This is a genomic window from Thiobacillus denitrificans DSM 12475 (assembly GCF_000376425.1).
Classification (GTDB): domain Bacteria; phylum Pseudomonadota; class Gammaproteobacteria; order Burkholderiales; family Thiobacillaceae; genus Thiobacillus; species Thiobacillus denitrificans.
Genome location: NZ_AQWL01000003.1, coordinates 1 through 225,992, shown reverse-complemented (window position 1 = coordinate 225,992; position 225,992 = coordinate 1). Strand labels below are relative to the sequence as shown.

Below are 225,992 nucleotides of genomic sequence, written 5' to 3'. Positions count from 1 at the left end.
GGTGAGGCGCGCACGCACCGCGTCGGGCAGCGAAGGCGAGCGGGCGACGTCGAAACGCAGTTGCACGGCGCTCGACACTTTGTTGACGTTCTGCCCGCCAGGGCCCGAGGCGCGCACGAAATCCTCCTGGATTTCCCGCTCGTCGAGTTCGATCCGGGCGTTGATCCGAATCATGCGCAGGGCTTTGCGGCTACCACTTCACCACATGCACGTTGTTGAGCGTGCGCCCGAGGAAGCGCTCGCCGATGGTCTGGAACCTGAGCGGCACGTCAGTGACGTAGAAATCGTAGCGCGGCTGGACGGAACCGGGGTTGGCGAGGTGTTTTTCCGCCAGCATCGCGGCGACCTGCTCGGCCATGGCTTCGGCGGAATCGACCAGCGCGACCCCGTCGCCGACCACCTGGCGCAGCAGCGGTTTCAGCAGCGGATAATGGGTGCAGCCCAGCACCAGGGTGTCGATATGCTCGGTCAGCAGCGGCTTCATGTATTCCTGCGCGGTCAGCCGGGTGACTTCGTGATCGAGCCAGCCTTCTTCCACCAGCGGCACGAACAGCGCGCAGGCCTGCGAATGGATGCGCGAGTCGGGCGCATAGTCGTGGATGGCGCGCGCGTAGGCGTTGCTGTTGATGGTGGTGGGGGTGCCGATGACGCCGATTTTTTTGCCGCCGCGCGCCGACACCGCGCCGGCGTCGATGACGTCGAGCACCGGCACCGGCGACAGGTCCTTGACCACCTGCGCTGCCACCGCCGCCATGGTGTTGCAGGCGATGACCAGCAGCTTGACGTCCTTTTCCAGCAAAAACTGCGCGATCTGGGTAGTGAAGTGGGCGATGGTCTCGACCGACTTCACGCCGTAAGGCACGCGCGCGGTGTCGCCGAAATAGACGATGTTCTCGTAGGGCAGGCGCTCCATCAATGCGCGCACCACGGTCAGCCCGCCGATGCCGGAATCGAATACGCCAATGGGGGAGTGTGCATTCGTGGACATGAGTGGCAGTATGGCGCAATGACAAAGACGGCATTTTACCCGCAGGGCCGCGCGGCACTGCATTCTTCGGCGCGGCAGCCAGCATGAACGGCTGCGGCTGCGATTCGGCGTGCAACGCGGCGCCGCCCGATCCGCGCTACCGGCGCGCGTTGTGGATCGCGCTGACGCTGAACGCGCTGATGTTTGGCGTCGAGATCGTTGCCAGCTTTGCAGCGCAGTCGGTGTCGCTGCTGGCCGACGCGGTCGATTTTCTGGGCGACGCCGGCAACTACGGCGTCGCCCTGTTCGTGCTCGGATTGGCGCCGGTGTGGCGTTCGCGTACCGCGCTGTGGAAGGGCTGGCTGATGCTCGGCTACGGCGTGTTCGTGCTCGGCAAGTCGGCCTGGCAGTGGTCGGCCGGCGTGGTGCCGGAGCCGGTCATCATGGGCTGGGTGAGCCTGCTGGCATTGGCGGTGAACCTCGGCGTGGCGGCGTTGTTGTTTGCTCACCGTCAGGGCGACGCGCAGGCGCGCTCGGTGTGGCTGTGCTCGCGCAACGACGCGCTCGGCAACCTGGCAGTGATGGCGGCAGCGGCCGGGGTATGGGCGACTGCGCGCGGCTGGCCGGATATCGCGGTGGCGCTGGTGCTGGCAGGGCTGGCGCTGAGTTCGGGCGCGTCGGTGATCCGCCATGCGCGGGATGAACTGCGCGTGGACTCGTAGGGGCGACGCCTTGCTTATTGCCCGGCGTACTGGCGCTGCAACGCCCACGCCACGTGCTCGCGCACCAGTTCGGACGGGTGCTGCAGGCGTGCGCCAAGCGCTGCTTGTATTTCAGGCGAGGGTGGCGCGTTGCCCAGCGCGATCGCGATATTGCGCAGCCAGCGCACGTGGCCGATGCGGCGGATCGGCGAGCCGGCCAGGCGCTCGTTGAAATCCGTTTCGCTCCAGGCAAACAAGTCCACCAGTTGCGCACTGTCCAGCCCGTTCCGTACGCCAAAATCCGGCAGCGCGGCGGCCTGCGCAAAGCGGTTCCACGGGCACACCAGCTGGCAGTCGTCGCAGCCGTAGATGCGGTTGCCCAGGAGCGGGCGCAGTTCGGGCGGGATGCTGCCCTTCAACTCGATGGTGAGATAGGAAATGCAGCGTCGCGCGTCGAGCGTATAGGGGGCGACGATGGCCTGCGTCGGGCAGACGTCGAGGCAGGCCTGGCAGGACCCGCAATGAACGGTTTCGGGCGCGTCCACCGGCAGCGGCAGGTCGGTGTAGATTTCGCCGAGGAAGAACCACGAGCCGTGCCGCCGGTTCAGCAGCAGGGTGTGCTTGCCGCGCCAGCCGAGGCCGGCCTTGCTGGCGAGTTCCACTTCCAGCACCGGCGCGCTGTCGGTGAAGACGCGGAAACGGTGTTCGCCGATTTCCGCGCCGATTTTTTCCGCCAGGCTTTGCAGGCGGTTGCGCAGCACCTTGTGGTAATCGCGCCCGAGCGCGTAGCGGGACACGTAGGCCGCGCCGGCGTCGGCCAGTACTGCATGCGGGTCGGTCGCGGCAGGCGGAAAATAATCCAGCCGCGCGCTGATGATGCGGACGGTGCCGGGCACCAGTTCGGCCGGCCGGCTGCGCTTGACGCCGTGCGCCGCCATATAATCCATGTCGCCATGAAAACCCCGATCCAGCCACGCCTGCAAGCCCGCTTCGGCGCCACTCAGTTCGCCGTCGGCGATGCCCACGGCAGCAAAGCCGAGCTCGCGCCCCCAATGCTTGATTTGTTGCGCCAGTCGGCTTAAATCCGGTTCATGCATAAACACGATGATACCGTGCGATGCCGCTGCCATCTGGCCGACGAGGCTGCGACGCTGGCATTTGGCGCGCGACTGGCGCGTGAACTGACGCCCGGGCTGACGTTCTACCTCGAAGGCGATCTGGGCGCGGGGAAGACGACCCTGGTGCGCGGGCTGTTGCGGGCACTGGGCCACAGCGGGCGGGTGAAAAGCCCGACCTATACCCTGGCGGAAATCTATAGCCTGCCCGCATTTGAGCTGTATCATTTCGACCTGTATCGTTTGCACGATCCGCGCGAATGGCTGGACGCCGGGTTTCGCGATATCAGCGGCGGCCAGGCGGTAAGCCTGATCGAATGGCCGGAGAAGGCTGCCGGCTGGTTGCCGTCGCCGGATGTGGTGATCCGCCTGCGGATCGAGGACGACAGCCGTGATGCCGAATGCGAAGCCGCAAGCCCGCATGGCGCCCGTTACCTGGAGGCATGTTGCACGTCCTGCTGAAAATTTTCCTGTTGTGCGGTTTGCTGGCGTCGGGCTGGGTCCAGGCGCTGCAACTGTCAGCCACACGCCTGTGGCCGTCGCCCGATTACACGCGGATCACGCTGGAGGCGGCGCAGCCGGTCGCGCACAAATACTTCGCGCTGTCGAACCCCGAACGCCTGGTGATCGACCTCGATGGCATCGAGGCGGGCGCCGCGCTCGACGCGCTGGCGGGGCAACTGACCGCAGAGGATCCCTATATCGGCGCCATACGCGTGGGGATGAATCGTCCCGGGGTGATGCGCCTGGTGCTGGATCTGAAAACCGCCGTCAAACCCTCGGTGTTCCAGCTGCCACCGCTGGGGCAATACGGCCACCGGCTGGTGGTGGACCTGTATCCGGCTCAAGCCGGCCCGGCACAGACCGCCGATAGTGAGGCAAATCCAGCCGTGCCGCCGCAACCCGGCGCGGCCGGCCTCGCCAAGCCTACCACGCTGCAATATGCGCGGCTGATTACGGTGGCGATCGATGCCGGCCACGGCGGCGAAGACCCCGGCGCGCTCGGCGCCAGCGGCTCGCGCGAGAAGGACATCACGCTGGCGCTGGCAAAAAAACTCAAGCAGAAAATCGACGCGCAGGAAAACATGCGTGCCGTGCTGATCCGCGACGGCGACTACTTCGTGCCGCTGGCGCAGCGCGTCACCAAGGCGCGCGCGGTGAAGGCCGACCTGTTCATGTCGATCCACGCCGACGCCTTCATCAAGCCGCATGCGCGCGGCTCGTCGGTATTCGCGCTGTCGGAGAACGGAGCGACCTCGGTCGCGGCGCGCTGGCTGGCCAAGAAGGAAAACGAGGCGGATCTGGTGGGCGGCATCAATATCGACGTCAAGGATCCCTTTCTCAAGCGCACCCTGATCGACCTGTCGCAGACCGCGACCATCAACGACAGCCTGAAGCTGGGGCGCGCGGTGCTGAAGGAACTCGGCGGTGTCAACACGCTGCACAAGGCGCATGTCGAACAGGCGGGGTTTGCGGTACTGAAGGCGCCGGATATTCCGTCGATCCTGATCGAGACCGCGTTCATTTCCAACCCGGAAGAAGAGAAGCGCCTCAACGATCCCGCCTACCAGGATCGACTGATCGACGCCATTATCGTCGGCGTCAAGGATTACTTCGACAAACACCCGCTGACCGCGCCGTCGCGGCTGACCCGCAATCCATGACCAACAGCCTGCTGGGTGCGACGGCTCCGGGATTCGACCGGCCGCTGGATGTGCTTGAGGCCTGCCATGGCCGCATCGCCAGGCAGTGCGACACCCTAGAGAAAATGCTGGCGCATCTGCCGGCCCATGGCGCCGACGTGCAGGCGCAGCAGGCCGCGCGTGCGGTGCTGGCTTACTTCGACACTGCCGCGGTGCACCATCACGACGACGAGGAACGCAACCTGTTTCCGCTGCTGGAACAGACGGGCGCACCCGGCGCCTGCGATCTGGTCGAAACCCTGACGCTGGAACACGACGAGCTGGCCCTGCTGTGGCGGCGCCTGAATCCTGCCTTGCGGTCGATCGGAACGGGCGCGGCGAGCGCGCTGGACGAGACGCTGACGCGCCGCTTCATTGCCCTCAATCGCAGCCATCTCGAATTCGAGAACACCCATGTACTGCCACTGGCGCGGCAAGCGCTCGGCGCCGCCGATGTCGAACGGCTGGGCCGTGCCATGGCGGCGCGGCGCGGCGTGCCGTTTGCGGAGCGGCCATGAGCATCCGCATCCTGCCCGATGTGCTGATTTCGCAAATCGCCGCCGGCGAGGTGGTCGAACGCCCTGCAGCGGCGCTGAAGGAGATCCTGGAAAACAGCCTCGATGCCGGCGCCACCGAAATTCAGATCGAGCTGGAGCAGGGCGGCATCAAGCGCATTCGTGTCAGCGACAACGGCATGGGCATCATGCGCGACGAGCTGGCGCTTGCCATGACTCGCCATGCCACCAGCAAGATCGCCAGCCTGAGCGACCTCGAACGGGTGGCTAGCCTGGGATTTCGCGGCGAGGCGCTGGCGTCGATTGCCGCGATCGCGCGGGTGCAGCTGACCAGCCGCAGCGCCGATGCGGAGCACGCCTGGGCACTGCAGGCCGAAGGCGGACAGCTTGCCGTGCCCGTACCGGCGGCCCGTGCCGGCGGTACCACGATCGATATCCAGGATCTGTTTTTCAACACGCCGGCACGGCGCAAGTTTCTCAAAACCGACGCCACCGAATACGCCCATTGCGCCGAAACCGTGCGCCGCCTGGCGCTGGTGCAGCCACAGACGGGATTCACGCTGACGCACAATGGCCGTGTGCAGCTGCGCCTGAATGCCGAGCCGGCCGAAGCGCGGGTGCGTCATGTACTGGGCGAAGCCTTCGAGCAGAACGCCATTAGGGTCGAAGCGGCGGCAGGTGCTCTCCGGCTGAGCGGCTGGGTGATCCGTCCCGGCGCCGCCAGCTCCGGCCGCGACAGCCAGCACGTGTTCGTCAATGGCCGCTACGTGCGCGACAAGCTGATCGTTCATGCGCTGAAGGAAGCCTACCGCGACGTGCTGCATCATCAGTTGAACCCGGCGTATTGCCTGTTCATCGAACTGCCGCCGGAAACGGTGGACGTCAACGTGCATCCGGCCAAGACCGAAATCCGGTTCCGCGACAGCCGCGGCGTACACCAGTTCCTGTATCACGCGGTCGAGCGCCTGCTGGGGGCGCCGGTGGCGGCCGGCGACGCACCCGCCGCCATCGCTGCGCCCGCACCCCGGCCGTCAGCCGGTGGTGCGCCGCAGCAAGCGGTGATGCCGCTGCAGGTGGCCGAGGCGATGGCGTTCTACGCGTTGCTGGATCAGGGGCCGGAGAGCCTTGCCGCACCTGCGGCGGCGCCGCTTCCCGATGACGCCGATGCGCCGCCGCTCGGTTATGCGCTGGCGCAGTTGCAAGGCGTCTACGTGCTGGCGCAGAACGCGCAGGGGCTGGTGGTGGTCGACATGCACGCCGCGCACGAGCGGGTGGTATACGAAAAACTCAAGTCCGCGCTCGATGCCCGTGCGGTGCCGGCGCAGACGCTGCTGATTCCCGTGGCGCTGACGGTCGACGCGCGCGACGTGGCGGAGATCGGACCGCATCTGGCAGCGCTTGCCGGCATCGGCTTCGAACTGTCGGTCACCTCGCCGACCTCGGTGGCAGTGCGTTCGGTGCCGTGGCTGCTGAAGGACGCGGATCCCGTCGAACTGACCCGCGCGGTGCTGGCCGAGGTCGCCGAATTCGGTGTCGCGCGGCTGCTGGTCGAGCGCCGCAACGAACTGCTGGCGACGCTCGCCTGCCACAGCGCGGTGCGCGCCAACCGGCATCTGACACTGCCCGAAATGAATGCGCTGCTGCGCGAGATGGAGGCCACCGAGCGGGCCGGGCAGTGCAACCATGGCCGGCCGACCTGGTTTCAGCTCGGTCTCAAGGAACTGGATGCCATGTTCATGCGTGGCCGCTGATTTTGCGGACGGCGCTTTTGGCTATAATCTTGAGCTAATTAGTCAGGTATTAACGGGATTCCCATGAACGAACGCAAAACCATTCCCATCCAGGACATCAACGAAGCCAGCAACTGCTCCAGCGCCGAGCCCTATGCGCTGATGGTGTTGGGCGATTCCATGCTGCCGGAATTCGAGGAAGGCGAAATCATCGTCGTCGAGCCGTCCGGGCTGGTCAAGGACGGCTCCTACGTGGTGGCCTACGTGAACGACGAATACATCTTTCGCCAACTGGTGAAGTGCGACGACGGCTGGATGCTTAAACCGCTCAACCCGCTGTACGAGAACATCCCGGTGGCCGATGTCGACGTGGCCAAGGGGGTGGTCATCATGAAGAAGCGGCCGGGCAGGCGCAGCGAGCAGAAGCGTTACATCTGAAAAGTCCGCGATCGATACAGTTAATTGAAGGGGTCATTAAATATTCGAATAAAATTGTTGACTAATTTACTCGGGTATATAGACTGAAAGTGCAGTTCAAGTCCTGACCTTCATTAAAGGAGAAACTCATGAGTGGATTGATCGCTAATTTTCCGACCGACGGCATTGTGACAGTCAACCGCGTGGTTCTGAAGCCGGAATACACGGTGGATGACCTGCAGGAGCGCGTGGCGTTCCTGTGCGAAAACGTCAAAACCTATCATTCCGATACCGGCTTTGTGGGGGGCTTCGTGGCGCTGAACTCCGGTCGGGTGTCGAACGAAGGCTCGACCATCGGCCAGGCGGTCGAAAGCCCGATGAAGGGCAGGGAAGCGCTGATCGTGACCTTCTGGACGGATTTCGAGAGCCACGAAAAATCGCACCGCTCGGAAACCTTCCAGCCGTTGTTCCGAAAGGCGCTGGAACTGTGCGAGAACGGCAACGAGGAGATCGCCTACGAAATGCTGTGGTCCGGCAAGGCCTACGGCCCCGACGAGATCGCGGCAGCACGCCAGGCCAAGGCGCAGTATGCCGCCGCCTGATTGCTGCGGTTCCGATGGAAACGGCGGGATTCCCCGCCGTTTTTTATGGGCGCGCTGCAGCGATTCGAGTCCTTTGATATTGCTTGCCGCCAGCCCGACTGCGGCATAATCGACCGCCATGCCTGAGTATTTGCCGCCAGCCATTTTCCTGATGGGCCCGACCGCCTCGGGCAAGACCGCGCTTGCAGTCAACCTGCTCGAACGTTTTCCGCTCGAAATCATCAGCGTCGATTCGGCGCTGGTGTATCGCGGCATGGACATCGGCACGGCCAAACCCGATGCCGCCACCCTGGCGCGCGCACCGCATCATCTGCTGGACATTCGTGATCCCACCGAAGCCTATTCGGCGGCGGCGTTTTGCGATGATGCGCGGCGGCTGATGGCCGACATCGCCGCGCGCGGCATGGTGCCGCTGCTGGTCGGCGGCACCATGCTGTATTTCCGCGCGTTGCTGCACGGGCTGGACGATCTGCCACGCGCCGATGCCGCGCTGCGTAAAGAGCTGGAAAGTGAGGCCGCCGGGCGCGGCTGGCCCGCACTGCACGCCGAGCTGGCCGTGGTCGACCCGGTGACCGCCGCGCGGCTGGCACCGAACGATTCGCAGCGCATCGGCCGCGCGCTGGAGATTTTCCGGCTTGCCGGCACGCCCATGTCGGCGCTGCTCGACCGGGACCAATCCGAATTGCCCTACCGCGTGCTACAACTCGCCCTGATCCCGTCCGACCGTGCCGTGCTGCACCAGCGCATCGCCGCGCGCTTCGATGCCATGCTGACGGAGGGCCTGCTCGACGAAGTGGAAACCCTGCGCCGCAGCTATGCACTCACGCCCGACCTGCCCGCCATGCGCGCGGTCGGCTATCGCCAGGCGTGGGCTTATCTCGACGGGGACATTGATTCGGTGGCTTTGCGCGAGCAGGGCATCGCCGCCACCCGCCAGCTCGCCAAGCGCCAGCTCACCTGGCTGCGCTCGTGGCCCGATGCGGTGATGCTGGATAGTCTGGCGGCCGATCTGGAATCACAGGCGAAGGCCCTGTTGGAACGTCATTTAAGGCCGTAGCCGGCCTCAATCCTCGCGTGTCGACTCCACCCGCGCGCGGGCCCGTCCGCGCCGGAAACGGATGCCGACGGTGTCGCCCGCGCCAAGCGTCGCGGCATCCTGTACCACCGTGCTGTTTTCCAGTTGTACGATGCTGTAACCGCGCGCCAGCACGCTTTCCGGGTTGAGGTGGGAAAGGCTGCTGGCCAGCCGTGCCAGATCGAGTTGACGCCGGCCGTAGCTGCCCTCGACCGCGCGTCCGGCCCGCGCGCCTAGCGCGTCCAGCCGCTGCTGCTCGCGCCGGATGGCGTGAAGCGGCGTCACCAGCCGTTGGCTCAGCCGCGCGATGCGCAGTTGTTCGGTCGTCAGGCGCGTGGCGCTGGCGCGGCCGAGGCGCTGCGCCAACTGGTGAAGGTCGATGTGGCGGCGGCGCAGCTGCTCGGCCGGGTGGACCAGGCGACGTGCCAGGTAATCCAGCCGCTGCATCTCGGTCTGCTGCCGGCGGGCGAGGTGGCGCTGCAGCTGGCGAGCCAAGTGGCCCAGTTGCTGCAGCAGTTCAGCCCGCAGCGGGCTGGCGAGTTCCGCCGCCGCCGTCGGCGTCGGCGCGCGCAGGTCGGCGGCGAAGTCGGCCAGGGTGAAATCGGTCTCGTGGCCGACACCGCTCACCACCGGCATCGGGCTGGCGGCAATCGCACGCGCCACCGCTTCGTCGTTGAACGCCCACAAATCCTCCAGCGAGCCACCACCGCGGCATACCAGCAGCACGTCGCACTCGGCACGCGCGGCGGCGGTGCGGATGGCGGCGGCAATCTGCGCGCCGGCACCGGCGCCCTGTACCGGGGTGGGATAGAGGATCACCGGCAGGCCCGGCATGCGGCGCGCCAGTGCAGTCAGCACGTCGTGCAGTGCTGCCGCCTGTGGCGAAGTGACGATGCCGAGGCAGCGCGGAAAGCGGGGCAGGGCACGTTTCCTGAGCGGGTCGAACAGCCCTTCGACTTCCAGTTTGGCCTTCAGCTTGAGGAAGGCTTCATACAGTCGGCCAGCGCCCGCACGGCGGATCGACTCGGCGCCCAGCTGGAATTCGCCGCGCGCTTCATACAGTGAGGGCAGGGCGCGCAGCTCGATGTGGTCGCCGTTGGCAGGGGTGAAATCGGCAAACTGGTTGCGGCCGCGAAACATCACACAGCGTACCTGGGCATTCGCATCCTTGAGGGAAAAATACCAATGGCCCGACGCGGCGCGGGTGAAGTTGGATACTTCGCCTTCCACCCACAGCAGCGGCAATTGCGACTCCAGCGCACGGCGCGCCATGCGGTTGAGCTCGCTTACGGTGAGCACGGGCAATTCTGCGGCGCCCGGGAAGTCGTCGATCCAGTCCATGGCGCGCAGGATAGCGGGTTGATGCCCGGCACGGTTCATGCACAGCCGATAAATTTCTAACAAAAAATGTTTAAAACCCTATTGACGATAGTTGTGTTTTTGTAACTCATTGATATAAAAAAATAAAACGTATTGGTTACTTTTTGTGCCAAAACGCTTTTCCCTTTGTGGGCGGGTGTTTAGGGGAACTGGCAGGGAGTTTCTCACAGACTTATCCACATCAATTGTGGAGAACTCGGCCAACACGCCAAAAACGCCGCCCATGCAATTGGGGCTTGCCGAACCCGGCGCGCGGGCGCTACATTTCGCCTGTTGTTTTATTGGGAGTGGTATTCAGTGCTTGCCATCATCGAGGCGGCCGGTTGGCCGGTCTGGCCGTTGATTCTGGCGTCGGTCGTCGCCGTCGCCATCATTATCGAACGCGCCTACAGCTTGCGTACCCAGGAAGTAGCGCCCGCCAGTCTGCTGCTGGAAACGATCAAGGTCTATCAGGAACGCGGCGTGACGCAGGAGCTAGTCGCCCGGCTGGCCGACGGCTCCCCGCTGGGGCGGATATTCGCCACCGCGCTGAAGAACGCCCATAACTCGCGCGAAGTGATGAAGGAATCCATCGAGGAATCCGGACGTGCCGTCACCCACGAACTCGACCGCTTCCTGACCTCGCTCGGCACCATCGCCAGCATGGCGCCGCTGCTCGGCCTGTTCGGCACGGTCATCGGCATGATCGAAATCTTCGGCGCGCAAACGGCAACCGGCACCAATCCCGGCCAGCTGGCGCATGGCATTTCGATTGCGTTGTACAACACGGCATTCGGCCTGATCGTGGCGATTCCGGCGATGATTTTCTACCGCTACTTCCGCAGCAAGGTGGAATCGCTGGTGGTGGACATGGAACAGCAGGCGATCAAGCTGGTGGAAATCGTCCACGGCGAACGAAAGTAAGGCCGTCATGAATTTTCGCCGAGGCCGTCGTGAGGATTATCCGGAAATCAACCTGATTCCGTTCATCGACATCCTGCTCGTCATCGTGATTTTCCTGGCGGTGACCACCACCTACGCGCGCTTTGCCGAACTCAAGATCAATCTGCCCACCAGCAGCGCCGCGCAGACGCCCAACCCGCCCAAGCAGATCGAAGTGGCAGTGGCCGAAAACGGCCGCTACCAGATCGATGGCACCGCGTTCGGCGAGGCCTCGATCGACGAGCTGGCCGCTGCGCTGAAAAAAGCCGCCGCCAACCGGGACGATCCGGTAGTGGTGATCAACGCTGATGCGCGCGCCGCGCATCAGTCGGTGGTGAACGTGATGGAAGCGGCACGCCGGGTGGAGCTGACCCGCATCACCTTCGCCACCCAGACCGCCGCCCCTTAGGCGGTCGCATGCATGTTCCCTCCTGAGCATCTCTGGGCGCGCACCGGCGTGCTCACGGTGCTGCTCTCCCCCCTTGCCGCGCTGTTTGCCGTCGTCTCCGGCGCACGCAGGCTGGCGTATCGCCGTGGCTGGCTGACTCCGGTTGCGGTGGGGGTGCCGGTGCTCGTCGTCGGCAACATTACCGCCGGCGGCAGCGGAAAAACGCCGCTGACGATCTGGCTGGTGAGCTGGCTGCGTGCGCGGGGGTATCGCCCGGGCGTGGTCAGTCGTGGCTATGGCGGCGCGGCGCGCGGCTGTGTCGACGTGCAGGCCGACAGTCCGCCGGCGGAAGTCGGCGACGAGCCCTTGCTGATCCATCTCAAGACCGCGGCGCCGGTGGTCGTCGGGCGCGACCGGGTGGCAGCGGCGCGCACCTTGCTGGCGCACCATCCTGGGGTGGACGTGATCGTCGCCGACGATGGCCTGCAGCACTACCGCCTGCAGCGTGATATCGAACTGGCGGTGATCGATGCGGCGAGCGGGCTGGGCAACGGCTGGCTGCTGCCGGCGGGCCCCTTGCGCGAGCCGCGGAGCCGGCTGCGCAGCGTGGATGCCGTGGTCCAGGTGGTGCGCGGCGGCGCCGGACCGCAGGGATTCAGCGGGGCATGGCGCGCCGACTATAGCGCCGGTCAGGCCTATCGTCTGCGTGCGCCGCAGGAAAAAAGAGCGCTCAGCGAACTGCCAGCACACGACTGGCTCGCCGTGACCGGCATCGGCCGTCCACAGGGATTCTTTGCCATGCTCGAGGCGCATGGCATCCGTTTCAGCCCACGTGCCTTCGCCGATCATCACGCCTTTCAGCCGCAGGAGTTGCCTGCCGGCGCGGCCGTGCTGATGACGGAAAAAGACGCGGTAAAATGTCGCGCATTTGCTGGGGTAGACTGGTGGGCGGTGGAACTCGATGTCGCCCTGGAATCCGGATTCGTCGACTGGCTGGACGCACGCATCAAACAATAAAGATCCGGTGCGTGCGCATCAAGGGAGAAACGTATGAGGATGCAATCATCTGACTGGGGCGATCGCCGGCATCCCTGCCGCTGGATGGCCGAGACCGGAGAGGCCGGCTTCTGGGTGCCCGACCGGTCCGAAATCGTCACCCAGTTCTTCACCCGCTATCTGTTTTTTTCGCTCGCAGTCATCTATTTTTCCACGCTGGAAGGCGTCCCTCCGGTGCTGTTCAGCATCGAGCAGCTGCTGGTCGCACTCGGCGTTTATTTCTTCCTCAACAGCGGGTTCTTCCACCAGGCGCTGCGCGGTGTCACGCTGCTGAAAATCCGCAGCGCGATGAGTGCCGATCTGCTGATCGTCACCCTGTGCGTGATTCACGATCCCAACCCGATTCCGCCGTCCGCACTGGCATTTCTGATGGTGCTGCTGGGCAACGGCATGCGCTACGGCATGCGCCTGTTTACCGAGGTGTTGGGCGGCGTTTTTCTTGGCATGGCGATCTCCTTTGCTCTGCGCTATCGCCTGGGCGGGTTCGAGGTCAGCGCGGGCGATGTGTTCTTCGGCGTGTTCTGGGTCACCCTGGCCTTGTACGCCTACATCCTGATGGGGCGCATCGAGGGGCAGCGGCGCCAGCTCGATTACCGCAGCCGCTTCGATGCGCTGACCGGACTGCTCAACCGCCACGGCCTGCTTGCTGCGGCAGACAGCATCTTCGACAAGACGAATACGAGCATCCCGGCCACCGTTTTGTTTGCCGACCTGAACCAGTTCAAGGCGGTCAACGACCGCTATGGCCACGGCGCGGGCGATCGCGTGCTGGCCGAATTCGCGCAGATATTCAGCGAATCGGCCGATATGGGCGTGTGCGGACGCTGGGGCGGCGACGAATTTGTTGCTATCCTGCCGCTGCGCGAGGCCGCCGCCGTCCACCAGATTTTCGAGCGTATCGAAGTGCGTACCGCAGCCTGGAGCCACAGCAACGGCCTGCCGATGGCGGTAAGCCTGGGCGTCAGCCACGCCCCGCGCGACGGTCACGACCTGGTGACGCTGCTGTCGGTCGCCGATATCCATCTTTATCAAAGCAAGTCGCAACAGTCCGAAACGGCCGCTGCGCCTCCGAACTACAGGACTCTTATCGATGAACCCGAAGCTTCTTGAAATTCTTGTGTGCCCGGTCTGCAAAAGCCCGCTCGAATGGAAGAAATCCGCGCACGAACTGGTGTGCCGTGCATGCCGTCTCGCCTATCCCATCCGTGACGACATTCCGGTGATGCTGCCGGAAGAGGCGCGTCCGCTGGAACCCGACGAAATCCACGGCAAATAACGGCAAGCGTCTCATGCATTTCCGCGTCGTCATTCCTGCGCGTTATGCGTCCAGCCGTCTGCCGGGCAAGCCGCTGGCGGATATCAGCGGCCGCCCCATGGTGCTGCATGTGCTGGAGCGCGCCTTGCAGGCAGGTGCCGAATCGGTGGTGGTTGCCACCGACGACGCACGCGTGCAGCAAGCGGTCGAGGCCGCAGGTTACCCGGCCCTGATGACCTCGCCGGAGCACCGGTCGGGCACCGAACGCCTGGTCGAAGTCGCCGAAACCCTAGGCTGGCCCGACGATACCCTGGTGGTCAACGTGCAGGGCGACGAGCCGCTGATCGATCCGGCGCTGATCCGCGAAGTCGCGCGTCAGCTGGTCCTGCACGACGACGCGGTGATGGCGACGCTGGCGCATCCGATCCACGATCACGCCGACTTCGTCAATCCCAACGCCGTCAAGGTCGTCGCCGACGAAGCCGGCTATGCGCTGTATTTCAGTCGTGCGCCGATCCCCTGGCCACGCGATGCGTTCGCCGACAAGCAGCCCATGCCACATGAATACGGCGCGCTGCGCCACATCGGCCTGTATGCCTATCGTGCAGGTTTCCTGCGCACCTATGCCGGCCTTGCCAGTTCGCCGCTGGAGCGCTGCGAGATGCTCGAACAGCTGCGGGTGCTGTGGCACGGCTACCGCATCAGCCTCGGCATCACGCCCGTCGCGCCGGCTGCGGGGGTCGATACCCCGGAGGATCTGGCGCGGGTCCGCGCACTATTCAAGGCTGTCTAGCAGCCGCTTGAATCCACCAATAAAATTTTTTAAGTGTTGCTTGACCCGTGCTTGGCTTAGGCTATCGCGGTTTGGCACATTTCAGATATTCATATCAAAGGGAGATTAAGCAATGCGTTTGATTCTGTTGGGTGGCCCCGGCGCGGGCAAAGGCACGCAAGCCAATTACATCAAGGAAAAATACGGCATCCCGCAGATCTCCACTGGCGACATGCTGCGTGCGCAGATCAAGGCCGGCAGCGAGCTCGGTATGAAGGCCAAAGCCATCATGGATGCCGGCGGCCTGGTCTCCGACGACATCATCATCGACATGGTGAAAGCCCGCCTGACCGAAGCCGACTGCAAGAACGGCTATCTGTTCGACGGTTTTCCGCGCACCATTCCGCAGGCCGAGGCGATGAAGGCCGCCGGCGTGCCGATCGACTACGTGGTCGAGATCGACGTGGCGGACGAAGAGATCGTCAAGCGCATGTCGGGCCGCCGCGTCCACGTGGCGTCCGGCCGCACCTATCATGTCGTGTTCAATCCGCCCAAGACGGCCGGTAAGGACGACGTCACCGGCGAGGATCTGATCCAGCGCGACGACGACCAGGAAGAAACCGTGAAAAAGCGCCTCGACGTCTACCACGCGCAGACCGAGCCGCTGGTGAAGTACTACGGCGACTGGGCAGCGCGCGGCGAAGCCGGCGCACCCAAGTACGTGAAGATCGCCGGCGTCGGCAAGGTCGACGGCATCCGCGATGCCATCTTCGCTGCACTCGGTTAATTGATATCAGGCTGACCGCTCCGATGCCGCAGCAGATCCACCCGCTGACCGACACCGAACGCTGGATCGTCTCCAGCGCGGTGAAGGAGCGTTATGGTCGCGAGGTCGAGATCCAGGACGTCGAGACCGAAATCCGTCTGCACATCGACGACCGCGAACTGACGCTGTGTCCGGGCTTTTACTGGAACGAACGCGGCTGCCATTTCGTGCTGTCGAAAACCGGCGATTCGCGCTACCGCAGCATGTTCTTCTACCGCATCCGTGATCGCTTCAGCACCGGGCGCGAGGAATACGACGACATCGGCGACTGCGTCACCACGCTGCTGAAAATGCAGGCCGACGAAGAAGCCCGCCGTCTGGCCGAGGGCGAGACAGCCGGCAATAGTTGATTATTCAAGCCAGCCTGCGCGCTGGCTTTTTGTTATGCAAAACCTGTTTATTGCGTCGAATTGAAAGTCTAAGGAGACAACACTCATGGCGAAGAAAATGAACGCCTTTTACGCGCAGTCCGGCGGCGTCACCGCCGTCATCAACGCGTCGGCCTGCGGCGTGATCGAGACCGCGCGCAAGCACAAGGACAAGATCGGCAAAGTCTACGCTGGCCGCAACGGCATCATCGGCGCACTGACCGAAGACCTGATCGATACCACCAAGGAAAGTGCCACCGCCATCGCCGCGCTGCGGTCCACGCCGTCGGGCGCGTTCGGTTCCTGTCGTTTCAAGCTGAAGTCGCTGGAAGCCAACAAGCGCGAATATGCGCGCCTGATCGAGGTGTTCAAGGCGCACAACATCGGCTACTTCTTCTACAACGGCGGCGGCGACTCGGCCGATACCTGCTTCAAGGTGAGCCAGCTGTCGGAGCAGATGGGCTACCCGATCCAGGCGATTCACGTGCCGAAGACGGTCGACAACGACCTGCCGATCACCGACTGCTGCCCCGGTTTCGGCTCGGTCGCCAAATACATCGCGGTCTCGACACTGGAAGCCAGCTTCGACGTGCGCTCGATGGCCAAGACCTCGACCAAGGTATTCGTGCTCGAGGTGATGGGCCGCCACGCCGGCTGGATCGCCGCCGCCGGTGGTCTGGTCGAGGACCAGGGCATTCCGGTGGTGATCCTGTTCCCGGAAATCGAGTTCGACCAGAAGAAATTTCTCGCCCGCGTCGACAAGCTGGTGAAGGAACACGGTTACTGCACGGTCGTCGTCTCCGAAGGCTGTCACTATCCGGACGGCAAATTCCTCGCCGAGCAGGGCACCCGCGACGCCTTCGGCCACGCGCAGCTGGGCGGTGCCGCGCCGGTGGTCGCCAACATGATCAAGGACGCGCTCGGCCACAAGTTCCACTGGGCGGTCGCCGACTACCTGCAGCGCGCCGCACGCCACATCGCCTCGAAAACGGATGTGAAGCAGGCGTATGAGCTGGGCAAGAAAGCCGTCGAGCTGGCGATCAAGGGCCACAACTCGGTGATGCCGACGGTCGACCGCCTCTCCGACAGCCCTTACAAGTACAAGATCGGCATGGCTGACCTGAAGGATGTCGCCAACGTCGAGAAGTTCATGCCGCGTGACTTCATCACCAGGGACGGTTTCGGCATTACGGAGAAGTGCAAGCGCTATCTGACGCCGCTGATCCAGGGCGAGGACTATCCGAAGTACAAGGACGGCCTGCCGGTGTACGTGACGCTGAAGAACGTCGCGGTGGCGAAGAAGCTGGCGACGTTCAAGCTGTGATGAGCATGGGGCCAGGGGACGTGCGGCTGCGCCGCGCAATACATTCGGGCGCGGGCTTTGCCCGCACCACTCCTGGAACCTGGCGCCTGAATCCTATCCACTAAGGCAATGACACTCGACCGCGCTAAACAACTGCTGAAAGTCCAGGCCGATTTCGGCGGCTTCTACAACGGCAATTCAGCCAAGCTGATCTTGTCCGAAGTGCAGCGCGAGCATGGGCAGGCAGCGGTCGATCAATTGATCGTCGAGCTGCAGCTCGACCAGATATTCGGGTTTGAACCGGGCACGCGTTTCGAAGGCGGCCTGGCAATGGGTAAGTAGCGGTAAGGGGGAACGGCGGCGGGTGCTGCCGTTTTTTTTTAAAGTTTGGAGGAGATCAAAATCATGAATGAAGGTTTGCTGTTTGCCCTCGTGGCGGCGGTACTCGCACTGCTCTACGGGATCATATCCATCAAATGGATTCTGGGACTGCCAACCGGCAACGACCGAATGCGACAGATCGCGGCGGCCGTGCAGGAAGGGGCTTCCGCCTATCTGAACCGGCAATACACCACCATCGGCATTGTCGGCGTAATCCTGCTGATCGCGATTTTTGTCACCCTGGGCTGGCAAACCGCAGTCGGCTTTGCCCTTGGCGCCGTGCTCTCCGGCCTCACCGGCTACATCGGCATGAACGTCTCGGTGCGCGCCAACGTGCGCACCGCACAGGCCGCCTCTGAAGGCCTCAACGCCGCACTCAACGTCGCCTTCAAGGGCGGCGCCATCACCGGCATGCTGGTGGTGGGCCTGGGCCTGCTCGGCGTGGCCGGCTACTATGCCGTGCTCACCCTGGGGCTGGGCGAGACCACCGAGAAAGCCACCCACGCCCTGGTCGGCCTGGCCTTCGGCGGTTCGCTGATTTCCATTTTCGCGCGTCTCGGCGGCGGCATCTTCACCAAGGGCGCCGACGTTGGCGCCGACCTGGTGGGCAAAGTCGAAGCCGGCATTCCCGAAGACGACCCGCGCAACCCGGCCGTGATCGCCGACAACGTCGGTGACAACGTCGGCGACTGCGCCGGCATGGCGGCCGACCTGTTCGAGACCTACGCCGTGACCATCATCGCGACCATGCTGCTGGGTGGCCTGATGATCACCGGTTCCCCCGAAGCGGTGATCTATCCGCTGGTGCTGGGCGGCTTCTCGATCATTGCCTCCATCATCGGCACCTATTTCGTCAAGGCGCGCGAAGGCGGCAAGATCATGAACGCGCTGTATCGTGGCCTGATCGTGTCGGGCGTGCTCGCGGCCATCGCGTTCTACCCCATCACCACCTGGATGCTGGGCGAGGGCGTGATGATCGATGGCCAACTGGTTTCGTCGATGAACCTGTATCTCGCCAGCCTGATCGGTCTTGCATTGACCGCTGCCATGGTGTGGATCACCGAGTACTACACCGCGACCGAGTTCAACCCGGTGCGTCACATTGCGCAGGCCTCCACCACCGGCCACGGCACCAACGTGATCGCCGGCCTCGGCGTGTCGATGAAGTCCACCGCCGCTCCCGTGCTGGCCGTCTGTGCAGCCATCTGGGGCGCCTATGAACTGGGCGGCCTGTACGGCATCGCCATCGCCGCCACCTCCATGCTGTCGATGGCCGGCATCATCGTCGCGCTCGACGCCTACGGCCCGATCACCGACAACGCCGGCGGCATCGCCGAAATGGCCGGGTTGCCGGACGCCATCCGCAACATCACCGATCCGCTCGACGCCGTGGGCAACACCACCAAGGCCGTCACCAAGGGTTATGCCATCGGTTCTGCCGGTCTCGCCGCCCTGGTGCTGTTCGCCGACTACACTCACGCCCTGACCGCCGGCGGCCAGATTCTGACCTTCGACCTGTCCAACCACATGGTCATCATTGGTCTCTTCATCGGCGGCATGGTGCCTTACCTGTTCGGCGCCATGGGCATGGAGGCAGTCGGCCGGGCCGCAGGTTCGGTGGTGGTGGAAGTGCGCCGCCAGTTCAAGAGCATCCCCGGCATCATGGAAGGCACGGCCAAGCCGGAATATGGCACCTGCGTCGACATGCTGACCAAGGCCGCGATCAAGGAAATGATCATTCCGTCGCTGCTGCCGGTCGCCGTTCCCGTGATCGTCGGTCTGACGCTCGGCGCGCAGGCGCTCGGCGGCGTGCTGGTCGGCACCATCGTCACCGGCATTTTCGTCGCCATCTCGATGACCACCGGCGGTGGCGCGTGGGACAACGCCAAGAAGTACATTGAAGAAGGCAACTTCGGTGGCAAGGGCAGCGAGGCGCACAAGGCCGCCGTCACCGGCGATACCGTGGGCGATCCCTACAAGGACACCGCCGGCCCGGCCGTCAACCCGCTGATCAAGATCATCAACATCGTGGCGCTGCTGATCGTTCCGCTGATTGGCTGAACACCCGGGCTTCACCCCTGACCGCCCTGCACGATATAGTGCAGGGCGGTTTTGTTTTGGCGGGAACCTGCGGACGTTTCGACCGCCTGAAAGCAGTACCCCTTTGGAGAACCCGGCTTGAAACCATTGCGCTTGAAACAGTTGATTGCGGCCTGTGCCCTCGCGCTGCCCATGATGACTCACGCCGGCGGCGTCGAACGCCTGCAGGCCTTTATTGCCGGCGCCCGGACCGCCGAGGCCGACTTCAGCCAGACCGTCGCCGACAAGTCCGGCCGCGTCACCCAGCAGGCCAGCGGCAAGATGGCGTTCGCCCGTCCCGGCAAGTTCCGCTGGGACTACAGCACGCCGTACGAGCAGGTGATCGTCGGCGACGGCGTCAAGCTGTGGTTGTACGACGCCGATCTGGAACAGGTCACGGTCAAGTCGCTCGGCGACGTTATCGCCGGAACCCCCGCCGCGCTGCTGGCAGGCGACAACGCCATCGAAAAATACTTCGCCCTGAAGAACGCCGGCGTGGCCGACGGCCTGGAATGGCTGGAAGCCACGCCAAAAACCAGGGACACCAGCTTCGAACGCATCCGCATGGGCTTCAAGGGCGACGTGCTGGTGCAGATGGAGCTGTTCGACTTCTTCGGCCAGCGCACCACGCTCAAGCTGTCGCGCATGGTGCGCAACCCGTCCATTGCACCGTCGCGCTTCACGTTCACTCCGCCGAAGGGCGCCGACATCATTGGCGACTGACGACCTTTTCCCCGCTGCCGCGTCCGGGCCGGCGCGCGACGATCCGCGCGCGCCGCTGGCCGAGCGCCTGCGCCCGCACACGCTGGCCGATGTCGTCGGCCAGACCCATCTGCTCGGCCCCGGCAAGCCGCTCAGGCTCGCCTTCGATTCCGGCAAGCTGCATTCGATGATCCTGTGGGGGCCGCCGGGCGTCGGCAAGACGACGCTGGCGCGGCTCACAGCGCAGGCCTTCGGTGCCGACTTCATCGCTATTTCCGCCGTGCTCTCCGGCGTCAAGGACATCCGCGAAGCGGTCGAGCGCGCGCGCATGAACCAGAGCACCGGTCGCACCACCATCCTGTTCGTCGACGAAGTGCATCGCTTCAACAAGTCGCAACAGGACGCGTTTTTGCCGCACGTCGAATCCGGCCTCTTCACTTTCATCGGCGCCACCACCGAAAACCCTTCGTTCGAAGTCGTCGGCGCGCTGCTGTCGCGCGCCCAGGTCTACGTGCTGAAATCGCTCACGCCCGACGAACTCAGTCAGCTGATGCAGCGCGCCTTGAAAGAACTGCCGGGGCTGAAACTGGGCGAGGGCGTCGACAAGCTCCTGGCCGCCTACGCCGATGGCGACGCCCGCAAGCTGTTGAACCTGCTGGAACAGCTCGACACCGCCGCGCGCACTTCCGATGCCGGGGAAGTCGATGCCGCCTTCGTTGAAAATGCGCTGGCGCAGTCGCTGCGCCGCTTCGACAAGGGCGGCGAGGCCTTCTACGACCAGATTTCCGCGCTGCACAAGAGCGTGCGCGGCAGCGACCCGGATGCGGCGCTGTACTGGCTGGTGCGCATGTTCGACGGCGGCGCCGACCCGCGCTACCTCGGCCGGCGGCTGATCCGCATGGCTTCCGAGGATATCGGCCTGGCCGACCCGCGCGCGTTGAGATTGGCCCTGGACGCGGTCGAAACCTACGAAAGACTGGGCTCACCCGAAGGCGAGCTCGCGCTGGCCGAAGCCTGCCTCTACCTCGCCTGCGCGCCCAAGAGCAACGCCGCCTACGTCGCCTACAACGCCGCACGCGCCTTCGTGCAGTCCCACCCCTCCAACGACGTCCCCATCCACCTGCGCAATGCCCCCACCAAACTGATGAAGGAACTCGGCTACGGTCGCGCCTACCGCTACGCCCATGACGAGCCCGAGGCCTACGCCGCCGGCGAACGCTACTTCCCCGACGACTTGCAGGAGCAGCAGTTCTACGCGCCTACGCCGCGCGGACTCGAAGGCAAGATCGCCGAGAAACTGGCGCATCTGAAGAAGCTCGATGAGGAGACGGGGAAGTAGCGCGCAACGACGAGGGAGCGGAGCGCAGGGCTCGCCTTACGATGAAGTCACAATACCGATCCGATTCATCGCGACACCGTGCTTAAAAAGATTAAAGCCCGGGATCTTCTGCCAGGCATCATCCGCACCCGTCCTCGGCAAGCCGATACGCTTATCCGCCCCGACGTTGCAAAAAGTCCATAAATGGACTAAGTTAACGTCACGAGTTTGAAACGATACTTACGTGGAGGCGTGATGCGAAGCACAGCCAATGCCGCCAAGCTCCAGAGCAAACCGAGCAACCGTGAACTGTCCGCCGCCGGCCTGCGCGCGTTCTTCAACATCGCGCGCGACTGGGGCCTGAACGCCGATGCGCAAATGGTGCTGCTGGGCGCGCCCGGCCGTTCGACCTTCTTCAAATGGAAGTCCGCCCCCGAGTCCGCCGACCTCAAGCGCGACACGCTCGAGCGCCTGTCCTACATCCTGGGCATCTACAAGGCGCTGCAGATCCTGTTGCCAGCCACCGATGCCGCCGACGCCTGGGTGAAAAAGCCCAACAGCGCGCCGCTTTTCGGCGGCAAGAGCGCGCTCGAGCGCATGCTCGGCGGCAACGTCGCCGACCTGGTCGCGGTGCGCCAGTATCTCGACGCACGGCGGGGCGGCTGGGCTTGAATTATCCGACCGCGCGGCTGAACTGGAATCCCGCCTTTCGCGTCATTCCCAGCCGTTATCCTGCGGTCGGCCTGTTCGAGCGCGTCGCCCGTACCGAGGATTTCGATGCCCTCTATGCACTGGAGGCCATGACCAACGACCGCATCCGCGACGAAGTCGGCGAGATCAGCCTGGTCCCGCCCGGCGAAAGGCTGTTCGGCCCCGGCAGCACCTGCATCATGGCCGCCTTCACCCATCTCAACCCGCACGGCAGCCGCTTCAGCGACGGCCGTTACGGCGTCTTCTACTGCGCCCGCAAGCGCGACACCGCCATCGCCGAAACCCGCTACCACTCCACTTTGTTCATGCAGGCCACCGCCGAGCCGCCGATGCGCCTGTCAATGCGGCTCTACAGCGTGGAAGCGAAGGGCCAGGCAGCCGACCTGCGTGAGGCCAGCCAGCGCGACCCCCGCATCGTCGACCCCGACGACTACGCCTACGCCCAGGGCATCGGCCGCACCCTGCGGGCCGCAGGCGCGCTCGGCATCGTGTACCCCTCGGTGCGCCACCCCGGCGGCGAATGCCTCGCTGCCCTGCGCACCGGCATCGTGAAAAACTGCCTGCACGCCGCCTATCTGGAATATCACTGGAACGGGCAGGGCATCGATGTGGTGTTCGAGGTCAATCAGGTGCTGTGAGGGCAGGGCGGCTGAAATCGACGTACATCCCAACAATCCACCGAACCTGGCCAGCGTTCGGACTGGGCCCGTCGAAGCCCTGACAAGGGGACGTCCTGGTCCCGCGCTTTCCTGCCCCCATTGCTACACTGAATCAGCCCGTCAACGCACCCACGAGGAGTCCGCCATGAAAACCATCCTCAGCATCACCCAGGCCGACAGCGGTTCCAGCGCGCAGCGCATCCCGGGATGAACGAGTTCGCCGCGCACTACGCGCTGTTCCTGGCCGAGGTCGCCACCCTGGTGCTGGCCGCCATTGCGCTCGCTGCCGGGCTGGTCGCGCTGGCGCGCCGCAAGGGCAGGCACCTCGGCGAAATCCAGGTCACCGACATCAACCGCCAGCTCGAAGCCGCCGGCGACCGCATCGAGGCGGTGCGGCTGTCGAAGAAGGTTTTCAAAAACCTGGCGAAGCGGCGCAAGGCTGAGCGCAAGGCCCGGCAGCAGCAGGGGGAAGCCGGGCCGTGCAGCTATCTCATCGACTTCAAGGGCGACATCCGCGCCTCCGCCTTCGTCGCGCTGCGCGAGGAAATCACCGCCATCCTGCAGGTCGCCAAGCCGGGCGACGCCGTGCTGCTGCGACTGGAAAGCCCCGGCGGCATGGTCAACCGCTACGGCCTCGCCGCCGCCCAGCTGCTGCGGCTGCGCGACGCCAAACTGCCGCTCACCGTGATGGTCGACACCGTCGCCGCCAGCGGCGGCTACCTCATGGCCGTCGCCGCCGACAAGATCGTCGCCTCGCCGTTCGCGCTCGTCGGCTCCATCGGCGTCATCGCGCAGCTGCCCAACTTCCACCGCTGGCTGCAGGCGCGCGACATTGACTGGGAACAGTTCACCGCCGGCCAGTACAAGCGCACCGTCACCGTGTTCGGCGAGAACACCGAAGCCGGCCGCGCCAAGCTGCGCGAGGAACTGGAGGAAATCCACGCGCGCTTCCGCGCCTTCGTGCACGAGCGCCGCCAGCTCGACATGGACAAGGTCGCTACCGGCGAAGCCTGGCTCGGCAGCCAGGCGCTGGAGCTGGGGCTGGTCGACGAACTCGCGACCAGCGACGAGATCGTCCGCGCCGCGTGTAAGCGGGGGAGGGTGCTGCAGGTGAGCTATCAGAGGAAGCTGACGCTGCCCGAGCGGATGAGGATGTCGGCGCAGGCGGCGTGGGATGGGATCTGGCAGCCGCCTTCGCCGCTGGGGTGATCATGTCCAGTCGATAACCTGACGACCTATGCGAGAATCCCCCTGATAACAAAGACAGGGGGTCGCGGATTCGCCTCCAACAAAAACCTGAATCTTTGAATTCGGTGGGGGAGAGGCGTTGAGCCAGCTACTAATTAACAAATACCTCGGCGAACTTGCGACGCTCAGAAAAGTATCGGGCACGCATCGCGAGTCTGTACTACGTGAAGCGTTCAAGGATTTGCTCAAGGCCTGGGGCAGGTCGCTCGACCTCACCTTCATCCCCGAGTACGAGTTGGAAACCAAAACCAAGGAACGCCGCTATGTGGACGGCGCGCTGCTCCACACTCTGCGTGTTCCCTTCGGCTACTGGGAGGCCAAGGATGAGAAGGACGACCTCGACGCCGAGATCGCCCACAAATTCAAGCGTGGCTATCCCAAGACCAACATCATCTTCGATGACTCCACCCAGGTCGTGCTGATCCAGCACGGCGAGGAAGTCATGCGCTGCGGCGTCGAGGATGTGGCGCAACTGGAAAAGCTGCTCAAGCTGTTTTTTGGGTACGAACGGCCGGAGATCGAAGCCTTCCGCAAGGCCGTCGAGCAATTCAAGATCGACCTGCCCGCGGTGCTCGAATCGCTGCGCGCCATGATCGTGCAGGCACTTAAGGACGAAACCGCATTCCACAAGGCGGCAGGTGAGTTTCTCAAGCACGCGCAGGAAGCGATTAATCCCAGCCTCATCGAGGCGGATGTGCGCGAAATGCTGATCCAGCACATCCTTACCGGCGAAGTGTTCGCAGCCGTGTTCCCCGGCACCAACTATCACGAGGACAACAACATCGCGCGCGAGCTGCACAAGCTCGAATCCACCTTCTTCACCGGCAACACCAAGCATCAGACGCTCAAGGGGCTGGCGCTCTACTACACCGCCATCCGCAAGGCGGCAGCCGAGATCGCCACGCATCACGAAAAGCAGGCCTTCCTCAAATCCATCTACGAGAACTTCTACAAGGTCTACAACCCCAAGGCCGCCGACCGGCTGGGCGTGGTGTACACGCCCAATGAGATCGTTCGCTTCATGATCGAAAGCGCCGACTGGCTGTGCGAACACCACTTCAAGCGCAACCTTGTCGACAAGGACGTCCATATCCTCGACCCGGCCACCGGCACCGGCACCTTCGTCTGCGAGCTGATCGAGCACTTCCGCGGCCAGCCCGCCAAGCTCAGGCACAAGTACCGGCACGAGCTGCACGCCAACGAAGTCGCAATCCTGCCGTACTACGTCGCCAACCTGAACATCGAGGCGACCTATGCGCAGGCGATGGACAACTACGAGGAATTCCCCGGCCTGTGCTTCGTCGACACGCTCGACAACACCTACGCGCTGCGCAAGCACGCCGGCCACATGGACGACCTGTTCGGCTCGGTGTCCGACGACAACGTCAAGCGCATCCGCGTGCAGAACAGCCGCCGCATCAGCGTCATCATCGGCAACCCGCCCTACAACGCCAACCAGCTCAACGAGAACGAGAACAACAAGAACCGCGAATACCCCGAGATCGACAAGCGCATCAAGGAAACCTACATCGCCGCCAGCACCGCGCAGAAGACCAAGGTGTACGACATGTATTCGCGCTTCTTCCGCTGGGCGGCCGACCGGCTGGACGAAAACGGTGTGCTCGCCTTCATCACCAACCGCAGCTTCATCGACAGCCGCACCTTCGACGGCTTTCGCGCCATCGCGGAAAAGGAATTCAACGAAATCCGCATCGTCGACCTCGGCGGCGACGTGCGTGCGAATCCGAAGCTATCGGGCACGACCCACAACGTCTTCGGCATCCAGACCGGCGTCGCCATCAGCTTCATGGTCAAGCGCGCGAAGCAGAAGGGCTGCCGGATCTTCTACGCGCGGCGACCGGAGATGGAGACGGCGGTGGAGAAGCTGACCTTTCTGCACAACGCCCGGATCAGCGACATGGCGTTCGAGGAAGTGGTGCCGGACGCGAAGCACAACTGGATCAACCTCACCAGCAACGACTTCGAGTCACTGATTCCCTTGGCGAGCAAAGGGACTAAAGCGTCGAAGACAACAACGAAGGATAGAGCGATATTCAAGATGTTCTCGCTCGGGGTTGTCACCTCTCGCGACGAGTGGGTGTACGACGATTCTCGTGAAAGGTTACAAACTAAAATTCAATGGCTGATTAACTCATACAACGCAGACGTCCACCGCTTGAATGCCAACCATGACCGAGAAGGGCTTGCTGAGCATCTTAATGGTTCAATCAAATGGTCACGGGCCGTCAAGAATGACTTGAAGGCGGGGGTCAAATACGAGTTTGGCGAATCACGTTGCGTCTCAGCCCAATACAGGCCCTTTATCAAAAAGCACATGTACTTTGATACACGGCTCAACGAAATGCAGTACATGACCACACGGCTATTCGGTGCGGAAGGCTCTGCAGTGAACCCTTGTATCGCGTTCACTGACGCCGGCTCACAGAAGCCTTTTATGGTCCAGGCATTGGACAAGGTCTTCGACTATCACTTTGTTGGTGCCGCAGCGGCGGCAGTGGCATTACCCATTCAAAGGGTCGACGAAGCTGGAAGCCGAGTTGATAACATCACCGATTGGGCCTTGAAGCAGTTCACCGAGCACTACAAACCCGAAACCGGCACCGGCAAGACCGCCCGCAAGATCACCCGGGAAGCTATCTTCCACTACTGCTACGCGGTGCTGCACGATCCGGTCTACCGCGAGAAATACGCGCAGAACCTGAAGCGTGAATTTCCACGCATCCCGTTCTACGCCAACTTCTGGCAATGGGCCGAGTGGGGCAGGGCGTTGATGGACTGGCACATCGGCTACGAATCGGTCGAACCCTGCGCGCTGACGCGCACCGACATTCCCGACGAGAAAGCCCGCGCCGCTGGCCAGGCGCCCAAGGCGATGCTGAAGGCCGACAAGGACGCCGGCCGCATCGTGCTCGACAGCGAAACCACCCTGTCTGGCATTCCGCACGAGGCGTGGGATTACAAGCTCGGCAACCGCTCGGCGCTGGAATGGATACTCGACCAGTACAAGGAAAAGAAACCCAAGGACCCCACCATCCGCGAGAAATTCGACACTTACCGCTTCGCCGATTACAAGGACAAGGTGATCGACCTCATGATGCGGGTGGCGACGGTGAGCGTGAGGACCGTGGAGATCACGCGGCAGATACAGGAGGCCGCACGATGAGCGCCTGCCGGATTCGCCGTGTCGTGGTGCTGACCTACAAATTTACTCATCATCAGGAAACATCAATTGGCACGTCGCAAACAAAATCTCTTTGAAGTCTTGATCGAAACCACCAGCAAGCTGCCCTGGTGGGTGGGCGTGGCACTCGCGGCGGGCGCGTATGTATGGCTGCACGGCGTGGCGAACACGGAAGTGACGATCGTCTCCCAGCCCGGCCAGATGGGGAAGTCCGTCGTGAGCTCGGTTCTTCAGTCGCTCGCCGTGTTCGGCCAATATCTGCTGCCATTTACTTTCCTCGTCGGTGCGGCGATATCGGCCTATGGCAGGGCCAAACGCCGGGCCTTGCATGAGCAGGTGGCGACAAGCCCGGTTCGGAGCGTGCTCAACGACATGAGCTGGCAGCAGTTCGAGGCTTTGGTGGGCGAGGCCTTCCGGCGCAAGGGCTATTCTGTGAACGAGACCGGTGGCGGCGGGGCCGATGGCGGAATCGATCTGGTGCTGAAAAAGGGCGGCGAGACTTTGCTGGTGCAGTGCAAGCAGTGGAAGGCCTACAAGGTGGGTGTGACCACCGTGCGCGAACTCTACGGGGTGATGGCGGCAAAAGGCGCGACCGGCGGCTTTGTGGTGACGTCGGGAGTATTCACGAACGACGCACGCGCTTTTGCTGTGGGCCGCAACATCGAGCTGATGGATGGGGAGGCGCTGCATGCGCTGATTCGCGGGGTGAGCGCGCCAAGCAAGGTTGCCTCAGCCGCCCCGGCTGTCGAGCCTGAAGATGCACCGGCCTGCCCGGTCTGCCAAAGCCCGATGGTCAAGCGCATCGCCAAGCGTGGAGGGAATCAGGGCAATGCGTTCTGGGGGTGTTCTCAATATCCGGCTTGCAGGGGCACGCGCCCGGCCTGACAACAGGAAAGTCATCAAGGCCGTGCAAACCCCCATGTGGATCGAAGGCTGCAAACCTGCTGTATCCGTAAAGACGAAGGCGCAGGCAAAAGCGCTGATGGAACAGCAGCGTGGCCAAGTATCAGTTCCAGGAAAGTGACATCCAAACGATAAGATTCGACTACGCCCCCCAGGTGGATGCGCTGTACATTCGGCTCAACGAAGCGAAACCATTGAGTCAGAGGAAGCGCAGCTGGAATGATTCCGGACTTTGACGAGAACGGTAAAGTGCCCGGCGTTGAAGTGCTCGGCGCAAGCAAGCGGAATACGCTACCAGCGCCCTCAAAAAAGCAGCTTGACTGCTCTTTTTCAACGACAAGCCCGGCTAGATTCCGGGTTTGTCGTTTTTTCTGGGTGTGCTTGTCTCCTGATCCCGGGGGAGCTGTATTCTCCATTCGCGAATAGCGAAACTTCTGGAGTTTTCGGTTATTCCCAATTCTTGAAATGAGAATGCTGACGAACGACCACGACGAATTGAAACAATGAGCGCTTCGCCTGGCCCCTACGCCCGAATCTTCCTGCTGAGCCACATGCGCGCCTACACCAGTCTGGCGGGGCACATCCTCGGCTCGCACCCGCAGATCAACGGCTACTACGAAATGCACATGAGCTATGAGGATGTGTCCGCGCTGGACCGGCAGCGGGAGGCGTTGCAGCAGGATGGTGCGCTGAAGAAAAACAGCCGCTACCTGTTCGACAAGCTGCTGCACAACGATTACCGGCTGAAGCCCGGGCGGCTTGGCCCGGCCGACATCAAGATCCTCGTCGCCCTGGCTGAGCCGGAGCACACGATCAAGAGCATCGTGCATCTGTTCCGGCAAAAGCCCGACCCGGACCTGTACGCCTCGCCGGTCGAGGCGGCGAAGTACTACGTGGAACGGGTGCAGGCGCTCGTGGATTTCTGCCGTATGACCGATTGGCCTTACTTCTATTTCGATGCGGAACTGTGGCAGCACGCGCCGGAGCGGCTGCTGCCCGGGCTGGCGGCGTGGCTGCAGCTGGATTCGCCATTGAGCGAGCGCTATGAGGTATTCGGCCATACGGGGAAGGCGCGCAAGGGGGATGCGTCAGCGCGACTGCGCAGCGGGCGGATCGACCGGACCCGCAGCGATTACTCGGAAATGGCGATCCCGCAGGACGTGCTGGAAAGGGCGCGAAAGGTTTACCGGGAATGCCGGGCGCAGCTGATTGCGGGGGCGGCGGATTCCGTTTGCCTTTGATGGGTGGCTGTCAGAACAGGCGGTCCCAGGCATCGCGTTCGGCCCGGTAATTCATCAAGGCCTCGACGATCTGGCGGCGGCGTTCGGTGCGGTGCCCGGCGGACTGGATCTGGCGCCAGGCCTGCGCGTGCGCCCCAAAATTGCGGTCGATGTTGTCGATGAAGGCGCGCACCTGCCGCAGCGCATCGGTCAGCGCGGCAGCCCCCAGCCACCAATGCCCGGCGTTGAACACGAGTTCGTTCAGCTGCCGGTTCCTGCCGACGATGGCGTCGTGTTTTTGCTGGTACAACGCCAGCAGTTCGGCTTCTTTCCGATCGAGGATTTCTTCGATCAAGCCCTGGGCAAAGGGCTGGTTCACGTCCGCCCGCCTGACCAGTTCTTCGGTCGAAAACAGCATCAGGTCGCCAAAGAACTGGCGCTCGAATTCGCTGGATAAATCGATGGTCTGCTGCGCCAGTTCCACGCCGGGGCGGAAGTCGTCGTCCAATCCCGCCTCGGTGGTGCGCCGGTGCAGGTTGGGCATGTTGAACGAGGCGAAGCGTTCCCCGATCTCGGCGGCGATCAGCCGCCCGGCAGTGGGACCGGACATGCGCAGGCGCAGGTGGCCGAAGGGGATGATGTATTTGAGTCCGGCGTAGTTGACGATGGTGTTGCCGGGGTAGACCGTCCGCGCGGGGCTGAGCTGGCTGAAACCCTTGCCATAAGCAAACCAGGTCTTGCGTGTGAGGTGCTCGCCGAAGAAGAAGGCGTTGAGCCGCCGGGCCAAATCGGCAAGGCAGGCGGCGTGGTCGTGGTCGCCTTGCAGGCGGCATGGATAGGGATAGGTGGCAGGGGTATTTTCGAAACCGAACAGCCTGGCCATGTCGTGATAGGCGGCATCACCGGTTTTTTGCAGCGGCTGGCCGTGAAACTGGCAGGGCTCCCTGCCGCGCAGGCCGGCCAGGCGGGTGAAGAAGGCGCTCATGTCGTCGAGAAAATTCGCCGCCATCACCGAAGGCGACACCGGCGGGTCGCCGACCATCTTGCCGGTGAGCATCAGGGTGCCGGTGGTGCGGAAGATCCGGTCGATGGCGTGGAAATAATTCAGCGCGTAGACCGCCTCTTCGCCGGAGCCGGTCTGCCGGTTCACGCACAGGGACTGGTCGCTGTCCACCAGGTAATACAAGGTGTTGCGCCTGTTTTCGGTGAGCTGCAGAAATTTCAGATAGCTGAGGTTGCGGTTGGCGGCCTGGCCCTTGAGATAAAACCGGTCGCGCGGCTGGGTGGTGAGCAGGTGGCCGAGCCGTTCGCGCTGTTGCGGCGGCAGGGCGTGCAGCAGCGCGTATTGCTCGTCCAGCCCGAAATGAACGACCCGCAGGCCTTTCTGCCGGTATTCCTCTACCAGCGCCTGGTGGCGGCGGATGTTGGCTTCGTCGCGGCTGTCCTCGCTGACGATGACCTGGACCTTGTCCCACACGCCTGCCGTTTGGCCGCCGTAGTTGAACAGCGCGCAGACCTGGTGAATGCTTTCGAGGCAGGCCCGCAGGTGTGGCGGACGGTCCGCCACCGGGATGGCGATAATGAAGTGATGACGTTCATCGCTGGAATCAGCGTTGCGGGCACGCAGCTGGATCAGCGATTCCTGTTCGCGGAACAGGGCCTGGTAGCTCGCCAGCAGCGCATGAAAATCTCCATCGCCTGACCACATGGCCTGCTCCAGCAAGGGATAGCACTGCTCGTAGCGCTCGATGAGGGCGTCGAGCGTGGCCGCGTCGGGCGAGAGGGGGAGGTCCTGCGGCCTGCCCGGATCGGCCAGGCCGGCTTGATGGCGCGCGATGCAATCCAGCAGGCAGGGGGTGGCAGGGATCTTCAAGGGGAGGGGGGCCGGGGCGCGTCCGGCATCCGGGCTTTCCGGGAACGGGATGGGAATGTCATTGGCCAGCGGGTTCATCGGTACGGCTGCACGCAGCGTAGTTCGAAGCAAAGGGCTAATAGTACCGCCCATGAGCCCAACCCGGATGAGGCAGGGCCTGCCGCGCTGTCGTTTCGCGCGTGCCGGCGCGACCTACTCCCGCAGTCGTACCCGCTTCTCCACCGTCAGTACTTCACCAGCCGCATCCACCACCGCGTAAAGCCGGGGCTTGGGGCGGCCGGCCCAGGCCGGCCCGGGAGCAGGGCTGTCGAGGTACACCACCTGCGCGCCGTCGAACTGCTTTTCGACCTGGCCACGGGCGAGCAGGTCGTCGAGGGCGGCAATGGAAATCCCGCGCTGCTTCATGCGGCTGAAGGCGAGGGGGCTGATCTTTCCGAGTTTCATCACGAAGTTTCTCCTGCTGGCTGCGCGGAGGCGGGGCCATCGCGCAGTGGCGTTTAACGGGTCCGGCATTTATACTGTATACAAATACAACTGTAAATACATACAGTATTTGAGGGAAGCCCCATGCGAGACCTGACCCGTCGCCAGGAAGAAATTTTCAACCTCATCCGGGAGTGGATAGAGACCACCGGCCTGCCGCCGACGCGCGCCGAGATTGCACAGCACTTCGGCTTCAGTTCGCCGAACGCGGCCGAGGCGCATCTCAAGGTGCTGGCGAAAAAAGGCGTGCTGGAGTTGCTGCCGGGGGCGTCGCGCGGCATCCGGCTGCCGGGGGGCGGCGGTCTGCCGCTCGTCGGTCGGGTGGCGGCGGGCAGCCCGATCCTGGCGCAGGAGAACATCGAGCGGCACTACCAGCTCGACGCCGCCATGTTCTCGCCGCGCGCGGACTATCTGCTCAAGGTGAGCGGCATGAGCATGAAGGACGCCGGGATTCTCGACGGCGATCTGCTCGCGGTGCATCGCAACGCCGAGGCCAGGGCCGGGCAGGTGGTGGTGGCGCGGATCGGCGACGAGGTCACGGTGAAACGTTTCCACAAGCGCGGCCACATCGTGCAGCTGCTGCCGGAAAATCCCGATTTCGCGCCTATAGTGGTCGACCTCAAGCGCCAGGAACTGGCCATCGAAGGCGTCGCGGTCGGGGTGATCCGCAGCATGAAGGCCTTGTAAGCGCGACAGCCAGCCCGGACGAGGGCTTGCTCCGGCGGGCGGCGAGTCTAGATTGATAGGGTTCGTTCGTTCTTTGCAAGGGAGAAACCGGCATGGAATGGTGGCGCGTCGCGGGGGTATTGATGATGAGCATGACGGGAAGCGGAATGGCACAGGAAACCGGCACGACCAGGCTGCTGCCGCCCGAGACGGCAGGCGGCATGCCGTTGATGCAGGCATTGCAGGCGCGGCATTCGACGCGGGCGTTTGGCGGCCAGCCGCTGCCGCCGCAGCTGCTGTCGAACCTGCTGTGGGCGGCAAACGGGGTGAACCGGCCGGATTCGGGCCAGCGCACCGCGCCCTCCGCGCGCGACTGGCGCGAGATCGACGTGTATGTGACGACTGCAGACGGTGCGTATCGCTACGATCCGCCGGCGCACGCACTGATCAAAGTGGCGGCCGGCGACATCCGCCATCTGACCGGCGCACAGGATTTTGTGGTGACCGCGCCGGTGAACCTGGTGTACGTGGCGGACTTCGACCGGATGAGCGGGGCCGGCGTCGAGGACAAGATGTTCTACAGCGCGGCCGACGCCGGCTTCGTCGCCCAGAACGTGTATCTGTATTGCGCGTCGGCCGGCTTGGCGGTGGTGGTGCGCGGCCTGGTCGACCGCGAGGCACTGGGCGCCGCCCTGGGGCTGGGGCGCCATCAGCGCGTCGTCCTCGCGCAATCGGTGGGTTATCCAGTTGGCGCTGCCAAATAGCAAATGGCAATCGCCAGCCGAGCCGATGCCGAAATTCGCAAAGATCGTTTTCGCCTGCCTGATTTGCCTGGCGGTCGCCGGCGCGGTAGCGTGGCTGATCCAGCAGCTGTCGGCAGGAGTTCGCGGCCAGCCGGCGTGTCGCGCCCACGTCTACAAAAACAGGTGGCCGTTCCCCGCGCAGGTGTTTTAGTATGCCAAGTGCTGGCCCGGCTTCAAACGGGGCAGCCGCTGCGGCGGATAATCCACAGACCTTGTTGAGCGGAGAAAATATGCGAACACCCTTGCAAAGACAATTTGTCCTGGCCTTGTTGCTGACCGGAATCTTCGCTGCCAGCCCGGCTCTGGCCGAAAAGCCGGAATGGGCGGGCAATGGCAAACCGGACAAAAGCGCCCAGGGCTCACGCGGCGACGATCGGCAGGGCGACCGCCGCGGCGACTACAGGGATGATGACCGCCGGGGCGACTACAGGGATGGCCGCCGGGGCGATTACGGTGGCGACGTAAGGGTCAGCATCCATTTCAACGACCATCAGCGCACGGTGGTGCGTGATTATTACGAGGAAAGCTTCCGGCACGGCCGCTGCCCGCCGGGGCTGGCGAAAAAGCACAACGGCTGCATGCCGCCCGGCCAGGCCAAGAAATGGCAGCGGGGCCGGCCACTGCCGCGGGATGTGATCTACTACGATTTGCCGCCGCGCGTGGTGGTCAGCCTGGGGGTCCCGCCTTCCGGCCACAAGTACGTGCGGGTGGCCAGCGATATCCTGCTGATTGCGATCGGCACCGGCATGGTGGTGGATGCGATTCAGGACCTGGGGCGCATGTAAACAACGAGGGCACGGCCAGCGTCGTCCATTACGGGTGGCATGTCCGCAGCACCCGGTGGCGGGGGAACCCGGAGCATCGACTTGATGGCAGAAGCATGACGGCGGAAACCGTCCCGCCAGGACCAGCGCACGGACGTATTGATCCGGTGATGGCAGTGGTTGCCGGCCTCGGCGCCGGGGTGATTGCCACCGTGGCACAGATCGCCATGTGGTGGCTGGCTGGAATGCCGCTCCCCGAAACCCTTTTCCGGGATGCACGCCTGGCCGCCGCCCTGGTCATGGGTATTGAAGTCCTCCCTCCGCCCTCGACGCCGCAGTGGAATATCCTGCTTGTCGCCACGCTGATCCACTTTCTTCTGTCAGTTCTTTATGCCCTGATCGCGGCTCACTGGGTCAGTCGTCTGGGCAACGGCTCAGTTCCGTTTGCCGGTGCCCTATACGGTCTGACCCTATACGTAATCAATCTGTACGGATTCACGCTGCTGTTCCCCTGGTTCGAAGTAGCTCGCGACTGGGTGACCCTGTTGACCCATCTCGTATTCGGCGTTGTGCTGACGGCAGGGTACCGGCTGTTGGCTCGGGATCCGCATCGCCCGGAAAGGCCGGGTGTTTGACGATGCGCGCAAACACAGTCGGCGTCGCGCCCTCGGTCACGCCGAAGCGATCCGCGAAGGAAAAGCCGGAACTCGGGGGAAGTCCAGAGCCGCATCGATGGGCTCATGGCGGCATCGCTGACCTACGGGATTTACGCTAAAAAGTGCCGGAACGATACTGGAACAAGTGACGGTCGGCACAGTCAATTAATTGTACGGGGCAGCCTGGCTGGCGCCTCGTCAGAGTGTCATGCAATAAAAACTTACTTTATCTTCATAAAGAGGCCTAAAAATGCAGACCATCAAATTACCTGATCAAGATATCCCTATGAACTTTACGCAGGCGCGCCTGACGGCTGTGGGGAAAGCCGACGAGATACTGAAGACGCCCGTGATCGTCGCCTGGAAGGATGACAGGACTGGAAAGTTCGCTCCCGAAATTCCTGGAGGGACGGGGGACCGTTGGCATGTTTATGGAGAAAGCAACGAAGGAATGCTGGAACTGCAGGTCGCCGATGCGTTTCACTTCATCTTTACGGAAGCTGAGGGCTTCGACGAACCCGATACGAATCTCGCATCACTTGAAGACAAAGGAACAAAATTTCTGTGTCTGAATGACGCTTGTACTGAAGAAGATCGGCAGTCCTGGATACTTTCCGATGGCATGGGCGGGTAGTCACCCGGCGTTTTTCGTCCTTGGCATGGCCATATTCAATCGAACGTTGCCACGGCCCATACCGAAAATTGTGCGAACCGCTTTTGTCCGATACCTGTTGCACCTTTTTCCAGATACAAGGCCCAGGCCCAATCAGGCTCGAACAGGCTGGTGGTAGACGACCAGTAAATGTCCTGCACATCGGCGAAAGGATGCCTGGATGGCAAGGCCGGGCTGTGAACGGCACAGTCCACTAGCGATTCCAGTTCGTTGATCGTTGGCAGCCGCCAGGCAATGCCCTCGCTTTTCTGGTTAAGTTCGCCCACTGCGGCCAATGCCTCGCGCCAGACCACCGGTTGCGCCGTCAGGTTCGCGCTGCGGCGCCAGAGCAGTCGGGTGAGGCGATCCAGCACGCCGGCATGAAGGATTTCGAAGCGGGGCTCAGGCCATGCGGCGCCGACATGCCATTCACCGTCCTGGCCGGAACCAACGCATGAAATGACTTTGCCGGCGGCGTCGTAGCAGAGGCTTTGGCCCGTGCGCGGGACAACACCCAGACCTTCGCCGCGTACCGGCCAGAGCATGAAGGATTGATCCTTGCCGCCGTAAAACATGCGCGCGCCATCGAGCGCCACGTACCAGGCGTGCGCCGGGTTGATGGCCGCCGTGGTCGAAGTCCAGTACCAGCCGTTGAACACATCGATGAACGGGTGCTGCCCAGGCAAGGCCGGCAATCGGGTTTGCAGACTGAGCACGCTACGCAATTCGCGGCGATTGGGCATGCGCCAATCGCGCTGGCCGAAGCGTTGTTCGCGGTTCATGGCCGTGACGAAATCCAGTGCTTCCTGCCAGATGAGGGGGAATTCCGCGAGATTGGCATTGCGGCACCAGATCAGGCCGGTCAGGCTATCCGTGACCTCGTCGTCGCGCGCCTCGAAGCGCGGTTCCGGCCAGGGCGCGCCGACGGCAAACGAGGCGTCCTGGCCGGTGCCCTGGCACTGGATCTCGCTACCATCGTCGGCATGGCAAGTACGTTGGCCGGTATTCAGATAATGCTGAGAGATCAGGCGCTGGCTAATCATTGGAAAACTCCGGACTCAAGTCCGGACCCATCGATCGCGGCATGTTGATATGCAGTCATCAACGGCACAACGGAGGGTTGATCCGCGATCCTGGTTCAGATGCTGTCCCGAAATCTTCCAGAAATTTTCCGAGGCTGACGTGGGCGCCGCCGATCAGGGGGGCGCCGTGGGCGAACAGCAGATGGTCGAACTCGCGTTCACGCAGATGCTTGAGAAAGATTCTGCGCAGGCCATGCTTGACGCCTTGCGGGTCGTCTCCCATGTAGGCGTCCGGCACGAAGCCGAGCTTGCCCCGTTCGCGCACGATGGCGTCGCCGAGGCTCAGGATGCCGCCGTGCAGCGGCAGGTAGAGCGCGGTTTCCTCGGGGCACAGCGTGGCGACCTTGAGGGCCAGGATGCCGCCGGGCAGCGCTCTGCCGTGGCTGAATCCCGTGACCCTCTCGCCGTGGCTGAATTCGTGCAGGCCATCCTTGTGGCACCAGACCTGCGTGTCATAGCGGGCGGCAAAGCGGTCGCTGTGTCGGTAGTGGTGGCGGTTGGTGAGGTAGATATGCCGGGGCGCGCCGCGCGCCGCGAACCATTCGATTCCCTGCGCCGGAACCCGCGGGTCGATCAGCAGCGGCGGATCGGTGGCATTGCTGTAGTAGGAGTGGACGTAGGCCTGGATGCCTTGGTGGAAGGTCTTCCAGTGGAATACGCCGGGGAGAATCTCTTTCATGACGGCAGCCCTCGCATCCAGTAAAGGCCATTCTGCGGTCCAGGGGAAGCGGCATCCGTCTGCCCCGGGCGTGTCGCACGGTTCCTGTTTGCGCGCGGCCCGGGCGCGTCAGCGTGCTTCCTTGAGGTAATCCAGCAGCGCCTGCATGTCGCCATCCTCCAGGCTGAAGCGATGGGCACGCACCTTGCCCGACCGCAGCAGGGCAGGCACCTCGTCGGCCGGGGTTGCCAGGCCGCCCGGCGCGCTGCCGTGGCAGCTGGCGCAATTCCTGTCGTACACCGCGGCGCCCCGCCGGGCCTGGGGTTCGGCGCCGGCTGCGGCTGCCGCCGGTGCCGCAAGCGGGGCGTAGAAACTGCCGCGGTCCCAGAATCCCGGTTCGCTGCAGCCGAGGCAGGGGTGGCCGGATTCGACCGGGTTGCTCACCCCGTTCCAGCGCAGGGTGGAGCACGCATTGCGGGTCAGCGGCCCTTTGCAGCCGAGTTCCAGCAGGCACCAGCCGGCGCGTGCGCCAGCGTCGTCGAAGGTCTTGGCGAAGCGGCCGGCCTCGTAGTGGCCACGCCGGGAACAGCGGTCGTGCACGGTTTCGCCATAAAACGCCAGCGGGCGGCCCTGTGCGTCGAGTTCGGGGAACCGGCCGAAGGCCACGCGGTGGGCCAGCACGGCACTCATCGCCTCGGGAATGGGCGGGCAGCCGGGCAGGTTGACCAGCGGCCGGCGCGGCACCAGGCCCTGCGCCATCAGCTCGGCGATGCCCATCGCCGCGGTCGGATTGGGGGCGGCGGCGGGCAGCCCGCCGAAGGCGGCACAGGTGCCTACGGCAAGCACCGCCTCGGCGGCGTCCAGGCAGCGCGCGAGCAGGCTCAGGTTGTCCTCGCCGGCGATGGTGGAACAGGCCCCGCCGAGCGCGGTCGGCACGGAGCCGTCCACCACCAGCAGGAGCCGGCCGTGGTTTGCGGCCAGGCTTGCTTCCCGCGCCTGTTCCGCGGCCGTGCCGGCAGCGGCCTGGAGGAGGTGGCTGTAGTCCAGTGAAATCAGTTCGAACAGCATCCGCTCGATGGAGGGGGCGGACGAGCGGGTGAGCGATTCGGTGCAGCCGGTGCATTCCTGGAACGACAGCCATACCACCGGCAGGCGCCGTGCCCTGGCAAGCGAGTCGGCCAGGATGGCCGCCGCGCCCGGCGGCAGCGCGAGCAGCGAGGCGGCCAGGGTACAGAACTTGAGGAAGGCGCGCCGGCTGACGCCACGGTCCGATGCGATAAGCGGTGTACGGTTCATTCCGGGCCTCGCTGTCATGCAAACGATCGGTCCCGGCATGGCCAGCAGGGGATGCCGGATCGACTTCAACAATCCCCGCGCACTTTCATTCGGCCGCAGGGGTTTGGACGGGGAGGCGGCTAGCCGCCCCAGGTCCGCACGCGCCCCACGTCGAGGTGAACGAAGTTGGAACCCGGATAGTAGCCGACGCCGCCGCCTTTCAGCATGAGGCCGGCGCGGCGCAGGTCGGCCAGCTGCACGCCGGGGATGCGGATGTCGATGGCCTTGCCTTCCATGTGCAGGCTGCGCCTGGCGACGCCGGAAGAGTTCGAGGCCAGCAGGCTGTTGCTGGCCGGTGAACGGTAGCCGGAAATGACCTGGAACGGCTGCGTAGTGCCCAGCGCGGCCTTGATGCGGTCGAGCAGGTCCAGCAGTTGAATGTCGATGGCCGCAACCGCGCCGGTGCGGTGGTCGCGCAGCACGCGGTTGATTTCCGCGAGGGATTCCGGCACGTAGTCGCCTTCTATCCAGTAGGGCAGGTCGAGTTTTTCTCCGGTATGCAGATTGAGGAAGCCTAGCCGGCGCTCGGCTGTCTCCCGGCTGGCGAATGCCGGAAGCGGCAGCGCGGCGGCAAGCATGCCGAGTTTGAGAAATGAGCGGCGGCTGAAGTTGTGTTTCACAGTGTTCCTTTCAATCCATCGCGCTCCAGGCGGCCCACCTCGCGGGCGAGCCCTTCCTGTGCTGCGATCACGGCGTCCACCCGGGGCCAGTCCAGTGCCTGGCTGAGGCCGTTGGATTCGGCCATGTCGTGGACGGTCTGCTTCGGGTCGATGCCCTTATTGTAGATATCCCGATGGACTTCGAGCAGGATGCGGCCGTCTGCGGTCACCGCCAGCAGGACAGGCTGATAAGCAAGGAGGCCGGAGGTTCCGACTCCGACGTGCCCGAAAAGTTCGGTGATGTCGTCCGGATGAAGACGGATGCAGCCATGGCTGCGGAAATGGTACACGCTGGACGGGGCGATGGTGCCATGGATGCCGTAACCCGGCATGCTGAGACCGAGCCAGCGGGCACCCAGGGGGTTGTCGGGTCCGGGCGGGACTTCCGTCAGCACGGCCCGTCCCTCGCGCTGCATTTCTTCCTGGATCGACCTGGGCACGATCCAGGTCTTGTTGTGCACGCGGGTGACGACCTCGAACTCGCCTTGCGGCGTGGGCCAGGACGGCTTGCCGAGGCCAACCGGGTAGGCCGCGACCAGTTTGCCTGCGTCGAACTCGAACAGCATGCGCTGGGGAATGTTGATGACGATGCCGTCGTCGAGCAGCGGCGGGGCGATGTGCGGATTGTCGATGCGCAGGCGCTGGCCGGGGTGGATGGTCGCGTTGTAGGAGATCGCGTTCTGCCTGGCCAGCAACTCCGGCGGCACGCCGAAGCGCGCACCGATGGCGATCAGGAAATCCCCCGGACGAATGGTGTACTCGAACGTGCCGCCCGCAATCTGCCGGGAAAGCGGGGGCAGCCATTCGTCCGCCAGGGACGAGAGGCTGAAGCCTGCCAGCAGGCACGCCGAAACGAGGCGGCGCGCGCGGACGGTCATCGGGACATGTCCCTTGCAGGACGCGTGCTCACTGGACCGGCATCGGCTTGTTGTCGTTAAGATTGAGCCAGCCCTTGGCAATACGGTAGATGAACCAGATGCAGGCCACGCCCCACACGATCCAGCCGATCAGGATGACCCAGGTGATTGCGCCGACGACCAGCCACAGCAGGCCCCACCAGAAGGTGCCGATCTGCCAGCGGAAGTGGCTTTCCAGCCAGGTTCCCCGGGCGTCGTCGCGCTTGATGTAGTTCAGTACGATTGCCACGATGGCGGTGATGCCGATAAACAGCGAGACGGCATACAGCGCGTAGATGACCGTGGCCAGGGTTTTCAGGCTGGCGAGCTTTTCGTCGGTGGCGGGGAACGTGTCCATGTTCATCAACGTGCTTTCTCGTAGATGGGCATCATCTGTGGCACCAGCGCGTTCAGTGCCTGGATGCGGTTGTCGGGGGAGGGATGGGTGCTGAGGAATTGCGGCGGGCCGCCGTTGCCGGCGCTGCTCATTTTTCCCCACAGGCGCACTGCGGCGTGCGGATCGAATCCGGCACGGGCGGCGAGTTCGATACCGTAGCGGTCGGCCTCGCTTTCGCCTGAGCGGCTGTTGGGCAGGGTCAGCGCAATGTCGGCCACCGGCGACAGCACGCTGAGGTCGCGGCCGGCGACGATGGAACCGAGCGTCATGCCGCCCTGCATGGCCATGGCACGCGACATGCGCTCGCGGCCATGGCCGAGTATGGCGTGGGCGATCTCGTGGCCCATGATCTGGGCGATTTCGTCGTCGGAGAGTTTCAGCTTCTCGATGATGCCGGTGTAGATCGCCATCTTGCCGCCCGGCATGCACCAGGCATTGAGCGTCGGCTCGTCGATCACCGCGACCGACCATTTCCATTCGCGGCTGGGCGCATACATGTTGCCCGCCTGCACGATCAGGCGGTCGGTGATGCGCTTGACGCGGCTGTTCAGCGCCGCATCGGTGCTGAGCTTGCCCTTCTTCTGGGCTTCATTCAGCGTCTGTGCGTAGGCCTGCGCCGACGAAGACTGCGCCTGTTCCTCGGACACCAGTGCCAGCTGCCTGCGGCCGGATACCGGGTTCTCCTGGCACGCCGTCAGGCCGACGGCGAGTAATGCAATGACGACGAGGGTGCGTTGCATGGCGTCTCCTTTTCCCGAAACGATAAACCGGCACTACCCGGGCTGAGGCTCAGATTCCGCGCAGAAGTTCGTTGATGCCGACCTTGGACAGGGTCTTGGCGTCGACCTTCTTCACGATCACCGCGCAATACAGACTGTAGCTGCCATCCTTGGACGGCAGGTTGCCGGACACCACCACCGAGCCGGCGGGCACGCGGCCGAAGTGGACTTCGCCGGTTTCGCGATCGTAGATCTTGGTGCTCTGGCCGATGTAGACCCCCATCGAGATCACGCAGTTGTCCTCGACGATCACGCCCTCGACCACCTCGGAACGGGCGCCGACGAAGCAGTTGTCGCCGATGATGGTGGGATTGGCCTGTACCGGTTCGAGCACGCCGCCGATGCCGACGCCGCCCGAGAGGTGCACGTTCTTGCCGATCTGTGCACAGGAGCCGACGGTGGCCCAGGTGTCGACCATGGTGCCTTCGTCGACGTAGGCGCCGATATTGACGTAGCTCGGCATCAGCACCACGTTCTTGCCGATGAAGGCGCCGCGCCGCGCCGCCGCGGGCGGCACCACGCGGAAGCCGCCGTCGCGGAAGTCGCGGCTGTTGTAGTCGGCGAACTTGCTCGGCACCTTGTCGAAGTAATTGGTGAAGCCGCCCTTGATGAAGGCGTTGTCTTCCAGGCGGAACGACAGCAGCACCGCCTTCTTGAGCCACTGGTGGGTGATCCAGTTCTGGCCTTCGGCACGCTCGGCCACGCGCAGCTGGCCGCGGTCGAGCATCTCGATCACCGACATGACGGCATCCTTGACCTTGGCGTCGGCATTGCGCGGGGTGATGTCGGCGCGGCGCTCGAAGGCGTCTTCGATGATGTTCTGTAGCTCTTGCATGATGAAGTCCTGTGGTTGAAGGTTGAAATAAAGCGATGAAAATTGAATAGGCGGCTTATGCTGCCTCGCCGACGTAGCTGGCCATGCGTCGGGCGGCTTCGACACAGGCATCCAGGCCGTCGACCAGGGCGATGCGGACGAAACCCTTGCCCGGATTGACGTTGGCGGCGTCGCGCGCGAGGAAGCTGCCGGGCAGCACGGTGACGTGCTGCGTTTCATACAGGCCGCGGGCGAATGCGGCATCGTCGCCGCCTGGCACCCGCGCCCACAGATAGAAGGCGGCGTCGGGCGCATCGAAAGACAGCACGTCCTTCAAGAGCGGCATCACGGCGGCGAATTTCGCGGCGTACAGGCGGCGGTTCTCGGCCACGTGCGCTTCGTCGTTCCACGCCGCGATACTGGCGGCCTGCACCGCCGGGCTCATTGCGCTGCCATGATAGGTGCGATAGAGCAGGAATTTCCTGATCGCCCCGGCGTCGCCCGCCACCATGCCGGAACGCAGGCCGGGCACGTTGGAGCGCTTGGACAGCGAGTTGAACACGACGAGGTTCCTGGAGCCGCGCCCGAGTTGCTGCGCGGCGGTGAGCGCGCCGAGCGGCGGCTTGCCTTCCTCGAAGTAAATCTCCGAATAGCACTCGTCGGCCGCGATGACGAAGCCATGCCGGTCCGACAGCTCGAACAATACTTTCCAGTCGTCCAGCGACATCACCTTGCCGGTAGGGTTGCCGGGCGAACAGACATAGACCAGGCTGATGCTTTCCCACACGTCTTCCGGCACGCGCGACCAGTCCATCCTGAAGCCATTCTCCGGCAGCGTATTGAGGAAGAAGGGGCGGGCGCCGGCGAGCAGGGCTGCGCCTTCGTATATCTGGTAGAACGGGTTGGGCGAGACGACCGTGCGGCGGCCGTGGCGGGTAGAGTCGACCGCGGCCTGGGCGAACGCGAACAGCGCCTCGCGCGAGCCGTTGACCGGCAGCACCTCGGTTGCCGGATCGAGTGTCACGCCGTAGCGGCGCTGCGCCCATGCCGCGATGGCGCCGCGCAGCGCATCCGAGCCCTGAGTGATGGGATAATTCGCCAGCCCGTCCAGCCCGGCGACCAGCGCGTCCTTGATGAATTGCGGCGTCGGGTGCTTGGGCTCGCCGATCGACAGGTTGATCGGTGGAAGTGCGGGATTCGGCGTTACCCCGGCGAACAGTTCGCGCAGCTTTTGAAACGGATAGGGGTGGAGTTGTTCGAGACGCGGATTCATTGCAGTACGGATTTCATTCAAGTCTTTCATTATAAAGCCCTATGCCCATTCCCTTGCAGCGCACCCTCGCCATTGCCAGTCTCGTCTATGCCGCCACCCTGTGGGGGCTGGTGTGGTACCCCTATCGCCTGCTGGATCAGGCCGGGGTCGGCGGTATCGCGTCGGGGTTCTTCTCCTATGCGACGCCGCTACTGCTTCTGGGCTGGCTGCACGGCCGCGCGCTGCGCGCGGCACGCGGGCACTGGCTGTGGCTGACGGCGCTGGGGCTGGCGGCGGGCTGGACCAACCTGGCTTACGTGCTGGCGGTGCTCGAAGGCGAGGTGGTACGCGTGTTGCTGCTGTTCTATCTGTCGCCCCTGTGGACGGTGCTGTTCTCGCGCTTCCTGCTGCACGAAAAACTCAATCGTGCCGGCTGGGCGGTGATGACGCTGGCGGCGGGCGGCGCGCTGGTGATGCTGTGGCAGCCCGGCGAATGGCCGCTGCCGGGCCACCGGGCCGAATGGCTGGGGCTGTCGGCCGGGGTGATGTTCGCGGCGAGCAACGTCATCAGCCGGCATCTGGATGGGGTGACCGAAGGCGCCAAGGCCGTGTCGATATGGATGGGCGTGGTGGTGCTGGCGGTGATCGGCCTGGCGCTCAAGCCGGCCGAACTCGATTTCATGGCGGATGCCGGAATGCAGACCTGGCTGCTGCTGCTCGGCGTTGGCCTTGCCATCGGCAGCATGACCTATGCGGTGCAATACGGCCTGGCACGCGTGCCGGCCAACCAGGCCATCGTCATCTTCCTGTCCGAGCTGGTGGTGGCGGCGATCGCCGCCTATTTCCTGTCCGACGAGCGCATGGGTGTGCAGGAGTGGATCGGTGCGGTCATGATCATCACCGCCAGCCTGTTTTCGGGCCACATGGAGGACGATCAATTGAAGGGCAAACAACGTGTCTGACGTAACCGCCTTGCTGCATGCCGGCCTGCTGGTCGCCGACCTGGCGCGTGCCAGGGTTTTCTATGAATCGGTGCTGGGATTGACGCGCTATCCCGACCGTCCCGGACTGCCTTACCCCGGCGAGTGGTACGACCTCGGCGGCGGCCAGCAGCTGCACCTGATGCAGTTGCCCGATCCCTATGCCGGCTCGGACCGCCCCGGGCACGGTGGCCGCGACCGCCACATCGCGCTGGGGGTGAGCAACCTGGATGCGCTGAAAAGCCGTCTCGACGCGGCCGGGATTCCGTACACGGCAAGCAGGTCGGGTCGCGCGGCGCTGTTCTGCCGTGACCCGGACGCCAACACGCTGGAGTTCGTCCAGACTCCCTAGCGCCGCGGGAAGGCCGTGAACAGACCGGTCTGGGCGCGGTCCTGCTGCAACAGGTGCTCGAAGAAATCGGCCTCGAACGGCACCGGGTCGCCGAAGAAGCCGATGGTGACCTTCTTCGCGAGCACGGCCGTGTCGAGCGTCTCCTCGGTTTCCCCGGTTTCGGCGATCACCGTTGCCAGGACGCGGACGGGTTTGCGCGCGAAGGCGCTCGTTCGCACCTGAAACACGTTGGCCAGCGCCTGGACGAAATCCTCGCGCAGCGGGTTGAACATGTTGAAGATGCGGACTTCGCCGTCGACCGGGAATGCCTTGCGTACGTCGCTCAACTTCACCGCCATCGTCTCCACGTTGAACTCGGGAGCCGCGAGCAGCGCGACCGCTTCGGCCAGCGTGAGGTTTTGCAGGGGGCGTTCACCCGTGGGGTCGGGGCGGTCGCCGAGATCGCCCGCGGCCGTGAAGACGGTCTCCGAAAGAAGATCGAGGCTGACCGTGCTCTGGCAGATGGCGACGATGTTCAAGATTTTCACGCTGCCTGCGGGGACCAGCGAGAGCGATCTCAGCAGGGTGTCGAATCCGGTCGCGGGTACCTTGCGCTCGCCGAGCAGCAGCGTCTTCAGGTCTTCCGAGCGCGGAACGAAGTTGCCCTTGGCGATGATCTTCTTGATGTCGTCGAGCGTCGGAAAGTCCGGCTCCTCGGTCGGCGAGCGCGTGATCATGAATGACGTCGGTCCATTGACATCCCAGGTCTGCAGCGGGACGCCCTCGTCGGTGACTGCCGGGGTCGGCGCCGGCGAGTCGGCCGACAGGCCGACGAACGAGCGCAGTGTCTCGTCGTTGCCGATGATGCGGTCGAGGGCCGAATTTCCGGTCGAGCGGGGCGCCGCGGCCGGGACTCCACCGGTAACGCTCCCGCCCCCGCCCCCGGTTCCACTGCCTCCGCCGCTCGTAGCCCCGCCGGACGATCCTCCACCGCTTCCGCCGGGCGACCCGCCGGCGCCGGCGGCCTTCGCCTGCTCCTGCTGCTTCTTCTTGAGTTCCTCTTCCTTGTTGACGACGGCGCCGGCCTCGGTGATGTTCTTGTCCTGGATCGACTTGCCGAGCTTGGCCTTGGCCAGGTCGGTCGCCGCCTGCACCTTCGCTTTTTCAAGATCGGCCGCGATCTTGCGCCGCTCGGTATCGGCGCTGACCGCGGTCTTCATCGCTTCGCCGGCCTGCTGACCGACGGCGGTGGCCCCCGCCGCCGAGAGTTTCGCGGTTTCGGTGGCGAGTTTGATCGTGTCGGCAAGACCGCTCATGTCGCGGAACATATTGCCGTTCTGGATCGCCGCGAGCGCGCCGGCCATCCCGGTCGGGTCGGGCAGCGCGCCGAAAGGCGTGATGTTGACCAGCGGCGAGCTGAACTGCCCGGGGGTGAGGTTCTCCGCCTGCGCCCGGGTCCCGGTCTGGATTGCCGCGATGTCCGTCGGCTGGATCGGGATCGGCGAGTCCTGCCAGTTGAAGAAGCGCGAGAGGTCGAGCCGCTCGGCGCAGTTGAAGCGGCCCAGCACGGCTTCGGCAAAGATTCCGCCGCTCGACAGCGGAACGATGTCGACCTTGGCCTGGCCGATGGTCAGGCCGCGATCCGCCATGAACGTCCGCCATTCGGCGTCGTTAACCGGATCGGTGTTGATCTTGAACGCCAGCGCGTTGCCGACGATGCGCAGGGGGATCGGCTCGGCAACCTGCACCAGCGGGAACGGCTGGCCATTCATCGTGATGCTGAACGGTGAAAGCAGGCCGGCGATCATCGCCGAATCCAGATTGCGGAACACCGCCTGGCTGTAGTGAAGACGGTTGTCCGCCAGATGCTGGGTCAGGTTGACATCCGCGCCGGCCGCGCGGATGTCGATGAGCTTCGTTTCCGTGGCGCCCCTGGCCACGGTGACCGTCGGCAGTTCGAGCGGAAAGACGATGCCGTTGCGGGACAGGGCGAGCACGCCGGTCGCCGCGACGTCGGCGGCAGGAGCGCTGCCCGAAAGCGCGATGCGGTCCACCTCGCTCAGCGCGACGCTCGCCGAAAGATCGGTGATGCGGGTGCCGTCGCGCAGCACGAACACCATCCTGATCGTCCGCACGGTGCTCTGCACCGCGCCTTCCTCGACCCGCACATCGGATGGCACGAAAAGCGACTGGGAGTTGCGACGCACCGTGGATGTGCCGAAGAACGCCGAGAGTTTTGATGCGGCGTTTTCCCACAGGCTGTCGGCGATGTCGTCGGGCAGCGGCGTACGGGGCGGTCGCGGCGGGAGCGGATCTTCGTCGACGTCCGGCTCCGGCCCGGTTTCACCTTCCTCGCCCGGGGGCCGCCGCGCCAGTAGCACCCGGCGCGTGATCACCTGCGGGTTGGTCAGGATGTCCGCGATCGACCCGCCCAGGCCGGGGAACACGGCCCGCCGTTCGGGAACCAGTTCGAGGGTATCGAAGTTCAGCAGGGCGTCGCGCACCGCCGGGGTGAGCGCCGCGTCGACGAGCGCGCCGCGGAACCGCCGCAGCAGGACGACGTTGCTGAAATCGAGTAGTTTGAACGGGACGAACACCACCCGGTCGCAGCGGGTAAGCGAGGTTTCCGTGCGATAGATCTGCAGCACTTCGTAATACTGTACGGTCAGCGCGTGCATGTGGTTGTAGTTGGTGATGACGCGCGTGGACACGCTTTCGTGCTCGGTCTGGCTGACTTCGCGCACGACCGAAGCGCGGCGGGTGCGCGCCGCATGGGCGTGCTGGTGCGTGCGATCGCTGGCGTTCTGCAGCATGGATGCCCCGACTTCGCGGCTACCGGCACTGGTCGCGTAGCTGTCGGCGGAGGTCGATGTCTTGGAAATGCTCGCGCTGGCGCCGCCGCCGAACGGCCCGATCGAGATGCCGGCCGAGGCGCCCGCCTGCTTGGTGGTCGACGTGCTTTCGGTGTGCGAGAACCCGCTCTGGGCCTCGCGTGCGACCGCCTCGGTGACTTCGCTGATGCTGCGGTTTCTGGCGGTCTCCTGGCTCAGGTCTTCGGTCTCGCCGAGCACTTCGGTCTGCCCGGCGCTGGTCTTGCGGCTCCAGTCGATCACGGCGATGCGCGTGCTCTCGCCGGCGGCGAGCGCCATGCTGTGCAGCAGGTGGCCCAGGGTCACGCCCTGCATGAACCAGGACTGGTTCATGGTCAACAGCATCCCCAGGCCCAGGGTGCTGAAACCGAAATCGGCATCGGCGACCTGCGCTGCATCGATCGGCGCAAAGTCAGGGCCGGCCAGGTCGATCAGTGCGGGCGCGTTGTCCGGACGCAGGATCTGGTCGAGCACCAGCGAGGTGTATTGAACGCGCTCGGTGGGAAACTCCCCGGACTTGGGAATCAGGTCTGCCGGGCTCTCGGGATCGAAGGCTTCCAGCTGCTCCGGAAAGAACACCCGGTTGAGGATTTCACGGGCGGCGCGAAACGGCGGATAGACCGAGAGATCCCGTACCGTGATGACGCCCAGGGCAGCCTGGATTTCGGCGGCGTCGGCGACATCGGCAAGGATGTCGAGCGACGCGTTGCGCAGGTCGGGGATGGCGACGGTTCCCGCGATGCCGGGTTTGAGCAGGTCCGAAATCGGCCGGCCGAAGCGGTTCATCGCATTGGACGGGTTGTCGGCGGCATCCTCGATCTGCGCGGCGGCATTGAATACGCTCGACATCGCCAGGTCGAAGACGTTGCGCACGCCGAGCACCGACAGGGTCGCCAGCGCCTGCGGCGACACGCCGAGAAGCCGGTCCGGCGGCAGATTGAGAACCTCGGCCAGCGGCAGCAGCTGCGCTTCGGAAACAAGCAGATCGGATGGATCGGATATGGGCATTTCGCTCTCCTACAACGTGGTCTTCGGCAGACCGGTTTCAAGATTGGAAAAATTTTCGGTGCTTCTCACTCCGTCAAATCGCCGCGATACGTCCGCAGGAAGCGCTCGATTTCACTGTTGAGTTCGTTCGCAAACGGCCAGGCATCATCATTCTGCGGCGACAGCGTTTTCTGCTGGCGATACAGCCGCTGGTTGGCGCAGACGTACAGACGCATTTTCAATTCCGGCCAGTAGGCGCTTTCGACGGATGAAATACTGGTCGGCGATTCCACGCGCGCGGAAAGCAGTGCGAGCGGCGCCTGGGATCCGTCGCACAGTTCACGGCTGCGCGGGTGCTGTCCCGATTCGTTCCACCAGGCATTGAACTCCGTCTGCCCCAGCTCCAGTCCGCGGGCGTCCATGCGCAACACGTCACGTCCCGCCTGTTGCAGGGCGACGTTCACCCGCTGCGTGTAGCTGGCGCGCGTTTCGCCGGCCCAGAAACTACGATTGATCGGCAGGCCCAGTGCGGCGAAGGCGAGCAGCGGACGCTCCGGCCTGGCTGCCGCGGGTGGAGGGGCGGCAGCCTCCGGTCGAATGGTCGCCGTGGGCGCTGCAGCGGGGCGGGCGGTTGCGACCCTGGGGGCCGGAGTTTTGGTGGCCGTTTCAGGTGCGACAGCGCGTGGCTTCGCCGCAGGGGCGGGCTGGACGGGTGCGGAAGAAGGCGTCACGGCAGACCGGGCGGTTGCGCTCGCTGGGGGCACCGTCGCTGCCGGAATGCGTGGGCCGGGAATGGCAAGCGGGACGGCGGGCGCCGCCGCCGGAGGGGAGGCCGGCACGGACGGCGGCGGCTGAACGGGCACGGCCGTCGTCCCGGGGCTTGCGCCCATGGGAGGCGCTTCGGCAACAACGGCCGGCACCGGCTTGCCGTCCTCCTTGCCGGGCAGGCCCGGCAGCAGCCGCGGCGCCAGCATCAGGCCGACGCCGGCCAGCACCAGGATCAGCGAGGGATGGGTGACGTTGAGCTTGATGCCGAATGCCTCGACCGATGAGGCCTGCGTGCTGGTCTTGCTGTAGATGAACATCACCAGCCCGGTGGCCACCAGCACCAGGCCGGCCAGCACCAGAAGGGTATCGATCAGGGTGGAAAAGTCGGCTGGCATGATGATGGGCTCGCAAGCTGTGTTCAGTAATGCAGGTCGCGCGCGCTGAACAGCCGTTTCGGCACGCTGCCGAGGATGCGGACGAGCACCGAGTTCATGGTGGCGCGGTCGTTGTCGAAGCCACCGTGGCTGTGGCTGACGGCGGCCCCCTGCTTGATGGCCGCGATCTCCTGGGCGGGGTCGATCGGGATGCCCTCGGACACCACCAGCGCGGGGCGGCCGTCGACGTTTCCACTGAACAGACCGGCGAGCGCCGGATCGGCGTCGAGGCAGGCCTTCATTCCCAGTATGGGCACCCCGCGCGTGCCTTCGAAGGCGTTGGACACGAGATAGAGCAGCGACTTGGCATACGGGCCGACGCTGTCGTCGCGTTCCAGCTTGTCCGACAGGATATACAGGCTGGGCAGCGGCGTGAGGCCGGCTTCCAGGCTGGGCAGCAGCAGGTTCTTGAAGGTGTCGGTGCGGATGGCGGGGGCGAGGAACTGCACGCTCTTCAACGGGATGCCCAGGTTCGACAGCAGTGGCAGCGCGTGGGCGGCGAAGATGCTGCCCGCCGAATGGCCGACGATGTGCAGTTCCCAGCCGGTCTTATCGTGGCTGGCCAAATTTTTCTTGGCCAGTTCGACGTACTGCGCGACGAGTTGGATGGCGCCCTTGTTGTGGGGGTGGACGGAGGCGAGTTGCGCGTTTTCCTTCATTTCGCCCCACAGCCGAAACCCCGCGCGAGCGAGCGTGAGTTCCAGCACGCGGTCCTTGGCCTCGGTGAGATTTTCCAGGAAGCCGCCGCCGGCAAGCGTGTCGGCCTTGGTGAACAGGTCCTCGAACAGGCCGGCGACGCTGGAGAGGAAATCGCTCTCCCACATGATGTGCAGCGGATAGATCTCGTTTTCCAGCATGACGTCGCGCATGGCGACGATGCGCTTGGCGCATCCGGATTCGGAGTTGAGGCCGCCATGCAGATACAACAGGATGCGGCGTTTTTTCCAGCCGCGCGTTTTGACCGGAATGGTTTCCGTGAACAGGCGTTCGATGTCGGGCTCGGTGGTCCAGTACTCGCCGGAATCGGACAGCTCGCCGTTGTTGGTGACGTCGATGACGTAGGGCCGGATATCGGCCAGCGGGATGGTGCGGCTGGCGCGCTGGATGCCGGCGGTGTCGATGGTCTTATCGTCCGCCCAGAGGTCCATCGTCACCGGCACGCCGAGCTGTGTCACCCAGACATCGGTGGCATGCAGCAGGAAATCCTCATAGGGCAGCAGCGCAAAGCCGCCGGCGCCCCAGCCTGGCCCCCAGGAATTCTGGATGATGAAACCCTGCGGGGTGTAGCCGACGAGGGCGATGGCGTGGCCGCCGTCGGCACTGCCGCTGCGCTTGATTACCGGCAGCTTCAGCGTGAGCTTGCGGCCGCGGTGCACATGGCTGACCGGAACCGGCTTGTCGCCCTTGCCGCCACCCGGATTGGCCCAGCCCGAGTGCACCATCAGGGTGGCGTAGAGAATGCCGGTTTCATTGAGCGCGGTATGCATGTCGCGCACGTTGTAAGGGCGGATGCGGTAGTAGGCACCGCCCGGCGCCGCCATCGCCTGCCGGATGATGGCATCGCTCATGTGCGTGATGCCGTGCTGGTCGTCCTTCCACGACGAGCGCAGACACACGCCGTGCTTGGCCCAGGCCTTGATCGCGCCGCGCGCGGAAGAGCCCTCGTAGGCCTCGCCCGGCCATTCGTCGTAGCGCCGCGCCAGCTCGTACAGCATGCGCGGACTGACGATGGCGGTCCGCTTCTGCTTGGCACGCAGAAAGTTCACCACCGCCGCCAGCGCAAAGCCGGTGCAGGCGCCTTCGCGTCCCTGATCGAGGATCATCGCCGGCTTGATGAACGCGCAACTCACCAGCGAGTCGGGCAGCGAAATCAGCGCAGGCTGATAAAACCAGTCGCGCAGGTCGATGCGGTCGGGGAAGGCATCGAGCCGCTGGCCGGTGGCTTTTTCGGAACTGGCCTTGAGCGGCTGGTCGGCGGATTTTGCGGGTGCGGTTTTCGTGGTCATGCGGGTCTCCGGATACGGTTTGGTCTGAAAAATGGCCTGTGGATACGCCTTCGCGCTTCAGGAGTGGAGCTTCGGTGTGCGATGCCGGGTCTAGTCACTGCCCCTGCCCAGACGCCACCCGCCGCCGAAAAACAACTGTTTGCACCACGCGAGCACAGCGGCATCGAGCGCACCGATCAGGGTTGCGAGGATCGGGTTCTCTTTCAGCCAGGCGACAAGATCGAGGGTATGCACCGCGCCGTCCTTTCTCACCCAGGCCAAGCCGGAAGCCTGGACGCTTAACAGACCTGGCCGAAATCCGAGCGAGACGAGCCGCAGCATCCCTTCACCCCCAGCGCAGCGCCCATCGGCCAGCCGGCCGGGGTTGGCGAGGGGCAGGCGTGAGCCTGCGGCACAGGCGTAGTCGGTGAATTGACTTTCCCGGCCTGCACGCACGCCGATGCCGAAGGCGCTCAATGCCGCATCGCGCTGGTCGGTAGGCGCCAGCGCCAGGCGCGGAACATCCTCCCAGCCACGATCCGCGGGGGTGATGCGCAGGCGGATTTCACTGCCTGCCGCAGCCAGCATGGAGAGCGGGACGGCGCCGCTCAGCACGGGCAGCGGCCGTCCGCCCAGACGCAGTATCCGCTGTGGCGGCGGCGCGTCGGGCGACGGGTCACCCGCACTGAGGGCGCTCACCGCTAGGCGCGCCCCGTCGGCCCGCAGGATGAGGGCAAGGCCTGAATCGCCGGCCTCGCGGGGCGTCTTGAGGGTCACGCGCGAGGCCTGTCCCGGGATCGGCACCACCGAGATGCGGAGGAAGGTCTTCGCCTTCTCTGCCTGGCTGGTGAGGAGACTCACGGGATGGTCACCCGCGGGCAGGCTCACGCCAAGATGTTCGAGCAGGCGCGCCGTGCTCTCCTGAAGCCGGGCGCGGTCGAAGCGCAGGTCTACCGCGTCCCCGACTTCGCCCTCGAACACGAGAAGCAGGCTCGGCTGCGCGAGCGTCTGGTCAATGACGAATTCGGATGTGGAACCGGCCTCGAACTGTCCCGCGTTTTCCAGCATGACGGGTAGCGGCAGGCGGCTCAGCACGTAATGACCTGTGGCAAGCGCGACGAGCGCGGTGAGCGCGAGAACCTGTTGCCCCCCGCGTTGCAGGAGCCAGGCCAGGCTCACCACTTGACGTCCACCCAGTCTGGCGACCAGGACACCACCCAGTCACCTTCCTTGACCGAGCTGCGCCAGGCGCGAACGTTGAGTACGTGAAGGCCCTTGGAGACTTCGCCATCTTCGCCCTTGCCGTCCCAGATGCGCGGCTTGTCACGTCCGATCCAGGTGTCGCGCGTCAGTTCGCCGAGGTCATCCTTGTAGACGCGCTCGACCACCTGGATGATGCCGTCGCGGTTTTCCAGCCGGGCGAATTCGGCGACGACCTTGTTGAAATCCGAGCGCGAATGGAAGCTGTAGCGCGCTTTTCCGAAGCGCCCGATGCGCACTTCCGGCGGGCCGAAGCTGACCTGGTCGATGGCCACCGAGCCGACCGCCTTTTCGCCCATGCCCATTCCATTGATCCGCAGCGGAGCGGGCATTTCCGCACCCGGCTGGTCCTTCACCGAACGCACCGAAATCACCGCTGCCCTGGGCTCGGCGCCGAAGGACTCGGGCAAGCGGAAGATCTTCTGCGCCGGGCCGTTCGCCTTGAGGTTGTAGACGAAAGGATCAGATCCCTGCACCTTCATTTCGATCCTCAGCAGAGCCTGGCGGGCGTCGTAATCAATGACGAAGGGCGCGCCGCCCTTGACCAGCGCTTGCATGACGAGCCCGCTCATGGAGTACTTGTCGGGGATTTTCGGCCCCGACTTGGCTAACTGTGCGGCGTCGCCGGGCGTGGTCGAGGTCGTCTTGTCCTTGCCGCAGCCAGTGAAGAGACAGGTGAGGTCGATGCCAAAGGAAAATCCGCCGCCTCCCCCTCCCCCGGAGGGTTTGCTTTGTTCAGGCGCGGGTTTGGGTATCGATTCGGTCGGGCCGTCGTACGTGCCGCCCGCACTCGATCCCGCGAATCCGAGCAACCCGGCCGTGAGGACACGTGCGGCAACGCCGCGGAATCGTCGCAAGCGATAAACGAAGATCGTTTGACTGGTATGCATGTCTTCTCCTTCCAATTCCATCAGGAGGCCATGGCCGCTCGCGTGCGATCGGTCACTCTCGCGCCTACTGCGTCTTGAGATACTCGAGCAGTGCCGCCTTGTCCGACGCCGGCAGGCCGGTGCCGAAGTCGTGCCCCTGGCTGCTGTTGCCGCGCAGCCGCGTGTCGAATTTCGTGCCCGCGCGTTCGGCCGCCGGGCCCTGCACGACGAAGCCGACGCGCATCGGGTCGTACACGTCGTAGCCGCGCCAGAAGACCTGCGGGCGCTGCGCGGGCGGCGTCAGCAGGTCGGACAGGGTCGGCACCGAGCCGTTGTGCAGGTAGGGCGCGCGCAGCCAGATACCGTCGAGGAACTGCGCGACATACCCGGTCAGCGGCGCTTCGACCAGTCCTTTGCGCTGGATGCCCATATCACTGACCACCTTGTTCGCCTCGATCGCCGCCTGTTTTCCCCAGGTGTCGATGCGGCCACGGTCGGTGCCGATTTCTGAAAGCGGAACGATGGTGCCGGTGCGCGCACTGGCGTGGCAGGCGGCGCAGTGCGCGTCGAACACGGCCTTGCCCTGTGTCGCGCGCGTGGCGTCGATAGGGAAGGGATATTTCGGCGCTGGCTTGTTCTTCAGGTAGTCGACCAGCCAGTCGATGTGGCCAAGGAAGTCGGCCTTGTCCTTCGGCTCCGCACCCATCAGTCCCAGCGCCGAATCGATGATGACCGAATACGGATCGTGCGAGTCGCCGGCAAAGTTCATGCGGTGGCCTTGTTCCGGCTGGTATTTCTTCAGGTTCCACACCGAGGGCATGTCGGTCGGGCCGAAGCTGTCGTCCATCGGCCAGCGGATCATGAAGTACTTGGTCAGGTTCATCGCGTCGTCGCGTCCGCGTCCCCATTCGGGGAAGTCGTGGCGGTAGATCCACTGGAACTGGCTTTCGCGTTCGGTGAGGCGCTTTTTGGTGATCGGGATGATGAGATAGCGGTAGGCGAGATGGTCGATGAAGTCGAGGTCGGCGGCGAGATTGATCTCGGCCATCAGGGTGTCGGCGTTGAAACGCGGGTCCTTGGCGCAGTCGACTAAAAATCGGAAGAAGGCTTCGAGATCGAGCGTATGGTTGGGGCCCGTCACGACCAGGGTCGGCGTCTCCTCGGGCTGGCTGCGGTAGCTCGCCACATGGCAGGCGGCGCAGGTGTTGGCGACGCGGTCGAAGCCGATGCGGCGCTTGGAGAATCCCACCGGCAGTTCCTGGCCCTGTTCCCACACCACACCGAAGCTGGCGTAACCGATGCCGGGCTTGGGCAGCTTGTCGGGGAAGACGCGCGGCAGCACGTAGAAGATCCAGTAGGGAATGCCGGCGTCGTTCTCCGCGCCGATGGAACCGTATTTGAAACGCTCATCCGGGTTGTCGAACTGCGTCGCGCCGTGGTCGCGCAGGAAACGGTCCCAGCCGACATAGGCAAGCAGCGCGCCGAGGATCAGCACGAGGAAGGCGGTGATTTTCAGCCAGCGCGGACAACGGCAGAGCGTCTTCATGGCAGGCTCCTAAAATGTTTTCAGGTATTCCAGCAACGCCCACTTGTCGGCGTCGGACAGGGTGGTGCCATAGGCCACGCCTTCGTGTCCGGTGTTGCGGTTGCCGGGGATGCGGGTGTCGTAGGCAAACAGGGGGCGGCCCTGACTGGCCGGCTGGTTGGCGACGAAACCGAGGTGTTTCGGGTCGTACAGGTCGTTGCCGCGATAAAAGTCTTTCGGGCGCTGTGCCGCGGGTTGCAGCAGGTCCCACAGCGTCGGCACCGAGCCGTTGTGCAGATAGGGCGCACGGAGCCAGATGCCGTCGAGCGGCGCGTTGGCGTAGCCCCAGGTCTTGCGGAAGTGGCGGAAGCGGTACACGGGATCGGCCGAATACAGCATGCCCTGGTTCTGCGCGAGCTGCAGGGTGTAGGAATCGAGGCGGCCGCGGTCGGTGCCGATGGCATGGATCGGCGTGACCTTGCCGACATGCTCGCCGGCAAAGTCGCTGCCGCTCTGGCCGTGGCAGGCCGCGCAGGTTCTCTGGTAGAGCGCCTTGCCGCGCGCGGCAAGCGTACGGTCGACGGGATAGTGCTTTTCGAAGGCGGGCGGCACGGCGGTGGCGATCCAGGTCTCGATGCGGGCGATGGCGGCGTGGTCGACGAGTTTCGGCGTGGCGCCGGTGCCGAAGGCGGCCGACAGGTTGCGTTCCTCGACGCGGCTGTTGTTGCCGTCCCAGTGCAGCTGCATGCCCTGTTTCTTGCCTTGGTTCCAGATCGCGGGGAAATCCGCCACGCCGACGAGCTCGTCTGGCGGCAACCGTTCGAACGGCACGCCGAAAATCGCCTTTGCCGAATTGAACGTGTCGACCCGTCCCGGCCCCCAGTCGGGCTGCAGGTGAATGAAGTTCAGGCGCCCGAGCAGGCCGGCGACGCCGTCGCGCATCAGATGGATGCCGAGCGGGTAGATGATCCGCTCGTCGAGTATCCCGAGGCCACCGGATTTTTCGGCGATGCGCGGCACCACCTGCGCCGGGGTGAAGCGGCGGTCGTTGACGCAGGCCTGGACGAATTTCTGGAAGCCCATCAGGTCGAGCTGGTTGGCCGGCATGCCGGCGACCAGCATCGGTCTGGCGTCGGGCGATGTGCGCACGGTGGCGGTGTGGCACACCGCGCAGTTGAGGAACACCCGATCGATGCCCATGTGTCGACGCTGCGACATGCCAACCGGCAGATCGTGCCCCGGCTCGTAGATGAATCCGAGAGACGCATAGCCCTTGCCCGGCAGCAGATCGGGGCAGACTTCGGGAAGCACCTGGAACAGCCAGTAGGGGAAGCCCATGTTGCGTTCGCCGCCGGTGGAGCCGTATTTGAAATGCTCGACCGGGTCGTCGTAGGTGACGGGGCGATCGGGCAGGAAGCGGATCGCCGCGCCGAGTGCGCCGAGCGCGAGCAGGATCAGCACCGCCCACAGGAAGAAACGGCAGCCGGAGCAGCGGGCTTCGGGCGTACTCATGGCGACCGCTCCGCATACGAAGAGGGGGGCAGGCAGGGCCGTAATTGCGCGTAGGGCCGCCGCAGCAGGCTGGCCGGATCCTCGCCGCGCAGGCGGCTGGCGGCCAGGCGTTTCAGGACAGCGAGTTCGGGCGAGGCGGCCCAGTGCGCAGGATCGATGCCGCGGCTGGCGAGGGCAGCGGCCGGCGGCATTGGTGGCTTGCTGCGCGCGGCTTGCGGAATGCCTGCCATGCCCAGGCGCACGACGATGCGCTCGGCACAATGATCGAGCCGGGCTTCGACGTCTGCCGGGCTGCCGTGCAGGAAATTGGGCGGATGCGGCAGCGTGGTGTCGTGGCAGCTGGCGCAGTGGGTGCGGAACGGAGCGACGAGCGGGCTGGCGTTGCGGGCAACGGAAGCCGGTTCCATGCGTGCGGGCGGCAGACGGACAGGACGGACTCGGCGCGGTGTGCCGGATTCGGCCAGCAGGTCGTCGAGCAGCGTGTGACTGAACGGACGGGCGGAAAATGCGCCGCGCGCGCGCAGACGTTCGAGCGGCGCGGCGAGGTCGACCGCTTTCAGCCGCTGCGCAGCGCGGACGTCGAGCATGCCGGCCAGCCCGACGACGAAGGCGGTCTTGTCCGGCGACTGCCAGGTTTCGAGCGGCGGGCGCAGCAGCAGGGGATCGTTGTCCGGGCTCTGCAAGGCGGCGAGTGGATCGCGGTTGGGCAGGTCGGGATTGGGAATGGCGAGGCCATGCGGCCAGATGCTTGTCCAGGCGCGATCAAGTGCCGGCAGGATGCCGGGTGCAGGCAAGGAACCCCGGCGCGCGTAATCGAGCGCAGCGGAGAAGGCCTGCATGCGGCAACGCTCGCCCGCCTCGCCCGTGCCGCAGCCCTGCTGCCACAGCTTCTGCCAGACCGAAAACAGGTTGGCGCGGTCGGTGGAGGCGTCGATGAAGTAGGCGATATCGGTGCCGGTCAGCTTGACCCGGTAGAAATCGCGTCGCGCATCTTTCAGGCGGGCGGCGATCTCCGGGTTGGCCGGGGTTTCATCCCACAGCGGGCGGGCGAAGATCGGCGCGGCGTTCTGGTGGCAGGCGAGGCACAGGCCGCGCCGCGCGTAGAACACCTGCGGGGTTTTTCCTTTCCGGTAATCGCGCACGACCTGAAATTCGAAGCGGCCGGCGGCATCGTTGTAGCTGATGACTTCGATCACCATGCCCTTTTCGTGATAGCCGAGGAACAGCCGGTCCTTCAGCGGCAGGGTGCCCGGCTTGCCGGTGCCGTCGGCAGCGGCGACCACACGCGGATAGCGGAAAAAATCCGGCGCGCCGGCATCGCGCTGCAGCGAACGGCCAAGCGGGATCAGCGTGACTTTCAGGGGCGGCAGGCCACCGCTGTCGGTCTGCATCTGGCGGTTGATCGTGTCGACCAGCCGGGAAAACGGAAACGGCACCGGCTGGCTGCCGATCAGCTGGTCGAAGCGCGAGCGCCCGGCCGGCGGCAGGTCGCCCTGCGCAGAGACCGGATGCGGGAAGATCAGTGCGGCGGCGAACATGAGTGTGAGCCAACCCGGTCTCATGACGCTAGCGTGCTGCCAGCACCCGTTTCTGCGTGCCGGACCAGCAGTCGTCGCGTACCTGTCCGGTCTCGAATTCGGCGCGGCCGGCCCGGTCGAGATCCTTGTTGGCGAGCACGAAATTGAGGATGAAGACGTGGTCCATGTAGGCGCGGCCGAGATACAGGCCGGGCCGTACCATGCGGATTTCGTCGCGCACCCTGAGGCCGCGGCGACCGGCGAGAAAATCGGGCTTCTCGCGGTAGCCCCGGATTTCGTCGGTGAAGGCGTAGTCGATGATGATCGATTCGCGACGCGAGTCGATCAGGCTTTGCCCGCAATAGAGCTTGGCCGGAAACAGCAGCCAGGCATCGCGGCCGTCGACGTCGATCTTGGGAATGTCGCCCGGGCCGATCACCGGCCGCAGCGCGGTGAGGTCCTGGATGCGGTTGCGCAGCACTTTCTGGCCGCGGTAGAACACCTTGCCTTTCCACAGCGTCTCGCCTGCGGTTTCCAGCATCCTGCCCTTGAAGTTTACCCCCAGGCCCTTGAGTCCGCCGATGATTTCGGCGGCACGCATCTTGCCCGAACTGCCGCGCGGAAAGACGATCTCGCCGTCGAACGGCCCGTCGGGAATCGGCCCCGAGCTCAACCGGGCGTACAGCTGGTCGAGCTCTTCCTGATTCAGGCCGGCGAGATATTTGGGCGTGACCTTGGCGAGCTCGGCGAGCGGAATCGGGTGCGCGTATTCGACCTGCGCGAAGTCCGGCTTGCTGGCGTAATCGTCGCCGTAGGGGGCGAACGCGATGTCGGGCTTGTTGCCGAACCAGTCGTTGAGCTTGTCGCAGCCGGAAAGCATCAGGATCAGCGGCAGCAGAAGCAGTACAGCCATCACCAGACGCAGCACATCGTGGCTTCCCGTGCAACGCGGACTGAGCCCGCCGCAACAGCATCTCGGGTCGGGCGTGTGTTGATCTCGAACAGATGGAAACATGGCGGTCTCCTCAGAGCGTGGCCAGGAAGGCAATCAGCGCGTTCTTGTCGGCGTGGGACAGGTCCTCGCCGAAGCGGTGGCCGTCGTTCTCGATTTCCGCGCTGCACGACGAATAGACCTGCCATAGCGCAGGGGTGCGGGCGCGTGCCTCCTTCACCACCTCGACCAGGCGGTCGGGGTCGGAGACGATGGCTTTGCCGATGGCCTGCATTTCGTCCGCAAGCTTCCTGGCCTCGGCTGCGGGCAGCACGGTGGCGAGACGCGCTTCGAGCTCCCCGGGTTTGAGTTTGGCGCGCACCAGGTCGACGATGAAATTCTTGTGGAGGAAGTTGCCGACATTGCCCGCGGTGGCGCCTGCCGGCACCCGCACGGTGAAGCCGACGAGGCGTTTTTCCTCCTTGCCGTCGAAGATGCGCGGGCCGATATCGAGCACGATGTCCTGGTCGACCTTGGTCGCCTTGGGAATGCGTTTCGACGGATTGAGCAGGTCGTTCATCGACGCGACATAAAGCTTGAAGCGACCGTCGACCGAGGGATCGTAGGCCCAGCATGCCGGCTGCCTGTCCCGCGCCAGCGGCGGGTTGCCGGGCTGCCGGGTGTCAACGTAGCTGGAGCGGTACAGCTCACGGGGATTGGCCTTGTCGCCGCCCCAGCCGCACAGCTCGGGGCCGACCGAGTTGTTGTGCAGGAAGGGGGCGTGCGCCCACAGGTTCAGCAGCGAAATATTGCGGTAGTAGCCGCGCCCGCCGTCGTGCGGTTCGAGGATGCCGGACACGGTCTTGCGGGCGTGGTAGTCCTCGTTGGCGAACTGCTCCCAGACGTGGCCGCGCATATGGTTGGCGTGCAGCGAGCGGCAACGGTAGGTGCCGACTTCGGTGACCGGGGTCGGCACGTCGTTGCCCAGCCAGTCGGCGCGCAGGCCGGTCTTGCTGTCGATGGCGCGGAAATCGATGGCCTCGAACGGTGGTTTGCCGCTGGAATGGCAGCGCGCGCAGTTGGCGGCGAACACCTGCTGGCCGCGCGAGACTGCGTTCGGGCCGAAATCGCGTTCGAGGTCGCGCACCAGATCGGCCTGAACGTAGGTAGTGCCATGCTGGTTGGCGCGCGCATCGGCGAGGTCGCGCGCCTGGCCTTCGGGTGCAGTGAGGAAGAAGTCGAGGATGTTGTGCAGGCGGTCTTCCACCGCGCGGAAGTTGGGGCAGTCGCGCCGGCACTGGCCGATGTCGAATGGTGTCTGGCCGAAGTTGCGGGCCTGCGGGTCGAGCTGGCGCAGGTCGGTGAGGTGGTTGACCCAGCACTGCTCGGCGCACGAGCCGATGTTGAAGTAGACGCGCTGGATCGCGCCGAGTGCGCCGATCGAGTCGCCGCCGCCCTTGAGGATGTGATGGACGGTCTCGGTTTTCACACTCTTTTCCCAGCACTTGCCTGCCTTGCCGGGTTCGCACCAGCATGTCGCACCAGCCGATGGGTCCTGGCTCTTCGCGCCCGCCGGACACGCCGCGACCTTGCGCCAGCGGTTGACCTTCTCGCCCGCGAAGGTGGGACGCTGCGCAATGTTGATCAGCGCGTTGATGGTGCCGGCATTGTTGACCTGGTCGTTGGGGATCGCCGAGGTGTCGGAAGTGCCGGGGCGGGCGTGGGCGAAGACCTGCCACAGCAGGTCGTCGTGCGGCATGCCGGAGATGAGGATCTCGGAGACGCGGATGTACTGGTTGCCGACCAGGCCGGAGAGGTTTTCCCATTTCGGGTGTTCAGGGTCCGCCGGCGGCCTGGCCGGATTGAAGGCGACGTGGCAGGAGGCGCACGCGGTACCGATCAGGAAAGGCGGTTCGATCGAGGCATCGGCCAGTTTGCGTACCTTGAAATCGGAACGCGCGGGGTCGTTGGACAGTTTGCGGTTGTAGCCTTCCCAGCTGCCGAGGCGGCCGTTGACCTGCTTCCACGCCGCCGCATCGAAACGCGGGTTGGGAAACTTGCGGAAACCGAGCGCACCGGTGGAGGTGCCGAAAGCCAGGTTGCAGCTGTCCTCGCGGCCTTTTTGGTGGCCAGCGGGATCGCTGGCGGCGACGCTGGCGTCCTTGAAGTCGCAGGCAGGGTCGCGATAGCCCGGCTTGCCGACAAACTTCAGCAGGGTCTCGTCGCCGGGGCACCAGTCGAAGCCGTAGGTCTCTTCGGCGCTTTTGGCAGGACAGCCGGTGGAACCCGGCGTGCAGCAGCCGGGGTCGTTGATCAACCCCCAGGTCTTGAAGCGGGTGTCGCGTGCATCCCCACGCAGCACGCCGTACCAGTCGATCAGCGCGGTGATGCGTTGCTGGAAGGTGTAGGTATGGAAGCGCGCGTTACCGGCGGTGGCCTTGAACCAGATTTCGCGGCCGGCACGTGCCGAGGGAGACAAGCCGGCTTCGGCTTCGTGGAAGCCGGCGTCGGTGTAGGGAAAAGCGGAAGGCCCGGTCGTGGCGGGCGCGGCAAGTGCCGCTTCGGCTGCTGCCGGCAAAGTGGCGCGTGCGGTTTCGGGTTGGTGGGTGAGCCAGGCCAGTGCGGCGATGGCTGCGATACTGAGGGTGCCTAGCCAGAACGAAGTCTTCATCGTGCTCTCCTGTCGGCAGGATGGATTGCCCTGAACCTTAGTCAAGGATGAGGGGCTTTCAAGCGCTCTCATCGCGCCGCTCGCGCAGGATTTCGCACAGCCACGGCAGCACCGGTCCACTGTCGCCAGCCATCTCCTGGCGCTGGATGGTTTCGATCAGTGCCGCGTCGAATACCGCCTTGCCGATGTAGTGGCCGAGCTTGCGGTAGCTCTCGAACTGCGATTCGTCGAACCATTGATCCGCTGTCGATTCATGCGGAAATCCGGAGTGGGTGCACTTGTAGTTGAGCAGGTCGGCGGGCTCGGTGCCGGTGAGCCGCGGCTTGATGTAGATCAGATGGCCTTCCGCAGGCTGTTCCTGACTTCCTGCACGGGGCGGATAGCGTATGCGGCCGATGGCGGAATAGCCGCTTTCGAGGTCTTCGGCGTGAATGTCGATGACCACGCCGAAATCGGCATAACACTTGCGGATGGCGTTGCCGAGATCCTCGAAATGGCTGTCGCCGTCCTCACCGGCGTCGATGGCGACGATGCAGGTGCAGCGTCGTCGCACCAGTTCGTAGATCCCGAGATTCTCGAAATGGCCGCCGTCGGACAGATAAACGAACGGCGAACTGTACTGGGTTTGGCCGAACAGTTCGCTCAACAGGTAGATGCCGCCGAACGGCGGGTCGTGTTTGGTCCAGTGTTTTTCGCTGGCCGGATTGGGGCTCCAGTGGCCGAGCCGGACGTTGAACACGGTCATCAGGAAGGTCAGCGCGGGTGAGCTGTGGTAGCCCATGTTGGGGCAGGCGGCGGCGCCCGAGATCGCCATCACCGATCCCAACCACACGCCTTCCATATACTGCGCGGTGGGGCGGTAATGGCTGAGCAGCTGGCCCTTTTCATCAGGCAGGGTGAAGCTGTAGCCGCAGGCCATGGGAGTAAAGGCGAACGCGGCGGCACGCCGTTCCTGCCACGCGAGCTGCTTGCCGGCAACCAGGTTCATCGCGGTATTGTGGATGGGGTAGGGACGCTGGCATTGCGGCTGGCCCAGCGGCATGCTGCAGAGGTCGGCCAGCTTGAGGTCGTCGCGCGGGTCGAAACCGGTGAACGGGTGCGGTACGCGCAGCTTGCAGCGCGAGGCACCGAGATAGCTGCGCACCAGGCGCTGGCGGTAGAAGTGATAGATCGAGAACAGGTTGACGTCGATGCGCCATGCCAGCGCGGTGGCGGCCGCGAGGCTGCCGATGCACAGGATCGCCACCCACGCGATGGCGGGACGCTGGAAGTTGACCGCTTCCTGCCGCAGCACCTCCATGAACTGTGTGGAAGTGCGGACATGCTCCTCGCATCCGGCGCAGAACACCGGCAGCATCAACAGTTGATGCAGGCCGAACGACAGCAGTCCCAGCAGGCCGACGACGAAGACATAAGGCATCACCTGGGCGGCGCGATCACGCCAGGTTTTTCGGGTGTCGCCGGCGGTTTTCCCTGCGCGTCCCAGCAATACACCGCTGAGAGTCGACAGTACCCAGGCCAGGCCGCCCGCTGCGACGAAGGCCTCGGGCGCCCAGCGGAAGAAGGCCGGAGCGATGTAGACGATGCTGAACAGGGTGGCCCACACCAGCGCCGCCAGCAATATCCAGCCACCGAGACGGGACCACCATTCGCGCGAATCGTGCGAGAAATATCGCCCCATCAGGCCGATGTGGGCCACTACCGTGAGTGAATAGAATTTCAGCAGCAAAGCGGTGGCGAGTGCCGATGCGATCCACGAACCGCTGTAGCCGGTGCCTACCTGCCGGATCCATTCCGTCAGCTCGGCAAACGCGGCGAGCAGCAGGCCGCCGAGCGCCCCCGCCAGCAGTGCGTAGCCGCCCATGGCGACGATGCGCCCCAGGCTGAACCGCGGCTGATCGTCCGTGCGGTGGCCGAAAAACCGTCCCAGCGCCCAGCCTATCAGCCAGGGCGGAACATAGACCAGCATGCCCCACAGCACCCAACCGCCGAGCGAAATCCGGTCCAGCTTTGCCGCGCCGGCATAGAAGCCATAGGCAATCAGCCAGGCTGACAGCAGCACCGGCAGCACCACCAGCGCCAGCACGCCGGCCTGGCGGGTGTAGAACGGCCGGCTTTTGAATGCGCCGCGGCTGCCCAGGTTGAGGCCGATGACCAGCATGGCCATGACGATCAGCAGGATGCCGCCGCCGAACAGCGGCAGCAGACTGGCGTCGGTTGTGGCGTGAGCGCCTTCCCAACCGGTGAGCCAGCGGACGAACCACACCAGCAGGCGCGGCAGCAGAAGCAGCCCACCGAGCGTCAGCAACAGCAGGACGAGGTTGAGATAGAGGTTGCGCAGATAGGTGGCCACCGCGGTCAGCGTGTCGGCGGAAAAAAAGCTGGCCTTGGGGGTGAGGTAATTGCTGTAGCTTCGGAGGAAACGGATCGCGGGGTTTTCCAGGCCGCCGCTCTGCAGCTGCGGCTCGGCGTCCTCGACGCGGCCGTTGCACTTGAGATGGATGTAGGCCGACAGCCAGCCCCCGATGTAGCCGCCACCCGAGACGCACGACAGGTAATCGAACTGCCGCAGCAGCCGCAGTTCTGCCAGCGCCTGGGTGATGCCGAGATTGAAGGTGGCACTGCGGATGCCGCCGCCGGAGAAGGCCAGCCCGGTCAGCGGCCGGTCGGGTCCGTCGTGGCGGTTGTCGGGTTCGCGGATGGTCGCGCGTTCCTGTGCGTGGACGGTATCCCAGTCGAGCGAGGTCGGCGCATCAGACATCGATCGCTTTCAGATATTTGCTGTGGCACCAGCCGACGATATCCATTACGCCGTTGACCTCGCCGGCGACGTCGACTTCCCACCACAGGCCCCGTTTGGCCAGGACCTCGACCTCGGTGGCGGGGGGCAGGGGGGTGCCGGGCAGGGCGGCATGCTCGGGGCCGGGCCCGTTCCGCACATACAGCCGGGCGGTGGTGCGGTAGCGCTCGGGATGGTCGTTGCCGCGTCCCAGCAGACGTGCGCGTACCGATTCGAGTGGGAAATCCGGGCCCGGATCGCGCTTGCGTCCGGGCGCAATATCCTCGTGCCCCAGCACGTCGGCAAGACCGTATTGATCGATCAGCGCCATGCTGCATTCCAGCGTGGCTTCGATCTGTTCCGGCGTGTAGCTGTGCCAGCCACAGGGCGGAGTGCCGGGCGGGTCGTGGCGGTGGCAGGCGACGGTGACCTCGCTGTCGGGATAGCTGCGGCGGCTGAGCGGGGAGATCCATTTGCCGCCGCTACGGATCAGGCAGCCGGCATTGTCGAGTTCGATACCGATGCTGTAGCGGTTGAGTCCTGACAGGCTGCCCCAGCGCGACTGGCCGGCATGCCAGGCTTCGCGGTCGAACGGTACCAGTTGGGTCACCGAGCCGTCGCGTGCGATGACCAGGTGAGCGGAAACGCGGGAAGCCGGGTTGCGGAACCAGGCCACCGTGCCGGCCGCACTGCTGCCGGCGGTGTAATGAAGGATCAGAAAACGGGGTGAAATGGTTTTTCCAACGTGTGGGCTGGCGAGATAAGCCAGCGCAGATCCATCGTCCCGTGTCAGCCGATGATTGAGTATTTTCATTGTGCCGTCTCCCTGGTGGGCCACCGCAGCGAGCGGGGCCGGTACCCTGGGCGCTGCGGCAACTGCCCCCAGCATAGGACAGGCATCCGGCGATTGATATGCGACTGTGGTTGCAGGCGGGGTTTCAGCCGAGGGGGCAGGAATCGGTGCCGGGGCTGGGTGTGGTTACGAACCGCCCCGATCCGCCGGGCCCTGGCGAGTGGCACGGACTGGGCGACGGATAGCCGCTACCCTGGAGTTCGTCGAAATCCCCTGGCCGAGTCAGGCGCTGCGTTGCCCGGTGCTGGCCTGCCGGCCAATGCTGCGTCCGGGTTGACCCCCACGTTGCATGCCGCTTATCGCTCCTGCCTGTCGGATCCAAATGCGCGTATGCGGCGCAGCAGATCCAGGACGAATCCGGTAAATGCCGCCGTCCATGCGGCAAGCGCGATGTACAGAAAGACCGGCGGCAGGAAGCCGAGGAAGTCGAATCCCATCGCTTCGATCATCCGGTCGGTGCCGACCGCATACATGCCGAGCGGAAAAACCGCGCCCCAGTAAAGCGGGTCGTATTTTATCGGGAAGCGTTTGTACACATGACGCCACAGGGCGAGCACCAGCAGCATCGGTATCCACCAGCTGCCCGTTGCCCAGTAAAAGACCGTGAACCCCTTGATGAACGGCAGCAGCGAGGTGAGAAAGGGCGCACCAGACACGTTGATGATGAGCAACGAACCGGACAGGGTGGAAATCGCCATCGCGCCCATGTTGATCCAGTACGGCGGCGTCAGATCGCCGGGCGCAAGCTCGAAGAAGGTGTAGCGGTAGAAGATCAGCGACATCATCCAGATGTAGAGCATGCCGCCCCACAGCCACATCGAGAGCGCGAGGAAGTTCATCTCCAGCCTGCCCGGTTGACCGACGTGGGTGGCGAGCAGCGCGCCGAGCGCGGCGATCGACTGGGTTGCCACCACTGCGAGCAGCCAGGCGCCGTTGATCCCCTTGTCGAGGGTCGGTTTACGTTCCTTGACGGTGAAGCCGGTAAATATCGTGTAGGTCAGCGCGATCCAGAGCAGGATCGCCACCCCCCAGAGTACGGTGCCTGTGCCATAGCCCGCCGTGAGCACGACGAACTGGCTTCCGAGCACGCCGGTGGCGGCCACGGTGGTGAAAAACCCGGGGCCGCGCAGATGATCGAGCATGTCGCCGAAGAAGCGGCGAGTATGGAAAATCATGCGCAGCACGGTCAGCACGCACAGCGCGGCATAGACGACGATATTGAGCTGGAACAGTGCGTGCGCGACGCGCGGCATGGCGAGAAAGTGGGCGGCGAGCGAGACGATGCCCGTCGCCATGACCATGCCGAAATAGGCGGGCGACATGCCTGCCAGCTCCGCTAGCACGCGTGCACCCGGCGACTCGCGTCGAACGGGTGGGGCGCATTGATCGGGTCTTGGGCTCATGGTATGCGGATGGGCATCCGCGACGGGCGTACTCTCGCGTAGTCCGGCATCATAGCGCACCCGGTCGGACAGTGAGCCCATTCACGCGGCATGCGCATGGGCGGATGGATGCACGGTTGATGGGCAGATCGGGACAGATCCGGTTCGCGCCACTCAGGCCCTGCCGGGATGCGGGTTGAATGCACGCGCGCGCACCTCATAATACAGCGTACGTTTCCCCGAGGAGCAGACGATGAGTGAATGGGTACAGGCGACCGTAGTCGAACGCATACGCTGGAACGATGCACTGATTTCGCTGCGTTTTGAAGCCGAACTCGACCCTTTCAAGGCGGGCCAGTTCATTCGCGCGGGGATGGACGTCGATGGCGAACGCATCGGGCGCCCCTATTCCATGGTCAATGCGCCCGACGAGAGGCCGCATGAGATCTATTTCAACGTCGTCCGCGAAGGCCCGCTGTCGCCCCGCCTGGCGCAGCTTCAGCCCGGAGAACACTTCTGGGTCGTGCCCACGCCGAATGGATTCCTCACCCTGGATGAAATTCCCGAAGCCCGCCACCTCTGGCTCCTCGCCACGGGTACCGCGATCGGCCCTTTCCTTTCCATCCTGAAAACCGCTGCACCCTGGTCACGATTTGAAAAAGTCGTGCTGGGGTATTCGGTTCGCACACGGGGCGAACTGAGTTATCAGGGCACCATCCAGGAAATACGGCAGCGTCACCCCACGCAATTCCAGTTCGTTCCGTTCATCACCCGTGAGCCCTGCGACGACCTGCTATGTCAACGGATTCCCGCCTGCATCGAAAGCGGCGCATTGGAGCGAAAAACCGGCCTCGATCTGACACCGGAAACCGCGCACGTGATGCTGTGCGGAAATTCCAGCATGCTGCAGGATACCTTGGCCAGCCTGGAAAAACGCGGGATGAAGCGGCATCGCCGGCGCGAGCCTGGCCATGTCAGCATGGAAAAATATCACTGAGCGTGCCGACGCACTCGAAGCGCGCACCGTTTTGCGGATGGCGAGCGCCACGCGGCCTGGCGCAAACATCGCGACTGGTGCGAAATCATGCGCGCCTCAACAGAATCGTGACGAGAAGGGCGGCGTCCTCCAGTGCCCTGACTTCGTGCGGCTCTGCGTCGGCAAGGTAGACCAGATCCCCTGCCCGGAGGATTTGCGTTCGTCCGTGCGCGTCGAGCTCCACGGCACCTTCCAGGCATTGTATGGTGAGTGCACCCGCCGCCTTGTGATCCGGGGCTGTTTGTCCCGCGGCCAGCACGAACCGGAAGACTTCGAGGTGATCTGCCCTCACCAGCGTACGTGAATGCGTTTGGCGCAAGGCCGCGCCTAGTGGGCGGATATCGATCAGTTCGCCGGATGCTGCGTGGGTCATGGCCATGAAAGCTCCTTGCCGAAAGAATGGGGACGCCCGGATTCAGGCTTGATACGTCTTGAGTGTAGCCAATGGCGTCAGATCGCAAGGGAGACGAAGCATTGCGGGCCATCGCGCGCCAGCGGGGCCGCGCCGTAGGCGGCTTCGGTGTGCGCGGCGCGCGCGACCGGAATCCCCAGCAGGCGCTGGCGAATATGCGTCCAGACGGGGTTTTGTGCGCCGCCTCCGGTGGTGTCGACCCGGCGCACCGGCGTGGCGCCCAGCTCCCTGAGCAATCCATAGCCACGAACCTCGATGCGCGCCAGGCTCTCCAGCAGGCCATGCAGGAATTCGGCGTCGTCGGCCGGGCGCGGCGTCACCGCTCGCGCTCGCCCCGGCGGCGAGGAAGGCGGCGATGGAGTTTGCCATGAGCAACGTGATCAGCCGCCACCTCAGCGGCGTCGCCGAAGTCAGCAAGGCGGTGGCGATCTGAGTCGGCGCGACGATGCTGACCCTGACGGGCCTTGTCCTGCATCCGGCGGAACTCGACTTCGCGGCAGGGGCGGAAAGCCGCGTCTGGTTGCTGCTGCTCGGGGTCGGCGTCGTCATCGGCAGTATGACCTACGCAGTGCTGTACGGGCTTGCGCGCGTGCCCGCCAACCAGGCGATCGTGATCTTACCGTTCAAGCTCGTCGTCGCGGCGATCGCTGCCTATTTACTGTCGGACAAGCGCATGGACGTACAGGGGTGGATCGGCACCGCCATGAGCATCACCGCCAGCCTGTTTTTCGGCCACAAGGAAGACGCGTAGCGCGAGGAGAAGAGCGCCCATACCTGATTCATCCCCTTCAGGGCAGATCCACGGGCTGCTTCACGCCGGCCTGCTGGTCGAGGATCTCGATCGCGCCAGGACCTTATACGAATCAGTGCTCGGGCTCACGTCGCGTCCGTGTCCCGAACTGCCTTATCCAGGTGCGTGGTACGACCTCGGCGGCGGCCAGCGGCTGCACCTGATGTGTCTGTCCAATCCCGACACCGGCATCGTCCGCCCCGAGCATGGGGACGCGACCGGCACATCGCGATCGGGGTGACCCACATGGATGTGCTGAAAAGCCGGCTCGATGCGGCAGGGGTGAAATACACCGCGCGAGCAGATCGGGGCGTGCGGCGCTGTTCTGCCGGGATACGGATGCGAATACGCTGGAGTTCGTCGAGGCCAGCTGATCGGGGGGCTTCGGTCTCGGTCCGCTGGTCGACTGGAGTCTTGAACGCATCTGGCACAAACCATCCGAAAGGCTTGGCCCGGAAGAGGTAACGACAGCCCGCGCCTCAGCAGACGACAAGCTCGAGGCTGTGAATGCTCAGGGAATTGACAGCTGCACGACTGCGGGCGGAATGTCCACAAATGCCGCGAGCAGCGCATCGATAAAGACTCGGGTTTTCGCTGGCATGAGTTTGCGCCCCGGAAACACCGCAGATACGGCCTGGCTTGGAAAGCACCACTTCGGAAGCACACGCAGCAGCGTGCCCTGGCGAACGTCGGCCAGGGCAAACAGGTCGGGCGCAGGCGCGATGCCGGCGCCTGCTCGTGCCAGGCCGATCAGCAATTCCGGTGAATTGGCGGTCACCCGAACGGCTGCAGCCCCCTCCCAGCGGGCCTCGCGCTTGCTGAGGCGCCAGTTCACGGGCTTGCCATCCAGGTCGAGCAAGCCAACGCCGGTGTGGTGAACCAGATCCTCGGGGCTCGCCGGATGGCCGAACGCCGCCAGGTAGCGGGGCGAGGCGTAGAGACCCGTCGAGAGGTCGAACAAACGTCGCGCCGCGAGCAGGCTGTCATCCGGCAAATCACCGATCCGAATCGCCACATCGAAGCCTTCTGCCAGCAAATCGACGCGTCGTGGCGAGAGGTCGAGTTCCAGCGAAATGCGTGGATGCATGGCCGCAAACGTGGCAAGCGTGTCCACCAGTAACAAATTGGCAAAGTCGCTGGGCATGGACACCCGTAGCCGCCCACTTGGCGCCGACTGGCGATGTTCACTCAAGGCCGCCACCGCTTCCACTTCGGCCACCACCTGGCGGGCATGTTCCAGCAATTGCAGGCCGAATTCGGTCACCGTTTGGCGCCGGGTCGTGCGCAGCAACAGGCGCTCGCCCAGGCGCCGCTCCAGTGCGGCGAGGCGCCGCGAAACGGTGGATTTGGGCAAGCCCATTCTTTCAGCCGCCCGGCTGAAGCTGCCCAGCTCGGCGACATGGGCAAAGATGAGCAGATCGTTCGGGTCGATGCTGCTTGCGCTGGACTGTTCCATACAAGGAACAATCTTAGCCATTTTTCGATATTTCCAAAGAGATTGGTGATGCTTACAGTACAACCATCGCAAACAACCCATCCGAGGGACCGAAATAATGAACATTCTGCAGATCAACGCCAGCGCCCGCCGTGAAGGCGCCAACTCCACCCGCCTGGCCAACGCCATTGTCGGCCGCCTGAAGGCCGCCGATCCCCACGCCCGCCTGACCCTGCGCGATCTCGCCGCCACGCCGCACCCGATTCTGGACGAAGCGGCGCTGGGCGCGCTGTTCACGCCCGCCGACCAGCGCACGCCCGAGCAGGCGGAACGCGCCGCCCTGGACGACGCGCTGATCGCCGAGATCCAGGCGCACGACACCATCGTGGTGGGGGTGCCGATGTACAACTTCGGCATACCGGTGCAACTCAAGAGCTGGATCGACGCGATCGCCCGCGCCGGGGTGACGTTCCGCTACACCGAAGCCGGCCCCGAAGGCCTGCTCAAGGGCAAGAAGGTGTACCTCGCCCTGGCCCGCGGCGGCCTCTACCGCGACACCGACCAGGACGCGCAGGTGCCTTACCTGAAGAACGTGCTCGGCTTCCTGGGCCTGACCGACGTGAGCTTGATCTACGCCGAAGGCCTGGCCATGGGACCGGAAGCGGTCGAGAAGGGCTTTGCCCAGGCCGAGGCGGATCTCGAGGCAGCGTTCGGCTGAACGCCCCGCTTTGCCCACAGGGAAGACTACGCTTAAATAAGGAGACGGCCATGACGACACTCAGACCTTCGAACGCGCGCGGGCACGCCAACCATGGCTGGCTCGACAGCTACCACACGTTTTCCTTTGCTCGCTACTACGACCCGGCGCACATGGGGGTGTCCAACCTGCGCGTGATCAACGACGATACCGTGATGCCCGGCCAGGGGTTCGGCACCCATGGCCACCAGGACATGGAAATCGTCAGCTACGTGCTCGACGGTGCGCTGGAGCATCAGGACAGCATGGGCAACGGGTCGATCATTCGACCGGGTGACATCCAGCGCATGAGCGCCGGAACCGGCGTTCGGCACAGCGAGTACAACGCTTCCAAAACGGAGCCGGTGCATTTCCTGCAGATCTGGCTGGTGCCGAATCGCGAGCAAGTCGCGCCTGGCTACGACCAGAAGCATTTTCCGCTCGACGCGCGGCGCGGCCGGCTGGTACTCCTGGTTTCGCCAGACGGGCGCGACGGCTCCCTGAGTGCGCATCAGGACGGGCTGCTGTACGGCACCGTGCTCGAGGCCGGCGAGGCGGTCGAGCATCCGCTCGCCGCCGGCCGCCGCGCCTATGTGCACGTGGCGCGCGGACAGGTCGCCGTCAACGGCACGCCGCTCGGCAGCGGCGACGGCGCGACGCTGGATGACGTCGCCCACGTTCACCTGGAAGGCCTCGGCCACGCCGAAGTGCTCCTGTTCGACCTGCCCTGACAACGCCGCCCCAGCGACGAGGCGGCCCCATTTCATCGANAACCGAGAGGAAACGCGCCATGAGCGACCCCAGGCTTGAACTCCTGACCCCACAGAACTGCCAGTTCATCTTCATCGACCAGCAGCCGCAGATGGCCTTCGGCGTACAGTCCATCGACCGCCAGGCCCTGAAGAACAACACCGTCGGCCTGGCCAAGACCGCCAGGGTATTCGATGTTCCCGCCATCATCACCACGGTCGAGAGCCGGAGCTTTTCCGGCTTTACCTACCCCGAACTGCTCGCTGTCTTCCCCGAGGCGCCCATCCTGGAACGCACCTCGATGAACGCCTGGGACGACCAGAAAGTGCGCGATGCGCTGGCCAGGAACGGTCGCAAGAAGATCGTCGTCTCGGGACTGTGGACCGAGGTCTGCAACATGACGTTCGCGCTTTCGGCCATGCTGGAAGGCGGCTACGAAATCTACATGGTGGCGGACGCCTCGGGCGGCACTTCCATCGACGCCCACAAGTATGCGATGGACCGGATGGTCCAGGTCGGCGCCGTGCCCATGACCTGGCTGCAGGTCCTCCTCGAACTGCAGCGCGACTGGGCACGTCGTGACACCTACGACGCCGTCATCGATATCGTCAAGGAGCATTGCGGCGCCTACGGCATGGGCGTGGATTACGCCTATACCCTGGTGCATAACGCACCGGAACGGGTTGCCCACGGCCCGACCCTGGCACCGGAAGTGGCGAAGGCGAAGTAGTCCCCGATCTGCGCAATGGGACGCTCCGTCCCTTGCACGCTGCCATCCGATGGAGGAAACAGACCATGTCACAGGATCCGCCTGACGGCAGCCGCCGTCGCTTCGTCCAGGCCGCCATGCTGGCCACCGCAGGATTTTCCTCCACGACACGCGCTCTCGCGAAAGGCAGCCGCATGATGCAGACGACGACGCCGGACATGATCCTGCGCAACGGCAGGATCACCACGCTCGATCCGCGCAAGCCCGAGGTCAGCGCAATCGCCCTCACCGCGGGGCGGGTGCTGGCCACCGGCACGGACGACGACATCATGAAACTGGCGAAAGCGGATACCCAGGTCGTCGACCTGGGAAAACGCCGCGTCATCCCGGGGCTCAACGACAGCCACACCCACCTGATCCGCGGCGGCCTGAACTACAACATGGAATTGCGCTGGGAAGGCGTGCCCTCGCTTGCCACGGCCCTTTCCATGCTGCGCGAACAGGCCGCCCGCACGCCGGCCCCGCAATGGGTGCGGGTGGTCGGCGGGTGGTCGGAATTCCAGTTCGCCGAACGGCGCATGCCGACGCTCGCCGAGATCAACCAGGCCGCACCGGACACGCCGGTGTTCGTCCTGCATCTGTACGGGCGCGTACTGCTCAATCAGGCCGCGCTGCGCGTGCTGGGCATTGGCGCGGACACGCCCAACCCGCCCGGCGGCGTCATCGAGCGCGACAAGCGGGGGAACGCCACCGGCATGCTGCTGGCCAAGCCCAGCGCCCTGATCCTGTATTCCGCCCTGGCCCAGGGCCCGAAGCTGCCCTACGAGTACCAGCTCAATTCCACCCGCCACTACATGCGCGAAATGAACCGCCTGGGGATCACCTCGGTGATCGATGCCGGCGGTGGCGGACAGAACTACCCGGACGACTACCGCGTCATCCAGGAGTTGCACGACCAGGATCAACTCACCGTGCGCGTCGCCTACAACCTGTTCGCGCAGAAAAGCGGTTCTGAACTGCAGTCCTTCCGCGACTGGGCGAAGATGGTCGAACCCGGCCAGGGCGACGACCGGCTGCGCATGAACGGGGCTGGAGAAAACCTCACCTGGTCAGCGGGCGATTTCGAGAATTTCCTGGAGCCCCGCCCCGACCTCGGCCCGGTGATGGAGTCGGAACTGGAGGCCATCGTCCGCCTGCTGGTCGAGAAGCGTTGGCCATTCCGCATCCACGCCACCTATGACGAAAGCATCAGCCGCTTTCTCACGGTGTTCGAGAGGGTGAACCGGGAGATGCCGTTCGACGGCCTGCGCTTCATCATCGACCATGCCGAAACCATCAGCCAGCGCAACATCGAGCGCATCCGGGCGCTGGGCGGCGGCATCGCGATCCAGCACCGCATGGCCTTCCAGGGCGAATATTTCGTGTCACGCTACGGCGAGAAGGCCGCTCGCCACACCCCGCCCGTCAAGGCCATGCTCGCCGCGGGCGTTCCCGTGGGTGCCGGAACCGACGCCACCCGCGTCGCCAGCTACAACCCCTGGGTTGCGCTCTACTGGCTGGTCACGGGCAAGACGCTCGGCGGGCTTCCCCTGTACGGCGGCGACAACCTGCTGGACCGCAACACGGCGCTCTACTTGTGGACCAAGGGCTCCAGCTGGTTTTCCGGCGAGCAGGAACAGAAAGGGGCGCTGAGCGTCGGCGAATATGCCGACCTGGCTGTGCTCTCGGAGGACTATTTCACGGTAGCGCCGGAGCGGATCCAGGCCATCGAATCCGTCCTGACCCTCATGGGGGGAAAGGTGGTGTACGCGGACGGCGAGTTCGCCAGGCTGGATCCGCCTTTGCCACCCGTCATGCCGGACTGGTCTCCGGTCCGAAAATTCGGCGGCCACTACCGGGCCAGTGGCAGCAAAGCGTCGCTGCTGCGCCAGGATACCCGGGCCTGCAGCGACGGGTGTGCCAGCGCCTGTACCGTGCACGGGCATCGTCACCAGATTGCCTGGGCCACGCCCCTGCCCATAGCGGAGGGCAGCAAAGGGGGCTTCTGGGGCGCGCTCGGCTGTTCGTGCTTCGCCTTCTAACGGCCCGGCGGCATGAGTATGGACCGGGAAAAAGCGGGATCTGACAGCGCGGTCTCGCCCTGGGCGCCATTCCGGGAGAACGCCTTCGCCGTGCTTTGGGTGGCGACGGTGATCTCCAACGTCGGCACCTGGATGAACGACGTCGGCTCGGGCTGGCTGATGACGACCCTGGTCCTGGATCCCTTCATGGTCGCGCTGGTACAGGCGGCGACGACGGCGCCGATCTTTCTCCTGGCGCTGCCGGCCGGCGCGGTGGCTGACATCGTCGACCGCCGAAAGCTGCTCATCCTGGTCAATGGCCTGATGGCGTCGACCGCCGCCGTGCTTGCCGGGCTGGTTGCGCTGGATCGCATGACGGCCGAACTGCTTCTGCTGTTCACGTTTCTGCTTGGCGCCGGCGCGGCATTCATCGCACCCGCCTGGCAAGCGATCGTCCCGCAACTGGTGCCGCGCGAGAAGCTCGCCGCCGCCATCGCGCTCAACTCTATGGGCGTCAATGTCAGCCGGGCCATCGGCCCCGCGCTAGCCGGCGCGCTGATCGTGTCCCTGGGGGTCGCCGCGCCTTTCGCGCTGAACGCCCTCAGCTTCGTCGCCATCGTCGCCGCGCTCGTGTGGTGGCGCGGCGAACCGCCCAGGGCCTCGCCGTTGCCGCAGGAGCGCATCGGCGAGGCCATGCTGATCGGCCTGCGCTATGCCTGGAACAGCGCGCCGTTGCGCGACACGCTGCTCCGGGCGGCGGCGTTCTTCGTGTTCGCCAGCGCCTATTGGGCCTTGCTGCCCGTCATCGCCAGGACCCTGTTGCAGGGCGATGCGCGGCTGTACGGCGTCCTGCTCGGCTGCGTCGGCATCGGGGCGGTGCTGGGCGCCCTGCTGCTGACCAAGGTCAAGCCGCACCTCGGGCCCGACCGCACCGTTGCGGCCGGGACTCTCGGCACCGCAACGACGCTCTGCGCCTTTGCGCTCGTCACGAACCCCTACGTCGCGGCGCTGGCGTCATTGCTGGCGGGGCTCTCCTGGATATTCGTCCTGTCGAGCCTGCACGTTTCGGCGCAGACCGCGCTGCCCAACTGGGTGCGCGCGCGCGGGCTGTCCTTGTTCCTGACCGTTTTCTTCGGTGCGATGGCGGCAGGCTCCGCATTCTGGGGCAAGATCGCCACGGAATTCGGCATCCCCGTCGCGCTCCTGGCCGCGGCCGGCGGTGCGCTGATGGCTATCCCGCTGACCTGGCGCGTCAGGCTCAATCAGGGTGAGGCGCTCGATCTCGCGCCCTCCATGCACTGGCCGGCCCCCGTGATCGCAAGCGACGGGAGGCCCGATCGCGGTCCGGTCATGACCACGGTCGAATACCGGATCGCAGCAGAAGATACCGCGGCCTTCCTGCGCCTGACGGCGGAACTTTCGGCCGCAAGACGCCGGAACGGCGCAATGCAGTGGGGAATCATGGAGGATGCAGCGGTTCCAGGCCATTTCACTGAGGTTTTCTTCGAAGCCTCCTGGCTGGCCCATCTGCGTCACCATGAGCGTGTCACTGTCGCAGACAGGGCGCTTCAGGATCGGATCCGCGCGCTGCACCGGGGAGACGTGCTGCCCACGGTCAGGCATTTCCTTGCCACGGACGACGAATCGGCAGTCGCATCGCGGGTTTCTCCAGACCCCATCGCAGGATGACGCGACCGGCATGGCCCTCCTGACTTCACGCGAGATAGGCGGAGCGCGTTCATGGGGCGCCGTCAGGGCGCTCAATCATGATCGCTGGCGGCCCGGCTTCGGGTTTGGCCTGCACGGCCACGGGGATCTGGAAATCGTGTCGTATGTCATCAGTGGGGCACTGGAGCACAAAGACTCGCTTGGCAACCGGATGGTGCTCAAGCCCTACGACGTCCAGGTCATGTCCAGCGGCTCCGGCATCATGCACAGCGAGTTCAGCCACTCCGCGACGGAGGGTGTCGAGTTCGCACAGATCTGGATTTCCCCGAAATACCTCGGCCTCCCGCCAGCCTATCAACGGCGATCATTCTCGCCTGCCGACATGCAAGGTCGATTGCGCCCGCTTGTTTCACGGGACCGGCGTGGCGGTTCGCTGAATCTGTGGCAGGACGTCTGCCTTTACGCGGCTATTCTCGGTGTCGGCCAATTGATCGAATATCCGATCGGACGCGATCACAACGTGCTCGTGTACGTCCTGAGAGGCGGCGTGCAAGTGAATGGCACCCCGCTGCGAGTGGGTGAAAGCATCAGGGCCATCAATGAAGGTGGCATCACGCTGAAGCCCCTGCAGAAGGCAGATATCCTGCTTTTCGACCTGGGGGCGGGTGCAGTGCCGGAATCGAGCCGGGCTGAGCAAGAACGTGCGGCGGGAGGAGATCCGGCGTGACCACCATGGCTGCGTCTGTCGGCCGTCGAAATCAGCCTGACGTGCCTTGCCGCGCCGGCAACCTAATATTGATACGCGCTCGTCGCGCGCTTCGAGGAGGCTGAATGCGTACACCGAAACAAGCGAGCGCGAAGCGCGCGACGGTTCTTTCCTTGCTCCTCGTGGCCCTGCAAGGCTGTGCTGCAGTCGGGCCTGCCGCATTGAACAATGGTCGATCCGCATATAACACGGTGATCAATGCGACCGAGGATGAACAGATCCTGTCGATCATCGTCCGCCGGCGGTACGACGAAACGTTCGGTATCCTCGCCGTGTCGAGCGTGACCGCCAGTCTGCGCATCGGCGCATCGGCGGGCACCGACGTCCGGATCGGGCCGAGCGGCGATTACCAAGGGAACCTTGTCCCGTTCAGTGCCGGTGTGACCTACGAGGAGAACCCGACCATCTCGTACGTGCCCATGCGCGGCGAGCAGTTCATCGAACGGATGCTGTCGCCGGTTAGCGCCGAGCAGGCGTTGCTTCTGAGCCGCATGAGCACCGAGGAAGTCGAAGTGCTGCGAATGCTGGTGCGACGGGCGAACGGGATCGTGAACCCGTTGTTCTCGTCGCAGCCCGTGGTCGACGGCGGGAACGCATTCAACCGCTTCGTCGATCTCTACGGGTGGCTGCGGGAGCGGGGCAGGCTCGACATCGTGCGGTCGGGCGACAGGCAGTACCAGATGCTGCTACACAACTTCACGCAAGCCGAAGCGAACAAGATTGGCGCGCTGCTTCAGGTGCTCGGCATCCAGGAACGTAGTAAAAACCGGGATCACATCGCTTTGCCGCTCCGGTTCTTCGTAGGCGAGCCGAGGACAGACGTCGTCGACCTGGAGACGCCCTCGGCGCTGGAGATCATCGAGGCGGCCGGATCGGGCGTCGAAGTGCCCGACGCTCACCTGTCCGAGGGGCTGGCGCGTTCGTCCGTGAAAGCCGGGATGCCCGCGCTGATTGCCATACATTCGTCGCGCGATCGCCCCTCCCGCGCGTCGGTCGCGACGATGCACAAGGGGTGGTGGCTCTATGTAGACGCACGCGATGCCCGGAGCAAGCAGGCATTCATGATTCTTCAGGCGCTCATCGGCCTTCGGCTGGACGAAGGCAATTCAGGGCGAGGATCACCGGTGTTGACCATCCCGGTTGCGCGTTGATGCGTGACAAAGGCGCGTGCGACTTACGATCTTTGCGCCTCGCCCTGCTTTCAGCCTCTCACTTGAAAAGTGCCAACCCATCACGAGCCAGTAGCGCGGCGCCATAGGCAGCCTCGGTGTGAGCGGCGCGCGTGACCGGGACGCCCAGTAGGCGCTGACGGATGTGGCTCCAGGCGCGGTTCTGCGCGCCACCGCCGGCGGTTTCCACCCGGGCTACCCGCGTGGTGCCGAGTTGGGCCAGTAGGCCGTAGCCCTTCGCCTCGATGCGCGCCAGGCTCTCCAGCAGGCCGTGCAGGAATTCGACGTCGTCGGCCGGGCGCGGCGTCAGGCGAGGGAAGAGCCCGGGATCGTTGACCGGGAAGCGTTCGCCGGCTTTCGGTAATGGCAGGTAGTCGAGCGGGCTGGCGACTTCCGGGTCGATTTTTTCACTGAGCGCGGCGAGCGTGCGATCGTCGAAGTACTGCTGCAGCACGGAGCCGCCCGCATTGGACGCGCCGCCCGCCAGCCAGCGATCGCCGAACCAGTGCGAGTAGACGCCGTGGTCGACCGATTCCACCCGGGTGTCGGACAGCAGCTTCAGCACCAGGGTACTGCCGAGCGAGGTGACGGCGTCGCCGCTGTGGGTGACGCCTGCGGCCAGAAACGCGGCGATCGAGTCGGTGGTGCCTGCATGCACCACGCAGCGAGTATTGACGCCGAGGTAGCGTGCGCGCGGACGCGACACGGTCGCCAGCCGTGAGCCGGGCGCGATCGGGACCGGCAGGGTATTGATGTCGGCGAGCGTTTCGACCCAGGCCGACCATTTCAGCGCATCGAGATCGAGCCCCATCTTGAGGGCGTTGTGGTAGTCGGTCATGCCCGGTTGTTCGGTCAGCAGGCCTGCCAGCCAGTCAGCCTGGTTGAGGTAGAGACGGGCACCGGTGAGGCCGAGGCGCTTCTTCAGCCACAGCACCTTGGCGAGTCCGGAGGTGACGGCGGCGGCCGGGTGGCCCGGCGTGGCGGTCTTCCGGATCAGCGCGGCTTCAATGACCGCACGGTCGTCGTTGTACAGGAGTGGCGGATGGCGCGGGCCCAATGCCTCGTCGCAGGCGAGCACCGTGCCCGAGGTGCCGTCGAGTGCGATGCCGGACAGTTGCGAGCGGAGCGCCGGCGGCAGCGAAGCGACCAGATCCCACAGCGCCTCGCGCCAGATGCCGGCGCGCTCGTAGTCTTCCAGTGTGCCGAAGTCGCGCTTGTCCTCGGCAACGATCATTCCCTCGGCGTCGATCACGCAACTGCGTGCGCCCGAGGTGCCAAAATCAATACCGATAAAATACAATGGATTATCCGCGTGTGTTCGACTGGTGCTCGAACTGGCCGAGGTCGACGCGCGGTACCGGCTGCCAGCCTTTCTTGCGGTGTTCGGCGACCACATTGGTGAAGATGCCGCCGCGCACGTAGAACTTGGCGGTCAGCCGCATGAAGCGCGGTTTCGTCACTTTGACCAGGTCGTCAAGAATCCGGTTGGTCACATCCTCATGAAAATGCCCCTCCTCGCGGAAGCTCCACATGTAGAGCTTAAGGCTCTTGAGTTCGACGCAGGTCTGGTCAGGAATGTAGTCGAGGATGATCGTGGCGAAATCCGGCTGTCCAGTCTTGGGACAAAGACACGTGAATTCAGGAACTTCCATGTGAATGTGAAAGTCGCGTCCAGGTTTTGGATTGGGGAAGGTTTCGAGGGTCTTGGCAGGCGTGGAGGGCATAAAAAAGCTCGGTGTAGAATGGCGGCAACAAATAACGCCCCCGCAAGGGCGTTTGGAGACTCCATTATAAAAGCCAAGGTTCCGCTGTCTTGCGTTTAACCCACATCAAACTTGCCGGTTTCAAGAGTTTCGTCGATCCCACCGTGATTCCCGTCCCCGCGCAGCTGACCGGCGTGGTGGGGCCGAACGGCTGCGGCAAGTCGAACGTGATCGACGCGGTGCGCTGGGTGCTCGGCGAATCGTCGGCCAAGCACCTGCGTGGCGAAACCATGCAGGACGTGATCTTCAACGGCTCCGCCAGCCGCAAGCCGGCCTCGCGCGCATCGGTCGAACTGGCATTCAACAACGAACTCGGCCGTGCCGCCGGGCAGTGGTCGCAGTATTCCGAAATCTCGGTCAAGCGCGTGCTCGATCGCAGCGGCGACTCCACCTATTACATCAACAACATGCGGGTGCGGCGGCGCGACGTCGCCGACCTCTTCCTCGGCACCGGGGTCGGCGCGCGCGCCTACGCCATCATCGAGCAGGGCATGATTTCGCGCCTGATCGAGGCCAAGCCCGAGGAGTTGCGCGGCTACCTGGAAGAAGCCGCCGGTGTGTCCAAGTACAAGGAGCGCCGCCGCGAAACCGAGGCCCGGCTGAAGGACGCGCGCGACAACCTCAACCGCGTCGAGGACATCCAGCGCGAACTCAAGAACCAGGTCGAAAAGCTCGCCGCGCAGGCCGAAGTCGCCCAGCACTACCGCAGCCTTCAAGCGGATTTGACGTTTGCCCAGCACCGCCTGTGGTATGCCAGGAAGCATGATGCCGCCCAGCAGCGCTCCCGCATCGACAAGGATCTGACCGAGGCGCAGAACAGGCTCGAAGCCGAAACCGCGCGCCTGCGCCACATCGAAGCGACCCTGGAAACCGTGCGCCAGACCCAGTTCGCCGGGCAGGACACGCTCAATACCGCGCAGGCCGCGTATTACCAGGCGCAGTCCGAGGTCGCGCGCATCGAGCAGGCCATGGCGCACCAGAACGCCACCCGTGAGCGCCTGTATCGCCAGGTACAGGATCTGGGCGCGCGCATGGAGGCGCAGCAGGCGCGCCGTGTGTCCACTGCGGAAGCCCTGAGCGAAGTGAATATGCAGCAGCCCGGCCTTGAGGCCGTGCTTGCCGAGGCCGAAGCCGCGGCGCGCCAGGCCACCGACAGCACGCTGCCGCAGAAGGACGCTGCCCTGCGCCAGGCGCAGCAGACGGTGGGCGAAGCGCAGCGCGTGGTCTCGCAACTGGATCAGGCGCGCCAGGTCGACGAAAACAGCCTCGGCCACACCAAACGCCAGCTCGAACAGCTGGATATGCGCCAGCGCAGACTCGCCCAGGAACAGGCGCAGCTGCCGCGAACCGATACCACGGGGCTGGCGCAAAAACAGATCGAAGTCGAGGAACTGGCGCAGACATTATCGACTGCGCAGATGGGCCTCAAGGAAGCCGAAACCGCCTTGTCCGAACTCGACGCTGCGCGCGCGCAGCACACGCGCGAGCTCGAAACCGCGCGCAAGACGCTGCACCAGACCGAAGCCGAGCTCGCCGCGTTGAAGAAATTGCAGGAAAGCCTCAAGGCCGACGAGAAGCTCGGCGACTGGCTGCACAGCCGCGGCCTGGACAGCGTGCCGCGCCTATGGGAAAAACTCTCCGTCGCGCCTGGCTGGGAAGCGGCAGTCGAAGCGATGCTGCGCGAACGCCTGCAGGCAGTGGCCGCCGAGGCGGCGCCCGCCTGGTTCGCCGATGCGCCGCCGGCGCGGCTCACGGTGTGGGCCGGGGACGGGACTGCGGTACCGGTTGCGGCGGAACTGCTTGCCAGCAAGATTGCCAGCGACGATGGCGCGGCTCACGCGGCACTGACCGACTGGCTTGGCGGCGTCTACTGGGCCGACGACGCGGAGGCCGCACGCGGCCGGGCCGCCAGCCTCGCGGCCGGCGAATGCGCGGTGACGCCGCAGGGCCATGTGTTCACCCGTCACAGCGTCACCTTTCATGGCCCGCACACGGCGGTGGAAGGCATCCTGGCGCGCGGACGGGAGCTCGAGCGCCTCGCTGATGACGCCGTGCGCCTGCGCGAGGAAGTGGCCTGGCTCGAAGCCGCCCACGCCGAGGCCCAGCAAAGCTACAGTGATCGCCAGCGCGAAATCCAGGCGCTGCGCGCGCAGACCGGGCAGACGCAAAGCCGCCACCACACCGCGCAAATGGAGTTGCTGCGCCTGCAGCAGGCAGTGGAGCGGGTGCAAAGCCGCTCCACGCAGATCACCCAGGAACTCGACGAGGTCACGCGTCAGCTGACCGCCGAGCGCGCCACACTGGAAGCGGTGGAGGCCCGCCTCAAGGACTACCGCGCGCAGGGTGACGACGCGCGCGAGGCGCTATACGCCGCGCGCCAGCAGCGCGACCAGGCCGACCGCGCCGTGTTCGAGGCGCGCGAGCTGCAGCGCGCGGCCGAGCGGCGCCACCAGGAGGCCGGCTTTGCGCTCACCACCTGCAACAACAAGATCAGGGAACTCGGCGAAACGCTGGCGCGCATCGAACAGGAAATCGCCGACGACGAGACGCGGCTCACGCAGGGGCGCGCGGAACTCGCCCGCCTGCCGGCCGACGCGCTGGATGCCGAACTGCAAGGCGCCCTGACAACGCGCACCGCAGCCGAAGCCGCCCTGGCCGCCGCGCGCGAAGCAGTGGAAGGCCTGACCGCGCAACTCAGAGGCCATGATGAAGCGCGCATGGCCTGCGAGCAGGGGCTCGACCCGCTGCGCCGCAGCATCGAGCAGCTAAAGCTCAAGGACCAGGAAGCCATGCTGATGCAGTCGCAGTTCGAACTGCAGCTGCGCGAAGCGGCGGCCGACGAGGCGAGCCTCGAATCGGGCCTCGCCGACAGCCCCAGGCCCTCGCAATTGCAGGCCGAGATCAACCGCCTGCAGAACGAGATCGCAGCGCTCGGTGCGGTCAACCTCGCGGCGCTGGACGAACTCACCCAGGCGCAGGAACGCGCCGAATATCTCGCCGCGCAATGCGCCGACCTGCTGGAAGCCGTCACCACGCTGGAAGACGCAATCCGCCGCATCGACCAGGAATCGCGCACGCGGCTGAAGGAGACCTTCGACACCGTCAACCGGCACATGGGCGAACTATTCCCGAAGCTGTTCGGCGGCGGCCAGGCCAGACTCATTCTCACTGGCGAGGAACTGCTCGACGCCGGGGTGCAGGTGTTCGCCCAGCCGCCCGGCAAGAAAAACGCCTCGATTCATTTGTTATCGGGCGGAGAAAAGACGCTCACCGCGCTGTCGCTGGTGTTCGCCATGTTCAAGCTCAACCCGGCGCCGTTCTGCCTGCTCGACGAGGTCGACGCCCCGCTCGACGACGCCAATACCGAGCGCTACTGCAACCTGGTCAAGGCGATGTCCGACCACACCCAGTTCCTTTTCATCACCCACAACCGCGTCACCATGGAAATGGCGCAGCACCTCGCCGGCGTCACCATGCAGGAGCCGGGGGTGTCGCGCATCGTCGCGGTCGACGTGGAAGAAGCGGTGGGGATGGTCGAAGCGGCCTAAATTCAGGCCGCCCCTAGCCGCAGCGGGCGGCTATCGGCGAAAATAGCGCTTTTGCGGCTATCTCTACACTCCCATGCTTGATATCCAGTTGCTGCGCAAAGACGCGGCCCATGTCGCCGAGCGCCTGGTGGCGCGCGGTTTTGCCTTCGACGCGGCGCGCTTCGATGCGCTGGAAGCCGAACGCAAGACGATCCAGACCCGCACCCAGGATGCACAGGCCAAGCGCAACGCATTGTCCAAGCAGATCGGCATGCTGAAGGGCAAGGGCGAGGACACCACGGCGGTGATGGCCGAGGTGGCGGGGCTGGGCGACGAGCAGAAGCAGCTGGAAACGCGCCTGTCCGACCTGCAGGGCGAGCTCAACGACTTTCTGATGGGGGTGCCCAACCTGCCGCACGAATCGGTCGCGGCCGGCAAGGACGAAGCCGCCAATGTGGAAGTGAGCCGCTGGGGCACGCCACGTCAATTCGACTTTCCGGTGCGCGACCACGTCGATCTCGGCGAAGGCCTCGGCCAGCTCGACTTCGCCGCGGCGGTGAAGATCACCGGCAGCCGTTTCAGCGTGATGAAAGGCGGGCTGGCGCGGCTGCATCGCGCGCTCGCCCAGTTCATGCTCGACGTGCATACGGCCGAGCATGGCTATTCGGAAGTCTACGTGCCGTATCTGGTCAATGCCGACTCGATGCGCGGCACTGGCCAGTTGCCGAAGTTCGAGGAAGATCTGTTCCATATCCCGCGCACCGACGCCGACAAGCTCTACCTCATTCCCACCGCCGAAGTGCCGGTGACCAACCTGCTGCGCGACGAGATCGTCCCGGCCGAAGCGCTGCCGCTGAAGTTCGTCGCCCATACCCCGTGCTTCCGCTCGGAAGCGGGCTCCTACGGCCGCGACACCCGCGGCATGATCCGCCAGCACCAGTTCGACAAGGTGGAACTGGTGCAGATGGTGAAGCCGGAGGACTCCTACGCCGCGCTGGAAGCGCTGACCGCCCACGCCGAGGCGATCCTGCAGAGGCTCGGCCTGCCGTACCGCAAGATGGCGCTGTGCAGCGGCGACATGGGCTTCTCGGCGGCGAAGACCTACGACCTCGAAGTGTGGCTGCCGGCGCAGAACACCTACCGCGAGATTTCCTCCTGCTCCAATTTCGAGACCTTCCAGGCGCGCCGCATGCAGGCGCGTTTCAAAACGGGGCAGGGCAAGCCGGAACTGCTGCATACCTTGAACGGTTCGGGACTGGCAGTAGGGCGCACGCTGGTGGCGATCCTGGAGAACTACCAGAACGCCGACGGCAGCGTGAGCGTTCCGCAGGCGCTGCGTCCCTGGATGGGCGGGGTGGAGCGGCTGGCCGCCGTCTGATTCAGCCCGGCCCGACAGCCCGGCCTTCCTCGCTGTCGCCCAGATTGATCAGCGGGTTGTATTCCGGCTCCAGCCGCAGCAGGATGTCGTAATAGTTGCGGATGTTTTCGGCAAAATGCAGCGCCTCTGCACCGCGCGCGTAGCCGTATTTCATGGCACTGGCATAGGTGCCCCGGCTTAGATGTGGCAAGGCCTCCTTGACGTCGGCCCAGCTGTCCGGGCTGCCGTTGCGCGCCTGCGCGATGCGGCGCGCGTCTTCCATGTGCCCCTGCCCCTGATTGTAGGCGGCCAGCGCCAGCCAGGTGCGGTCGGGCTCGGAGATGCGGCCGGGCAGGGCTGTTTTCAACTTGAGCAGATAACGCGCGCCCCCAAGAATGCTCTGGCGCGCATTGAGGCGGTCGGTGATTCCCATGCGATCGGCCGTTTCACCGGTCAGCATCATCAAGCCGCGCACGCCGGTCGGCGAGGTGGCGAACGGGTTCCATTGCGATTCCTGATAGCCGATCGCGGCGAGCAGGCGCCAGTCGATGCCGGTGAGGGTTTGCGCCTCCTGGAAATGCTGGCGCAGTTCGGGCAGCCGTTGCCGGCGGCGCTGCAGGATGCCGACGATGTCCGTGCTGTCCAGCCGCTTGATGTGGCCAAAATAGCGCTCGTAAATGCGCTTGATGGTGCCGTCCTTGCGCGCCTGCTCGACGAAGCGTGCCAGCGCATTGCGCAGTGCCTGCGAACTGTGAGTGGGCAACGCCCATACGATTTTCTGCGTATCGCCGATGTCGAACGCCACCGCCAGTTCAGGGTAGAAATTGCGCATCGGATCGAAATCCATGCCGTTGATGACCACCGCGTCGTATTTGCCGGCCTGCAGCTGCGCGAGCAGTTCTTCCGGCCAGACGTTGTCCAGCGCCGACCAGGCAAGTTTCGGATGCTTGCGCTTCAAGCGCATCAGCATGGGCGTATGCCCGGAACCAATAATCAGGGCCAGCCTTTTCCCGGGCAAGTCCGCCATGCTGCGCGGCGCTCTGTCGCTGGCGCGGTAAACGATGTGGACCGGCGTTTCAAACAGCACCGGGCCCGCAATCAGGTGACGATCCTTCACGACCGCAAGCGGCAGGGCCGCCGCTGCCAGATGGACCTGGTGCGTGTCGAGCAGTTCGAACAGGGCTTCGGGGCGGGTTTTTTCGGTCCAGCTGAGCGACCAGTTCTGCGAACGGCTGAACGCCATCATCAAGTCATGCTCGAATCCGGCGGCCTCGCCATTGTGGGCGATGTAATAGGTGGCCGGGCTATTGCGTGCGCCGACCCGTAACTCGCCGGTGGCTTCGGGCGGGGGCAGGGAACGGCTGCAGGCAGCCAGGGCCAGAACCAGCACCAGCGCAGCGAGCTTCCCGATCGGTCCCCCTGTTTTTATGGTGGGCATGGGCGGAGTCTGACCGAGTGCGAAATTTTCGTCCAGCAAACCGTCCGGCTCGGTTACAATACGCGCCGCCGGAGAGGTGGCAGAGTGGTCGAATGTACCTGACTCGAAATCAGGCGTAGGTGCAAGCCTACCGTGGGTTCGAATCCCACCCTCTCCGCCAGTATATACAATAAGCCATTGATAAATAAGATAAATATAAAAGGCTAAACAATCTAAGTGACCTTCTAAGCATATCAGTACCCGCCAACGAAAAGCCCGGCGCTAAGGCCGGGCTGTCTTTGTATCAGGAAGGGAAGCGGGTCACTGGATGGGCTCCAATCGCATCATCGTTTCCCCGATGGTTTCACCGAAGGCTTTGCGCAGTATCCCGGCTTCGACCTCGCTGATTTCCCCGCCGTCGACCGCGCGTATAAGTGCGGCCAGGGCCGTTAGTTGATCACCAATACCCGACGCCTCGCGCATCTGCCGCTGTAGATCAATCATTCTGGGGCTATCCGGGATCGCGGTTCTCACGCTATGCCGCCAATTTTTCAGCGTTAAGCAACGCTTCGGCATCCGCCCCTAGGCTCTCAAGCCTTTTTTGCAGATCGCTCAGGGCTCCGGCAATAAAATACAAATGATTCTGCGCCTCGGAGACCGAGGCTTCGCTGCGGCGATCGAATGCCAGCGCGGCGTAAAGCAGGCCAAGGCCAGCCTTAAGTGACTTGGATTCTAGAGAGAGTCCGTCGACGAGATCGAGGTGCGTGCGTACTACAATGGGTTCAGCCATTTGAGACTCCAGTAAAGTTTCAGGTGGTCAGGGGCGGCCAGGTGTTGACGCACTTGGCGGCCCCGCTATCCAGACACAGGGTGCCGGATGCGTCGCATCCTACGCCAAGCCAAACGAAAAGAAAACAGCCGCGCCAGAATAGGCTTAACGGCGTTTTCTCGGCTTAGTTGATGCCAAACCCTATCCCATCATTTTCAACAGCGTGTCGCCGTCGATCTCGCCGCGGTCAAACATCTTTGCGAGCCGCATCGCCTTGGGCGAATCATTGAGAAGAAGCATTAGAAACTTGACCATGCTTCTTCGCTCGGGCTCGGTTAATCCAGCCTCGATTTTGCAGCGGGCAAACTCAAGCGAGCTTTTAAGCACTGACGCGGGCTCCGGCACGATCGCGCTCACGGGTTAGTTCCGCCGCCCGTGCTGCAGGGCGGCGGTCCGTAGCAATCCTTCCACCGAATCGGCGCCCGTAGTCGATGCGGTGATGGGTCCAAGCTGTTTGATGTGTTCGATCAGGTGCGCAACTCTCTCAAGCCCTTGGATCGTCTTTTCCATCTGCGCGCCTGGCTTGACCTCGACCGAGACTTCCTTGCCGATGCCGTCGAGCGACTGCTGCAGCGTAGCGGCCTGCGCCTCGGTGGCGCGCAGCAGCTCGGCCTGGCCGGCGGCGCGGGCGCCTTCCTCGGCTGCGGCTTTCTCCAGCGCGGCGGCCTCGGCCAGGCTGGCCTGCTTCATCAGGTCGGTCTTCAACGCGGCGTCACTGAGACCGCCGGCCAGATCGCGCACCGCGGCGGCCTGCGCCTGCACGTCCTCCAGGCTGGCGGACGACGCCTCGCGCTGCAGCTTCATCAGCGCGATGATCGCGCCGAGCCGGGCCTGCGCCTGCGCTTCGGGGTCATCGGACACTTCGGCGGGCGCGTTGGCTTCGGCGCGCAGCTTCTTCGCCTGGCGCAGGTAGTCGGTCTCGGCCTTGATCGACGCGGAAAACGCCGACTGCAGCGCCGACTGCAGGCGCTCGGCGTCCTTGATCTGCTCGTCGGTGGATTTCTTCAGATCTTCGTTGGCCGTTTTTTGATCTTCGACGGCTTTTTTGCGAGCAGTCGCTGAGGCGGCAGCGGAATCGGCTACCCGATTTTCCTCATTAGCCAGCACCTGCAGGCTGGGTATGATTGTTCGCAGCATCGCCACACGCTTGTGGTCTTCCTCAAACCCATCCTTACGTAATGCGTTGAGTTGCTTCTGCGCCTCAGCTAGCCGATAGGTCGCAGCGACGTCGTTGTCTGTTACCACGTCCGAAACCGCAAAGCGAACGGCCGCCATCGCAGCGGCTGTCAGTCCACCCTGCTTCGCGGCATCAGCCATCAACCTGGTAACCTCGTTCAGCCCAGGCAGCATCTCGTTTGCGACCGACACGCCGAGGCCGCTCGCAGCGGTCTTCAGCTTGTCCATGTTGTCGTTGAACTGGGCCGCCGCCCGTTCCGCGTCCGGGCCGATCACCACGCCAAACGCGGCGGCTTCGTCCTTAAAGGCCCGGATTCCGGAACGGCCCAGGTTAAGCAGCGGAACCAGATCAGGGCCAACCTTCTTGCCGAACAGCTCAATTGCCAGCGCAGTCTTATCCACGCCGTCCGGCATCGTTGCAAATTGATCGGCAATCGCATCCAGCGCGTCGGACGAGTCGGTGAATTGCGCCGGGTCAATGCCCAGCGACTTGAACGCATCTGCGGTGGGCCCGGCGCCGCTCTTCGCCCGATCCAGACTGTCGACCAGCGCGATCAGGCTCTTTTCCATGTCCTCGACGCCGCTCATCTTGCCGACGTATTGCAGCGCCGAGAAATCCTCGACGTTCGTGCCGGCGCGCATTGCCGCCTCGCCGGCTTCGTCCATCGCATCGATGGTCTGCTTGATTTTTCCGACAAAGCCCGCAACCGACAGCCCGACGAAGATGCTGCCGAGCGTGCCCGATAGCGAGGTGGCTGCGCTGCCGATTGAAGCTAACCCGCCCTTGACCGACGTAAACGCGGCCTTGGTGCGGTCGACTGCTGACAGGATTATTTTGGTGATGGGGTTGGCCATGTCCGTTCCTTATTGAATGCGCGATTGAATGCGCGTGGCGGGCTCAAGGTCGGCCGCCGTGACGACAGCGAACGGCGCGACTATCAGATCAACGCCCCCGCCAGCAATACGGATGGCGCAACCGAACGCCTCGACATGCAAGCTGCCGGCGGCTACGCGCCGCCGAAAATCTGGGGCAGCGCCGGCGTGGATATAGACGCTTTCCAAAATTTCTTCCATTTTCTTCAGCGCTCCCATTGAGTTGAATTAATCCAGCGGCCTTGCTCGCGCAAGGTGTTGGCGATGGCCTCGACTTCCGTCCATGCTGTAGTGAGTAGGTGCCGCGCTTGCCGCTGCGCCCATGTCATCGCCAAACGCTGGTCGGAGGCGGCAAGGATCGCGCGGCATTGTTGGTGGTCGGGATCGTGCATGCGCAGCTCACCACTAAGGCGATGGCCAGCGGCGATCAGCTCGGCTTGCCTGCCAGCCACCAGCATGACGGCGTAATTCAGCGCAGCTTCGGCGGTACCCAGCCCGGGCCAGATCAGGCACGCGGCCTGAAGATAAACGCGGGCGACCTCATCCGGCGGCGGCGGGTTGGTGATGCCGTTATCGCCAACCGGACTCAGCACACCAGCCCGGCCAGACGCGCCATCCGGCGATACGCGCGCATCGTTGCATGGCATTCCAAGCGCCCTGCCGGCGACGATATGCCCCGCTTCGTGGATAGCCACATCTCCGGCCTGTAGTGTCCATGAATGGATAGCGAAAATCGCGCGCTTAAGGTTGTCGCGTGGTGGCGGTTCGATTCGTGGATTCATAAATTGTGCTCCGTGTGTGGTTGAACCCGTCGCGCGGCAGCCGACGCGCCCGGATGGTTCTCGCAAGCCGTAACGACTTGCCCGGTGTGCTTTCGCACTTATCCGGCCAGGAGGCCAGGAATGCTTTCCTACTTGATTCGGTGTCCAGAGCGGGAGAAACACGACCGCAAAGGCGGTCGTCCTGCGACGATTTCGTCATCAGCACGGTCGAGCGATGGCGCGGGCAGCGGTTCAATGCTCACGTCGACGGACGGCTCCAGGTGGGCTTGCGGGGCGATCAGGTGGTGGCGCAGCACGTGTTCGGGCGGGATTGCGGCCAGCCCAGCAAACCGCTGGTAGGCGGCGAGCTGCATCAGCAGCGGCACGCACTCGGCGACCACCTTTTGTTCCTGCTCCGCTGCACGCTGGCGCCAGTACGCGCGCCGTGCAGCTTCCGACTCGTCCCACGCGATACCGGCGGCGCGCTCAGCTTCGACGGCGGCCAGGCGGGTACGGGTGATGTCACTGGGGTTGTTGCCAGCGCGGGCTGCGGCCAGCGCATCGAGGGCGCGGGTAAGGGCGAGATCCGCGTTTTTGAACGCCTTCACACTGCCGGCGTAGGCACGCGCCAGCGCGGCCAGATCATCGCGGGCGAACATTAAGCACCCCCTCGGATGGCCGTGCGACCGAGGGGGACCACCCCGACGTCGGCGCGCACGGCGATGAGGCTGCCGTCACGGAAGCGATCGTCCTTTTTTGGCCCAATCTGCGCCGGATATTTCGACCCGGCCAGACGAAGCAGGCCAATAACCGGTGCAACGTCCGGGCTGGGCTGCAAATACCATCGGCCAACAGCCAGCCAGGGCGACGCGACAACCTCCAGATCGAGCCCGGCATCCTTCACCAGGCGCCGGGCCGCCACTTCCATCCGGCCCTCGACGGTCAGCACGGCGGCGTCGAAGTTCGACAACTCGCCGAAGGGGTCGGGCAGGCTGCGCAGCATTCCCATCGCAACGCCAAGATTCGACTCATCCAGGGCGGCGGCGAGCACATTGCCATGCAATGCATCGAAAGTGGGTTCCCCGTCGGCGAGGGTGGGGTTTGACTCGATCAAGCCATAAACCAGCTTGGCTTCCAGTCGAGAGACCGAGCCGCCGAAATTTGCAAACGCCCCGGCGATCAGGTCGATATCGTCCGTCAACAGCACATTACGGGAAATAAACACATTGCGGCCGTAGGTTTTCAGGCGCGCGCTCAGACCGTCTGTCGAGGACAGCCCTGCTTCCTCGAACTCGCCCAGCTCGTTTACCAGCGCCAGGCTGGAATCGATGGAGGCCATCGGGAACTCGCGGGGCATGAAGTTGTTCACGTTGAGCCGGGTGCACATCTGCTCATGCTGCATGCTCGCCGCCATGCGGATAAATGCGGCGGTACGCAGGACGTCACTCAGCGCATTGCCGAAGTCCGACGTCGAATACCCAGCGACCGGGCGGAGGCCGGCAGCGCCAGGGGCGCTGGTTTGCCTGACAACGTCGGCGCAAAATTTGGCCATTTCAGAAACCAAATTCCCGCCGCCTGCAGCCAGTGCGCCGGCCTCGGGGTGCACGATTGGGTCGGAGGCGGTCAGCAGGCCGGCACGGATCATCAGGGCATCGCGGCGGCTTTGGATGAAGTCTTTCGGGTTCATGTTTTGTCTTTCGTGGTGGGGGTGATGCCATCTTCCCCAGGCTGCTGGGACAAGGGCAGCGAATCCTTGTCCCGCTTGATGAAGCGATACAGGTTCTTTTTACTTGAGGTGGTCGGGGCGCCCGACAGCGCGGCAGCCAGCAGTCGACGCTCGACGTCATCAAAAGTGCTCACGTCGCCAGTGCGGTAGTAACGCGCCAGCTTGCCGCTGGTGAACCGCTTCACGCGCATCGACAACTCGCCGGCCAGATCCCAGCCGGATATGTCGCGCGCGCCGCGCAGGGCCTCGGCAGCGGCGATCAACTCGATATTGCGACGGCGCATCCGTCCGGCATGGTTCAGGCCAAGCGCAGCCTCCAGCGGCACGCCACGCCTCCATTTGCGCAGGCCGGATGCAAGCCACTCCAAGGCAACCGAATCAGGCGGCTGGCCGGCTGCGATGCTCTCGGCAATTTCGAAAACATCGCGGCTCACGCGCCCCCGCCCCCTTCCGTTTCGTGAATAGCGCGCATGGCAACATCCATGGCGTCGGCGGCTTCTTCCGGATCCACAACATCCCATGCCGCGTCCGACAACTCGCTTAGGGTTTTCTCCCACGCCTCGGGCGGCGCTGCGCGCAGTTCGTCGGCGCGCTCGATGAGCAGCGCGCGAAACGTATCCGCGTGGGCATCACCATCGGCGTTCCATCGCTCCAGGTGGGCAATCTCCCTTTGTGCCTCGCGCAACGCGGCCTCGGCGGCCTCGGCGCGATCCTCGGCACGCGCGAGGTTTTCGCGCAGCTCCAGCGCATCCGTTACCGCCTGGCGCAACACGCGCGACCGCAGCCGGCCGGGGCTGGTGTTGCGCAACACGTCCTGAATGGCGCGGCGCACGTCGAGCAGGCCGTCGAGCGTGTTGATCGTCACTTTGCCGTCGCGAATCCAGGTCGAGACGGTCTGCTTCGACACGCCCAGCAGCCGCGCGAATTCAGCAGGCCGCACGCGGATCGCGAGCAGTTCCTTGTGGTTCGCAAGGAAACCCAGCTCCGCCTGGGGGGTGGCGTCATGTTTCGCGGGATTCGTCACAACGTAAGCCCCCGAGTTGCCTTTGCAAACGGGTCACACCCTAGAAATAAAACGAGCCCGAACGAACCCGCCCGGGTTGAGGCCAGGGAGTACCTTTTGGCCGTGCGGGGTCTGCGGGGTTTGCGGGGTGCGTTTTGCCCCGTATATATATTTTGTCTCTGCTGACACTTTTCATACGTTGTATAGAAAAGACCACGCAGACCCCGCAGACCCCGCATCAAATGCACCCCACCACCTGCCAGCGCGCGACCTTCGCGTGCCCGTCATTGCCTAGCTGTTTAACCTTCATGCCGTCGACGATGCGGTCTTTATGGGCGCGCAGCCAGTTGCCAACCTTGCGTGGCGTGGGTTTCTCGTAGCAGATCAACTGAAGTGCATCGTTAAGGTTCACGCGCCGGTCGGGGTCGCACTCGCCGCCCGGGGCAATTGCCGCCATCAGCTCGGCCACTGTCTTGGGCTTGTCCTGGAATGCGTCGCGCCATGCGCCCAGCAGCAGGCGCATGCCTTCGAGGTCGGGGTCCTGATCGCGCAGCCCTTCGGATGCCTTGAGCGGATCGGGCAGCCCCAGCCAGGCCAGCGGCCTGCGCACCATGCGATCCCATTGCTCAAAGCCACCGAGCGGGTGCACGCCTTCAATAGCTGGCGCACCAGCGGCCAGGTAGGCCAGCGGCAGGGTGAGCGCGGCGCGGATCAGCTCGCCGCGACGGGCGAACACATCCTCCAGGTGGTCGCGCGAGAAGGTACGCTGTTCGGGGCGTTCCTGCCCGCTGTCCATGCGGATCAGTGCGACGCGGCGCTTGAGGTCGCCGACGATCGACAGGTTGTTGCCGGTGGCCACCATCAGGGCGTGCGTCGGGATCGACAGCATGCCGCTGGCGCCGAGCGGCCGCAGCCGGACAAACTGTTGCGTTGCCACCTGGCAGAGCAGGTCGCCTTTCAGCGGACGCTCGATGTTGTCCAGGGCGATCACGGCGTCGCCGGCCAGCAGCACGCCGGCCAGCCGCTTCTCGGCTTCGGCGTCATCGTGTCCAAGCGACAGCACGCTGGCGCGACGGCCGGTGGCGATGATGGCGAAAGTCTCGGCAATCAGTGTTTTGCCAGTGCCGGGCGTCGGCGCTGTTACTGCCAGCAGAGGGGCTGCGGGGAGCACTCTCCGTAGCAGGCCGGTGATGATGCCGGCAACAACAGCCGCGCGATCTTCATCGGCGACGAAGGGGAAGTCTTTCACCAGGTCGAGCAGCACGTCGAGCGCGGCCTGCGCATTGGCTCGGGTTGGCTTGGCTGGTGGCGCAGACCAGCCAGGAATCGCCGCGCAGGCCTGAAACAATCCGGTTTCGCTATCGTGTCCGGGCTCGTGGATCAGGCGGCCGTCGAGGGTGATTGTCGGCGCTTCGATGAAGCCAGCCAGCGGGCGCAGTTCCGGCCAGTTGCCGCGCGCCAGATAGGCGTCGGCGCAGCGGCGGGGGTAGTCGCACGGCTTGTAGCCTTCGGATCGTGCATCGAAGCGTTCATGCACGGCCGCAGCGGTCGCCAGCTCGGTCAGGTGCGATCCATCGACCGGATGCAGGACCAGGGCACCACGCGGGCGATGCACGCCGCCAGAGGCCGCTTCCGGTGCGGCATAGACGCGCACCAGCCGGCCGGTGTAGCTGAACAGGTTATCGCAGGACTCCGACAGCGCCAGACCTGTCTGATCGAGGATCTCGGGGAGGTGGCCCGGGTCATGGCGGATTACGCGCTTGCCGGCCGGGTTGAATGTTTCACCGCCAGACTTGACCAGGCGCAGGTTCTTTTTGCGGGCCGGTTTCTTTTCGGATGCCATCTTGTCGAGAGCAGCCGCGCCGCGTTGTTCTAAGTCACTCATTCAAAAGCCCCCGCTGCGGCATGCAGACGCGATGCCGCCAGCTTCAATCGTTCCAGGTCATCGCCGAGCAGGGGCTCGCCCTTCGCCAGCTGCGATGCGGCAAGCGAGACGATCAGCGTCTCAAAGCTCACGGCGCGCAGGACGTCGGCAGCCGGGAACGGCCGGCGCTCGGGCTTGCCGTCCACGGATATTTTTTCGGGAAAGAGCGCGGACATTTCGAGACCGACCGCCCCAAGCACTTCATTTATCGAGCAGCCGGCGAAGCAATGCGCCAGCACGCGACCGTCGCCCAACTCACGCACGGCCAGCGATGCGCGGCGATCCTCATGCGCAGGACAGCGGGCAATCCAGCGGCCGTCGCCGGTGCGTTTGACGTTTTCCAGGTGCGCCAACAGGGCGTCGGCGCTCATCGGATAACGCCGTCGGCCTTCATCATTTTTTTCAGGTTTCGACGTGCCAGGCGGCGCGTCTCGCGGTTGCCCTCCAGGGCGGCGATGATCACGTCCCGGGGGTGGGCCGAGAGGGCGCTCACGCTTGCGCCGTTCGGGCGGCTGGTGTTCGAGTTAGGCGGTACTTTTCGCGGGTTGCGGTTGACGGGGGCTTTCATAGCGCGCCGCCCTTGGATGCGCTGTTGACCCGACCACGGCGGCCGGGGTTTTTGGCGGGCAGGGGCTTGAAGTTCTCAGCCGCGCCGGCCTCCATGCGCTGCTGCCATTCCTTGGCGGCGGCCAGGCTGATATAGGGACGTGATGCGATCCGGTAGGTTTTAGGCCCGAGTCCGGCCCGCTCCAGTTCGTGCAGCCGGCCCCGGCTGACGTGGAACATGGTGCAGAATTCCGCGATGGTGAAAGCGAGTTTTTCTTGCACGTGAAACTCCTTGAATGAAGAAGGCCTCACTGTGCCGGGGGATGAGTTGCAGGTTTAGGGGGAAATGCGACTATTTGCATCCTCATGAAGCCCAGCGAAAAAAAACCCGCGTAACGCGGGCTTTTTATGGTTTGGCGGATCGTCTAAAGCGTTTTCGCCCGGCTATGCGGCGGTCTTTGCTTTCATCGCCCGCACGTTATCGGCGGGCTTTTGAACGGTGTCGCAGTGCTTCTGCCAATCCTGCATCATCCTCACGCGCTTCTTGAATAGGTTGCCGCGTCGGTAAGCGGCTTCGGTCTTGTTGCTGACGGCGTGAGCGAGCGCCATCTCCGCCATTTCATGCGGGTACGCGGTCTGCTCGGCTGCCCAGTCGCGGAACGTAGAACGGAATCCATGCACGGTAAGGTCGCCACGCTCCAGGCGTTTCAACAAAGCCAGCATCGCCATGTTAGACAGCGTCTTGCCCGGTTTGAGCCCAGGAAAAACAAACTCGCCGCCGAGCGGCCGCAGTTCCTCCAGTATCTCAATGGCGCGGCCGCATAGCGGGACAAGGTGTTCTTTCTCCGCCTTCATGCGCTCAGGTGGGATCGTCCAGGTCTTGGCGCCAATATCGACTTCATCCCATCTTGCGCCGATCACCTCGCCGGTGCGGGCGGCTGTCAAGATGGTGTACTCCAGCGCCAGCGCTCCCATGCCGTCCTGCTTGCGCAGGCCTGCCACAAATGCGCCAATTTCCGCGTAGGGCAAGGCAGGATGGTGCGCCACCTTTTTTACCTTGCTACGCTTGGCCAGCAGGTTGTCCAGGTGCCCGCGCCAACGTGCGGGGTTTTCTCCAGTGCGGTATTTGCTCACGGTCGCCCATCCGAGAATGGACTCGATGCGCCCGCGAAGCCGTGTTGCTGTTTCTGTTTTGGTTGTCCATATCGGCTGCAAAATCTTCATCACCAGGGCGGTGTCCACGTCAGCCACGGGCAGCTTGCCGATGACAGGCGATGCGTAGGTGTCGATTGTGTTCGTCCATTGCTCGGCGTGCTTGGCGTTCTTCCAGCCGTGCTTTTTGGCTTCAATGTAGGCAGTTGCGCATTGATCGAAAGTCATCACCCTTGCCTGCTCCGCCTGTTCCTTCTGGCGGCTATCGCGCTTGGTGTCGATAGGGTCAGCACCATCCAGAAGCATCTGCCGGGCCTGCCTCGCGCGCTTGCGGGCTTCCATCAGAGTGATGGTGTGGCACGCGCCCAAACCGAATGACCGAAGCTTATAATTGCGAGAGTATCGAAACAGCCAGGACTTTGTGTTCCACTTGCTGACCTGAAGATATAGCCCCAAGCCGTCCGGGTACATGCCGGGCTTGTCGATGGTGGCGACAAACTCGGGGGTTAGCTTTTCGATTTGCTTTGCCATGCGGAATCCCATCTAAGTATTTTTCTAAGCATAGACGGAAATGAAGCGCGGTGTACGCTCATGAAAAGGTATACCCTGCAATGCATTGAAAAATATAGGCAAACAGGCTTTTATGAAAAGCCGTGAAAAGCGGCAGAACGGACACCCTCTCCGCCACTCCGCCCGTCTCACATCCCCGTCGAGGCTTTGGCCCTACTTCCAGCGGGCTTGAAAATTCCTCTCATCACATCAAAATAAAGCCAGTAACTCGGGCTTATTCCTGCTATGGCGACCAAGCGAGAAGGCAGTACCCTACTGGAACCAACCGCGGCGAAAGTGAAGCCGCCGCCCCTGTACAAGGTTTTGCTGCTGAACGACGACTACACTCCAATGGAGTTCGTGGTGCTCGTCCTGAAAAAGTTTTTTGGTATCGATCAAGAACGGGCGACACAAATCATGCTCAAAGTGCATACTGAGGGTGTAGGTGTGTGCGGGGTGTATCCCAGAGACATCGCTCATACCAAGGTCGAGCAGGTTGTGGATTTCGCGCGGCAGCATCAGCACCCGCTGCAATGTACGATGGAGGAAAGTTAGATGATTGCCCAGGAACTTGAAGTCACATTGCACATGGCATTCATGGACGCACGGCAGAAGCGTCACGAATTCATTTCCGTGGAGCACCTGCTGATGGCGATGCTGGACAATCCGTCGGCGGTGGAAGTGTTGCGCGCCTGTGGTGCCAACATCGAGGCCATGCGCGAACAGCTCGGCAAGTTTATCGAGGAGCACACGCCCAAGGTGACGGGCGAGGGCGAGGTCGACACCCAGCCGACGCTCGGCTTCCAGCGTGTGATCCAGCGTGCCATCCTGCACGTGCAGTCATCTGGCAAGAAGGAAGTCACCGGCGCCAATGTGCTGGTGGCGGTGTTTGGCGAGAAAGACTCGCATGCGGTGTATTTCCTCAGCCAGCAGGGCGTGACACGGCTCGATATCGTCAATTTCATCTCTCACGGCATCACCAAAACCCCGCAGAGCGAGCCGATACGTTCCGACGAAGCGGCGGAAACCAATGCCGAAGCGCCGGCGGCTTCGCCGCTCGACAGTTTTGCGCAGAATCTGAATTCGCAGGCATTGGCTGGCAAGATCGATCCCCTGATCGGACGCGACCAGGAGCTGGAACGCGTGATCCAGACCCTGTGCCGCCGGCGCAAGAACAATCCTTTGCTGGTAGGCGAAGCCGGGGTGGGCAAAACGGCGATAGCCGAAGGTCTGGCGCGCCGCATCATTGAAGGGTCGGTACCTGAAATTCTGGGGAAAAGCACGGTGTATGCCCTGGATATGGGCGCCTTGCTGGCCGGCACCAAATACCGCGGCGACTTCGAACAGCGCCTGAAAGGCGTGTTGAAGCAGCTGTCCGACAATCCCAGTGCCATCCTGTTCATCGACGAAATTCACACCCTGATCGGCGCCGGGGCGGCATCGGGCGGAACGCTCGATGCCTCCAACCTGCTGAAGCCGGCCCTGTCGTCCGGGCAGTTGCGCTGTATCGGTGCGACGACCTATACCGAATACCGCGGTATTTTCGAGAAAGACCATGCGCTGTCGCGGCGCTTCCAGAAAATCGACGTGCCGGAACCCTCGGTCAGCGAAACCGTGGCGATCCTGCGCGGCCTGAAGTCACGTTTCGAGGACCACCACGGCGTCAAATACACGGCGGCGGCGCTGACCACGGCGGCACAACTGGCGGCACGTTATATCAACGACCGTCATCTGCCGGACAAGGCGATCGACGTCATCGACGAGGCGGGCGCGGCGCAGCGCATCCTGCCGAAATCGAAGCAGAAGCGCGTCATCACGCCGCGCGAGATCGAGGACATCATCGCCAAGATCGCGCGGATTCCGCCCAAGACCGTGTCGTCCGACGACAAGAACTCGCTGAAGACGCTGGACCGCGACCTGAAAGCCGTGGTGTATGGTCAGGAGGCCGCGATCGATGCGCTGGCGACGGCAATCAAGATGTCGCGCAGCGGTCTCGGCGATCCGCAAAAGCCGATCGGCAATTTCCTGTTTTCCGGCCCAACCGGGGTCGGCAAGACCGAGGTGGCGAGACAGCTGGCCTATGTGCTGGGGGTCGAGTTGATTCGCTTCGACATGTCGGAGTACATGGAGCGTCATGCGGTATCGCGGCTGATCGGCGCGCCTCCCGGCTATGTCGGTTTCGATCAGGGCGGATTATTGACTGAAGCCATTAACAAGAATCCCTATGCTGTTGTTTTGCTTGATGAAGTCGAAAAGGCTCACCCGGATATCTTCAACGTGCTGCTGCAGGTGATGGATCATGGCACGCTGACCGACACTAACGGGCGCAAAGCCGATTTCCGCAATGTGGTACTCATCATGACCACCAATGCGGGTGCGGAAATGCTCAACAAATCGACGATCGGGTTCTCCGGTTCGCGCGCAAGCGGCGACGAGATGGGCGAAATCCGCCGCATGTTCACGCCGGAATTCCGTAACCGGCTGGATGCGATCATCCCGTTCGCACCGTTGACCGAGCCGGTCATCCTGCAGGTGGTCGACAAGTTCCTGATGCAGCTGGAAGAGCAACTGCACGAGAAGAAGGTCGAGGCGGTATTCACCGACGCGCTGAAGGCCTATCTCGCCAAGCACGGTTTCGATCCGCTGATGGGCGCACGGCCGATGGCACGCCTGATCCAGGACACCATCCGCAAGGCACTGGCCGATGAGTTGCTGTTCGGCAAGCTGGCGCACGGTGGGCGGGTGACGATCGATCTGGACGCCAGCGGAAAGGTCCGCCTGGAGTTTGAGGAGGTCGTGGCGGCGTAATTTCCCGTAAAGGTTGGTGCATGCGTGTCCGTAAACCATCCTGGCGGCAGGCGTTATTGGGTTGCTGGCGGTATCCCGTCTTCATGACATGCAGATGGGATACCGGGCAAAGCGGTGCCTGCGGCTTGTTGCCGAGATGGAAGGAATTCAATGAAGGCTCATTACGCATCGCGTGCCGCCGCCATGCTGGTCATGCTGCTGTCGGTTTGCGTCCAGGCTGCCGAAACGGAACGCAGCAAGGCCGTGCCTGAAGCCCCGACTGTTTCCGCCGAAGATCTGGCGGCGATAGGCGAGCGCATCCGTCAGACCGGGGCGCAGATTCGTGCCGACATCAAGGAGGAACGTGCCCGCCTCGATGCCCAGAAGGCACAAGAGGAAGCGGAGCACAAGCGGGAGGCTGAGCAGGCGCGCCAGCTGGCGATCAGAGAAAGCAAAAATCGGCAAGCCGCAGAGGCCGCTCAGGCACGGGCGCGCCTGGAAGCAGCAGCGCAGGCGGAGCAAGTCGAACGCGAGCGCCAGGAGGCGTTACGCGCGCAGCGGCAGCAGGCAGTGAAGGCCAAACGCGAAGAGCAAATTGCTTTGGCGGCGCAATCCGTGAAAGCGGAGCAGGCCGCCAGGCGGCAGACGGGTAAAGAAAAGGCGATCGAAGCGCTCAGTCAAGCGCGTGCGTCGACCGGAGTGAGGGCGTTTGCTGAAGAGCCGGGCCGATAAGACGGTCGGTCAGTCCGGGATGGCCATAAAACAAAAGCGGCGCCCAAGCGCCGCAAAACCTGGTGTGGCAGGAGGAGGAGCGCCTAGGGATAAACCCTGTACCAGGTTCTACACTGTCTGAATATAGGCCAATAAACGACTTGCGCCAGCGGCATGGAGTTTCAGTCTGAAGTAGTGATTCTGCATTACGGCGGTGACCGTTTTTTCCTTTAGCCCCTTGTCTGCTGACTGCCCCCAACTTGCCGAACGCAGCGGAATCCCGCACCATACCGGCGATTCGTCTGAATGACCGGAGCGTCAATGAAAATCCATCGCAGGTGCTTTCTCGCGGCCGTTGCAGCCTTGTCGTTGGCCGCCTGCGAGCAGCCGGCCACGACTGCCAGGGGCAGCATTGCGGCAACGGTGAGCGGCGACATCATCAGTGAAGTCGAGCTGGGTCGTGCCGTGGCCCGTTTGGGCAAGCTGAGCGCGACCGAATCCGCCCAAGCGCGCGGCAGGGTGCTGGAAGCCCTGATCGATCAGCACCTGGTTAGCCACGCAGCCAAAAAAGCCAAGCTTGACCAGGCTCCCGAGGTTGTCCTGGCAATGCAGCAGGCGCAGCGTCAGGTGCTGGTCGAAGCGTACATGGAACGCCTGTTCAAAGACATGGCCCAGCCAGCCGACATGGAAATCCGGGACTATTACGCCCGGCATCCCGAATTGTTCGCGCAGCGCAAGGTATACCGCGTCCAGGAGCTGGAGTTGCAGCTGGCACCGGCGCGCATTGCCGAGGTCGAGGCAGAGCTCAAGCAGAGCCGCACGCTGGCCGAGTTTGCCGACTGGCTGCGTGCGCAGGAGATCGACGGCAAGACTGGCGTGGTGGTCAAGCCGGCGGAACAGATTCCCGCCCCCATGCTGGCGCAGCTGAGCAACATGAAGGACGGCCAGGTGGTGGTGATGCCGATAGGGGAGAATCGCATCAACGTGCTGCAACTGCAGGGCAGCCAGACTCAGCCCGTAACACTGGAGCAGGCCAGGACCGCAATCGAGCGCGTGGTGCTGGGCGAGAAACGCAAAGTCCTGCTGGAAGCCGAAATTGGAAAACTGCGCGCCAGCGAAAAAGTGGCCTATGCCAGTGGTTTCGCACCGGCCTCGCAAACCGGAAAGCCCTGAGTCCAGCATGATTCTGGTCACCGGCGGCGCGGGGTTCATCGGCGCCAATTTCATTCTTGACTGGCTAGCGGCCGGCGATGAGGCTGTCGTCAACCTCGACAAGCTGACGTATGCAGGCAATCTGGACAACCTGCGGACGCTGCGTGAGGACGAACGGCATGTTTTCGTTGCGGGCGATATCGGCGACCGCGGCCTGGTCGAAGCGCTGCTACGCGAACACCGGCCGCGCGCGATCGTCAATTTCGCGGCGGAAAGCCACGTCGACCGTTCCATTCACGGCCCGGCTGAATTCGTTCAAACGAATGTGGTGGGAACCTTCAATCTGCTGGAGTCGGTGCGCACGTACTGGACTCGCTTGCCGGCTGACGAACAGGCGGCGTTCCGCTTCCTGCACGTGTCGACCGACGAGGTCTACGGCTCGCTCGATCCGACTGCCCCGGCATTTACGGAAACCACGCCGTATGCGCCGAACAGCCCGTATTCGGCGTCGAAGGCCGCGTCGGATCATCTGGTGCGGGCCTACCACCACACCTACGGCCTGCCGGTGCTGACCACCAACTGCTCGAACAACTATGGCCCGCTGCAGTTTCCCGAAAAGCTCATTCCACTGGTCATCCACAACGCACTGGCGGGCAAGCCGCTGCCGATCTACGGCGACGGCAGCAATGTCCGCGACTGGCTCTACGTCAGCGACCATTGCAGCGCGATCCGTCGCGTGCTGAAGGCCGGCCAGGCAGGGGAAGTCTACAACATCGGCGGCTGCAACGAAAAAACCAATCTCGATGTGGTGAAGACGCTGTGCGCCATCCTCGACGAGTTGCATCCCGGCTCGCCGGTGACCCCGCATGCCAGGCTCATCACCTTCGTCAAGGATCGTCCCGGCCACGACCGGCGCTATGCGATCGACGCCGGCAAGATCGAGCGCGAGCTGGGCTGGACGCCGAGCGAAACCTTCGAGAGCGGCATCCGCAAGACGGTAGCCTGGTACCTGGCCAACCAGGACTGGGTGGCCCACCTCACCAGCGGCGAATACTGCAACTGGGTGTCCAGAAATTACGCAGATCATCAGGCATGAACACACGCAAGGGCATCATCCTCGCCGGCGGCTCCGGCACCCGCCTGTATCCCGTCACGCAGGCAGTCTCCAAGCAGTTGCTGCCGGTCTACGACAAGCCCATGGTGTATTACCCGCTGACCACGCTGATGCTGGCGGGAATCCGCGACATCCTGCTGATCTCGACCTCGCAGGACACACCACGTTTCGAGCAGCTGCTGGGCGACGGCGCGCAATGGGGGCTCAACATCCGGTACGCGGTGCAGGCGGAGCCCGGGGGGCTGGCGCAGGCTTTCCTCATCGGCAGCGATTTCATCGGCAACGGCCCCAGCGCGCTGGTGCTGGGCGACAACCTCTTCTACGGCCACGAACTCGGCCAGGATCTGCGCGCGGCGGGGCAGCGCGAACACGGTGCCACCGTGTTCGCCTACCCGGTGCATGATCCCGAGCGCTACGGCGTGGTCGAGTTCGATGCCGACGGCCATGCGGTCAGCCTTGAGGAAAAGCCTGCCAAGCCCAAGTCGCGCTACGCTGTCACCGGCCTGTATTTCTACGACAACCGGGTGGTCGACATCGCGCGCGGCTTGAAGCCCTCGCCACGCGGCGAGCTGGAAATCACCGACGTCAACCGTCAGTACCTGGAATGGGGTGGGCTCGACGTGCAGATGATGGGACGCGGCCAGGCCTGGCTCGACACCGGCACCCACGATTCGCTGATCGAGGCGGCGCTCTACATCCAGACCATCGAGAAGCGGCAGGGCCTGAAAATCGCCTGTCCCGAGGAAATCGCCTACCGCCAGGGCTTCATCGACGCCGCGCAGCTGCAGATACTGGCGCATCCGCTGATGAAGAACGGCTACGGGCAGTACCTGATGGATGTGCTGAACGAACGGGTGTTCTGATGGAAGTAATCGCAACCCAGCATCCGGATGTATTGTTGCTGCGCCCTCAGGTGTTCGGCGATGCGCGCGGTTTTTTTTTCGAAAGCTACAACCGCAGGGTTTTCACTGAAGCCGGCATAGCCGCCGCGTTTGTGCAGGACAACCATTCGCGTTCGGCCAAGGGCGTGCTGCGCGGCCTGCATTACCAGATTCAGCAGCCGCAGGGAAAACTGGTACGCGTGGTCGCCGGCGAGGTGTTCGACGTGGCGGTCGACCTGCGCCGCAGCTCGCCGCATTTCGGCCGCGTCGCCAGCTTCAGGCTGTCGGCCGAGACACACGAGATGGCGTGGATTCCACCGGGGTTTGCGCACGGTTTTCTGGTGCTGTCCGGACATGCCGAATTCCTCTACAAGACCACCGATTACTATGCGCCGCAGTTCGAGCGCTGCCTGCAGTGGAACGATCCTGCGCTCGCCATTGCCTGGCCGCTGCAGGACGCCCCGCTGCTGTCCGCCAAGGACCGGGCCGGTCTGCCGCTCGCGCAGTGCGAGGTGTGTGCGTGAGAATCCTGCTCACCGGCGTCAACGGGCAGGTGGGCTGGGAGCTGCAACGCACGCTGGCGCCGCTGGGAGAGGTGATCGCGGCGGACCGCAACATGCTGGACCTCGCGGATAGTGCCGCCATCCGCCGCACGGTGGCCATGCTCGCGCCGGACCTGATCGTCAACCCGGCGGCCTATACGGCGGTCGACCGGGCCGAGTCGGAGCCCGGTCTGGCCCATGCCATCAATGCAATCGCGCCGGGCGAACTGGCCGGGTGCGGCATTCCGCTGGTGCATTTTTCCACCGACTACGTGTTCGACGGGCGCACGTCCGGCACCTATGCGGAAACGGACACACCGAATCCGCTTAGCGTATATGGTGCGAGCAAGCTGGCCGGGGAACAGGCGGTCCGGCATGCCGGTATCCCGCATCTGATCCTGCGCACCGGCTGGGTCTACGGTGTGCGCGGCCGTAATTTCCTGCTGACCATGCAGCGGCTGGCGCGCGAGCGCGACAGCCTCGCCGTGGTCGACGACCAGTTCGGAGCGCCGACCTGGTCGCGCCTGATCGCGGAGGCGACGGCGCTGACCCTTGCGCGCTGGCTGGAGCGGCCCGATCCGGCTGCAACATCCGGCGTCTATCATCTGACCTGCGGCGGGCGCACCAGCTGGCATGGCTTTACCGCGGCGATCCTGGCGCACATGGCGACGGCGGACACGAAACTGGCCCGGCTCACGGCGACCCCGACCTCGGGCTATCCCACGGCGGCGGTGCGCCCGGCCAATTCGCAGTTGAACTGCGACAAGTTGGCAGCCCGTTTTGGCGTGCGTCTGCCCGACTGGGAGGCAGCGCTGTCCCTGTGTCTGGAACAGAATTTGCCTCGTTCGACGAAACCCTTATCTCAAGAGCACATGACATGACCCCCATCCATCCCGTGATCCTGTCCGGCGGCTCGGGCACTCGCCTGTGGCCCTTGTCCCGCGCGGCCCTGCCCAAGCAGCTGCTGCCGCTGGCCAGCGACCAGAGCCTGCTGCAGGACACTGTCGAGCGATTGGCGGGCATGCCGGAAATGGCCGCAGCGCTGATGGTATGCAACGTCGAGCACCGCTTCATGATCGCCGAGCAGATGCGTCAGATCGGAACGCAGCCGCGCGCCATCATGCTGGAACCGGCGGGACGCAATACCGCGCCGGCCATCGCCGTGGCCGCATTGCTGCTGTCGCGCGATGATCCCGACGCCCTGATGCTGGTGCTGCCCGCCGACCACCTGATTGGCGATGTTGCGGCCTTTCATGCCGCCATCCGCACCGCGGCGCGGGCGGCGCAGAAGGGTCATCTCGCCACCTTCGGCATCGTCGCCGCCACTCCTGAAACCGGCTACGGCTACATCCGCCGAGGCGCGCCGTTGGCAGATGCCGCAGACGCGTACCAGGTAGCGGGCTTCGTCGAAAAACCCGACCTGGCCACCGCGCAGCAGTATGTCGAGTCAGGTGAGTATTTCTGGAATAGCGGCATGTTCCTGTTCCGTGCGGCGGATTTTCTCGACGAGCTGCAGGCGCTGCGCCCGGACATTCTCGAAGCCAGCCGGGCCGCGCTCGATGCCGCCACCCTGGATCTCGATTTCGTCCGGCTCGATCCCGCCGCGTTCGAGGCCTGTCCGTCGGAATCGGTCGATTATGCGGTGATGGAGCACACCCGCCGCGCCGCCGTGGTGCCGGCGGACATGGCTTGGAGCGACATCGGCGCCTGGTCGGCATTATGGGAAGTGGCCGACAAGGATGCGCAGGGCAACGCCATCCGCGGCGACGTCATGCTGGAAAACGCCCATAACAACTTCGTTCGTGCCGAAACACGCATGATCGCCCTGTTGGGCGTGTCCGACCTGGTAGTGGTGGAAACCGCCGACGTGGTGCTGGTAGCGAACAAGGACCAGGTGCAGGACGTGAAAAAACTGGTCGACCGCCTGAAAGCCGAAAAGCGCTGCGAGCATCTGGTTCACAAGCAGGTCTACCGGCCCTGGGGGTGGTACGAAGGCATCGACGAGGGCGAGCGTTTCCAGGTCAAGCGCATCATGGTCAAGCCGGGCGAGAAGCTCAGCCTGCAGATGCATCACCACCGCGCCGAGCACTGGGTCGTGGTATCCGGCACCGCCAGCGTCACCTGTGGCGATGAAGTCATGCTGCTGACCGAGAACCAGTCCACCTACATTCCGCTCGGCACGACGCATCGCCTGGAGAACCCCGGCAAGGTCGACCTGCACATGATCGAAGTGCAGTCGGGCTCCTATCTGGGCGAAGACGACATCGTGCGCTTCGAGGATGTTTACAAGCGCAGCTGAAGCGGCCGGCCGGCTTTTTTATACACGCCGTTTGCCGGCTGCGCGATCCCTGCGCACTCCTGTCGCAACCCTTTGTTGTTTATAGCAATCTCCGTTGATTCGATGGCCGGCCGGCACGCGCTTGCGGTCTGGGATGGCCCGCTTTTCGATCTGCCCGTCGCGTCATGTAGGACAAACACCTACACCACGGTTCGCCCATATTCCGTCCGTCAATACAGCGCATCTCTACGTTAACTTTCCCGGAGGTCGTCCGAAAACGAATTCACCACGCTGACTTAAGTGTGAATTCGAAAAAAATTCAACGAGGAAGGGCAAGCAAATGAAACTGGACGAGATGCTGGACGAGATGCGCGATGTCAATCTCAACTACCTGATGCTCGCGCAAAACATGATCCGGCACGACAAGGCAACCGCCGTTTTTCGTCTGGGCATCAGCCAGGATGTCGCCAGCCTGATCGAAGCGCTGACCCCGGCGCAAATCCTCAAGCTGGCCGCTTCCGGCATGCTGGTGTCGCGTTTCCGCTTCGACGACGGCGTGGTGCTGAACATGCTGACCAGCTACACCAGGGATCGTGCACTGGCGCAATCCCATGCTGCCATTCTGATGGCGGGCCAGGCTGTGGAAGCCTTTGCCTGATTCCGCAGCCAGTCGATCGGGAGTGTTGAGATGAGCAAGAAAAGCCTGTTGACCGAGATGCGCGACACCCAGCTGGCGATCGAGCTGATCGAACTCGGCGCCCGCCCGCAGGTGCTGGAGTCCGAAACCTCGCTGTCGCGCGAACGCCTGCTCAAACTGTACAAGGAAGTCAAAGGCGTCTCGCCGCCCAAGGGCATGCTGCCGTTCTCGACCGACTGGTTCCTGACCTGGTTGCCCAACGTGCACTCCTCGCTGTTCATCAACATTCATCGCTATCTCACGAAGAACAGCGATTGCAGCGGCATCGAAGCCGTGCTCAAGAGCTATCGCCTGTATCAGGAATATCTCCACACCAACCAGATCGAAGCCGTGCTGAGCTTCACCCGCGCCTGGACCTTGAACCGTTTCTTCGAAAGCCGCATGCTCGAAACGGCCGTCTGCAGCGGCTGCGGCGGCCACTTTGTGGTGCATCCGGACGACCTGCACAGCCAGTATGTGTGCGGCCTCTGCAACATGCCGGCACGCGCCGGGAAAACCCGCAAAGCCAAAGCTGCGGAAGGGGCGCTGCATGGCAGCGGAGTACCTGCCGGCATGCCCCTTGCAGGTACCGAGGCCCGAATCGAACTGACCGCCACCGCCTGACGGATTTCCGCCCTGAAATCCGGTGATGACGCGCCTGCCGGTCAGCCTCCAGTCGCTCGTCATCCAGTGCATCGCCGTGTTGCTGGCGGTGCTGCTGCACACCCTGCCGCAAACCGCTTTCTCATTCCACTCCGCCGTGTGGCCATTCGCCCTGGCACAAGGGGCCGTCGCCGCCAGCCTCAGCATCGTCTGGCGGCAGCCGGCCTGGTGGCCGCCGCTGCATTTTGCTTTCCTACCTGCCGTCCTGCTGGCCCGGCAGGTCGATGCGCCAGCCTGGTTCTATCTATCCGCTTTCCTGCTGTTACTCGCGTTTTACTGGAGCACCTTCCGCACCCGGGTGCCGTTGTATCTGTCCAGCCGCAAAGCCAGGCAGGCGCTGGCGTCCCTGCTGCCGCAGGCGCAGCCGCTCCGCTTCATCGATCTTGGCAGCGGATTTGGCGGCGTGCCGTGTTATCTGGAGAGCCGCTTTCCGCTCGGCCGCTTTTATGGCACCGAGCTTGCCCCCGCCCCCTGGCTCGTCAGCCGTTTGCGCACCCGGCTGACAGGCAGCCGGGTGCACTTTATGCGGCGCGATTACGCTCAACTCAGCCTGGCGGACTTCGATGTCGTGTTTGCTTTTCTTTCGCCCGCTGCCATGCCCGGGTTGTGGCGCCAGGCCCGCTCCCAGATGCGCAGCGGCAGCCTGTTGGTCAGCCTGTCGTTCGCGGTGGATGCGCAGCCGCCGGATCACGTCGTAACGCTGGCTGAAGGCACACGCCACACCTTGTATGCGTGGCGGATGTGAGGTGTCGCCACACGGAAATACTGCCTCCGGGCCATCAAGTTTCCGCCGCGCCGGTCGAATCCTCATGGTGAGAGTGCCTGCTTCGAATGCTTGAACATGAGGGTGGACGGGATAGCTTCCGCTCCATGTCCCCGCCAAAAGGAACACACGGTCGTGCTAGTCATCGTTGGATATATTGTCGTTTTATTCAGCATCTTCGGCGGTTTCGCGCTGGCGGGCGGACACCTGGCGGCGCTGTTACAGCCAGTCGAACTCCTGATGATCGGGGGCGGCGCGGCAGGTGCGTTCTTCGTCGGCAACAACAGCAAGGCCATCAAGGCCACCCTGAAGGCCTTGCCCACCGTGTTCAAGGGATCGAAATACACCCGCGCGCTGTATATGGACATCATGGCGTTGCTGTACGAACTGCTGACCAAGATCCGCAAGGAAGGGCTGATGTCGGTGGAGTCCGATGTCGACTCGCCCGAGAACAGTCCGCTGTTTACGAAATATCCGGCGGTGATGGCCGATCACCACATCGTCGAATTTCTTACCGATTATCTGCGCCTGATGGTGAGCGGCAGCATGAATGCCTTCGAAATCGAAAACCTGATGGACAACGAAATCGAAACCCATCACCACGAGGGCGAGATTCCTTCCCATGTCATCGCCAAGATAGGCGACGGCCTGCCGGCCTTCGGCATCATCGCGGCGGTGATGGGGGTGGTGCACACGATGGAATCGGTCGGCCTGCCGCCCGCGGAACTGGGGATCCTGATTGCGCATGCGCTGGTCGGCACCTTCCTCGGCATCCTGCTGGCTTACGGATTTGTCGGGCCGCTCGCGAGCCTGCTTGAACAAAAGCTGAACGAATCGACCAAGATGTTGCAATGCATCAAGGTCACCCTGCTCGCCAGCATCAACGGCTACGCGCCGGCTATCGCGGTCGAGTTCGGGCGCAAGGTGCTGTTCTCGACCGAGCGCCCTTCCTTCAGCGAGCTGGAAGAGCACGTGAGAGGCGCCCGGTCGCGCTGATTTTCCCGCTGCCGGGCCGGGACAGAATCACTTCATCCCCATAGGGCATCCATGAGCGAACAGAAAACGCCCATCGTCATCAAACGTATTCGCAAGGTGAAAGGCGCCCGCCACGGCGGGGCATGGAAAATCGCCTATGCCGATTTCGTCACGGCGATGATGGCTTTCTTTCTGCTGATGTGGCTGCTGGGTTCGACCACCAAGGGCGACCTGGAAGGGATCGCGGAATATTTCAAGACGCCGCTCAAGGTCGCCATGCAAGGCGGCTCCGGCAGTGGCGACAGTTCCAGCGTCATCAAGGGCGGCGGCCTCGATATGACGCGGCAGCTGGGGCAGGTGAAAAAAGGCGATACCCAGGCCGAAAAGAAATCCTACAACCTGAAGGCGGCACAGGCCGAACTCGAGCGCATCGAGACCGCCAAGCTCAAGCAGCTGAAGAAACGCCTCGAGACGGCGATCGACGCCAATCCCACGCTGCGGCAATTCAAGCGGCAGCTGCTGATCGACATCACCAGCGAAGGCCTGCGCATCCAGATCGTCGACGAGCAGAACCGGCCCATGTTCAACCTGGCCAGCGCCGAACTGCAGCCCTACACCAAGATCATCCTGCACGAGATCGGCCAGGTGCTGAACGACGTGCAGAACCGCATCAGCCTGTCGGGCCACACCGATGCCATGCTGTATGCCAACGGCGCGCGCGGCTACAGCAACTGGGAATTGTCGGCCGACCGTGCCAATGCCTCGCGGCGCGAACTGATCGCCGGCGGCATGGATGAAGCGAAGATGCTGCGCGTGGTCGGGCTGGCATCGTCCGTGCCGTTCAATCAGGCAGGACCTGGCGATCCGGTCAACCGCCGCATCAGCATCATCGTGATGAACAAGCGCACCGAAGATGCCATCACCAAGGAAGCCAGCGGCGTCAACGTGGCGGACGACGCCGGCGTACGCGAAGAAGTGGCCAGGGCCAACGCCGAAAACTGATCGTCGCGTGCCGACTGGCGCGAAATAGCAGGTCAAATCCGCCCTTATTCCCCCGATCGCTCGCACCGGGCGTGGCCAATAATCCAGCCTGAGAAAGCCTCCTTCTGCTTCGCAGAGGGCAGGGCTCCCTTTCACAGGTGAAATCAGGGATGGCTGAAGAAAGCGATCAGGAACGGACAGAAGCCCCGTCGCCACAGCGGCGGGAGAAGGCGCGCGAAGATGGCCAAGTGCCGCAATCGCGCGAGCTGGCCACGTTCGTCGTCCTGATGACCGGCGGTGCGGCCCTGTGGATGATGGCCAGCGGCCTCGGCCAGGCCATGTCGCAGATCGTGCGCGGCGGCCTGCAGTTCCAGCCGGCCATCGCCCGCGATAGCGCGTACGTCATGGCGCAGCTATCCAGCCAGTTTTTCGATGCCGCGCTGGCGCTGGCGCCTTTCCTGGCGCTGGTGCTGATCGCCGCCCTGGCTTCGCCACTGCTGCTGCGCGGCTGGCTGTTCAGCACCAAGGCATTCGCCCCGGATTTCAAGCGCCTGAATCCGCTGTCGGGCATCAAGCGCATGTTTTCCAGCCAGGGCCTGGTCGAACTGGTCAAGTCGCTGGCCAAGGTCGGCCTGCTGGGAGGGGTCGCCGCGTGGCTGATCTGGTCCAATCTCGACGCACTCTTTTCGCTCAGCCTGGAGTCGCCGCCCCTCGCCATCCAGCACATGGGCGACCTCATCGGCAAGGTGTTCCTGCTGGCTTCGGGCGCGATGATTTTCATCGTCGTGCTGGATCTGCCGTACCAGCTGTGGAGCTACTACAACAAGCTCAAGATGACCAAGGAGCAGCTGCGCCAGGAAAACAAGGAATCGGAGGGCGATCCGCACGTCAAGGCGCGCATCCGCGCCCAGCAGCGCGAAGTGGCGCGCCGCCGCATGATGGCCGAAATCCCCAGTGCCGACGTGGTGGTGACCAACCCCACCCATTACGCCGTTGCGCTCAAGTACAGCGAAGGCAGGATGCGCGCGCCGCGTGTGGTGGCCAAGGGAGCCGACGCGGTCGCCGCGAAAATCCGCGAACTGGCGGCCGAGCACAAGGTGCCGCTGCTGGAGGCGCCGCCGCTGGCGCGTGCGCTGTTTCGCCATACCGAACTCGGCGACGAGATCCCGGCTACGCTCTATGCAGCGGTGGCCGAGGTGCTGGCCTACGTGTTCCAGCTGCGCCATTTCCAGCGGGTGGGCGGCGCCTATCCCGATGCTCCGACCGCTTTGCCGGTCCCGCCCGAACTTGACCCGCTGGCATAGGCGCTAAAGAATGAACGGTTCGCTGAAGCTCTCGAATTTCTTCAACGGCGCCAATGCCCGTGCGCTGGCGGCACCGATTTTCATCGTACTCATCCTGGCGATGCTGGTGCTGCCGCTGCCGCCATTTGCGCTGGACATGCTGTTCACCTTCAACATCGCGCTTTCCATCATGGTGCTGCTGGTCAGCCTGTCGACCAAGAAGGCCCTCGATTTCGCCGCCTTCCCCACGGTATTGCTGCTATCCACGCTGCTGCGGCTGTCGCTCAACGTCGCCTCCACCCGCGTGGTGCTGCTGGAAGGCCACACCGGGCCGGACGCTGCGGGCAAGGTGATCGAAGCCTTCGGCCATTTCCTGGTCGGCGGCAACTATACGGTCGGCATCATCGTGTTCGTCATCCTGGTGGTGATCAACTTCATCGTCATCACCAAGGGTGCCGGCCGCATCGCCGAGGTCAGCGCGCGCTTCACCCTCGACGCGATGCCGGGCAAGCAGATGGCGATCGACGCCGACCTCAACGCCGGCCTCATCGACGAAAACGAGGCGCGCCGGCGGCGTGCCGAAATCGCCCAGGAAGCCGATTTCTACGGCTCGATGGACGGCGCTTCGAAATTCGTGCGCGGCGACGCCATCGCCGGCATCCTGATCCTGATCATCAACATCGTCGGCGGCCTCATCATCGGCCTGATGCAGCATGACCTGTCGCTCGCCGACGCTGCCCGCAACTACACCCTGCTGGCGATCGGCGACGGCCTGGTGGCACAGATTCCGGCACTGGTCATCTCGATCGCCGCCGGCCTCATCGTCAGCCGCGTCAGCACCGAGGAAGACATCGCCGGCCAGATGCTGTCCAACGTTTTCAACAAGCGGCAGGCACTCTATATCACCGCCGCGATTCTCGGCCTGATGGGCATGATTCCGGGAATGCCGAACTTCGCCTTCCTGCTGCTGGCGGGCGGCCTGGCCTGGCTGGCCTACCGGAACGGCAGGCAGCAACAGCAGGAAGCGCCGGCGGAAGCGCAGGCCGCGCCCGTCGCAGCGGTCGAAAGCCAGGAAGCCAGCTGGGAGGACGTCGCGCCCATCGATACCCTGGGACTGGAAGTCGGCTACCGGCTGATTCCACTGGTGGACAGCGCCGCTGATGGCGAACTGGTGCGCCGCATCAAGGGCATCCGCAAGAAATTCGCCCGCGAGATCGGCTTCCTGCCGCCTGCCGTGCATATCCGCGACAACCTGGAAATCAATCCGAACAGCTACCGCATCACCCTGAAAGGCGTCGAGATCGGCTCTGGCGAAGTGCGCACCGGGCTGTTCCTTGCCATCGATCCGGGCAATATCACTGCCAGCCTGCCAGGCGTCGTCACGCGCGATCCGGCCTTCGATCTGCCGGCGGTGTGGATCGAATCCGGTCTGCGCGAACAGGCGCAGGCGATGGGCTACACCGTGGTCGACCCCGGCACCGTGGTCGCCACCCACCTGAATCATCTGGTGACCCAGCATGCCGCAGAGCTGCTGGGACGGCAGGAAACGCAGGCGCTGCTCGATCACCTGGGCAAGAGCGCGCCCAAGCTGGTGGAAGACCTGGTGCCGAAAATGCTGCCGCTGTCCACCGTGCAGAAAGTACTGCAGACCCTGCTCACCGAAGGCGTGGCGATCCGCGACATGCGCAGCATCATCGACACCCTGCTGGAACACGCCGCGCGCGTGCAGGATCCGCACGAGCTCACCGCTCTGGTACGGGTGGCACTGGGGCGCTCGATCGTGCAGCAGATTTACGGCTCGGCCAGCGAACTGCCGGTGATCGCGCTGGACCATGGCCTGGAGCGGCTGCTGCTGCAGACTTTACAGGCGGGCCATGATGCCGCCGGCATGGAGCCGGGGCTGGCCGACACCCTACTGGAACGCACCCAGACCTCGACGCAACGGCAGGAAGCGCTGGGCCATCCCCCGGTATTGCTGACGCCCGCCGTGCTGCGTCCGCTGCTTGCCCGTTTTCTGCGGCGCACCGTGCCGCAGCTCAAAGTGCTTTCGCACGCTGAAGTGCCCGAAGGCAAACAGATCAAAGTGACTTCCCTGGTAGGAGGAGCAGCATGAACGTCAAACGAATCGTCGCCAAAACATCCCGTGAAGCCATGCGCCAGTTGCGCGACGCGCTCGGGCCCGACGCGATCATCCTTGCCAATCGCGCCGTCGAGGGCGGGGTGGAAGTGCTGGCCCTGGCGGCGGAAGACATCGCTTCGATGGCGCCGCCTGTGGTGGAGGCGCCTGCAACCAGCGCTCCAGCCAAGACGCCGGCAGCGGTCGTGCAGGACGAAACGGAGGCGGCGCCCGCAGTCACCATCAAACGCCGGCTGGTCGAGCGGGTCGCCGTGCCCAGCGCGGACAGCACCCAGCTGGCGCAAAGCGTCATCAACGAAATCAAGACGATGCAGATGCGGCTGGAAAGCCAGCTGGCCGATCTGGCCTGGCGCGATCTGCCGGGGCGCGATCCGGCCGGCGCCGCCGTGATGCGCGACATGCTGGCGGCGGGCTTTTCCGCCACCCTGGCGCGCGAGTTGCTGGAAGCCATGCCGAAAGGCGATGTGGAGCAGGTGCAGAGCTGGACGAAAAACACCCTGATGAATCGCCTGCAGGTGATGCAGAGCGAAACCGACATGCTCGACGGCGGCGGCGTGTTCGCCCTGATGGGGCCCACCGGCGCCGGCAAAACCACCACCACCGCCAAGCTGGCCGCGCGCTTCGTGGTGCGCCACGGCGCCGACAAACTGGCCCTGCTGACCACCGACAGCTACCGCATCGGCGGCCACGAGCAGCTGCGCATCTACGGCAAGATCCTCGGCGTCGCCGTGCACGCGGTGCGCGATGCGGCCGACTTGCGGCTGGCGCTGTCCGAACTGCGCAACAAGCACACAGTGCTGATCGATACCGTCGGCATGAGCCAGCGCGACCAGGCCGTCGCCGAGCAGGTCGAGATGCTGTGCCAGGCTGGCAAGCCAATCAAGCGCCTGCTGCTGCTGAACGCCACCAGCCATGGCGACACCCTGGACGAAGTGGTGCAGGCCTACCGGACGCGTGGGCTGGACGGCTGCATCCTGTCGAAGATCGACGAGGCGGCCAGCCTCGGCCCGGCGCTCGACTGCGCGATTCGTCACCAGCTGTGCGTGCACTATCTGGCGACCGGCCAGCGCGTGCCCGAAGACCTGCATCTGGCCAATCGCCAATACCTCATTCACCGCGCCTTCAAGGCGCGTACGCATGCCTCGCCGTGGCAGCTGGACGACAGCGAGCTGGCCTTCGCGCTGTCCGGCATGCAGGCGGCGCATCGTGAAAGCGTGGTGGCCCTTGGATAAGTTCGTCAGCGATCAGGCCGCCGGGCTGCGCCGTCTGCTGGGGCAGGGCGGGTTTCAGGTCATTACCGTGATGTCGGGGCAGAAGGGGGCAGGCAAGACCGCCGCAACCGCCAATCTGGCGGTGGCATTGGCCCGCTCCGGGCGCGACGTGCTTATTGTCGACCAGGACCGGCACGGCCACGGCGCCTGCGCCGCCCTGGGGTTGACGCCACGCTTCGACGTGGCGGACGTGCTGGAAAGGCGCTGCACCCTGGATGCGCTGATGCTCGACGGCCCCGACAACGTGCAGGTGCTGCCGATCGGCGGCTGCTTCAACCGGCTGGGGCAGCTGTCCGAACGCGATCAGGAATGGCTGGCGCAGAGCTTCAACCGCCTGCAATGTGGTGTCGATGTGGTGCTGGTGGACATGGAAGAGGCCACCGATCCGGATGCCTTGCCACTGGGACTTGCCGCCTCCGAAATCATGGTGGTGCTGCCGCCCGGCAACACGGCGATCACCCAAGGCTATACCCTGGTCAAGCGGCTGGCGCACAATTTCGGCAAGCGCCAGTTCCGCCTGCTGCTCAACCGCATGGAATCGCCTGAGCAGGCGCAGGCGGTGGCGCGCAATTTCGCCCAAACTGCCGAGCGCTATCTGGGCGTATCGGTCGATTACCTCGGCTATATCCCGCTGGACGAGCGCTTGAGCCGCGCCGGCCACCTGCGCACTTCCGTGGTGGATGCTTTTCCCGTCGCCCAGTCCACCTCGCAGTTCCGCAAGCTGGCCGATGGCCTGCTGCGCTGGCCGCAGCAGGCCGGCCTGGGCAATGTCGGCGGGTTCATGCAGCGCGTGATCCAGGGCAGCCGCATGATGGAAGCCTGCAGGAGGTAGGGCATGTACACCGCAACCGGCAAAAGCGAGAAGAGCGACCTGCTCGCGCAATACATGCCCATGGTCAAACGGCTGGCGCATCACATGATGGGCCGGCTGCCGCCCAGCGTGGAGGAAGACGACCTGGTGCAGGCCGGCATGATCGGCCTGCTCGATGCCGTCAGCCGCTACGATGAGGCGCAGAGCGCGCAGTTCGAGGCCTACGCGATCCAGCGTATCCGCGGCTCGATGATCGACGAATTGCGCCAGTCCGACTGGTTGCCGCGCAGCGCGCGGCAGTCGATGCGCAAGATCGAACAGGCCATCGGCGTCTTGCAGCACCAGCTGGGACGGCAGCCCAGCGAAACCGAAATCGCCGCGTCGATGAAAGTCCCGCTGGCCGAATACCAGGCCATGCTGGGCGATGCGCGCGGCCACCAGCTGCTGTATTTCGAGGATTTCGGCGAATCCGACGAAGACGACTCCTTCCTCGACAAGCAGTCGGCGAACGAGACCAGCATGCCGCTGCCGCAGCTGCTCGACGCCAACCTGCGCGCCTGCATCATCGCCGGCATCGAAAACCTGCCCGAGCGCGAACAACTGCTGATGTCGCTGTATTACGAACAGGAACTCAATCTGCGCGAGATCAGCGAAGTGTTCGGCGTCAGCGAATCCCGCATCTGCCAGCTGCACGGCCAGGCCATCGCGCGGCTGCGCACCAAGCTGAAGGAAGACGCATGGATCGCGGCAGTCTGATCGGGCTGGTCCTGGCGGTTGCCGCCATTCTCGGCGGCCAGGCGATGGAAGGCGGGCAGATCGGCCTGTTCCTGCAGCCGGCCGCTTTCGTCATCGTGGTGATCGGAACCCTGGCTGCGGTGCTGCTGCATCATCCCTTGCCGGTTTTCATGAAGGGCGTGCGCATGGCGAAGTGGGCTTTCCGGCCGCCCGGGTCGGAGGCCGAGGCGCTGATCCGCCGCGTCGTCCAGTGGTCGCACACCGCGCGTCAGGACGGTGCGCTGGCGCTGGAAAAATACCTCAACATGACGCGCGATCCGTTCCAGAAAACCGGGCTGCAATTGCTGATCGACGGCGCCGATGCGGCCAAGCTGCGCGACACGCTCGACGTGCAGATCGTCGGTTTCGAGACGGCCGAGCGGCAGGCCGCGCGGGTATGGGAAGCGGCGGGCGGCTATGCGCCCACGCTCGGCATCCTGGGTGCGGTGATAGGTCTGATCCATGTCATGGAAAACCTGTCCGATCCCGGCAAGCTGGGTACCGGCATCGCGGTCGCCTTCGTCGCCACCATCTACGGTGTTGGCCTGGCCAACCTGGTGTTTTTGCCGATCGCCAACAAGATCAAGTTCACGATTGCCCGCCGGGTCGCCGAGCGCGAAATCGTTTGCGACGGTCTCATCGGCATTGCCCAGGGTGACAATCCGCGCATCATCGAGGCGCGCCTCAAAGGATATTTGTAATGCGCAGACGGCGGCGCATCGTCTCCGACCACGACAATCACGACCGCTGGCTGATTTCGTATGCCGACTTCATTACCCTGCTGTTTGCCTTCTTCGTGGTGATGTACGCGATCTCGGCGGTCAACGAGAACAAATTGCGCGTCCTGGCCGGCTCGCTCGGCGATGCGTTCGGCAAGACGCCGGCAAGCGAGGCGCCGATGCCGCAACCGGCAAGAGAGGCCTTGCCTGCGGAAGTCAGGCAGCGCACCCTGAAACAGCAGCAGGCGATCGAGGAACAGGCGCACATGACCGAGGTGGCGAGCAGCCTGCTCGATGTGATGGCGCCGCTGGTGAAGGAGGGCAAGGTGCGGGTGACGCAGAGCCGCCGCGGCGTCAGCATCGAAATCAATGCCAACGTGCTGTTTGCCCCCGGCCGTGCCGAACTCGAGGCGAAATCGCTGGCGGTATTGCGTGCAGTGGCGGAGCGCCTGCGGAACGAGCCGTTCAAGCTGGAAATCACCGGCCATACCGACGTCATGCCGATCAGCAACCCGATTTTTGCCTCCAACTGGGAATTGTCGGCGGTGCGCGCCACCAGCGTGGTGCGCCTGCTGGCCGACAACGGCATCACCCCGGCGCGCCTGTCGGCCATCGGACGCGAGGCCAGCCAGCCGATTGCCCCCAACGACACGGCGCAGGGACGTGCGCGCAACCGTCGGGTCGAACTGATGATCCTGTCCGGCCTGCCGGATACGGTCAAGGAAATTCCGGTACGGCCTGCTCAGCTCCGCCCTTGAAAACGGGCGGATAGGCACGATACTGCCTAGGGTGACGTGTTAACGTTGATTCCGCCACTGCGGTCAAATGTGCGTTGACCTACCCCAACCTTGTCCCCGGATCAGATACCCAGACCATGCCCAACGATTCAGCACTAGAAGGTGAAATTCTCCCCGACGACAGGCAGCTGCCGACCGCCCCGGCGCTGCCACCCGAGTTGTATCTGCTGCCATTGACCGAAAAACCGTTTTTCCCGGCGCAAACCCTGCCGCTGCTGATGAACGAGGCGCCGTGGCTGCCGACCGTGGAGGCCATCGGCGAAACCGAGCACCACATGGTGGGGCTGGTGGTGGTCAAGCTCGACAATACCGACGACGTGAAGCGGGCGGATTTCAACAGTATCGGCACGGTGGTGCGGATTCATCATCCGGTGCGTTCCGACGGCAAGATGCAGTTCATCGCCGAGGGCGTGCGGCGTTTCCGCATCGTCGAATGGCTGTCGGATACGGCGCCCTACAAGGTCAGGGTCGAGTACCCGAACGAGGCCGGCAGGCCTGATTCTTCGGAAATCCGTGCCTATTCCATCGCCATCATCAACACCATCAAGGAGCTGTTGCCGCTCAACCCACTGTATTCCGAGGAACTGAAGTTCTTCCTCAACCGCTTCGGCCCCAACGAGCCTTCCCAGCTGACCGACTTCGCAGCCAGCCTGACCACCGCGTCGAAGCAGGAGCTGCAGGACGTGCTGGAAGCCTTCGGGTTGAAACGGCGCATGGAAAAGGTGCTGGTGCTGCTGAAGAAGGAACTCGACGTGGCGCGGCTGCAGTCCGACATCCGCGAGAAAGTGGACGAGAAGATGAGCGAGCAGCAGCGCGAATTCTTCCTGCGCCAGCAACTGAAGGCGATCCAGAAGGAACTCGGCCTGGCCAAGGACGACAAGACCGCCGAGCTCGATACTTTCAATGAGCGACTCGCCAAACTGACGCTGCCGGAACAGGCGAAAAAGCGCATCGACGAGGAAATGCACAAGCTGTCGCTGCTGGAGACCGGCTCGCCGGAATACACCGTCACCCGCAATTACCTCGACTGGCTGACCGTGCTGCCGTGGGGGGTGCATACGCAGGACAAGATCGATCTCGAGCGCGCGCGCCGCATCCTCGACCGCGACCACGACGGACTGGACGACGTGAAGGACCGCATCGTCGAATTCCTCGCCGTCGGCGCGATGCGCGGCGAGATGGCCGGGTCGATCCTGCTCCTGATCGGCCCGCCGGGCGTCGGCAAGACCTCGATCGGCAAGTCGGTGGCCGAGGCGCTGGGGCGCAAGTTCTATCGCTTCTCGGTCGGCGGCATGCGCGACGAAGCCGAGATCAAGGGCCACCGCCGCACCTACATCGGCGCCATGCCGGGCAAGTTCGTGCAGGCCTTGAAGGAGGTCGGCTCGGCCAACCCGGTCATCATGCTCGACGAGATCGACAAGATCGGCGCCAGCTATCAGGGCGATCCGGCCTCGGCGCTGCTGGAAGTGCTCGACCCGGAGCAGAACGCCGACTTCCTCGACCATTATCTCGACGTGCGCTTCGACCTGTCCAAGACCCTGTTCATCTGCACCGCCAACGATTATTCGATTCCGTCGGCGCTGCTCGACCGCATGGAAGTCATCCGCCTGTCGGGCTACATCACCGAAGAGAAAGTGGCGATCGCTAGGCATCACCTGTGGCCGCGCGTGCTGGAGCGGGCAGGGCTGAAGAAAAACCAGCTCGTTATCAGCGAAGGTGCGATCCGCCACGTCATCGAAGGCTATGCGCGCGAAGCCGGCGTGCGCAACCTGGAAAAGCAGCTCGGGCGGGTGGCCAGAAAAGCGGTGGTGAAGATCCTCGGCGGCGCCGCCACGCCGATCCGGATCGGCGTCAAGGAAATCGAGGCCTACCTCGACAAGCCGGTGTTCACCCGGGAAAAGCCCATCACCGGCATCGGCGTCGTCACCGGTCTCGCATGGACCGCGATGGGCGGCGCCACGCTGCCGGTCGAGGCCACCCGCGTGCATACGCTGAACCGCGGCTTCAAGCTCACCGGCAAGCTCGGCGACGTGATGAAGGAATCAGCCGAAATCGCCTACAGCTACGTCGCCTCGCACCTCAAGGCCTACGGGGCGGATGAAACCTTCTTCGACAAGAGCTTCGTGCATCTCCATGTTCCGGAAGGCGCCACCCCCAAGGACGGCCCCAGCGCCGGCGTCACCATGGCCACCGCGCTCCTGTCGCTGGCGAAGAACAAAAAGATCCCGCGTCCCCTTGCCATGACCGGCGAGCTCACCCTCACCGGCCAGGTCCTGCCGGTCGGCGGCATCCGCGAAAAGGTCATCGCCGCCCGCCGCATCGGCATCAGCGAGCTGATCCTGCCAGAAGCCAACCGGCGCGACTTCGACAAGCTGCCCGATCACATCCGCGCGGGGATGACGGTGCATTTCGCGAAGCGATATCGAGATGTGGCGGCGGTGGTGTTCGGGTAGCCGTCAGGAGCCGATTCCGTGCGTACCAGGCTCGCCAAGCTGGAGTTGAGCGATGCGGACATTGCCGATGCTGTTACCAAGGCACGCAAGCGCAGGAAATGAGCTTGCGTGGAAGGACGTGCATACGATAAGACTTGGGGTCAGGTCTTGCATTAACACATCCCGCTTGATCTAGCCCACATCGAGGGTCACTGGTTCGGCCGCGGCAAGGACCGGTCGGCTTGGCATGTCAGCAAAAGCCGACCACCCCCGCCCTCGGGTAAAATGCCCGCCATGACCGAAGCCGCGCTCCTCGATCCCGCCGAAGCCGCGCCCGCCGCACCCGTCATCAAGGTGCGCGGCGAGCTGTTGACCGAGCTGCCGCAGGATCTCTACATTCCGCCTGACGCGCTCGAAGTCTTTCTCGAAGCCTTCGAGGGCCCGCTCGACCTGCTGCTGTACCTGATTCGCAAGCAGAACCTCGACGTGCTCGACATTCCGATGGCGGCACTGACCAAACAGTACATGGCCTATGTGGAAGCGGCGCGCGCGACGCGGCTGGAACTGGCGGCAGAATACCTCTTGATGGCGGCGATGCTGATCGACATCAAGTCGCGCATGCTGCTGCCGCGCCGCGAGCAGGCCGAGGAGGCCGGCGAGGGCGAGGACCCGCGCGCCGAGCTGGTGCGTCGCCTGCTGGAATACGAGCAGATGAAACTCGCCGGCCAGCATCTCGACGCGCTGCCGCAGGCCGGACGCGACTTCGACACGGTCAGCGTCTTCCTGCCAGCGGCGGCAAAGCGTCTGCCCAGTCTGCATCCGGAGGAACTCGCCGCCGCCTGGCTGGCGATCCTGTCGCGCGCCAAAAACCGCACCCACCACCGCATCGGCCGCCAGGAACTGTCGATCCGCGAGCACATGAGCCGCATCCTGAAGCGGCTGACGCCGGGTGAGTTCATGGAATTCAAGGACTTGTTCCCGGAATCGTCGACCGTGCATGAACTCGTGGTCACCTTCCTCGCGATGCTGGAACTGACCAAGGAAACCCTGCTCGACGTGACGCAGGCCGAGCCGTTCGCCCCCATCTACGTGAAGCTGCATGAATCTGCAACCGAATGACAATCCCGAAGATTTGAAGGTCGTGCTGGAAGCGGCCTTGCTGGCGGCGGTCGAGCCGCTGTCGCTGGCCGACCTCAAGCGCATGTTCGAGCAGGATTTGAGCAATGAGGTCTTGCGCAACGTGCTGGAAGAGCTGCGTGCGCAGTGGCACGGCCGCGGCGTCGAGCTGGTTCAGGTGGCCGACGGCTGGCGCTTCCAGACGCGCGCCGAGATGCAGCCCTGGCTGTCGCGGCTGAAGAACGAGAAGCCGCCGCGCTACTCGCGCGCGGTGCTGGAAACGCTGGCCATCATCGCCTACCGCCAGCCGGTGACGCGTGGCGACATCGAGGACATCCGCGGCGTATCGGTCAATCCCAACATCGTCAAGACGCTGGAAGAGCGTGGCTGGATCGAGGCCATCGGCCATCGCGACGTGCCCGGCCGCCCGGCGCTGTTCGGCACCACCGGGCATTTTCTCAGCGACCTCGGGCTGCGCACGCTGTCCGAACTGCCGCCGCTGGAAGAGCTCGGCAATCTGGTCACCCCGGATGAAACTGCATTGATTCCTGAATTGCGCGCGGAATTGGCGGACAATGACGCTCCCCGGACGTTTGGCGCGGTGATCGAGACCGCCCGCGCCAGCGTTGTTACCGAGATTCCTTGATTATGGCCACTCGCCCATCCCCCATCCGCCGTTCGCCTACCGCCCCCATGGGGCGCGCCGCGAGCCGTTTACAGCAGGCCACCGCGCCCGAAGCCCCCGGCGAGCGCCTGCAAAAGGCGCTGGCCTCGGCCGGCCTCGGCTCGCGCCGCGAAATGGAGGAATGGATCGCCGAGGGCCGGGTGCAGGTCAACGGCGAGACCGCCACCATCGGCAGCAAGGTCGGACCGCGCGACGTGGTCAAGGTCAGCGGCCGCCGCGTGTACCTGCGCTTCGAGGACAAGCGCACGCGCATCCTGATCTACCACAAGTCGGAAGGCGAGATCGTCAGCCGCGACGACCCCAAGGGCCGCGCTACCGTGTTCGACGCGCTGCCCAGGCTGCGCGGCGCCAAGTGGATCGCCATCGGCCGGCTCGACTACAACACCGACGGCCTGATGATCTTCACCACCTCGGGCGAACTGGCCAACAAGCTGATGCACCCGCGCTTTGAAGTCGAGCGCGAATACGCGGTGCGGGTACTGGGCGAACTGAGCGAAGACATGATCGCGCAGTTGCTGGCCGGGGTGGAGCTCGACGACGGCCCGGCGCAGCTGCAAAGCTGCTTCGCCGCCGGCGGCGAGGGCGCCAACCGCTGGTATCGCGTGGTGATCAAGGAAGGCCGCAAGCGCGAGGTGCGGCGGCTGTTCGAGCATTTCGGCCTGACGGTGTCGCGGCTTACTCGCATTCGCTTCGGTCCGATCGCGCTGCCGCCGCAGTTGCGCCGCGGGCAGAAGACGGAACTCGACGACGACCTGGTGGCGCGCGTGCTGGAATGGGCGGAAATGACGCCGAGCCCGCGCCGTCAGACGCGCGGCGTGCCGGACAAGCACACCCGCAAGCCGCGCATGCGCTGAAGCGGCCGACGTTCTGCCCCTGCATTGCACCTTCCGTTCTTCGCGGGTTTTCCCTCGTCGCTCATCGAGCCGGCGCGCAGCCACCGTGAAATCGCGCTGCCGTTCGCTTTCATTTGTGTACGAGACTTGCCGTCAGCGGCCCGTGTAGGGCGAAGGCGCCTGTAATTTTTCGCGGCGTTCCTGGCACGCAAGGCAGCGCTTGGCGGTCGGATACGCATCCAACCGTTTGTAGCGGATGGCGGATCCGCAGTCGATGCAGACGCCATACTCCCCGGCTGCGAGGCGCTGCTCCGCCGCAACGATGTCGCGCACCTCTCCCACGTCGCGGATGATCTCGGCCTCGGTGATGTCGCGCAGCAGGGACGCGGCCGCCACATCGCCGGAATCACCCGCTCCGCCTATGAGATCGGCCTGGTGCTCGTTGCTGGAACGCGCGAGCACCTGCCTGATTTCATCGAGCAAGAGATTTTTGCGCGCGTCGATCCGTCGTGCGAAGTGCGTGATCTGTTCTTGGGTAAGGGAATTTTCAGGCTTGGTCATGGCGTCAGGCTTAGCAGGGTTGAGGAACGGATATCGAACTGTGCGGATGCACATCATCGATCTTCCACGATATATATCAAGCCCCACGCCGGAGCCGGCCAAGGCGGGGATCTGGCTGGCGCTGGCCCTGGCCTTCGGCCAGGCCTGGTTTTTCATGCTGCGGTGACGCCGCGCCGCTGACTGATGCTGAAAACCACCATGGTGCGGGTCAGCCGCAACGCGAGCAGGCGGCAGGATTACTTCTCGGTCAGCTTCTTGATCACCCCGGCCGCCCATTCGCGGCCGCCCAGGCCGAACGCCAGGGCCAGCGCCAGGCCAATCGCGCCGAAGCCGATCTGGAACGCGGCGGTGAGCAGGGTGGTGCCGATCGCCAGCTGTTCCAGCGCCACGAACACCACGAAGATGATGACGCCGTATTCCGACAGCGTGCTGATGGTGAGCGCGCCCTGCACGCCGATGTTGTTGAGATAGGCGAACACCAGGCGGTTGATGAAGCGCGCCACCAGCACGCCGAACACCAGCACCAGGATGGCGACGATGATGTTGGGGATATAGAGCACGATCTTGTTGAACAGGTCGGCCACCATGTGCAGGCCGAGACTGTTGGCCACGGTGACGATGACGATGAAGATGATGACCCAGTAAGCCAGCTTGGCCAGCAGGCGTGACAGCGAGACCTCCAGGCTGCCCTGCTTGAGGAAGGCTTCGATGCCGGTTTTTTCCGAAAGGCTGTCGAAGCGCAGCACGTCGAGCAGTTTCATGACACCGGTGCGCACCAGATTGGCAAGCAGCCAGCCGACGAACAGCAGCAGCATGGCTGCCAGCAGCTGCGGCACGAACCCCGCCATTTGCGTCCAGAAAGAAGTCAGGGATGCGACGAACACATCGAGTTGCTGCTGCATGGGGTTCTCCTCCATTACTACATTAAAGGCGCATTATAGCGAACGGTTCGCAATGGCTTTTTATGCTCGATGGCTGGGGATGGGCAAGGTAAATGGCCTGTTCCGTCCGGGGCTTTCTGCATACACTGTAGAAAACATTTTGTACCGTAGCCTATGCCCGCCCCACCTGAAGACGCCGGTTTTTTGCCTCTCGCCCAGTTGAGCATGCTGGTGGCGAGGCTCATGGAACAGGACTATCGCTGCCTCGGTCCGGCGGTGGAAAACGGCGCCATCGTCATGCGCGAACTCGCAGCGCCCGATGCGTTGCCGCGCGGCCTGCAGGCCGGGCAGGCGCCGGGGCGCTACCGGTTGCAGCAGGACCCGCAGCAGCGCTATTTCGCCTGGGCGAACGGGCCGCAGGCGATCAAGCCGCATCTGTTCGCGCCCCGCGAATCGCTGTGGCGGGCGCAGCGGGACGAGCAGGGCCGGCTGCACTTCATGGCCGTGGCGCCGCCCGCCCCGATGCTGGCGCTGATCGGTGTGCGCGCCTGCGACCTTGCCGCGCTGGCCTTGCAGGACGCCCATTTCCTGCAAGGCGACCAGCCCGACACCCATTACGCGCAGCGCCGTGAGCAACTGTTCCTGGTGGCGGTGCAATGCGCCGAGCCGGCATCCACCTGTTTTTGCGCGTCCACCGGCGACGGCCCGACCCCGGCCGCCGGCTACGACATCGCGCTGGCGGAACTGACTGACGGCTTCGTCGCAACGGCGGGAAGCCGGAAGGGGGCAGCGTTGCTGAACACGCTGAATCTGCCGCCCGCATCCCCGCGGCAGATTGCCGCGGCACGACAACAAGGACAGGCGGCAGCGGCCAGCCAGACGCGCAGCCTGCCCGGCCGCACTCTGCGCGATGTGCTGATGAGCCGGCTGGAACATCCGCAGTGGGACGAGGTCGCGACACGCTGCCTCGCCTGCGGCAATTGCACCGCGGTGTGTCCGACCTGTTTCTGCCATGCCGAGATGGACGAGCCTGCGCTGAACGGCCAGGCAAGCGAGCATGTGCGGATATGGGATTCCTGCTTTGGCGAGAGCCATGGCCATCTGCACGGCTTCAATGTGCGGCCCGATATCCGCAGCCGTTACCGCCAATGGCTGATCCACAAGCTCGCCACCTGGCACGACCAGTACGGACGCAGCGGCTGCGTTGGCTGCGGGCGCTGCATCGCCTGGTGCCCGGCGGAAATCGACCTCACCGCGGAAGCCGCCGTGCTGGCCGGAGACCGGGAGCGGCCATGACCGCACGCCAGCCGCTCGAAGCCATCGTGGCGAAACGCACGCAGGAGTCGCCCACCATCTTCACCTTGCAGCTGCGCCTGCGCGATGCGGCGGCGCAGGCGGCCTACCGGTTTGCGTCCGGCCAGTTCAACATGCTGTATCTGCCTGGGGTGGGCGAGGTGCCGATCTCGATCATGTCCGATCCGCAAGAACGCGACGGCATCGGCCACACCATCCGCGCCCTGGGACGCGTCACCCGGGGGCTGGCGGCGCTGCGGCCGGGCGACAGCCTGGGGCTGCGTGGACCGTACGGGCGCGGCTGGCCGTTGCAGGAAATGGAAGGGCGCGACGTCGTGCTGGTGACCGGTGGGCTCGGCTGCGCGCCGGTCGTCTCTGTCATCCATTACCTCCTCAGGCGCCGCGAACGCTACGGCAAGCTCGTCGTCATCCAAGGCGTGAAACATGCCGAGGATCTGATCTGGCGCGAGCAATACGACCGCTGGGCCACGCTGCCGGATACCCAGGTGCTGCTTGCGGCGAGCCAGGGCGGGGCGCTGTGGCCCTGGCATGTCGGGCGTGTGACGGATCTGTTAGAGCAGGCCCGGTTCGACCCCGGCCGCGCGGCGGCGATGATGTGCGGGCCGGAAGGCATGATGCGGACCGCGGCTGAAAAGCTGCTGGCGCGCGGCCTGCCCGAATCGCGCCTGCATCTGAGCATGGAACGCAACATGCAATGCGCGGTCGGCCGCTGCGGCCATTGCCAGTTTGGCGGAGCCTTCGTCTGCCGCGATGGCCCGGTGTTCGACTGGGGCCAAGTCAAGTCCTTGCTGGAGCACCGGGGGTTCTGATGCGCGTGCCGACAAGACCGCGCGTGGCGGTGCACAAGTTCAGCTCCTGCGATGGCTGTCAGCTGGCCTTCCTCAACCTCGGCGAGGATCTGCTCGCGCTGGCCGAACGGGTCGAGCTGGTGCACTTCGCCGAAGCCGGCCCGCTCGACCCGGATGCCGAAGTGGACATTGCGTTCGTCGAAGGCAGCGTGTCGACGCCGGCAGACCTCGAACGCATCCAGCGCATTCGCCGCCACAGCCGCATGCTGATCGCCATCGGCGCCTGTGCCACTGCCGGCGGCATCCAGGCCCTGCGCAACGGCGCCGACGGCGCACAATGGGCCGCGCAGATCTACAGCCATCCCGCTGCGGTCGCCAGCCTCGAACGCTCGACGCCGATTTCCAGCCACGTGGCGGTGGACTTCGAGCTGTGGGGCTGCCCGGTCAGCGGTCCGCAGATACTGGCGGTGGTGAATTCCCTGCTGCTGGGGGTGGCGCCGCGCGACAACGCCGACAAGGTGTGCAGCGAATGCAAGCGGCGCGATCTCAGCTGCGTGATGGTGAGCCGTGGCATCCCCTGCATGGGGCCGGTGACGCGGGCCGGCTGCGGCGCCTTGTGCCCAGGTCTGGGGCGCGACTGCTACGGCTGCTACGGCCCGGCGGAAAACGCCAACACCGACGCGCTGGCGGCGCAGTTCGGCCGCCAGGGACTCGATCCGCCCGCCGTCGCCCGGCGCTTCCGCTCGATCAACAGCCAGGCGCCGGCGTTTCTGGCGGCGGCAAACAAGGCAGGGGAGGCGCGCGATGAGTGAACGACGCCGCAGCGTGGCCATTCACGTCCCCGTGCTGACCCGGGTGGAAGGCGAGGGGGCGCTCGACCTGCGCATCGACAACGGCGAGATCGTCCAGTTGCGCCTGCGCATCTTCGAGCCGCCGCGCTTCTTCGAGAAATTCCTCGAAGGCCGCAGCTACACCGAAATCCCGGACATGGTGGCGCGCATCTGCGGCATCTGCCCGGTGGCCTACCAGGCCACCGCCGCGCAGGCGCTGGAACGGCTGTTCGGCGTCGAGCTCGGCCCGTGGGCGCGCGCCATGCGCCGGGTGTTCTACTGCGGCGAATGGATCCAGAGCCACAGCCTGCACATCCATCTGCTGGCCGCGCCGGACTTCTTCGGCTGCAACAGCGTCATCGAACTGGCGCGCATCGCCCCGCAGGAAGTGCGCCGCGGCCTGCGCATCCAGGCGCTGGGCAACGAACTGATGGATCTGTTCGGCGCGCGTTCGGTGCATCCGGTCGGCATTCGTGTCGGCGGATTTCACGGCGCGCCTTCAGTGGAGCGCATCGGCGACATCCGGGACAAGCTGCGCGCGGCGCTGCCGGAAGCCGAGGCGCTGATCCGCTGGGCGGCCGGCATTGCGGTGCCGCAGGACGATCAGGACTTCGTCTGCGTCGCCATGCGGCACCCGCTCGACTACGCCATCGAATGCGGCGACATCGGCGCCAGCGACGGCCTGCATATCGGCGCGGAAGCCTACGACGAGCATTTCGCCGAGTGCCACGAACCGCATTCCACCGCGCTGTTCAGCAGCTATCGCCAGCGGCCCTATCTGGTCGGGCCGCTGGCGCGGCTGAACCTCAACCACGAGCGGCTGCCCCCGCGCATCAAGGCGTTGCTGGCCGCAACCGGCCTTGTGCTGCCCAGTCGCAACCTGTTTCACAGCCTACTGGCACGCGCAGTGGAAATCCTGCTGGCATTGCACGAAGCGTTGCGCCTGCTCGACGGCTATCGCGTTCCGGACTCGCCCTGGGTGCCGGTCGCCCCGCGCGCCGGGGTGGCCACCGGCTGCACCGAGGCGCCGCGCGGCCTGCTGTGGCACCGCTACGAGATGGACGCCGACGGCTGCGTGGTCAGCGCGCGCATCGTGCCGCCAACCAGCCAGAATCAGGCACGGATTGAAGAGGATTTGCGGCTGTCGCTGCTCGACTTCGGCCTCGATCGCCCGGACGAGGCGCTGCGGCTGCACTGTGAAAAAGTCATCCGCAACTACGATCCCTGCATTTCCTGCGCCACCCATTTCCTGCGCATGAAGGTAGAGCGGACATGAGCGGGGTGCGCATCCTCGGCATCGGTTCGCCGTCGGGCGACGACCAGGCCGGCTGGCTGGTCGTCGATGCCTTGCTGGCCGGCGGTCTTGATGACATCGATATCGACAAGCTGGATCGGCCCGGTGCCAGCCTGATTCCCATGCTGGAGAATGCGGCCTGGGTCATTCTGATCGATGCGATGCAGGGCAGTGGCCGGGTGGGTGGGATTCAGCGCTTCGACCGGAAAGATTGGCCGGACTATCGCCACGGACTGTCCAGCCACGGTTTTGGCGTGCTGGCCGCGCTCTCGCTGGCGCGTGAACTCGGCAGTCTGCCGCCCCGGCTGGATCTGTATGGAATCGAAATCGGCTCGACCAATCCGGGTGAGGACGCCGCGGCGGTCATCGCGGCGGCGGCGCAGCAACTCGCCCGCCGCATCGCCGACGAGCTGCCACGTACGGGCAGGTAGGGGGCTCGCCCTGCCCCGCTGGCGGGTCTTCTAGCGAAGGTCTTCGCGCCGCAGCATGAACACGAACTGGTCGCCGCGTTCGGTATCGAGCCAGGTGAAGGGCAGGGCGGGGTAGGCGGCTTCGAGGGCGTCGCGGTTGTGGCCGATCTCCACCAGCAGCAGGCCACCGGGGTTGAGATGGGATTGGGCCCGAGCCAGAATCTGCCGCGTGGCGTCCAGGCCGTCTTCTCCGGAACCGAGCGCCAGCGCGGGTTCCGCCCGGTATTCCGGCGGCAGCGCGGCGACCGATTCGGCGTTCACGTAGGGCGGATTGCTGATGATCACGTCGTAAGTGCGGCCGTCCAGCGCCGCGAACAGATCGGACTCGATCAGCTCGACGCGGTCCTGCAGGCCGTAATCGGCGACATTCTTCGCGGCGACGTCCAGCGCCTCCCTGGATAAATCGACGGCATCGATCCGGGAATCGGGAAAGGCCAGCGCCGCCAGGATGGCGAGGCAGCCGGAGCCGGTACACAGATCGAGCACGCTGCCCACCGCATCCGGATCCTCGACCCACGGCGCCAATTGCTCGTGCAGCAGCTCGGCGATGAAGGAGCGCGGCACGATCACGCGCTCGTCGACATGGAAGCGGTACCCGCCCAGCCAGGCTTCGTGCGTGAGATAGGCTGCAGGGATGCGTTCCTTGACGCGGCGTTCGATCACCGCCTGCACCTGTTCGGATTCACCATGCGTCAGGCTGGCATCGAGGAATGGATCGAGCCGGTCGAGAGGCAGATGCAAAGTGTGAAGGATCAGGTACGCCGCCTCGTCGAAGGCGTTGTCGGAGCCGTGGCCGAAGAACAGTCCCGCCTCGTTGAAGCGCGATACCGCGAAGCGCAGCCAGTCGCGCACGGTGATGAGGGATTCGGTGTCGTCGAAGTGTTTCATTTCAATCCAGAATGCTTATCCGCGAAGCGCGGATGAAACAAGGTTTTCACCCCAGCAGCTTTTCCAGCGTCTTCTCGTAGATCGCCGCCAGCTGCTCGATGTTCTCCACCGCGACGTGCTCGTTCAGCTTGTGGATGCTCATGTTGAGCGGGCCGAATTCGACTACCTCCCGACAGATGTCGGCAATGAAGCGGCCGTCCGAGGTGCCGCCGGAGGTCGACAGCCCGGGGGTGAGGCCGGTGACCTCGTGGATCGCCTCGCTCAGCTTGTCGCACAGCGGCCCGCGCGGGGTGAGGAAGGGATTGCCCGACAGGCTCCAGTCGATTTCGTAATCGAGGCCATGGCTGTCGAGGATTTCGTGCATCGCGTCCATCAGGCCTTCGGCCGTGCTGGCGGTGGAAAAGCGGAAATTGAACTGGATCTCGACCACGCCAGGAATGACATTGGTGACACCGGTGCCGGCATGGATGTTCGATATCTGCCAGGTCGTCGGCGGGAAATAGGCGTTGCCCTCGTCCCACATGGTGTCGGCGAGTTCGGCGATGGCCGGCGCGGCCAGATGGATCGGATTCTTCGCCAGATGCGGATAGGCGATATGGCCCTGCACGCCCTTGACGCGCAGCGTGCCGGACAGCGAGCCGCGGCGGCCGTTCTTGATGGTGTCGCCGAATTCGGCGGCGCTGGTGGGCTCGCCGACGATGCAGTAGTCGAGCGCTTCGCCGCGCGCTTTCAGCGCCTCGACCACGCGTACCGTGCCGTCGGTGGCGGGGCCTTCCTCGTCCGAGGTGAGCAGGAAGGCGATCGAGCCGGAGTGGCCGGGATGGGCGGCGACGAAGCGCTCGGTGGCGGTGACGAAAGCGGCGTCCGAGGTCTTCATGTCGGCGGCGCCGCGCGCGTAGAGCTGGCCGTCGCGCACGGTCGGCTCGAACGGGTCGGACAGCCATTGCTCCAGCGGCCCGGTCGGCACCACGTCGGTATGGCCGGCGAAGCAGACCACGGGAGCGACCGTGCCCTTGCGCGCCCACAGGTTGTCGACGCCGTTGTGGCAGTGGCGTTCGATGCGGAAGCCGAGTTTTTGCAGACGGGCGGCGATGAGGTCGTGGCAGCCCGCGTGATCCGGGGTCAGCGATTTGCGCTTGAGCAGTTCGACTACCAACTCGAAAGTGTCATTGGCCATGCAGTCTCATTCTCCAAACAGGGCTTGGTAGTGTTCTTCGGTAAACCCAAGATGATAACTGCCATCTCGCTCCAGCACCGGGCGCTTGATCACGCTGGGCTGGGCCAGCATCAGGGCAATGGCGCTGGTTTCGTCAGTGACGGCGGCTTTTTCCGCATCCGTCAGCTTGCGCCAGGTGGTGCCGCGCGTATTGACCAGCGCCTGCCATCCGGTTTGCGCCACGACCTCGTGCAACCAGGCGGCATCGACCCCCTGTTTCCTGAAGTCGTGAAAGAGGGCGTCATGCGCGTGATCGGCCAGCCAGGCGCGCGCTTTTTTGACGGTGGAGCAGTTGGGAATGCCGTAGAGCTTCATGCTATTTCAGTCGCCCGGGGCGGAATTGGCCGCCCATGGACGTAAAATCGGGAAAAACAAGCCACGATTCTAACCGACCTGATGCATCCCGCCGTTCATTCCCACACCGCACCGCCGCCGCCCGGCGATCCCAGTCTGCGCTCCCTCGGCCGGCTGTTCCCCTATCTATGGGAATTCCGCGGCCGTGTGCTGCTGGCGCTGGCGCTGCTGATCGGCGCCAAGCTGGCGTCGGTGGCGGTGCCGCTGGTGCTGAAGGAGATCATCGACGCGCTCGACCGGCCACGCCCCGAGCTGGTATTGCCCCTGGCGCTGATCATGGGCTATGGCGTGTTGCGCTTCGCCAGCACCACCTTCGCCGACCTGCGCGACGTCATCTTCGCCAAGGTCACGCAGCGCGCGATGCGCCGCATCAGCATGGCGGTGTTCAAGCACCTGCATGCGCTGTCGCTGCGTTTTCACCTCGAACGGCAGACCGGCGGCATCACCCGCGACATCGAGCGCGGCGCCCGTGCGCTGTCGAGCCTGGTCGGCTACCTGCTGTTCCGCATCACCCCGACGGTGCTCGAAATCCTGATGGTCGCGGGCATCCTGTTCGTCAAGCTCGACTGGGTTTTTGGCGTGCTGACGCTGATCACCCTGGCGGCCTACATCGGCTTCACCGTCACCATCACCGAATGGCGCACCCAGTTCGTGCGCCGCGCCAACACGCTCGACTCGGAAGCCTATGGCCGCGCCATCGACAGCCTGCTGAACTACGAGACGGTCAAGTATTTCGGCAACGAGAAATACGAGGCCCGCCGGTACGATAGCAGCCTGGTCGAGTGGGAGGACATGGCATTGAAGTCGCAGCGCTCGCTGGGTCTGCTCAACACCGCGCAGGCCGGCGTCATCGCCATCGGCGTCACGCTGATGGTGCTGCGCGCCGCCGCCGGCGTGGTCGAGGGCACGCTGACGCTGGGCGACCTGGTGATGGTCAACGCCTTCCTGCTGCAGATGTTCCAGCCGCTCAGCTTTCTCGGCGTGATGTACCGCCAGATCAAGGAGTCGATCACCGACGTCGAGCGCATGTTCGCGCTGATGGAGCGTCCGCGCGAGGTCGAGGACAAGCCCGACGCGCGTGATCTCGACGTGGTGGCGGGGGAGGTGAAATTCGATCGCGTCAGCTTTGCCTACAATGCCGACCGGCCGATACTGCACGACGTCAGCTTCACCATCCCCGCCGGCAGGACGGTGGCAGCGGTGGGCTCCAGCGGCGCCGGCAAGTCGACGCTGGCGCGCCTGCTGTTCCGCTTCTACGATGTCGGTGCCGGCAGCATCAGCATCGACGGCCAGGACATCCGCCACGTCACCCAGGACAGCCTGCGCGCCGCCATCGGCGTGGTGCCGCAGGACACCGTGCTGTTCAACGACAGCATCTACTACAACATCGCCTACGGCTGGCCGGATGCCAGCCGCGAGGAAGTGATCGAGGCCGCGCGCGCCGCGCACATCCTGCATTTCATCGAAGGCCTGCCGCAGGGCTGGGATACGGTGGTGGGCGAGCGCGGGCTCAAGCTCTCCGGCGGCGAGAAGCAGCGGGTGGCGATCGCCCGCACCCTGCTGAAGGATCCGGCCATCCTCGTCCTCGACGAAGCCACCTCGGCGCTCGACACCAGGACCGAAAAGGCAATCCAGGCCGAACTGCTGGAAATCGCCCGCAGCCGCACCAGCCTCATCATCGCGCACCGCCTGTCCACCGTGGTCGAGGCCGACGAGATCCTGGTGATGGAAGACGGGCGCATCGTCGAGCGCGGCCGGCATCCCGAACTGCTGGCAATGAACGGCATCTATGCGCATATGTGGGCGCTGCAGCAGCAGGCCGAGGCTGAGGAGCACGCTGTCTGATGGCGGGGCTGCTGCTGCGGCCGGGCGTGTCCCGACGCGAGGTGTGGGCCTGGGCGATGTACGACTTCGCCAATTCCGGCTACACGACGGTCGTCATCACCGCGGTATTCGGTGCGTATTTCGTCGCGGTCGTCGCCGGCGACGCGCCGTGGGCGACTTTCACGTGGACCCTCGCGCTGTCCGTCTCGTACGCCCTCATCATGCTGACCGCGCCGCTGGTCGGTGCCTGGGCCGATGCCCATGCAAGGAAAAAGACGCTGCTGTGGCTGACCACGCTCGGCTGCGTCGGCGCCACCGCACTGCTCTATTTCGCCGCGCCGGGTGCGCTTGCGCTGGCGATCGCTGCGCTGGTTCTCTCCAACTATTTCTTCGGCACCGGCGAGAACCTCATCGCCGCTTTCCTGCCCGAACTGGCGCGGCCGCGCGCGCTCGGCAGGATATCGGGCTGGGGCTGGACGCTCGGCTATGTCGGCGGCCTGGTGTCGCTCGGCGCGAGCCTCGCATACATCGGCTGGGCGCAGGCACGCGGGCAGACTGCGGCCGAGTTCGTGCCGGTCTCCATGCTCATCACCGCCGCGATTTTCATGCTGGCGAGCCTGCCCGCGCTCCTGATGCTGCACGAGCGCGCCACGCCGAATGGCGGCCACACGTCGCGCAATGCCTGGCAGCAGGTACGCCACACCCTCGGCCATCTCGGCCGGTTGCCCGACCTCAAACGTTTCCTCGTCTGCACCGTGCTGTACCAGGCCGGGATCGCCGCGGTCATCACGCTGGCGGCGATCTATGCCAGCCAGGTGTTCCATTTCGACACCCAGCGCACCATCGTGCTGGTGCTGGTGGTCAACATCACCGCAGCGCTCGGTGCCTTCGTGTTCGGCCATGTGCAGGACCGCATCGGGCACGTGCGGTCGATCGCGCTGACACTCGTCGGTTGGATCGTGATGGTGCTGCTCGCCTGGGCCGCGCCCGACGAGCGCATGTTCTGGGTGGCGGCCAATCTGGCCGGGCTGTGCATGGGGGCGTCGCAGTCGGCGGGGCGCGCGCTGGTCGGCCTGCTCGCGCCCCCTGCGCAGCAAGCCGAGTTTTTCGGGCTGTGGGGGCTGGCGGTGAAGCTCGCGTCCATCCTCGGGCCGCTGACCTACGGCGCGGCCAGCTGGATCACTCAGGGCGATCATCGCCAGTCCCTGCTGATCACCGGCAGCTATTTCGCCGCCGGGCTGTGGGCGTTGCGTGACGTGCAGGCCGCACGCGGCCATCGCGCGGCACGGCGGTTTGCTCACGGCGGCGCCTGAATCATGGCCGCCTTCACGCTGCTCGAAACCGATTGGGCGCACGATGCGCGACGCCTGAGCGCGGTACGCCGCGCGGTCTTCATCGACGAGCAGGGCGTGCCCGAGGCGCTGGAATGGGACGCGTACGACATGCATTCGCTGCATCTGCTGGCCATCGCCGCGGATGCTGCCCCGATTGGCTGCGCCCGCCTGCTGCCCGACGGCCATATCGGACGCATGGCGGTGCTGCCCGCCTGGCGCGGGCGCGGCGTCGGCCAGGCTTTGCTGGCCGCGGCCTTGCGGGCGGCGCAGGCACGCGGCTATCGTACCGTCAGACTCAGCGCGCAGACCCATGCGGCCGGGTTCTATGCGCGGGCCGGTTTCATCATTGTGGGCGAGGAATACGAAGAGGCAGGCATACGGCATGTATCCATGCAGAAAACAGACGGCGACCGGAACCGATAATGCGTGGCCACGGTCATTGGGTTTGAAAATGGAGAGTGTCCCGCCATCCGGGCGGGCAGGCAATGCTCCGCTGATTTACGCGGGCTGCCTCGCATTGCCGCAGAGGCCTCGATTTCACTACAAGTCAACCAGCAGCCGGCCGCCCTGCGGCCGCAACAAGGGAAAAAAGCATGACAAGACTTAGAGCAGGCATTGTCGGCGCCGGCGTCGCCGGTGCCAGCTGCGCAGGAAAGCTCGCCGCAGCGGGTTGGGATGTCGACGTCTACGACAAAGCGCGCGGCGCCGGCGGGCGCCTGTCGACCAGGCGCACGGGACAGGGCTGGGCATCGCTGGCGAGCCCGTTTCTTTCGGCCCGGCGCGACCCCTTCCGCAGCCAGCTGCGCGACTGGGTACGCCAGGGCTGGGTCGCTCCGGTGCGCGGCAACATCTGGCAGGGGCGCGCCACCGTGTCGTGGGCGCAGGCGCAGCTGCAAAACCATTACCGGCCCACCATCGAGCCTTCGCAACTGGTACACCATTTGCTGGGCGATGCGCGCCTGCACACCCTGAGCCCGGTCGCGGCGTTGCGGCCGCGCACGATCGTCCTGGAAAACGGTCAGACGCTCGGCGATTACGATTGCGTCATTTGCAGCGTCCCCGCCCCGCAGGCCATCCCCATGCTCGATGCGCTGCCGTTGCTGCGTGAGCGCCTGGGCGAAGTGCGTTATCGCCCGATCTGGTCGTTCCTGATGCGCTGGGAAGGCGGCCCGGCGGCGGATGTCATCAAGTTCGACGACCATTTGCTGAATCTGGCGGTACGCCAGGCATTCAATGGCCCGGGCCTGTGGGCGGTATACAGCAGCCACGAATTTGCCGAAACCTATCTCGAAGCCTCGATTGAAGAGGCCAGCAATCGTGCCGCTTCGGCCTTGATGGGACTGCTCGGACTGGCCTGCCCGGTTGACATCGAAGCATCTCACCTGTGGCGCCATGCCTTACCGCAAACCTCGGTCGGCGGCTACTGGCTGGGCGACCGCGAAAACCGGGTCGCCCTGATTGGCGACAGCATCGCCGGCGCGGGAATAGAGCGCGCCTGGGAAAGCGGCCTGCGGCTGGCCCAGGTGCTGATCCAGGCCGAGGAGGAACTGGCGATCTGAGCCGCCGGGACGGCACGGTCAGGGATCCGCGATGACGTAACGGTCACGTCCGTTTTTCTTTCCTTCGTAAAGTGCCAGATCGGCGCGCATGATGGCACTGGACAGGTCGTCCTGCTCGCGCACCCGGGCCAGACCAAGGGTGACGGTCAGCACCAGCGGGACGCTACCGGGAACCGGCACGGAGGTGGTGCGGATCGCACCCAGAAGGCGTTGCGCGGACTGCTCGGCCTCTGCGACAGACTTGCATTGCAGCAGCCAGAGAAATTCTTCTCCGCCGAAACGATACAGGGGCTCGTTGCTTCGCAGGGTCTGTTTCAGGACGCCGGCCAACTGGCGCAAAACTTGGTCGCCCACCAGATGGCCATGGGTATCGTTGACCGGCTTGAAATGATCCATGTCGATCATCGCGACATACAGCAGGTTGCAGGCGCGCCGGGCTTCCTTCCGGCACAGGGCAAAATCGTTTTCGATTCCGTAGCGCAGAGGCAGCCCTGTCAGCGGATCGTGCCGCACGGCCTGGGTAAGAATCAATGTCTTGAAGCGGGCCAGCAGGGCGAGCAGATCGGATTGCGATTGCTCGAATGTCTCCAGGTCGGCATGGTTGCCTGGCTGGCCGGCCAGCACCCGGGTGCAGATGGAACGAATCGCGTCATGCATCGCCTGATGCACCGCTTCGACGCGTTGCGCGGCCTGCGCATCGAGCGCCTCGAATTCGGCCCGGCTCGACATGAACCAGTTCCCGAAATGGCAAAGGGTGTGTGCCATCGGGGCGAGTACGTCTTCGCCCGGGGCCGTGCGCAGCACCGCGCAGCGCAGGATCCGGCGCGTCCAGTTCATGTGCGCCTCGACCGCGGCATCGAGTTCGGCGATAAAAATATCGGCTTCGGATGGGAGGGCTGACATGGGCATGCAGCTAGGCCGTGATTGATTGGATGGGGATGCGGTAATCCTGGCCTGCCGCAGTCCGCATGACAAGCCTAAACATCGCGTGCCACGCGAAATCCAAGATTGATGTCCAGTTCGTTTTCCAGGCGCCGCCGCCGTGCGGCGCCCCGGCAGTCTTCGGGGCCGTCGAACCACGACCCTCCCTTGGTGACGACGGCTTGCGGTTTGCCGGGCAGAGGGCGCTCCGGGAGGCTGGCGTGGTCGCGGGTCCAGGGGCTGGCCGTGTATTCCCACACATTGCCCGGCATATCGTGCAGGCCCCAGCGGTTGGGGCGCAATTTGCCGACCTCCATTGCGCCGCAGCGGACGAAACAGCGCGACAGCAGGCGCGGACGCCGGGGGCGCGCGGCGTCGAAACCCTGGCGGGTATTGTAGAGCGCCTCGGCGGGGATGATGCGATCACCCTGCGGATAGGCACTTGCGGCCCCGGCGCGGTAGGCGTATTCCCATTCCTGCTCGGTGGGCAGGCGGTAGCGCTGCCCGGTCTGCCGGGAGAGCCAGGCGCAATAATCGCGTGCATCGCTCTGCCGCACGTTGACGACCGGCTTGCGGCCGGACAGCCACAGCAGTTCCGTGCGCCGCTGCCAGCCGGTGGCGCGGGCATAGGCTTCGAATTCTTCGGTAGTGACCGGATAAATACCCATGGCGAAACTGCGTTCGATCAGGGCGGTGCGGCGCGGGCGTTCCTGGGCCGGCGCATTTTCCCCGGCGGCGGCGCCATATTCGAATGTGCCCGCGGGAATGACGATCAGCGCAGGGGCGGACGTCCCGTCGGGCAGGCTGTCGTGGAAATGCGGGCCCGGCAGCCCCAGTGCGCGCGTGGCGCGTACTTGCAAGGCGATCAATTCACCCTCGTGCATGGCGAAGGTGTCGGGCAGGGCGGCGGCGGGGAAGTCGGGGATCATGAGGACGCGGTGCGTGCAGGATTTGATTATGCCATTTCGATGCCGCCTGCTCACCGGCGAGCAGGCGCTGGCCCTTGAGCTGCATTGCCGGCCATCGAAATTTTCCTGCGCGACCTCAACCGCTACCGCAAGCAGATGCTGGCAGCGGCCTGACCGCTCCCCCCAGGCGCTCATCCAGCAGAAGGATGAAATCAGCGGTCAGCGGCTCGGGGCGGTGGATTGCGTAGCCCTGGGCATAATCGACGCCCATGCCGAGCAGCAATTCAGCCGTGGCGGCGTCCTCCACATATTCGGCGACGGTACGCAGCCCCATGACATGGCCGATGTTGTTGATCGCCTCCACCATGGCGCGGTCGGTGGCGTCTTCGCGCATGTTGCGTACAAACGCGCCGTCGATCTTGAGGTAATCCACATCCAGCTGCCGCAGGTAGCCGAAAGAGGACATGCCGCTGCCGAAATCATCGAGCGAGAAATGGCAGCCCAGCTCGCGCAGGGTCTGGATGAACTCGGCGGCCGCGCGCAGATTGGCCACTGCGGCGGTCTCGGTGATCTCGAAGCAGACATGCTGCGGCGGCACTCCGGTCTGCTCGAACTGCGCCAGGATGTAGGGCAGCATGGCCTTGTCGCCCAGCGATTGGCCGGACAGATTGATGGCGCAGCTGGGATCCATGGAAGTCGTCTGGCGCCGGGACAGTCTCGCCAGTACGTTGCGAATGACCCAGCGATCCAGGGCGGGCATCATGCCGTAACGCTCGGCGGCGGGGATGAAGGACATCGGCGGCACCAGCTGGCCCGCCTCGCCCACCATGCGCACCAATATTTCCAGATGCGGCTTTTGCCCGGAGTACGCGTCGAGGGGCATGATCTTTTGCGCATACAGCAGCAGGCGGTCTTCCTGGATGGCTTGCGAGAGCTGCTGGGACCAGCTCATTTCACCGGTGCGCTGCGTGGTTTCCCTGTCGTCCGGCCGGAATATGTGCACCTGGTTGCGCCCCTTGTCCTTGGCCACATAACAGGCTGCATCCACCGTGCTCAACAATTGCGCGGCAGTGCCGGAATCGGCGGTAATGGGCGCCACGCCGATGCTGACGCCGACGTCGAAGGGCTTGTTTTCCCACATGAAGCGGAATTGGGCGACGGTGCTTCTGAGCATTTCCGCCATTTCGGCCGCCTTGTCCAGCGGACAGTTTTCCAGCAGCAAGCCGAATTCGTCGCCGCCCAGTCGGCCCAGGCTGTCGCTGCTGCGCATTTTTTCATCGAGCCTGGCGGTCAACTGGCGCAGCAGTTCATCTCCTGCGACGTGTCCGCAGGTGTCGTTCACGACCTTGAATTGATCCAGGTCCAGGTACAGCAGCGCATGTTCGCGCCACAGCGTGCGGGCATCCTGCAGCAACCATTCCAGCCTGCGCTCGAACTCGGCCCGGTTGATGAGCCGGGTCAGGGCATCATGGCTGGCTGCCCAGCTCAGCTGGCGTGAAAGCTCGCGGGAACGGGTGACGTCGCGCAGTACCAGGGTCGCGCCTCTGATCCGGCCATCGGGGGAGTGAATCGGGCTGGCCGTCAGCTCTACGGCATGGCGCTGTCCGTTCCTTGCCGTGAGTTGGCTGGAATCGCCGCACGATTCGACCCAGGCTCCGATCCGCAGGGGGTCCAGGGCGGTTTCCGCAGCGTCCTCGCCATCCTCGGCGCTCAGGTGCAGAACGTCCGCCAAAGCCTTGCCCTGCGCATCGTCATCCGTCCAGCCGGTCATGCGCTCGGCGACCGGATTGAGGAAATTCACCATGCCGTGCTCATCGGTGCTGATCACCGCATCGCCGATGGAACTGAGGGTGATTTGAGCGCGTTCCTTCTCCTGGTGGAGCTCGGTTTCGATCACGGAGGCCCTGCGGATCACATAGAAAGCGACCAGGCTGCCCACCAGAAGGGTGAGCAATCCGAACACCAGCATCAGGCGGAGGGCGTCCTGGAAGGCGCGCTTGGCCTTGTCTTCCGCGACCCGGGTGGCCATTTGCTGGAATTCGAGCATCAGAGTCAGCTGCGCCATGACCTGGTTCTGCACCGACACGACCTGGTGATAGAGCAGATGCTGCGCCGCTTCCAGCCTGCCTTCGTCCAGCAAGTCCAGGACGGCATTCTGCGCACGCTCTCCCTGTCTTGCCAGGCGCAGGGAACTGTCCAGATAACCCCGTTCCTGCGGACCCAATCCGCTCGCCACGAGGTCGAAGCGGGACTGGATGAAGGTGCCCGCATGCCCGCTGAAACGCTGCCGGAGCTCGTCCCGGTCGAAAGGATCGGCGGTATGCACCATGTGATACAGGATCATGGCCCGCTCGCGCGCGGCATGGCGCATTTCCCAGACCAGCGCCATCTTGGCATTGTGCGTCCTGACGATCGCTTCCAGGTTTTCATTCATGACGCTCATGCGGCTCAACCCCGCCACCATGAGCGCCACCATCAGCCCCAGCATCAAGGCGAAACCAGAAAAGCTCAAATTCCTTGTCGATCGCACCCGGCCGCTTCCCCAATCCCTTTCCCTATATATAGTAACGGCCTGCCGCAGCGAAAAAACAGGAGCAGAGCCAAGGAAAATATGATTTTCCCACGCATCCAGCGTATTTCCGGGGCCTTTTCTCGTTCAACCCCCGGCTTGGCGCAGCTTTTAGTGCCAGGGACAGCCTGCTGGCGCCGGATTGCCGAGCCTGCCGGCCGTTCTGATAAAAACCACCCACACGCTCGTTCATATTGAAGATGGAGATGCACGCATCTCCATGCACCCGAAGGATTCATACGGATGATCGACTACTCGACCGCCTCGCCATCGCCTGCGCCTATGGAACATTGGCACACTCTCTCTGGAGAGGCGGTCCAGCAACGGTGGCAGACAGGGCCGGACGGCCTCGGCGAAACCGAGGCCCGGCGCCGTCTCGAGCAGTACGGAGCGAATCGGCTGGCAGCGCCGAAACGCCGCGGCGCGCTGCTGCGCCTGCTGATGCAGTTCCACAATATCCTGCTCTACGTGATGCTGGGTGCCGCAGTGATTACGGCTTTTCTCGGCCACTGGATCGATACCGGCGTGCTGTTCGCCGCGGTGGTGATCAACGCGCTCATCGGCTTTTTCCAGGAAGGCAAGGCCGAAGCTGCGCTGGATGTCATACGCGCCATGCTTTCGCCGCATGCCACTGTGATCCGCGACGGCAGCCGACGCGAGATCGATGCCGCCGGGCTGGTGCCGGGCGATCTTGTCCTGCTCACCTCCGGCGATCGCGTTCCGGCGGATTTGCGCCTGATCTCGGTAAAGGAACTGCGCGTCGAGGAAGCCGCCTTGACCGGGGAATCTCTGCCATCCGAAAAGACGGATGCGGCGGTCGCGGTCGACGCGCCGCTGGGCGACCGCTGCGGCATGGCCTATTCGGGCACGCTCGCCGTCCATGGCCAGGCCAGCGGCATTGTCGTCGCCACCGGCAGCGCCACCGAACTGGGCAAGATCAACCGCATGCTCGCCGGCATCCAGAGCCTGACCACGCCGCCGCTGCGCCAGATCGACCGTTTCGGCCGCATCCTGGCGCTGGCGATTCTGGCCATGGCCGCCGCGACCTTCCTGCTCGGTACGCTGTTGCGCGATCATGCCGCCGCAGAAATGTTCATGATGGTCGTGGCCCTGGCGGCTTCGGCCATTCCGGAGGGGCTGCCGGCGATCATGACGGTCACGCTCGCCCTCGGGATCCAGCGCATGGCGCGGCGCAATGCAATCATCCGGCGCCAGCCGGCCGTCGAGACCCTGGGTTCGGTCACGGTGATCTGTTCCGACAAGACCGGCACCCTGACGCGCAACGAAATGACCGTTCAACGCGTGGTCTGCGCCGACCACGTGTTCGCCGTTGGCGGCATCGGTTATGCGCCAGTCGGCGATTTCAGCATCGACGGGCACATCATCGACACCGTGCGTTATCCTGCCCTGACCCTGGCGGTCCGTGCCAGCGTGCTGTGCAACGATGCCCGCCTGCGCCAGGAAGAGGGATTGTGGTGGATAGAAGGCGATCCCACCGAGGGCGCTTTGCTCGTTCTCGGCGACAAGGCTGGTTTCACCCAGCATGCCGGCGATGCGGCCTATCTCGCCTTCGTCGGCATCATCGACCCGCCGCGCGAGGAGGCGATCCGTGCCGTGGGCGAATGCCATCGCGCCGGCATCCGCATCAAGATGATCACCGGCGATCACCTCGAAATGGCGCGTGCCATCGGTGCGCAGCTAGCTTGCCATCGGCATCGGCAAGCCGGCCGTCACCGGCGCCGAGGTCGCGACGATAGACGATGCGGTGCTGCGCCGCGTGGTGATGGAGGTGGACGTCTTCGCTCGCGCCAGCCCGGAACACAAGCTGCGCCTGGTCGAGGCCTTGCAGACCGACGGCCAGGTGGTGGTGATTGCCGCAATCCTGTTCGAACTCACGCTGCCGCTTACGCCCGCCCAGGTTTTATGGATCAACATGGTCACGTCGAGTACGCTCGGGCTGGCGCTCGCCTTCGAGCCCGCCGAACGCGACATGATGTCGCGCCGTCCCCGGCCGCCGGGCGGAAGCCCTGTTGTCGGGCTTTTCTTCGTCTGGCGGGTGCTGATGGTCTCCGTCCTGATGATGACCGGCGCGCTCGGCCTTTTCCTGTGGGAGCTGCAGATCGGCACCAGCATCGAAACCGCGCGCACGATGGCGGTCAATGCCGTCGTGGCTGCCGAGATGTTCTACCTGATCAACAGCCGTTCCCTCTTTGCCTCGGTCCTCAATCAGGCCGGGCTGACCGGAAACCGCTATGTCCTGCTGGCCATCGCCGCCTGCATTCCCCTGCAGCTGGCATTCACCTATCTTCCAGCGATGCAGGCGGTGTTCGGCTCGGCCGGCCTGTCGGTACTCGAATGGCTCAAGGTCGCTGGCGCCGGGCTGCTGGTGTTCGGCGTGGCGGAACTGGAAAAACTGTTCATCCGGCGCATGGGACTCGTGGCGCGCCTGGCCCGCGCCTGAGGCGCGGGCGGCTCAGCCCCGCTTGCCGTCGACCCGCGGACGCAGCAGCATGGGGGCGTATACCGCCACGAACACGCCGAATGCCGCCATCCACACCAGTCCGGCAGCGGCCATTCCGTGCGCATAGGCCGCGGGAAACAACAGTGGCAGCAGTACCCGGATCAGCGCCGCGAGATTGACTGCCACGAAAGCCAGCGTCATCACCGGAGCAGGCTCCAGCAGACGACCGGTGTGACCGAGCGACACCCGGGCCATCATGCCCAGCGTCAGCACGCCGATGCCGCCAGCGGTGAACGCGTGCAGCGCGCTGACCGCCGCTGCGCTCATTCCCGCCGCCGACAGCGCAAGCAGTGCGAAGCCGAGCGCGATCCAGGCATACCCCAGATGCAGGATCCACAGCAGCGGCACCGCCCAGAACTTGCGCGTGTACCAGCCTGCCAGCCGGATGGCGTGGGCCACCGCCGCGATGGCGGCGAGCAGCGCAGTGACCAGCGAGACGGGGGCGATCAGGGCGGCGAGTAGCGCGCCGAGGGTGGCGGCCGGCAACAGCCGTTCGATGAGGTTCCAGCGGCGGGCACGGGTACCCAGCTTGTTGTCGGTGAAGCTGGGAATCACCCGCCCCCCCATCACAACCATGATCATCACCACCGCATAGGTCGCCAGATACAGGCCAAGGCTGGCACTGGCGCGGGTCCAGCCGAGCGCTTCCAGATGCACCAGCGCGTTGGCCGCCGTCAGCGCCAGCAGCAAAACCGGGAAAGGATAGTTGTGCAGCTGCTTTGCCTTGTGGATGGGCAGTGCGAGCGCAAGCGCCAGCAGTGGCAGGAACGACAGGTCGACGGCCGCGACCAGTCCCGGTGGCAGGCCGGGAACCAGGAATCCTGCCCGTCCCGCCAACCACAGCAGGAACAGTGCGGCCAGCGGCCAGCCCGACGGCATGGGAAGACCGGTCCAGTTCTGTGCCGCCGTGAGTAAAAATCCCGCGATCACCGCCACGGCGAAACCGAACAGCATTTCATGGCCGTGCCAGATGGAAGGGCGCCATGCACCGAGGTCGATGCCTCCTTGCAGCACGACCAGCCAGAGTCCCATCAGCAGTACGGCATAGATGCCTGCCGCCAGAAAAAACGGCCGGAAACCGAGGGCAAATAGCACATGGCCGGCGACAGGCGAAGGCTTGCGCGTAGTTTCAATACGGGGCGGGGAAGGGCTCATTACGTTTGGCTGAAAAATAGAAAAGGGCCGGGCATGCCCGGCCCGGGAAGTATAGGCCGATCAGGCCCATGCCAGGCCGGCATGGGCAAGCACGGGCTGCGCTCAGCCCGTGCTCCAGGCACGCGGGCGCCGCATGCCGGCAATTTTGCAGGCCTGCTTCACGTAGCCGTACGGGAACAGTTCGAACAGTTTTTTCTGGGCATCCCTTCCCATACGCTCGGCCAGATGCTTGATGACGAAACGGGCATCCGCTGCAATCTGGTGTTCGTCGTAATACTCGCGCATGAAGCGGATGGCATCCCAATGGTCGTCGTTGAGCTGGATATTTTCGTCCTCCGCCAGAGCCCGCGCCACATCCTCGTTCCAGTCGCCGGGTTCAATCAGATATCCTTCCGCATCGCGTTCGGGCAATTCGATAGCCATCTTCCGGTTCTCCTTTCTGCTTCAGTTAAAGAAGCATCCATGATACATCTTTATCGTATCAAGTTCCGCCACCGTGGAACTCGACCCCAGGTTGGCGTTCCGGCAACTCCTCCACCAGCAGTTCGCGCCGGCTGTGCGCCAGCGCGTCGACGCCGGCCTCGTTCAGATACGACTTGGCATCGGTTAGTGCTGCCGCCAGCAATTCGGCCGCCAGCGCGCCGGGATCGCGCCCTACGGATTTGGCCAGCGCCCGCAGTTCGAAGCAGGGATCCTGCGCCAGGCGGATTTCCAGCGGCTTTCCGCCGCCGGTCTGCAGCGAAGGTGTCGGCTCGCTGCTTTGTCCGGCCTGCAGCCGGCTCACCACCTCGGCAATCCGGGATGCGACCGAAGGCGCCGGCCCGGCCGGCTTGAGCCGGATCTTGTTGACGAAATACTTCTCGAAGTCGACCTTGGCCTGGTGCACCCAGCGTCCCTGGCGCATCCAGTTGATGTCGCGCAAGGGCACCTGCGGCTCCGACAGATAAGTCGCGCCGGTGCTGCCCATGTCGCTCAGCCACTTGGCGCGCTGCGGCACATGGCTCACCAGCGCTTCGTCGCGGATGAGGGCGAGGAGGTTCTGCACTGCGATCTCGCTGGCCTTCTGGATCGCATACACCGAGTCCGGCGCACCGACCGCGACGGGCGTCTTTCCCGCCGGCGGCTGCGCCACGCAGGCGCCGACGGCGAATACGTTGGGATAGTCCGGGTTACGCAGGTATTCGTCCACCACCACCAGCCCGCGCTCGTTTACCAGCCCGCGCGCATTGCGCACCCCCGGCACGCCGCCGAAGGCGGGCCAGTACACTGAATAGGCATAGGGCAGGGCATGCGTTTGCTTTTCGTTGCCGGCAGCGTCGAGCTCCACCACGTGAATCGTATCCTTGTCGACGCGCACGGTACGCGCGTTGCAGATCACGCTGATGCGGGTATCGACCAGCGCCGCGGTCACTGCGCCGCGACTGCCGCCTTCGTCACCCACGCCGAGATGGCCTGGCCAGGGTTCGGGCGTCACCAGGGTGATCGACACCCGCTCTCTGATGTTGCGGCGCTTGAGATCGGCGTCGACCAGGAAGGCATATTCGTAGATCGGTCCCAGCACACTCGCTCCCTCGGCCGCCCCCACCACGATGGGGCCGGGGTGGCGGACGAACTCGCGGTAGGCCGCCAGGGCGCGCTCGGCCTGATCGATGTGGATCACCGACTGGGTGTGCTCGGCGAGGCCGGGGATAGCGTCGGACATGCCGGTCACACCGGTGGCGATCAGCAGATAGTCGTAAAACAGCACATCGCCGTTTTCCAGGTCGACCTGGATGACGTCGGGCTGGATGCGCTTGACCCCGCTGTGGATGAACTTGATGCCGCGCGCCTCGAAATAGGGCGCGATGGGGAAGGCGATGTCGGAACGTTCGCGCCAGCCCATGGCGATCCATGGATTGGACGGCACGAAATGGAAGTACGGCTTGTCGGATACCACGGTCACTTCGTCGTGAGGCCCCAGCTGCGCTTTCAATGCGTAGGCCGCAGACACGCCCGCGATGCCGGCACCCAGGATGACAACATGCGTCATTTCAGTCTCCTAATCGGTTTGGGCGCGCGAAGCACCACGTTTGTTTGCCCCTTCATGCCCTTTGGGGTGCTCTCCCGCTTGCGGGAGAGGGTTGGGGAGGGGGAATTCGAGACAGCGCCATCAGCCCCGCGGTCGTACAAGCTGCCAGGCACGGGCTGCGTAAGTCGTTGCGGCAAAGCCGCTCCAGACGTGCACCAGACGCGTAAACGGAAAGACGAGGAAAATCGTCATGCCGAGGAACAAGTGCGTCTTGAATACCCAGCCTGCGCCTGCCAGCATCTCGACCGCACCGCTGCGGAAGGTGACGATGTGCTGGGCCCATTCGGCCAGCCGGATCATCATGCTGCCGTCCAGATGCTGCGCCGACAGCGGAATGGTCGCCAGGCCGAGCGCAAGCTGCAGCCACAGCAGCAGCAGGATCAGGATGTCGCTGGGTTTGGAGGTGGCACGGATGCGCGGCTCGGTCAGCCGGCGGTGCAGTAGCAGGGAAACGCCGATGAATGCCAGCACCCCGGCGGTGCCGCCCGAGACCATCGCCAGGATCTGCTTGGCGCCGGAGCTGATGAAGGGCTCGTAGAGGAAGTGCGGCGTCAGCATGCCGAAGAAGTGGCCGAAGAACAGGAACAGCACGCCGATGTGGAACAGGTTGCTGCCCAGCCGCAGCTGGCCACGCTTCAGCAACTGCGACGAATCGCTTTTCCAGGTGTATTGCTCACGGTCGAAGCGGATCAGGCTGCCGAGCAGGAATATCGCCAGAGCGATGTAGGGATAGATCCCGAACAGGAAATATTGCGAGTAGGACATTTTCCGATCCTCCAGAAGTTAATGCGTGGGTGCGGCGGCCTGCCGGCGCGACACCGGCATCTGCATCACCGCGACCTGCGGGCCGGGATTCATCAAAGGCTCGACGCCATCCGCCGACGGACCGAACATCTCCATCGCCTCGTCCATATCGCGCACCGGCGGTTCGACCAGCTCCTGTGCCGTCACCGGTGACAAGGCTTCCAGCAGCTGAAAGGCGGTGGCATAGGGGCTGCCGTTGGCGTCGAGCTTGCGGCCGATGGCGGCGAGCACGTGCACGGCGTCGCCCAGCAGTTCGAGGGCTTCCCTGGCAGGCAGCAGCGAGAGAAACTCCAGGAACAAGGGCACGTAGTCCGGCAACTCGGAGGCACTGGCATCGAAGTCGTATTTCCAGTATTCCTCCAGCAGGTCGATCATCGCCGAGCCGCGGTCACGCGATTCGCCGTGGATGTGCTCGAACAGATGCAGCGAATGCGAAGGGTTGCGATCGAAGGTGGCAACGTAGTTTTCCTGCAGCGCGATCAATTCCGACTCATTCAGCAGGTCGAACAGCGGTGCCAGGCGGGTGGCAGCATTGCCGTTGACCCCGGCTTCGTCCACCAGTGCGGCATGCATCTCGGGCAGGGCCGACAGCCAGTCGGATTCCGGATACATCAGCAGTATTGAAACGATTTTGAAGGTTTTCATCGTGGGGCTCCTTAACCGGTTTTCTTCTTGGCATGCAGCTGCGACAGATCGACCGGCACCGAATTTTTCCGGTTGCCAAACAGCGTGGTCTTGGGGGATACCCCATCCGAGCAGCCATTGCCAAAGGTGAAACCGCAACTCGATTTTTCCTCGAAGGTATTGATCGTTTCCTCGCGGTGGGTTGTGGGGATGACGAAACGGTCCTCGTAGTTGGCGATCGCGAGATAACGGTACATCTCGTCGGCCTGCGCGGAGCTTAGTCCCACCTGGTCGAGCGCGGCGGTATTGGGCTTGCCCTCCACCGACTTGCCGCGCATGTAGGCGCGCATGGCCAGCAGGCGGTCGAGCGCGGTGATCACCGGCTTTTCCTTGCCGCCGGTGAGCAGGTTGGCAAGATAGGTGATCGGGATGCGCAGCGATTTGGTGTCGGGGATGATGCCGTTCATGCCCATCTGGCCGGACTCGGCCGCGGCCTGGATCGGGGAGAGCGGCGGCACGTACCACACCATCGGCAGGGTGCGGTATTCCGGATGCAGCGGGAAGGCGATCTTCCAGTCGATCGCCATCTTGTACACCGGCGACTTCACCGCGGCGTCGAGCCAGGCTTCGGGAATGCCTTCGGCGCGCGCGGCGGCGATGACCTCAGGGTCGCTGGGGTCGAGGAATATCTTCAGCTGCGCTTCGTAGAGTTCCTTCTCGTCGGTGACGCTGGCGGCCTCCTCGATGCGGTCGGCGTCATACAGGATCACGCCGAGGTAGCGGATGCGGCCGACGCAGGATTCCGAGCACACGGTCGGCTGGCCTGCCTCGATGCGCGGATAGCAGAAGATGCACTTCTCCGCCTTGCCGGACTTCCAGTTGTAGTAGATCTTCTTGTACGGGCAGCCGGAGATGCACATGCGCCAGCCGCGGCACTTGTCCTGGTCGACCAGCACGATGCCGTCCTCCTCGCGCTTGTAGATCGAGCCGGACGGGCAGGAGGCGACGCAGGCCGGGTTGAGGCAATGCTCGCACAGCCGCGGCAGATACATCAGGAAAGTGTTCTCGAAGGTGGCGTGCATTTCCTTCTGCACGTTGTCGAAGTTCTTGTCGCGGCCGCGCGAGGAGAATTCGCCGCCGAGGTCGTCTTCCCAGTTGGGGCCCCAGTGGATCTTGTCCATCTTCTCGCCGGTGATCGCCGAGATCGGACGCGCGGTCGGGGGCGTCTGCGACAGCGGCGCCTTCTGCAGGTGCTGGTAGTCGTAGGTGAACGGCTCGTAATAGTCGTCGATCTCCGGCAGGTTGGGATTGCCGAAGATGTTGGCGAGAATCTTCAGCCGGCTGCCCTGGCGCGGCTCGAGCTTGCCGTCGCCCTTGAGTTTCCAGCCGCCGTTCCATACATCCTGGTTCTCCCACTGCTTGGGATAGCCGATGCCGGGCTTCGATTCGACGTTGTTGAACCACACGTATTCCATGCCTTCGCGCGAGGTCCACACGTTCTTGCAGGTGATCGAGCAGGTATGGCAGCCGATGCATTTGTCCAGATTCAGCACCATGGCAATTTGGGCACGCACTTTCATGTTGTAACTCCTTGCCTGACAGGGGCGGCATGCCCCTGTGCGTTGTAAAAACCCCGCGCCGGAGAGAGGCGGCGCGGGCGAGGGGGGTGGGAGACACCCGCCCTCTAAACCGTATGCCTTAGCGCTCGACCAGCGGGCCTTCCATCCAGTCGACCTTCTTCATCTTGCGCACGATCACGTATTCGTCGCGGTTGGAACCCACCGTGCCGTAGTAGTTGAAGCCGTAGGCCAGCTGCGCGTAGCCGCCGATCATGTGGGTGGGCTTGGTGATGGTGCGCGTCACCGAGTTGTGGATGCCGCCGCGGAAACCGCTGGTCTCGGCCCCGGGCACGTTGATGATCTTTTCCTGCGCGTGATACATCAGGCACATGCCCTTCGGCACGCGCTGGCTGACCACGACGCGCGCGGTGAGCGTGCCGTTGACGTTGAACACCTCGACCCAGTCGTTGTCGACCAGCCCGGCCTGCTTCGCCTCCGGCTCCGACACCCAAACGTGAGGGCCGCCGCGCGACAAGGTCAGCATGCGCAGGTTGTCGGTGTAGGTGCTGTGGATGCCCCATTTCTGGTGCGGAGTGATCCAGTTGAGCACCAGTTCGTGGTGGCCGTTCGGTTTCTTGCCCAAGAGCGGCGCGATGGTCTTGGTGTCGACCGGCGGCTTGTACACGCACAGGCCCTCACCGAAATCCAGCATCCACTGGTGATCCTGGTAGAACTGTTGGCGGCCGCTGAGGGTACGCCAGGGAATCAGCTCATGGACGTTGGTATAGCCGGCGTTGTACGACACGTGCTCCGACTCCAGCCCCGACCAGGTCGGCGAGGAAATGATCTTCCGTGGCTGCACCTGGATATCGCGGAAGCGGATCTTGTCGTCCTCGCGCGGGAGGGCCAGATGCGTGTGGTCGCGGCCGGTGATCTTCGACAGCGCTTCCCAGGCCTTCACCGCCACCTGGCCATTGGTTTCCGGCGCCAGCATCAGCACCACTTCACAGGCATCGATGGCCGATTCGATCTTCGGCAGCCCTTTGGCGACCCCCTCTTCGGTGACGGTGTAGTTCAGCTCGGCCAGTTGCTGCACCTCGTCCTCGGTGTTCCAGGCAATGCCCTTGCCGCCGTTGCCGATCTTGGTCATCAAGGGGCCCAACGCGGTGAACTTGCGGTAGGTGTCGCCGTAGTCGCGCGTCACCACCGTCATGCTCGGCATGGTCTTGCCGGGTATGAGGTCGATTTCGCCCTTCTTCCAGTCACGCACCGCCATGCTCTGGCCCAGCTCGGACGGTGTGTCGTGCATCAGCGGCGTCAGGACGAGGTCTTTCTGGGTGCCCAGATGGGTCGCCGCGAGTTCGGAGAACTTCTTCGCGATGGTCTTGTAGATCTCCCAGTCCGACTTCGATTCCCACAGCGGTTGCACCGCCTCGCTCAAGGGGTGGATGAAGGGGTGCATGTCCGAGGTGTTGAGGTCGTCCTTCTCGTACCAGGTGGCCGACGGCAGCACGATGTCGGAATACAGGCAGGTGGTCGACATGCGGAAGTCGAGCGTCACCAGCAGGTCGAGCTTGCCCTCGGCGCCCTTGTCGTGCCATACCACTTCCTTCGGCTTGGCTTCGCCGAGTTCACCGAGGTCCGGCCCCATCACCGCGTTCTGCGTGCCCAGCAGGTACTTGAGGAAATACTCGTGACCCTTGCCCGAGGAGCCCAGCAGGTTGGAGCGCCAGACGAACAGGTTGCGCGGGAAGTTCTTCGGATTGTCAGGGTCATCGCAGGCAAACTTGAGCGCGCCGTTCTTGATCTGTTCGACCGCATACTTGACCGGGTCGATGCCGGCAGCGTCGGCAGCTTTGGTGACTTCCAGCGGATTGGTTTCCAGCTGTGGCGCGGACGGCAGCCAGCCCATGCGCTCGGCGCGCACGTTGAAATCGATCAGCCGGTAGTCGCCGTTTTCCTTGTCGGCGGTGGGCGACAGGATTTCCGCTGCCGCCAGCTTCTCGTGGCGCCACTGGCTGGTGTGCGCGTAGAAGAAGGAGGTGGAATTCATCTGCCGCGATGGCCGGTGCCAGTCGAGGCCGAACGCCAGCGGCGCCCAGCCGGTCTGCGGGCGCAGCTTTTCCTGGCCGACGTAGTGCGCCCAGCCGCCACCCGACTGACCGATGCAGCCGCACATCATGAGCAGGTTCATGATGCCGCGGTAGATCATGTCGTTGTGGTACCAGTGGTTGAGCGCCGCGCCGAGGATGACCATCGACTTGCCGCGGGTCTTGTCGGCGTTGTCGGCGAATTCGCGCGCCACCGTGACGATGTCGGCGCGCGGCACGCCGCAATGCTTCTCCGCCCAGGCCGGGGTGTAGGGAACTTCATCGTTGTAGCTGGTGGGAATGTTCGGCCCACCCAGTCCGCGGTCGACGCCGTAGTTGGCGAGCGTCAGGTCGTAGACGGTGGCGATGCGTACGTCCTGGCCGCCGATGCTGATCACCTTGACCGGCAGGTTACGGCTGAGCAGGGCATTGTGGTCGTCGCCACCGAAGTAGGGCAGCGCCACCTCGACGACTTCGTCGTGGCTGCCCAGTAGCGTCAGTTGCGGCTTCACGTCCTTGTTCGAATAGCCGTCGCGCATTTCGAGGTTCCACGCACCGGACTGGCCCCAGCGGAACCCGATCGAGCCATTGGGCGCCACCAGGTAGCCGGTGTTCTCGTCGACCACCACCGTCTTCCACTCGGGGTTGTTGTCCTGGCCGAGATTGCCGGAAAGGTCGGAGGCACGCAGGTAACGATCGGCGATCAGCTTGCCCTCGTGTTCCTTCAGCATCACCAGCATCGGCATATCGTTGTACTGGCGGCAATAGGAATCGAAATACTCGCTGCGGTTCTTGACGTGGAATTCACTGAGGATGACGTGGCCCATCGCCAGCGCCAGCGCGGCGTCGGTGCCCTGCCTGGGGGCCAGCCAGATGTCGCCGAACTTCACCATCTCGCCGAAATCGGACGACACCGCCACGGTCTTGGTGCCCTTGTAGCGCACCTCGGTGTAGAAGTGGGCGTCGGGCGTGCGCGTCTGCGGCACGTTGGAGCCCCACACCATCAGGTAGGTCGAGTTGTACCAGTCGGCCGATTCCGGCACGTCGGTCTGCTCGCCCCACACCTGCGGGGACGACGGCGGCAGGTCGCAATACCAGTCGTAGAAGGAGCCACAGACACCGCCGATCAGCGACATGTAGCGCGACCCGGCCGCATAGCTCACCATCGACATGGCGGGGATCGGCGAGAAGCCGTAGATGCGGTCGGGGCCGTAGTCCTTGATGGTGTAGACGTTGGCGGCGGCGATCATTTCCGTCACCTCGTCCCACTTGGCGCGCACGAAACCGCCCTGGCCGCGGATCGATTTGTAGCGCTTGGCTTTCTCGGGATTCTGGCTGATCGACTTCCAGGCTTCCACCGGCCCCATCGTTTTCCTCGCCTCGCGCCACATGTCCATCAGACGGCCGCGGATCAGCGGGTATTTCACGCGCTGCGCCGAGTACACGTACCAAGAGTAGCTGGCGCCGCGCGGGCAGCCGCGCGGCTCATGGTTGGGCAGATCGGGGCGGGTGCGCGGGTAATCGGTCTGCTGGATTTCCCAGGTGATCAGCCCGTTCTTGACGAAAATCCTCCAGCTGCACGACCCGGTGCAGTTCACCCCGTGGGTGGAGCGCACCACCTTGTCGCTCTGCCAGCGGCTGCGGTAGGCATTCTCCCAGCTGCGGTCTTCATTGCTGACGGCACCGTGGCCGTTGGAAAATTCGGCGACGGTCTTCTTGAAGAACGTCAATCTGTCGAGGAAGTGGCTCATTGCATTGCTCCTTGCAGGTTTTGATCGGTGCTCATGGGTTCTTGATGTAGGCGTTCTTACGCAGGTAGAACCACCAGTTCAACACCAGGCACACGGCGTAGAAGATGGCAAATCCGTACATGGCGTTTTCCGGGGTGCCCGCCTTGATCTGCTCGCCGATCACCACCGGCGCGATGAAGGAGCCGTAGGCGGCGACCGCCGAAGTCCAGCCGAGCACCGGGCCGGCCTGCACGCGGTCGAAAATCACCCCGACGGTACGGAAGGTGGAACCATTGCCGAGTCCGGTGGCCGCGAACAGCACGACAAAGGTGATGAGGAACTGCGTGAAATACACCTCGGGCGTGGCGGAATGGAATGCCTGCATCATGATGTAGCCGGCGTAAGCCGATGCCGCGACCATGACCGCCGAAATGACCTGAGTGACGATGGAGCCGCCCATCTTGTCGGATATCCAGCCGCCCACCGGACGGATCAGCGCGCCGACGAAGGGGCCGATCCAGGCATAGGTCAGCGCAGACGGCGCATTGGGATTTTTCGCATGCACCCAGGTATTGCTGGCGGCATCGAGGGTGTGGGTATCGCCGAAGATCACCGTGATCGATAGCGGCAAAGCCATGGAAAACCCGATGAAGGAGCCGAAGGTGACCAGATACAGCGCTGTCATCGACCAGGTGTGCCTGTTCTTGAAGATGGCGAACTGCTTGCTGATGTTCTCCTTCATCGGGCCGAAGGCAGCGAGCTTCAGGATCAGCAGCGTGGCGATGATGATGAGCGGCATCGCCACCCACATGTTGAGCAGACCGAGGCCGGTGGGCGCCGGCAGGTAGAGATAGAGGCCGCCGATGGCCGGAATGAAGGCCAGGGTATAGAGCCAGGTCACCTTGATGAAGGCGGACAGGGTATGACCTGCATCCGGCGAGACCGGCAGCAGATTGTTCATGCCGAACCAGGCGATGACGCCCAGCGGCACCAGCGACAAAATCCAGGTGAAGCCGGCGTTCTGGATGAAGGTCTCGGTGCCGGCGGTGATCTTGCCGAGGATCCAGCCGCTGTCCTTCACCAGCGTCATCGAGTCGCCGCCGAGCGCGCCGAAGACGCTCACCGTCATCACCAGCGGAATGAGGATCTGCATGGTGGTGACGCCAAAGTTGCCAAGGCCCGCGTTGATTCCCAGCGCGGTGCCCTGCAGCCGCTTGGGGAAGAACGGACTGATATTGGACATCGAACTGGCGAAGTTGCCGCCGCCGACGCCCGACCACAGCGCCATCAGCTGGAAGCTCCACAGCGGCCAGTCGGGATGCTGCAGGACGATGCCGGTGCCGATTGCCGGCGCCAGCAGCATCGAGGTGGTGAGGAAGATGACGTTGCGCCCGCCCGCCAGCCGGATGAAGAAGGAAGAGGGAATGCGCATCGTCGCCCCGGCCAGCCCGGAAATCGCGGTCAGCGTGAACAGCTCCTCCTTGCTGAAGGGGAAGCCCAGGTTGGACATCTGAACCGTGATGATTCCCCACATCAGCCACACGGCAAAACCGCACAGCAAGGCCGGCACCGAAATCCAGAGATTGCGGTAGGCAATCTTCTTGCCGGTCGATTCCCAGAAACCGGGGTCTTCCGGGTTCCATTCCTTGATGTTGGTGGACATTGAACGCTCCTGGTTGGAAGGCAGAGAAATTATTTGGGGGTGTCGATTGCGGCGGTTTTTCTGATCATCGGCACCTTGCGCACTTCGGTCAGGTACATCCAGATCAGCGACACCCAGGTGACGCCGTACATCAACATGAAGATGCCGCTGTTGACGCCGGTGACATCGACGATGGCACCGAACAGGATAGGCAGGAAGAAACCGCCGAGGCCGCCGATCAGACCGACGATGCCGGAGATGACGCCGATGTTGTGCGGATATTCGTCGGAGATGTACTTGAATACCGAGGCCTTGCCGAAGCCCCAGGCGATCCCGAGGATGAACAGCAGGGAAGTGAATACCCAGACGTTGAGACCGAGGTGCAGCGACATCTCGCCCTTGGTGGTCTGCACCACCATCTCGGTTTGCGGATACGAAAGCAGGAACAGGCATACCCATGACACCCACATCACCCACCAGGTCATCCTGTGCGCGCCGAACTTGTCGGACAGCCAGCCGCCCATCGCACGGATGATGCCGGACGGCAGTACGAAGATGGCGGCCAGCAGCGCCGCGGTCTGCATCCCGAAGCCGTATTCGGTGATGTAGTACTTGGTCATCCACAGGCTCAGCGCGACGTAGCCGCCGAACACGATCGAGTAGTACTGGCACAGCTTCCACACATTGGGGTCCTTGAGTGCGGCGAGCTGCTCCTTGACGGTGATGTGGCTCGACACATGGTGGGTGGTGTCGGTATAAGTGAAGATCCAGAACAGGATGGCCATCGCCAGCATGGCGACGGCATAGACTTGCGGCACCGCCTGCCAGCCGTAGGCCACCAGCAGCGACGGGGCGACGAACTTGGTTACCGCGGCGCCGGCATTCCCGGCGCCGAAAATGCCCATGGCAAAACCCTGGCGCGGCCTGGGAAACCAGCGCGCGACGTAGGAAATGCCGACCGAGAACGCACCGCCAGCCACACCGACGAAGAGACCGAGCACCAGGAAGTGCCAGTACTGGGTGGCGAGGCTGATCAGATAGATCGGGATGACGGTCGAGAGCATCAGCACGAAGAACACGATGCGGCCGCCGATCTTGTCGGTGAGCATGCCGAGTGGCAGACGGATCAGCGAACCGGTGAGTATGGGGGTGGCAGCCAGCAGGCCGAACTGGGTTTCATTGAGGCCGAGATTGGCCTTGATCGGAATGCCGATGATGGAGAACATCACCCACACCGCAAAGCACACGGTGAACGCCAGCGTGCTCAGAGTAAGCACCGAAATCTGCTTGTGCGACTGGATAGACATGGCTGCGTCCTTTCCGGCTATTCAGGATTGATTTATCCGAAATTCTGAACACAGTATATGCACCGCAAAGGAGATGAAAAGAGCTTGTATTCCCGTTTTTCAGCCTGGGGCTACTCCTAAAGGAGTATAGGTGGCAGTTACATAAGCCAATGTTATTTAAACGATTGTTTGGTTTTTACAGGGTGGGGATCAGGGTATTTGAGGGACTGGGGGTAATCCTTCAGCCCCGGCATATGCCGGAAAGGGGTGTGCTATATTCCAGCCGTGTCGATGCTGCCATACCCGATCAAACCCGGGACTGCCCGTCGTTGTATGATGGTAGTCCATGGCATCGGCCCTATCCATTATCCATTCCGGGCTTTCCAACGGGCCCCGACTCAACAGGAGATATAAATGAAGATGACCTCACTCGTACTGGCCGTGTCACTGGCGGCTTTGTTGAGTGCTTGCGGGAAGCAGGAAAGTGCCGCGCCGGAAGCCTCTGCCCCCGCTGCGCCGGAAGCCGCAGCGCCCGCCCCCGCAGCACCGGAGGCAGCGGCGCCCGCTCCGGCAGCGGAGGCGGAGGAGACGCATGTGGCGGAAGGCAGCGACCTGGGCAAGAAGGTTTACGGCAACGTCTGCGCGATGTGCCACGCGGCCGGGGTTGCCGGCGCGCCGAAGCCCGGCGACAAAGCCGACTGGGGACCGCGTATCGCGCAGGGCCTGGATACCCTCCACAAGCATGCGCTTGAAGGATTCACGGGTGCAAAAGGCATGATGCCTGCGCGCGGCGGCTCCACCACCCTGTCGGACGACGATGTCAAGGCAGCGGTGGACTTCATGGTCGCCCAATCGAAGTAAGAGACAGACACGAACGATCCGGCGCTGAAAACCAAAAGCGGGGGGAGATGCAGATCTCCCCCCGCTTTTTTCATCTACGCATCCGGCAGCCCGGTTTCAGTGGCGATGGGGCGCGTTGCCGCCCATGGAGCGGATCAGTTCGGGCGTGACTTGCGTGAATGTCAGCACCTGGCCGCCGCGGCTGCGGATAAAGCCGTCTGCCGCTGCGCGGCTGGCAAAAGCCGGCAGACCGGCGTCACGCATCGGCCCCAGGGCGGCGGAGCCGCGGACGAAGAAGGCTTTCCGGAGTTCTATCCACTGTCCGGTTTCGAAGTCGGTTACGAAGCTGGCGGCCACATCGTTCAGGGTGTAGCTGCGGTTGTATCGATCGACTCTGTGCATGAAGACGAACAGATTGACCGGCGAATCGAAATACTGGGCGGCGCCATCCCTGAACAGGATCTGCGCCGCCCAGCGCGGGTAGCGGGCGGGGTACATGCCGCATACCGGGCAGCGTGCATCGGCGGGGATCGGACGCGGCTCGTACATCGCCAGACCGGAAGCCGGATCGTAGGGCGTTGCCGGGGCCACGACGCAAAAATCGTTCGCGGGCGGCTCGGGCTTGCGGATCGTCCGGCTGCCGGGAGGCAGCAGTGCGATCGTGACGGCAACGGCGAACGCTGCTGCCCCCAGGGACAGCAGCCGCGCCGGCGGGCGCATCAGGCGATGTCCCGGGCGCCGAGCATCGGGTCGGCGATCAGGGCATGGATCAGCCTGTGCAGATTGTCTTCCGGGGAGGCATCGGGGCGTGTGATCGGGTCCGCAACGATGCGGCCGGCTGCATCGTGAAAGTGATGGGGGAAAGTCGCAAGCCCGCGGTGCAGGGGTGCGGTATCGATGCCGGACTCGGCATCGCCGTAGACCCAGCGCAGCGAATAGGCATCGGCGGCGGCATAGCGCACGTCCAGCGTCACGCCATTCTTAAGACGGACGATCATTGCATCCTGTTTCTGTTCGACCGGCGAATCGAGGTCGTCGCCGAAGGCGGCCTCGATCGCCGAACCGAGTTCAAGGTGCAGACTCATTTCAGAGTGGCCTCCTTCAGCCGTTCGCCGACCATTGCGCGGGCCAGATCGCGGGTATCGTCAAGAATCCGGGCGGCCAGATAGTGTTCGTAGGCGGGATGCTCGGCCACCGCGCCGTCCAGGATTTGCTGCAGCAGTGCCGCCGCGTCCGCTGCGCCATGGGATCGGAGAATGGCATTGTGGTTCTGGCGCAGCTCATAGATCAATTGCGCCAGCCGTTCGAGTTCCGCTGCCGTGTCGTCATCAAGGTTTTCAAAGAAACTGGGCATGATATCTACATGTTGCTGTCGTGGAGCGCGCCGCCGTCCAGCACTACCATGTCGGGCGTGACGTCGGCGAAACGGTAGACCTTGCCGCCATACTCGGCGGCAAATTTGACCGCATCCTGTTCCAGCGCGAAACTGGCGATGGTCGGCCCCATGGAGCCGTGCCGCTTGCTGCCGTGAACGTAGAAAGCGCTCTTCGCATCGATCCAGTGATCGCGAGGCTGCTCCCAGTCGGCCTTGCCCATGTCCTGCACGAACAGACCGCGTACCGCGCGGACCTGTTCGGGCTTGAGATAGAGGTGAAACATTTCCACCGTGTCGCAGAAGAAATCCGGTTCTGCCTGGCCGGCATAATGGATCTGCGCCTTGGGGCCGGGGTAATCGGCGAGCAGCATGCCGTCGAGCGCACAGGACGTGCCCTGGCCGATCTCCAGCGGGACAACCGCGCTCGCAGTCTCCGACTGGCCGCAGGCGGTGAGCGCAACGACGGCCAGCGCGGCAAGGATGAATGTGGGTCGTACCAGCTTCATTTGCGGAATCTCCAGGTTGCAATGCCCAAGGGTGCCGCAATCCAGGCGAACATCACCAGACCCAGCAGCCAGGGATCGGCCAGGGCGCGGGGGAAAACGGTTGCCAGTCCGTACAGGGTGCGGACGTCGTCCAGGGTAAAGATATTCAGTATGCGGAACACGTCGGCCGGGTTCGCCAGCAGCAGGTAGGGGAAAATCTCGCCACCGTAGTGACCGCCGCTGACGACCAGTGCGCCGAGCAGCAGCAGATCGAACACCAGCACGAAGAAGAACCACAACGCGATGGCCATGCCCGATGCGCGGGTGCGATCCGTGGCAAACACCGACACCATCACCGCGAGGCTGAGAAAGGCCATGCCGAGCAGGACCGAACTGAGCATGAAGCCGAAGTAGTGGAGCAGGGCGGCGAGGTTGAGTTGCGTGGACAGCACAACGGCGACCAGGCCGAAGCCCGCCACGGTGGAGAACGCCAGTGCCGCGGCCAGGCCGAGGTATTTGCCGAGCAGCAGCTCGAAGCGGGTGATCGGCATCGACAGCAACAGATCGAGCGAGCCGCGTTCGCGTTCACCGACGATGGCATCGAAGCCGAGGATCAGCGCGATCAGCGGAATCAGGTAGATCACCAGGCTGACCAGGCTGGCGATGGTGAATTCGATCGAGCGAAATCCCACCGCGCCCTGCTGCGCACCGCCGAAGTAGGCGATGGCCAGCGCGAACACGGTGAACACCAGCGCCACCGCGAGCACCCAGCGGTTGCGGATGCGGTCCCAGAACTCCTTGCCGGCGATGATGCCGATTTGTCTGAATTCCACTGCTGCCCCTCTAATCGGAAAAACCGAAGAACACGTCTTCGAGCGAGGGCTCGCGCACGTGCAGGTCGAGCACCTTGCCGCCGAGCGCGGCAAGGGCTTCGAGCACCGCCATCTTGGCTTCGCGCCGGCACTGCACCGCAACGTGGTCGTCGCGGGCTTCGATGGCGCTGACCGGCAGATGGCCGAGCGCGGAGCGTACTGCGTCAAGATGTGTGGATGCAATCCGGATGTCGAACCACAGCGGCAGATCCATCTGCTCGCGCAATGCCTGTACGCTGCCGATGGCCTGGACTTTGCCTGCGGCCATGATCGCGAGGCGATCGACCCGTTCCTGGATCTCGGCCAGGATGTGCGAGGTCAGCACCACCGTCACCCCTTCCGCCCTGAGCCTGCGCAGGATCGCGTAGAACCCACGGATCGCTTCCGGGTCCAGGCCGGTGGTCGGCTCGTCGAGAAACAGGATTTGCGGCCGGCCGAGCAGGGCCTGGGCAAAGCCGAGACGCTGACGCATGCCCTTGGAGTATTCGCGCACGCGCCGTCTGGCGGCATGGGCAAGTCCGACGCGCTCCAGGGCCGGGGCGCAGTCCTGCAAGGGGGCGCCTTTAAGCCGTGAAAAAAACTGCAGGGTCTCCAGCCCGGTCAGGTTTTCATAGAGCACGACGTTTTCGGGCAGGTAGCCGATCTTGCGCCGAACCGCGCGAAACCCGCTGCCCGACACCGACGCATTGTCGATGAGAATTTCGCCCGACGTGAGCGGGATCAGGCCCAGCATCATCTTGAACAAGGTGCTCTTGCCGGCGCCGTTGTGGCCGATCAGTCCGAACAGCTCGCCACGGACGATTTCGAGATCGACGCCGTCGACCGCATGCACGGCGCCATAATGTTTGGTGACGGCACGCGTGACGACGACGGTTTCGGCTTTCGCAGCGGGGCGCACGTCAGCGGGCGCCGGTGAAATACTTGCCAAGCCAGTTTCTCCAGTCTTTATGGTCGGGATGCATGCGCGGTTTCGGGTCCACGATGCTGGGCGCGCGCAGCAGCGGAAATTGCTGCCCCACGATCCGCAGGGTCTGCACGGCCGGGCTTGCGAGCAGCAATTTCATCATCGGATGACGCCAGGACAGCCGGTCGACCACGTCGTTGGCTTCGTAGGGGACGTCGCCTATGCCGTCGCCGTTGCGATCCCAGCCAAGATAATTGCTCCAGTGATTGCCTTCCTTGGCGCCCCACGTCACGTCACCCGAAGCCACATAGCGAACCTGCTCGCGGTTGGAGATGAAATCGTTGCGTTCGATCTGGTTGTTGATGGAACCGGCCCACACATGCATGCCGACGATATTGTCGACCACCAGATTGCCGCGCAGGGTATTGTACTCGGCGTCGTAGATGAAGAATCCGCGGGCATTGCCGGCCACCACGTTGTTCTCCACCAGCGCGTCCTGGATCGTCCGCAGCATGATGCCGTGGTCGGAGTTGGCCCACGCGCGATTATTGCGCACCACCTGGTTGCGCACTTCCATCAGCGCCAGCCCCCCCCGGTTCAGCCAGCTATCGTTGTTTTCCCACAGGTTGTAGTAGGAATTCATGTAATGCGTGCCGTAGCGGCTGTGGTGCAGGCGATTGCCGCGGAAGATCGCATGGTGCGAGACGTCGACATAGATCGCATCGCGCACGAAGCTGATGCGGTTGCCGATGATGCGCGCGCCATCTGTGTTGTAGAGCTGGATGCCGTTGCCACGCTGGGAGGAACGGTAATCGCGCTTGCCGGTAATGAGGTTGTTTTCGATGCGCACGCCGTTCGATTTCTCGATCCACAGGCCGAACAGGTTGTAGCTGAGGTCGCAGTTGAGCACGGCCGCCCGGTGCGCACCGGGCTGGATGTAGATTCCGGCATTCTGATCGAGCAGGCTGTCGCCCGAATCTCTTACGATCAGCCCGTCGATGACGACATCCTCGGCAATGATGCGGATGGTGTCGCCCTTGAAGCCGCCGCTCAGCGTGGGCCGATTGATTCCCTTCAGGGTCAGGGGCTTGTCGATCAGCAGCCGCTCCTGGTAGTGGCCACGCTCCACCCGGATCACGTCACCGGGCGCGGCACGCGTTATGGCAGCGGAGATGGATTGCCCCTTTCCCACCACGATCTCGCCTGCAAGCCCGCTGCCGGCAATGGCGAGCAGGCAGAAAAGCGCGCCGACCCGAGCTAGTACAGCCATTGCAACGCAGGTAGTCCTTGCAGGTAGTCCAGCACCCCGGTGCCTTTCATGATCAGGAACAGTGCAGCGGCGATCAGCAGGTTCTTGAACGCCACGTAGGAGGCCATGTCGGCCCACGAAGCCGGGCGCAGGTTACGTCCCCACCACGGGCCGTCCTTGACATAAGGCTTGCAGCGCATGCGCACCACCATTTCATACACGCTCCAGGCCAGCCACCAGCCCAGCACGATGCCGGGGCCGATCTGGCCGGCGGCGCCGAGCACCCAGACCCAGGTCACCATCACGGTCAGGGCGAACGTGATCGCCTGCAGCAGAATCGGTTGCTGGAATACCTTGCGGCTCCAGGGGAACAGGTGATCGAAGAATTCCTGGCCGATGAAGACGGGCAGGCTCTGCCGCGCTGTGGCGGCAGGGGAGGGCGCCGCGGCGGCCGGCACGATGGGGATGTAGTAGCCGTCCGCCCCGATCACGGTCAACGGTTCGCCAGCCTTGGTGCGGCGCTTGCGCTCCTGGGCCAGCGGTGGGCAGGCATGGGGGTCGTAATACAACACCTGGCAGTCCAGGCACAGCAGGCATTCGCGCTGGTCGATGCGACCGCTTTCGTCGATGGCCTGCGAGCCGCAGCCGACGGCGCACGCTGCGCAGGGGCCGCACTCCTTCTTGCGCTTGAGGCCCCACCAGCGGAACGTGGAGGGGACGGCCAGGGCGGCACCGAGCGGGCACAGGTACTTGCAGAACGGGCGCTCGAAAAAGGCGGAAGCCACGATCAGTACCGTCCAGAAGGTCACGAAGGGCCAGGAGCGGTTCCACACGCCCACCAGGAAGGTGGTTTTGAATGGCTCGATTTCGGCGAGCTTTTCAGCCAGCCCGATGGAATAGAAGGACACGCCAAGCAAAATCGCAAAAACGCCGTATTTGATCCATTTCAGGCGGTCATGCCAGTTTTGTGGCAGCAGATGGCGCTGGTAGCGCTTGAGTCCAAGTTTGCCGGACACATGGTAGACCAGTTCCGCGAGCGAGCCGTAGGGACACATCCAGCCGCAGAACATCCCGCGTCCCCAGAAGAACACGCTGACGATGATGAAAATCCAGAACAGGAAGATGAATGGATCGGACAGGAACAGTTCCCAGCGCCACTCGAACAGGATGGAGTGAAACCAGGTCAGCACCTGGGTAATGGATGGCACGGCCAGCAGGTAAAAACCGACGAAGCCGATCGACGAAATCCATAGCAGGTATTTGGGGATATCCTTCCAGCGCTTGTCTTTCAGCGTTGAACGCCGGACCAGCTTGTCACGCAACGCATACACCGTTCCCGCAGCGGTGAGCCAGAGCAGGAACAGCACGACCTCGACCTTGCGCGTTTTCCACACCGTCACCCAGGTCGCTTCCGGCTTGACGATTTCCGGTCGCCCCCCCTCCAGATAGCGGCTGGGCAGCCAGTACTCGCGATCGAAGTTGACGAAGGTCCGGTTACCCGTTTGCGGGTCCATCTTGTTGGCCAGGAACACCAGATTCCAGGGGTAGGCCGCACTGAATGTCTGCGAACGGATGATGAAGATGGCCGATTCCCGGTAGGCTGGCGCTCCGGCCGCCTCGATTCCATACAGATTGAAATAATCCAGATCGCGGAAGGTGAAGGTATCCATATCCTGCGATACCTGCACCCGGTCATAAATTCCGCCGCGCACAAAGCCCGAGCCCTTGAACGACTCCAGGCCGCTGGCGATGAGGAAGATGGCATGTTCGCCGGGCTTGAGGCGGGACATCAGGCCTTGATAGACGGCGTCGCCCAGTATGCTGCGTCCCACCGCAGGGGCATTGAGGTAGCCAAAATGAATGTCGATGTAGGGCTGAGCCGAACGTGGCATCCCTACCTCCACGGTATCGACCTTGAGTCGCTGGACGCTGCCGTTCTTGAGCAGCGCGTTCCAGTCCAGCTTGCCCTCGATCTGGCTGAACTTCGCCTGGGGGCGAATGGTGGGTTCGATGATGCCCACCTGTTTTGCAACCGCCAGGCCGCTGCGCAGGACGACCTGGTTTTCCGCGATCACGGTCACGGTAGCCCCGGTGATGGCGTCCAGGCCGATGATGCCCTGGTCCGGCCTGCCCGCACCCACTTCGATTTTGGAGCCGACAAATTTGCCCAGGTACTGATTGACAAATTTGGTGAGCTCCAGCTCAGGGATACCCAGCAGCAGGATCGGCTCGGAATGCCTCAGCACCCGGACCCCGGTGATGATTCCCTTGGTGTCCATGCCGATCAGGGTCACCACCGGCTTGCCCGAGTAGGCGGGAATGTCGACGATGTCGGTGGACAGAAAGACGTAGCCGATCAGTTTCCGATCGTCTTTCCTGCCATGGCGTTCTTTCTCGCCGTGGCCGTCTTTCTCGTCATGGCCGCCTTTCCTGCTCTGGTAGGCCTCGACATAGGCAGGCTTGCCCATGCGGTGGGAAAAGCTGTCGGCGCCAGGCAGTACATCCTTGCAGGGGACGTAGGCGCAAAGGTCGGGGTCGGTGGACAACTGCGCCGGCAGCGGCGCTTCATAGCTTCCGCCGACGGCCAGCCCCCAGGTACAGAACAGGTAAAGCGCTGCAAGAAAGCGGGCAAAAAAACCGGCAGGATAAATCATGGGAAGACCAGCAAGCCTCTGAACATCGACCCGAACAAGCGTAACCAAAGCTGCGGCGCCCGTTCGGGTGCAGATTTTATTCGCCCAGTTTACCGTGGACGCACGGCAACGATACCCCATTCCCCTTATTCGGGGAACGGGGCTGCCGTTCAAGCCTCGACAATCATGCGGGTACGCATTTCCAGGTGCAGGGCATGGCAGAAATTGGTGCAGTAACACCAATAGACCCCGGGTTTATCGGCAACGAATGTGACCGACTGGGTCTGCTGCGGATTGACGATGAAGTTGATGTCGTATTTCGGAATCGCCATCGCATGCGTCAGGTCTTCCACCTTGTCCAGGTTGGTCAGGATGATGGTGACCTCATCGCCCTTCTTGACCTTGAATTCACGCAGACTGAAGGCCGGAGCCTGGCTGGTGAGTTTGACCGTTACCTTTTTGCCGTTGCGGAAGACACCCGATTCCTTCGCATCCTTCACTGCGTGAGGGTAGTCGTCCAGATTGTAGATCTGGCGCGTCTTGATGATGTCGCGACGGACGATGATCGAATCGTGCGGTTCCGAGTACACCGAATGGTCGGCCACCAGTTTCATCTTGTCGCCGCTGATGTCGATCAATTGAGCGGTCTCCGCATGGAGCGGGCCCACGGGCAGGAAACGGTCCTTGGAAAACTTGTTGTCCGAAATGAAGTAACGGCCATCCGACTCCTTCGTTTCGCCCATCGAGGTGAAACCGTGCCCGGGCTGGTAATGCACATCGATGCGGTCCAGCACCACCTTGGCGTTCTTGTCGCCCTTGAACGACTTGATCGCCGCTTCCACGTTCCATTTCACGATCTGGCTGTCGAGGAACAGCGTGGTGTAGGCATTGCCCTTGTTGTCGAAGCCGGTGTGCAGCGGACCGAGGCCGATTTCGGCTTCGGCCACAACGGCGTCGCGCGGCTTGGCGAGGTTGCCATCGAACCATTTCAGCACGAGTTCGTGCTCGATCACCGAAGCCGTCGGCGAAAGCTTGCCCGAGCAGGCGTAATACTTGCCGTCCGGGCTGATGTTCACGCCATGCGGGTTCTTCGAAATCGGCACGTAGCAGGTCAGGGCGGTTTTCGGATCCTGGTTGGCGGCTTTCGTGCCGTCCACCACAGGAACCTTGGAGCCGCCGATGTAGGTCACTTTGCCGGCCTTCACCGCTTCTTCGATGCGGGCGACGTGGAAGAACAGGCAGGCATCCATTTCCGCAGCCATCATGTCTTCGTAATGGACGCCATTCTCGGTGTTGTACTGGTTGGTTGCCGCCAGCTTGCCATCGTAGGAGGTCGCCACCAGATCGCAGTTGCCGTCGATCAGCATCTGCCAGCGCACTTCCATGCTCTCGGAATCGACACAGGTGAACAACGACTTGTATTTGCTGGCGTCATCCAGATCACGCCCGTCATTGGGTAGCGGAATGGCGAATTCTGCGCCGCAGAATACCCGGGTGGTGTGATTGATTTTTGAGTCGACCGGATCGCGCTTGTCGGTGAAGGTGCCGTGAAAGCCCTGGATATTGGGCAACTCGGTAATCTTGTCGCATTCCATGGTGTCCATGCGGACACGCGCCAGGCGGCCATGGATCTTGTCGTTCACGAACATGTACTTGCCGTCGTAGGTGCCGTCAGCGTAGGTCTGGTGTACGTGATGGGTGTCGCCGGTGGTGTATTTCGGCGTACCGTTGGGCTTGGTGCCGAGAATGGCCTTGGATTCGTTGGTCACCCCCCAACCCACCAGGCAGTCCATGTTGAAGACCGGGATGCGCTTCAGTTCGCGGCCGGACGGCAGCCCGTAGATGCGTACTTCGCCCGAATGGCCGCCACTGGAAAATGAATAATACTCATCGAGCTGGCCCGGCGGTACCTCGTACTTGCCATGCTCGGACTTCTCGGCCGAGGCACCCGGGGCCGCGGCTGCGGGAACCGATTCCTTGTTGCAGGCTGACAGCCCCAGCGAAAGCCCGGCGCCGGAAAGGCCAACCAGTGCGGTGGTACCCAGGAATTTCCGGCGGCCCAGGTCAGGCTGGGTGTCGAGTGTTTTGATGTCGTCGTCCTGTGTCATGATTGCCCGGCTCCATGTGTCAAAATTAACCGCTGACTATCGATTCGCGGAAAGAAAAAAACCCGAATCGTTCGAAAAGGCGTAGCTGTCGAGCGCCCGCCACTGCGACAATACGCCGCAGTCGAACTCTAGCAAAAAAAGATAAGCAAATCCATTGATCCCGACAAATGGCCGCCTACAGGCCCTCCGCGATCAAGCAGGTGTTGTCCCGGAACGACACTGGGAGTACGGTTTTAAGGTCTTGTTTTAACGGTGAATAGCCATTTCTTTCCGACGGAGATTCCGGGCCATGCACTTTAGAGGTACTCCTTAATATTCCAATATTCCCGGATATTCATCCTGGCGAAAGACGGACATGAAAGAAAAACGCGGATTTCTGCAGCATTCGCTGCTGCTCAAGTTAGGCGGCGCACTGGCGCTGATCGCCTGCTTTGCCATTCTCGGCATGGCGAGTTCGGGCATCATCGCCGAATCGGCACAAGGCAGCGGCGAAGCGATCAACCTGGCGGGCAGCCTGCGCATGCAAGCCTACAAGATGACCAGTCTTGCCTTATCGGCGCGGCTACCGGGGGGCACCGATGCTGCAGCCCCGCTGCACAAGGCGGTCGATACCTTCGAGGCCACCCTCCAGGATGCGCGCATCACTGACATGATGATGAAGCAGAGCAAGACGGCCTTGTCCGACAGCTACGTGACCGTGCGGGATGCATGGTACGGCCGAATCAAACCGCGCATCCTGGCGGTGGCGGATAAGGCCGCGCCTGCAGACGAGGTGCCGTTGATCGGGGAGATCACACTGTTTGTCGACCAGATCCACGATCTGGTCAAACAGATCGAACGCGATACCGAGGCCAAGATCCTGGTGTTGCGCATGGTGCTCGGCGCCGCCTTGCTGATGACCCTGCTGGTCGGCGCGCTCACCATGTATCTGGCACACAACGACTTGATCCTGCCGTTGCGCGATCTGCTCGCCTTCGCCGCCAACGTCGGGCGCGGCAACCTGGCGGCGCGCACCGAGCATACCGGCAACGATGAACTGGGACGGCTGGGACGGGCGTTCAACCACATGGCTGAAGATCTTTCCAGGCTGTATCAGAACCTGGAAGTACGGGTGGAGGAAAAAACCGCCGAGCTCACTATCGCCAACCGCTCGCTGGAACTGCTCTATCACTCCATCGCACGGCTCTATAACGGTCCGGTGGCGCCGGACACCTATGTCATCCTGCTCAAGGATCTGGAAAACGTTCTTGGCGTGGGGCAAGGGCTGGCCTGCCTGGTGGAAGCCGGCGATGCGCGTGCACGGGTGATCGCCAGCACCCTGCAGCCGAATGGCAGCGATGCCGGCCAGTGTGGCCTGATAAGCTGCGCCGAATGCCTGAAACATCAAGCGCTGGCCGTGCATCCGTTGCACGATGGCCGGCGCGTGTTGTCTTTGCCGCTCATGGANACCGAGCATCGCTATGGCGTGCTGCAACTGGAAATGCCACCGGGCAAGGAACTGGCGCAATGGCAGATCCAGTTGCTGGAGGCGCTGTCGCGTCATATCGGCATTGCCATCGGCACCGCGCGGCGCATCGAACAGAGCCGCCGGCTGTCACTGCTGGAAGAACGCGCCGCACTGGCCCGCGAACTGCACGATTCGCTTGCGCAATCGCTGGCTTATATGAAAATCCAGGTCAGCCGCCTGAAGCCGCTGGTGGACAATCCGCAACGCGGCGACGAAGCCAGGGATGTGCTTGAAGAACTGCGCGAAGGTTTGAACAGTGCCTATCGCCAACTGCGCGAGCTGCTCACGACCTTCCGTTTGCGTATCGATGGCGCGGGATTGGCCGCCGCCCTGCAGACCACGGTGGCCGAATTCTCCAGCCGCGGCGACATTCCGATCACGCTGGAAGTCCATCTGGCAAACTGCATGCTCACTCCGAACGAAGAAATTCATGCCCTGCAAATTGTGCGCGAAGCCCTGTCCAACGTGCTCAACCATGCCCAGGCCCGGCAGGCGCACGTCAAGGTGGCGTGCGCTGCCGATGGATCGGTTCTGGCCACCATTACCGACGATGGCATTGGCGTCCGTCAGGCAGCGGGAGCGCATCATTACGGCATGACGATCATGGAAGAGCGGGCAAAAAATCTGGGAGGCCAGCTGACGGTCGAGAAACTGCCTGTGTTCGGCACCCGCGTCAGCCTGCATTTCATGCCGGGCAACCGGCGTAAAATCCCGCTACCGATCCACCCTGCCCAGGCCTAGGTATTCATGAATTCTGCCGCCCCCCAGACCATCCTGGTCGTCGACGACCACCCGCTGTTTCGCAAGGGCGTGATTCAGTTGATTCAGGCGGTGCCCGAATTCCGTTTCGTGGGCGAAGCTCCCAGCGGAACAGAGGGCGTTGCGCTCGCCCGGGCCCTGCAACCCGACATGATCCTGCTGGATCTCAACATGAAGGGCATGAACGGCGTCGAAGTGCTGAAAGCGATCAAGGACGACGGGCTCGATTCGCGCGTCATCATGCTGACCGTTTCGGATCAGGCGGAAGACCTGATCGCCGCGCTGCAGGCCGGCGCGGACGGCTATCTGCTGAAGGATATGGAACCGGAAGATCTGATGCAGCAACTGGGCGAAGCCGCACGCGGCAAGATCACCATCAGCGCACGCCTCACCCAGCTGCTGGTGGCTTCACTGCGCGAAAAGAGCCGTCCCGCCAGTCTGGCCGAAGCCGGGCTGACCGAGCAGGAAAACCGCATTCTCGAACACCTGGTCGACGGCAAGAGCAACAAGCTGATTGCCAAGGACATGGGAATTGCCGAGGGCACCGTGAAAGTGCACATCAAGCATCTGCTTAAAAAGCTCAATTTGCGCTCACGGGTGGAAGCCGCCGTCTGGGCCGACCGCTGCCGGCGGCAGGTCAAACCCTGACCGACTGATTGCCGGCGGCAGCCGGGGGCAATCCGGACCGCTGACCGCGGCCGCCATCATGGGGCCGGAGCGGACGGCGCTGCGCGAAAGCGGCGGCATTTCCCCCGATCGATTCAGCAGATCCGTGGCAGCGGGTCGTCTTCCAGTTCGTCGAGGATGCGGCGGCCGCCCAGGTCGGTGTCCAGGATGACCCTGCTGTCGCCGGTTTCGATGCGGCCGATGATGCGGGCCCCGGCCCCTTCGGGCAGCGCCTGCCAGCGCGCGAGGATTTTATCCGTCGCTACCGTATCGGCCACCGCGACGATGCGTCCCTCGCAGGCGAGGTAATACGGATCGTAGCCCAGCATCTCGCACACTGACACCACTTGCGGGCGCAGCGGCACCGCGCGCTGTTCGAGTATCACGCTGTGGCCGCAGGCACGCGCGATCTCGTGAGCCACAGTGGCCAGGCCGCCGCGCGTGGGATCGCGCATGAAGCGCAGCCCCGGCAGGTCGCGCACCGCCTGCGTCAGCGGTAGCACCGAGGCCGAGTCGGAGCGCAGCTCGCCCGACAGGCCGAACTGTTCGCGCGCCAGCATCACCGCGATGCCGTGGTCGCCCACCGGACCCGATACCAGCACCGCGTCGCCCGGCGCGATGCGCGTGATGTCGAGCGGCGCCCGGGCGCGCCTGACGCCAATGCCGGCGACCGACAGATACAGGCCGCCGCCTTCGCCGCGGCGCACCACCTTGGTGTCGCCCGCCACCACTGCCACGCCGCTTTCCCGTGCCGCTGCCGCGAAGCTGGCAATCAGCCGATCCAGTACGTCGACTTCCAGCCCTTCCTCGATCAGCGCCGACAGGGTGAGATAGCGCGGATCGGCGCCGGCCACCGCGAGATCGTTGACCACGCCGTGCACCGCCAGCGAGCCGAGGTTGCCGCCGGGGAATTCCAGCGGCTGCACGGTAAAGCCGTCGGTGGTCAGCATGACCTCGCCGTCGAGCGGCGGCAGTGTCACCGCGTCGGCATCGGTATCGAGCAACGGATTGGCGAGATGCCGGGCGAAGATGTCGGCGATGAGCTCGCGCATCAGGCGGCCGCCGTTGCCGTGCGCGAGGAGGATGCGGGTGTCGTCCATGGTTTTTTATGCGTAGAGGAATTCGATGACCTGGCCGAAGCTTAGCCCGGCGTCGTTGACCGGCACACGTTGCGGCAGGTGCACGGCAAAGCCTGTGGCCTGCAGGCGGTCGATGGCGGCCTCGGCGAGCAGGCGATTCTGGAACACGCCGCCGGCAAGGCCGACCGACTCGACGCCGGTTTGCGCGCGCAGCTGTCGGGCCTGTTCGACCAGCGCCTGCGCCAGACTGAGATGGAAGCTGGCCGCGCGCACGGCCGGCGGGCGGGTGATGTCGGTGAGCATCGGCAGCAGCGGCGCCCAGTCACTGCGCCAGATTCCGTCCGGGTCGCGTTCGAGCGGCAATGCAACGGCGTCGCCCGCGGCAATATCGGCAATGGCTTCCAACTGCATCGGGCCTTCGCCTTCGAAGCTGGCGTGGCTGCACACGCCGCTCAGGGCCGCCGAGGCATCGAACATCCGCCCGACCGACGAACTGGCCGGGCTGTTCAGCCGCGCTGTCCACGCTTGATACAGCGCTTCAGGTGCGAACGGCGCAACCTGGCCCGTTTCCCATAGCAGCGCAGCAGCAGCGCGCCATGGCTCGCGCCCGGCCTTGTCGCCGCCGGGAAGGCGGAAGGGGCGGAACGAGGCGGTGCGCTGCCAGCGCCCCGGCGTGCCGGTGAAGGCCTCGCCGCCCCACAGGGTCTGGTCTTCGCCGAGGCCGACGCCGTCCCAGGCGAACACGATCCATTCATCGACGTCGGGAAACTCCCAGGCCAGCGCCGAGGCGTGGGCGTGGTGGTGCCAGATTTCAGCCAGCGGCAACCCGCTGTCGCGCACAAAGCGGCGATAGCCATAACCGGGATGACGGTCGACGATCAGTTGTGTGGCCTGCACCCGATACAAGCGCTGCAGGTCATCCGCCACCTGCGCCAGGGTGTCGAGGCTGCGCGGGGTATCGAGTTCGCCGATATGCGGCGAGACGACGGCGCGCGTGCCCCAGGCAAGGCAGAGCGTGTTCTTCATGTGGCTGCCGAGCGCCAGCACCGGTTCGGGCAGCGCTACGGGGAGTTCCAGTTCCAGCGGCGCCGTGCCACGCCCCAGGCGCAGCGGCCGCGGTTGACCGGCGATGACGCGATACACCGGATCGTCGGCTGGGCGCACGATGGGACGGTCGTGGTGCAGGAAGGCGTCGGCAAGATGGGCGAGCCGGGTTTGCGCCTCGCGGTTTTCGGTCAGCACCGGCTCGCCGGAGAGGTTGCCCGAGGTCGCCACCAGCGGCCCGCCGAAATCGTGCAGCAGCAGATCGTGCAACGGCGAGTAGGGCAAGAGGCAGCCGATTTCCGCGAGGCCGGGGGCGATGTGTTCGGACAAACTGGAATCGGCACGCTTTCGCAGCAGCACGATGGGGCGTTCGGGCGTGCCCAGGAAAGCTTCCAGTTTCGGTGTGCTGTGTACCTCCGCGCGCAAGGCGGCGAGGTCGCGCACCATCACCGCCAGCGGCTTGGCCGGGCGCGGCTTGCGGGCGCGCAGCGTGGCGACGGCTGCGTCGTTGCTGGCGTCGCACAGCAGGTGGTAGCCGCCGACGCCTTTCACCGCAACGATCTTTCCCGCGCGCAGGGCGGCGACAGCGGTCGCCAGCGCCGCTTCGTCGCCGTCGAGGGTTTCTTCGCCAGCGACAAACTGCAGATGCGGCCCGCACACCGGGCAGGCGATCGGCTCGGCGTGAAAGCGGCGGTCGAGCGGGTTTTCGTATTCGCGTCGACAGTCCGGGCACAGCGCGAAACCACGCATGGCCGTGTTGGGGCGGTCATAGGGCAGGGCGGTGATCAGGGTATAACGCGGCCCGCACTGGGTGCAGTTGATGAAGGGATAGCGATGGCGGCGGTTGGCCGGGTCGTGCAGTTCGGCCAGGCAGTCGGCGCAGACAAAACCGTCCGGCGGTAAATGGATGTCGGCCCGATTCGATGCCGCGCTGTCGAGGATGGCAAACGCCGCAGCGTGTCCCGATGCGCAGGCGGCGATAGTAAGTGGGTCGGGGGCGGACAAGGGGGGGGCTTCGCTGACAAGCGCTGCGCTGAAACACTGCAACTGCGCGGGTTCGCCCTCGGCATGGATTTCCACCGCGCCGTCGGCGTTGCGCACCCAGCCGGTGATGCCGTGTTCATGCGCCAGGCGATAGACGAAGGGCCGGAAACCCACGCCCTGAACCCGGCCGCCGATGGTGATGAACTGCGCGACGCGTTCAGGCATCGGCAGTGACGCGCACGCCGCCCGCCCACCAGATGCGGCAGGCGCCTTCGTCCGACACCATGCAGGGGCCGACTGGATTGCGCGGGGTGCAGGCCTTGCCATAGATACGGCACTGGTTGGGATAGATCTTGCCCAGCACCACCTTGGCGCAGTCGCAACCGGGGGGCATTTCACCGGCGCGCCGGCGATCGGGGTCGGTGTGGTCGGGGAACAGCAGGCGGGCGTCGTGTTGCGCATAGGCAGGCTTCAACGCATAGCCGGAGTCGGGGATGATGCCGATGCCGCGCCAGTTGGCATCGACGACGTCCATCGTGGCGGCAAGCATGCGGCGCGCAGTGGCATTGCCGCCGGGATGCGCGACTTCGCGGTAGCAGTTGTCGAGAAAGCGCTCGCCGCTTTTCAGTTGGCGCAGCACCGAATAGAACGACGCCAGCAGCGACTCCGGCGCGAAGCCGGCAACCGCGGCGGGAATCTCGTGGCGGTCGACGACGAAGTTCCATTCCTCCGGGCCCATCACGGTGGACACATGTCCCGGTGCAACAAGGGCATCGAAACCGGGGCTGCCCGGGCTGGGTTCAAAACTACCGAGCAGCATCGCCACCGCCGGCCAGGTTAGTCGCCCGGATAGCAGGATGGACAGATTGTCCGGAATGCCCTCGGCCAACATTGCCGCGGTCGGCGCGGTGGTGGTCTCGAAGCCGGCGGCGAAGAACACCACCGGGCGATCGGGATTATCCAGCGCGATCCTGCGCGCATCGAGCGGGCTGGCGATCGGCCGCACGTCGGCGCCGGCGGCCTGCGCCTCGGCCAGGGTGCGTATCTCGCCCTTCTTCACGTTCACCGGCACCCGCAACATGTCGCCGTAGGCGACCAGGATGCATTTGTCCTGCAGCGCCAGCTGCATCGCCTGATAGACATCCTCCTCCGGGCACACGCACACCGGACAGCCGGGGCCGGGCACCAGTTCCACCCATTTCGGCAAGACGCCGCGCAGGCCGGCGTGGGTGATCGAGCGTTCATGGCCGCCGCACACGTTCATGATCTTGACCGTGCGGTCGAAGTCGAGGGCGTGGATTTTCTCCAGCCAGGCGCGGGCGTCGTGTTTCATGCGGTGGCGTCACTCATCATGCGCTAGCGCTGTGGAGTTTCTCGCCGTCGCTCTGGATGGCGGGGCGGCGCGACTGGCCGATGGCCACCCGGGCGCGCTGTGCGGCGAGCTGCTCGCGCAGCCAGGCAAGCCAGGCATTCATGCCCAGGTTCTTGCGGGCGGAGAGCCGCAGTACCGGTGCCGGGTTGGCGAGATTACGCAGGTGCGTCTCGGCCTTGTCGGGGTCGAAGTCGTCAAGCACCGCCAGCAGATCGGTTTTGGTCAAGAGCATGGCATCCGCCGCGCGGAACATCACCGGATATTTGGCCGGCTTGTCGTCGCCCTCGGTGACCGAGAGCAGGGTGACGTTGAGGTGCTGGCCGAGGTCGAAGCTCGCCGGGCAGACCAGGTTGCCGACGTTCTCGATGAACAGGAGCTCGACGCCGTCGAGATTCATCTGATGCAGCGCATCGTGCACCAGATGGGCGTCGAGGTGGCAGGCGGTGCCGGTGACGATCTGGTGTGCCGTAACCCCGACGGCGCGGATGCGAAGGGCGTCGTTTTCGGTTTCCAGATCGCCCTCGATCACGGCGCAGGTGAATTCGTCCTTCAGTGCGACGAGCGTGGCTTCCAGCAGCGCGGTCTTGCCGGAGCCGGGCGACGACATCAGGTTGATCGCGAGGATGCCGCGGCGGTCGAAGTGTTCGCGGTTGTGCGCGGCCTGGTCGTCGTTCTTCGCCAGCAGGCCCTTCAGCACGGAGACTGCAGTCGCGCCCTTGGCGACGGGTTTGAAGGCGAGGTGCTTGTTGCCGGGGGTGAGATTGCAGCCGCAGGTATCACACATGATTTTTTACGGGGTCAGGGATGGAGCGGTTTCGAGTTCGACGCTTTCCAGCAGCAATTCATCGCCGGAAATGATCCGGGTGTGCCAGTCGCCGCAGGCGCCGCAGAGCAGGCGGTTCATCGCGGCTTCGGTATCCAGGCCGCAGGTCTGGCAGCACACCCGGATCGGCGCGTGGGCGAATTCGAGTTTGGCATGTTCCATGCGGCTACCGGCGGCGGCAAGTGGAAACGCAGTGGCCAGCAGGTCGGGCACCACGCCGGCGAGCGGGCCGATGCGTACGCGGATCAGGGTTGCGCGCTGGGCGTGATTTTGATGGATCACGGCTTCTACCTGTTCGACCAGCGCCTGCGCGACCGCCAGTTCATGCACGGCTTTCCTCCAGGATCTGGTCGAGCAGTTCCCAGGTGGTGCGCGCGTCGGCTTCGGTGATTTTCTGGATCGCGTAACCGACGTGCACCATGACGAAGTCGCCGATTGCGGGCGGTTCATCCTGCATCATGAACAGGCTGACGTCACGCCACACGCCCTTGGCCTGGCAGCGGGCGGTAAAGCCTTCGATCGATTCGATCTGCATGGGAATGGCAAGGCACATGGGCGACAATCCGAAACCACACTCAGGCCAGTATAAGAGCGATTGGCCCACCCTGCACCTGGATATGAATATCAAGAAACAATGATGAACAATCGGGCATTTGAGCGAAATCTCCGGTTGTTATTGGCAAAACTGCTGTTAGATTGATTCCATGAAAACGCTTGTTCTCGGCATCGGCAATACCCTGCTCACCGACGAGGGCGTTGGGGTGCATGTACTGCAGGCACTCGAACCCGAGCTGGCGCACCTGCCGGAGGTGACCCTGCTCGACGGCGGCACCCTTTCGTTCACCCTGGCAGGGCCGATCGAGGAAACCGATGCGCTGATCGTCGTCGATGCCGCCAACATCAAGGCCAGTCCGGGTGGCTGGGTATTGCTGAAAGGAGAGGAGATGGACGCATTCCTGATGGGCAATCGCAAGGTTTCGGTGCACGAAGTCGGGCTGACCGACCTGCGCGCCATCGCGATGCTGGCGGGGCACTGGCCGGACAAGCGGGCAATGCTGGCGATCCAGCCCGCGGTCATCGACTGGGGCGAGCAACCCACGCCTGCCGTCGCCGCCGCCATTCCACCCGCGTGCGCGGCCATCCGCGAGCTGATCCGGGAATGGCAGCATGTCGCTTGATCCCATTCCCATCCACGTCGTCAATCCGCCGCCGGGCGAATCCGCCCTGACCGGTAATGCGCCGCCCTTGCTGCGCGAACTGGCCGCAGGGGTACGGCGTCTGCTGGAAACCGGCGAGTCCTCCGCCATCGATCTTTCTGCGCTTCCGCTGACGCCGGCCGACCTCGACTGGCTGCAGGAAAAGCTCGGTTCCGGCGAAATCAGCGTCATCCTGCAGGCCGGCGGCGTATCCACGCTGAACGAGACCGCCTGTCCCGGCATCTGGTGGGTGACGCATCACAACGAACAGGGTGCGGTCACCGCGCAATTCATCGAGGTGGCCTTCGTTCCCGAACTGGTGAAGGCCGCTCCCCAGGATGTGGCCATCGGCCAGGAATATCTTGAGTTAATGATCGCCGATCTCTAAGGTGAGTTGAACGCTGTCGCGTTTCAAGGCCGTTGTGGTATCTAATGGCCCGAATCGGGGGACAAACATCATGCAGGGTTCGCTGGTCGATGCATTCGCGCGGCAGGGCGTCAGCCGCCGCAGCTTCCTCAAGTATTGCGCCACCCTGGCTTCGATGATGGCGCTGCCGCCCGTGGCCGGGCGCGCCATGGCCGAGGCGATGGCGGCGGCGCGACGGCCGTCGGTGATCTGGCTGCCATTCCAGGAATGCACCGGCTGCACCGAGTCGATCACGCGTTCGCACTCGCCGACCATCGAAGGCATGATCTTCGACATGATCTCGCTCGACTATCAGGAAACCCTGATGGCCGCCGCCGGCCACCAGGCCGAGGCCGCCCGGCTCAACGCGATGCAGGACAACGCGGGCAAATATCTGCTGATCGTCGACGGCTCGATTCCGCTGGGGCGCGACGGCGCCTATTCCTGCATCGGCGGCCGCTCCAATGTGGAGATGCTGAAGGAGGCGGCGCAGGGTGCCGCCGCGGTCGTCGCCGTGGGCTCCTGCGCCGCCTTCGGCGGCATCCCCAGGGCCAACCCGAATCCGACCGGCGCGGTGTCGGTGTCCGACATCGTCAAGGACAAGCCTATCGTCAACATCCCCGGCTGCCCGCCGATCCCGGTGGTGATGACCGGCGTGCTGGCGCATTACCTCACCTTCGGCAGCCTGCCCGAGCTCGACGCCAAGGGCCGCCCCAAGGCCTTCTTCGGCGAAACCATCCACGACCGCTGCTACCGCCGGCCTTTCTACGACCAGGGCAAATTCGCCAAGACCTTCGACGACGAGGGCGCGCGCAATGGCTGGTGCCTGTTCGAACTCGGCTGCAAGGGGCCGGTGACCCACAACGCCTGCGCCACGGCGAAGTGGAACGGCGGCACCTCGTGGCCGGTGGAATCCGGTCACGGCTGTCTCGGCTGCTCCGAACCCGATTTCTGGGACGCCGGCGGATTCTACAAGGCACTGTCGCTGCCGGCCGACCCGCTCGGGATCGCCGGTGCCGCTGCGGTGGCCGGTGCGGCAGTGGGGGTGGGAATCGGTTTCGCCAACCGCGCCAAGCAAGGTGCGGCCAAATCGGCGCATGAAACCACCACCCTGGCCGATCTGGAGAAATGAGATGACCGATCTGCAATTTCTGACCTGGGTACGCGGCCCCGGACTCGATATCGCAGTGGGTATCTTCCTGCTCGGGGTGCTGTGGAGGCTGTTCGAAATCTACTCGCTGGGGCGCAGCAAAGATCTGTCCGCGCCGCGCCGCACGCCGGGCGCGTCCGGCCTGCATACCGTGTTCCGCCGTTCGCTGCCGCCGCCCGGCATGCTGAAGTGCTCGCCGGTGAGCTACCTCGGCGGCTACATCTTCCACATCGGGCTGGCCATCGTCGTGTTCGGGTTCGCACCGCACATCCTGCTGATCAGGAACCTCACCGGACTGTCATGGCCGGCGCTGCCCTCGCAGTTCGTCGATCTGGCGGCGGTGGTGACGATGGCGGCGATGACGGTGATGCTGGCCGACCGCATCAACAAGCCGGCCAAGCGCTTTCTTTCCACCTTCGAGGACTGGTTCACCTGGGCGGCGACCTTCCTGCCGGTGCTGACCGGCTGGATGGCGGTGCAGCATCTGCTGCTGCCCTACACTGCGATGCTGGCGCTGCACATCCTCTCCGTGGAAATCCTGCTCATCGTGCTGCCTTTCACCAAGCTGTTCCATGCCTTCACACTGTTCGGCTCGCGCTGGTACAACGGTAAAGTCAACGGACACAGAGGAGTGCCGGTATGAGCGCCTCGCTGGAAAAGGGCATCCGTGTCCTCAAGGCGGTCATCGACGCGCCCATCGCCAGCTATTTCAACAGTTGCGTGCACTGCGGCCTGTGCGCCGAGGCCTGCCTGTTCTACACCGAGACCGGCGACCCCAAATACACCCCGATCCACAAGCTGGAGCCGCTGCGCCGCATCTACGAACAGGAATACACCCTGCTGGGGCGGCTAAAGAAAATAGTAGGACTTTCCAAAGCCGTCACCGACGATGAACTCGATCAATGGCAGGAGCTGGTCTACAACAGCTGCACGCTGTGCGGCCGCTGTTCTGCCGTCTGCCCGGTCGGCAACGACATCGTCTACATGGTGCGCAAGTTCCGCGAGGGCATGGCGGCCTCCGGCCATGCGCCTGAAGGCATCAAGAGTGCGGTCAACCGCACCGTCACCATCGGCAGCCCGATGGGGGTCAAGCTGCCCGCAGTGCTGGCGCAGATGAAACACGTCGAAGCGGACTATGGCATCCCGATTCCGCTGGATGTTGAAGACGCCGAGTACATGGTGGTGCTGTCGTCGATGGAAATCATCAACTTCCCCGAATATCTCGGCGCCGTCGCGAGGATCATGCAGCAGGCCGGCAAGACCTGGACGCTGTGTTCGACCGCGTTCGAGGCGACCAACGCCGGCATCCAGATCGGCAACTCGGACCTGGCGAGAGTGATCGTCTCGCGCATCGTCGAAGGCGCGGAAAAATTCAAGGTCAAGACCGTGATCAGCCCCGAATGCGGCCATGCCTACACCGCGCTGCGCTGGGAGGGCGCCAATCTGATCGGGCGGCCGTTCAGCTTCGAAGTCCAGCACATCGTCGAGGTGCTGGACGAGTTCCAGCGGCAGGGGTGGCTCAGGACCGAAGGCTTCGAGACCGACAAGCTGACTTTCCACGATCCCTGCCAGCTGGTGCGCCGCGGCGGGGTGATCCGGCAGCCGCGCACGCTGATGCGTAGCGTGGCGCAGAACTTCGTCGAGATGCCCGATGCCGGCTACATGAACTGGTGCTGCGGCGGCGGCGGCGGCGCCTCGGCCATCGAGGAAGGCGAGGCATTGCGGCTGGAAGCGTTCAAGAAGAAGAAAACCCAGTTCGACGCGGTCAAGCCGGACCGGGTGGTCACCGCCTGCGCCAACTGCCGCATCGTGCTGGAAGAAAGCCTGGAGCATTACCGGATGGACATCCCGGTCATCGGCCTGACCGAATTGATCGCCGAACACATCCCGGAGCGGAACAAACCGGAAGGAGCCTGACCCATGAGCACCGCGCAACGCGTCGTCGTCGATCCCATCACCCGCATCGAGGGCCATCTGCGCATCGAAGCCGAAACCGACGCCGGCGGCAGGATCACCCATGCGTATTCCGCCGGCACCATGGTGCGCGGGATCGAGATCATCCTGCGCGGGCGCGACCCGCGCGACGCCTGGGCGTTTGCACAAAGGATTTGCGGCGTCTGCACCCTGGTGCACGGCATCGCCTCGGTGCGTTCGGTGGAAGACGCGCTGCACCGCGCCATCCCCGGCTACAGCATTCCGCAGAATGCCGAACTGATCCGCAACCTGATGATCGCGGCGCAACACGTGCACGACCACGTGATGCACTTCTATCACCTGCACGCGCTCGACTGGGTCGACGTGGTGTCGGCGCTGAAGGCCGACCCCAAGGCCACTTCCGCGCTGGCGCAGAGCCTGTCCAGCTATCCCCGGTCGTCGCCCGGCTACTTCGCCGACGTGCAGAAGAAGGTGAAGACCTTCGTCGAGCAGGGCCAGCTCGGCATTTTCGCCAACGCCTACTGGGGCCATCCCGCCTACAAGCTGCCGCCGGAAGCCAACCTGATGGCGGTGGCGCACTACCTCGATGCGCTCGCCTGGCAGCGCGACGCGGTCAAGCTGCACGCCATTTTCGGCGGCAAGAACCCGCACCCCAACCTCGTCGTCGGCGGCGTGCCCTCGGCCATTTCCGTGCACACCGGCAACGGCGGCGGCCAGGGCGCCACCGCGCTCAACATGGTCGGCCTGCAAACGGTGCAGAACGTCATCCGGCAGATGCGCGACTTCGTCGACCAAGTCTATCTGCCGGACACGCTAGCGATTGCCGGTTTCTACAAGGACTGGGCAGGGCGCGGCGAAGGCCTGGGCAATTTCCTGTCGTTCGGCGATCTGCCATCGGAAAACTTCTGGAATCCGGATTCCTATCTCATACCGCGCGGCGTCATCCTCAACCGCGACCTCAGCAAAATTCACCCGATCGATCTGGATGCGGACAACGAAATCCAGGAATTCGTCAGCCACTCCTGGTACAAGTACAGCCAGGGCGACAAACAGGGCCTGCACCCGTTCAAGGGCGAGACGGAACTCAGCTACACCGGGCCGAAGCCGCCCTACGCACACCTCGATGTCGAGCAGAAATATTCCTGGATGAAGTCGCCGCGCTGGCAGGGTAAATCCATGGAAGTCGGCCCGCTCGCCCGCGTGCTGATGCTGTATGCCAGCGGCAACGCCCAGGCGAAGGAGCTGGTCGGCTTGACGCTGAAGACGCTCGACGTGCCGGTCGAGGCGCTGTTCTCCACCCTCGGCCGCACCGCTGCGCGCACGCTGGAATCGAAGATCCTGGCCGACGCCATGCAGGGCTGGTTCGACCGGCTGATGGCCAACATTAAGGCCGGCGACGTGCGCACCTTCAACGAGCAATACTGGGAGCCGGTGACCTGGCCGAAGCACATGCAGGGCGTCGGCCTGATGGAAGCCCCGCGCGGCGGGCTCTCGCACTGGATCGTCGTCGACGACGCCAGGATCAGCAACTACCAGGCGGTGGTGCCAAGCACCTGGAACGCCGGCCCGCGCGACGCGCAAGGCCAGCCGGGCGCCTACGAGGCGGCGCTGCAGGACAACCACGTCATGCACGACCCGAAACAGCCGATCGAGATTCTGCGTACCATCCATTCCTTCGACCCCTGCATCGCCTGCGCCGTGCACGTGACCGACCCGGATGGCGAGGAACTGGTGCAGGTAAAAATCAAGTAATGCCGATTGAAAATGGAGAACACGCAATGAAGCCGATGAAACCTGCACGCCCGATCGTACTGGCTGCCCTTTGCCTGTTTGCGGGCACAGCGTCCGCGCATACCGGGAGCCAGGCGCTCGCCGGATTCACCAGTGGGCTGACCCACCCCTTGCTGGGGCCGGATCACCTGCTCGCCATGATTGCGGTCGGTCTGTGGGCGGTGCAGCAGGGTGGGCGGGCGCGGTGGGCGGTGCCGGCGGCCTTCGTCGCTGCGATGGGGCTGGGCGGCGCGCTGGCCTGGATGGGCGGAGAACTGCCGCAGGCCGAAACCGCCATCGCCCTGTCGGTGCTGGCACTGGGTCTGCTGATCGCCACGCGGCGCCAGTGGACGGTGCCGGCCGGCATGGCGGCCGCCGCCATTTTCGCGCTGTTCCACGGCTACGCCCACGGGCTGGAAATGCCACAGGCGGCGGCGCCTGCACTGTATGCCCTGGGCTTCGTGCTGGCCACGATTTTCCTCCACGGCGTGGGGATCGCCGGCAGCCTGGCCGGCCGTCGCGCGGTGCGGGTGGCGGGAGCGGGCATCGCAACCGCCGGCCTGGCGCTGTTCTTCACCCTATGATCTGGCGCCCGGGATAGACGCAAGCTACAAGTTGCAAGTTACAAGTAAAAAGATGGGGTTGCGCCATCTTTGCGACTTTCTACTTGAAGCTCGCAAGCGCTGCTCGAAGGCGCAAAATTGAAAAGGCCCACCCATTCCCGCGGCACCAGGCGCGATGCGGCAGGCCGCTCGCCTCCTTCCTGCGCGGTTGACTAGAATGAGAGGAGCAAGGCGCGCGTACAAACTATTGGCACCTGTCATGCCAGGCGCGTCAAGGAGGTCATGATGAACGCCAGACTCAATGAAGTGCTTGTGCACATCGACGAAGTTCTCGACGAGGACACCTTGCACCGTCTCGAAGAGGGAATCCGCCGCGATGCCGGCGTGATCTCGGTGGGGCACAACCCTGATAAATCCCACATGATCATGGTGGTCTACGATTCGGAGTCCACCCGGGCGTCCAGTCTGCTCCACAGCATCCAGGAACAGGGCCTGCACGCCCAGGTCGTCGGCCTGTAAGGGCAGGGGGGCGGACAGGTCCGGCGAGCCGCGAAGTTCAGTCCCAGCGGTTGTCGCGAACTTCCACCCAGCCCGCCACTATCCTGACCGGGAAAATGGTCACTGGGCAATAGGCCGGCGGGGCGGCGACCGCGCCGGTGCGCAGGTTGAAGCGGGCGCCATGGCGCGGACAGACGATTTCGTCGCCGCGGATTTCGCCGCTGGCGAGTTCACCGCCGTCGTGGGTGCAGGTGTCCTCGATCGCGCAATAATCCCCAGCGAGGTTGAACACCGCCACAGCCACCCCGTCGACATCGACGACGCGGCGGCTGCCTGGTGGCAATGCTTCGATGCGCGCCACTTTTACCCAGTCGGCCATCAAACCAGCCCCAGCTGCAAGCGCGCAGCCTCGGTCATGCGGCCTGGCTCCCACGGCGGTTCCCAGACGATTTCGACATGGGCATCGCTCACCCCCGCTACCGTCCTGACGCTTTTTTCGACCTGCGCGGGAAAGCTCTGCGCCACCGGGCAGCCCGGGGCAGTGAGCGTCATGCGGATGTCGACGCGGCCGTCGGGGCCGAAGTCGAGCGCATAGATCAGGCCCAGGTCGTAGATATTGACCGGCAGCTCGGGATCGTAAATCGTGCGCAGGGCGGCAACAACCCGTTCACGCAGCGCGGTCGGGTCGCGGCCCTCCTCGGTCAGGTGCGCCGGGGCGTTCATGGCTGCGGCGCGGGCAACGAGGGTTGCGGACAGAACGGGGAGGGACCTTCGGTGCATACCGTTTCCGTCCTTTGTTCGAGCGCAGCCTGCAGGGTATGCCAGGGCAGCGTCGCGCATTTCACGCGCATTGGAAACGCATGCACGCCTTCCAGCACGCGCAGCTTCCCCACGCCTTCCGTCGGGCCATTTTCCGCCAGCATGCGATGCACCCGCTGGAACAGGGTTTGGGCTTCTTCCAGCGGCTTGCCCATGACCGCCTCGGCCATCAACGAGGCGGAGGCCATGCAGATGGCGCAGCCGGCGCCCTCGAAACCGATGTCCTGGATCGTGCCGTCAGCCACTTTCAGATGCACCTGGACCTCGTCGTTGCACAAGGGGTTGAAACCGTGCGCATGGTGCGTGCTGCCGCGCGGATTCCTGGGGTAGTGCCGCGGATGGCGATTGTGTTCCAGAATGACCTCTTCGTAGAGGCTGCGCTGATCGGCCATCATGCTGTGTCCTCCTTTTCCGGTAGCGGCAGCGCGGCTGCCAGATGCGGCTCCAGCCAGCCGGCGAGGCCGCTGCGCTCCGCAAGCGTCAGCGCTTCCGCGACGAAGCCGCGCAGCAGCAATGCGCGCGCCGCATCGGCGGCGATGCCGCGGCTGCGCAGAAAGAACAGCTGCGCCTCGTCGAGCTGGCCCACGGTCGCGCCATGTGCGCACTTGACGTCGTCGGCATAGATTTCCAGTTGCGGCTTGACGTCGATTTCGGCGTGCGGCGAGAGCAGCAGATTGCGGCTGGATTGCTGCGCGTCGGTCTTTTGCGCCCCCGGCTGCACCACCACGCGCGCATCGAAGATGCCGCGCCCGCGCCCGGCGGCGATGCCGCGCCAGGTCTGGCGGCTGGCGGTGTGCGGCGCGGCGTGTTCGACATGCAGATGCTGGTCGATGTGGCGCCGTGCATCGGCGATGAAGAGACCGTCGAGCTGGCATTCGGCGCCGGGTTCATCCAGGCTCACCCAGGTGTCGTGGCGCGCCAGGCGGCCGCCGAGGCTGATCGACAAGGCATGGTAGCGGCTGTCGCGCGCCTGCTGCACCACGGCCAGGCCGGTGTGGGTGGCGGTCGCGCTTTCCTCGGTCAGCTTCAGGTGGACCAGCCGCGCCCCTTCGCCCAGCACGATCTCGCTGACCGGGTTGTTCCAGTAGGGAAGGCCGGGGCTGCCCCGGTAATGCTCCACCAGTACTGCCTCGGCGCCGGCTTCCAGCACCACGAGGTTGCGCACGTGCAGCATGACGTCGGCCTCGCTGGCACTGTATGCCACGAACAGCGGCGGCAGCGTGCGGCGGGCGGGGACATGCAGGAACAGCCCGTCCTGCCACAGCGCGCTGTTGATCTGGGCCAGCGCCGTGCCGCTCGATATCCTGCCGGCAAGCTGGCCCAGGTATCGGGCCGCTGGCGCAGCGTCGGCATGCGCGGCAAGGCTGTGCGCCTGGACCGCGTGCGGATCGGCATCGACCAGGCGGCCATTGCCGAATCGCAACAGGGTTCCCGGATAATCCTCGGTCACGGCGGTTTCCGGGGCCGGTCCCGGCACATGCCATTCGGCCTGTTCCAGGGCAGTGAGCGAGGTGTATTTCCAGTCCTCTTCGCGCGGGGTCGGCAGCCCGTTCGCGAGAAAGCGCTCCAGTGCCTGGCGGCGCGAAGCGAGGTGGGTGGCCGGGGCGGCGATGGAGTCGAACGCGTTCCGGTAACGGTTGGCAGTCTGCGTATTCATGGCCGCGCCTCCTCCTGCGCTTCGGGAATCACCCAGCCATAGCCGCGGTTTTCCAGTTCCAGCGCCAGGCTGGCGTCGCCGGAACGCACGATGCGTCCGCCCGCCAGCACGTGCACGTGATCGGGCACGATGTAGTTCAGCAGGCGCTGGTAGTGGGTGACCAGGATGATTGCGCGTTGCGGGCTTTTCAATGCATTCACTCCGCTTGCCACGGTCTTGAGGGCATCGATATCGAGTCCGGAATCGGTCTCGTCCAGGATCGCCAGGCGCGGTTCGAGCACCGCCATCTGCAGGATTTCGTTGCGTTTTTTCTCGCCGCCCGAGAAGCCCTCGTTGACCGCGCGATAAAGAAAGCTTTCGTCCATGCCGAGCAGGGCCAGCTTGCTTTTCACCGTGTCGAGAAAATCCATCGCGTCGAGCTCGGGCTCGCCGCGCTGCAGCCGCACGCTGTTGAGCGCGGTGCGCAGCAATTGCACGTTGGCCACCCCGGGGATCTCCAGCGGATACTGGAAGGCGAGGAACACCCCGGCGCGGGCGCGCTGTTCCGCTGCCATCGCCAGCAGATCCTGCTCCAGGTAGCGCACGCTGTCCGCAGTCACGGTGTAGCCCTCGCGTCCGGCCAGCACCTGGGCGAGCGTGCTCTTGCCGGAACCGTTGGGGCCCATGATGGCGTGCACTTCGCCTGCGCGCACCGTGAGGTTGATGCCGGCGAGGATGGGCTTGTCGCCGATGGATACGTGCAAATTACGAATTTCCAGCATGACGTTCTCCTTGTTCCTTATCCCACTGCGCCTTCCAGGCTCACCGCAAGCAGCTTCTGCGCTTCCACCGCGAATTCCATCGGCAGTTCCTTGAACACTTCCTTGCAGAAACCGTTGACGATCAGGTTCACCGCGTCTTCCGCGGAGAGCCCGCGGCTGCGCAGGTAGAACAGCTGGTCGTCGCCGATCTTGCTGGTGGTGGCTTCGTGCTCCACCGTGGCGCTGGCGTTCTTCACCTCGATATAGGGGAAGGTATGCGCGGCGCAGTGATCGCTCATCAACAGCGAATCGCATTGCGTGTGGTTGCGCGCGTTCGCCGCGGTCGGCAGCACTTTCACCAGGCCGCGGTAGGCATTGCTGCCGAACCCTGCGGAGATGCCTTTGGAAACGATGGTGCTGCGGCTGTTGCGGCCGATGTGGATCATCTTGGTGCCGGTGTCGGCCTGCTGGCGATGGTTGGTCAGGGCGATCGAATAGAACTCGCCGACGCTGTCGTCGCCGCGCAGGATGCAACTCGGATACTTCCAGGTGATCGCCGACCCGGTCTCGACCTGGGTCCAGGAAATGTGCGAGCGGTCACCGCGGCAGTCGCCGCGCTTGGTCACGAAGTTGTAGATTCCGCCACGCCCTTCGCGGTCGCCGGGGTACCAGTTCTGCACCGTGGAATACTTGATGCGGGCATCCTTGAGCGCCACCAGCTCCACCACCGCCGCATGCAGCTGGTTCTCGTCGCGCATCGGCGCGGTGCAGCCTTCGAGATAGCTCACCGTCGCGCCTTCGTCGGCGATGATCAGGGTGCGCTCGAACTGCCCGCTGTTCTTCGCGTTGATACGGAAATAGGTCGACAGCTCCATCGGACAGCGCACGCCTTTCGGCACGTAGACAAAGGAGCCGTCAGTGAACACGGCCGAGTTGAGCGTGGCGAAATAATTGTCGGTATAGGGCACCACCGAGCCGAGGTACTGGCGCACCAGTTCGGGATGCTTCTGCACCGCTTCAGAGAAGGAACAGAAAATGATGCCCAGGCTCTCCAGCTTGTCCTTGAAAGTGGTGGCGACCGATACCGAATCGAATACCGCGTCCACCGCCACCCCCGCCAGCGCCTCGCGCTCCTGCAGCGGGATGCCGAGCTTCTCGTAGGTACGCAGCAGCTCGGGATCGACTTCGGACAGGTCTTTCGGCTGCGTGCGCGTTTTCGGTGCGGCGTAATAGTGGATAGCCTGGTAGTCGATCGGTGCGTGGTGCACCGACGCCCAGGTCGGCTCGCGCAGCGTCAGCCAGTGGCGATAGGCCTGCAGCCGCCAGTCCAGCATGAACGCGGGCTCGGCCTTCTTGGCCGAGATGAGGCGGATAACATCTTCGTTCAGGCCCTTGGGTACTATTTCCTGCTCGATCTCGGTGACGAAGCCCCAGCGGTACTCGTCGTCGATGCGCTTGCGCAGCTCGGGATTGCCCAATCCAGGCTCATGCAACTCGGCATGGCGCACTTCGGTATTGCTCATGGCATTTTCTCCTGCAAGGCTTGCACGTAAACCGGCTGCAATTGCGGCCTGGCCATGTCGGCCAGGCTGACGGCTTGCAGCGCCACCCGCAGCGCGTGATTGATCAGCTGCCAGTTGGCGCGCGTCGCGCACCCTCGTTCCAGCGAGCAATTGCCCTTGCCGCGCGCGCACTCGGTCAGGGCAAGCGGGCCTTCGATCGCGCCCACTACGTCGGCCACCGAAATCGCATGCGGCGCCAGAGCCAGGCTGTAGCCGCCGCCCACGCCACGCGTGCTGGCAAGCAGATGCGCGCGCAGCAGGCGCTTCAAAAGCTTGGCCACCGTGGGCTGGGGTACGCCCAGTTCGACGGCCAGCTGCGCTGCACTGAAGTAGCGCCCCGGCTCGCGCGCCAGCCGCACCATCAGTACGGTGGCATAGTCGGTGAGTTTGGCGATCCGTAACATAGGGGTATGCGCTCCAGAATGCCTAAATAGGACTGCATTGGTTCTGTATAGTTCAGCCGCTGAATGAATCAAGCCCGCAATGGCAAGCACATCAAGGCGTGCTACAACACTAAATCCAGTGCCGCCGCGAAAACGCGGGCAGGCAGGCTATGAACCCAGGGTGAAGGAGATGGCAGATGTCACATGAATCCGCCTTGCAGGCGACGATCGACAATCTGGTTCAGTCAGGACGCGGCATCCTGGCGGCCGACGAGAGCGCGCCGACCATCGCAAAACGCTTTCAGGCCATCGGAGTCGAATCCACCGAAGAAAACCGGCGTGCCTATCGCTCCCTGCTGTTAAGCGCGCCGGGGCTGGGCGCCTACATCAGCGGGGTCATCCTGTTCGAAGAGACCCTGAGCCAGAAAACCGATGACGGCAGGCTGCTGCCGGCGGCCGCCTGGGAACAGAAGATTGTCCCCGGCATCAAGGTGGACAAAGGGAAAATACCGCTGGCGCTGAGTCCGGGCGATGAAATCACTCAGGGACTGGACGGTCTGGCGGAACGCCTGGCGGGTTACCGCGAACAGGGCGCCCGCTTTGCCAAATGGCGCGAGGTTTACACCATCGGCAAGCACCTCCCCAGCGTGACCGGCATGGCGGCGAATGCAGAAATGCTGGCGCGCTATGCAGCGGTGTGCCAGAGCGAAGGCTTCATCCCGATCGTCGAACCCGAAGTCCTCATGGACGGCGATCACAGCCTGGAGCGCTGCGCGGATGTCACCGAGGCCGTTCTGCATACCGTGTTCCATGCCCTGCATCGCCATCGCGTCGTGCTCGAGCACATGCTGCTGAAGCCCAGCATGGTGGTGCCCGGAAAGGCGCAGCCCAAGGCCGGCGCGGAAATCGTCGCCGCTGCCACGCTCAAGGTTTTGCGCCGGACCGTTCCTGCAGCAGTGCCCAGTATTCATTTTCTTTCCGGCGGCCAGGGCCCGGAAGAAGCCACGGCCAATCTGGATGCCTTGAACCGGAGCGGGGGGGCGTCGCCCTGGCGGCTGAGTCTCTCCTACGGCCGCGCCCTGCAGCAGCCTGCGCTGCAGGCCTGGGGCGGCAAGAGCGGGAATGTCCAGGCAGCCCAGCAGGCCCTGCTCAAACGAGCCCGGCTGAACAGCCTGGCCATGCAGGGCAGTTATACGACAGAGATGGAAAACGACTGACAGCGATCGCGATGGCCGGCTCTGCAGGAGACCGTCCAGCACGGCCCCTGCCTGTTTTTTCTACGAAAACCAGCGCAGGAAGGCCGCCGCCGTGAGGGCCAGAATGGCCAGCGCGGCCAGACCCTGGAAGGTACGCTTCACGCCCGCGTTGCCCCATTCCTTGCCTCGAGCGAGATAGGCGGCGGCCAGCAGGAAACCCGTTATCGCCGCCGCTACCTTGACGACGAGGGCGGTCATGGCAATGCTACTTAAATCCGGCATCTCTCCGTAGTAGTAGAAGCTGGTGACGCCGAACAATACGCCGCTGGCGATTTGCGCGCCCCAGGCAAGCAGGATCAGCCAGGCAAACTGGCGCCCGGCTCCCAGGCGGGAAGCGGGCCATAGCGCGAATACCGCGCCGCCGAACACGGCGGCGGCGCCGAAGTTATGCACCACCTGGGTCAGGGCATAGGCAAGGTTTTCCGCTCCCACCGCTTACTTCACCGTGACCTGGATGCACTGTCCGATGCCGATAGGCACGTGGGCCTTGTTCACCACCTTGACGCAGAGGCTGCGCTTGCCGGACGACAGGGTTTCCAGCAAATAATCGCCCTTGCGCTTGCGCAATATCGCCACTTCCTTGTCGTCGATGTAGAGATGGGCGTGATCGCCGCGCGGTCCGGGATTCACTTCATAGGACAGCCGGATCTCGTCCAGCGGGTCCAGGGTGGCGCCGTCCGTCGGGGAAATGATCAGCGCCTTGCCCTGCCCGAAGCTGGTCGCGGGAACAAGCAGAAAGAGCCCGAGCGCGAGTGTGGCCAGGAAATGTTGTTGCTTCACTATGGTCTCCTTTATCGTATTGATCCCAGGTTGAAAATTGCGCCCACTGCTTTCGTCGCAGGGCGGGACTACAGCCTGGCGAGGTCCGGCACTGCCGCGCCGACCCAGGCCTGGCTGAACTGCTTGCGCACCGTCGCGGCGGCGCGCTGCTTGCCCTGGCGCTGATAGGTTGCAGCCAGTCCGTGCAGGGCCCAGCCGTTGTTGGGTGCGCGCAGCAGGCTCTGGCGAAATGTCGCCTCAGCCTCGTCCAGTCTGCCGGCGGCCAACAGCACGGCTCCCAGCGACTGACGTACCGGATAATACCAGTAGGGCGGTTCCGCATACGCGAGCCGGTCCTCCAGCGCCACCGCCTGCTCGAACTCGATACGTGCCTGCTGCCAGTTTCCGCCTGACTGGGCAATGCGCCCCAGCACGATGTGCTGCGCCAGTTCGATCACCTCCGGTGCGGGCACGCCGCCGCCCACCAGGTCTGAAAAATCGCTGCCTTGCACCAGCCGCCGCATGGCACCCACTTCGGCCTGCGCCGCGGCGGGCTCGCCGCGGCGGGCATGGGCGACGCCGCGCACGTAGTGCCACATGGCCTTGGCGTAGGGCAGTTCGTCGCCCGGGTCGGCCAGGGCGAGCATGGCCTCGGGCGCACTGAATTGGGCGTGGGCGAAGTAGGGTGCCACCAGGATCGGCTGTACCCACGCGATGCTGCGTCCGGCATCCCGACTGACCACCCCTGCAAGCTTTTCCGCAGCGGCAATGGCGACCGGACCGTCGCCTGCCATCTGTGCCGAGGTCATCAGGGAATGGATGTTGTGTGGATAGTAGGCGAGCGGGTAGATCCCCCCGGGACTGGCCGCGGCGAGGTAGGCCTCGTCCGCCGCCACCGCACGCCGGTTCGCTTCGATGGCGTCCTTGTATTGGCCGACGCGGTAGTAGATGTGGAACGGCATGTGCACCAGGTGACCCGCGCCCGGCATCAGGCTGCCGAGCCTGTCGGCGTAGGGCAGCGCACGCCCCGGATTGGCCGAGGCCTCCACCATGTGGATGTAGTAATGGATGGCGCCTGGATGATCAGGCTGGCGCTGTAGCACTTTCTCCAGCAGCGTGAGGATCTCGGCCGTGCGCCCCTTGGGACGCGCGCCTGCCGCTTCCCAGTAATCCCACGGCGACAGATTCATCAGTGCCTCGGCGTGGAAGAGCGCAATGTCGGCATCGCGCGAATAGCGCGCCGCCATCTGGCCCATGGCCTTGGCGTAGGCCGCGTCGAGGGCCGCGCGCTCGGCCTTGGGGTCACTGGAATAGCGCTGGGCAAGGGCCGCGATGAGCTCCTGTTCACGCGGGCTGGCCGTGGCCGCCTGTGCCTGCGCCCGCCCGATGGCGGCCAGCGCGGCGGCGTTGGCCGCCTGATCCATCGGCGCATTGATGTTCGGCCCCAGCACCAGTGCCTCGCCCCAGTGGCACAGGGCACAGCCCGGGTCCAGGCTTTGCGCCTGGCGGAATGCCCGTGCTGCCTCGGCATGGTTGAACGCGTAGGCGAGCCTCAGGCCCTGGTCGAAATAGCGCTGGGCAAGGGGATGCCCGGTGCTGACCGCGAAGTGCAACTGGCCGAGGTTGTCCCACAGCGGCGGCGTGAAAGGGGTTTCCGCGCCGGCAGACACGTCGGTCGGGAACGGGCGCACCTCGGTCCTGGCGGCGGCGAGCTTCAGGTAATAGCCCATCAAGCGTTTGCTCTTGTCACCGGACACACAGGCCTGGCCCTGCGTCTGCAGCAGCGGGTCGTAGTCCGGCGCGGGTTCGCGAGGTTGCGCCAGGTAGAGGCCGCCGCTCAGCAGGCCGGCGCCGGTCAGCGAATAAATCAGCGTTGGGGCAGAAATCATGAAGCCTCCTTTGCCGAGGAGCGGCCATGGAAACATGAAGCAGGCTCTCTGTTGTTTAGACCAGCATGGCCTCGAAGCAAGCCTGCAGCGATCCAGCCACCTATATTGAAGAGGCCATGCCTATCCCGTCCCCGGATCCTTCGATCGAAGCAATCGGCCACGCCCTTTACCAGCGGGCACGGGCGCATCCGCCTGGATTTTTGGCTGGGTACCGCGGCATGCTGAAGCGTGCCACCGCCGACGACCGGCTGCGTGACGCGCTGTTCCAGTTCATCGATGTCCTGCCGCAACTGAGCGACTCCCGGATGATCGCCGCCCATTTCCAGGCGTATCTGGGTGGCTTTGAAATGGGCGGCACGTTCGGGCGGGCACTCAGGCTCGCGGAACACACCTGGACGGCGCCGCTGGTGAAGCTGACGGTGGCGCGCATGGCGAGGCTGTTCATGGTCGAGGAGGACGCCGCGGCGCTGGCGTCGACCCTGGGAAAAATCGCCCGCCTGCCCGCAGCGGTGAGCCTCGACGCGCTCGGCGAAGCGGTGCTGTCCGACGCCGAAGCCGACGCCTATACCGCGCGCATCTTGAAGCTGGTCGGCTGGATCGAGGCAGGGACGACGCAGCAGGCCGACCTTTCGGTGAAGCTTTCCGCAATCACACCGCGCTTCGACCCGATCGACCTGGCGGGCAGCGTTGAACGCGTGCTCGCCCGCCTGGCGCCGATACGCGCAGCGGCGGCGCAGGCCGGCGTCAGCCTCACCCTCGACATGGAAAACCATGACAGCCGGCCGCTGGTGCTGGCGGTGTTTCAGCATCTGGCGGAGCAGCCCGGCATTGCGCCCGGCGTCGCGCTGCAGGCCTACCGCCCGGACGCCGAGGCCGATCTGCGAGCATTGCTGGGCCTGCCCTGGACGCCCGGGCGCCCGCTGCGGGTGCGCCTGGTCAAGGGTGCCTACTGGGACAGCGAAGTGGCGCTGGCGGCGCAGCGCTTCTGGCCCTGCCCGGTATACACCGACAAGGCCGCCACCGACGCCAGCTTTGAGCGCCTCGCCACGACGCTGTTCGAGGCAGGCGAGCGGGTCTACCCGATGATCGCCAGCCACAACCTGCGTTCCCTGGCATACACGCTGGCGCTGGCGCGCGCGCGGGATCGCACGCCCGGCAGCTGGGAAGTGCAGATGCTCTACGGCATGGCCGACCCGCTCGCCGCAGCCGTGATCGGGGAGGGGGCACGCCTGCGCATCTATCTGCCGGTAGGCGATCTCATCGGCGGCATCGCCTACCTCATCCGCCGCCTGCTGGAAAACACCGCGTCGACCTCGGTGTTGCGCCAGGCCTACCTCGAGGATGCGTCGCCCGAGCGCCTGCTGGTCGCGCCGCTTGCACCCACGTCGGCGCCCCCGGCGCCAGCGGCGGGATTCTGCAACACGCCGCTGGCCGATTTCAGCCAGGCCGCGCCGCGCCAGGCCTTGCACGCGGCACTGACGCAGGTCACGGCAGAGGCAGGGCGCGACTACCCGCTGCATCCTTCGCTGCAGTCCGCGACGGCGACGCGCTGGCGCGACAGCTTCAACCCGGCCGCTCCCACGCACCGCCTCGGCCGCGTCGAGCAGGCCGATCCCGAGCATATACAGCAGGCCGTTCGTCAGGCCGTCATCGCCTTTCCTGGCTGGCGCGAGGTGGCGGTAGGCGAGCGCGCCCGCCTGTGTCGCGCTGCAGCGCAGATCATGGCCCGCCGCCGCTTCGAACTGGCGGCGTGGCAGGTGCAGGAAGTCGGCAAGGCGTGGCGCGAGGCTGACGCCGACGTGGCCGAGGCCATCGACTACTGGAACTATTACGCCGATGTCGCGGAGCGGCTGCTGGGCTGGCGCACTACGCGTGACTTTCCCGGCGAGCGCAACGCCACGCGCTACGAGGCGCTGGGGCCTGCGGTCGTCATCTCACCGTGGAATTTCCCGCTCGCCATCCTGTCCGGCATGAGCGCGGCGGCGCTGGTGTGTGGCAATCCGGTCATCATGAAACCCGCCACGCTGGCACAAATCAATGCCTGCAAGCTGCACGAGATCCTGCTGCAAGCCGGGTTCCCGCCGGCGGTGGCGCAACTACTGCCGGGGGAAGGCGACAGTCTCGGCGCGCAGCTGGCCCGCCATCCCGACATCGCCGTGATCGCCTTTACCGGATCGCGCGCGGCGGGACTGGCGCTCCTCGAACAGGCGCACCGGCGCAGCCCTGAGCAGAAGCGGGTCAAGCGCGTGGTGTGTGAAATGGGCGGCAAGAACGCCATCGTCGTCGACGAGGATGCCGATCTCGACGAGGCGGTGGGACACAGCCTGGCGTCCGCGTTCGACTACCAGGGACAGAAGTGTTCCGCTGCCTCGCGCCTGATCACCGTGGGCGGCGTGCACGAACGCTTCCTGGCGCGGCTGACGGCTGCGCTGGCGAGCTGGCCGCTGGGGCCGCCGGCCGATCCGCAATTCCGTTTCGGCCCCTTGATCAGCCAGCAGGCGCTGGAAAAGGCACAGCACTACCTCGACCTCGGCCGCAGCGAAGGCAAACAGGTCTACCAGGGTAAGCCCCTGGCCGGCGGGCACTATTTCGCGCCAGCGGTGTTCGCCGGCATCCGGCCCGATCACCGGCTGGCGCGCGAGGAAATCTTCGCGCCGATCCTGGCGGTGTTGCACGCGCCCGACTTCGCAAGCGCGCTGGCGTGGGCCGGAGACAGCGACTATGCGCTGACCGGCGGTGTGTTTTCGCGGCTGCCGCAGCATCTGGATGCGGCGCAGCAGCGATTCGGCGTCGGCAACCTCTACCTCAATCGCGCGATCACCGGAGCGCGTGTCGGCATCCAGCCATTCGGCGGGGTCGCGCTCTCGGGCACCGGCGTGCAGGCCGGTGGCGAGGACTATCTGCGGCAGTTCGTGTGGTCGCGCGTGGTGAGCAGCAACCGTCTGCGCCATGGCTATGTGCCCGGCATAGCCTACTAGGGCCTGCGCAGCGGTTCCGGAATCTAGGCCGCCTTCTGCTGTTTGTACTCCGCCCACTTGGCGACTTGTTCGTCCCAGTCGTCGCCGCGGAAGTAGGGGCTGGAACGCGGCGAACTGATCATGTTCGGGTCGACCGGGATGTTCATGCCTTCGAGGAAGTTGGCCAGCCCGATACGCTCGATCATTTCGCCGGTACGCTCGTGGTCCAGCGCGTTTTCCGCAAAGAATTCGAGAATATTGCGCGCCAGTTCGTTCAGCTTGTCGAAGTCCTCGTCGGTTTCCAGTTTCATGAACGGGATGATCACGCTGCCCATGGTGGCGCCGATCTTCAGCACGCCCTTGCCGCCCACCAGGATGGTCACGCCCTTGTCCCTGCCGGGCAAGAGGCCGCCGGGGATGACATTGAGGCAGTGCATGCAGCGCACGCAGTTCTTGTTGTCGATGCACAGCGTGTTGCCGTCGCCCAGATGCGCCACCGAGGTGTGCGCATCAGCACGGACCTGGTCGTCCGGCACCACGGTGATGGCCTTGGTCGGGCAGCGGCCGACCACGTCATTGTAGAGGTCGTGCATGCCGTGCACCTTGTAGTAATCCTGCACCTGCGCTTCGTTGACGCGGATGTTGTCGCGCCAGGTGCCGATGGTGGCCATGTCGGAACGCTGGATGGCGTTGACGCAGTCGTTCGGGCAGCCCGAGAACTTGAACTTGAACTTGTAGGGCAGGGACGGGCGGTGCATATCGTCCAGGTTGTTGTTGATGACGGTACGCAGCGCACGCGCTTCGTCGTAGCAGGACATTTCGCAGCGCGCCGAGCCGACACAGGATATCGAGGTGCGCAGCGCGGGGCCGGCGCCACCGAGATCGAAGCCGATCTCGTTGAGGCCGTCGAATGCCTTCTGCACGTTCGCGCTGCTGATGCCCTGGAACATGATGTCGCCGGACTGGCCATGAAAGGCGATCAGACCGGAGCCGCCGCTGCCGACCCAGACATCGCACAGCTTGCGCAGCAGGTCGGAGGTGTAATGCATGCCAGCCGGCGGCTGCACGCGCAGGGTATGGAATTCGGCCGCTTCGGGGAACAGGGGCTTGCCGCTTTCATCCTTCAGCTCGGTAAATCGCGGAATGATGCCGCCGCCGTAGCCGAATACGCCGATGGTGCCGCCTTTCCAGTAGCCCTTGCGGGTTTCGTAGGAGGTTTCGAGCTGGGCCAGCATGTCAGCCATCATGTCGTTATCCCTGGCCAGACGCTTGAGGCCGGTCACGAAACTGGGCCACGGGCCACTTTCGAGCTGGTCGAGCAGAGGGGTGTCGCGGATTGTGCGCGTAGACATGGCAGTTCCTTTCAAGAAAATGAAAGACACAAATCAGTCTAGGCAATACTTGAGTAATTTTCTCGGGATTACGCCAAATGGGTAGGGTACGGCTCCCCCAAAAGGTGTGCAGGGGGTCAGGCCGCATGCAGGGTGACGACGCGAATGACCGGATTTCCCTGAAGATCGGTTGCGGTGCATTGCCGGGCATCGAGCATGCTGCCGCCGGCCGGTGCCTGGAAACGGAAATCTCCGCCTGCACGTGCAGCAGCGTGCGCATCGGGCCCGAACAGCGCGCTCAAATCGAACTGGCCGACCGGCGAGGGCAGGCCCAGCAGCGCACTGGCCAGGGGCGAGAGGCCGAGGATTTTCCATGCCGGGTCGACGATCACCACAGCGCCGGGTAGCTGCGGCAGGATGCCGCCGCGCGCGCTTTGCGCCAGATCCAGGCTGGCCTGCAGGCGGGCCAGCAGTTCCTTGCGGTTGAACGGCTTGCTGATGAAATCGGTGGCGCCGGCCTCGATGCCGCGGATGCGCTCTTCCGGCAGCGACAGGGCGGTGACCATGATGACCGGCAGGGTGGAAAATTCAGGATCGCGCCGCACGGCCTGGCACACCTCGTAGCCCGTCATGCCGGGCATGCGCACGTCGAGCACCATGGCGTCCGGCTTCTCCCGCCGCAGGATGCCCAGGGCCTCGGGGCCGCTGCCGGCTTCCAGCACCCGGTAGCCGGCATCCTTGAGGATCAGGCGCAGCAGCTTGACGTTGGGCGGGGCGTCATCGACCACCAGGATCGTTGCTCCGGCGGCGCCAGGCAAACCTTCCTCAGGCATGGCCGGCCTTTCTGCCTTCACGGATGAAGCGCTCCACCACCTCCGGCAGCCGCCGGGTGTCGATGGGCTTGCTGAGGTAACCGTCGAAGCCGGCGGCCAGGAAACGGCTCTCGTCGCCCTTCATGGCCTGGGCCGTGATGGCCAGGGCCGGAACCGGGTCAAACGCCGGGTCCGCGCGGACGTGGCGGATCACATCGAGGCCGCTGCCGTCGCCGAGGCGAATGTCGAGCAGCAGCAGGTCGGGCTTTTCCTGCGCGAGCAGGGCCAGGGCCTGTTCCACGCTCACCGCCTCGCTGATGCGATAGCGCCCGCCACCGAGGACGATGCGCACCAGCTTGCGGTTGGTGTCGTCGTCCTCGACCAGCAGAATGTGTTTGGCCTGTTCCTGCATCGCGTGCTCAGCTTTCTCCGCCGGCCGGCTTTTTTTGCTCGAACAGCAGGGAAATCGCCGCCAGCAGCCGTTCCTCGATCATTTCGCCCTCCTGGACCAGGACGAATTCGATATGGTCTTCCGCGCGCGTCTGTTTCTGCGAACCGAGCCAGCTCAAGGCGAGGACGGGAATGTGGGTGGTTTCGGGCGCTGCCTTCAGCCATTCCAGCAGGGCGAAATAATCCATCTCGCCCGCCAGGAGGTCGGTCACCACCAGATCGGGATGAATCCGTGCCGCGAGCAGGGCCGCTTCCTCGGGGCCGAGGGCCTGGATCACTTCGTAGTTTTCCTGGGCGACGATCATCGCCAGCAGATGCAGTTCATCGGGATCGGTGTGCACCACCATCACCTTGTGGCACGCCCGGTCTTCATTGCCGCGCGAAACACAGCGCTTCAGGGCATGGAGCAGGGCATGGCGATCCACCGGCTTGACCAGGTAGCCCGAGGCGCCTAGCCGTAACCCCAGTGTCGGCTGGTCCAGCACGGACACGATCACCACCGGGATGTCCCGGGTGCAGGGCGAGGCCTTCAGCTCGGCCAGCACCTCCCAGCCGTCGCGGTCAGGCAGCAGGATGTCCAGGGTGATTGCCTTCGGATGGCAGCGGCCGGCCAGTTCCAGGGCCGTGATGCCGTTGGCTGCGATCAGCACCTCGTAGCCGGCGCGGGTGAGACTGAGCGACAGCAGTTTGGCGGCCTGGGGGTTGTCTTCCACCACCAGGATGGTGTTGGCCGGGTCCGGGCATGGCCTGCGGTCAGTCACGCTGCCCGTGTCCATGTCAGCTTCCCGGGTCGTTCGGCGGTTGAAGGGGAAGCCGGACGTGGAACACGCTGCCCGTTCCGAACTCGCTTTCCAGCCAGATGCGCCCACCATGCGCCTCCACCAGACGTTTGGAGAGCGCGAGTCCCAACCCGGTGCCTTCGTGACGGCGGGCGTGCGAGGCGTCCACCTGGCTGAATTCGACAAAAATCTGCTCCATGTCTTCCGGCCGGATACCGATGCCGGTGTCGGCGATGGCAAGATGCAACTCGCCGTCCTCGATGGCGGCGGTGACGGTCACTCCGCCGTGATCGGTGAATTTCACCGCGTTCGACAGCAAATTGAACAGGATCTGTTTGAAGCGGATCTGGTCGGCGCTGATCAATCCGAGATCGGGCGGCAGATTCAACCGGATGGCGAGGCCCTTCTTCTCGGCCGCGCCGCGCAGGGCGGTGACGGCCTCGCGCACGGTCTGGGCAATCGGAAAGCTTTCGTAGAAGAGTTCAAGCCGTCCTGCTTCCACCTTGGCGAGATCGAGCACGTCGTTGATCAGGCGCAGCAGCAGCTGGCCGGCGTTGTTGACGTCCCCCAGGTATTCCGCCTGTTCGGTATTGAGTGGCCCCGGGATCTGGTCCTGCAACACCTCGGTGAAGCCGATGATGGCATTGAGCGGGGTGCGGAATTCGTGCGACATGTTGGCCAGGAACTGGCTTTTGGCGGTGCTGGCCGCCTCGATCTGGAGGTTGAGCGCCTGCAGCCTCTCCATGGTGTTCGTGTAATGCACCATGTAGCTCAGGATGCCCAGCTGCATGTCCAGGTTCATGATCTTGTCGAGGGCGAGGATATGGTCCACCACGGCCCGCGCGTCGTCGCGATAGCGCTCGAGGATCATCGGATAGAGGATGCGGTGGTACAGTTGGAAGGCGCCGATGAACCAGTGCGGTTCCAGATGGATGGCGTTGTGGATGAAGCCGATGCGCCAGCGGCGGTCGAAATAGGCGGCGTCGTAGGGGCCTTCGACCGCCTGCAGCAGATAGGCTTTTTGCGACTCCTTGAGGCGGCTGATTATGCCCTCGTCCTTGAACACCGCGCGGGTTTCCGCGTAGTTCAACAGATGCTGGTAGAACGCTTCGCTGATCTCGGTCAGCCGCGGCTGGAACAGGTCCACCAGATCGTGCAGCAAGGCGGCATCGCCTGCGTCGAACAGCAGAAAACTCAACTGGCGGGTGCGCGCGGCATCGTCGAAAACCGGCGGAATTACATTCCCGTAAGCGGGCTTCTCATCCATGCGCTCATCTCCTGTCCGTCGCGGACATCGCGGCATGGCGCCCGGATTGCATGCCTTTTTCCGGGCCGCCCAGCGCCGCCTGCTTCTCAGCGTAGTCCAGCATCGCCGCCACCAGGGTGCCGTGGCTCCAGGTCAGGGGGGAAACCGACAGAAACTCGCCCGTCAGCGGATGTACCTGCTCCGGCATCACCCCGGAAGGCAGGGTCTGCTCGGCTGCCCAGACCAGCAGCGGCACGGCCCGCTGCAGTTCCTTTCGGCTGCGCGCCGCCGCGATACGGTACTGGGCGAGCCACAGGGTGCACACGCTCCAGGGGTTGCCCGGCACGCCTTCGCGCACCAGCGCACGCTGGTAGCCGTCGTTTTCGTAGCGGGCCAGGCCGCCGCTGCCCGCCTGCACCCACAGGCGCTGCTCCACCGCTTGGGCGGTGCTCACCATGCGCGGGTCGAGCGGGTCGTAGCCACCGAAGATCACCAGCCCCAGCAGACTGGAATCTACTGTTGAATCCCGGCGCTGCACGCCGTCCTTGACCATGATGCCGCGCGCGTAGCGGCCGTCGCGCGGGCAATAGAGATACTGGTCGATGGCTGTTTTCATGTCCTGTGCGCCGCTCAGGCAGACAGCGGCCCGCGCCTCGTCCTGGAACAGGGTCGCCAGTTCCGCCGCCGCGCGCAGGCCGGCGATGACGGTGGCGGCGGTGTAGGTGAACACGCCGCGCCGTTCCTCCCACAGGTCGTAACCGGGCAGCGGCAGGCCGGTCTTGTCGTCGCGAAAACTCAGCAGAAAATCGGCCGCCTGCTCGACGAAAGGACTGTAGAGGGGACGGATCGCCTCGATGTCGCGGTGCACCGCGTAGTGGTGCCAGATCGCCCAGATCACCAGGGCGGTCTCGTCCTCCTGGATGGGGAATACCATTTCCTCGTCCTCAAGCCAGGGCTGCCAGGAACTGCCGACCGAGCCGTCGGGGTTGTACTTGTGCATCAGGAAACCGGTTTCGGCCAGGATGCTGGCCGAATAACTGTAGCCGGCTGCTTTCTCGGTGCAGAATTCCAGGAATTGCCGACTCAGGCTGCCGTAGCCCGCGCGGTCCAATGCCTGGGCGACGATGGCGCCATCGCGCGGCCACATGTAGCTGTAGGTGTCCTGGTTGAACTGGCGGATGTCGGTATCGTTGGCCGCCAGCACCGCGCCGCCGCGGTCGATCTGGGTACGCAGGATGAGCAGGCTGCGCCGGTAGCGCTCGACCAGCAGGTCGGGCAGGCCGGGGAAGGCGCGTGTGCCCGCGCTGATCCAGTGGCGCCAGTAGTCGATGTTGCGCGCGATCAGCCGCTCGGGGGCGGTGCGGGTGACGAAGTGGTGCAATTCCTCCACCGCGCGGTAGCTTTCGCCCACGGCCATCCAGTAATGGCAGACCGCTTCCTGGCCGGGGGCGATCGACAGCGGAATCCCGATTACCGAATCCACCGCCCCCTGTGCGATCGGGTTACCGCCCAGCTCGCCGTCCTCGGCATCACGCCAAGTGCCTTCCAGACCCCGGTGGCGCTTGTTGCCGGTGGCAAAGGCGCTCACGCCCAGGGCTGTCTCGGTGGCGCAACTCATCATGAAATAGCGGGGGCCCTTGTAATGCACCAGGCAGGCGTTGCGGGGATCGAAGAACACCGTGTCGCCGATCTCGTTTTCCAGGGCGTTGATGTCGGCATGGAAAAACAGGCGCGGTTCCAGCAGGTTTCCGGACAGGTTCTGCACCCGTACCTGCCGTAGCAGGATGTTCTTCTCGTAGTCGACCGCATCGTTGAAGTGGAGCCGCAGCGGCAGGCGGGGATGCGTCGCGGTCACCGCGGTGACCAGGGTATCCGGCACGTAAGCCCGTTGCAGCGTCCAGGTGTCACGGTCGAGCCAGGAGAACGCCCCGTCCAGCCACACGCCGAAGCGCCAGGGATAGCCCAGCGCATGGTTTTCCTTGCCGACACGGGGGTAATAGAAGTCACGTATCTGGTAGTCCAGATCGAAACTGGCGAGCAGGGTGCCATTGCCGATAGGCAGATCGCGCGGCATGCGTCCTCATCCCTTTGTCCGATCCATCAATCATAGACAAGCGCTGCGGCAACCCATCCGCCGCCATGCTGGACTTATTCCGGCATCAAGAAAATTCCGGCTGTCCGCGCCCCTTGCCTTTTGATTATGGGGTGCTATAAACCCATCCCCACGGGCTTTCAAGGGGTAAATGATGCGTAAAACGATCGTGATACTGATGCTTGGCGGCCTGTTTTCCAGTACCGCCCTGGCCCTCGACGATGCCGTCACAGTCAGGCTCGAGGCGCAAAACAATTCGGGTCAAACCGGCACGGCAACCCTGCTTCCGCAAGGCAACACCACCAAGCTTGTCATAGAACTTTCCAATGCGCCCGCAGGCGTCGCACAGCCCGCCCATATCCATATGGGAAGCTGCGACAAGCTGGACAAGGCGCCGAAATGGCCGCTGGAAGCCGTGAAAAACGGAAGATCCGTCACCATCGTCCCCGTATCGATCGAAACTATCCTGAAAGACAGGACGGCGATCAATATTCACAAGAGCGCGACCGAGGTCCAGGTCTACGTTTCCTGCGGGAACATCATTGCGGTGATGTAGGCGCACGGCCGGTCCGGTCTGCGCTGAAGGAGAGGCGGGCGGCCCTTCCGCCGTCCGCTGCTCATCCCGTTTGGCGTCGCCTACCCGCCCACCGCGAGGCGGTTGATCACCTTGTCCACCGCGAACAGGCACCAGGCATCCTGCTCGGCCCGGTCTTTTTCCGACTGGGTCTCCACCAATCCCTCCAGGGTGACGGCGTAGTTGTGACTGTGGATACGTATCTGCTCGGGATGGGGAATCATCGGATCCATTTCCAGCACCAGCGACAGGGCATCGCTGACCTCGTCGTCGTTGTCCAGTTCCGGCGGCAACACTTCCAGTCCATTCACCACGTCGCGACAGCCTGGTACCCACCATGCCAGCACCCCAGCCAGCCGTTTGTGTGAAAGGCTGATGACCCACCCATCCAGCGTCACCACCCCGTCCTTCACCGAGACCAGGATATCGCCGCTGGCGTCTTCGCCACCGGCTTCCTGCAAAGTGAGGGTCTGTCCCTTTTTCATCACGCGCAGCGTACAGTTCTTCAACTCGCGCACATCAAGCAATAAGGTTTTGAAGCCATCCAGAATCTCACCGTCGCCCTTATGCTCGGAGGGCGCCACGTGCAGCCGGTCCACCACGCCGCGCACACCGGGCGTCGTCCCCGCGATTTCCAGCGCCCGTTTCTTCGCGGCCACGCTTTCCACGTCGCCTTCCACTACCAGGGCGTTGTCACCGGTCAAGTCGAGCTGGACAGGCCAGCGATGCAGGTTGATATGCGGTTCGCGTTCCAGCGCCGCCCATACCGTTTTGAGGATGGGACTTCCATTTTTCATGTCGGGATACCTCCCCATTCAACATAGCATCCTCACGATTCGTCGCTCGCTGTGCTTTTGGCACTCCGCCTCGTCCTGTAGGTATCCAGATCGATGCCGGAACGGCCGGGGGCGAGAATGTTGTTCGGATCCAGGGCACGCTTGATGGCGTGTTCCACGTCCCGCTTGACCGGGCCGTAGCTGCGTGCGACCCGCTCCTGGAAGCGGGTATTGACGCGGTATACGGCGTAGCCTTCCTTCTCGAACTCGTCCAGCAGCTCGTTGAAGCAGGCGTCGGCGCGCTTGGTTTCCTCCTCGCTGGTGCGGTCATAGAGGACATCGATCACGTGGTGCATGTCCCGTGGGGCGACGATAAACTCGGCCACATAGTCCAGGCCGTACTTGTGCAGGATGCGCTTGGCCAGCAGCGCCTGCTTCTCGCACTCGCTGCCGCGCGCCTCGCTGACCGGCGCGAACCACATGGAGCCGCCGCCTCCACGCCAGTTGTACAAGCCGAACTCCTGCAGATTGGGCACGCCGGACATCAGCTCGGCACGGTACTTGAAGGGCTGCTTATGGCCGGCCTCTTCCTGGGTGACGATGCGGCCCTTGCCGTGCTTCCTGAATGCATCGGTGATGATCTTCCAGTTCACATCCACCTGTTCCTGCGTGCCGTAGAGCGCGGCGTACAGGTTCCAGGCCCCCATGCCGCTATCCTTCTGCATTTTTTCCAGGATGGGGTCGGGGGTATGGCCCGGCTCGGTGGTATAGTCCCGGCGCCGCAGATGCGCACTGCCCGCTTCCCACAGGATATTGGCGATCACCACCGAGTTGGGAATAATCTGGGCCATGCGCAGCGGGCGCAGGATGTCGACGATCTCGACGATATCCGCCTCGTTCTCGAAGATGACTTCGAACGGCTTGAACACCGGCGGTCTGGGCATCAGCCAGAAGCCCATCTTGGTGGTGATGCCATAGTTGGCCTGGGTGAACATCCCGTCCAGCGTCGGACCATAGCCCCACTTGAAGATCTGCCAGGTGTTGCTGCCTTTGACGCCGCCCATGCCGGTGCGATAGACGTCGCCGTTGGCCAGCACCACCTCCATGCCGCACTGCATCATGAAGTGCTCGCCGTAGGGGGTATAGCCCACGCCACGGTCCATGGTGTTGCCCAGCGGGCCGGCAATAGCCGAAGGAGCGGAGAAGGACAGCATCAGTGGCAGCTTGTTTTCCTCGATGTAGTCGTACAGCTGCTGGAAAGTCACCCCAGGCTCGACCAGCGCGTAGCACATTTCCGGATCGATCTTGATGATCCTGTTCATCTTCTTCAGGTCGAGGATGACCTGACCGCGCTGTACCGGGGCCGCCGTGCCGTAACCGAAATTGCGCCCGGTGGAAATAGTCCAGATCGGAATCCGGTACTGATTGCAGATTTTCACGATGCCCTGCACCTGCTCGACCGTGGTGGCGGTCAGCACCGCCGAGGGCGCATGGGCGGCATTCTCCACCGACATCATGATTTTGTTGTAGGGAATCAGCTGCTCGGCCTTGAGCAGTACGTTCCCTTCTCCCAGCAGGGCGCGAAATTTTTCCACTGCCGCGTTGAATTTTTTCTGCGTCACGCCTCTGGGCAGTACGCCGCTCATCTGTTCAGACATGGATCAGACTCCCTCAGACCTCGATCGAAAAGGAAACGAAACTGCCGCTGAGCAGCGTGCCCTGTACGGAAACCCGCGGCATCATGGTCGGGCGCGTACCCAGCGTGGCGAGCAGAGAACCGATACCGGCTGCCCACTGCACAGAACCCGCGCCGCTGCGAGCGGGTCCCGCCAGCTGTCTGGCCGGAGCCACGCTGCCCTGGCGTTCCTCGTTCAGAGTGAAACCGGCACCGCAGGCATGCAGATGGCGGCTGAGCTGGCGGGCACACCCTTCGGCGAGATCGGCATTCAGCAGACGATGGCGGGTCGAACCGGCCTCGGCAGTGTGCTGTCCCAGCCAGTGGACGCGGGCGCCGGCGCTGCGTGCCAGATCCAGCACCAGCGTCGCCGCGGCATCGTCCAGCAGACCGATGACCTGCATCGGCCGACCGGCGCGCAACTGGTGCTCGAAATCCAGCATGCAGTCCAGACCCCGGTCCATCTGCTGCACCGGCAGCTCTGTACCGGCAGCAGCCCTGGCACCCTGCAGAAAGGCCGCTTCAGCCGCGCCGCTGCCGACCAGCGCCAGTGCCGGGCGGATACCGCTGTGCGAAGGGGGTACTCCCGCCAGCACCGGCACCGACCGGCTCAGCACCACGCCGGCGGCACCGCCAAGAACCATGCTTTTGAGAACGAAACGACGATCGACGCTCATGACAAGCTCCTCAAGGCTGAGCGGCCGGCGCTGGCAGGGTCGACAGGTACTTGACCAGCAGGGCGATGGATTCATCATCGACGTAGGAGGCGGGGAAGGCCGGCATGGCATTGAAGCCGTTGCGCACGATGGCCTTGACGTAGACCTCCGGCAGGCCGCGGCCTTCCAGCACCGGACCGACGCCGACCTCGGCCTTGTGACAATAACCACACAGCTTGTTGTACAGGTTCTGGCCGCTCCCCCACTGGCTTTCGGCCTGAGCGGCGGCGCCCAGCCAGGCCAGCGGCAGAGCCAGGCCCGCAGCGAACATCCGCTTCGCGATCGCACTACGCAAGAAAAACAACATGGCATGCTCCTTTACATCGATCTGCAATGGCAAGGCGACGGGTAATGCTTTTCAACGATCGCCTCGTTCATTCAGCCGTAATGGCCGGCCCCCGGCTCAGAACGGATAGCCGCGCGGCACACTCTGCACCGTGATCCAATGATCAGTGGTGAATTCCTCGATCGCCCAGTCGCCATTGAAGCGGCCTATGCCCGAATTCTTCTCGCCGCCGAAAGGCGCGTTCGCCTCGTCATTCACCGGCATATCGTTGACGTGAGTCATGCCTGCGCGAAGGCGCTGGGCAAATTGCACGCCACGGGAGAGATCCCGCGTAAAGACCGCACTGGACAATCCGTACTCGCTGCGGTTGGCCAGCTCCAGCGCATGCTCGGCATCGCGGGCCGATTGAATGCTCACCAGCGGACCGAAAATCTCCTCCCTGGCGATCCCCATCTCCGCGGTGACATCGCCGAACACATGCGGCGGCATGACATTGCCTTGCGGCTCGCCGCCCAGCAGCACGCGCGCGCCTTCTTGCCTGGCCCTGGCGATCCTGTCCTTCAGGCCGGCCAGCTGTTGGTCGTTGATCACCGGCCCGATGACCGTTTCCGGTTTGCCCGGATCGCCGCAGGGCAAGACCCTGACCCGCTCGACGAAGCGCTGGGTGAACGCCTCCACCAGCGGGGCCTCCACGATGATGCGGTTGATCGCCATGCAGATCTGGCCCTGGTGCAGGAACTTGCCGACCACCGCCGCATCGACGGCCGCCTCGACGTCGGCATCGGCCAGCACCACGAACGGGCTGTTGCCGCCCAGCTCCAGGGCAACGTGTTTGAGATGCTCGCCACCGCTGGCAATGCGGCCGATGTTGCGGCCGACCGCGGTGGAGCCGGTAAACGAGACGAAGGACGGAATGGGGTGTTCGACGAAGGCATCGCCGATGTCGGAACCGGCGCCGACCACCACGCTGAGCACGCCGGCCGGCAAGCCCGCTTCTTCGAACAGACGCGCCAGCAGCAGGCCGCCGCTCACCGGGGTGTCGCTGGCCGGCTTGACGACCACGGCATTGCCCAGCGCCAGCGCCGGGGCGACCGAACGCGCGCTGAGGTGCAGCGGAAAATTCCACGGACTGATCACCCCGACCACGCCCAGCGGCTGGCGATAGACGAAGCTTTCCTTGCCCGGCACGTCGGTAGGCAGAATGCGGCCGTGCATCCGCCCCGGCAGGCTCGCCGCCTCCTGCGTGATGGCCCGCGCCGAACCCCATTCGATTTCCGCCTTGATCCGGGTGCTGCCCGCCTCGCGGACCAGCCAGCCGGTGATTTCATCCTTGCGTGCATCGAAAAGAGCCACCGCCCGGCGCATGACATCGCCACGCGCGGTCGGGCCCATGGCCGCCCATTCGGGCTGGGCGTCGCGCGCGCCGCGGTAGGCCTCGTCCAGATCCTCGCGGCCGGCCATCGGCAGGCTCAGCAATGTGTCTCCGGTGAAGGGGTCGGCAACATCCAGGGTGCGGCCCGAGGTGCCTTCGCGCCATTGACCGGCGATCGGCAGCAACGTGAGATTCTGATAGGCGGGCAGGCTGCTCATGGATGTCCTCTCGCTATGTATTCAAACCAGCATATGACCGGACCCGCGTCCCTTGCACAAGGCATGACGAAGAATCCATCCGGTCCTGCGTCTTGAATTTGAGCATAGCCGGCCCCGCGAGCAATGCCAGTTGTTCCGGATCCGCCCCGTGCAGTGCGCACGCGGGCGTTCAGGCCAGCTTGAGAACCGGCTTGACGGTCGCTCCGGACTTCGAGTCTTCGAAGGCCTGGTTGATCTCGCTGAAATCGTAGAACTTGATCAGCCGGTCGAAGGGGAATCGGCCCGCCTTGTAGAACTCGATCAACTGGGGAATGAATACCCGCGGCACCGAATCGCCCTCGATCACGCCGATCATGCTCTTGCCTTCGGCCATCAGGTCGTTATGCACATCGATGATCATTTCCGGGGTCACCCCGACGATCGCCGCCTGCCCCAACGGGCGCAGCGCATTCAGGCACTGACGCACGACCGGCGGCACCCCCGTGGTCTCCACGGCATAGTGCGCACCGCCGTTGGCGGCGGCCTTGATCTCCTTGACCACGTCGACATTCCTGCCATTCAGCGCATGCGTCGCCCCCAGCTCGCGGGCCAGCTCCAGACGGTTGTCATGTACATCCACGGCAAAGATCTGCGGGCAGCCGGCGATTTTCGCCGCCATGATCGCGCTGAGCCCCACGGCGCCACAGCCGTACACGGCGATGGACGTGCCGAACGCGGGCTTGAGGCGGTTGAGCACCGTGCCGGCGCCGGTCTGGATACCGCACCCCAGCGGTCCGAGCAGCGCCAGATCCACCGCCTTGTCGACCTTGACCGCATTGCGCTCGTGGGCGATGGCGTAGGTGCCAAAGGAGGATTGGCCGAAGAAAGTGTGCACATCGGCATCACCCTGGTGCAGGCGGCAGGTGTGATCGTCCATGCGCCCGCCGAAATTCAGCTCGTTGAAAGTCGAGCATACGGTCGGATGCCCGGTGAGGCAGTTTTCGCATTGGCCGCAGTGCGCAAAGGACATCACCACGTGGTCGCCGGGCACCAGGCGGGTGACGTTCTCACCGACCTGCTCGATGACGCCGGCCCCCTCATGGCCCAGCACAATGGGGTAGGGCGACACGCCCAGGTCGCGCCCCACCGCATCGGTATGACAGACCCCCGTGGCGACGATCCTGACCAGCACCTCGTTCGACTTGGGGCCCGACAGGGACACTTCTTCGATGGAAAAAGGCTGGCCCTGGGCATGTGTGACCGCTGCTTGAATTTTCATGTGTGGCTCCGTCGTGATGGTTCAAGGACACTTCGTTTTTAGCTCATATCTGAATCCGTATTCCTGCGACGCCAAATTTCTTTGGCGGCCGAAGTCGAGCACCAGCCGCCGCGCGTGCGCGACGAACTTCGCAACGCGAGATACATGGGGCCCTGTAAGAGGTAGGAGGTGGAAGTAGTTGTCGGGACAATGGAATTCCGGACACGCCCGCAGCGCTGCCTGGCGCTCACGACGGCTAAGGTATTAAGTCAGTGACCGTCGACTGGAGACCGGGAGACTTTCGGGCCAGGTTACGCGTTATGCGTGAAACACGCTGCTCGAGTGCTGCAAATATCTGCTGCCCCAACAGCAGCAAGTGTCGGGACAACGAAATTTTAGTAACGCCACGCCAATAAAATCAATAACTTGGATGCCAAGTGGACTGGATGAGCAAATCAAGGCGGGTTTCCCCCGGAAGACCTTTGTTATCAAGCCAGTAAGGGGAACTCTTGAGTGAATCATGAGGAACGCCACCAGAAATTCTAGTAACGCTGTCAGAAACCCCTATGATTTGTGTCCGCTCTTCTGCCTATGTAGCGAGCCCCGAGCTTGTTTATCGATTCAGGGGTGGCACTACCAGAGCTTAGAACTGGCTAGTCGACACGACGAATCCGGTACAGCGTCCGAAATGTACCGTTGGCCAGGGGCTCATCGTATACATCAAAGGTTTCGCAGGCGATGAGCAGTTTCTTGAGGGTGTTGAAGCCGTAACGCTCTTTGAGGTTCCGAATATCATCCGGCAAATTCTTGTTTGCCAGCTTTCCGGCGTGCGCTAGGTAGGTCCATCCGTCCGTCCGATGAATTTGGCTGGTCACTTCACGAAGCAATTCGACTAGAGGACTGGCTTGTAACCACATCAGTTCGTCCTGCCGCTGGTATTCCTCGCTCGAAATGAAGTCATGCAGCAATTTCCTTGCTGCTTGCATGCCATCGACGGTGTTACGCAGATGCTTATGCATTGGCAACACCTTCTCTCGCTGAGCGTCCAGGTAGAGCAGGGCCTCCCCTAGCTTCTCGGGGGATTCAGGCTGCCAACGTGGGAGGAAGTGATGTACCAGTTCGTTGCGCTCTTCAGTCATGAGCTTAAGGTCGCTGCGCACGGTCTCCACAAATTCGGCGCTACCAGAGACCCGGAACGTAAAAGACATCCAGGGTACAGCTGGATTTTCTTCATCCAGCGTCTCCACACCTGCGTCCTGCAATACATCGGACCCGTATTTGTCCACCAGATTGCCAAGCATCTGCTTGTTGACCGACTCCGCTCGCTTGTTATGCCTGGTTTGGTAATTCTCTACGGTGCCATCACCTGTGTGGTTCGCCAGAAGGAACTTCAACAACCCTTCTATCTGCTGAAAAAGCAGAAGGTTTCGGCCAACTCGGCGAAGCACTTCTGCCTTAATGGACTCTAGGTGGGAGCGGGTTTGGTCGTCCATTAGGTGAGTTTGCAGGTTCTGCTCGTGAGCCCAAACCAAACAATCATGCCTCGCTCGGTCGCGCGAGTTGCTCTTCAATGCGGTCCTTCAAACGCTTCAAGGGCTCATGTAAAAAATGGACAGCACTATCAAAGTCTGCTGAACACAGCGCTCCTTTTTTGGTTTCGAGCTTCACGATTTCAAAACCAGAGGCGTCGACCATGTCGGGTAGTTTCTCAACAGCAAGAATTACTTGGTGGTTATCTCCTGCAGAACGTCCAAGAACTTCAATCATGGAGCGGAGGTTTTTATCGTCTTGACCGGATTGCTGCGGAGTGTCGACCACGAATGGGAATAATGGAGAGTCACCATGCTCCACGTTTGTCCGCAGAAGGGCTAGATGCACAGCCAACATGGACCTGGGGGCTGAACTACCCCCAGTTTGAGCTCGCCCCCCCGGCTTAGGCTTTGATAATTGCTCGTCACTTGGAACATTCAAAAGATTTGAAAGGCTGCGTACTTGGTCTGCGAAGTATTTTCCAACCTCCTTCAACCTATTTTTGTCATCGTACGACTTGAGTTTGGAGTTATGTGACTCTTCCTCTTCCTCAAGTTCACTAACTGCCAAGCTCAAATCGCTAGTTACATGTTGGAAAACCGAGCTGAGAGTTTTTTTGCTATGAGCCGCCAGAACGTCCTCAAGGCGTAGCTCCGCTTTTTTCTCATGCATTCGGTCATCTACTTTAACTAGCGTTTTCTCCATCTCTTGGAGGTCGCCCCGAACTATTGCTTCTTCCTCGCGAGCGTTTGTGAGCTTCTCGCTTAGCTCAGCGACCAAGGCTGACATGGACTCGAAGTCTTGGGCAAGCTGCAATCGCGCGTGAAAAGAGTTCTCATGGACAGTGCCACAAGTGGGGCACTCGAGGGATTTGGTAGGCAAGTCCGAAAGATATGTAAGGTCAGCCATAAGCTCACGATGTGCAGACTGTGCAAGCTGGAGTTCAGTCTGAACTCTTTCTCGCAAGTTGACCAAAGCAACAAGTTTTCCACGCAGAGCAGCTTGTTGTTGCTGAGCCTTTATGGCTTCATGCCCGAGTTGGGCCAGTTCCGCTTTAAACGCATCCAAATCAAGCGTGGGGACGTTACTTGGTAAGACCTCTTGTACTCGATGGAATGCCAGTCGTTGGGCCTCAAGCTCCTTCCGCTTCTCGTTCAGCTTTGCATGGGCTTCGTCCCTGAGCTGTTTCGCTGCAAAGTATGCGTTTGGGCGCAAGCCAATGAACGCCTCGAAAGCCGCAGGCTTCCAATTCTTGAACTGCCCCAAAGTTGTGTATGTGTCCCAACTGGCTCCCCAACTGCCGTCCTGGTCAAGGTAAAAGGGCAGCGTTAGATAGTCGAGTCCTGCTTGGCTGAATCGAGTTGAGTTTGGGCGCTGCAACTTCAGGTGATACCCGAAAAATGTCGCAATATAGGCTTCCCACGCCGACATATGGTCAGCTGCAAATAACAGGCCGCCATCCATCGAGAACAGGCCGAGCCGTTTTCCTTGTCGCAAAACAAGGTAGTGGTAGTCATCACCCCTGTATGCGAATTCCAGAGCGGCCACGGTATCCGGGTCCCAGCTGGCGATGGTATGTTTCTCGGGAGCGCAGCCAAATACCCAGAATAGATTCTTGGTGACTCTAGACTTCCCCGTCCCGTTTTCCCCTAGCAAGAGGGTTTTGTTTGGGTTGAATATCTGCCGCCTTGCTTTCCTGTCCCTTTCGGATACGAGCCAAAGCGTCTTGAAGGTCACGCGCCGGTTCATTGTTGTTCTTCCTCAGATTTCTTACCAGCCTCAGGAGTGCATACGTCGATGTCGATTCCATCATTCAGTACCAGTAGTGCGAGCGAATTCACGTAATCAGGACTTCTACCAACAAATTCAGAGGGAGTAATTTGCTTCGCGTTGGAGACGAGGGTTTCCATTAACGCGCCCAACGTAGTCCCTTGGGAGGCAGCGTTAAGGGTCGACTCACGCGCATTCACAAGTGCAGCAGCAAGATTACGAAAAAGCATGTTGGAGCGGTCAACTGCGTCCGCAAGAACATTAATTCTTTCAGCCTTCATGCGCTTGATGCTCATGAAGTCGTATTGTTCAATATTCAGGCGTTCAATCGCCTCATCGAATAGGACGTTAAGAGTCGGCTTTGCTTGGGAGGTCAGAGTAAGGGTGCGTAACGCATCGGAACGAGTAAAGAGACGCTCCTTGAGCTCGTCATATGTCCGTGCGTAGTTCGTGCGGGATGCCCTGGTCTGCAGCTCTGAAGCAAGTATTCGGGCAGCAACTGTTGGCTGTGCGACTTGAAATGGTATGTGACCTTCCTCATACAACTGGCTCAGCATGCCGCCAACAAAGACTTCTTGCTCACCGAGAGGCAAGTTAGTCCTCTGCAAGCTAAATTCGTCGAGGTTTACCTCGCTCGCCGAGATGCCTAACTGGGAGGCCAATGCCTCCTTGATAACGTTTTGCTGCTTAGGCGTCAGGTCGCCAAGGTTAGTCACATGGCTATTAACTGTGCGTTCGTCTTCAGCGGGTACTTTAAAGCTCGTATTGGAAACGAACTTGAGCTTGGTAGGATGTCCTAAAAATTCGTGTCGCCGCTTGTAGAGTTTCGCAAGAGTTGAGGGCTCATGGCCGCCCACCTTTAATTTTTGCCCCTGCTTATGCAGTTCCTTAAGCGTCCACGCAACGGCCCGTTCATTCTTTTTGACTTGGCAAAATTCAACCTTTGTCGGCGAATTAGAGGAGTCTAGCAATGCGACATCCTCCTTAACCTCCATCCCGACTGCAAAATCGTTTGGGGTTCTTAGCAGTTCTGCGACACAAAGCGCAGCCCACCACTGCTGAAAGACGAAACCCTGAGTTGCAGTTGCTCCTTGCTTCTCGTCGGATGGCCTATCCCTTAATAGGTCTTCCAAGCTATCAGAATTTGATTTTGATTTAGATGAACGACTAAGCACTACCCATCCTTATTGAGATTTTGGTTAGCGGTAAGCACCTCCCCCACTTAAAGATGCTACAGCAATTTGCTCAAGAGGCCCGGGTCAACGCTCAGCAAATCCCACTGCCGAGGCGATAGCGGCTTGTAGTGCCTCGTCGCCTTCCAGTGCCTGTATCGGCGTCCTTCCGGCAACAGACCCCTTGGGTGTCGTGAAGAAGCGCCACTTTTCCCAGCCGTCCAGGTCCCCCAAGGCTTTGCACGCCCTTTTAATCTTCATCCGGTCGGGAGGCCTGTGCAGATAAAAGGCAGGGTAGTAGGTTTCACCAGCTAACTCCATCGCAAATAGCCGATACGCTTTGACCTCCCGGTTCAGGGCCCCCAGCGAAATTCCCAGCGCCTCTGAGAACTCTCGCGCAGGCAGAATCTCTTTTTGTCTCACCAGTTCCAGACGGGCCTTGATTGCCGATGCTTTGGCCAGCCGCAGGATGCGTTGTGCTTCTTGGTCTACATCTTGGCTATCGTTGAGGTTTTTGGACATTACCTAGACTCCCGCGTGACCGAAATGATTTTTAGAGGAACCAGAAAGCTGGGTGCGAAACATCTCTGACAAGCGCCTCTCGTCTTGCTCGGAAATCTTGAGGCCACCCCAATCGAACCGCGGTCCCCAGCCAAATGGGTTCAGGTCCCCACGTAAAGCAAGTACGACGGCCTCGGATACGACCTGGAACGGCCGGTCGGTCCGCAACGCAAAGTCGCGCAGCAGAACACCGCTAGTCGGCCGTCCGTTCGCAGCCCATTTCGCCGCCAACTCCATCTGAATCGAGACCACCTCGCCGACTGCCACGCGAAGGTCAGAGGGGTTTCTGGAATTCCATGGACGAAGGAAATTGGAGTGAACAAGGTCGTCCCAGTCCAAGGGGACGCCCACAATGGCAGTCATTTCCGCCAGCGTAAAAACCCCCAAATGAAGGAAGGTCTGACCAGCCAGCAATTCGTCGATGTCATACCCATGCTCGCTATCAATGGGATTCGTCAGCACCTTGCGTGCCATAAGTCCTTCAACTGTTTGCCAGTCCGAAGCCAGGAACGCCGCAACCTCGTCTGGCGTTCGTAATGAAGGCGGGCGCCCGCTAAAAATCTCCACCCCCTTTGCTGCTCGTGGCAGGGGCTGCTGCGAACACATCGCTTCGGCGTATTCCTTGGTTATTCCGGCTTCCGACTGCAAAAGCAGAAGCGCGCACTGTTCCAATACGTACGGCCTTGGTATCGCAAGCATGGGAGCAAGAGCCGCGCGGGCCTTGGGCTGCAAGTCAGACAGGAAATAGCTGCCTCCACGACGCGCCTTCGCCAGCAACCCCACGACTGCATGCCGTTCCTTGACAGGCATGAACTGGACGACTCGCCGAGGCCACTCCGTCGAGGCCCAGAAAGCGTCGGGCAGTGCCAGCGCCTTGAAGATACGGAACATCAGGTCCCACATGTCGGCTGCTGGCTCGCCGCCGTGGGTAACGAGGCGAAATGGCGCCAGCGCCGCAAAATCCTCTGCAACCTCGCAGACGTCAGCGCCAACTGGAGTTGGGGTCGCCATCCGCAAGTCCGCTCCGCAATGTCCGCAGGCCATCAGGCTGGACCGTTTCCAATCCAGCGAACGCCCACAATCAGGACATTCGTCGACCAGGAGGACCTTGTGCGTGCTGCACACCGTAACCGGGGCAAGCTCAAGCTCCTCCTTGATATACCCGTCCTCGGCCAGGCACTGGGGGCAGACCTGGACACGCTCGTGAAGGAGGGCATCACTATCGACCCGGCACTCCCGCATGAAAAACGCCGGCCCATCCAGAACCTTGGCGGCATGCCCGCTCAGGTGTCCCGGGTCGCCGACTGCCATCCGCCCGAGGATAGCGAGGGCCTCCGCATCGGTGCGCAGCTTCGACGAATAGCCCATATTCAGCCCGCGGGTATTGATGCCCGCAGCTCGTAGCAAGGCGGCAATGCTTTCGTAGCCGTTCGCCTCGGCCAGCCGGAGCAGATATCCTGGCAGAGCTTCGCCAGGCAGGCAGGGCAGGTTGCGATAGCACCCCGGCAGCCAGTCAGGCTCCATCTTCATTTCATCTACGTTGGCGAGGAATGGCTTTCGCCACTTGCGCCGTCACCTCGGCCTCCGTCAACTTGAACGGATTGATGGAGGGCCCGGTTGCGCCGCCAACCGCGTCAAACGCCGCCGCCAGCAGCTCGAGGTCGGTCTTGGTCCCGTCCAGCCGAGATGCCAAGGTGGACATGCGTTGTAGCAGTTTTTCGAGTTTCCGGAGATGAGGGCCGCTCGCCAGCATGCAGCGAGCCACCGTGGAATCATCCTCTGGCGAAAGGCGTTTCGAGAGGCCAAATCTGCCCGCAATGCTGCCGTAAACGTTCCGGAAGTTCTCGAATGCCACCGGCGGGAAGAAAGCGACCTGTTCTGCCATAACCACACAGCCGAACCGGCTCCCAAGTTCGGCATCTTTTTCGAACACCTTCAGCAATTCGTCGGTGCCGGAAACAATCACCACCAAACGCTGGTCGCCCCGTCCCGGCTCTGGCGTCGCCCAGCCCAGTGGCGAGCCTTCGGGGTGCAGATTCCACAGGTTCTTCAGAAAGCGGGCTATTTGTCCCCGAAGCTGCGGGGTGCTTGCGAGCAACGCATTGTGAAACTCCTCGAAAACAAGAATCCGGACTTGATGCGCACGCAGTGCCCTGTGCATGTCGGGTTCCAGCAGTTTCAAATTAGGCCTGGTGCTGACCTGCAAGGGCTTGCCGAGTTGGTGCAAAACGGATGCGGCAGTCGCGACGGCGTCGGCCTGGGCCGTCACCGCCACACGGCAGCATGGCGTAATCCGCTGGTTGTTTTCGAGGGTAGGCGGATACCCCTCGGCCAGTACGTCGAGCCCATGAGTCTTGCCGGAACCGGAGGCGCCGATAAGCAGGATGCCCTGGCTGTTGCCGCCGTCAGCAATCTCGTCGAGAGCGGTTTCAACCTGTTCGAGCAACCGTTGCTGAAATGGCAGCAGGTAATTACTTGTCATCGGGCTTACCGCCCCGTAGGAGTTCTGACAGGCTGAGGCCTTCTGTCGCGGGCTTGGGTGTGGGGAGGGCAGGCGCGGCTGCGGCAGCATGGGTTGCGGCCTGGGCATCTGAACGTACGGTTTTGCCAGGCGTGCGTGTTACGGGTCCCGTTTGGACCCGCTGCAGTTCGTCCAGGACCGCGAACCCAATGTCTTCCTTCCAGGCCTTGTCGCCTCTGTAGCGGGATTCCAGGCGCGCCAATAAGACCCTCAATAGTTCCAGCGTCATGGGTTCACGCAGGTCGAACGTGGTCAAAAAGGCTTCAATCGGGTGATTAACCTGGGGGACAAAGACAAGCACGCTTGATACGTCATCCGGATTCACCTTGACGTGCACCATGCCCGTGTAAGTCCTGTACGCCATGTGCAACTCATGGCTGTTGAATTTGAGTGTCTCGACTTACACGCCTTCACGGGTCAGGCTCGTCTCATATGTCAGCGCGTAGACGGAGCGGATTTGCAGGTTCCCGGTCGGCAAGACGAGGGGGGCGAGTTCCTGACCGTCACGCCAGACCTCGATGCGTGGTTTTCTCAGCTGGGGATGCTTGGCGTGGTTATAGTCCAGAGTGGTTTCGAGCAGCTTCGCCTCGTAGTCAGCAACCGTCAGGTTGGCTTTGGCCTTGGCCCTGTCTCGCACCTTCTTGTAGCGTGGGTCGAACCCACCAAATTTTTTTGAGCCCATGTGCTTCTGCGAAACGTAGCCCGGAAGCGTAGAGATATACCCCGATTGCTTTGAGGATTGCGTGCGTTCCACCAAACCTTTAAGGTCCCCTCTCCTTGGCGGCATCCGAAGCAGAATCACTCCGAGTACGAGATACATCAGGACAACGGAGTTGGCAGTCAGGTCCATTGCGTTGTCGATGACGGAAATCCGGTCGATGCCAAACACATCCCAGTGATGCGCTTTCGTCCGAAGATGTTGCGGGAGCCAAAGCGGGGCCGGCAGCGCACAGTTCCGATAGAGGCGTACGGCGTCGCGTGCGGAAGGGTCGACCGTACACGTAAAGCCCTTGATGACGGTCGACTCATGGTCAATGCCAAAGCCCGTGTAATAAAGCATCGGCTCGCTCCAATTTGCATGCGGATATAGCCAGAGCGCGTATTTCGTGTAGTCGTATTCGCCTCGCTCTCCAGGTGAATAAGTGTGCAATCGCCCGATTTCCCGAATCGATTGCGTCGCGTAGAGCGTTCCCAACATCCGGCTTTGAAGCTCGAATTTGTCTATGTGTTTGGAGATTCGCCTGAAGAATTCGTAGGAAACCAGGGATGGTTCTCTTCTAGCCACGATTCGCCTCCTTTGGCCGGGCATAGGACGGCTCAAGCTTCTTGAGCGCCTCCTCGTGAACCTTTTCAATCGTCCAGCCCGGATGCTTCAGGGTGATTTCGTGCGCAAGCTTGCGCGCCTCCTCATATAGCGGAGCGGGCGTCGCCCATGGGCAATATTCCACGCCCTTACGCTGAATCGCGGCCATAGCGTATTTGGAGGACCGCCAACGCTGCATGTCGTGGTAAAAAGTCCAGTGCGACCATGTCTTGCAGTGACCAAGGCCGCAAGCTAGCTGATATTCGTTTAGTTCACGCTCAGCCTCGACATAGGCCGCTCGAAATCTGGGTGATTTGGGACTTGAGCGTGACCACCGCATCATTCGACGCAATAAGTATATTTTTGCGTGCCAGTCGACAATCCGGAGCAAGGGAGAAAAGGACAGGTTGGTGACCTCACGGGTCATCTCGCGATGCGGGTCTTCAAGTTCGTCGACCATCTCCGCTTCTTCAAGTACCAGCAGCGCCGCAAATTCGGTGCGCGACATTTTGACAGCAGGTTCGCCTTCAGCTTCAGGCATGAGGGTCAGCATGGGACCGCTCGATTGAACCTCATGGATTCGATGGCGAACACCCCGAATTGCCACGATGCGGCCTGGCCGTAGGTCCATACACACTAGGCGCGACACGGCATGAGCTCCACTTGAATCAGCGGTCGATACACCAGGGGCAGGCGCTGGTGGTAGAGCAAGTGATAAAGCATGCCGGCGGGAACGCCCTCATGCCTGGCGCGCTCACGCCAGATTTCGAGTGGGGCCTCGTCAAAACGGGACAGCCGCTTTTCGGCCTCGGTCGCCGTTTCCGTCGAAAACTGCAGTCGTCCGTAGGGCCGCAACAGCATCAACGTGTCGATAAAGCCGTCCTTTTCCAGGATGTCCCGGTAAATCACGTGGTAGGGGATTCCCTGTTGCTTGCAATGGGCGGCTGTTAGTTTCAGCTTCGTCCGCTCGGTATCGCGCAGGTCGGCCTCAGCGTATTTCGCCTCAAACAATTCCAGCTCGCCGGTGTCCAGGATGGCTTCATAGTCTGGAATACACGTCAGCGCGGGCAGGTCTGAGGTTTCCTCAAACCGGTACTCGCGAGGCTCGAAGGCCACGCTCACAACGTCTGAGCGCCATTCCAGGTAAACGCCGCACAGCAGTGCGCTCAGCGAGTCGAACGTGAGTGGGAAGGTGGCGCCCTTGGTGCAGGGGAATTGCCCGATGAATCGAGGCAGCTCGCCTCGATTCGAAATCGTCCGTGTCGGACTGCGCAGTTTGCGGCCCATTATTCGACCCTCCCTGCACAACCGGCGCAGCGTGCTGTTTCACACCCCCGCGGTCCGTCCTTGAAAACCCATGTTGTCGATGAACCCTGATTTGCCATGCCAAACCCTCCTACAAGAGGGCGGCATGTTATTGGATTCGGACTCGAAAGTAAACTGTTAAGTTATTGATTATAAACGATATTATACGCTTTCACTATAGCAACCGTACAGGTGCATTTCACCGGCGCAGAGGGGAGGGGAAAGATGTGTGACCTGTCCGTTTGCGCAACTTCCCTTGAATCGAGACCAAGAAAGACGGCTGGATGAAAATTGTTTGGCTAAAGCAGATTTGATTGACTGAAGGATTTAATTAATCGGTTCGTTCTGAAACACATTTGAGAAATGGGAAATCCTCAGGCCAGAAGCCAGGCTGCATGACAGGCTAGGTTGAGAGCAAATTTTCATATACCAATCGGTCTCAGAAACTTGCCCGGAACAACACAAACGTTCAGTTCTAAGGTCTTGATTGTTCATGCGTCCTCGGTTCACGCTACTTCCCTGAGTGATTGAGTTAGGAGGACGTTAAAATGAAGAAGGACACCGTAGAGGAACAACTGAAACAACTCCTGCCAGAAAGCCTGGACGACATCGTCCGGGAAAACCGGGACAAGCTCCGCCTGGCGTTGGCGACGGAAGCGGAACTGAAAAATCTCCAGACAAGCCTTTCGGGGGCGTCAGTTCGGCACAGTCTGACTCAGTGGGACATCTTGATGCTGCATGTCACCGAAGGCGGCCGGAAGGTGTCGTCGCCGCGCTTGATTGGGAAGCTAAGCGAAACCGGGGAGTCGTGGATGACCTCGCATGTTTTGAGTATCGATACCGAGCACGGCCTAGTTCAAACACGGAACTCCGTGTACCGAATCGTCGGGCCACGGGCCGAGGAAAAAGACCTCGACCTGTTACGGGTCTGCGGTTCGTTGAACGAATGGGGGTTAGGGCAGCGTTTCGGGGTTCCCCCGATTTTTTATTAGGCCCAAGGGGTGATTCGTCCTTGATGTGGCAACAGGCCCAGGAAAATTCACTGCCCACCAAAATAGAAAAACCCGCCGAGGCGGGTTTGATTAACGGTCAGTCGTAGGGATTGCTGTCACGACGATTGCTGTTGTAAGGCTTGTAGTCGTAAGTTGTATCTCGCTGGCTACCGCGCTCCCCAGTGTAAGGGTTGGTGTTGCCCTTGGTGCTGTAGTTATCATACTGCACGCTATTGGGTGAACTACGGTAGTGCGGGGCCACATAGGTACCGTCGCTACGAGTGTGGCCTTTTACGTACTGGTCAGCGATGGCCGGCGTGGATACGACGGTAGCAAGCGCCAAGATGAAAATGGTTTTCATGCTTTTTCCTCCGTTTACATTAGTGGCAATGGTATTCGCCGGTTTTGTGGTTGTAATGACAGCCTTGGCTATTCGTACCCCCTGAATGAGCCCAAGCAACGGTAGTGGTCAGAGCAAGTGCTGCGAGAACTGCTGCGGTGATGCGTTTCATGGTGTTTCCTCCTTTGTGGTTGACGGTGTGCCGGGTTCCCGGTCGTTATAGCTCCGCAAATTGCTCGTCCTTCACTTTCAGGCCACGACTTAAAGCATCCTAGCCGGCGCCTCTGTTTAGCTTTATCTTCTTTTTCGCCAATCCCACGGTGGAGTCGGTTCCGCATCCTTCCAAAGTCCGATGCCGGCAACCCGAGCACCTTGCTCCGCTGTTGCATATAGCTCCTGGTCTGTGGGCGTTTGTTCACTGGCGTATTTTTTGTAGTGCCATGCCAAGCCGGCTTTGACTTGGGCAAGGCCGACATCCACCCCATCCACCCTTACTACGCAGACCCAGCGGCCATACCGGTCCTGTTTCTGGCAATCTGCAGTTGCTAGCTGGCCGAAAGCCAACTTTGCAAGATTGTCAGAGGCAACATGTCCGAAGGCTTGCCCTCTCTCAGGAGTATCGATACCCGATACGCGAATCCGATGCTGGGTCTGGTTCTCATCCAGCAGAGTCAGGGTATCGCCGTCAGTTATGCCCACGACCTTCCCGGGGATAACCTGCCCGGCCAATGCATGGGAAATCGAATACGCCAGAGCGACACCGATGAGCATCCATCGAAATGTTCTGTTTGAGCTGACGGGTTTAAGTTGTCTGGTTTTCATGGCCTGATAAATGACCTGTCACCTGAGGGGACCGTTGCTGGTAATGCCACGCTATCTGGCATGACCGGCTCGGATGAAAGCGCCTTGAGAAATTTCATTAGCAACTCAATCTCTGCCTTTGACAAAGGCGCCATCTCGGCAAGGATTGGGGAACGAAAACCAAGGAGCCTCCCCGCATTGCTACCTTCCTCAGGGTCCTGCTGTTGCGCCTTATAGAGCATTGGCACTGGGTTCGCGTGGTGGGTAATAACGGATTCGAGGCTGGTGAAAATTCCGTTGTGCCCCCACGGAAAAGTCTCAGTGACGTTTCTGAGTGGGGGCGTTCTGAAAGCAAACCTGTCCTCGCCACGACTGGTTGCGGCCGCCCGTCCATAGTCGATGTACCCGTTGTGTTTGCCAACCCGCATTTGGGGGACGGCAAGCCCATGGAAACGAAAATCTGAGAACTGCGTACCGCTGTGGCATACCGCACACCTGCCTTTGCCAAAGAATACGAAGGCACCTTGCTTCTGCTCCGGAGTGAGCGCGGAAGTCGCACCTGCCACATACCGGTCCCAGGGGGCTGGCTTCAGCTCAAAGGCTGCGCCAATGTAAGCGGCCAGGGCATTGCCCACATGATTGATACGAAACTCATTCAGGGGCGTTCGCGGATAGGCCTCAGCGAACAACTTGCGGTATTGAAGTGCAACCGGTTGGGGATTGTGGCTTTTTGTTTCAAGCAGGCGCTCAACCAAATTGCCAAATGCATTCAGAGTTCGCTCTTGTAAGTTATTGGCCTCATCGTCAATTGTGACGAGCTCGGCATGGTAGGTATCCTGCGTACCCCTTTTCAATGAACGCCCGAGCATTTCATCGGGCTCCGCCGGAGGGAACACAGCGGCAGCCGCCAGCAAGCTGTCAAAGCCTGCAGGCTGTCTGCTCCCAAGCGGTGTCTCAATCAGCCCGGTAGGTCCTAACTGAACACGCCCGTCCCAAAATAAAGCCCGAAAGTCCTTAGAACCCCTATTAAAAAAAGGGAGTGCGTTTCTTGGGACGATGAAGGCTCCGCTATGCGCCAGACGCTCAGTACTTATCCCCTTAGCGCCTAACCCAACCGCCATCGGAAGCCCATCTCCAGCCCCCTTGCTCCGCACATGGCACGTCGCGCAGGCAATTTTTTTGGGCCCGCTCACGAAAGGGTCGAAGAATAATGCTTGGCCGAGCTTCTCCTTCGGCCCTAACCTGCGTTCAGAAGGCTGGTGGGGCTTAACCTGATATGCTTGAATCGCCTTGTGCAGAATGGGGTCGAGGGAATTCTCCGCGACAACACTTGTTGAAGCCGCAGCCAACAGCGCGGCAAGAATAAAACCAATCGGTTTGAAGGGCATCAGAATCTATCCATGCGATGCGGGTCCACCATCCGATTGACTGGTATCTGCTCATTTTCAAGCCCCTTCAACCCAATCAGAGCCAAGCGTTCCTCGCTGACGCCATTGATAAGCATCCGTTTGCGCAGAACGTCATACTGATGACAGACAGCCAGTCCAACCATGCCGCTAACCTCGAGGGCAGGGTCTTTCGCCGCGCCCGATGTACCTGCTCTAAGGGCCGCTTCATCGTGCATCGACTGGTCGCACTCCAGAGCCAACTTGCTGTACTCATCCTGGTAATACCAGGACACTGCAAATGGCCTGCCGTACTCAACAATGACAATGAATAGCAGACTGAATGCTATGACCAACTGGCTCCAGAAACGAAGCCGCCTAATTGTTCGGGGCCTCATTGAACAGCTGGCACGCCAAGCGCGTTCAGGGTTTCCGTAGACATAAGACCGTTTGGCTCGATTCCCTTCAGATTCTGGAACAGTGTTAGCGACTCCTTAGTGCCGTCGTTTAGAACGCCATCTACTGTTCCTTGATAAAGGCCGAGACTCGTCAGTGCAATCTGCACTCGCATGATTTGCAGCTTGCGTTTTTCCCCAGTGCTGAGCTTTGGTGCAGCTTGCGCCGGCATCGGCGAGACAGCCGATGCCCTCCCGGGGTCCGTCGGCTGGCTTGAGCCTGAGCCATAAAGTGAACTTGATGACTCCTGGGACCGCTGAGGGACGGAAGGCTGTGGGGTAGAGGGTGCCCGGTAGACACCACCGCCACCGCTACTGGACCTGTGGGACCCATGACTTGAATGGGAGCGATGGGCAGCAAACATGTTGTCACCAGGTCTGTTTAGGGGCCGCAGACTGACCGGGTCGAGGCCGTCGGTGGAAGGGGCTGTTGCAGAATTATCTGCAGGAACACCCAGAGACTTCCCCGGAACAAACGATAGCCACGCGGCCAGAAAGGCCAGCGGAGTCTTGAGATGCTTCATATCATCCCTCCCTTATTGCTTTTATCGTGGCTGGACGCCAGCCTTTTTCATGCCAGGCGAATAGCCCTGAACAGTTGTTTTTTACCACGCATGAGTCGCACTCCGCAACGAATGTGCGTTTCCAATCCGAAATACTCTGGTGCGCATAGCGCCAGAGCTCAGGCTGGATGGTGCAAAGTGGCAAATTCATCAGCACCGGGAACAACCCACCCCGCACCAGTCTTTTTACTGACACCTCCAATTCCTCGCCCCATTCAAATATATCGACTTCACATGTGTCGCGGTTCGCGAGAGCGAAGCCGATAGGCTCACATCCCATCAGCGCCACCTCTGAAACAAAAGGGAGATTTCGGCAAATGAATTCACAGAGCTCCGGCAAATACCGGAGGACGGGCTCTACCAAGACAATGCGGAGCTGTATCCGCTGTCCATGGGAATGAAGGGTCAGCAGTCCACCAATTGTCTGGTCGAATGCTCCTGGTGCCTGCACTACAAAGTCATGAAGGAAATCAGCATGGCCATACAACGGCACCAACCAGGTAATTGGATGCCGCATATCACTCAGCAGGTCATGCGCGAGCAGGGGGTCAGCTAGCAGGCGACCGTTGGTAAGCAAATCTACCTTTGTATCTGGGTGGGACGTAGCAAACGCATCTATTACCTCGCGGAGTTTGCCTCCGAGGATGAGGGGCTCGCCACCTGTGAATCCGACAGTCTTAGGGGAAATGCGCATGTGCATCGCCACCCTGATGGCCTCATCAGCAAGCCAGGAATCATCTTGGCGCGTTGGGGGCTGAGAGCACATCAGGCAACGACTATTGCATCGGTTGGTCAGGAACACGGTGTGATGAACATCGGATTCCCGAAACAGGACATGGACGCCGGTTCGTCCAGGCGTCACTTCCGCCACGTCCCCTTCATTCAACGGCTCGACCAGTTCCAGGACACTCGGAAATTCAGATTTTTCGTACAGGCTAGGCTCAGCAGTAAGGAGGGCCAAATTGGAGACCCCAGCTTTACCAAGCTGGGTCAGGGCCTCCATGTCAGTACTGGAAGCGACTCTGACCAAGAGGTTAAGGTCGGGTCTCCATTCCCTTGCTACAGTGGGAAGCTCCGTTACCCTCATCACGGTTCGATAGGCGAATCCTTTGATGTCAGCAGGAGCCGTACGCATCAGCGCTGCTCCATCGATGGTTGCGGAATGGCCCAGTCATGAGCCAAATCCATAAACCACGAATCGGCATCCTGCAGACGCCGAAACAAATAGTCGAACATCCACATCTGACGCTTGCAATGCTCTGTTTGATAGACAGGCGCATCCATTGTGCCAAATTGGTTGTACGTGCTTATGGGGTCCGGACCACAGTAGGTGTTGAATGCGCATTCGCGGCATCCTGGAACGTATCGAACCAAACTGGAACTCACCAAATTCCTCGCCACCGGACCTGTGAGCAAGGTCCCAAGTGAATCGCCTATACGGCCCAACCGCAGTGAAGTGTCGCCCGTTTCGGCAAGCATCCGCGCTTCATCGCTGGGGTAAACATAGCCATCATAGTTGTACACCAGAGCCCCAAGGCCGGCTCCTGTCGGGCTCTGGAGGTCAACGTACCCGGCATCGAATGGGCTGAGAATCTTGTTAAAAGCCAAACAAGCGGAGACCTCACGAATTGGAATCCCGTTTCGATTCCAGTGGAGGACCCGCTCAAACGCTTTTTCGTAGAACGCACAAAACTCATTCAGCGAGTAACCAAGGACACGTTCGTTGCGCTTGGCAAATCCATGTGCACTAAGAGGCCGGAGGAATATCTCGTTGAAGCCGAGCTTTACATACTCATCAACGATTGCCTCGGGCTCCCGCAATGACTCCTTGGTGGTCGTCATGAGCGCTGACACTGAATCCTGTCCCAGCCATTCCCTCGCCAAGCCGATACCGGCCATGGTCCTTTCGTAAGAGTCGCGCGAGGGCAAGGGCCTGTTCTTGTTATGCAACTCAGCCGGACCATCAATGCTGGTGGACAGATAAACCTGGTGCTCCCTAAAAAAAGCACACATCTCTTCGTCCAACTGGTGCAAAGTTGATGCGATGACAAACCTCAGGTTCCGGCGCTCGAGCTTGTTACGCGCAGCGACGCGGCTGATAGCGTGTCTGACCAAGTCAAAGCGGAGTAGGGGGTCTCCCCCTTGGAGTTCAACGGTAAGCGTTTGAGAAGGACTTTGAAAAATGGTGTCGCATGCCGCATCGAGTTGTTCGAAGGACATGGAAAATCCGTTGTCATCCAAGGACCGGCTGACTTGGCAGTAGCGGCATGAATGGGCGCACTGAAGGGTTGGTACCAACAAATGGAGAGATGGTCCTCCAAGAACCGACTCTTTCTTAGCGGCGATACGGGATGCAAGCAGGCGTGGTAGTCCTATCGCCCCTTCTTGCCCGAGGAAAAACTTTGATTTGAGTTCTGCGAAGCGGTCTATCGGTAGGTTGGTCGGTGTATACACCAGAGCCTGAAGCTCCTCTTGAGAAAGGAATGCATGGTCCCCGGATTCACTAATGGCCACTACCTGATTTGTGTCTAGTCTGTGGAACCGAAATGGCCATAAGACTGGGCGGTATTGCATCGGCGGATTCAACCGGTGGATGCAACACACTAGAGACTGCGTAAGCAGAAGGAGTGTTGCAGATGAAACGAAGACCTCGGATCTATTACACGGAAAGCCAGAAAGCCTTGATGTGGGAACGTTGGAGGAAAGGGGAGTCCCTTCAACAGATCGCCCAGTTGTTTGATCGAAACCACTCATCCATACAACGCATACTGGCTGAGACCGGCGGGATAAGCCCGGCGCCACGACACCGATCGAGCTTGACGCTGACATTAGCTGAACGCGAAGAAATATCGCGTGCTTTAGCATC

Annotated in this window: 217 protein-coding genes, 1 tRNA gene and 2 pseudogenes (1 of these 220 running past the window's edge); 100 read left to right on the top strand and 120 right to left on the bottom strand. The window is 63.5% G+C overall.

Translation table 11 applies throughout. The features are described 5' to 3' along the window. Both arfB and murI read right to left on the bottom strand, forming a co-directional pair. Positions 1–174, bottom strand: the 5' portion of a protein-coding gene (arfB, locus tag B059_RS0105695; protein ID WP_018077283.1) for an alternative ribosome rescue aminoacyl-tRNA hydrolase ArfB. 252 nt of this gene lie to the left of the window's left edge; the window shows 174 of its 426 coding nt (coding positions 1–174); the start codon lies at positions 172–174; the stop codon falls past the left edge of the window. A 16-nt stretch (positions 175–190) separates the two neighbouring features. Next, the gene (gene murI / locus B059_RS0105690; RefSeq protein ID WP_018077282.1) at positions 191–988 is read right to left on the bottom strand and encodes a glutamate racemase; all 798 of its coding nucleotides are present in this window, start codon (positions 986–988) and stop codon (positions 191–193) included. 2 nt (positions 989–990) lie between these two features. Between murI and B059_RS0105685 the strand changes: the two genes are divergently transcribed. Continuing rightward, positions 991–1,689, top strand: coding sequence for a cation efflux transmembrane domain-containing protein (locus B059_RS0105685; RefSeq protein ID WP_018077281.1), 699 nt, complete (start codon positions 991–993; stop codon positions 1,687–1,689). A 14-nt stretch (positions 1,690–1,703) separates the two neighbouring features. On the opposite strand, the gene queG is transcribed toward B059_RS0105685, so the two are convergent. Next, positions 1,704–2,765 carry a tRNA epoxyqueuosine(34) reductase QueG gene (gene queG / locus B059_RS0105680; protein ID WP_018077280.1) on the bottom strand — a complete coding sequence of 354 codons (1,062 nt, stop codon included), beginning with the start codon at positions 2,763–2,765 and terminating at the stop codon, positions 1,704–1,706. Between queG and tsaE the strand changes: the two genes are divergently transcribed. The 7 genes from tsaE (at position 2,760) to miaA (ending at position 8,786) form a co-directional block, all read left to right on the top strand. Beyond that, positions 2,760–3,245 (top strand): tRNA (adenosine(37)-N6)-threonylcarbamoyltransferase complex ATPase subunit type 1 TsaE, encoded by a 486-nt coding sequence (tsaE, locus tag B059_RS0105675; protein ID WP_018077279.1) that lies wholly within the window; start codon positions 2,760–2,762, stop codon positions 3,243–3,245. The genes queG and tsaE overlap by 6 nt on opposite strands. Next, complete coding sequence (locus tag B059_RS0105670; RefSeq protein WP_018077278.1) at positions 3,227–4,447, top strand: N-acetylmuramoyl-L-alanine amidase; 1,221 nt, start codon at positions 3,227–3,229, stop codon at positions 4,445–4,447. The genes tsaE and B059_RS0105670 overlap by 19 nt, the downstream gene beginning before the upstream one ends. Continuing rightward, positions 4,444–4,983, top strand: coding sequence for a hemerythrin domain-containing protein (locus tag B059_RS0105665; protein WP_018077277.1), 540 nt, complete (start codon positions 4,444–4,446; stop codon positions 4,981–4,983). The genes B059_RS0105670 and B059_RS0105665 overlap by 4 nt, the downstream gene beginning before the upstream one ends. Beyond that, positions 4,980–6,731: a DNA mismatch repair endonuclease MutL gene (gene mutL / locus B059_RS0105660; protein WP_018077276.1), complete on the top strand. Its 1,752-nt coding sequence runs from the start codon at positions 4,980–4,982 to the stop codon at positions 6,729–6,731. Before B059_RS0105665 ends, mutL begins: the two co-directional genes overlap by 4 nt. Before the next feature lie 63 nt (positions 6,732–6,794). Then, complete coding sequence (locus tag B059_RS0105655) at positions 6,795–7,148, top strand: S24 family peptidase (protein WP_018077275.1); 354 nt, start codon at positions 6,795–6,797, stop codon at positions 7,146–7,148. Positions 7,149–7,276: 128 nt separating this feature from the next. Continuing rightward, positions 7,277–7,729 carry a hypothetical protein gene (locus B059_RS0105650; RefSeq protein WP_018077274.1) on the top strand — a complete coding sequence of 151 codons (453 nt, stop codon included), beginning with the start codon at positions 7,277–7,279 and terminating at the stop codon, positions 7,727–7,729. 118 nt (positions 7,730–7,847) lie between these two features. Then, a complete protein-coding gene (miaA, locus tag B059_RS0105645) occupies positions 7,848–8,786 on the top strand; it encodes a tRNA (adenosine(37)-N6)-dimethylallyltransferase MiaA (protein WP_018077273.1) in 939 nt (312 codons plus the stop codon). Positions 8,787–8,792: 6 nt separating this feature from the next. Here miaA and xseA read toward each other — a convergent pair whose 3' ends face one another. Further along, positions 8,793–10,145 carry an exodeoxyribonuclease VII large subunit gene (gene xseA, locus B059_RS0105640; RefSeq protein ID WP_018077272.1) on the bottom strand — a complete coding sequence of 451 codons (1,353 nt, stop codon included), beginning with the start codon at positions 10,143–10,145 and terminating at the stop codon, positions 8,793–8,795. 336 nt (positions 10,146–10,481) lie between these two features. Between xseA and B059_RS0105635 the strand changes: the two genes are divergently transcribed. The 19 genes from B059_RS0105635 (at position 10,482) to B059_RS0105535 (ending at position 29,517) form a co-directional block, all read left to right on the top strand. Beyond that, a complete protein-coding gene (locus B059_RS0105635; RefSeq protein ID WP_018077271.1) occupies positions 10,482–11,087 on the top strand; it encodes a MotA/TolQ/ExbB proton channel family protein in 606 nt (201 codons plus the stop codon). Between the two features lie 7 nt (positions 11,088–11,094). Continuing rightward, positions 11,095–11,514: an ExbD/TolR family protein gene (locus B059_RS0105630; protein ID WP_018077270.1), complete on the top strand. Its 420-nt coding sequence runs from the start codon at positions 11,095–11,097 to the stop codon at positions 11,512–11,514. Between the two features lie 12 nt (positions 11,515–11,526). Beyond that, positions 11,527–12,510 (top strand): tetraacyldisaccharide 4'-kinase, encoded by a 984-nt coding sequence (gene lpxK, locus B059_RS0105625; protein WP_018077269.1) that lies wholly within the window; start codon positions 11,527–11,529, stop codon positions 12,508–12,510. A 33-nt stretch (positions 12,511–12,543) separates the two neighbouring features. Beyond that, complete coding sequence (locus B059_RS0105620; RefSeq protein ID WP_026177327.1) at positions 12,544–13,659, top strand: GGDEF domain-containing protein; 1,116 nt, start codon at positions 12,544–12,546, stop codon at positions 13,657–13,659. Beyond that, positions 13,640–13,825, top strand: coding sequence for a Trm112 family protein (locus B059_RS0105615; protein ID WP_018077267.1), 186 nt, complete (start codon positions 13,640–13,642; stop codon positions 13,823–13,825). Before B059_RS0105620 ends, B059_RS0105615 begins: the two co-directional genes overlap by 20 nt. A gap of 13 nt (positions 13,826–13,838) precedes the next feature. Beyond that, positions 13,839–14,597: a 3-deoxy-manno-octulosonate cytidylyltransferase gene (gene kdsB, locus B059_RS0105610; protein ID WP_018077266.1), complete on the top strand. Its 759-nt coding sequence runs from the start codon at positions 13,839–13,841 to the stop codon at positions 14,595–14,597. A gap of 112 nt (positions 14,598–14,709) precedes the next feature. Then, a complete protein-coding gene (gene adk, locus B059_RS0105605; RefSeq protein ID WP_018077265.1) occupies positions 14,710–15,363 on the top strand; it encodes an adenylate kinase in 654 nt (217 codons plus the stop codon). A 23-nt stretch (positions 15,364–15,386) separates the two neighbouring features. Further along, entirely contained in the window at positions 15,387–15,752 is a 366-nt protein-coding gene (locus tag B059_RS0105600) for a hypothetical protein (RefSeq protein ID WP_018077264.1), read from the top strand. An 85-nt stretch (positions 15,753–15,837) separates the two neighbouring features. After that, positions 15,838–17,094: a 6-phosphofructokinase gene (locus tag B059_RS0105595; RefSeq protein ID WP_018077263.1), complete on the top strand. Its 1,257-nt coding sequence runs from the start codon at positions 15,838–15,840 to the stop codon at positions 17,092–17,094. A gap of 108 nt (positions 17,095–17,202) precedes the next feature. Beyond that, the gene (locus B059_RS0105590; protein WP_018077262.1) at positions 17,203–17,415 is read left to right on the top strand and encodes a hypothetical protein; all 213 of its coding nucleotides are present in this window, start codon (positions 17,203–17,205) and stop codon (positions 17,413–17,415) included. A 63-nt stretch (positions 17,416–17,478) separates the two neighbouring features. Then, positions 17,479–19,515 carry a sodium-translocating pyrophosphatase gene (locus tag B059_RS0105585; protein WP_026177326.1) on the top strand — a complete coding sequence of 679 codons (2,037 nt, stop codon included), beginning with the start codon at positions 17,479–17,481 and terminating at the stop codon, positions 19,513–19,515. A 171-nt stretch (positions 19,516–19,686) separates the two neighbouring features. Next, the gene (gene lolA / locus B059_RS0105580) at positions 19,687–20,256 is read left to right on the top strand and encodes an outer membrane lipoprotein periplasmic chaperone LolA (RefSeq protein WP_051068494.1); all 570 of its coding nucleotides are present in this window, start codon (positions 19,687–19,689) and stop codon (positions 20,254–20,256) included. After that, complete coding sequence (locus B059_RS0105575; RefSeq protein ID WP_018077259.1) at positions 20,246–21,574, top strand: replication-associated recombination protein A; 1,329 nt, start codon at positions 20,246–20,248, stop codon at positions 21,572–21,574. The genes lolA and B059_RS0105575 overlap by 11 nt, the downstream gene beginning before the upstream one ends. A 234-nt stretch (positions 21,575–21,808) precedes the next feature. Further along, positions 21,809–22,225: an MbcA/ParS/Xre antitoxin family protein gene (locus B059_RS0105570; protein WP_018077258.1), complete on the top strand. Its 417-nt coding sequence runs from the start codon at positions 21,809–21,811 to the stop codon at positions 22,223–22,225. After that, positions 22,222–22,902, top strand: coding sequence for an RES family NAD+ phosphorylase (locus B059_RS0105565; RefSeq protein ID WP_018077257.1), 681 nt, complete (start codon positions 22,222–22,224; stop codon positions 22,900–22,902). Before B059_RS0105570 ends, B059_RS0105565 begins: the two co-directional genes overlap by 4 nt. A 228-nt stretch (positions 22,903–23,130) precedes the next feature. Next, complete coding sequence (gene sohB / locus B059_RS0105555) at positions 23,131–24,132, top strand: protease SohB (protein ID WP_018077255.1); 1,002 nt, start codon at positions 23,131–23,133, stop codon at positions 24,130–24,132. Positions 24,133–24,250: 118 nt separating this feature from the next. Then, positions 24,251–27,355, top strand: coding sequence for a type ISP restriction/modification enzyme (locus B059_RS0105550; protein ID WP_026177325.1), 3,105 nt, complete (start codon positions 24,251–24,253; stop codon positions 27,353–27,355). Between the two features lie 66 nt (positions 27,356–27,421). Next, positions 27,422–28,258, top strand: coding sequence for a restriction endonuclease (locus tag B059_RS0105545; protein ID WP_018077253.1), 837 nt, complete (start codon positions 27,422–27,424; stop codon positions 28,256–28,258). Positions 28,259–28,827: 569 nt separating this feature from the next. Continuing rightward, positions 28,828–29,517 (top strand): sulfotransferase family protein, encoded by a 690-nt coding sequence (locus B059_RS0105535; protein WP_245538737.1) that lies wholly within the window; start codon positions 28,828–28,830, stop codon positions 29,515–29,517. Positions 29,518–29,527: 10 nt separating this feature from the next. On the opposite strand, the gene B059_RS0105530 is transcribed toward B059_RS0105535, so the two are convergent. Both B059_RS0105530 and B059_RS0105525 read right to left on the bottom strand, forming a co-directional pair. Then, entirely contained in the window at positions 29,528–31,447 is a 1,920-nt protein-coding gene (locus B059_RS0105530; RefSeq protein ID WP_018077250.1) for a hypothetical protein, read from the bottom strand. A 114-nt stretch (positions 31,448–31,561) separates the two neighbouring features. Then, on the bottom strand, positions 31,562–31,813 hold the full coding sequence (locus B059_RS0105525; RefSeq protein WP_018077249.1) for a hypothetical protein: 252 nt from the start codon (positions 31,811–31,813) through the stop codon (positions 31,562–31,564). A 123-nt stretch (positions 31,814–31,936) separates the two neighbouring features. On the opposite strand from B059_RS0105525, the gene lexA reads away from it, so the two are divergent. The 6 genes from lexA to B059_RS0105495 all read left to right on the top strand — a co-directional run bounded on the left by lexA (position 31,937) and on the right by B059_RS0105495 (position 35,375). Continuing rightward, complete coding sequence (lexA, locus tag B059_RS0105520) at positions 31,937–32,539, top strand: transcriptional repressor LexA (protein WP_018077248.1); 603 nt, start codon at positions 31,937–31,939, stop codon at positions 32,537–32,539. 92 nt (positions 32,540–32,631) lie between these two features. Then, a complete protein-coding gene (locus tag B059_RS0105515) occupies positions 32,632–33,282 on the top strand; it encodes a SagB/ThcOx family dehydrogenase (RefSeq protein WP_038058212.1) in 651 nt (216 codons plus the stop codon). 25 nt (positions 33,283–33,307) lie between these two features. Next, positions 33,308–33,472: a hypothetical protein gene (locus B059_RS20755; protein WP_018077246.1), complete on the top strand. Its 165-nt coding sequence runs from the start codon at positions 33,308–33,310 to the stop codon at positions 33,470–33,472. A gap of 91 nt (positions 33,473–33,563) precedes the next feature. Then, the gene (locus tag B059_RS0105505; RefSeq protein WP_245538736.1) at positions 33,564–34,106 is read left to right on the top strand and encodes an RcnB family protein; all 543 of its coding nucleotides are present in this window, start codon (positions 33,564–33,566) and stop codon (positions 34,104–34,106) included. A gap of 95 nt (positions 34,107–34,201) precedes the next feature. Next, positions 34,202–34,720 carry a sodium:proline symporter gene (locus B059_RS0105500; protein ID WP_211206882.1) on the top strand — a complete coding sequence of 173 codons (519 nt, stop codon included), beginning with the start codon at positions 34,202–34,204 and terminating at the stop codon, positions 34,718–34,720. 271 nt (positions 34,721–34,991) lie between these two features. Further along, on the top strand, positions 34,992–35,375 hold the full coding sequence (locus B059_RS0105495; RefSeq protein WP_018077243.1) for an AF1514 family protein: 384 nt from the start codon (positions 34,992–34,994) through the stop codon (positions 35,373–35,375). 35 nt (positions 35,376–35,410) lie between these two features. On the opposite strand, the gene B059_RS0105490 is transcribed toward B059_RS0105495, so the two are convergent. The 9 genes from B059_RS0105490 to dapC form a co-directional block, all read right to left on the bottom strand. Further along, positions 35,411–36,436 carry an Lcl C-terminal domain-containing protein gene (locus B059_RS0105490; protein WP_018077242.1) on the bottom strand — a complete coding sequence of 342 codons (1,026 nt, stop codon included), beginning with the start codon at positions 36,434–36,436 and terminating at the stop codon, positions 35,411–35,413. Between the two features lie 58 nt (positions 36,437–36,494). Then, positions 36,495–37,154: an MBL fold metallo-hydrolase gene (locus B059_RS0105485; protein ID WP_018077241.1), complete on the bottom strand. Its 660-nt coding sequence runs from the start codon at positions 37,152–37,154 to the stop codon at positions 36,495–36,497. A gap of 108 nt (positions 37,155–37,262) precedes the next feature. Then, positions 37,263–38,429 (bottom strand): hydrogenase small subunit, encoded by a 1,167-nt coding sequence (locus B059_RS18740; protein ID WP_018077240.1) that lies wholly within the window; start codon positions 38,427–38,429, stop codon positions 37,263–37,265. Positions 38,430–38,548: 119 nt separating this feature from the next. After that, complete coding sequence (mepK, locus tag B059_RS0105475) at positions 38,549–39,088, bottom strand: peptidoglycan L,D-endopeptidase MepK (RefSeq protein WP_018077239.1); 540 nt, start codon at positions 39,086–39,088, stop codon at positions 38,549–38,551. Beyond that, on the bottom strand, positions 39,085–40,005 hold the full coding sequence (locus B059_RS0105470) for a L,D-transpeptidase family protein (protein WP_018077238.1): 921 nt from the start codon (positions 40,003–40,005) through the stop codon (positions 39,085–39,087). Before B059_RS0105470 ends, mepK begins: the two co-directional genes overlap by 4 nt. 28 nt (positions 40,006–40,033) lie before the next feature. After that, positions 40,034–40,387: a DUF4870 family protein gene (locus B059_RS0105465; RefSeq protein ID WP_018077237.1), complete on the bottom strand. Its 354-nt coding sequence runs from the start codon at positions 40,385–40,387 to the stop codon at positions 40,034–40,036. Next, positions 40,387–41,160, bottom strand: a complete 774-nt coding sequence (locus B059_RS0105460; protein WP_018077236.1) for a M48 family metallopeptidase — start codon at positions 41,158–41,160, stop codon at positions 40,387–40,389. Before B059_RS0105460 ends, B059_RS0105465 begins: the two co-directional genes overlap by 1 nt. A 49-nt stretch (positions 41,161–41,209) precedes the next feature. Further along, positions 41,210–42,034 carry a 2,3,4,5-tetrahydropyridine-2,6-dicarboxylate N-succinyltransferase gene (dapD, locus tag B059_RS0105455; protein WP_018077235.1) on the bottom strand — a complete coding sequence of 275 codons (825 nt, stop codon included), beginning with the start codon at positions 42,032–42,034 and terminating at the stop codon, positions 41,210–41,212. A gap of 55 nt (positions 42,035–42,089) precedes the next feature. Continuing rightward, positions 42,090–43,286, bottom strand: a complete 1,197-nt coding sequence (dapC, locus tag B059_RS0105450; RefSeq protein WP_018077234.1) for a succinyldiaminopimelate transaminase — start codon at positions 43,284–43,286, stop codon at positions 42,090–42,092. Between the two features lie 41 nt (positions 43,287–43,327). Between dapC and B059_RS0105445 the strand changes: the two genes are divergently transcribed. Continuing rightward, entirely contained in the window at positions 43,328–44,227 is a 900-nt protein-coding gene (locus B059_RS0105445; RefSeq protein ID WP_018077233.1) for a DMT family transporter, read from the top strand. Continuing rightward, the gene (locus tag B059_RS0105440; protein WP_038058207.1) at positions 44,220–44,597 is read left to right on the top strand and encodes a VOC family protein; all 378 of its coding nucleotides are present in this window, start codon (positions 44,220–44,222) and stop codon (positions 44,595–44,597) included. Before B059_RS0105445 ends, B059_RS0105440 begins: the two co-directional genes overlap by 8 nt. Here B059_RS0105440 and B059_RS20630 read toward each other — a convergent pair. The 13 genes from B059_RS20630 to B059_RS0105375 all read right to left on the bottom strand — a co-directional run bounded on the left by B059_RS20630 (position 44,594) and on the right by B059_RS0105375 (position 66,859). Then, positions 44,594–48,454, bottom strand: coding sequence for a hypothetical protein (locus B059_RS20630; protein WP_018077231.1), 3,861 nt, complete (start codon positions 48,452–48,454; stop codon positions 44,594–44,596). The two genes, B059_RS0105440 and B059_RS20630, sit on opposite strands and share 4 nt — an antisense overlap. A gap of 65 nt (positions 48,455–48,519) precedes the next feature. Beyond that, positions 48,520–49,596 carry a hypothetical protein gene (locus B059_RS19890; RefSeq protein WP_026177320.1) on the bottom strand — a complete coding sequence of 359 codons (1,077 nt, stop codon included), beginning with the start codon at positions 49,594–49,596 and terminating at the stop codon, positions 48,520–48,522. A 23-nt stretch (positions 49,597–49,619) separates the two neighbouring features. Beyond that, on the bottom strand, positions 49,620–51,641 hold the full coding sequence (locus tag B059_RS0105425) for a C1 family peptidase (protein ID WP_018077230.1): 2,022 nt from the start codon (positions 51,639–51,641) through the stop codon (positions 49,620–49,622). A 90-nt stretch (positions 51,642–51,731) separates the two neighbouring features. Continuing rightward, a complete protein-coding gene (locus tag B059_RS0105420) occupies positions 51,732–52,799 on the bottom strand; it encodes a hypothetical protein (RefSeq protein ID WP_157273626.1) in 1,068 nt (355 codons plus the stop codon). Further along, entirely contained in the window at positions 52,796–53,770 is a 975-nt protein-coding gene (locus tag B059_RS0105415) for a hypothetical protein (protein WP_018077228.1), read from the bottom strand. Before B059_RS0105415 ends, B059_RS0105420 begins: the two co-directional genes overlap by 4 nt. Positions 53,771–53,834: 64 nt before the next feature. Next, positions 53,835–55,295 (bottom strand): c-type cytochrome, encoded by a 1,461-nt coding sequence (locus B059_RS0105410; RefSeq protein WP_018077227.1) that lies wholly within the window; start codon positions 55,293–55,295, stop codon positions 53,835–53,837. Positions 55,296–55,304: 9 nt separating this feature from the next. Next, positions 55,305–56,786, bottom strand: a complete 1,482-nt coding sequence (locus tag B059_RS0105405; protein ID WP_018077226.1) for a c-type cytochrome — start codon at positions 56,784–56,786, stop codon at positions 55,305–55,307. Beyond that, positions 56,783–58,348, bottom strand: coding sequence for a hypothetical protein (locus B059_RS0105400; protein ID WP_157273625.1), 1,566 nt, complete (start codon positions 58,346–58,348; stop codon positions 56,783–56,785). The genes B059_RS0105405 and B059_RS0105400 overlap by 4 nt, the downstream gene beginning before the upstream one ends. A 4-nt stretch (positions 58,349–58,352) precedes the next feature. Next, positions 58,353–59,216, bottom strand: coding sequence for a hypothetical protein (locus tag B059_RS0105395; RefSeq protein ID WP_051068493.1), 864 nt, complete (start codon positions 59,214–59,216; stop codon positions 58,353–58,355). Between the two features lie 112 nt (positions 59,217–59,328). Then, the gene (locus tag B059_RS0105390) at positions 59,329–61,905 is read right to left on the bottom strand and encodes a cytochrome c (RefSeq protein ID WP_018077223.1); all 2,577 of its coding nucleotides are present in this window, start codon (positions 61,903–61,905) and stop codon (positions 59,329–59,331) included. A gap of 58 nt (positions 61,906–61,963) precedes the next feature. Further along, positions 61,964–64,666, bottom strand: a complete 2,703-nt coding sequence (locus B059_RS19885; RefSeq protein WP_018077222.1) for a patatin-like phospholipase domain-containing protein — start codon at positions 64,664–64,666, stop codon at positions 61,964–61,966. After that, positions 64,659–65,498, bottom strand: a complete 840-nt coding sequence (locus tag B059_RS0105380; RefSeq protein ID WP_018077221.1) for an N-acetylmuramoyl-L-alanine amidase — start codon at positions 65,496–65,498, stop codon at positions 64,659–64,661. Before B059_RS0105380 ends, B059_RS19885 begins: the two co-directional genes overlap by 8 nt. Positions 65,499–65,833: 335 nt before the next feature. After that, positions 65,834–66,859: a tellurite resistance/C4-dicarboxylate transporter family protein gene (locus B059_RS0105375; RefSeq protein ID WP_018077220.1), complete on the bottom strand. Its 1,026-nt coding sequence runs from the start codon at positions 66,857–66,859 to the stop codon at positions 65,834–65,836. A gap of 313 nt (positions 66,860–67,172) precedes the next feature. On the opposite strand from B059_RS0105375, the gene B059_RS0105370 reads away from it, so the two are divergent. After that, on the top strand, positions 67,173–67,916 hold the full coding sequence (locus tag B059_RS0105370) for a ferredoxin--NADP reductase (protein ID WP_018077219.1): 744 nt from the start codon (positions 67,173–67,175) through the stop codon (positions 67,914–67,916). Between the two features lie 85 nt (positions 67,917–68,001). Here B059_RS0105370 and B059_RS0105365 read toward each other — a convergent pair whose 3' ends face one another. Both B059_RS0105365 and B059_RS0105360 read right to left on the bottom strand, forming a co-directional pair. Further along, positions 68,002–68,334 (bottom strand): cupin domain-containing protein, encoded by a 333-nt coding sequence (locus tag B059_RS0105365; protein ID WP_018077218.1) that lies wholly within the window; start codon positions 68,332–68,334, stop codon positions 68,002–68,004. A 71-nt stretch (positions 68,335–68,405) separates the two neighbouring features. After that, a complete protein-coding gene (locus tag B059_RS0105360; RefSeq protein WP_018077217.1) occupies positions 68,406–68,687 on the bottom strand; it encodes an FGGY-family carbohydrate kinase in 282 nt (93 codons plus the stop codon). A gap of 125 nt (positions 68,688–68,812) precedes the next feature. Here B059_RS0105360 and B059_RS18725 point away from each other — a divergent pair, with 125 nt between their 5' ends. Then, positions 68,813–69,118: an EamA family transporter gene (locus B059_RS18725; protein ID WP_018077216.1), complete on the top strand. Its 306-nt coding sequence runs from the start codon at positions 68,813–68,815 to the stop codon at positions 69,116–69,118. A 550-nt stretch (positions 69,119–69,668) separates the two neighbouring features. Here B059_RS18725 and B059_RS18720 read toward each other — a convergent pair. Continuing rightward, positions 69,669–70,718 carry a LysR family transcriptional regulator gene (locus B059_RS18720; protein WP_245538735.1) on the bottom strand — a complete coding sequence of 350 codons (1,050 nt, stop codon included), beginning with the start codon at positions 70,716–70,718 and terminating at the stop codon, positions 69,669–69,671. On the opposite strand from B059_RS18720, the gene B059_RS0105345 reads away from it, so the two are divergent. From B059_RS0105345 to B059_RS0105315, 7 genes are all read left to right on the top strand, one after another. Next, entirely contained in the window at positions 70,711–71,310 is a 600-nt protein-coding gene (locus B059_RS0105345) for an FMN-dependent NADH-azoreductase (protein ID WP_018077214.1), read from the top strand. The genes B059_RS18720 and B059_RS0105345 overlap by 8 nt on opposite strands. A 50-nt stretch (positions 71,311–71,360) precedes the next feature. Then, positions 71,361–72,059 carry a pirin family protein gene (locus tag B059_RS0105340; protein WP_018077213.1) on the top strand — a complete coding sequence of 233 codons (699 nt, stop codon included), beginning with the start codon at positions 71,361–71,363 and terminating at the stop codon, positions 72,057–72,059. A 59-nt stretch (positions 72,060–72,118) separates the two neighbouring features. Then, on the top strand, positions 72,119–72,808 hold the full coding sequence (locus B059_RS0105335) for a hydrolase (RefSeq protein WP_018077212.1): 690 nt from the start codon (positions 72,119–72,121) through the stop codon (positions 72,806–72,808). Between the two features lie 65 nt (positions 72,809–72,873). Then, complete coding sequence (locus B059_RS0105330) at positions 72,874–74,868, top strand: amidohydrolase (protein ID WP_018077211.1); 1,995 nt, start codon at positions 72,874–72,876, stop codon at positions 74,866–74,868. A gap of 18 nt (positions 74,869–74,886) precedes the next feature. Then, positions 74,887–76,536, top strand: coding sequence for an MFS transporter (locus B059_RS0105325; protein WP_018077210.1), 1,650 nt, complete (start codon positions 74,887–74,889; stop codon positions 76,534–76,536). 10 nt (positions 76,537–76,546) lie between these two features. After that, the gene (locus tag B059_RS18715; protein ID WP_018077209.1) at positions 76,547–77,242 is read left to right on the top strand and encodes a pirin family protein; all 696 of its coding nucleotides are present in this window, start codon (positions 76,547–76,549) and stop codon (positions 77,240–77,242) included. Positions 77,243–77,346: 104 nt separating this feature from the next. Next, on the top strand, positions 77,347–78,432 hold the full coding sequence (locus tag B059_RS0105315) for a hypothetical protein (RefSeq protein WP_157273624.1): 1,086 nt from the start codon (positions 77,347–77,349) through the stop codon (positions 78,430–78,432). Positions 78,433–78,490: 58 nt separating this feature from the next. On the opposite strand, the gene B059_RS0105310 is transcribed toward B059_RS0105315, so the two are convergent. After that, the gene (locus B059_RS0105310; RefSeq protein WP_018077207.1) at positions 78,491–79,750 is read right to left on the bottom strand and encodes an FGGY-family carbohydrate kinase; all 1,260 of its coding nucleotides are present in this window, start codon (positions 79,748–79,750) and stop codon (positions 78,491–78,493) included. Positions 79,751–79,754: 4 nt separating this feature from the next. Beyond that, on the bottom strand, positions 79,755–80,174 hold the full coding sequence (queF, locus tag B059_RS0105305; RefSeq protein WP_018077206.1) for a preQ(1) synthase: 420 nt from the start codon (positions 80,172–80,174) through the stop codon (positions 79,755–79,757). A gap of 89 nt (positions 80,175–80,263) precedes the next feature. On the opposite strand from queF, the gene smc reads away from it, so the two are divergent. Both smc and serS read left to right on the top strand, forming a co-directional pair. Next, the gene (gene smc / locus B059_RS0105300; RefSeq protein WP_018077205.1) at positions 80,264–83,761 is read left to right on the top strand and encodes a chromosome segregation protein SMC; all 3,498 of its coding nucleotides are present in this window, start codon (positions 80,264–80,266) and stop codon (positions 83,759–83,761) included. Positions 83,762–83,834: 73 nt separating this feature from the next. Then, complete coding sequence (serS, locus tag B059_RS0105295) at positions 83,835–85,118, top strand: serine--tRNA ligase (RefSeq protein WP_018077204.1); 1,284 nt, start codon at positions 83,835–83,837, stop codon at positions 85,116–85,118. A 1-nt stretch (position 85,119) separates the two neighbouring features. Here serS and mltF read toward each other — a convergent pair whose 3' ends face one another. Further along, the gene (gene mltF / locus B059_RS0105290) at positions 85,120–86,535 is read right to left on the bottom strand and encodes a membrane-bound lytic murein transglycosylase MltF (RefSeq protein WP_026177317.1); all 1,416 of its coding nucleotides are present in this window, start codon (positions 86,533–86,535) and stop codon (positions 85,120–85,122) included. A gap of 70 nt (positions 86,536–86,605) precedes the next feature. Between mltF and B059_RS0105285 the strand changes: the two genes are divergently transcribed. Beyond that, positions 86,606–86,695, top strand: a tRNA-Ser gene (locus B059_RS0105285). A gap of 140 nt (positions 86,696–86,835) precedes the next feature. Here the strand turns inward: B059_RS0105285 and B059_RS0105280 are convergent. The 4 genes from B059_RS0105280 to B059_RS0105265 form a co-directional block, all read right to left on the bottom strand. Then, positions 86,836–87,018: a hypothetical protein gene (locus B059_RS0105280; protein WP_018077202.1), complete on the bottom strand. Its 183-nt coding sequence runs from the start codon at positions 87,016–87,018 to the stop codon at positions 86,836–86,838. A 31-nt stretch (positions 87,019–87,049) separates the two neighbouring features. Next, complete coding sequence (locus tag B059_RS0105275) at positions 87,050–87,304, bottom strand: hypothetical protein (RefSeq protein ID WP_018077201.1); 255 nt, start codon at positions 87,302–87,304, stop codon at positions 87,050–87,052. Positions 87,305–87,484: 180 nt separating this feature from the next. After that, the gene (locus tag B059_RS0105270) at positions 87,485–87,700 is read right to left on the bottom strand and encodes a hypothetical protein (protein ID WP_018077200.1); all 216 of its coding nucleotides are present in this window, start codon (positions 87,698–87,700) and stop codon (positions 87,485–87,487) included. Between the two features lie 3 nt (positions 87,701–87,703). Continuing rightward, positions 87,704–89,374: a hypothetical protein gene (locus B059_RS0105265; RefSeq protein ID WP_018077199.1), complete on the bottom strand. Its 1,671-nt coding sequence runs from the start codon at positions 89,372–89,374 to the stop codon at positions 87,704–87,706. Positions 89,375–89,398: 24 nt separating this feature from the next. Here B059_RS0105265 and B059_RS0105260 point away from each other — a divergent pair, with 24 nt between their 5' ends. Beyond that, on the top strand, positions 89,399–89,614 hold the full coding sequence (locus B059_RS0105260; protein WP_018077198.1) for a hypothetical protein: 216 nt from the start codon (positions 89,399–89,401) through the stop codon (positions 89,612–89,614). On the opposite strand, the gene B059_RS20750 is transcribed toward B059_RS0105260, so the two are convergent. The 10 genes from B059_RS20750 to B059_RS0105210 all read right to left on the bottom strand — a co-directional run bounded on the left by B059_RS20750 (position 89,599) and on the right by B059_RS0105210 (position 97,035). Continuing rightward, on the bottom strand, positions 89,599–90,174 hold the full coding sequence (locus tag B059_RS20750; protein WP_157273622.1) for a hypothetical protein: 576 nt from the start codon (positions 90,172–90,174) through the stop codon (positions 89,599–89,601). The genes B059_RS0105260 and B059_RS20750 overlap by 16 nt on opposite strands. A gap of 128 nt (positions 90,175–90,302) precedes the next feature. After that, positions 90,303–90,812, bottom strand: coding sequence for a hypothetical protein (locus B059_RS0105250; RefSeq protein WP_018077196.1), 510 nt, complete (start codon positions 90,810–90,812; stop codon positions 90,303–90,305). Then, positions 90,812–91,840: a phage major capsid protein gene (locus tag B059_RS18710; RefSeq protein ID WP_018077195.1), complete on the bottom strand. Its 1,029-nt coding sequence runs from the start codon at positions 91,838–91,840 to the stop codon at positions 90,812–90,814. Before B059_RS18710 ends, B059_RS0105250 begins: the two co-directional genes overlap by 1 nt. Continuing rightward, the gene (locus tag B059_RS0105240) at positions 91,837–92,313 is read right to left on the bottom strand and encodes a hypothetical protein (RefSeq protein WP_018077194.1); all 477 of its coding nucleotides are present in this window, start codon (positions 92,311–92,313) and stop codon (positions 91,837–91,839) included. The genes B059_RS18710 and B059_RS0105240 overlap by 4 nt, the downstream gene beginning before the upstream one ends. After that, on the bottom strand, positions 92,310–92,903 hold the full coding sequence (locus B059_RS19880) for a MerR family transcriptional regulator (protein WP_018077193.1): 594 nt from the start codon (positions 92,901–92,903) through the stop codon (positions 92,310–92,312). Before B059_RS19880 ends, B059_RS0105240 begins: the two co-directional genes overlap by 4 nt. A gap of 217 nt (positions 92,904–93,120) precedes the next feature. Next, positions 93,121–94,767: a hypothetical protein gene (locus B059_RS18700; protein ID WP_018077192.1), complete on the bottom strand. Its 1,647-nt coding sequence runs from the start codon at positions 94,765–94,767 to the stop codon at positions 93,121–93,123. Further along, positions 94,764–95,177 carry a hypothetical protein gene (locus B059_RS0105225; RefSeq protein WP_018077191.1) on the bottom strand — a complete coding sequence of 138 codons (414 nt, stop codon included), beginning with the start codon at positions 95,175–95,177 and terminating at the stop codon, positions 94,764–94,766. Before B059_RS0105225 ends, B059_RS18700 begins: the two co-directional genes overlap by 4 nt. Continuing rightward, positions 95,174–95,374 carry a hypothetical protein gene (locus B059_RS0105220; RefSeq protein ID WP_018077190.1) on the bottom strand — a complete coding sequence of 67 codons (201 nt, stop codon included), beginning with the start codon at positions 95,372–95,374 and terminating at the stop codon, positions 95,174–95,176. The genes B059_RS0105225 and B059_RS0105220 overlap by 4 nt, the downstream gene beginning before the upstream one ends. Next, positions 95,371–95,634, bottom strand: a complete 264-nt coding sequence (locus B059_RS0105215) for a hypothetical protein (RefSeq protein ID WP_018077189.1) — start codon at positions 95,632–95,634, stop codon at positions 95,371–95,373. Before B059_RS0105215 ends, B059_RS0105220 begins: the two co-directional genes overlap by 4 nt. A 162-nt stretch (positions 95,635–95,796) precedes the next feature. Then, entirely contained in the window at positions 95,797–97,035 is a 1,239-nt protein-coding gene (locus B059_RS0105210) for a tyrosine-type recombinase/integrase (RefSeq protein ID WP_018077188.1), read from the bottom strand. A gap of 264 nt (positions 97,036–97,299) precedes the next feature. Here B059_RS0105210 and clpS point away from each other — a divergent pair, with 264 nt between their 5' ends. From clpS to B059_RS18685, 25 genes are all read left to right on the top strand, one after another. Next, a complete protein-coding gene (clpS, locus tag B059_RS0105205; protein ID WP_018077187.1) occupies positions 97,300–97,608 on the top strand; it encodes an ATP-dependent Clp protease adapter ClpS in 309 nt (102 codons plus the stop codon). Continuing rightward, positions 97,609–99,861, top strand: a complete 2,253-nt coding sequence (gene clpA / locus B059_RS0105200; protein ID WP_018077186.1) for an ATP-dependent Clp protease ATP-binding subunit ClpA — start codon at positions 97,609–97,611, stop codon at positions 99,859–99,861. Positions 99,862–100,044: 183 nt separating this feature from the next. Continuing rightward, the gene (locus B059_RS19875; protein ID WP_157273621.1) at positions 100,045–100,572 is read left to right on the top strand and encodes a hypothetical protein; all 528 of its coding nucleotides are present in this window, start codon (positions 100,045–100,047) and stop codon (positions 100,570–100,572) included. A 300-nt stretch (positions 100,573–100,872) separates the two neighbouring features. Beyond that, positions 100,873–101,724, top strand: coding sequence for an EpsD family peptidyl-prolyl cis-trans isomerase (locus B059_RS0105190; protein ID WP_018077184.1), 852 nt, complete (start codon positions 100,873–100,875; stop codon positions 101,722–101,724). A 7-nt stretch (positions 101,725–101,731) separates the two neighbouring features. Continuing rightward, a complete protein-coding gene (gene rfbB, locus B059_RS18690) occupies positions 101,732–102,799 on the top strand; it encodes a dTDP-glucose 4,6-dehydratase (RefSeq protein WP_018077183.1) in 1,068 nt (355 codons plus the stop codon). Continuing rightward, the gene (rfbA, locus tag B059_RS0105170) at positions 102,796–103,680 is read left to right on the top strand and encodes a glucose-1-phosphate thymidylyltransferase RfbA (protein ID WP_018077182.1); all 885 of its coding nucleotides are present in this window, start codon (positions 102,796–102,798) and stop codon (positions 103,678–103,680) included. Before rfbB ends, rfbA begins: the two co-directional genes overlap by 4 nt. Further along, positions 103,680–104,222, top strand: a complete 543-nt coding sequence (rfbC, locus tag B059_RS0105165; RefSeq protein ID WP_018077181.1) for a dTDP-4-dehydrorhamnose 3,5-epimerase — start codon at positions 103,680–103,682, stop codon at positions 104,220–104,222. The genes rfbA and rfbC overlap by 1 nt, the downstream gene beginning before the upstream one ends. Next, positions 104,213–105,121: a dTDP-4-dehydrorhamnose reductase gene (gene rfbD, locus B059_RS0105160; RefSeq protein ID WP_018077180.1), complete on the top strand. Its 909-nt coding sequence runs from the start codon at positions 104,213–104,215 to the stop codon at positions 105,119–105,121. The genes rfbC and rfbD overlap by 10 nt, the downstream gene beginning before the upstream one ends. Beyond that, complete coding sequence (locus tag B059_RS0105155; protein WP_018077179.1) at positions 105,118–106,539, top strand: mannose-1-phosphate guanylyltransferase/mannose-6-phosphate isomerase; 1,422 nt, start codon at positions 105,118–105,120, stop codon at positions 106,537–106,539. Before rfbD ends, B059_RS0105155 begins: the two co-directional genes overlap by 4 nt. 319 nt (positions 106,540–106,858) lie before the next feature. After that, the gene (gene flhD, locus B059_RS0105150; protein ID WP_018077178.1) at positions 106,859–107,176 is read left to right on the top strand and encodes a flagellar transcriptional regulator FlhD; all 318 of its coding nucleotides are present in this window, start codon (positions 106,859–106,861) and stop codon (positions 107,174–107,176) included. Positions 107,177–107,206: 30 nt separating this feature from the next. Then, positions 107,207–107,818, top strand: a complete 612-nt coding sequence (gene flhC, locus B059_RS0105145; RefSeq protein ID WP_018077177.1) for a flagellar transcriptional regulator FlhC — start codon at positions 107,207–107,209, stop codon at positions 107,816–107,818. A 25-nt stretch (positions 107,819–107,843) separates the two neighbouring features. After that, the gene (locus tag B059_RS0105140) at positions 107,844–108,602 is read left to right on the top strand and encodes a class I SAM-dependent methyltransferase (RefSeq protein WP_018077176.1); all 759 of its coding nucleotides are present in this window, start codon (positions 107,844–107,846) and stop codon (positions 108,600–108,602) included. A gap of 153 nt (positions 108,603–108,755) precedes the next feature. Further along, positions 108,756–109,616 (top strand): flagellar motor stator protein MotA, encoded by an 861-nt coding sequence (gene motA, locus B059_RS0105135; RefSeq protein WP_018077175.1) that lies wholly within the window; start codon positions 108,756–108,758, stop codon positions 109,614–109,616. 51 nt (positions 109,617–109,667) lie between these two features. Further along, entirely contained in the window at positions 109,668–110,597 is a 930-nt protein-coding gene (gene motB, locus B059_RS0105130; protein ID WP_018077174.1) for a flagellar motor protein MotB, read from the top strand. Between the two features lie 149 nt (positions 110,598–110,746). Next, on the top strand, positions 110,747–111,880 hold the full coding sequence (flhB, locus tag B059_RS0105125; protein WP_018077173.1) for a flagellar biosynthesis protein FlhB: 1,134 nt from the start codon (positions 110,747–110,749) through the stop codon (positions 111,878–111,880). A gap of 10 nt (positions 111,881–111,890) precedes the next feature. Beyond that, positions 111,891–113,972 carry a flagellar biosynthesis protein FlhA gene (gene flhA, locus B059_RS0105120; RefSeq protein ID WP_018077172.1) on the top strand — a complete coding sequence of 694 codons (2,082 nt, stop codon included), beginning with the start codon at positions 111,891–111,893 and terminating at the stop codon, positions 113,970–113,972. Beyond that, positions 113,969–115,228, top strand: a complete 1,260-nt coding sequence (flhF, locus tag B059_RS0105115) for a flagellar biosynthesis GTPase FlhF (RefSeq protein WP_018077171.1) — start codon at positions 113,969–113,971, stop codon at positions 115,226–115,228. The genes flhA and flhF overlap by 4 nt, the downstream gene beginning before the upstream one ends. Continuing rightward, positions 115,221–116,099 (top strand): MinD/ParA family ATP-binding protein, encoded by an 879-nt coding sequence (locus tag B059_RS0105110; protein WP_018077170.1) that lies wholly within the window; start codon positions 115,221–115,223, stop codon positions 116,097–116,099. Before flhF ends, B059_RS0105110 begins: the two co-directional genes overlap by 8 nt. 3 nt (positions 116,100–116,102) lie before the next feature. Then, the gene (locus B059_RS0105105) at positions 116,103–116,834 is read left to right on the top strand and encodes an RNA polymerase sigma factor FliA (RefSeq protein ID WP_018077169.1); all 732 of its coding nucleotides are present in this window, start codon (positions 116,103–116,105) and stop codon (positions 116,832–116,834) included. Next, positions 116,816–117,553 carry a flagellar motor protein gene (locus B059_RS0105100; protein ID WP_018077168.1) on the top strand — a complete coding sequence of 246 codons (738 nt, stop codon included), beginning with the start codon at positions 116,816–116,818 and terminating at the stop codon, positions 117,551–117,553. The genes B059_RS0105105 and B059_RS0105100 overlap by 19 nt, the downstream gene beginning before the upstream one ends. Then, entirely contained in the window at positions 117,553–118,329 is a 777-nt protein-coding gene (gene motD, locus B059_RS0105095; RefSeq protein ID WP_018077167.1) for a flagellar motor protein MotD, read from the top strand. Before B059_RS0105100 ends, motD begins: the two co-directional genes overlap by 1 nt. Positions 118,330–118,445: 116 nt before the next feature. Then, positions 118,446–120,821, top strand: a complete 2,376-nt coding sequence (gene lon, locus B059_RS0105090) for an endopeptidase La (RefSeq protein ID WP_018077166.1) — start codon at positions 118,446–118,448, stop codon at positions 120,819–120,821. 273 nt (positions 120,822–121,094) lie between these two features. Then, the gene (locus B059_RS0105085) at positions 121,095–121,919 is read left to right on the top strand and encodes a segregation and condensation protein A (RefSeq protein WP_038058256.1); all 825 of its coding nucleotides are present in this window, start codon (positions 121,095–121,097) and stop codon (positions 121,917–121,919) included. Beyond that, on the top strand, positions 121,900–122,562 hold the full coding sequence (gene scpB / locus B059_RS0105080; RefSeq protein WP_018077164.1) for an SMC-Scp complex subunit ScpB: 663 nt from the start codon (positions 121,900–121,902) through the stop codon (positions 122,560–122,562). Before B059_RS0105085 ends, scpB begins: the two co-directional genes overlap by 20 nt. Before the next feature lie 2 nt (positions 122,563–122,564). Further along, positions 122,565–123,455 carry a pseudouridine synthase gene (locus B059_RS18685; RefSeq protein WP_157273632.1) on the top strand — a complete coding sequence of 297 codons (891 nt, stop codon included), beginning with the start codon at positions 122,565–122,567 and terminating at the stop codon, positions 123,453–123,455. 132 nt (positions 123,456–123,587) lie between these two features. On the opposite strand, the gene B059_RS0105070 is transcribed toward B059_RS18685, so the two are convergent. Together B059_RS0105070 and B059_RS0105060 are read right to left on the bottom strand one after the other, a co-directional pair. Next, positions 123,588–124,151, bottom strand: a complete 564-nt coding sequence (locus B059_RS0105070; RefSeq protein ID WP_245538734.1) for a TraR/DksA family transcriptional regulator — start codon at positions 124,149–124,151, stop codon at positions 123,588–123,590. A gap of 80 nt (positions 124,152–124,231) precedes the next feature. Beyond that, the gene (locus tag B059_RS0105060) at positions 124,232–124,897 is read right to left on the bottom strand and encodes a mechanosensitive ion channel family protein (protein WP_018077160.1); all 666 of its coding nucleotides are present in this window, start codon (positions 124,895–124,897) and stop codon (positions 124,232–124,234) included. A 222-nt stretch (positions 124,898–125,119) separates the two neighbouring features. Between B059_RS0105060 and B059_RS0105055 the strand changes: the two genes are divergently transcribed. From B059_RS0105055 to B059_RS0105035, 5 genes are read left to right on the top strand one after another with little or no spacing between them, the layout of a single operon-like run. Further along, a complete protein-coding gene (locus B059_RS0105055) occupies positions 125,120–126,172 on the top strand; it encodes a 4Fe-4S dicluster domain-containing protein (RefSeq protein WP_245538733.1) in 1,053 nt (350 codons plus the stop codon). After that, entirely contained in the window at positions 126,169–126,999 is an 831-nt protein-coding gene (locus tag B059_RS0105050; RefSeq protein ID WP_018077158.1) for an FAD/NAD(P)-binding protein, read from the top strand. Before B059_RS0105055 ends, B059_RS0105050 begins: the two co-directional genes overlap by 4 nt. Continuing rightward, a complete protein-coding gene (locus B059_RS0105045) occupies positions 126,999–127,790 on the top strand; it encodes an NADH-quinone oxidoreductase subunit B family protein (protein WP_018077157.1) in 792 nt (263 codons plus the stop codon). Before B059_RS0105050 ends, B059_RS0105045 begins: the two co-directional genes overlap by 1 nt. Continuing rightward, positions 127,783–129,084 (top strand): Ni/Fe hydrogenase subunit alpha, encoded by a 1,302-nt coding sequence (locus tag B059_RS0105040; protein ID WP_018077156.1) that lies wholly within the window; start codon positions 127,783–127,785, stop codon positions 129,082–129,084. The genes B059_RS0105045 and B059_RS0105040 overlap by 8 nt, the downstream gene beginning before the upstream one ends. Then, on the top strand, positions 129,081–129,533 hold the full coding sequence (locus B059_RS0105035) for a hydrogenase maturation protease (RefSeq protein ID WP_018077155.1): 453 nt from the start codon (positions 129,081–129,083) through the stop codon (positions 129,531–129,533). The genes B059_RS0105040 and B059_RS0105035 overlap by 4 nt, the downstream gene beginning before the upstream one ends. Positions 129,534–129,563: 30 nt before the next feature. Here B059_RS0105035 and prmB read toward each other — a convergent pair whose 3' ends face one another. The 3 genes from prmB to B059_RS0105020 are packed head-to-tail and all read right to left on the bottom strand — an operon-like array spanning position 129,564 to position 131,991. Next, positions 129,564–130,460, bottom strand: coding sequence for a 50S ribosomal protein L3 N(5)-glutamine methyltransferase (gene prmB / locus B059_RS0105030; protein ID WP_018077154.1), 897 nt, complete (start codon positions 130,458–130,460; stop codon positions 129,564–129,566). Positions 130,461–130,506: 46 nt separating this feature from the next. Continuing rightward, complete coding sequence (gene dapE / locus B059_RS0105025; RefSeq protein WP_018077153.1) at positions 130,507–131,637, bottom strand: succinyl-diaminopimelate desuccinylase; 1,131 nt, start codon at positions 131,635–131,637, stop codon at positions 130,507–130,509. A gap of 6 nt (positions 131,638–131,643) precedes the next feature. Then, positions 131,644–131,991 (bottom strand): ArsC family reductase, encoded by a 348-nt coding sequence (locus tag B059_RS0105020; RefSeq protein ID WP_018077152.1) that lies wholly within the window; start codon positions 131,989–131,991, stop codon positions 131,644–131,646. Positions 131,992–132,072: 81 nt separating this feature from the next. Here B059_RS0105020 and B059_RS0105015 point away from each other — a divergent pair, with 81 nt between their 5' ends. From B059_RS0105015 to B059_RS0105000, 4 genes are all read left to right on the top strand, one after another. Beyond that, positions 132,073–133,875, top strand: coding sequence for an ABCB family ABC transporter ATP-binding protein/permease (locus B059_RS0105015; RefSeq protein ID WP_026177312.1), 1,803 nt, complete (start codon positions 132,073–132,075; stop codon positions 133,873–133,875). Beyond that, complete coding sequence (locus tag B059_RS0105010; protein ID WP_018077151.1) at positions 133,875–135,167, top strand: MFS transporter; 1,293 nt, start codon at positions 133,875–133,877, stop codon at positions 135,165–135,167. The genes B059_RS0105015 and B059_RS0105010 overlap by 1 nt, the downstream gene beginning before the upstream one ends. A 3-nt stretch (positions 135,168–135,170) precedes the next feature. Next, a complete protein-coding gene (locus B059_RS0105005) occupies positions 135,171–135,611 on the top strand; it encodes a GNAT family N-acetyltransferase (protein WP_018077150.1) in 441 nt (146 codons plus the stop codon). Between the two features lie 170 nt (positions 135,612–135,781). Then, the gene (locus B059_RS0105000) at positions 135,782–136,747 is read left to right on the top strand and encodes an NAD(P)/FAD-dependent oxidoreductase (RefSeq protein ID WP_018077149.1); all 966 of its coding nucleotides are present in this window, start codon (positions 135,782–135,784) and stop codon (positions 136,745–136,747) included. Between the two features lie 18 nt (positions 136,748–136,765). Here the strand turns inward: B059_RS0105000 and B059_RS0104995 are convergent, their stop codons facing one another. The 3 genes from B059_RS0104995 to B059_RS18680 form a co-directional block, all read right to left on the bottom strand. Then, entirely contained in the window at positions 136,766–137,650 is an 885-nt protein-coding gene (locus B059_RS0104995) for a diguanylate cyclase (RefSeq protein WP_018077148.1), read from the bottom strand. Between the two features lie 74 nt (positions 137,651–137,724). Further along, a complete protein-coding gene (locus B059_RS0104990; protein WP_018077147.1) occupies positions 137,725–138,597 on the bottom strand; it encodes a formylglycine-generating enzyme family protein in 873 nt (290 codons plus the stop codon). Positions 138,598–138,712: 115 nt separating this feature from the next. Next, positions 138,713–141,088: an EAL domain-containing protein gene (locus B059_RS18680; RefSeq protein WP_157273619.1), complete on the bottom strand. Its 2,376-nt coding sequence runs from the start codon at positions 141,086–141,088 to the stop codon at positions 138,713–138,715. A gap of 300 nt (positions 141,089–141,388) precedes the next feature. Here B059_RS18680 and B059_RS21625 point away from each other — a divergent pair. Together B059_RS21625 and B059_RS21620 are read left to right on the top strand one after the other, a co-directional pair. Next, positions 141,389–142,789 (top strand): annotated as a pseudogene (locus B059_RS21625) (HAD-IC family P-type ATPase); the annotation flags it as partial. A gap of 121 nt (positions 142,790–142,910) precedes the next feature. Further along, positions 142,911–143,606 carry a cation transporting ATPase C-terminal domain-containing protein gene (locus B059_RS21620; protein ID WP_018077144.1) on the top strand — a complete coding sequence of 232 codons (696 nt, stop codon included), beginning with the start codon at positions 142,911–142,913 and terminating at the stop codon, positions 143,604–143,606. Between the two features lie 12 nt (positions 143,607–143,618). On the opposite strand, the gene B059_RS0104970 is transcribed toward B059_RS21620, so the two are convergent. From B059_RS0104970 to B059_RS21610, 9 genes are all read right to left on the bottom strand, one after another. Continuing rightward, entirely contained in the window at positions 143,619–144,821 is a 1,203-nt protein-coding gene (locus B059_RS0104970; protein ID WP_051068484.1) for an NnrS family protein, read from the bottom strand. Between the two features lie 102 nt (positions 144,822–144,923). Further along, on the bottom strand, positions 144,924–145,244 hold the full coding sequence (locus B059_RS0104965) for a TusE/DsrC/DsvC family sulfur relay protein (protein ID WP_018077142.1): 321 nt from the start codon (positions 145,242–145,244) through the stop codon (positions 144,924–144,926). 58 nt (positions 145,245–145,302) lie between these two features. Next, the gene (locus B059_RS0104960) at positions 145,303–146,850 is read right to left on the bottom strand and encodes an NAD(P)/FAD-dependent oxidoreductase (protein ID WP_018077141.1); all 1,548 of its coding nucleotides are present in this window, start codon (positions 146,848–146,850) and stop codon (positions 145,303–145,305) included. A gap of 120 nt (positions 146,851–146,970) precedes the next feature. Continuing rightward, positions 146,971–147,654: a respiratory nitrate reductase subunit gamma gene (gene narI / locus B059_RS0104955; protein WP_018077140.1), complete on the bottom strand. Its 684-nt coding sequence runs from the start codon at positions 147,652–147,654 to the stop codon at positions 146,971–146,973. 18 nt (positions 147,655–147,672) lie between these two features. After that, entirely contained in the window at positions 147,673–148,338 is a 666-nt protein-coding gene (gene narJ / locus B059_RS0104950) for a nitrate reductase molybdenum cofactor assembly chaperone (protein ID WP_018077139.1), read from the bottom strand. Between the two features lie 11 nt (positions 148,339–148,349). Beyond that, the gene (narH, locus tag B059_RS0104945) at positions 148,350–149,897 is read right to left on the bottom strand and encodes a nitrate reductase subunit beta (RefSeq protein ID WP_018077138.1); all 1,548 of its coding nucleotides are present in this window, start codon (positions 149,895–149,897) and stop codon (positions 148,350–148,352) included. A 118-nt stretch (positions 149,898–150,015) separates the two neighbouring features. Further along, positions 150,016–153,717 carry a nitrate reductase subunit alpha gene (locus B059_RS0104940; RefSeq protein WP_018077137.1) on the bottom strand — a complete coding sequence of 1,234 codons (3,702 nt, stop codon included), beginning with the start codon at positions 153,715–153,717 and terminating at the stop codon, positions 150,016–150,018. Positions 153,718–153,748: 31 nt separating this feature from the next. After that, positions 153,749–155,359: an MFS transporter gene (locus tag B059_RS21615; RefSeq protein ID WP_018077136.1), complete on the bottom strand. Its 1,611-nt coding sequence runs from the start codon at positions 155,357–155,359 to the stop codon at positions 153,749–153,751. Positions 155,360–155,388: 29 nt separating this feature from the next. Then, the gene (locus B059_RS21610) at positions 155,389–156,645 is read right to left on the bottom strand and encodes an MFS transporter (protein ID WP_018077135.1); all 1,257 of its coding nucleotides are present in this window, start codon (positions 156,643–156,645) and stop codon (positions 155,389–155,391) included. Positions 156,646–157,038: 393 nt separating this feature from the next. Here B059_RS21610 and B059_RS0104925 point away from each other — a divergent pair, with 393 nt between their 5' ends. Further along, positions 157,039–157,485, top strand: coding sequence for a c-type cytochrome (locus B059_RS0104925; protein ID WP_018077134.1), 447 nt, complete (start codon positions 157,039–157,041; stop codon positions 157,483–157,485). A 96-nt stretch (positions 157,486–157,581) separates the two neighbouring features. Here B059_RS0104925 and B059_RS18670 read toward each other — a convergent pair whose 3' ends face one another. From B059_RS18670 to nosZ, 9 genes are all read right to left on the bottom strand, one after another. After that, positions 157,582–158,184 carry a nitrous oxide reductase accessory protein NosL gene (locus tag B059_RS18670; protein WP_018077133.1) on the bottom strand — a complete coding sequence of 201 codons (603 nt, stop codon included), beginning with the start codon at positions 158,182–158,184 and terminating at the stop codon, positions 157,582–157,584. Beyond that, positions 158,184–158,549 (bottom strand): toxin-antitoxin system TumE family protein, encoded by a 366-nt coding sequence (locus B059_RS0104915; protein WP_018077132.1) that lies wholly within the window; start codon positions 158,547–158,549, stop codon positions 158,184–158,186. Before B059_RS0104915 ends, B059_RS18670 begins: the two co-directional genes overlap by 1 nt. Beyond that, on the bottom strand, positions 158,546–158,818 hold the full coding sequence (locus B059_RS0104910; RefSeq protein WP_018077131.1) for a hypothetical protein: 273 nt from the start codon (positions 158,816–158,818) through the stop codon (positions 158,546–158,548). The genes B059_RS0104915 and B059_RS0104910 overlap by 4 nt, the downstream gene beginning before the upstream one ends. A 5-nt stretch (positions 158,819–158,823) precedes the next feature. Beyond that, complete coding sequence (locus tag B059_RS0104905) at positions 158,824–159,345, bottom strand: nitrous oxide reductase accessory protein NosL (protein ID WP_018077130.1); 522 nt, start codon at positions 159,343–159,345, stop codon at positions 158,824–158,826. Continuing rightward, positions 159,342–160,157, bottom strand: a complete 816-nt coding sequence (locus tag B059_RS0104900; RefSeq protein WP_018077129.1) for an ABC transporter permease — start codon at positions 160,155–160,157, stop codon at positions 159,342–159,344. Before B059_RS0104900 ends, B059_RS0104905 begins: the two co-directional genes overlap by 4 nt. A gap of 10 nt (positions 160,158–160,167) precedes the next feature. After that, positions 160,168–161,124, bottom strand: coding sequence for an ABC transporter ATP-binding protein (locus tag B059_RS0104895; RefSeq protein WP_038058200.1), 957 nt, complete (start codon positions 161,122–161,124; stop codon positions 160,168–160,170). Further along, entirely contained in the window at positions 161,096–162,370 is a 1,275-nt protein-coding gene (locus B059_RS0104890; protein ID WP_018077127.1) for a nitrous oxide reductase family maturation protein NosD, read from the bottom strand. The genes B059_RS0104895 and B059_RS0104890 overlap by 29 nt, the downstream gene beginning before the upstream one ends. Then, positions 162,358–165,003, bottom strand: a complete 2,646-nt coding sequence (locus tag B059_RS0104885) for a 4Fe-4S binding protein (protein WP_018077126.1) — start codon at positions 165,001–165,003, stop codon at positions 162,358–162,360. Before B059_RS0104885 ends, B059_RS0104890 begins: the two co-directional genes overlap by 13 nt. 149 nt (positions 165,004–165,152) lie before the next feature. Then, the gene (gene nosZ, locus B059_RS0104880; RefSeq protein WP_018077125.1) at positions 165,153–167,090 is read right to left on the bottom strand and encodes a TAT-dependent nitrous-oxide reductase; all 1,938 of its coding nucleotides are present in this window, start codon (positions 167,088–167,090) and stop codon (positions 165,153–165,155) included. Between the two features lie 355 nt (positions 167,091–167,445). Here nosZ and B059_RS0104875 point away from each other — a divergent pair, with 355 nt between their 5' ends. Further along, entirely contained in the window at positions 167,446–169,338 is a 1,893-nt protein-coding gene (locus tag B059_RS0104875) for a histidine kinase (RefSeq protein WP_018077124.1), read from the top strand. Between the two features lie 6 nt (positions 169,339–169,344). Next, entirely contained in the window at positions 169,345–170,004 is a 660-nt protein-coding gene (gene narL / locus B059_RS0104870) for a two-component system response regulator NarL (RefSeq protein ID WP_018077123.1), read from the top strand. A gap of 113 nt (positions 170,005–170,117) precedes the next feature. Here the strand turns inward: narL and hypE are convergent, their stop codons facing one another. Genes hypE through B059_RS0104840 form a run of 6 tightly spaced genes read right to left on the bottom strand, consistent with a single transcriptional unit; the run spans position 170,118 to position 175,877 of the window. After that, complete coding sequence (gene hypE, locus B059_RS0104865) at positions 170,118–171,122, bottom strand: hydrogenase expression/formation protein HypE (RefSeq protein ID WP_018077122.1); 1,005 nt, start codon at positions 171,120–171,122, stop codon at positions 170,118–170,120. Between the two features lie 6 nt (positions 171,123–171,128). Next, positions 171,129–173,354, bottom strand: coding sequence for a carbamoyltransferase HypF (hypF, locus tag B059_RS0104860; RefSeq protein ID WP_018077121.1), 2,226 nt, complete (start codon positions 173,352–173,354; stop codon positions 171,129–171,131). Then, positions 173,347–174,462 carry a hydrogenase formation protein HypD gene (hypD, locus tag B059_RS0104855; protein WP_018077120.1) on the bottom strand — a complete coding sequence of 372 codons (1,116 nt, stop codon included), beginning with the start codon at positions 174,460–174,462 and terminating at the stop codon, positions 173,347–173,349. The genes hypF and hypD overlap by 8 nt, the downstream gene beginning before the upstream one ends. Positions 174,463–174,478: 16 nt before the next feature. Then, the gene (hypB, locus tag B059_RS0104850; protein ID WP_018077119.1) at positions 174,479–175,285 is read right to left on the bottom strand and encodes a hydrogenase nickel incorporation protein HypB; all 807 of its coding nucleotides are present in this window, start codon (positions 175,283–175,285) and stop codon (positions 174,479–174,481) included. 6 nt (positions 175,286–175,291) lie between these two features. Then, a complete protein-coding gene (locus B059_RS0104845) occupies positions 175,292–175,654 on the bottom strand; it encodes a hydrogenase maturation nickel metallochaperone HypA/HybF (RefSeq protein WP_018077118.1) in 363 nt (120 codons plus the stop codon). Then, positions 175,647–175,877, bottom strand: a complete 231-nt coding sequence (locus B059_RS0104840; RefSeq protein WP_018077117.1) for a HypC/HybG/HupF family hydrogenase formation chaperone — start codon at positions 175,875–175,877, stop codon at positions 175,647–175,649. Before B059_RS0104840 ends, B059_RS0104845 begins: the two co-directional genes overlap by 8 nt. Positions 175,878–176,028: 151 nt before the next feature. On the opposite strand from B059_RS0104840, the gene B059_RS0104835 reads away from it, so the two are divergent. The 8 genes from B059_RS0104835 (at position 176,029) to B059_RS0104800 (ending at position 182,863) form a co-directional block, all read left to right on the top strand. Next, on the top strand, positions 176,029–176,502 hold the full coding sequence (locus tag B059_RS0104835; RefSeq protein WP_018077116.1) for a HyaD/HybD family hydrogenase maturation endopeptidase: 474 nt from the start codon (positions 176,029–176,031) through the stop codon (positions 176,500–176,502). Beyond that, positions 176,492–176,908, top strand: coding sequence for a hydrogenase expression/formation C-terminal domain-containing protein (locus B059_RS0104830; RefSeq protein ID WP_018077115.1), 417 nt, complete (start codon positions 176,492–176,494; stop codon positions 176,906–176,908). Before B059_RS0104835 ends, B059_RS0104830 begins: the two co-directional genes overlap by 11 nt. A 70-nt stretch (positions 176,909–176,978) precedes the next feature. Continuing rightward, complete coding sequence (locus tag B059_RS0104825; RefSeq protein WP_018077114.1) at positions 176,979–178,058, top strand: hydrogenase small subunit; 1,080 nt, start codon at positions 176,979–176,981, stop codon at positions 178,056–178,058. A 1-nt stretch (position 178,059) separates the two neighbouring features. Then, positions 178,060–178,719 carry a hypothetical protein gene (locus B059_RS0104820; protein WP_018077113.1) on the top strand — a complete coding sequence of 220 codons (660 nt, stop codon included), beginning with the start codon at positions 178,060–178,062 and terminating at the stop codon, positions 178,717–178,719. Further along, positions 178,716–179,993, top strand: a complete 1,278-nt coding sequence (locus B059_RS0104815; protein ID WP_018077112.1) for a (Fe-S)-binding protein — start codon at positions 178,716–178,718, stop codon at positions 179,991–179,993. The genes B059_RS0104820 and B059_RS0104815 overlap by 4 nt, the downstream gene beginning before the upstream one ends. A 3-nt stretch (positions 179,994–179,996) precedes the next feature. After that, complete coding sequence (locus B059_RS0104810) at positions 179,997–181,763, top strand: nickel-dependent hydrogenase large subunit (protein ID WP_018077111.1); 1,767 nt, start codon at positions 179,997–179,999, stop codon at positions 181,761–181,763. A 26-nt stretch (positions 181,764–181,789) separates the two neighbouring features. Then, positions 181,790–182,365: a HupE/UreJ family protein gene (locus B059_RS0104805; protein ID WP_018077110.1), complete on the top strand. Its 576-nt coding sequence runs from the start codon at positions 181,790–181,792 to the stop codon at positions 182,363–182,365. Between the two features lie 261 nt (positions 182,366–182,626). Next, on the top strand, positions 182,627–182,863 hold the full coding sequence (locus B059_RS0104800) for a hypothetical protein (protein ID WP_245538732.1): 237 nt from the start codon (positions 182,627–182,629) through the stop codon (positions 182,861–182,863). A 37-nt stretch (positions 182,864–182,900) separates the two neighbouring features. Here the strand turns inward: B059_RS0104800 and B059_RS0104795 are convergent, their stop codons facing one another. From B059_RS0104795 to B059_RS0104765, 7 genes are read right to left on the bottom strand one after another with little or no spacing between them, the layout of a single operon-like run. Beyond that, positions 182,901–183,221, bottom strand: coding sequence for a Rieske (2Fe-2S) protein (locus tag B059_RS0104795; protein WP_018077108.1), 321 nt, complete (start codon positions 183,219–183,221; stop codon positions 182,901–182,903). Continuing rightward, positions 183,221–183,565 carry an SUF system Fe-S cluster assembly protein gene (locus B059_RS0104790; protein ID WP_018077107.1) on the bottom strand — a complete coding sequence of 115 codons (345 nt, stop codon included), beginning with the start codon at positions 183,563–183,565 and terminating at the stop codon, positions 183,221–183,223. The genes B059_RS0104795 and B059_RS0104790 overlap by 1 nt, the downstream gene beginning before the upstream one ends. After that, entirely contained in the window at positions 183,562–184,056 is a 495-nt protein-coding gene (gene sufU / locus B059_RS18665; RefSeq protein ID WP_018077106.1) for a Fe-S cluster assembly sulfur transfer protein SufU, read from the bottom strand. The genes B059_RS0104790 and sufU overlap by 4 nt, the downstream gene beginning before the upstream one ends. Next, positions 184,053–185,318 (bottom strand): Fe-S cluster assembly protein SufD, encoded by a 1,266-nt coding sequence (gene sufD / locus B059_RS18660; RefSeq protein ID WP_018077105.1) that lies wholly within the window; start codon positions 185,316–185,318, stop codon positions 184,053–184,055. Before sufD ends, sufU begins: the two co-directional genes overlap by 4 nt. Then, on the bottom strand, positions 185,315–186,079 hold the full coding sequence (sufC, locus tag B059_RS0104775) for a Fe-S cluster assembly ATPase SufC (RefSeq protein ID WP_018077104.1): 765 nt from the start codon (positions 186,077–186,079) through the stop codon (positions 185,315–185,317). Before sufC ends, sufD begins: the two co-directional genes overlap by 4 nt. Positions 186,080–186,096: 17 nt before the next feature. Further along, positions 186,097–187,581, bottom strand: coding sequence for a Fe-S cluster assembly protein SufB (gene sufB / locus B059_RS0104770; RefSeq protein ID WP_018077103.1), 1,485 nt, complete (start codon positions 187,579–187,581; stop codon positions 186,097–186,099). Further along, positions 187,578–188,024, bottom strand: coding sequence for an SUF system Fe-S cluster assembly regulator (locus B059_RS0104765; protein WP_018077102.1), 447 nt, complete (start codon positions 188,022–188,024; stop codon positions 187,578–187,580). The genes sufB and B059_RS0104765 overlap by 4 nt, the downstream gene beginning before the upstream one ends. A gap of 176 nt (positions 188,025–188,200) precedes the next feature. Between B059_RS0104765 and B059_RS0104760 the strand changes: the two genes are divergently transcribed. Next, the gene (locus B059_RS0104760; RefSeq protein ID WP_018077101.1) at positions 188,201–189,220 is read left to right on the top strand and encodes a class I fructose-bisphosphate aldolase; all 1,020 of its coding nucleotides are present in this window, start codon (positions 188,201–188,203) and stop codon (positions 189,218–189,220) included. Positions 189,221–189,280: 60 nt separating this feature from the next. On the opposite strand, the gene B059_RS0104755 is transcribed toward B059_RS0104760, so the two are convergent. From B059_RS0104755 to B059_RS0104745, 3 genes are all read right to left on the bottom strand, one after another. After that, complete coding sequence (locus B059_RS0104755) at positions 189,281–189,691, bottom strand: hypothetical protein (protein WP_018077100.1); 411 nt, start codon at positions 189,689–189,691, stop codon at positions 189,281–189,283. 3 nt (positions 189,692–189,694) lie between these two features. Further along, positions 189,695–190,039, bottom strand: coding sequence for a hypothetical protein (locus B059_RS0104750; protein WP_018077099.1), 345 nt, complete (start codon positions 190,037–190,039; stop codon positions 189,695–189,697). A 68-nt stretch (positions 190,040–190,107) separates the two neighbouring features. Continuing rightward, entirely contained in the window at positions 190,108–191,907 is a 1,800-nt protein-coding gene (locus B059_RS0104745) for a tetratricopeptide repeat protein (protein ID WP_018077098.1), read from the bottom strand. 116 nt (positions 191,908–192,023) lie between these two features. On the opposite strand from B059_RS0104745, the gene B059_RS18655 reads away from it, so the two are divergent. Then, positions 192,024–194,885, top strand: a complete 2,862-nt coding sequence (locus B059_RS18655) for a proline dehydrogenase family protein (RefSeq protein WP_169333070.1) — start codon at positions 192,024–192,026, stop codon at positions 194,883–194,885. A 23-nt stretch (positions 194,886–194,908) separates the two neighbouring features. On the opposite strand, the gene dsrA is transcribed toward B059_RS18655, so the two are convergent. The 6 genes from dsrA to B059_RS0104710 all read right to left on the bottom strand — a co-directional run bounded on the left by dsrA (position 194,909) and on the right by B059_RS0104710 (position 201,556). Further along, a complete protein-coding gene (gene dsrA, locus B059_RS0104735; protein ID WP_018077096.1) occupies positions 194,909–196,216 on the bottom strand; it encodes a dissimilatory-type sulfite reductase subunit alpha in 1,308 nt (435 codons plus the stop codon). A gap of 116 nt (positions 196,217–196,332) precedes the next feature. After that, positions 196,333–197,028: a response regulator gene (locus tag B059_RS0104730; protein WP_018077095.1), complete on the bottom strand. Its 696-nt coding sequence runs from the start codon at positions 197,026–197,028 to the stop codon at positions 196,333–196,335. Continuing rightward, positions 197,021–197,419, bottom strand: a complete 399-nt coding sequence (locus B059_RS0104725) for a response regulator (RefSeq protein ID WP_018077094.1) — start codon at positions 197,417–197,419, stop codon at positions 197,021–197,023. The genes B059_RS0104730 and B059_RS0104725 overlap by 8 nt, the downstream gene beginning before the upstream one ends. Positions 197,420–197,426: 7 nt before the next feature. Next, positions 197,427–198,233: a response regulator gene (locus B059_RS0104720; RefSeq protein ID WP_018077093.1), complete on the bottom strand. Its 807-nt coding sequence runs from the start codon at positions 198,231–198,233 to the stop codon at positions 197,427–197,429. A 1-nt stretch (position 198,234) separates the two neighbouring features. Next, on the bottom strand, positions 198,235–199,503 hold the full coding sequence (locus tag B059_RS19870; RefSeq protein WP_018077092.1) for a protoglobin domain-containing protein: 1,269 nt from the start codon (positions 199,501–199,503) through the stop codon (positions 198,235–198,237). 4 nt (positions 199,504–199,507) lie between these two features. Continuing rightward, positions 199,508–201,556 carry a glycoside hydrolase family 15 protein gene (locus tag B059_RS0104710; RefSeq protein WP_018077091.1) on the bottom strand — a complete coding sequence of 683 codons (2,049 nt, stop codon included), beginning with the start codon at positions 201,554–201,556 and terminating at the stop codon, positions 199,508–199,510. Between the two features lie 196 nt (positions 201,557–201,752). Between B059_RS0104710 and B059_RS0104705 the strand changes: the two genes are divergently transcribed. Continuing rightward, positions 201,753–202,130 carry a hypothetical protein gene (locus tag B059_RS0104705; protein WP_157273618.1) on the top strand — a complete coding sequence of 126 codons (378 nt, stop codon included), beginning with the start codon at positions 201,753–201,755 and terminating at the stop codon, positions 202,128–202,130. Between the two features lie 80 nt (positions 202,131–202,210). On the opposite strand, the gene B059_RS0104700 is transcribed toward B059_RS0104705, so the two are convergent. The 16 genes from B059_RS0104700 to B059_RS0104625 all read right to left on the bottom strand — a co-directional run bounded on the left by B059_RS0104700 (position 202,211) and on the right by B059_RS0104625 (position 218,572). Next, on the bottom strand, positions 202,211–202,945 hold the full coding sequence (locus B059_RS0104700; protein ID WP_018077089.1) for a BON domain-containing protein: 735 nt from the start codon (positions 202,943–202,945) through the stop codon (positions 202,211–202,213). A 32-nt stretch (positions 202,946–202,977) separates the two neighbouring features. Then, positions 202,978–204,582: an FAD-binding oxidoreductase gene (locus tag B059_RS18645; protein WP_051068483.1), complete on the bottom strand. Its 1,605-nt coding sequence runs from the start codon at positions 204,580–204,582 to the stop codon at positions 202,978–202,980. Positions 204,583–204,595: 13 nt separating this feature from the next. Then, positions 204,596–205,276 carry a hypothetical protein gene (locus B059_RS0104690; protein ID WP_018077087.1) on the bottom strand — a complete coding sequence of 227 codons (681 nt, stop codon included), beginning with the start codon at positions 205,274–205,276 and terminating at the stop codon, positions 204,596–204,598. 10 nt (positions 205,277–205,286) lie between these two features. Then, positions 205,287–205,622: a c-type cytochrome gene (locus B059_RS0104685; protein ID WP_018077086.1), complete on the bottom strand. Its 336-nt coding sequence runs from the start codon at positions 205,620–205,622 to the stop codon at positions 205,287–205,289. Positions 205,623–205,718: 96 nt separating this feature from the next. Further along, positions 205,719–207,191 carry an aldehyde dehydrogenase family protein gene (locus B059_RS0104680; RefSeq protein WP_018077085.1) on the bottom strand — a complete coding sequence of 491 codons (1,473 nt, stop codon included), beginning with the start codon at positions 207,189–207,191 and terminating at the stop codon, positions 205,719–205,721. Between the two features lie 169 nt (positions 207,192–207,360). Then, positions 207,361–208,449, bottom strand: coding sequence for an NAD(P)-dependent alcohol dehydrogenase (locus B059_RS0104675; RefSeq protein WP_018077084.1), 1,089 nt, complete (start codon positions 208,447–208,449; stop codon positions 207,361–207,363). Between the two features lie 632 nt (positions 208,450–209,081). Beyond that, positions 209,082–209,921: an OST-HTH/LOTUS domain-containing protein gene (locus B059_RS0104670; protein ID WP_157273617.1), complete on the bottom strand. Its 840-nt coding sequence runs from the start codon at positions 209,919–209,921 to the stop codon at positions 209,082–209,084. 43 nt (positions 209,922–209,964) lie between these two features. Further along, positions 209,965–211,707 carry a hypothetical protein gene (locus B059_RS0104665; protein WP_018077082.1) on the bottom strand — a complete coding sequence of 581 codons (1,743 nt, stop codon included), beginning with the start codon at positions 211,705–211,707 and terminating at the stop codon, positions 209,965–209,967. After that, positions 211,704–212,903 carry a dsDNA nuclease domain-containing protein gene (locus B059_RS0104660; protein ID WP_081601586.1) on the bottom strand — a complete coding sequence of 400 codons (1,200 nt, stop codon included), beginning with the start codon at positions 212,901–212,903 and terminating at the stop codon, positions 211,704–211,706. Before B059_RS0104660 ends, B059_RS0104665 begins: the two co-directional genes overlap by 4 nt. An 84-nt stretch (positions 212,904–212,987) precedes the next feature. Beyond that, positions 212,988–213,422: a hypothetical protein gene (locus B059_RS18640; RefSeq protein WP_018077080.1), complete on the bottom strand. Its 435-nt coding sequence runs from the start codon at positions 213,420–213,422 to the stop codon at positions 212,988–212,990. 3 nt (positions 213,423–213,425) lie between these two features. Next, a complete protein-coding gene (locus B059_RS0104650; protein WP_018077079.1) occupies positions 213,426–214,985 on the bottom strand; it encodes a TniQ family protein in 1,560 nt (519 codons plus the stop codon). A 7-nt stretch (positions 214,986–214,992) separates the two neighbouring features. Then, positions 214,993–215,943 carry a TniB family NTP-binding protein gene (locus B059_RS0104645; RefSeq protein WP_157273615.1) on the bottom strand — a complete coding sequence of 317 codons (951 nt, stop codon included), beginning with the start codon at positions 215,941–215,943 and terminating at the stop codon, positions 214,993–214,995. Further along, positions 215,933–216,322 carry a hypothetical protein gene (locus B059_RS20745; RefSeq protein ID WP_157273614.1) on the bottom strand — a complete coding sequence of 130 codons (390 nt, stop codon included), beginning with the start codon at positions 216,320–216,322 and terminating at the stop codon, positions 215,933–215,935. Before B059_RS20745 ends, B059_RS0104645 begins: the two co-directional genes overlap by 11 nt. Before the next feature lie 60 nt (positions 216,323–216,382). Then, positions 216,383–217,267, bottom strand: coding sequence for a hypothetical protein (locus B059_RS0104635; protein WP_018077076.1), 885 nt, complete (start codon positions 217,265–217,267; stop codon positions 216,383–216,385). Continuing rightward, the gene (locus B059_RS0104630) at positions 217,260–217,838 is read right to left on the bottom strand and encodes a hypothetical protein (protein ID WP_018077075.1); all 579 of its coding nucleotides are present in this window, start codon (positions 217,836–217,838) and stop codon (positions 217,260–217,262) included. Before B059_RS0104630 ends, B059_RS0104635 begins: the two co-directional genes overlap by 8 nt. 83 nt (positions 217,839–217,921) lie before the next feature. Continuing rightward, the gene (locus B059_RS0104625; protein ID WP_018077074.1) at positions 217,922–218,572 is read right to left on the bottom strand and encodes a PDDEXK family nuclease; all 651 of its coding nucleotides are present in this window, start codon (positions 218,570–218,572) and stop codon (positions 217,922–217,924) included. Between the two features lie 566 nt (positions 218,573–219,138). Between B059_RS0104625 and B059_RS0104620 the strand changes: the two genes are divergently transcribed. Then, on the top strand, positions 219,139–219,582 hold the full coding sequence (locus B059_RS0104620; RefSeq protein WP_018077073.1) for a hypothetical protein: 444 nt from the start codon (positions 219,139–219,141) through the stop codon (positions 219,580–219,582). Positions 219,583–219,679: 97 nt separating this feature from the next. Here the strand turns inward: B059_RS0104620 and B059_RS18635 are convergent, their stop codons facing one another. The 8 genes from B059_RS18635 to hxsB form a co-directional block, all read right to left on the bottom strand. Continuing rightward, positions 219,680–219,943: a hypothetical protein gene (locus tag B059_RS18635; RefSeq protein WP_018077072.1), complete on the bottom strand. Its 264-nt coding sequence runs from the start codon at positions 219,941–219,943 to the stop codon at positions 219,680–219,682. Between the two features lie 19 nt (positions 219,944–219,962). After that, entirely contained in the window at positions 219,963–220,094 is a 132-nt protein-coding gene (locus tag B059_RS20740) for a YHYH domain-containing protein (RefSeq protein ID WP_157273613.1), read from the bottom strand. 122 nt (positions 220,095–220,216) lie between these two features. Continuing rightward, on the bottom strand, positions 220,217–220,744 hold the full coding sequence (locus B059_RS0104610) for a thermonuclease family protein (protein WP_211206880.1): 528 nt from the start codon (positions 220,742–220,744) through the stop codon (positions 220,217–220,219). Beyond that, positions 220,741–222,111 carry a His-Xaa-Ser system-associated MauG-like protein gene (locus B059_RS0104605; RefSeq protein ID WP_018077070.1) on the bottom strand — a complete coding sequence of 457 codons (1,371 nt, stop codon included), beginning with the start codon at positions 222,109–222,111 and terminating at the stop codon, positions 220,741–220,743. Before B059_RS0104605 ends, B059_RS0104610 begins: the two co-directional genes overlap by 4 nt. Further along, positions 222,111–222,464, bottom strand: a complete 354-nt coding sequence (locus B059_RS0104600) for a TIGR03982 family His-Xaa-Ser system protein (RefSeq protein ID WP_026177310.1) — start codon at positions 222,462–222,464, stop codon at positions 222,111–222,113. Before B059_RS0104600 ends, B059_RS0104605 begins: the two co-directional genes overlap by 1 nt. 38 nt (positions 222,465–222,502) lie before the next feature. Then, positions 222,503–223,087 (bottom strand): His-Xaa-Ser repeat protein HxsA, encoded by a 585-nt coding sequence (gene hxsA, locus B059_RS20230; protein WP_081601584.1) that lies wholly within the window; start codon positions 223,085–223,087, stop codon positions 222,503–222,505. Position 223,088: 1 nt separating this feature from the next. Beyond that, positions 223,089–224,261: a His-Xaa-Ser system radical SAM maturase HxsC gene (gene hxsC, locus B059_RS0104590; protein ID WP_018077067.1), complete on the bottom strand. Its 1,173-nt coding sequence runs from the start codon at positions 224,259–224,261 to the stop codon at positions 223,089–223,091. Then, complete coding sequence (hxsB, locus tag B059_RS0104585) at positions 224,261–225,700, bottom strand: His-Xaa-Ser system radical SAM maturase HxsB (protein WP_026177309.1); 1,440 nt, start codon at positions 225,698–225,700, stop codon at positions 224,261–224,263. The genes hxsC and hxsB overlap by 1 nt, the downstream gene beginning before the upstream one ends. 62 nt (positions 225,701–225,762) lie before the next feature. Here hxsB and B059_RS20225 point away from each other — a divergent pair. Beyond that, positions 225,763–225,992 (top strand): annotated as a pseudogene (locus B059_RS20225) (IS30 family transposase); the annotation flags it as partial.

What these genes read in the sequence shown, in the direction of transcription:
- murI (WP_018077282.1), bottom strand. Translation starts at nt 988, where the DNA reads ATGTCCACGAATGCACACTCCCCCATTGGCGTATTCGATTCCGGCATC.
- tsaE (WP_018077279.1), top strand. Translation starts at nt 2,760, where the DNA reads ATGCATAAACACGATGATACCGTGCGATGCCGCTGCCATCTGGCCGAC.
- queG (WP_018077280.1), bottom strand. Translation starts at nt 2,765, where the DNA reads ATGCATGAACCGGATTTAAGCCGACTGGCGCAACAAATCAAGCATTGG.
- B059_RS0105670 (WP_018077278.1), top strand. Translation starts at nt 3,227, where the DNA reads ATGTTGCACGTCCTGCTGAAAATTTTCCTGTTGTGCGGTTTGCTGGCG.
- B059_RS0105665 (WP_018077277.1), top strand. Translation starts at nt 4,444, where the DNA reads ATGACCAACAGCCTGCTGGGTGCGACGGCTCCGGGATTCGACCGGCCG.
- mutL (WP_018077276.1), top strand. Translation starts at nt 4,980, where the DNA reads ATGAGCATCCGCATCCTGCCCGATGTGCTGATTTCGCAAATCGCCGCC.
- B059_RS0105655 (WP_018077275.1), top strand. Translation starts at nt 6,795, where the DNA reads ATGAACGAACGCAAAACCATTCCCATCCAGGACATCAACGAAGCCAGC.
- B059_RS0105650 (WP_018077274.1), top strand. Translation starts at nt 7,277, where the DNA reads ATGAGTGGATTGATCGCTAATTTTCCGACCGACGGCATTGTGACAGTC.
- miaA (WP_018077273.1), top strand. Translation starts at nt 7,848, where the DNA reads ATGCCTGAGTATTTGCCGCCAGCCATTTTCCTGATGGGCCCGACCGCC.
- xseA (WP_018077272.1), bottom strand. Translation starts at nt 10,145, where the DNA reads ATGGACTGGATCGACGACTTCCCGGGCGCCGCAGAATTGCCCGTGCTC.
- B059_RS0105630 (WP_018077270.1), top strand. Translation starts at nt 11,095, where the DNA reads ATGAATTTTCGCCGAGGCCGTCGTGAGGATTATCCGGAAATCAACCTG.
- lpxK (WP_018077269.1), top strand. Translation starts at nt 11,527, where the DNA reads ATGTTCCCTCCTGAGCATCTCTGGGCGCGCACCGGCGTGCTCACGGTG.
- B059_RS0105620 (WP_026177327.1), top strand. Translation starts at nt 12,544, where the DNA reads ATGAGGATGCAATCATCTGACTGGGGCGATCGCCGGCATCCCTGCCGC.
- B059_RS0105615 (WP_018077267.1), top strand. Translation starts at nt 13,640, where the DNA reads ATGAACCCGAAGCTTCTTGAAATTCTTGTGTGCCCGGTCTGCAAAAGC.
- kdsB (WP_018077266.1), top strand. Translation starts at nt 13,839, where the DNA reads ATGCATTTCCGCGTCGTCATTCCTGCGCGTTATGCGTCCAGCCGTCTG.
- adk (WP_018077265.1), top strand. Translation starts at nt 14,710, where the DNA reads ATGCGTTTGATTCTGTTGGGTGGCCCCGGCGCGGGCAAAGGCACGCAA.
- B059_RS0105600 (WP_018077264.1), top strand. Translation starts at nt 15,387, where the DNA reads ATGCCGCAGCAGATCCACCCGCTGACCGACACCGAACGCTGGATCGTC.
- B059_RS0105595 (WP_018077263.1), top strand. Translation starts at nt 15,838, where the DNA reads ATGGCGAAGAAAATGAACGCCTTTTACGCGCAGTCCGGCGGCGTCACC.
- B059_RS0105590 (WP_018077262.1), top strand. Translation starts at nt 17,203, where the DNA reads ATGACACTCGACCGCGCTAAACAACTGCTGAAAGTCCAGGCCGATTTC.
- B059_RS0105585 (WP_026177326.1), top strand. Translation starts at nt 17,479, where the DNA reads ATGAATGAAGGTTTGCTGTTTGCCCTCGTGGCGGCGGTACTCGCACTG.
- lolA (WP_051068494.1), top strand. Translation starts at nt 19,687, where the DNA reads ATGATGACTCACGCCGGCGGCGTCGAACGCCTGCAGGCCTTTATTGCC.
- B059_RS0105570 (WP_018077258.1), top strand. Translation starts at nt 21,809, where the DNA reads ATGCGAAGCACAGCCAATGCCGCCAAGCTCCAGAGCAAACCGAGCAAC.
- sohB (WP_018077255.1), top strand. Translation starts at nt 23,131, where the DNA reads ATGAACGAGTTCGCCGCGCACTACGCGCTGTTCCTGGCCGAGGTCGCC.
- B059_RS0105535 (WP_245538737.1), top strand. Translation starts at nt 28,828, where the DNA reads ATGCGCGCCTACACCAGTCTGGCGGGGCACATCCTCGGCTCGCACCCG.
- B059_RS0105530 (WP_018077250.1), bottom strand. Translation starts at nt 31,447, where the DNA reads ATGAACCCGCTGGCCAATGACATTCCCATCCCGTTCCCGGAAAGCCCG.
- B059_RS0105525 (WP_018077249.1), bottom strand. Translation starts at nt 31,813, where the DNA reads ATGAAACTCGGAAAGATCAGCCCCCTCGCCTTCAGCCGCATGAAGCAG.
- lexA (WP_018077248.1), top strand. Translation starts at nt 31,937, where the DNA reads ATGCGAGACCTGACCCGTCGCCAGGAAGAAATTTTCAACCTCATCCGG.
- B059_RS0105515 (WP_038058212.1), top strand. Translation starts at nt 32,632, where the DNA reads ATGGAATGGTGGCGCGTCGCGGGGGTATTGATGATGAGCATGACGGGA.
- B059_RS20755 (WP_018077246.1), top strand. Translation starts at nt 33,308, where the DNA reads ATGCCGAAATTCGCAAAGATCGTTTTCGCCTGCCTGATTTGCCTGGCG.
- B059_RS0105500 (WP_211206882.1), top strand. Translation starts at nt 34,202, where the DNA reads ATGACGGCGGAAACCGTCCCGCCAGGACCAGCGCACGGACGTATTGAT.
- B059_RS0105495 (WP_018077243.1), top strand. Translation starts at nt 34,992, where the DNA reads ATGCAGACCATCAAATTACCTGATCAAGATATCCCTATGAACTTTACG.
- B059_RS0105490 (WP_018077242.1), bottom strand. Translation starts at nt 36,436, where the DNA reads ATGATTAGCCAGCGCCTGATCTCTCAGCATTATCTGAATACCGGCCAA.
- B059_RS0105485 (WP_018077241.1), bottom strand. Translation starts at nt 37,154, where the DNA reads ATGAAAGAGATTCTCCCCGGCGTATTCCACTGGAAGACCTTCCACCAA.
- B059_RS18740 (WP_018077240.1), bottom strand. Translation starts at nt 38,429, where the DNA reads ATGAACCGTACACCGCTTATCGCATCGGACCGTGGCGTCAGCCGGCGC.
- B059_RS0105470 (WP_018077238.1), bottom strand. Translation starts at nt 40,005, where the DNA reads ATGACCGTCCGCGCGCGCCGCCTCGTTTCGGCGTGCCTGCTGGCAGGC.
- B059_RS0105465 (WP_018077237.1), bottom strand. Translation starts at nt 40,387, where the DNA reads ATGAACATGGACACGTTCCCCGCCACCGACGAAAAGCTCGCCAGCCTG.
- B059_RS0105460 (WP_018077236.1), bottom strand. Translation starts at nt 41,160, where the DNA reads ATGCAACGCACCCTCGTCGTCATTGCATTACTCGCCGTCGGCCTGACG.
- dapD (WP_018077235.1), bottom strand. Translation starts at nt 42,034, where the DNA reads ATGCAAGAGCTACAGAACATCATCGAAGACGCCTTCGAGCGCCGCGCC.
- dapC (WP_018077234.1), bottom strand. Translation starts at nt 43,286, where the DNA reads ATGAATCCGCGTCTCGAACAACTCCACCCCTATCCGTTTCAAAAGCTG.
- B059_RS0105445 (WP_018077233.1), top strand. Translation starts at nt 43,328, where the DNA reads ATGCCCATTCCCTTGCAGCGCACCCTCGCCATTGCCAGTCTCGTCTAT.
- B059_RS20630 (WP_018077231.1), bottom strand. Translation starts at nt 48,454, where the DNA reads ATGCCCATATCCGATCCATCCGATCTGCTTGTTTCCGAAGCGCAGCTG.
- B059_RS19890 (WP_026177320.1), bottom strand. Translation starts at nt 49,596, where the DNA reads ATGCCAGCCGACTTTTCCACCCTGATCGATACCCTTCTGGTGCTGGCC.
- B059_RS0105425 (WP_018077230.1), bottom strand. Translation starts at nt 51,641, where the DNA reads ATGACCACGAAAACCGCACCCGCAAAATCCGCCGACCAGCCGCTCAAG.
- B059_RS0105415 (WP_018077228.1), bottom strand. Translation starts at nt 53,770, where the DNA reads ATGCATACCAGTCAAACGATCTTCGTTTATCGCTTGCGACGATTCCGC.
- B059_RS0105410 (WP_018077227.1), bottom strand. Translation starts at nt 55,295, where the DNA reads ATGAAGACGCTCTGCCGTTGTCCGCGCTGGCTGAAAATCACCGCCTTC.
- B059_RS0105405 (WP_018077226.1), bottom strand. Translation starts at nt 56,786, where the DNA reads ATGAGTACGCCCGAAGCCCGCTGCTCCGGCTGCCGTTTCTTCCTGTGG.
- B059_RS0105400 (WP_157273625.1), bottom strand. Translation starts at nt 58,348, where the DNA reads ATGAGACCGGGTTGGCTCACACTCATGTTCGCCGCCGCACTGATCTTC.
- B059_RS0105395 (WP_051068493.1), bottom strand. Translation starts at nt 59,216, where the DNA reads ATGGCTGTACTGCTTCTGCTGCCGCTGATCCTGATGCTTTCCGGCTGC.
- B059_RS0105390 (WP_018077223.1), bottom strand. Translation starts at nt 61,905, where the DNA reads ATGAAGACTTCGTTCTGGCTAGGCACCCTCAGTATCGCAGCCATCGCC.
- B059_RS19885 (WP_018077222.1), bottom strand. Translation starts at nt 64,666, where the DNA reads ATGTCTGATGCGCCGACCTCGCTCGACTGGGATACCGTCCACGCACAG.
- B059_RS0105380 (WP_018077221.1), bottom strand. Translation starts at nt 65,498, where the DNA reads ATGAAAATACTCAATCATCGGCTGACACGGGACGATGGATCTGCGCTG.
- B059_RS0105375 (WP_018077220.1), bottom strand. Translation starts at nt 66,859, where the DNA reads ATGTCGCCCGCCTATTTCGGCATGGTCATGGCGACGGGCATCGTCTCG.
- B059_RS0105370 (WP_018077219.1), top strand. Translation starts at nt 67,173, where the DNA reads ATGAGTGAATGGGTACAGGCGACCGTAGTCGAACGCATACGCTGGAAC.
- B059_RS0105365 (WP_018077218.1), bottom strand. Translation starts at nt 68,334, where the DNA reads ATGGCCATGACCCACGCAGCATCCGGCGAACTGATCGATATCCGCCCA.
- B059_RS18725 (WP_018077216.1), top strand. Translation starts at nt 68,813, where the DNA reads ATGCTGACCCTGACGGGCCTTGTCCTGCATCCGGCGGAACTCGACTTC.
- B059_RS0105345 (WP_018077214.1), top strand. Translation starts at nt 70,711, where the DNA reads ATGAACATTCTGCAGATCAACGCCAGCGCCCGCCGTGAAGGCGCCAAC.
- B059_RS18720 (WP_245538735.1), bottom strand. Translation starts at nt 70,718, where the DNA reads ATGTTCATTATTTCGGTCCCTCGGATGGGTTGTTTGCGATGGTTGTAC.
- B059_RS0105340 (WP_018077213.1), top strand. Translation starts at nt 71,361, where the DNA reads ATGACGACACTCAGACCTTCGAACGCGCGCGGGCACGCCAACCATGGC.
- B059_RS0105335 (WP_018077212.1), top strand. Translation starts at nt 72,119, where the DNA reads ATGAGCGACCCCAGGCTTGAACTCCTGACCCCACAGAACTGCCAGTTC.
- B059_RS0105330 (WP_018077211.1), top strand. Translation starts at nt 72,874, where the DNA reads ATGTCACAGGATCCGCCTGACGGCAGCCGCCGTCGCTTCGTCCAGGCC.
- B059_RS0105325 (WP_018077210.1), top strand. Translation starts at nt 74,887, where the DNA reads ATGGACCGGGAAAAAGCGGGATCTGACAGCGCGGTCTCGCCCTGGGCG.
- B059_RS18715 (WP_018077209.1), top strand. Translation starts at nt 76,547, where the DNA reads ATGGCCCTCCTGACTTCACGCGAGATAGGCGGAGCGCGTTCATGGGGC.
- B059_RS0105315 (WP_157273624.1), top strand. Translation starts at nt 77,347, where the DNA reads ATGCGTACACCGAAACAAGCGAGCGCGAAGCGCGCGACGGTTCTTTCC.
- queF (WP_018077206.1), bottom strand. Translation starts at nt 80,174, where the DNA reads ATGCCCTCCACGCCTGCCAAGACCCTCGAAACCTTCCCCAATCCAAAA.
- serS (WP_018077204.1), top strand. Translation starts at nt 83,835, where the DNA reads ATGCTTGATATCCAGTTGCTGCGCAAAGACGCGGCCCATGTCGCCGAG.
- mltF (WP_026177317.1), bottom strand. Translation starts at nt 86,535, where the DNA reads ATGCCCACCATAAAAACAGGGGGACCGATCGGGAAGCTCGCTGCGCTG.
- B059_RS0105280 (WP_018077202.1), bottom strand. Translation starts at nt 87,018, where the DNA reads ATGATTGATCTACAGCGGCAGATGCGCGAGGCGTCGGGTATTGGTGAT.
- B059_RS0105275 (WP_018077201.1), bottom strand. Translation starts at nt 87,304, where the DNA reads ATGGCTGAACCCATTGTAGTACGCACGCACCTCGATCTCGTCGACGGA.
- B059_RS0105265 (WP_018077199.1), bottom strand. Translation starts at nt 89,374, where the DNA reads ATGGCCAACCCCATCACCAAAATAATCCTGTCAGCAGTCGACCGCACC.
- B059_RS20750 (WP_157273622.1), bottom strand. Translation starts at nt 90,174, where the DNA reads ATGAATCCACGAATCGAACCGCCACCACGCGACAACCTTAAGCGCGCG.
- B059_RS0105250 (WP_018077196.1), bottom strand. Translation starts at nt 90,812, where the DNA reads ATGTTCGCCCGCGATGATCTGGCCGCGCTGGCGCGTGCCTACGCCGGC.
- B059_RS18710 (WP_018077195.1), bottom strand. Translation starts at nt 91,840, where the DNA reads ATGAACCCGAAAGACTTCATCCAAAGCCGCCGCGATGCCCTGATGATC.
- B059_RS18700 (WP_018077192.1), bottom strand. Translation starts at nt 94,767, where the DNA reads ATGAGTGACTTAGAACAACGCGGCGCGGCTGCTCTCGACAAGATGGCA.
- B059_RS0105225 (WP_018077191.1), bottom strand. Translation starts at nt 95,177, where the DNA reads ATGAGCGCCGACGCCCTGTTGGCGCACCTGGAAAACGTCAAACGCACC.
- B059_RS0105220 (WP_018077190.1), bottom strand. Translation starts at nt 95,374, where the DNA reads ATGAAAGCCCCCGTCAACCGCAACCCGCGAAAAGTACCGCCTAACTCG.
- B059_RS0105210 (WP_018077188.1), bottom strand. Translation starts at nt 97,035, where the DNA reads ATGGCAAAGCAAATCGAAAAGCTAACCCCCGAGTTTGTCGCCACCATC.
- clpS (WP_018077187.1), top strand. Translation starts at nt 97,300, where the DNA reads ATGGCGACCAAGCGAGAAGGCAGTACCCTACTGGAACCAACCGCGGCG.
- clpA (WP_018077186.1), top strand. Translation starts at nt 97,609, where the DNA reads ATGATTGCCCAGGAACTTGAAGTCACATTGCACATGGCATTCATGGAC.
- B059_RS19875 (WP_157273621.1), top strand. Translation starts at nt 100,045, where the DNA reads ATGCTGGTCATGCTGCTGTCGGTTTGCGTCCAGGCTGCCGAAACGGAA.
- B059_RS0105190 (WP_018077184.1), top strand. Translation starts at nt 100,873, where the DNA reads ATGAAAATCCATCGCAGGTGCTTTCTCGCGGCCGTTGCAGCCTTGTCG.
- rfbB (WP_018077183.1), top strand. Translation starts at nt 101,732, where the DNA reads ATGATTCTGGTCACCGGCGGCGCGGGGTTCATCGGCGCCAATTTCATT.
- rfbA (WP_018077182.1), top strand. Translation starts at nt 102,796, where the DNA reads ATGAACACACGCAAGGGCATCATCCTCGCCGGCGGCTCCGGCACCCGC.
- rfbC (WP_018077181.1), top strand. Translation starts at nt 103,680, where the DNA reads ATGGAAGTAATCGCAACCCAGCATCCGGATGTATTGTTGCTGCGCCCT.
- B059_RS0105155 (WP_018077179.1), top strand. Translation starts at nt 105,118, where the DNA reads ATGACCCCCATCCATCCCGTGATCCTGTCCGGCGGCTCGGGCACTCGC.
- flhD (WP_018077178.1), top strand. Translation starts at nt 106,859, where the DNA reads ATGAAACTGGACGAGATGCTGGACGAGATGCGCGATGTCAATCTCAAC.
- flhC (WP_018077177.1), top strand. Translation starts at nt 107,207, where the DNA reads ATGAGCAAGAAAAGCCTGTTGACCGAGATGCGCGACACCCAGCTGGCG.
- B059_RS0105140 (WP_018077176.1), top strand. Translation starts at nt 107,844, where the DNA reads ATGACGCGCCTGCCGGTCAGCCTCCAGTCGCTCGTCATCCAGTGCATC.
- motB (WP_018077174.1), top strand. Translation starts at nt 109,668, where the DNA reads ATGAGCGAACAGAAAACGCCCATCGTCATCAAACGTATTCGCAAGGTG.
- flhB (WP_018077173.1), top strand. Translation starts at nt 110,747, where the DNA reads ATGGCTGAAGAAAGCGATCAGGAACGGACAGAAGCCCCGTCGCCACAG.
- flhA (WP_018077172.1), top strand. Translation starts at nt 111,891, where the DNA reads ATGAACGGTTCGCTGAAGCTCTCGAATTTCTTCAACGGCGCCAATGCC.
- flhF (WP_018077171.1), top strand. Translation starts at nt 113,969, where the DNA reads ATGAACGTCAAACGAATCGTCGCCAAAACATCCCGTGAAGCCATGCGC.
- B059_RS0105105 (WP_018077169.1), top strand. Translation starts at nt 116,103, where the DNA reads ATGTACACCGCAACCGGCAAAAGCGAGAAGAGCGACCTGCTCGCGCAA.
- B059_RS0105100 (WP_018077168.1), top strand. Translation starts at nt 116,816, where the DNA reads ATGGATCGCGGCAGTCTGATCGGGCTGGTCCTGGCGGTTGCCGCCATT.
- motD (WP_018077167.1), top strand. Translation starts at nt 117,553, where the DNA reads ATGCGCAGACGGCGGCGCATCGTCTCCGACCACGACAATCACGACCGC.
- lon (WP_018077166.1), top strand. Translation starts at nt 118,446, where the DNA reads ATGCCCAACGATTCAGCACTAGAAGGTGAAATTCTCCCCGACGACAGG.
- B059_RS0105085 (WP_038058256.1), top strand. Translation starts at nt 121,095, where the DNA reads ATGACCGAAGCCGCGCTCCTCGATCCCGCCGAAGCCGCGCCCGCCGCA.
- scpB (WP_018077164.1), top strand. Translation starts at nt 121,900, where the DNA reads ATGAATCTGCAACCGAATGACAATCCCGAAGATTTGAAGGTCGTGCTG.
- B059_RS18685 (WP_157273632.1), top strand. Translation starts at nt 122,565, where the DNA reads ATGGCCACTCGCCCATCCCCCATCCGCCGTTCGCCTACCGCCCCCATG.
- B059_RS0105070 (WP_245538734.1), bottom strand. Translation starts at nt 124,151, where the DNA reads ATGAAAAACCAGGCCTGGCCGAAGGCCAGGGCCAGCGCCAGCCAGATC.
- B059_RS0105060 (WP_018077160.1), bottom strand. Translation starts at nt 124,897, where the DNA reads ATGCAGCAGCAACTCGATGTGTTCGTCGCATCCCTGACTTCTTTCTGG.
- B059_RS0105055 (WP_245538733.1), top strand. Translation starts at nt 125,120, where the DNA reads ATGGAACAGGACTATCGCTGCCTCGGTCCGGCGGTGGAAAACGGCGCC.
- B059_RS0105050 (WP_018077158.1), top strand. Translation starts at nt 126,169, where the DNA reads ATGACCGCACGCCAGCCGCTCGAAGCCATCGTGGCGAAACGCACGCAG.
- B059_RS0105045 (WP_018077157.1), top strand. Translation starts at nt 126,999, where the DNA reads ATGCGCGTGCCGACAAGACCGCGCGTGGCGGTGCACAAGTTCAGCTCC.
- B059_RS0105040 (WP_018077156.1), top strand. Translation starts at nt 127,783, where the DNA reads ATGAGTGAACGACGCCGCAGCGTGGCCATTCACGTCCCCGTGCTGACC.
- B059_RS0105035 (WP_018077155.1), top strand. Translation starts at nt 129,081, where the DNA reads ATGAGCGGGGTGCGCATCCTCGGCATCGGTTCGCCGTCGGGCGACGAC.
- prmB (WP_018077154.1), bottom strand. Translation starts at nt 130,460, where the DNA reads ATGAAACACTTCGACGACACCGAATCCCTCATCACCGTGCGCGACTGG.
- dapE (WP_018077153.1), bottom strand. Translation starts at nt 131,637, where the DNA reads ATGGCCAATGACACTTTCGAGTTGGTAGTCGAACTGCTCAAGCGCAAA.
- B059_RS0105020 (WP_018077152.1), bottom strand. Translation starts at nt 131,991, where the DNA reads ATGAAGCTCTACGGCATTCCCAACTGCTCCACCGTCAAAAAAGCGCGC.
- B059_RS0105015 (WP_026177312.1), top strand. Translation starts at nt 132,073, where the DNA reads ATGCATCCCGCCGTTCATTCCCACACCGCACCGCCGCCGCCCGGCGAT.
- B059_RS0105010 (WP_018077151.1), top strand. Translation starts at nt 133,875, where the DNA reads ATGGCGGGGCTGCTGCTGCGGCCGGGCGTGTCCCGACGCGAGGTGTGG.
- B059_RS0105005 (WP_018077150.1), top strand. Translation starts at nt 135,171, where the DNA reads ATGGCCGCCTTCACGCTGCTCGAAACCGATTGGGCGCACGATGCGCGA.
- B059_RS0105000 (WP_018077149.1), top strand. Translation starts at nt 135,782, where the DNA reads ATGACAAGACTTAGAGCAGGCATTGTCGGCGCCGGCGTCGCCGGTGCC.
- B059_RS0104995 (WP_018077148.1), bottom strand. Translation starts at nt 137,650, where the DNA reads ATGTCAGCCCTCCCATCCGAAGCCGATATTTTTATCGCCGAACTCGAT.
- B059_RS0104990 (WP_018077147.1), bottom strand. Translation starts at nt 138,597, where the DNA reads ATGATCCCCGACTTCCCCGCCGCCGCCCTGCCCGACACCTTCGCCATG.
- B059_RS0104970 (WP_051068484.1), bottom strand. Translation starts at nt 144,821, where the DNA reads ATGAGCCCTTCCCCGCCCCGTATTGAAACTACGCGCAAGCCTTCGCCT.
- B059_RS0104965 (WP_018077142.1), bottom strand. Translation starts at nt 145,244, where the DNA reads ATGGCTATCGAATTGCCCGAACGCGATGCGGAAGGATATCTGATTGAA.
- B059_RS0104960 (WP_018077141.1), bottom strand. Translation starts at nt 146,850, where the DNA reads ATGACGCATGTTGTCATCCTGGGTGCCGGCATCGCGGGCGTGTCTGCG.
- narI (WP_018077140.1), bottom strand. Translation starts at nt 147,654, where the DNA reads ATGTCCTACTCGCAATATTTCCTGTTCGGGATCTATCCCTACATCGCT.
- narJ (WP_018077139.1), bottom strand. Translation starts at nt 148,338, where the DNA reads ATGAAAACCTTCAAAATCGTTTCAATACTGCTGATGTATCCGGAATCC.
- narH (WP_018077138.1), bottom strand. Translation starts at nt 149,897, where the DNA reads ATGAAAGTGCGTGCCCAAATTGCCATGGTGCTGAATCTGGACAAATGC.
- B059_RS0104940 (WP_018077137.1), bottom strand. Translation starts at nt 153,717, where the DNA reads ATGAGCCACTTCCTCGACAGATTGACGTTCTTCAAGAAGACCGTCGCC.
- B059_RS21615 (WP_018077136.1), bottom strand. Translation starts at nt 155,359, where the DNA reads ATGTCCACCAACATCAAGGAATGGAACCCGGAAGACCCCGGTTTCTGG.
- B059_RS21610 (WP_018077135.1), bottom strand. Translation starts at nt 156,645, where the DNA reads ATGTCTATCCAGTCGCACAAGCAGATTTCGGTGCTTACTCTGAGCACG.
- B059_RS0104925 (WP_018077134.1), top strand. Translation starts at nt 157,039, where the DNA reads ATGAAGATGACCTCACTCGTACTGGCCGTGTCACTGGCGGCTTTGTTG.
- B059_RS18670 (WP_018077133.1), bottom strand. Translation starts at nt 158,184, where the DNA reads ATGCGCCCGCCGGCGCGGCTGCTGTCCCTGGGGGCAGCAGCGTTCGCC.
- B059_RS0104915 (WP_018077132.1), bottom strand. Translation starts at nt 158,549, where the DNA reads ATGAGTCTGCACCTTGAACTCGGTTCGGCGATCGAGGCCGCCTTCGGC.
- B059_RS0104910 (WP_018077131.1), bottom strand. Translation starts at nt 158,818, where the DNA reads ATGCCCAGTTTCTTTGAAAACCTTGATGACGACACGGCAGCGGAACTC.
- B059_RS0104905 (WP_018077130.1), bottom strand. Translation starts at nt 159,345, where the DNA reads ATGAAGCTGGTACGACCCACATTCATCCTTGCCGCGCTGGCCGTCGTT.
- B059_RS0104890 (WP_018077127.1), bottom strand. Translation starts at nt 162,370, where the DNA reads ATGGCTGTACTAGCTCGGGTCGGCGCGCTTTTCTGCCTGCTCGCCATT.
- B059_RS0104885 (WP_018077126.1), bottom strand. Translation starts at nt 165,003, where the DNA reads ATGATTTATCCTGCCGGTTTTTTTGCCCGCTTTCTTGCAGCGCTTTAC.
- nosZ (WP_018077125.1), bottom strand. Translation starts at nt 167,090, where the DNA reads ATGACACAGGACGACGACATCAAAACACTCGACACCCAGCCTGACCTG.
- narL (WP_018077123.1), top strand. Translation starts at nt 169,345, where the DNA reads ATGAATTCTGCCGCCCCCCAGACCATCCTGGTCGTCGACGACCACCCG.
- hypE (WP_018077122.1), bottom strand. Translation starts at nt 171,122, where the DNA reads ATGGACGACACCCGCATCCTCCTCGCGCACGGCAACGGCGGCCGCCTG.
- hypF (WP_018077121.1), bottom strand. Translation starts at nt 173,354, where the DNA reads ATGCCTGAACGCGTCGCGCAGTTCATCACCATCGGCGGCCGGGTTCAG.
- hypD (WP_018077120.1), bottom strand. Translation starts at nt 174,462, where the DNA reads ATGAAACACGACGCCCGCGCCTGGCTGGAGAAAATCCACGCCCTCGAC.
- hypB (WP_018077119.1), bottom strand. Translation starts at nt 175,285, where the DNA reads ATGTGTGATACCTGCGGCTGCAATCTCACCCCCGGCAACAAGCACCTC.
- B059_RS0104840 (WP_018077117.1), bottom strand. Translation starts at nt 175,877, where the DNA reads ATGTGCCTTGCCATTCCCATGCAGATCGAATCGATCGAAGGCTTTACC.
- B059_RS0104835 (WP_018077116.1), top strand. Translation starts at nt 176,029, where the DNA reads ATGAAAACGCTTGTTCTCGGCATCGGCAATACCCTGCTCACCGACGAG.
- B059_RS0104830 (WP_018077115.1), top strand. Translation starts at nt 176,492, where the DNA reads ATGTCGCTTGATCCCATTCCCATCCACGTCGTCAATCCGCCGCCGGGC.
- B059_RS0104825 (WP_018077114.1), top strand. Translation starts at nt 176,979, where the DNA reads ATGCAGGGTTCGCTGGTCGATGCATTCGCGCGGCAGGGCGTCAGCCGC.
- B059_RS0104820 (WP_018077113.1), top strand. Translation starts at nt 178,060, where the DNA reads ATGACCGATCTGCAATTTCTGACCTGGGTACGCGGCCCCGGACTCGAT.
- B059_RS0104815 (WP_018077112.1), top strand. Translation starts at nt 178,716, where the DNA reads ATGAGCGCCTCGCTGGAAAAGGGCATCCGTGTCCTCAAGGCGGTCATC.
- B059_RS0104810 (WP_018077111.1), top strand. Translation starts at nt 179,997, where the DNA reads ATGAGCACCGCGCAACGCGTCGTCGTCGATCCCATCACCCGCATCGAG.
- B059_RS0104805 (WP_018077110.1), top strand. Translation starts at nt 181,790, where the DNA reads ATGAAGCCGATGAAACCTGCACGCCCGATCGTACTGGCTGCCCTTTGC.
- B059_RS0104800 (WP_245538732.1), top strand. Translation starts at nt 182,627, where the DNA reads ATGATGAACGCCAGACTCAATGAAGTGCTTGTGCACATCGACGAAGTT.
- B059_RS0104795 (WP_018077108.1), bottom strand. Translation starts at nt 183,221, where the DNA reads ATGGCCGACTGGGTAAAAGTGGCGCGCATCGAAGCATTGCCACCAGGC.
- B059_RS0104790 (WP_018077107.1), bottom strand. Translation starts at nt 183,565, where the DNA reads ATGAACGCCCCGGCGCACCTGACCGAGGAGGGCCGCGACCCGACCGCG.
- sufU (WP_018077106.1), bottom strand. Translation starts at nt 184,056, where the DNA reads ATGATGGCCGATCAGCGCAGCCTCTACGAAGAGGTCATTCTGGAACAC.
- sufD (WP_018077105.1), bottom strand. Translation starts at nt 185,318, where the DNA reads ATGAATACGCAGACTGCCAACCGTTACCGGAACGCGTTCGACTCCATC.
- sufC (WP_018077104.1), bottom strand. Translation starts at nt 186,079, where the DNA reads ATGCTGGAAATTCGTAATTTGCACGTATCCATCGGCGACAAGCCCATC.
- sufB (WP_018077103.1), bottom strand. Translation starts at nt 187,581, where the DNA reads ATGAGCAATACCGAAGTGCGCCATGCCGAGTTGCATGAGCCTGGATTG.
- B059_RS0104765 (WP_018077102.1), bottom strand. Translation starts at nt 188,024, where the DNA reads ATGTTACGGATCGCCAAACTCACCGACTATGCCACCGTACTGATGGTG.
- B059_RS0104760 (WP_018077101.1), top strand. Translation starts at nt 188,201, where the DNA reads ATGTCACATGAATCCGCCTTGCAGGCGACGATCGACAATCTGGTTCAG.
- B059_RS0104745 (WP_018077098.1), bottom strand. Translation starts at nt 191,907, where the DNA reads ATGATTTCTGCCCCAACGCTGATTTATTCGCTGACCGGCGCCGGCCTG.
- B059_RS18655 (WP_169333070.1), top strand. Translation starts at nt 192,024, where the DNA reads ATGCCTATCCCGTCCCCGGATCCTTCGATCGAAGCAATCGGCCACGCC.
- dsrA (WP_018077096.1), bottom strand. Translation starts at nt 196,216, where the DNA reads ATGTCTACGCGCACAATCCGCGACACCCCTCTGCTCGACCAGCTCGAA.
- B059_RS0104730 (WP_018077095.1), bottom strand. Translation starts at nt 197,028, where the DNA reads ATGCCTGAGGAAGGTTTGCCTGGCGCCGCCGGAGCAACGATCCTGGTG.
- B059_RS0104725 (WP_018077094.1), bottom strand. Translation starts at nt 197,419, where the DNA reads ATGCAGGAACAGGCCAAACACATTCTGCTGGTCGAGGACGACGACACC.
- B059_RS0104720 (WP_018077093.1), bottom strand. Translation starts at nt 198,233, where the DNA reads ATGGACACGGGCAGCGTGACTGACCGCAGGCCATGCCCGGACCCGGCC.
- B059_RS19870 (WP_018077092.1), bottom strand. Translation starts at nt 199,503, where the DNA reads ATGGATGAGAAGCCCGCTTACGGGAATGTAATTCCGCCGGTTTTCGAC.
- B059_RS0104710 (WP_018077091.1), bottom strand. Translation starts at nt 201,556, where the DNA reads ATGCCGCGCGATCTGCCTATCGGCAATGGCACCCTGCTCGCCAGTTTC.
- B059_RS0104705 (WP_157273618.1), top strand. Translation starts at nt 201,753, where the DNA reads ATGCTTGGCGGCCTGTTTTCCAGTACCGCCCTGGCCCTCGACGATGCC.
- B059_RS0104700 (WP_018077089.1), bottom strand. Translation starts at nt 202,945, where the DNA reads ATGAAAAATGGAAGTCCCATCCTCAAAACGGTATGGGCGGCGCTGGAA.
- B059_RS18645 (WP_051068483.1), bottom strand. Translation starts at nt 204,582, where the DNA reads ATGTCTGAACAGATGAGCGGCGTACTGCCCAGAGGCGTGACGCAGAAA.
- B059_RS0104690 (WP_018077087.1), bottom strand. Translation starts at nt 205,276, where the DNA reads ATGAGCGTCGATCGTCGTTTCGTTCTCAAAAGCATGGTTCTTGGCGGT.
- B059_RS0104685 (WP_018077086.1), bottom strand. Translation starts at nt 205,622, where the DNA reads ATGTTGTTTTTCTTGCGTAGTGCGATCGCGAAGCGGATGTTCGCTGCG.
- B059_RS0104680 (WP_018077085.1), bottom strand. Translation starts at nt 207,191, where the DNA reads ATGAGCAGCCTGCCCGCCTATCAGAATCTCACGTTGCTGCCGATCGCC.
- B059_RS0104675 (WP_018077084.1), bottom strand. Translation starts at nt 208,449, where the DNA reads ATGAAAATTCAAGCAGCGGTCACACATGCCCAGGGCCAGCCTTTTTCC.
- B059_RS0104670 (WP_157273617.1), bottom strand. Translation starts at nt 209,921, where the DNA reads ATGGACGACCAAACCCGCTCCCACCTAGAGTCCATTAAGGCAGAAGTG.
- B059_RS0104665 (WP_018077082.1), bottom strand. Translation starts at nt 211,707, where the DNA reads ATGAACCGGCGCGTGACCTTCAAGACGCTTTGGCTCGTATCCGAAAGG.
- B059_RS18640 (WP_018077080.1), bottom strand. Translation starts at nt 213,422, where the DNA reads ATGTCCAAAAACCTCAACGATAGCCAAGATGTAGACCAAGAAGCACAA.
- B059_RS0104650 (WP_018077079.1), bottom strand. Translation starts at nt 214,985, where the DNA reads ATGGAGCCTGACTGGCTGCCGGGGTGCTATCGCAACCTGCCCTGCCTG.
- B059_RS0104645 (WP_157273615.1), bottom strand. Translation starts at nt 215,943, where the DNA reads ATGACAAGTAATTACCTGCTGCCATTTCAGCAACGGTTGCTCGAACAG.
- B059_RS20745 (WP_157273614.1), bottom strand. Translation starts at nt 216,322, where the DNA reads ATGGTGCACGTCAAGGTGAATCCGGATGACGTATCAAGCGTGCTTGTC.
- B059_RS0104630 (WP_018077075.1), bottom strand. Translation starts at nt 217,838, where the DNA reads ATGCTGACCCTCATGCCTGAAGCTGAAGGCGAACCTGCTGTCAAAATG.
- B059_RS0104625 (WP_018077074.1), bottom strand. Translation starts at nt 218,572, where the DNA reads ATGGGCCGCAAACTGCGCAGTCCGACACGGACGATTTCGAATCGAGGC.
- B059_RS0104620 (WP_018077073.1), top strand. Translation starts at nt 219,139, where the DNA reads ATGAAGAAGGACACCGTAGAGGAACAACTGAAACAACTCCTGCCAGAA.
- B059_RS18635 (WP_018077072.1), bottom strand. Translation starts at nt 219,943, where the DNA reads ATGAAAACCATTTTCATCTTGGCGCTTGCTACCGTCGTATCCACGCCG.
- B059_RS20740 (WP_157273613.1), bottom strand. Translation starts at nt 220,094, where the DNA reads ATGAAACGCATCACCGCAGCAGTTCTCGCAGCACTTGCTCTGACCACT.
- B059_RS0104610 (WP_211206880.1), bottom strand. Translation starts at nt 220,744, where the DNA reads ATGAAAACCAGACAACTTAAACCCGTCAGCTCAAACAGAACATTTCGA.
- B059_RS0104605 (WP_018077070.1), bottom strand. Translation starts at nt 222,111, where the DNA reads ATGCCCTTCAAACCGATTGGTTTTATTCTTGCCGCGCTGTTGGCTGCG.
- hxsA (WP_081601584.1), bottom strand. Translation starts at nt 223,087, where the DNA reads ATGAAGCATCTCAAGACTCCGCTGGCCTTTCTGGCCGCGTGGCTATCG.
- hxsC (WP_018077067.1), bottom strand. Translation starts at nt 224,261, where the DNA reads ATGCGTACGGCTCCTGCTGACATCAAAGGATTCGCCTATCGAACCGTG.
- hxsB (WP_026177309.1), bottom strand. Translation starts at nt 225,700, where the DNA reads ATGCAATACCGCCCAGTCTTATGGCCATTTCGGTTCCACAGACTAGAC.